The organism is Mesorhizobium sp. M0678, from assembly GCF_040320505.1.
Taxonomy (GTDB): domain Bacteria; phylum Pseudomonadota; class Alphaproteobacteria; order Rhizobiales; family Rhizobiaceae; genus Mesorhizobium.
Window position 1 is genome coordinate 1 of the sequence record NZ_JAMYPT010000003.1, and the last position, 226,756, is coordinate 226,756.

213 protein-coding genes and 2 tRNA genes (1 of these 215 cut by a window edge) are annotated in these 226,756 nt (G+C 62.6%); 97 read left to right on the plus strand and 118 right to left on the minus strand.

Annotated elements, in window-relative coordinates:
* The 5 genes from NKI29_RS06530 to NKI29_RS06550 all read right to left on the minus strand — a co-directional run.
* Nucleotides 1–576, minus strand: a 576-nt coding sequence (locus NKI29_RS06530; protein WP_352795722.1) for a phosphotransferase, incomplete at its 3' end; no start/stop codon positions are given.
* A gap of 90 nt (nt 577–666) precedes the next feature.
* Entirely contained in the window at nt 667–1,116 is a 450-nt protein-coding gene (locus NKI29_RS06535; RefSeq protein ID WP_352795724.1) for a DNA polymerase III subunit chi, read from the minus strand.
* Between the two features lie 38 nt (nt 1,117–1,154).
* On the minus strand, nt 1,155–2,651 hold the full coding sequence (locus tag NKI29_RS06540) for a leucyl aminopeptidase (protein ID WP_352795972.1): 1,497 nt from the start codon (nt 2,649–2,651) through the stop codon (nt 1,155–1,157).
* A 49-nt stretch (nt 2,652–2,700) separates the two neighbouring features.
* A complete protein-coding gene (locus NKI29_RS06545) occupies nt 2,701–3,084 on the minus strand; it encodes a VOC family protein (protein ID WP_352795973.1) in 384 nt (127 codons plus the stop codon).
* Between the two features lie 73 nt (nt 3,085–3,157).
* Nucleotides 3,158–4,324: a flavin-containing monooxygenase gene (locus NKI29_RS06550; RefSeq protein WP_352795726.1), complete on the minus strand. Its 1,167-nt coding sequence runs from the start codon at nt 4,322–4,324 to the stop codon at nt 3,158–3,160.
* Nucleotides 4,325–4,677: 353 nt separating this feature from the next.
* On the opposite strand from NKI29_RS06550, the gene lptF reads away from it, so the two are divergent.
* From lptF to NKI29_RS06585, 7 genes are all read left to right on the plus strand, one after another.
* The gene (gene lptF / locus NKI29_RS06555; protein ID WP_352569685.1) at nt 4,678–5,880 is read left to right on the plus strand and encodes an LPS export ABC transporter permease LptF; all 1,203 of its coding nucleotides are present in this window, start codon (nt 4,678–4,680) and stop codon (nt 5,878–5,880) included.
* A complete protein-coding gene (gene lptG, locus NKI29_RS06560; RefSeq protein WP_023677695.1) occupies nt 5,877–6,962 on the plus strand; it encodes an LPS export ABC transporter permease LptG in 1,086 nt (361 codons plus the stop codon). Before lptF ends, lptG begins: the two co-directional genes overlap by 4 nt.
* Nucleotides 6,962–9,379 carry an LPS-assembly protein LptD gene (locus NKI29_RS06565; protein WP_352569684.1) on the plus strand — a complete coding sequence of 806 codons (2,418 nt, stop codon included), beginning with the start codon at nt 6,962–6,964 and terminating at the stop codon, nt 9,377–9,379. The genes lptG and NKI29_RS06565 overlap by 1 nt, the downstream gene beginning before the upstream one ends.
* A 116-nt stretch (nt 9,380–9,495) precedes the next feature.
* A complete protein-coding gene (locus NKI29_RS06570; RefSeq protein ID WP_023677697.1) occupies nt 9,496–10,422 on the plus strand; it encodes a peptidylprolyl isomerase in 927 nt (308 codons plus the stop codon).
* A gap of 12 nt (nt 10,423–10,434) precedes the next feature.
* Nucleotides 10,435–11,454 carry a 4-hydroxythreonine-4-phosphate dehydrogenase PdxA gene (gene pdxA, locus NKI29_RS06575; RefSeq protein WP_352569683.1) on the plus strand — a complete coding sequence of 340 codons (1,020 nt, stop codon included), beginning with the start codon at nt 10,435–10,437 and terminating at the stop codon, nt 11,452–11,454.
* Nucleotides 11,455–11,522: 68 nt separating this feature from the next.
* On the plus strand, nt 11,523–12,362 hold the full coding sequence (rsmA, locus tag NKI29_RS06580; RefSeq protein ID WP_023677699.1) for a 16S rRNA (adenine(1518)-N(6)/adenine(1519)-N(6))-dimethyltransferase RsmA: 840 nt from the start codon (nt 11,523–11,525) through the stop codon (nt 12,360–12,362).
* 75 nt (nt 12,363–12,437) lie between these two features.
* On the plus strand, nt 12,438–12,731 hold the full coding sequence (locus tag NKI29_RS06585; protein WP_352569682.1) for a DUF1330 domain-containing protein: 294 nt from the start codon (nt 12,438–12,440) through the stop codon (nt 12,729–12,731).
* On the opposite strand, the gene gmk is transcribed toward NKI29_RS06585, so the two are convergent.
* The 7 genes from gmk to fabD all read right to left on the minus strand — a co-directional run bounded on the left by gmk (nt 12,732) and on the right by fabD (nt 19,249).
* Nucleotides 12,732–13,388 (minus strand): guanylate kinase, encoded by a 657-nt coding sequence (gene gmk / locus NKI29_RS06590; protein WP_023677701.1) that lies wholly within the window; start codon nt 13,386–13,388, stop codon nt 12,732–12,734.
* Between the two features lie 33 nt (nt 13,389–13,421).
* Complete coding sequence (locus NKI29_RS06595) at nt 13,422–14,312, minus strand: YicC/YloC family endoribonuclease (protein WP_352569681.1); 891 nt, start codon at nt 14,310–14,312, stop codon at nt 13,422–13,424.
* A gap of 138 nt (nt 14,313–14,450) precedes the next feature.
* Nucleotides 14,451–15,671, minus strand: a complete 1,221-nt coding sequence (mltG, locus tag NKI29_RS06600; protein ID WP_352569680.1) for an endolytic transglycosylase MltG — start codon at nt 15,669–15,671, stop codon at nt 14,451–14,453.
* Nucleotides 15,672–15,764: 93 nt separating this feature from the next.
* Nucleotides 15,765–17,027 carry a beta-ketoacyl-ACP synthase II gene (gene fabF / locus NKI29_RS06605; RefSeq protein WP_352467164.1) on the minus strand — a complete coding sequence of 421 codons (1,263 nt, stop codon included), beginning with the start codon at nt 17,025–17,027 and terminating at the stop codon, nt 15,765–15,767.
* Nucleotides 17,028–17,061: 34 nt separating this feature from the next.
* A complete protein-coding gene (locus NKI29_RS06610) occupies nt 17,062–17,298 on the minus strand; it encodes an acyl carrier protein (protein ID WP_127851501.1) in 237 nt (78 codons plus the stop codon).
* 187 nt (nt 17,299–17,485) lie between these two features.
* The gene (gene fabG, locus NKI29_RS06615) at nt 17,486–18,223 is read right to left on the minus strand and encodes a 3-oxoacyl-[acyl-carrier-protein] reductase (RefSeq protein WP_352453223.1); all 738 of its coding nucleotides are present in this window, start codon (nt 18,221–18,223) and stop codon (nt 17,486–17,488) included.
* A gap of 60 nt (nt 18,224–18,283) precedes the next feature.
* Nucleotides 18,284–19,249 carry an ACP S-malonyltransferase gene (gene fabD / locus NKI29_RS06620; protein WP_352795727.1) on the minus strand — a complete coding sequence of 322 codons (966 nt, stop codon included), beginning with the start codon at nt 19,247–19,249 and terminating at the stop codon, nt 18,284–18,286.
* Nucleotides 19,250–19,496: 247 nt separating this feature from the next.
* Here fabD and NKI29_RS06625 point away from each other — a divergent pair, with 247 nt between their 5' ends.
* The gene (locus NKI29_RS06625; protein WP_352795729.1) at nt 19,497–21,422 is read left to right on the plus strand and encodes an LTA synthase family protein; all 1,926 of its coding nucleotides are present in this window, start codon (nt 19,497–19,499) and stop codon (nt 21,420–21,422) included.
* A 31-nt stretch (nt 21,423–21,453) separates the two neighbouring features.
* Here NKI29_RS06625 and NKI29_RS06630 read toward each other — a convergent pair whose 3' ends face one another.
* A complete protein-coding gene (locus NKI29_RS06630) occupies nt 21,454–22,998 on the minus strand; it encodes a pilus assembly protein TadG-related protein (RefSeq protein WP_352795731.1) in 1,545 nt (514 codons plus the stop codon).
* Nucleotides 22,999–23,453: 455 nt separating this feature from the next.
* Between NKI29_RS06630 and rpsF the strand changes: the two genes are divergently transcribed.
* The 14 genes from rpsF (at nt 23,454) to NKI29_RS06700 (ending at nt 35,595) form a co-directional block, all read left to right on the plus strand.
* Nucleotides 23,454–23,954 (plus strand): 30S ribosomal protein S6, encoded by a 501-nt coding sequence (gene rpsF / locus NKI29_RS06635; protein WP_352795732.1) that lies wholly within the window; start codon nt 23,454–23,456, stop codon nt 23,952–23,954.
* Nucleotides 23,954–24,202, plus strand: coding sequence for a 30S ribosomal protein S18 (gene rpsR / locus NKI29_RS06640; protein WP_006203718.1), 249 nt, complete (start codon nt 23,954–23,956; stop codon nt 24,200–24,202). The genes rpsF and rpsR overlap by 1 nt, the downstream gene beginning before the upstream one ends.
* 214 nt (nt 24,203–24,416) lie before the next feature.
* Nucleotides 24,417–25,001 (plus strand): 50S ribosomal protein L9, encoded by a 585-nt coding sequence (gene rplI, locus NKI29_RS06645; RefSeq protein ID WP_254820243.1) that lies wholly within the window; start codon nt 24,417–24,419, stop codon nt 24,999–25,001.
* A 154-nt stretch (nt 25,002–25,155) separates the two neighbouring features.
* Nucleotides 25,156–26,445, plus strand: coding sequence for a cyclopropane fatty acid synthase (locus tag NKI29_RS06650; RefSeq protein WP_352467170.1), 1,290 nt, complete (start codon nt 25,156–25,158; stop codon nt 26,443–26,445).
* An 81-nt stretch (nt 26,446–26,526) separates the two neighbouring features.
* Nucleotides 26,527–26,850 carry a YnfA family protein gene (locus NKI29_RS06655; protein WP_352467171.1) on the plus strand — a complete coding sequence of 108 codons (324 nt, stop codon included), beginning with the start codon at nt 26,527–26,529 and terminating at the stop codon, nt 26,848–26,850.
* 3 nt (nt 26,851–26,853) lie between these two features.
* Complete coding sequence (locus NKI29_RS06660; RefSeq protein WP_352467172.1) at nt 26,854–27,822, plus strand: small ribosomal subunit Rsm22 family protein; 969 nt, start codon at nt 26,854–26,856, stop codon at nt 27,820–27,822.
* A 206-nt stretch (nt 27,823–28,028) separates the two neighbouring features.
* A complete protein-coding gene (locus NKI29_RS06665; protein WP_352592085.1) occupies nt 28,029–29,519 on the plus strand; it encodes a replicative DNA helicase in 1,491 nt (496 codons plus the stop codon).
* Nucleotides 29,520–29,747: 228 nt separating this feature from the next.
* Complete coding sequence (gene radA, locus NKI29_RS06670) at nt 29,748–31,166, plus strand: DNA repair protein RadA (RefSeq protein ID WP_352795734.1); 1,419 nt, start codon at nt 29,748–29,750, stop codon at nt 31,164–31,166.
* A gap of 47 nt (nt 31,167–31,213) precedes the next feature.
* Nucleotides 31,214–31,885, plus strand: coding sequence for a CvpA family protein (locus NKI29_RS06675; protein ID WP_023677716.1), 672 nt, complete (start codon nt 31,214–31,216; stop codon nt 31,883–31,885).
* A gap of 125 nt (nt 31,886–32,010) precedes the next feature.
* On the plus strand, nt 32,011–33,480 hold the full coding sequence (gene purF, locus NKI29_RS06680) for an amidophosphoribosyltransferase (RefSeq protein WP_352647441.1): 1,470 nt from the start codon (nt 32,011–32,013) through the stop codon (nt 33,478–33,480).
* A gap of 14 nt (nt 33,481–33,494) precedes the next feature.
* On the plus strand, nt 33,495–33,764 hold the full coding sequence (locus NKI29_RS06685) for a hypothetical protein (RefSeq protein WP_352647443.1): 270 nt from the start codon (nt 33,495–33,497) through the stop codon (nt 33,762–33,764).
* A gap of 23 nt (nt 33,765–33,787) precedes the next feature.
* Nucleotides 33,788–34,534, plus strand: coding sequence for an SDR family NAD(P)-dependent oxidoreductase (locus NKI29_RS06690; RefSeq protein ID WP_352647445.1), 747 nt, complete (start codon nt 33,788–33,790; stop codon nt 34,532–34,534).
* Nucleotides 34,535–34,614: 80 nt separating this feature from the next.
* Nucleotides 34,615–35,244, plus strand: coding sequence for a hypothetical protein (locus NKI29_RS06695; RefSeq protein WP_352795736.1), 630 nt, complete (start codon nt 34,615–34,617; stop codon nt 35,242–35,244).
* Nucleotides 35,245–35,373: 129 nt separating this feature from the next.
* Nucleotides 35,374–35,595, plus strand: coding sequence for a hypothetical protein (locus NKI29_RS06700; RefSeq protein ID WP_352795737.1), 222 nt, complete (start codon nt 35,374–35,376; stop codon nt 35,593–35,595).
* 34 nt (nt 35,596–35,629) lie between these two features.
* Here the strand turns inward: NKI29_RS06700 and NKI29_RS06705 are convergent, their stop codons facing one another.
* The gene (locus tag NKI29_RS06705; protein WP_352448969.1) at nt 35,630–36,136 is read right to left on the minus strand and encodes an OsmC family protein; all 507 of its coding nucleotides are present in this window, start codon (nt 36,134–36,136) and stop codon (nt 35,630–35,632) included.
* A gap of 321 nt (nt 36,137–36,457) precedes the next feature.
* Here NKI29_RS06705 and NKI29_RS06710 point away from each other — a divergent pair, with 321 nt between their 5' ends.
* Nucleotides 36,458–37,366 (plus strand): DMT family transporter, encoded by a 909-nt coding sequence (locus NKI29_RS06710; protein WP_502896643.1) that lies wholly within the window; start codon nt 36,458–36,460, stop codon nt 37,364–37,366.
* A gap of 157 nt (nt 37,367–37,523) precedes the next feature.
* Here NKI29_RS06710 and NKI29_RS06715 read toward each other — a convergent pair whose 3' ends face one another.
* Nucleotides 37,524–38,417, minus strand: coding sequence for a LysR substrate-binding domain-containing protein (locus NKI29_RS06715; RefSeq protein WP_352795738.1), 894 nt, complete (start codon nt 38,415–38,417; stop codon nt 37,524–37,526).
* Between the two features lie 114 nt (nt 38,418–38,531).
* Between NKI29_RS06715 and NKI29_RS06720 the strand changes: the two genes are divergently transcribed.
* Together NKI29_RS06720 and NKI29_RS06725 are read left to right on the plus strand one after the other, a co-directional pair.
* Nucleotides 38,532–38,939 (plus strand): tautomerase family protein, encoded by a 408-nt coding sequence (locus tag NKI29_RS06720; RefSeq protein WP_023677725.1) that lies wholly within the window; start codon nt 38,532–38,534, stop codon nt 38,937–38,939.
* Nucleotides 38,940–39,080: 141 nt separating this feature from the next.
* Nucleotides 39,081–41,303: an AMP-binding protein gene (locus tag NKI29_RS06725; RefSeq protein WP_352569819.1), complete on the plus strand. Its 2,223-nt coding sequence runs from the start codon at nt 39,081–39,083 to the stop codon at nt 41,301–41,303.
* A gap of 121 nt (nt 41,304–41,424) precedes the next feature.
* On the opposite strand, the gene NKI29_RS06730 is transcribed toward NKI29_RS06725, so the two are convergent.
* From NKI29_RS06730 to NKI29_RS06740, 3 genes are all read right to left on the minus strand, one after another.
* Nucleotides 41,425–41,688, minus strand: a complete 264-nt coding sequence (locus NKI29_RS06730; RefSeq protein WP_023677727.1) for a hypothetical protein — start codon at nt 41,686–41,688, stop codon at nt 41,425–41,427.
* 249 nt (nt 41,689–41,937) lie between these two features.
* Nucleotides 41,938–42,753, minus strand: coding sequence for a CDP-alcohol phosphatidyltransferase family protein (locus NKI29_RS06735; protein ID WP_023677728.1), 816 nt, complete (start codon nt 42,751–42,753; stop codon nt 41,938–41,940).
* A 3-nt stretch (nt 42,754–42,756) separates the two neighbouring features.
* Complete coding sequence (locus NKI29_RS06740) at nt 42,757–43,455, minus strand: phosphatidylserine decarboxylase (RefSeq protein WP_023677729.1); 699 nt, start codon at nt 43,453–43,455, stop codon at nt 42,757–42,759.
* Nucleotides 43,456–43,719: 264 nt separating this feature from the next.
* Between NKI29_RS06740 and NKI29_RS06745 the strand changes: the two genes are divergently transcribed.
* Nucleotides 43,720–44,586 (plus strand): SMP-30/gluconolactonase/LRE family protein, encoded by an 867-nt coding sequence (locus tag NKI29_RS06745; RefSeq protein ID WP_352569668.1) that lies wholly within the window; start codon nt 43,720–43,722, stop codon nt 44,584–44,586.
* A gap of 5 nt (nt 44,587–44,591) precedes the next feature.
* Here the strand turns inward: NKI29_RS06745 and NKI29_RS06750 are convergent, their stop codons facing one another.
* The 4 genes from NKI29_RS06750 to NKI29_RS06765 all read right to left on the minus strand — a co-directional run bounded on the left by NKI29_RS06750 (nt 44,592) and on the right by NKI29_RS06765 (nt 48,876).
* Nucleotides 44,592–44,939, minus strand: coding sequence for an antibiotic biosynthesis monooxygenase (locus NKI29_RS06750; protein ID WP_352569818.1), 348 nt, complete (start codon nt 44,937–44,939; stop codon nt 44,592–44,594).
* 89 nt (nt 44,940–45,028) lie between these two features.
* On the minus strand, nt 45,029–46,915 hold the full coding sequence (locus NKI29_RS06755) for an ABCB family ABC transporter ATP-binding protein/permease (RefSeq protein ID WP_352569666.1): 1,887 nt from the start codon (nt 46,913–46,915) through the stop codon (nt 45,029–45,031).
* A gap of 20 nt (nt 46,916–46,935) precedes the next feature.
* The gene (locus NKI29_RS06760; RefSeq protein ID WP_023677733.1) at nt 46,936–47,310 is read right to left on the minus strand and encodes an ArsR/SmtB family transcription factor; all 375 of its coding nucleotides are present in this window, start codon (nt 47,308–47,310) and stop codon (nt 46,936–46,938) included.
* A gap of 60 nt (nt 47,311–47,370) precedes the next feature.
* A complete protein-coding gene (locus tag NKI29_RS06765) occupies nt 47,371–48,876 on the minus strand; it encodes a LysM peptidoglycan-binding domain-containing protein (protein ID WP_352569664.1) in 1,506 nt (501 codons plus the stop codon).
* A gap of 114 nt (nt 48,877–48,990) precedes the next feature.
* On the opposite strand from NKI29_RS06765, the gene NKI29_RS06770 reads away from it, so the two are divergent.
* Nucleotides 48,991–49,602 carry an LOG family protein gene (locus NKI29_RS06770; RefSeq protein WP_352569662.1) on the plus strand — a complete coding sequence of 204 codons (612 nt, stop codon included), beginning with the start codon at nt 48,991–48,993 and terminating at the stop codon, nt 49,600–49,602.
* Nucleotides 49,603–49,696: 94 nt separating this feature from the next.
* Here the strand turns inward: NKI29_RS06770 and NKI29_RS06775 are convergent, their stop codons facing one another.
* On the minus strand, nt 49,697–50,602 hold the full coding sequence (locus NKI29_RS06775; RefSeq protein ID WP_352569659.1) for a LysR family transcriptional regulator: 906 nt from the start codon (nt 50,600–50,602) through the stop codon (nt 49,697–49,699).
* A 100-nt stretch (nt 50,603–50,702) separates the two neighbouring features.
* Here NKI29_RS06775 and NKI29_RS06780 point away from each other — a divergent pair, with 100 nt between their 5' ends.
* Nucleotides 50,703–50,993: a muconolactone Delta-isomerase family protein gene (locus tag NKI29_RS06780; RefSeq protein WP_352569658.1), complete on the plus strand. Its 291-nt coding sequence runs from the start codon at nt 50,703–50,705 to the stop codon at nt 50,991–50,993.
* Between the two features lie 55 nt (nt 50,994–51,048).
* Here the strand turns inward: NKI29_RS06780 and rarD are convergent, their stop codons facing one another.
* The 7 genes from rarD to cysS form a co-directional block, all read right to left on the minus strand.
* Nucleotides 51,049–51,981 carry an EamA family transporter RarD gene (gene rarD, locus NKI29_RS06785; RefSeq protein WP_352569656.1) on the minus strand — a complete coding sequence of 311 codons (933 nt, stop codon included), beginning with the start codon at nt 51,979–51,981 and terminating at the stop codon, nt 51,049–51,051.
* Nucleotides 51,982–52,064: 83 nt separating this feature from the next.
* Nucleotides 52,065–53,687 carry a citramalate synthase gene (gene cimA, locus NKI29_RS06790; protein WP_352569654.1) on the minus strand — a complete coding sequence of 541 codons (1,623 nt, stop codon included), beginning with the start codon at nt 53,685–53,687 and terminating at the stop codon, nt 52,065–52,067.
* Complete coding sequence (gene pip / locus NKI29_RS06795; protein WP_023677740.1) at nt 53,684–54,640, minus strand: prolyl aminopeptidase; 957 nt, start codon at nt 54,638–54,640, stop codon at nt 53,684–53,686. Before pip ends, cimA begins: the two co-directional genes overlap by 4 nt.
* A complete protein-coding gene (locus tag NKI29_RS06800; RefSeq protein ID WP_352569652.1) occupies nt 54,637–55,113 on the minus strand; it encodes a GFA family protein in 477 nt (158 codons plus the stop codon). The genes pip and NKI29_RS06800 overlap by 4 nt, the downstream gene beginning before the upstream one ends.
* A complete protein-coding gene (locus NKI29_RS06805) occupies nt 55,110–55,601 on the minus strand; it encodes a GFA family protein (protein ID WP_023677742.1) in 492 nt (163 codons plus the stop codon). Before NKI29_RS06805 ends, NKI29_RS06800 begins: the two co-directional genes overlap by 4 nt.
* Before the next feature lie 6 nt (nt 55,602–55,607).
* The gene (locus NKI29_RS06810) at nt 55,608–55,994 is read right to left on the minus strand and encodes a VOC family protein (RefSeq protein WP_352795739.1); all 387 of its coding nucleotides are present in this window, start codon (nt 55,992–55,994) and stop codon (nt 55,608–55,610) included.
* On the minus strand, nt 55,991–57,460 hold the full coding sequence (gene cysS, locus NKI29_RS06815; RefSeq protein ID WP_352569650.1) for a cysteine--tRNA ligase: 1,470 nt from the start codon (nt 57,458–57,460) through the stop codon (nt 55,991–55,993). The genes NKI29_RS06810 and cysS overlap by 4 nt, the downstream gene beginning before the upstream one ends.
* A 414-nt stretch (nt 57,461–57,874) precedes the next feature.
* Between cysS and NKI29_RS06820 the strand changes: the two genes are divergently transcribed.
* Complete coding sequence (locus NKI29_RS06820) at nt 57,875–58,024, plus strand: hypothetical protein (protein WP_352569648.1); 150 nt, start codon at nt 57,875–57,877, stop codon at nt 58,022–58,024.
* Between the two features lie 55 nt (nt 58,025–58,079).
* Here the strand turns inward: NKI29_RS06820 and NKI29_RS06825 are convergent, their stop codons facing one another.
* Nucleotides 58,080–58,841 (minus strand): SOS response-associated peptidase, encoded by a 762-nt coding sequence (locus tag NKI29_RS06825; protein ID WP_352569646.1) that lies wholly within the window; start codon nt 58,839–58,841, stop codon nt 58,080–58,082.
* 123 nt (nt 58,842–58,964) lie between these two features.
* Between NKI29_RS06825 and NKI29_RS06830 the strand changes: the two genes are divergently transcribed.
* The 4 genes from NKI29_RS06830 (at nt 58,965) to NKI29_RS06845 (ending at nt 61,332) form a co-directional block, all read left to right on the plus strand.
* A complete protein-coding gene (locus NKI29_RS06830) occupies nt 58,965–59,390 on the plus strand; it encodes an NUDIX hydrolase (RefSeq protein WP_352756284.1) in 426 nt (141 codons plus the stop codon).
* A 48-nt stretch (nt 59,391–59,438) separates the two neighbouring features.
* Nucleotides 59,439–59,816, plus strand: a complete 378-nt coding sequence (locus NKI29_RS06835; protein WP_023677748.1) for a TIGR02301 family protein — start codon at nt 59,439–59,441, stop codon at nt 59,814–59,816.
* Between the two features lie 374 nt (nt 59,817–60,190).
* Nucleotides 60,191–60,448 (plus strand): hypothetical protein, encoded by a 258-nt coding sequence (locus NKI29_RS06840; protein ID WP_023677749.1) that lies wholly within the window; start codon nt 60,191–60,193, stop codon nt 60,446–60,448.
* Nucleotides 60,449–60,528: 80 nt separating this feature from the next.
* Complete coding sequence (locus NKI29_RS06845; protein WP_352795740.1) at nt 60,529–61,332, plus strand: hypothetical protein; 804 nt, start codon at nt 60,529–60,531, stop codon at nt 61,330–61,332.
* A gap of 32 nt (nt 61,333–61,364) precedes the next feature.
* Here NKI29_RS06845 and NKI29_RS06850 read toward each other — a convergent pair whose 3' ends face one another.
* Complete coding sequence (locus NKI29_RS06850; RefSeq protein WP_352795741.1) at nt 61,365–62,696, minus strand: dihydroorotase; 1,332 nt, start codon at nt 62,694–62,696, stop codon at nt 61,365–61,367.
* Nucleotides 62,697–62,779: 83 nt separating this feature from the next.
* Between NKI29_RS06850 and ygfZ the strand changes: the two genes are divergently transcribed.
* The 3 genes from ygfZ to NKI29_RS06865 all read left to right on the plus strand — a co-directional run bounded on the left by ygfZ (nt 62,780) and on the right by NKI29_RS06865 (nt 66,475).
* Nucleotides 62,780–63,640 (plus strand): CAF17-like 4Fe-4S cluster assembly/insertion protein YgfZ, encoded by an 861-nt coding sequence (gene ygfZ, locus NKI29_RS06855; RefSeq protein ID WP_352647465.1) that lies wholly within the window; start codon nt 62,780–62,782, stop codon nt 63,638–63,640.
* Nucleotides 63,640–64,272 carry a YfbR-like 5'-deoxynucleotidase gene (locus NKI29_RS06860; RefSeq protein ID WP_352647467.1) on the plus strand — a complete coding sequence of 211 codons (633 nt, stop codon included), beginning with the start codon at nt 63,640–63,642 and terminating at the stop codon, nt 64,270–64,272. The genes ygfZ and NKI29_RS06860 overlap by 1 nt, the downstream gene beginning before the upstream one ends.
* A gap of 64 nt (nt 64,273–64,336) precedes the next feature.
* The gene (locus NKI29_RS06865; RefSeq protein ID WP_352795742.1) at nt 64,337–66,475 is read left to right on the plus strand and encodes a putative bifunctional diguanylate cyclase/phosphodiesterase; all 2,139 of its coding nucleotides are present in this window, start codon (nt 64,337–64,339) and stop codon (nt 66,473–66,475) included.
* Between the two features lie 129 nt (nt 66,476–66,604).
* On the opposite strand, the gene NKI29_RS06870 is transcribed toward NKI29_RS06865, so the two are convergent.
* The 20 genes from NKI29_RS06870 to rpoZ all read right to left on the minus strand — a co-directional run bounded on the left by NKI29_RS06870 (nt 66,605) and on the right by rpoZ (nt 85,539).
* A complete protein-coding gene (locus NKI29_RS06870) occupies nt 66,605–66,877 on the minus strand; it encodes a DUF3303 domain-containing protein (protein ID WP_023719871.1) in 273 nt (90 codons plus the stop codon).
* Between the two features lie 22 nt (nt 66,878–66,899).
* Nucleotides 66,900–68,363, minus strand: a complete 1,464-nt coding sequence (locus NKI29_RS06875) for a RimK family ATP-grasp domain-containing protein (protein WP_352795743.1) — start codon at nt 68,361–68,363, stop codon at nt 66,900–66,902.
* A complete protein-coding gene (locus NKI29_RS06880) occupies nt 68,360–69,466 on the minus strand; it encodes a peptidase C39 family protein (protein WP_352795744.1) in 1,107 nt (368 codons plus the stop codon). Before NKI29_RS06880 ends, NKI29_RS06875 begins: the two co-directional genes overlap by 4 nt.
* A 209-nt stretch (nt 69,467–69,675) precedes the next feature.
* On the minus strand, nt 69,676–70,467 hold the full coding sequence (locus NKI29_RS06885) for an anti-sigma factor family protein (RefSeq protein WP_352795745.1): 792 nt from the start codon (nt 70,465–70,467) through the stop codon (nt 69,676–69,678).
* Nucleotides 70,464–70,982, minus strand: a complete 519-nt coding sequence (locus NKI29_RS06890; protein WP_352448995.1) for a sigma-70 family RNA polymerase sigma factor — start codon at nt 70,980–70,982, stop codon at nt 70,464–70,466. Before NKI29_RS06890 ends, NKI29_RS06885 begins: the two co-directional genes overlap by 4 nt.
* A gap of 161 nt (nt 70,983–71,143) precedes the next feature.
* On the minus strand, nt 71,144–71,476 hold the full coding sequence (locus NKI29_RS06895; RefSeq protein WP_051406156.1) for a DUF6572 domain-containing protein: 333 nt from the start codon (nt 71,474–71,476) through the stop codon (nt 71,144–71,146).
* 36 nt (nt 71,477–71,512) lie between these two features.
* A complete protein-coding gene (locus NKI29_RS06900) occupies nt 71,513–74,215 on the minus strand; it encodes a DUF2339 domain-containing protein (RefSeq protein ID WP_352795746.1) in 2,703 nt (900 codons plus the stop codon).
* Between the two features lie 84 nt (nt 74,216–74,299).
* On the minus strand, nt 74,300–74,575 hold the full coding sequence (locus NKI29_RS06905; protein WP_023677761.1) for a PaaI family thioesterase: 276 nt from the start codon (nt 74,573–74,575) through the stop codon (nt 74,300–74,302).
* Nucleotides 74,572–75,360 (minus strand): DNA repair protein RecO, encoded by a 789-nt coding sequence (gene recO, locus NKI29_RS06910; protein WP_352569630.1) that lies wholly within the window; start codon nt 75,358–75,360, stop codon nt 74,572–74,574. The genes NKI29_RS06905 and recO overlap by 4 nt, the downstream gene beginning before the upstream one ends.
* A 115-nt stretch (nt 75,361–75,475) precedes the next feature.
* Nucleotides 75,476–76,564 (minus strand): porin, encoded by a 1,089-nt coding sequence (locus NKI29_RS06915; protein ID WP_352795748.1) that lies wholly within the window; start codon nt 76,562–76,564, stop codon nt 75,476–75,478.
* Between the two features lie 363 nt (nt 76,565–76,927).
* Nucleotides 76,928–77,632, minus strand: a complete 705-nt coding sequence (locus NKI29_RS06920) for an antitoxin Xre/MbcA/ParS-like domain-containing protein (protein ID WP_352454374.1) — start codon at nt 77,630–77,632, stop codon at nt 76,928–76,930.
* 367 nt (nt 77,633–77,999) lie between these two features.
* Nucleotides 78,000–78,926, minus strand: coding sequence for a GTPase Era (gene era / locus NKI29_RS06925; RefSeq protein ID WP_023677765.1), 927 nt, complete (start codon nt 78,924–78,926; stop codon nt 78,000–78,002).
* On the minus strand, nt 78,923–79,648 hold the full coding sequence (rnc, locus tag NKI29_RS06930; protein WP_023677766.1) for a ribonuclease III: 726 nt from the start codon (nt 79,646–79,648) through the stop codon (nt 78,923–78,925). The genes era and rnc overlap by 4 nt, the downstream gene beginning before the upstream one ends.
* Nucleotides 79,649–79,652: 4 nt before the next feature.
* Entirely contained in the window at nt 79,653–80,402 is a 750-nt protein-coding gene (lepB, locus tag NKI29_RS06935) for a signal peptidase I (RefSeq protein WP_023677767.1), read from the minus strand.
* Between the two features lie 77 nt (nt 80,403–80,479).
* The gene (gene acpS, locus NKI29_RS06940) at nt 80,480–80,893 is read right to left on the minus strand and encodes a holo-ACP synthase (RefSeq protein WP_023677768.1); all 414 of its coding nucleotides are present in this window, start codon (nt 80,891–80,893) and stop codon (nt 80,480–80,482) included.
* The gene (locus NKI29_RS06945) at nt 80,890–81,471 is read right to left on the minus strand and encodes a DUF2062 domain-containing protein (RefSeq protein WP_023677769.1); all 582 of its coding nucleotides are present in this window, start codon (nt 81,469–81,471) and stop codon (nt 80,890–80,892) included. The genes acpS and NKI29_RS06945 overlap by 4 nt, the downstream gene beginning before the upstream one ends.
* A gap of 230 nt (nt 81,472–81,701) precedes the next feature.
* Nucleotides 81,702–82,082: a VOC family protein gene (locus NKI29_RS06950; protein WP_023677770.1), complete on the minus strand. Its 381-nt coding sequence runs from the start codon at nt 82,080–82,082 to the stop codon at nt 81,702–81,704.
* A gap of 13 nt (nt 82,083–82,095) precedes the next feature.
* Entirely contained in the window at nt 82,096–82,674 is a 579-nt protein-coding gene (pyrE, locus tag NKI29_RS06955) for an orotate phosphoribosyltransferase (protein ID WP_023677771.1), read from the minus strand.
* Nucleotides 82,675–82,797: 123 nt separating this feature from the next.
* Entirely contained in the window at nt 82,798–85,026 is a 2,229-nt protein-coding gene (locus tag NKI29_RS06960; protein WP_023677772.1) for a RelA/SpoT family protein, read from the minus strand.
* A gap of 111 nt (nt 85,027–85,137) precedes the next feature.
* Nucleotides 85,138–85,539: a DNA-directed RNA polymerase subunit omega gene (gene rpoZ / locus NKI29_RS06965; RefSeq protein ID WP_023677773.1), complete on the minus strand. Its 402-nt coding sequence runs from the start codon at nt 85,537–85,539 to the stop codon at nt 85,138–85,140.
* Nucleotides 85,540–85,817: 278 nt separating this feature from the next.
* On the opposite strand from rpoZ, the gene NKI29_RS06970 reads away from it, so the two are divergent.
* Nucleotides 85,818–86,399 (plus strand): LabA-like NYN domain-containing protein, encoded by a 582-nt coding sequence (locus tag NKI29_RS06970; protein WP_023677774.1) that lies wholly within the window; start codon nt 85,818–85,820, stop codon nt 86,397–86,399.
* On the plus strand, nt 86,396–87,073 hold the full coding sequence (locus tag NKI29_RS06975) for a uracil-DNA glycosylase (RefSeq protein WP_245274739.1): 678 nt from the start codon (nt 86,396–86,398) through the stop codon (nt 87,071–87,073). The genes NKI29_RS06970 and NKI29_RS06975 overlap by 4 nt, the downstream gene beginning before the upstream one ends.
* A 30-nt stretch (nt 87,074–87,103) precedes the next feature.
* Here NKI29_RS06975 and NKI29_RS06980 read toward each other — a convergent pair whose 3' ends face one another.
* From NKI29_RS06980 to dapA, 4 genes are all read right to left on the minus strand, one after another.
* The gene (locus NKI29_RS06980) at nt 87,104–87,625 is read right to left on the minus strand and encodes a hypothetical protein (RefSeq protein ID WP_352622542.1); all 522 of its coding nucleotides are present in this window, start codon (nt 87,623–87,625) and stop codon (nt 87,104–87,106) included.
* Nucleotides 87,626–87,732: 107 nt separating this feature from the next.
* On the minus strand, nt 87,733–88,461 hold the full coding sequence (locus NKI29_RS06985) for a GH25 family lysozyme (protein ID WP_352569836.1): 729 nt from the start codon (nt 88,459–88,461) through the stop codon (nt 87,733–87,735).
* Nucleotides 88,462–88,567: 106 nt separating this feature from the next.
* A complete protein-coding gene (gene smpB / locus NKI29_RS06990; RefSeq protein ID WP_023768487.1) occupies nt 88,568–89,047 on the minus strand; it encodes an SsrA-binding protein SmpB in 480 nt (159 codons plus the stop codon).
* A gap of 25 nt (nt 89,048–89,072) precedes the next feature.
* Nucleotides 89,073–89,954 carry a 4-hydroxy-tetrahydrodipicolinate synthase gene (dapA, locus tag NKI29_RS06995; RefSeq protein WP_352449009.1) on the minus strand — a complete coding sequence of 294 codons (882 nt, stop codon included), beginning with the start codon at nt 89,952–89,954 and terminating at the stop codon, nt 89,073–89,075.
* A 327-nt stretch (nt 89,955–90,281) separates the two neighbouring features.
* Here dapA and NKI29_RS07000 point away from each other — a divergent pair, with 327 nt between their 5' ends.
* Nucleotides 90,282–92,321: a lytic transglycosylase domain-containing protein gene (locus NKI29_RS07000; protein ID WP_352569996.1), complete on the plus strand. Its 2,040-nt coding sequence runs from the start codon at nt 90,282–90,284 to the stop codon at nt 92,319–92,321.
* Between the two features lie 230 nt (nt 92,322–92,551).
* A complete protein-coding gene (locus NKI29_RS07005; RefSeq protein WP_352569837.1) occupies nt 92,552–93,445 on the plus strand; it encodes an alpha/beta fold hydrolase in 894 nt (297 codons plus the stop codon).
* A gap of 306 nt (nt 93,446–93,751) precedes the next feature.
* Here the strand turns inward: NKI29_RS07005 and NKI29_RS07010 are convergent, their stop codons facing one another.
* On the minus strand, nt 93,752–94,810 hold the full coding sequence (locus tag NKI29_RS07010) for a tyrosine-type recombinase/integrase (protein WP_352795750.1): 1,059 nt from the start codon (nt 94,808–94,810) through the stop codon (nt 93,752–93,754).
* A 238-nt stretch (nt 94,811–95,048) separates the two neighbouring features.
* On the minus strand, nt 95,049–96,245 hold the full coding sequence (locus tag NKI29_RS07015) for a porin (protein ID WP_352569838.1): 1,197 nt from the start codon (nt 96,243–96,245) through the stop codon (nt 95,049–95,051).
* 449 nt (nt 96,246–96,694) lie between these two features.
* On the opposite strand from NKI29_RS07015, the gene NKI29_RS07020 reads away from it, so the two are divergent.
* The 3 genes from NKI29_RS07020 (at nt 96,695) to NKI29_RS07030 (ending at nt 98,536) form a co-directional block, all read left to right on the plus strand.
* Nucleotides 96,695–96,785, plus strand: a tRNA-Ser gene (locus tag NKI29_RS07020).
* A 222-nt stretch (nt 96,786–97,007) separates the two neighbouring features.
* Nucleotides 97,008–97,250, plus strand: coding sequence for a GIY-YIG nuclease family protein (locus NKI29_RS07025; protein ID WP_023677785.1), 243 nt, complete (start codon nt 97,008–97,010; stop codon nt 97,248–97,250).
* A 134-nt stretch (nt 97,251–97,384) separates the two neighbouring features.
* Nucleotides 97,385–98,536, plus strand: a complete 1,152-nt coding sequence (locus tag NKI29_RS07030) for a porin (protein WP_352471037.1) — start codon at nt 97,385–97,387, stop codon at nt 98,534–98,536.
* Nucleotides 98,537–98,799: 263 nt separating this feature from the next.
* Here NKI29_RS07030 and NKI29_RS07035 read toward each other — a convergent pair whose 3' ends face one another.
* Together NKI29_RS07035 and NKI29_RS07040 are read right to left on the minus strand one after the other, a co-directional pair.
* Nucleotides 98,800–100,452 carry a tetratricopeptide repeat-containing sulfotransferase family protein gene (locus NKI29_RS07035; protein ID WP_352569839.1) on the minus strand — a complete coding sequence of 551 codons (1,653 nt, stop codon included), beginning with the start codon at nt 100,450–100,452 and terminating at the stop codon, nt 98,800–98,802.
* A gap of 80 nt (nt 100,453–100,532) precedes the next feature.
* Complete coding sequence (locus NKI29_RS07040) at nt 100,533–102,185, minus strand: tetratricopeptide repeat-containing sulfotransferase family protein (RefSeq protein WP_352569840.1); 1,653 nt, start codon at nt 102,183–102,185, stop codon at nt 100,533–100,535.
* Nucleotides 102,186–102,305: 120 nt separating this feature from the next.
* On the opposite strand from NKI29_RS07040, the gene NKI29_RS07045 reads away from it, so the two are divergent.
* On the plus strand, nt 102,306–103,412 hold the full coding sequence (locus tag NKI29_RS07045; protein WP_352795752.1) for a pyridoxal phosphate-dependent aminotransferase: 1,107 nt from the start codon (nt 102,306–102,308) through the stop codon (nt 103,410–103,412).
* 32 nt (nt 103,413–103,444) lie between these two features.
* Here the strand turns inward: NKI29_RS07045 and NKI29_RS07050 are convergent, their stop codons facing one another.
* Nucleotides 103,445–103,945, minus strand: coding sequence for a MarR family winged helix-turn-helix transcriptional regulator (locus tag NKI29_RS07050; protein WP_023677790.1), 501 nt, complete (start codon nt 103,943–103,945; stop codon nt 103,445–103,447).
* Nucleotides 103,946–104,142: 197 nt separating this feature from the next.
* Between NKI29_RS07050 and NKI29_RS07055 the strand changes: the two genes are divergently transcribed.
* The 10 genes from NKI29_RS07055 (at nt 104,143) to NKI29_RS07100 (ending at nt 112,860) form a co-directional block, all read left to right on the plus strand.
* Nucleotides 104,143–104,421: an acylphosphatase gene (locus tag NKI29_RS07055; RefSeq protein WP_352569842.1), complete on the plus strand. Its 279-nt coding sequence runs from the start codon at nt 104,143–104,145 to the stop codon at nt 104,419–104,421.
* Between the two features lie 148 nt (nt 104,422–104,569).
* Nucleotides 104,570–105,232 (plus strand): TetR/AcrR family transcriptional regulator, encoded by a 663-nt coding sequence (locus tag NKI29_RS07060; protein ID WP_023677792.1) that lies wholly within the window; start codon nt 104,570–104,572, stop codon nt 105,230–105,232.
* Nucleotides 105,233–105,280: 48 nt separating this feature from the next.
* Nucleotides 105,281–106,444: an isovaleryl-CoA dehydrogenase gene (locus NKI29_RS07065; RefSeq protein WP_352454356.1), complete on the plus strand. Its 1,164-nt coding sequence runs from the start codon at nt 105,281–105,283 to the stop codon at nt 106,442–106,444.
* Between the two features lie 82 nt (nt 106,445–106,526).
* Nucleotides 106,527–106,919 (plus strand): AbrB/MazE/SpoVT family DNA-binding domain-containing protein, encoded by a 393-nt coding sequence (locus NKI29_RS07070; protein ID WP_352449021.1) that lies wholly within the window; start codon nt 106,527–106,529, stop codon nt 106,917–106,919.
* Nucleotides 106,916–107,299 (plus strand): type II toxin-antitoxin system VapC family toxin, encoded by a 384-nt coding sequence (locus NKI29_RS07075; RefSeq protein ID WP_023677795.1) that lies wholly within the window; start codon nt 106,916–106,918, stop codon nt 107,297–107,299. The genes NKI29_RS07070 and NKI29_RS07075 overlap by 4 nt, the downstream gene beginning before the upstream one ends.
* A gap of 4 nt (nt 107,300–107,303) precedes the next feature.
* Complete coding sequence (locus NKI29_RS07080) at nt 107,304–108,911, plus strand: carboxyl transferase domain-containing protein (protein ID WP_352569843.1); 1,608 nt, start codon at nt 107,304–107,306, stop codon at nt 108,909–108,911.
* 1 nt (nt 108,912) lies between these two features.
* On the plus strand, nt 108,913–109,443 hold the full coding sequence (locus NKI29_RS07085) for an O-acetyl-ADP-ribose deacetylase (protein ID WP_352540759.1): 531 nt from the start codon (nt 108,913–108,915) through the stop codon (nt 109,441–109,443).
* A gap of 115 nt (nt 109,444–109,558) precedes the next feature.
* Complete coding sequence (locus tag NKI29_RS07090) at nt 109,559–109,933, plus strand: hypothetical protein (RefSeq protein ID WP_352569999.1); 375 nt, start codon at nt 109,559–109,561, stop codon at nt 109,931–109,933.
* A 452-nt stretch (nt 109,934–110,385) separates the two neighbouring features.
* Nucleotides 110,386–110,760 (plus strand): hypothetical protein, encoded by a 375-nt coding sequence (locus tag NKI29_RS07095; protein ID WP_352569846.1) that lies wholly within the window; start codon nt 110,386–110,388, stop codon nt 110,758–110,760.
* A gap of 111 nt (nt 110,761–110,871) precedes the next feature.
* Nucleotides 110,872–112,860 carry an acetyl/propionyl/methylcrotonyl-CoA carboxylase subunit alpha gene (locus NKI29_RS07100; RefSeq protein WP_352569847.1) on the plus strand — a complete coding sequence of 663 codons (1,989 nt, stop codon included), beginning with the start codon at nt 110,872–110,874 and terminating at the stop codon, nt 112,858–112,860.
* 98 nt (nt 112,861–112,958) lie between these two features.
* On the opposite strand, the gene NKI29_RS07105 is transcribed toward NKI29_RS07100, so the two are convergent.
* The gene (locus NKI29_RS07105; protein ID WP_352569848.1) at nt 112,959–114,080 is read right to left on the minus strand and encodes a branched-chain amino acid ABC transporter substrate-binding protein; all 1,122 of its coding nucleotides are present in this window, start codon (nt 114,078–114,080) and stop codon (nt 112,959–112,961) included.
* Nucleotides 114,081–114,459: 379 nt separating this feature from the next.
* A complete protein-coding gene (locus NKI29_RS07110; protein WP_352569849.1) occupies nt 114,460–114,726 on the minus strand; it encodes an SEL1-like repeat protein in 267 nt (88 codons plus the stop codon).
* A 459-nt stretch (nt 114,727–115,185) separates the two neighbouring features.
* Between NKI29_RS07110 and NKI29_RS07115 the strand changes: the two genes are divergently transcribed.
* The 5 genes from NKI29_RS07115 to NKI29_RS07135 all read left to right on the plus strand — a co-directional run bounded on the left by NKI29_RS07115 (nt 115,186) and on the right by NKI29_RS07135 (nt 118,831).
* Nucleotides 115,186–115,530, plus strand: a complete 345-nt coding sequence (locus NKI29_RS07115; protein ID WP_023677801.1) for a DUF2147 domain-containing protein — start codon at nt 115,186–115,188, stop codon at nt 115,528–115,530.
* 210 nt (nt 115,531–115,740) lie between these two features.
* The gene (locus tag NKI29_RS07120; RefSeq protein ID WP_023718367.1) at nt 115,741–115,893 is read left to right on the plus strand and encodes a hypothetical protein; all 153 of its coding nucleotides are present in this window, start codon (nt 115,741–115,743) and stop codon (nt 115,891–115,893) included.
* 42 nt (nt 115,894–115,935) lie between these two features.
* Entirely contained in the window at nt 115,936–116,130 is a 195-nt protein-coding gene (locus NKI29_RS07125) for a hypothetical protein (RefSeq protein WP_352454349.1), read from the plus strand.
* An 80-nt stretch (nt 116,131–116,210) separates the two neighbouring features.
* On the plus strand, nt 116,211–117,713 hold the full coding sequence (locus NKI29_RS07130) for an AMP nucleosidase (protein ID WP_352795754.1): 1,503 nt from the start codon (nt 116,211–116,213) through the stop codon (nt 117,711–117,713).
* A gap of 80 nt (nt 117,714–117,793) precedes the next feature.
* Nucleotides 117,794–118,831, plus strand: coding sequence for an endonuclease/exonuclease/phosphatase family protein (locus NKI29_RS07135; protein WP_031212023.1), 1,038 nt, complete (start codon nt 117,794–117,796; stop codon nt 118,829–118,831).
* A gap of 30 nt (nt 118,832–118,861) precedes the next feature.
* On the opposite strand, the gene NKI29_RS07140 is transcribed toward NKI29_RS07135, so the two are convergent.
* The 3 genes from NKI29_RS07140 to NKI29_RS07150 form a co-directional block, all read right to left on the minus strand.
* Nucleotides 118,862–119,458 (minus strand): DUF922 domain-containing protein, encoded by a 597-nt coding sequence (locus NKI29_RS07140; protein WP_352454346.1) that lies wholly within the window; start codon nt 119,456–119,458, stop codon nt 118,862–118,864.
* A gap of 110 nt (nt 119,459–119,568) precedes the next feature.
* Nucleotides 119,569–121,248 (minus strand): electron transfer flavoprotein-ubiquinone oxidoreductase, encoded by a 1,680-nt coding sequence (locus NKI29_RS07145; RefSeq protein ID WP_023677807.1) that lies wholly within the window; start codon nt 121,246–121,248, stop codon nt 119,569–119,571.
* Between the two features lie 106 nt (nt 121,249–121,354).
* Complete coding sequence (locus tag NKI29_RS07150; protein ID WP_198023574.1) at nt 121,355–121,537, minus strand: hypothetical protein; 183 nt, start codon at nt 121,535–121,537, stop codon at nt 121,355–121,357.
* On the opposite strand from NKI29_RS07150, the gene NKI29_RS07155 reads away from it, so the two are divergent.
* From NKI29_RS07155 to NKI29_RS07165, 3 genes are all read left to right on the plus strand, one after another.
* On the plus strand, nt 121,488–122,132 hold the full coding sequence (locus NKI29_RS07155; protein ID WP_023677808.1) for a hypothetical protein: 645 nt from the start codon (nt 121,488–121,490) through the stop codon (nt 122,130–122,132). The two genes, NKI29_RS07150 and NKI29_RS07155, sit on opposite strands and share 50 nt — an antisense overlap.
* Nucleotides 122,133–122,169: 37 nt before the next feature.
* A complete protein-coding gene (locus tag NKI29_RS07160) occupies nt 122,170–123,051 on the plus strand; it encodes a uracil-DNA glycosylase (RefSeq protein ID WP_352569853.1) in 882 nt (293 codons plus the stop codon).
* Nucleotides 123,052–123,156: 105 nt separating this feature from the next.
* On the plus strand, nt 123,157–123,972 hold the full coding sequence (locus NKI29_RS07165; RefSeq protein ID WP_352578433.1) for a helix-turn-helix domain-containing protein: 816 nt from the start codon (nt 123,157–123,159) through the stop codon (nt 123,970–123,972).
* Here NKI29_RS07165 and NKI29_RS07170 read toward each other — a convergent pair whose 3' ends face one another.
* Nucleotides 123,973–124,926: a DMT family transporter gene (locus tag NKI29_RS07170; RefSeq protein ID WP_352795756.1), complete on the minus strand. Its 954-nt coding sequence runs from the start codon at nt 124,924–124,926 to the stop codon at nt 123,973–123,975. It lies immediately after the preceding gene.
* 20 nt (nt 124,927–124,946) lie between these two features.
* Nucleotides 124,947–125,171: a hypothetical protein gene (locus tag NKI29_RS07175; protein ID WP_352795989.1), complete on the minus strand. Its 225-nt coding sequence runs from the start codon at nt 125,169–125,171 to the stop codon at nt 124,947–124,949.
* A gap of 154 nt (nt 125,172–125,325) precedes the next feature.
* On the opposite strand from NKI29_RS07175, the gene pepN reads away from it, so the two are divergent.
* A complete protein-coding gene (gene pepN, locus NKI29_RS07180) occupies nt 125,326–127,971 on the plus strand; it encodes an aminopeptidase N (RefSeq protein WP_352795758.1) in 2,646 nt (881 codons plus the stop codon).
* Between the two features lie 189 nt (nt 127,972–128,160).
* Nucleotides 128,161–130,485, plus strand: coding sequence for a PAS domain-containing sensor histidine kinase (locus NKI29_RS07185; protein WP_352622511.1), 2,325 nt, complete (start codon nt 128,161–128,163; stop codon nt 130,483–130,485).
* Nucleotides 130,486–130,536: 51 nt separating this feature from the next.
* On the opposite strand, the gene NKI29_RS07190 is transcribed toward NKI29_RS07185, so the two are convergent.
* The 16 genes from NKI29_RS07190 to NKI29_RS07265 all read right to left on the minus strand — a co-directional run bounded on the left by NKI29_RS07190 (nt 130,537) and on the right by NKI29_RS07265 (nt 148,117).
* A complete protein-coding gene (locus NKI29_RS07190; protein WP_352569858.1) occupies nt 130,537–131,016 on the minus strand; it encodes an EF-hand domain-containing protein in 480 nt (159 codons plus the stop codon).
* Nucleotides 131,017–131,161: 145 nt separating this feature from the next.
* Nucleotides 131,162–134,128: a bifunctional [glutamine synthetase] adenylyltransferase/[glutamine synthetase]-adenylyl-L-tyrosine phosphorylase gene (locus NKI29_RS07195; RefSeq protein WP_352636419.1), complete on the minus strand. Its 2,967-nt coding sequence runs from the start codon at nt 134,126–134,128 to the stop codon at nt 131,162–131,164.
* Nucleotides 134,128–135,597 (minus strand): sensor histidine kinase, encoded by a 1,470-nt coding sequence (locus NKI29_RS07200; RefSeq protein ID WP_352569861.1) that lies wholly within the window; start codon nt 135,595–135,597, stop codon nt 134,128–134,130. The genes NKI29_RS07195 and NKI29_RS07200 overlap by 1 nt, the downstream gene beginning before the upstream one ends.
* A gap of 6 nt (nt 135,598–135,603) precedes the next feature.
* Nucleotides 135,604–136,278, minus strand: coding sequence for a response regulator transcription factor (locus NKI29_RS07205; protein ID WP_352454335.1), 675 nt, complete (start codon nt 136,276–136,278; stop codon nt 135,604–135,606).
* A gap of 399 nt (nt 136,279–136,677) precedes the next feature.
* The gene (locus tag NKI29_RS07210; RefSeq protein WP_352569862.1) at nt 136,678–138,234 is read right to left on the minus strand and encodes a Do family serine endopeptidase; all 1,557 of its coding nucleotides are present in this window, start codon (nt 138,232–138,234) and stop codon (nt 136,678–136,680) included.
* 116 nt (nt 138,235–138,350) lie between these two features.
* On the minus strand, nt 138,351–138,815 hold the full coding sequence (locus NKI29_RS07215; RefSeq protein ID WP_352569863.1) for a cytochrome c-type biogenesis protein: 465 nt from the start codon (nt 138,813–138,815) through the stop codon (nt 138,351–138,353).
* Nucleotides 138,812–140,800 (minus strand): heme lyase CcmF/NrfE family subunit, encoded by a 1,989-nt coding sequence (locus NKI29_RS07220; RefSeq protein WP_352569864.1) that lies wholly within the window; start codon nt 140,798–140,800, stop codon nt 138,812–138,814. Before NKI29_RS07220 ends, NKI29_RS07215 begins: the two co-directional genes overlap by 4 nt.
* Nucleotides 140,801–140,814: 14 nt before the next feature.
* Nucleotides 140,815–141,258, minus strand: coding sequence for a cytochrome c maturation protein CcmE (ccmE, locus tag NKI29_RS07225; RefSeq protein ID WP_352454332.1), 444 nt, complete (start codon nt 141,256–141,258; stop codon nt 140,815–140,817).
* A 3-nt stretch (nt 141,259–141,261) separates the two neighbouring features.
* The gene (gene ccmI / locus NKI29_RS07230) at nt 141,262–142,398 is read right to left on the minus strand and encodes a c-type cytochrome biogenesis protein CcmI (RefSeq protein WP_352756234.1); all 1,137 of its coding nucleotides are present in this window, start codon (nt 142,396–142,398) and stop codon (nt 141,262–141,264) included.
* A gap of 222 nt (nt 142,399–142,620) precedes the next feature.
* A complete protein-coding gene (locus tag NKI29_RS07235) occupies nt 142,621–143,055 on the minus strand; it encodes an RT0821/Lpp0805 family surface protein (protein ID WP_352449042.1) in 435 nt (144 codons plus the stop codon).
* Nucleotides 143,056–143,176: 121 nt separating this feature from the next.
* Nucleotides 143,177–144,604, minus strand: coding sequence for an ATP-binding protein (locus tag NKI29_RS07240; RefSeq protein WP_352454424.1), 1,428 nt, complete (start codon nt 144,602–144,604; stop codon nt 143,177–143,179).
* 10 nt (nt 144,605–144,614) lie between these two features.
* On the minus strand, nt 144,615–145,280 hold the full coding sequence (locus tag NKI29_RS07245; RefSeq protein WP_352569867.1) for a response regulator transcription factor: 666 nt from the start codon (nt 145,278–145,280) through the stop codon (nt 144,615–144,617).
* A gap of 64 nt (nt 145,281–145,344) precedes the next feature.
* Entirely contained in the window at nt 145,345–145,644 is a 300-nt protein-coding gene (locus NKI29_RS07250) for a hypothetical protein (RefSeq protein WP_352569868.1), read from the minus strand.
* Nucleotides 145,645–146,017: 373 nt separating this feature from the next.
* Nucleotides 146,018–146,428 (minus strand): DUF3168 domain-containing protein, encoded by a 411-nt coding sequence (locus tag NKI29_RS07255; protein WP_352795759.1) that lies wholly within the window; start codon nt 146,426–146,428, stop codon nt 146,018–146,020.
* 211 nt (nt 146,429–146,639) lie between these two features.
* Nucleotides 146,640–146,912 carry a hypothetical protein gene (locus NKI29_RS07260; protein WP_352570000.1) on the minus strand — a complete coding sequence of 91 codons (273 nt, stop codon included), beginning with the start codon at nt 146,910–146,912 and terminating at the stop codon, nt 146,640–146,642.
* A 308-nt stretch (nt 146,913–147,220) separates the two neighbouring features.
* Entirely contained in the window at nt 147,221–148,117 is an 897-nt protein-coding gene (locus NKI29_RS07265) for a LysR family transcriptional regulator (RefSeq protein WP_352569871.1), read from the minus strand.
* Nucleotides 148,118–148,246: 129 nt separating this feature from the next.
* Between NKI29_RS07265 and NKI29_RS07270 the strand changes: the two genes are divergently transcribed.
* The 5 genes from NKI29_RS07270 to NKI29_RS07290 all read left to right on the plus strand — a co-directional run bounded on the left by NKI29_RS07270 (nt 148,247) and on the right by NKI29_RS07290 (nt 153,350).
* Nucleotides 148,247–149,140 (plus strand): class I SAM-dependent methyltransferase, encoded by an 894-nt coding sequence (locus NKI29_RS07270; RefSeq protein ID WP_352569872.1) that lies wholly within the window; start codon nt 148,247–148,249, stop codon nt 149,138–149,140.
* A gap of 19 nt (nt 149,141–149,159) precedes the next feature.
* The gene (locus NKI29_RS07275) at nt 149,160–149,792 is read left to right on the plus strand and encodes an NAD(P)-dependent oxidoreductase (protein ID WP_352569874.1); all 633 of its coding nucleotides are present in this window, start codon (nt 149,160–149,162) and stop codon (nt 149,790–149,792) included.
* A gap of 175 nt (nt 149,793–149,967) precedes the next feature.
* A complete protein-coding gene (locus NKI29_RS07280) occupies nt 149,968–152,127 on the plus strand; it encodes a transglycosylase domain-containing protein (protein WP_352569875.1) in 2,160 nt (719 codons plus the stop codon).
* Between the two features lie 97 nt (nt 152,128–152,224).
* Nucleotides 152,225–152,809, plus strand: coding sequence for a DUF1214 domain-containing protein (locus NKI29_RS07285; protein ID WP_352569876.1), 585 nt, complete (start codon nt 152,225–152,227; stop codon nt 152,807–152,809).
* Nucleotides 152,802–153,350: a DUF1254 domain-containing protein gene (locus NKI29_RS07290; RefSeq protein ID WP_352698706.1), complete on the plus strand. Its 549-nt coding sequence runs from the start codon at nt 152,802–152,804 to the stop codon at nt 153,348–153,350. The genes NKI29_RS07285 and NKI29_RS07290 overlap by 8 nt, the downstream gene beginning before the upstream one ends.
* A 14-nt stretch (nt 153,351–153,364) precedes the next feature.
* Here the strand turns inward: NKI29_RS07290 and NKI29_RS07295 are convergent, their stop codons facing one another.
* Entirely contained in the window at nt 153,365–153,550 is a 186-nt protein-coding gene (locus tag NKI29_RS07295) for a hypothetical protein (protein WP_023677835.1), read from the minus strand.
* 187 nt (nt 153,551–153,737) lie between these two features.
* On the opposite strand from NKI29_RS07295, the gene NKI29_RS07300 reads away from it, so the two are divergent.
* Nucleotides 153,738–154,748 carry a DUF2336 domain-containing protein gene (locus tag NKI29_RS07300; protein WP_352569878.1) on the plus strand — a complete coding sequence of 337 codons (1,011 nt, stop codon included), beginning with the start codon at nt 153,738–153,740 and terminating at the stop codon, nt 154,746–154,748.
* A 10-nt stretch (nt 154,749–154,758) separates the two neighbouring features.
* Here the strand turns inward: NKI29_RS07300 and NKI29_RS07305 are convergent, their stop codons facing one another.
* The 3 genes from NKI29_RS07305 to NKI29_RS07315 form a co-directional block, all read right to left on the minus strand.
* Complete coding sequence (locus tag NKI29_RS07305) at nt 154,759–155,106, minus strand: DUF1491 family protein (protein WP_352454316.1); 348 nt, start codon at nt 155,104–155,106, stop codon at nt 154,759–154,761.
* A 94-nt stretch (nt 155,107–155,200) separates the two neighbouring features.
* Nucleotides 155,201–155,968 carry a peptidoglycan-binding domain-containing protein gene (locus tag NKI29_RS07310; RefSeq protein WP_352566132.1) on the minus strand — a complete coding sequence of 256 codons (768 nt, stop codon included), beginning with the start codon at nt 155,966–155,968 and terminating at the stop codon, nt 155,201–155,203.
* Nucleotides 155,943–157,688, minus strand: coding sequence for an ATP-binding protein (locus tag NKI29_RS07315; protein WP_352795974.1), 1,746 nt, complete (start codon nt 157,686–157,688; stop codon nt 155,943–155,945). The genes NKI29_RS07310 and NKI29_RS07315 overlap by 26 nt, the downstream gene beginning before the upstream one ends.
* 519 nt (nt 157,689–158,207) lie before the next feature.
* Between NKI29_RS07315 and NKI29_RS07320 the strand changes: the two genes are divergently transcribed.
* Together NKI29_RS07320 and NKI29_RS07325 are read left to right on the plus strand one after the other, a co-directional pair.
* The gene (locus NKI29_RS07320) at nt 158,208–158,576 is read left to right on the plus strand and encodes a DUF5330 domain-containing protein (protein ID WP_023677842.1); all 369 of its coding nucleotides are present in this window, start codon (nt 158,208–158,210) and stop codon (nt 158,574–158,576) included.
* A 112-nt stretch (nt 158,577–158,688) separates the two neighbouring features.
* On the plus strand, nt 158,689–159,117 hold the full coding sequence (locus NKI29_RS07325) for a SufE family protein (RefSeq protein WP_023677843.1): 429 nt from the start codon (nt 158,689–158,691) through the stop codon (nt 159,115–159,117).
* A 114-nt stretch (nt 159,118–159,231) separates the two neighbouring features.
* On the opposite strand, the gene NKI29_RS07330 is transcribed toward NKI29_RS07325, so the two are convergent.
* On the minus strand, nt 159,232–159,657 hold the full coding sequence (locus NKI29_RS07330) for a Ros/MucR family transcriptional regulator (protein WP_023677844.1): 426 nt from the start codon (nt 159,655–159,657) through the stop codon (nt 159,232–159,234).
* A gap of 674 nt (nt 159,658–160,331) precedes the next feature.
* Between NKI29_RS07330 and NKI29_RS07335 the strand changes: the two genes are divergently transcribed.
* The 3 genes from NKI29_RS07335 to NKI29_RS07345 all read left to right on the plus strand — a co-directional run bounded on the left by NKI29_RS07335 (nt 160,332) and on the right by NKI29_RS07345 (nt 163,676).
* On the plus strand, nt 160,332–162,443 hold the full coding sequence (locus NKI29_RS07335; RefSeq protein WP_352795761.1) for a S9 family peptidase: 2,112 nt from the start codon (nt 160,332–160,334) through the stop codon (nt 162,441–162,443).
* A gap of 77 nt (nt 162,444–162,520) precedes the next feature.
* Nucleotides 162,521–163,147: a LysE family translocator gene (locus NKI29_RS07340; RefSeq protein WP_023677846.1), complete on the plus strand. Its 627-nt coding sequence runs from the start codon at nt 162,521–162,523 to the stop codon at nt 163,145–163,147.
* Between the two features lie 145 nt (nt 163,148–163,292).
* Nucleotides 163,293–163,676 carry an SET domain-containing protein gene (locus NKI29_RS07345; protein WP_023677847.1) on the plus strand — a complete coding sequence of 128 codons (384 nt, stop codon included), beginning with the start codon at nt 163,293–163,295 and terminating at the stop codon, nt 163,674–163,676.
* An 11-nt stretch (nt 163,677–163,687) separates the two neighbouring features.
* On the opposite strand, the gene NKI29_RS07350 is transcribed toward NKI29_RS07345, so the two are convergent.
* From NKI29_RS07350 to NKI29_RS07365, 4 genes are all read right to left on the minus strand, one after another.
* On the minus strand, nt 163,688–164,638 hold the full coding sequence (locus NKI29_RS07350; RefSeq protein ID WP_352569879.1) for a cytochrome c: 951 nt from the start codon (nt 164,636–164,638) through the stop codon (nt 163,688–163,690).
* 9 nt (nt 164,639–164,647) lie between these two features.
* Nucleotides 164,648–165,091 (minus strand): c-type cytochrome, encoded by a 444-nt coding sequence (locus NKI29_RS07355; protein ID WP_352566539.1) that lies wholly within the window; start codon nt 165,089–165,091, stop codon nt 164,648–164,650.
* Between the two features lie 175 nt (nt 165,092–165,266).
* Nucleotides 165,267–165,863 (minus strand): superoxide dismutase, encoded by a 597-nt coding sequence (locus NKI29_RS07360; RefSeq protein ID WP_023677850.1) that lies wholly within the window; start codon nt 165,861–165,863, stop codon nt 165,267–165,269.
* Between the two features lie 107 nt (nt 165,864–165,970).
* A complete protein-coding gene (locus NKI29_RS07365; RefSeq protein WP_352470990.1) occupies nt 165,971–166,849 on the minus strand; it encodes a branched-chain amino acid aminotransferase in 879 nt (292 codons plus the stop codon).
* 151 nt (nt 166,850–167,000) lie between these two features.
* On the opposite strand from NKI29_RS07365, the gene NKI29_RS07370 reads away from it, so the two are divergent.
* From NKI29_RS07370 to NKI29_RS07385, 4 genes are all read left to right on the plus strand, one after another.
* On the plus strand, nt 167,001–167,663 hold the full coding sequence (locus NKI29_RS07370) for a haloacid dehalogenase type II (RefSeq protein WP_023677852.1): 663 nt from the start codon (nt 167,001–167,003) through the stop codon (nt 167,661–167,663).
* A 174-nt stretch (nt 167,664–167,837) separates the two neighbouring features.
* Nucleotides 167,838–168,662 (plus strand): L,D-transpeptidase, encoded by an 825-nt coding sequence (locus NKI29_RS07375; RefSeq protein ID WP_023677853.1) that lies wholly within the window; start codon nt 167,838–167,840, stop codon nt 168,660–168,662.
* A 552-nt stretch (nt 168,663–169,214) separates the two neighbouring features.
* Entirely contained in the window at nt 169,215–170,270 is a 1,056-nt protein-coding gene (locus NKI29_RS07380; protein WP_031213483.1) for a hypothetical protein, read from the plus strand.
* A gap of 199 nt (nt 170,271–170,469) precedes the next feature.
* Entirely contained in the window at nt 170,470–171,366 is an 897-nt protein-coding gene (locus tag NKI29_RS07385) for a hypothetical protein (protein ID WP_352795762.1), read from the plus strand.
* A gap of 420 nt (nt 171,367–171,786) precedes the next feature.
* On the opposite strand, the gene NKI29_RS07390 is transcribed toward NKI29_RS07385, so the two are convergent.
* The 5 genes from NKI29_RS07390 to NKI29_RS07410 form a co-directional block, all read right to left on the minus strand.
* Complete coding sequence (locus NKI29_RS07390) at nt 171,787–171,978, minus strand: DUF6494 family protein (RefSeq protein ID WP_023679340.1); 192 nt, start codon at nt 171,976–171,978, stop codon at nt 171,787–171,789.
* An 811-nt stretch (nt 171,979–172,789) separates the two neighbouring features.
* Nucleotides 172,790–173,932: an MFS transporter gene (locus NKI29_RS07395; protein ID WP_245274795.1), complete on the minus strand. Its 1,143-nt coding sequence runs from the start codon at nt 173,930–173,932 to the stop codon at nt 172,790–172,792.
* A gap of 801 nt (nt 173,933–174,733) precedes the next feature.
* The gene (locus NKI29_RS07400; protein ID WP_352532616.1) at nt 174,734–175,003 is read right to left on the minus strand and encodes a c-type cytochrome; all 270 of its coding nucleotides are present in this window, start codon (nt 175,001–175,003) and stop codon (nt 174,734–174,736) included.
* Nucleotides 175,004–175,135: 132 nt separating this feature from the next.
* On the minus strand, nt 175,136–176,173 hold the full coding sequence (locus NKI29_RS07405) for a YncE family protein (RefSeq protein WP_245274791.1): 1,038 nt from the start codon (nt 176,171–176,173) through the stop codon (nt 175,136–175,138).
* Nucleotides 176,174–176,607: 434 nt separating this feature from the next.
* Entirely contained in the window at nt 176,608–178,140 is a 1,533-nt protein-coding gene (locus tag NKI29_RS07410; RefSeq protein ID WP_352569882.1) for a helicase HerA-like C-terminal domain-containing protein, read from the minus strand.
* Nucleotides 178,141–178,415: 275 nt separating this feature from the next.
* Between NKI29_RS07410 and NKI29_RS07415 the strand changes: the two genes are divergently transcribed.
* The 4 genes from NKI29_RS07415 to NKI29_RS07430 all read left to right on the plus strand — a co-directional run bounded on the left by NKI29_RS07415 (nt 178,416) and on the right by NKI29_RS07430 (nt 182,662).
* On the plus strand, nt 178,416–179,858 hold the full coding sequence (locus NKI29_RS07415) for a methylmalonyl-CoA mutase subunit beta (RefSeq protein WP_352569883.1): 1,443 nt from the start codon (nt 178,416–178,418) through the stop codon (nt 179,856–179,858).
* On the plus strand, nt 179,855–181,978 hold the full coding sequence (scpA, locus tag NKI29_RS07420) for a methylmalonyl-CoA mutase (protein ID WP_352569884.1): 2,124 nt from the start codon (nt 179,855–179,857) through the stop codon (nt 181,976–181,978). The genes NKI29_RS07415 and scpA overlap by 4 nt, the downstream gene beginning before the upstream one ends.
* 76 nt (nt 181,979–182,054) lie before the next feature.
* Entirely contained in the window at nt 182,055–182,276 is a 222-nt protein-coding gene (locus NKI29_RS07425) for an AbrB/MazE/SpoVT family DNA-binding domain-containing protein (protein ID WP_095496758.1), read from the plus strand.
* Nucleotides 182,273–182,662 (plus strand): type II toxin-antitoxin system death-on-curing family toxin, encoded by a 390-nt coding sequence (locus NKI29_RS07430; RefSeq protein WP_352569885.1) that lies wholly within the window; start codon nt 182,273–182,275, stop codon nt 182,660–182,662. The genes NKI29_RS07425 and NKI29_RS07430 overlap by 4 nt, the downstream gene beginning before the upstream one ends.
* Here the strand turns inward: NKI29_RS07430 and NKI29_RS07435 are convergent.
* On the minus strand, nt 182,659–183,132 hold the full coding sequence (locus NKI29_RS07435; protein ID WP_352449075.1) for a GreA/GreB family elongation factor: 474 nt from the start codon (nt 183,130–183,132) through the stop codon (nt 182,659–182,661). The genes NKI29_RS07430 and NKI29_RS07435 overlap by 4 nt on opposite strands.
* A 74-nt stretch (nt 183,133–183,206) precedes the next feature.
* The gene (locus NKI29_RS07440; RefSeq protein ID WP_352569886.1) at nt 183,207–184,025 is read right to left on the minus strand and encodes a class I SAM-dependent methyltransferase; all 819 of its coding nucleotides are present in this window, start codon (nt 184,023–184,025) and stop codon (nt 183,207–183,209) included.
* Between the two features lie 21 nt (nt 184,026–184,046).
* On the opposite strand from NKI29_RS07440, the gene NKI29_RS07445 reads away from it, so the two are divergent.
* Together NKI29_RS07445 and NKI29_RS07450 are read left to right on the plus strand one after the other, a co-directional pair.
* Nucleotides 184,047–184,832: a TetR/AcrR family transcriptional regulator gene (locus NKI29_RS07445; RefSeq protein WP_352569887.1), complete on the plus strand. Its 786-nt coding sequence runs from the start codon at nt 184,047–184,049 to the stop codon at nt 184,830–184,832.
* Nucleotides 184,833–184,924: 92 nt separating this feature from the next.
* Nucleotides 184,925–186,301 (plus strand): TIGR03808 family TAT-translocated repetitive protein, encoded by a 1,377-nt coding sequence (locus NKI29_RS07450; protein ID WP_352569888.1) that lies wholly within the window; start codon nt 184,925–184,927, stop codon nt 186,299–186,301.
* On the opposite strand, the gene NKI29_RS07455 is transcribed toward NKI29_RS07450, so the two are convergent.
* Nucleotides 186,294–187,298: an asparaginase gene (locus NKI29_RS07455; protein WP_352569889.1), complete on the minus strand. Its 1,005-nt coding sequence runs from the start codon at nt 187,296–187,298 to the stop codon at nt 186,294–186,296. The two genes, NKI29_RS07450 and NKI29_RS07455, sit on opposite strands and share 8 nt — an antisense overlap.
* A 26-nt stretch (nt 187,299–187,324) precedes the next feature.
* Entirely contained in the window at nt 187,325–188,491 is a 1,167-nt protein-coding gene (locus NKI29_RS07460) for an acetyl-CoA acetyltransferase (RefSeq protein WP_352569890.1), read from the minus strand.
* Nucleotides 188,492–188,715: 224 nt separating this feature from the next.
* Here NKI29_RS07460 and betI point away from each other — a divergent pair, with 224 nt between their 5' ends.
* From betI to betB, 5 genes are read left to right on the plus strand one after another with little or no spacing between them, the layout of a single operon-like run.
* Nucleotides 188,716–189,306, plus strand: a complete 591-nt coding sequence (betI, locus tag NKI29_RS07465) for a transcriptional regulator BetI (RefSeq protein WP_352454288.1) — start codon at nt 188,716–188,718, stop codon at nt 189,304–189,306.
* Nucleotides 189,303–190,832: a choline-sulfatase gene (gene betC, locus NKI29_RS07470; RefSeq protein WP_352569891.1), complete on the plus strand. Its 1,530-nt coding sequence runs from the start codon at nt 189,303–189,305 to the stop codon at nt 190,830–190,832. The genes betI and betC overlap by 4 nt, the downstream gene beginning before the upstream one ends.
* On the plus strand, nt 190,832–191,839 hold the full coding sequence (locus tag NKI29_RS07475) for a threonine/serine dehydratase family protein (RefSeq protein WP_502896654.1): 1,008 nt from the start codon (nt 190,832–190,834) through the stop codon (nt 191,837–191,839). The genes betC and NKI29_RS07475 overlap by 1 nt, the downstream gene beginning before the upstream one ends.
* A gap of 3 nt (nt 191,840–191,842) precedes the next feature.
* On the plus strand, nt 191,843–193,495 hold the full coding sequence (betA, locus tag NKI29_RS07480) for a choline dehydrogenase (protein WP_352795763.1): 1,653 nt from the start codon (nt 191,843–191,845) through the stop codon (nt 193,493–193,495).
* Nucleotides 193,496–193,554: 59 nt separating this feature from the next.
* On the plus strand, nt 193,555–195,018 hold the full coding sequence (gene betB / locus NKI29_RS07485; RefSeq protein ID WP_352591574.1) for a betaine-aldehyde dehydrogenase: 1,464 nt from the start codon (nt 193,555–193,557) through the stop codon (nt 195,016–195,018).
* Here betB and NKI29_RS07490 read toward each other — a convergent pair.
* Together NKI29_RS07490 and NKI29_RS07495 are read right to left on the minus strand one after the other, a co-directional pair.
* Nucleotides 194,982–197,252: an AGE family epimerase/isomerase gene (locus tag NKI29_RS07490; protein WP_352795764.1), complete on the minus strand. Its 2,271-nt coding sequence runs from the start codon at nt 197,250–197,252 to the stop codon at nt 194,982–194,984. The genes betB and NKI29_RS07490 overlap by 37 nt on opposite strands.
* Nucleotides 197,253–197,269: 17 nt before the next feature.
* On the minus strand, nt 197,270–198,784 hold the full coding sequence (locus NKI29_RS07495) for a phosphomannomutase/phosphoglucomutase (protein WP_502896646.1): 1,515 nt from the start codon (nt 198,782–198,784) through the stop codon (nt 197,270–197,272).
* Nucleotides 198,785–198,989: 205 nt separating this feature from the next.
* Here NKI29_RS07495 and NKI29_RS07500 point away from each other — a divergent pair.
* Nucleotides 198,990–199,066 (plus strand) — tRNA-Pro (locus NKI29_RS07500).
* A gap of 70 nt (nt 199,067–199,136) precedes the next feature.
* Here the strand turns inward: NKI29_RS07500 and NKI29_RS07505 are convergent.
* The 4 genes from NKI29_RS07505 to NKI29_RS07520 form a co-directional block, all read right to left on the minus strand.
* Nucleotides 199,137–200,756: an ABC transporter ATP-binding protein gene (locus NKI29_RS07505; protein WP_352449088.1), complete on the minus strand. Its 1,620-nt coding sequence runs from the start codon at nt 200,754–200,756 to the stop codon at nt 199,137–199,139.
* Nucleotide 200,757: 1 nt separating this feature from the next.
* Nucleotides 200,758–201,876: an ABC transporter permease gene (locus NKI29_RS07510; protein WP_352618583.1), complete on the minus strand. Its 1,119-nt coding sequence runs from the start codon at nt 201,874–201,876 to the stop codon at nt 200,758–200,760.
* Complete coding sequence (locus NKI29_RS07515) at nt 201,869–202,792, minus strand: ABC transporter permease subunit (RefSeq protein ID WP_023679313.1); 924 nt, start codon at nt 202,790–202,792, stop codon at nt 201,869–201,871. Before NKI29_RS07515 ends, NKI29_RS07510 begins: the two co-directional genes overlap by 8 nt.
* Before the next feature lie 159 nt (nt 202,793–202,951).
* On the minus strand, nt 202,952–204,544 hold the full coding sequence (locus tag NKI29_RS07520) for a peptide ABC transporter substrate-binding protein (RefSeq protein ID WP_352569899.1): 1,593 nt from the start codon (nt 204,542–204,544) through the stop codon (nt 202,952–202,954).
* Nucleotides 204,545–204,926: 382 nt separating this feature from the next.
* Here NKI29_RS07520 and NKI29_RS07525 point away from each other — a divergent pair, with 382 nt between their 5' ends.
* Together NKI29_RS07525 and NKI29_RS07530 are read left to right on the plus strand one after the other, a co-directional pair.
* Complete coding sequence (locus tag NKI29_RS07525; RefSeq protein WP_352618589.1) at nt 204,927–205,406, plus strand: TadE family protein; 480 nt, start codon at nt 204,927–204,929, stop codon at nt 205,404–205,406.
* Nucleotide 205,407: 1 nt separating this feature from the next.
* Entirely contained in the window at nt 205,408–207,192 is a 1,785-nt protein-coding gene (locus tag NKI29_RS07530) for a pilus assembly protein TadG-related protein (protein WP_352795765.1), read from the plus strand.
* Between the two features lie 16 nt (nt 207,193–207,208).
* On the opposite strand, the gene bglA is transcribed toward NKI29_RS07530, so the two are convergent.
* The 10 genes from bglA to NKI29_RS07580 all read right to left on the minus strand — a co-directional run bounded on the left by bglA (nt 207,209) and on the right by NKI29_RS07580 (nt 223,434).
* Nucleotides 207,209–208,837 carry a beta-galactosidase BglA gene (gene bglA, locus NKI29_RS07535; RefSeq protein ID WP_352756502.1) on the minus strand — a complete coding sequence of 543 codons (1,629 nt, stop codon included), beginning with the start codon at nt 208,835–208,837 and terminating at the stop codon, nt 207,209–207,211.
* Nucleotides 208,827–210,833, minus strand: a complete 2,007-nt coding sequence (gene glgX, locus NKI29_RS07540) for a glycogen debranching protein GlgX (RefSeq protein WP_352569903.1) — start codon at nt 210,831–210,833, stop codon at nt 208,827–208,829. Before glgX ends, bglA begins: the two co-directional genes overlap by 11 nt.
* A 244-nt stretch (nt 210,834–211,077) precedes the next feature.
* A complete protein-coding gene (locus NKI29_RS07545; protein WP_352569904.1) occupies nt 211,078–212,706 on the minus strand; it encodes an alpha-D-glucose phosphate-specific phosphoglucomutase in 1,629 nt (542 codons plus the stop codon).
* A 3-nt stretch (nt 212,707–212,709) separates the two neighbouring features.
* Nucleotides 212,710–214,155, minus strand: a complete 1,446-nt coding sequence (glgA, locus tag NKI29_RS07550) for a glycogen synthase GlgA (RefSeq protein WP_352645774.1) — start codon at nt 214,153–214,155, stop codon at nt 212,710–212,712.
* Nucleotides 214,156–214,158: 3 nt separating this feature from the next.
* The gene (glgC, locus tag NKI29_RS07555; RefSeq protein WP_254819896.1) at nt 214,159–215,424 is read right to left on the minus strand and encodes a glucose-1-phosphate adenylyltransferase; all 1,266 of its coding nucleotides are present in this window, start codon (nt 215,422–215,424) and stop codon (nt 214,159–214,161) included.
* 35 nt (nt 215,425–215,459) lie between these two features.
* The gene (gene glgB, locus NKI29_RS07560; protein WP_352795766.1) at nt 215,460–217,673 is read right to left on the minus strand and encodes a 1,4-alpha-glucan branching protein GlgB; all 2,214 of its coding nucleotides are present in this window, start codon (nt 217,671–217,673) and stop codon (nt 215,460–215,462) included.
* A 146-nt stretch (nt 217,674–217,819) separates the two neighbouring features.
* Nucleotides 217,820–220,288, minus strand: a complete 2,469-nt coding sequence (locus tag NKI29_RS07565) for a glycogen/starch/alpha-glucan phosphorylase (RefSeq protein WP_023679304.1) — start codon at nt 220,286–220,288, stop codon at nt 217,820–217,822.
* Nucleotides 220,289–220,461: 173 nt separating this feature from the next.
* Nucleotides 220,462–221,250, minus strand: coding sequence for an ATP-binding cassette domain-containing protein (locus tag NKI29_RS07570; protein ID WP_023679303.1), 789 nt, complete (start codon nt 221,248–221,250; stop codon nt 220,462–220,464).
* Entirely contained in the window at nt 221,247–222,329 is a 1,083-nt protein-coding gene (locus NKI29_RS07575) for an ABC transporter permease (RefSeq protein WP_023679302.1), read from the minus strand. The genes NKI29_RS07570 and NKI29_RS07575 overlap by 4 nt, the downstream gene beginning before the upstream one ends.
* A gap of 88 nt (nt 222,330–222,417) precedes the next feature.
* A complete protein-coding gene (locus NKI29_RS07580) occupies nt 222,418–223,434 on the minus strand; it encodes a sugar ABC transporter substrate-binding protein (RefSeq protein WP_352449223.1) in 1,017 nt (338 codons plus the stop codon).
* Nucleotides 223,435–223,663: 229 nt separating this feature from the next.
* On the opposite strand from NKI29_RS07580, the gene NKI29_RS07585 reads away from it, so the two are divergent.
* The 4 genes from NKI29_RS07585 to NKI29_RS07600 all read left to right on the plus strand — a co-directional run.
* On the plus strand, nt 223,664–224,893 hold the full coding sequence (locus NKI29_RS07585; protein ID WP_352569909.1) for an ROK family transcriptional regulator: 1,230 nt from the start codon (nt 223,664–223,666) through the stop codon (nt 224,891–224,893).
* Between the two features lie 2 nt (nt 224,894–224,895).
* Nucleotides 224,896–225,342 (plus strand): RbsD/FucU family protein, encoded by a 447-nt coding sequence (locus tag NKI29_RS07590; RefSeq protein ID WP_352569911.1) that lies wholly within the window; start codon nt 224,896–224,898, stop codon nt 225,340–225,342.
* Nucleotides 225,339–226,262 (plus strand): carbohydrate kinase family protein, encoded by a 924-nt coding sequence (locus tag NKI29_RS07595; protein ID WP_352569912.1) that lies wholly within the window; start codon nt 225,339–225,341, stop codon nt 226,260–226,262. The genes NKI29_RS07590 and NKI29_RS07595 overlap by 4 nt, the downstream gene beginning before the upstream one ends.
* Nucleotides 226,263–226,514: 252 nt before the next feature.
* Nucleotides 226,515–226,756, plus strand: partial view of a DegT/DnrJ/EryC1/StrS family aminotransferase gene (locus tag NKI29_RS07600; protein ID WP_352569913.1) — the 5' portion only. 901 nt of this gene lie beyond the right edge of the window; 242 of the gene's 1,143 nt are visible here — the first part of the coding sequence; it begins with the start codon at nt 226,515–226,517; the stop codon falls past the right edge of the window.

Here is a 226,756-nt window from a genome sequence, read left to right on the forward strand (position 1 = left end):
TGCCCTCCGGTGGTCAGGGCCCGGCGCCCACACGGCCTCGGCGGCGGCCTTGTCGATGCGGCCGCCGAGCGCCGAGAGCGCGGCTCGGGTCTCAGCGTCGTAGACCGAAAGCCGGCCACCGCGGTGGAAATTATGCTGCCCTGCCGGTGGCCCATCGGCAGCGTCGATCCGGTAGAGCGCAACCAGAAAGCCGGCCAGCGAACGGGCGAACTCAGCAAGATCGGCAATCAGTCCACCAGCCGCCGGTCTGCCGCCAAGCCAGCGATAGACGGACCAAGGCCATGGATAGCCTTCCCCGGGCGCGCCTTTGGCCAGCGGCACGGGTATCGGCAGAGGCATGTGAGGCGCCAGGCGGGGCAGCCAGCGATGCTCCTTCTCGACCTGGGCGACATAGGCGGCAGCGCTCGGCAGCCGCACCGACATGCTGTCGCCCAGCCGGAACGTGCGGTTGTCCCAGCCGCCAGGCTCGACCGTCTCTACCGGCAGGTTCGCCCATTTGGGGAACTGCGCGGCAATCAGCCGGCGAACAAGTGCGGCATCTATCGGCATGCCTGGCGTTCGTTCATCGGGCGGCATCGGGCTTGCTCCGGTCTTCTGAATAGCCGGCGGTCCATCTTTTGTCGTCGCACTCTTGCGGCACCGGTGATTCCCTTGCCGGCAAATTCTCTAAGCCTTGTGTTCCCAGCGCCGGTCGGGCGTTTGCTGCCAGTAGGTCACGGTGTGGCCGGCCTCCTTCATTATCGTCCAGTGCGTGCGTGCCGCCTCTAGCTGGGCTGCATCGTGGCCGTCGAACAGGAACACGGCGCGCTGGTAGCCGCCAAGCTCCGGCGGCACCGCCCCATCGACCAGGAAGCGTATCTGCGCCTGGTTCGGATTGTCAGGGCCGACGGTCAGAAGCACCGGCTGCTCGGCGGGATGGGCTTCGCGATCCGTTGCGTGGGCCAGGAACGAATCGTCCCGGAAAGTCCACAGATGCTGGTCCAGCGCGTCGCGCCGTTCCTCGGTGCCGGTCTGCACCACGGCGCGCCAGCCGCGATCGACACTGCGCTCCAGGAGGCCGGGCAGCGCATCCTCCAGCGTCGATTCGGTCAGGTGATAAAACAGAACCTCGGCCATGCGTTCAGTCTACGTTGTCGGAGTCCCGCCCCAGCCGCTCATTGCTCGTAATGATCGCGCACCAGCCGGTCGAGCAGCCTAACGCCGAAGCCGGAAGCCCATGACTGGTTGATCTCGCTGGAAGGCGCGCCCATCGCGGTGCCGGCGATGTCGAGATGCGCCCAGGGCGTGTCCTTGACGAAGCGCTGCAGGAACTGCGCGGCGATGATGGCGCCGCCATGGCGGCCGCCGATGTTCTTCATGTCAGCATTCTTGGAATCGATCAGCTTGTCGTATTCGGCACCGAGCGGCATGCGCCACACCCGCTCCTGCGTCGCCTGTCCGGCCGCCGTCAGCCGGTCCGCCAACTCATCATTGTTGGAGAACAGGCCGGCATAATGCTGGCCGAGCGCGACCATGATGGCGCCGGTCAGCGTCGCCAGATTGATCATGAATTTCGGCTGGAAGCGGTCGTTGCAGTACCAGAGCGCATCGGCCAGCACCAGGCGGCCCTCGGCGTCGGTATTGAGCACTTCGATAGTCTGGCCCGACATCGAGGTGACAATGTCGCCCGGTCGCTGAGCGTGGCCGTCGACGGCGTTTTCAACCAGCCCGACAATGCCGACGACATTGACCTTCGCCTTGCGCGCGGCCAGCGCGTGCATCAGCCCGGTGACGGCAGCAGCGCCGCCCATGTCGCCCTTCATGTCCTCCATGCCCGACGCCGGCTTGATCGAATTGCCGCCGGTGTCGAAGGTGACGCCCTTGCCGACAAAGGCGACCGGGCTTTCCTTGGCCTTGCCGCCGTCCCACCGCATGACCGCGATGCGGGCGCCACGCGGCGAACCCTGCGCTACGCCCAGCAGCGAACCCATGCCGAGCTTCTTCATCTCCTTCTCGGCCAGGATCTCGACCGTGACGCCGAGCGCCTCCAGTTCGGCGATGCGGGCGGCGAATTCCACCGGTCCCAAAACATTGGCCGGTTCATTGACCAAATCGCGCGCCAGCAAGACGCCGTCGATCACCGCCGCTTCATCGGCGAAGGCCTTCTTTGCAGCTGCCGGATCGGCGGTGTGAATAGTCACCTTGACCGGCTTTTTTGGCTCGCGCTTGTCGTCACCATTGTTCTTTTTGGTCTTGTACTTGTCGAAGGAATAGCTGCGCAGCAGGATGCCCGCTGCAAGCTGAACGGCTTGCCTGCCGCTGACGGCCGCACCGGGAAGATCGAGCACGACGGCCACTTCGGTTGCCTTGCGAAAGGACGCGGCAATCGTGCCGCCGAGCTTCAGCCAGGCGTAATCATCGAGATTGGAGCCCTTGCCGGCACCGACCGCCACCAGCCGCTCGAGCGATGTCCCTTCCGGTGCCAGCACTTCGACCAGGCTGGCGAATTTGCCGGTGAAGTCGGCGACCGGAAAAGCCCGCTCGAGGGTCTTTGCCGGATCGCAAGCCCTGGCGGCATCGCTGAGGCCGCCCTCGTCGGCCACCAGAACGAAAACGCTGCCGTTTTTGGGCGCGGCGAATTTGGCAAAGGCGATCGAGGGTCTCGAATTCATCATGTCCTGCTTTCGGGGAAGTGAGTTGGATTATCGCGAGAAACGTTCGTCAGTGAGCGGCGGGTTGAAACAGCTCGATGACATTGCCCGATGGGTCTTCGAGCAGCGTCTGGGAACCGCCGACGCCCGTTATGATATCGTTGCGAAAGACAAGTCCAGCACTCTTGAGGCGCGCAACCTCTTCTTTCAGGTCCGGCACCACCAACAGGATGCGATTCCAACCTCCCGGCACCGGCTGCCGGCCATCCGGCATCGCCCGTGCACCCGAACTGCCGGGTCCGCTTAGAAGGAGCCGTAAAGCGCCGCGTGTGACGGAAGCAAAAGCCGGTCGCGCGTCCTGTTCAACAGCCAAGCCCAGATGTCCACAGTAGAAGTCGATCGAGGCGGCGACATCATCGACCATGTAGCGAATGCTGACTGGCGTCATGACCATTGACCTTTCGGTTCGAGCACCTTTCAACAAGGCGTGTCTATTGCGGGCGGAACAATCGGCATAGTCCGGCTCATCATCGCTGCTTGACAATCCGCGCCGCTATCGCCCTGGCCTGAATGCGGGCGTTGGCGAAACAACCGCGAATGCTCGGCCGCATGCCGGTAAACCACAGACCGGGCAATTTCGGATCGGCATCGCCGCCGTTGAAAAGCGGAACGCCCTTGCCGTCGAGAACGCCGAGCTTGCCTACCATCTGCTCCAGACCGGTGCGATAGCCGGTCGCCGCAATGACGATATCGGGCGTGATCAACCTGCCGTCATTCAATACGATGCCGTCTTGGGTAAATTCCCGCAATGGTGGCACCACCACGATGGTGCCTGCCTTTATGGCGCGGACCGCGCCGTCATCGGCTGCGATCGCGGTGTAGTCGGCGCTCAGACGGCTCGCACCGCCTATGGGAGCCGGCGGAAGCCCAAATTTCGTCAGGTCGCCGAAAACCAGGCGCTGGGTTGTCGCCATCACCGCATCGGCCAGCCGCACCGGCAAGCTCGCCATTAACGGTGAAAGCCTGTGGACGGCGACCTTGCCGATGCGTTTCGGCAGCAGCGACGGGCCGTTGCGGGCCGACAGCCAGATGCTTTGGGCATCTGCATTCGCAAGATGGTTGAGTGCGTCGAACCCCGAATTGCCGGCTCCGACGACCAGCACCCTTTTGCCGACGTAGTCCTTCGCCTCGCCAAAATCGGCCGAATGGATAATCCGGCCTGCAAAATCCTTCATGCCTTTCCACGCAGGAATAAACGGCTGCCGGTCGCGCCCGGTGGCGACGACGACATAACGCGCCAGACGACGTCCGGCGTTCGTCCGCACGGTCCAGTGATCGCCGTCGAACGTGATCTCTTCAACGGCAACGCCGAATGCGACCGGCAGACCATGCGCCTGGCTGAAATCGTTCAGATGGCGAATGACGGCCGATTTATGCGGAAAAGCCGGGGTGCCTGCGGGATAGCCGACGCCGGGCAGCGTCGAGAGATCGCGATGCGTATTGAGGTGCAGCCGCTGGTGGCGCCGATGCCAGGGTTCGGCAAGCCGGCTCTCCTTTTCCAGGACGAGCGTCGGTACGCCGGCCTTCATCAAGGCATGAGCGGCGGCAAGGCCGGCCGCGCCGGCGCCGACCACGATCGCGCCGTCAGAAACGGCTTCCCGACCGGTTTGACTGCGCAATTTTTCCGCTTCCATGCTGGGGCTCAACAGATCCTGACCGTCTTATCACGCCGCGGCGGTCGCGACCGGCGCGACATTTGGTCGTTTTGCCGCATTTGACAAGACTTTGGCCGAAATCGCTCCCATATGCGATATCGAACCATCCACGATTCGTCGCGGCACGGCCCCGCTTCCCGCCGCAACCTGTTGTTAACCAACAATGTTCGCTCTTTCTTATCCATTGCCGCCGACACTCCGGCCCAGCGGATTTTGCGATCCGGGACAGAACCCAGATCGAACCGCCAAACTGAGCCAGTTGTGCAGCCGGCGCCGGACGACTACCTTGTTCCAAGGCATGATGCCGTTCGAAATCGCCGAGAAAAGCCTTCATGAAGGTCGTTGAACGTTACATCATGCGCCGTGCTTTCGCGGTATTCGCGCTGGCGCTCGTCTGGACGCTGGCGATCGTCTGGACGACTCAGGTGCTCGCCCGCATCGACCTCGTCACCGATAGCGGTCAGTCGGCCCTCACCTTCTTCGAAGTCGCAGCGCTGATCATCCCGACGATCGTTCCGATTGTCGTGCCGTTCGCCCTGGTGGTCGCGGTCGCCCAGATACTCAGCGTGATGAATTCGGATTCGGAGCTGGCCGTCATCAATGCCGCCGGCGCTTCACGCTGGACCATCGTCAGGCCGATCATGCTTCTGGCACTTGCAGCCAGCGTTTTTTCCTTCGCCGTCGACAATGGCGTCGACCCTTACGCACGCCAGAAGAACCGCGAGTTGATTGCGTCGTCGCGTGCCGATCTGTTGTCGTTGATCATCCAGGAAGGCACCTTCCGTAAGATCGATGACGGCCTGTTCCTGCAGGTTGGCGAACGGCTTCCCGACAACCGTCTCGGCGGCATCTTCGTCGCCGATTCGCGCGAAGAAGGCGTCAATCTCATCTACTACGCCAAGACCGGCAGCATCATCGAACGCGGCGACGAGAAGGTGCTGATGATGAATGACGGCGTCATCCATCGCAAAACCATGACTGGCGATCTCTCGGTGATCCGGTTCACCTCCTACGCCTTCGACTTGTCCGCTTTCATGTCGGCATCATCTGACATCCTGCTTTTGCCGAAGGACCGGACGACCCAGTATCTGCTCAATCCAAGTCCGAACGACAAGATGTACCAGCAAAAGCCGAACAGGTACCTGGCCGAGCTCAACCAGCGTTTTTCCGAGTGGTCCTATTCGCTCGTCTTCGCGCTGATCGCGCTCGCCGTTGCCGGAGATGCGCGCTCGCATCGCGAGGCGCGTGTGCACCCGCTGATCACGGCAATCGCGATCGCACTGTTCGTGCGCTGGCTCGGGTTCTTTGCCGCCGGCAAGGCCGACAAGGTGCCGCAATATGCCTATATGGTCTACGGCGTCCCGATCGTCGCATCGGCGATCGCCATCTGGTTCATCGTGTCCAACCGGACCATGGAACTGCCGGTTGCCTGGGCCGATTGGATAACCAATCTTGCCGGCCGCTTCAGTGACGGCTGGAGCGCCATCAAGCTCCGTTTTGCCAGGCGTGGCGCATCCGGACAGGGGGCCGGCTGATGGGCTGGACTCTGGGTCGGTACTTCTTCTTTCGCTATGTGACGATCACCATCTGGTTCTTCATCGGCCTCTTGGCGCTGGTGTTCCTGATCGATTTCACCGAGCTTTCCGGCCGCACGACCGGCGTGCCGGGCTTCACCTACGCAACTGCGTTCGCCATTTCGGGGCTCAGGATGCCGATGATCATGCTGCAGACGGTGCCGTTCGTCGGCCTGTTCTCGGCGATGGCGACGTTGGTGTCGCTCAACCGCAAATATGAATTGGTCATTGCCCGTTCCGCCGGGGTTTCCGCATGGCAATTCCTGCTGCCGTGCTGCATCGGGGCGCTGCTGTTTGGAGCCTTGTCGGTCGGCGTCATCAATCCGGTAGCCGCGCACGCCTATTCCTGGTCCGAGGAGATCGAGACCCAGCTCCGTTCGGGCAAGTCGAACAGCGTCTCGGCCGATGCTGCGCCCTGGATCAGGCAGAAAACCAACGCCGGCGACACCATCATCGGCGCGCGCGCCATTCTCAATCAAGGCCTGGAGATGGCCGACGCGGTCTTCTTCAGCTTCAGCCCGCAAGGCGACATCATCGAGCGCAAGGATGCGGCGCGCGCCTTTTTGCGGGACGGCTACTGGGAATTGCAGGACGTCAAGGTGTTCCGGGACGGTACCATCCAGTCGTTACCCAGCGATCGGCTGCCGACCAATCTCAAGCCGGAATTCGTGCAAGAGCGGTTGGCCCGCCCTGAGACCATTCCCTTCTACGATCTGCCCGGCAAGATCGAAGTGGCCCGCTCCTTCGGCCTCAAGGCAAACGCCTTCGCCATGCAGTTCAATTCCCTGATTGCGCTGCCCTTCCTGCTTGTCGCGATGACGCTGATTGCGGCAACGGTATCAATGCGATTTGCGAGGATGGGGCAGTCGGCAACGATGATTCTGGGTGGCATCGTGGCCGGCTTTCTGCTTTATGTCGTTTCGGTGCTGGTCAAGGCATTCGGCGTAGCGGGATTCGTACCCACGGCCGTAGCGGCTTGGGTCCCGGTTGTCGTGGCTATGTTCTTCGGGGTGACATTCCTGCTATACAAGGAAGACGGCTAGTGAGGGAGGCGGTTTTGCGCAGCCATAGGCACGCCGGTTTGGCACGCCTCTCTGCGGCGAGAGCCTTGGCGTGCCTGCTTGCCAGCGCCGCCCCGGTTGCTCCGGCTTTTGCCCAGGACGTCAGTGAGCTGGCAACGAAGGTTCCGAGCGGCACGCAGATGCTGCTGGCAGCCGATACGCTGGTCTACGACAACGACAAGCAGACCGTGACGGCCGTCGGCGGCGTCCAGATCGACTACGGCGGCAACCGTCTGGTCGCCCAGCGGGTCGAATACAACCGCAACACCAAACGCCTCGTCGCCAGCGGCAATGTCGAACTCGTCAATAGCGACGGCACCAAAATCTATTCGCAGCATGCCGACATCACTGACGATTTCGCCGACGGCTTCGTCAACGCGCTGCGGGTCGAGACCATAGACAAGGCGTATTTCGCCGCCGAAAGCGCGGAGCGCATGGGCGGCGTGCTGACGACGTTCCACAATGGCGTCTACACCGCCTGCGAGCCGTGCGAGGACAAGCCCGACAAAGCGCCGACCTGGCGTATCAAGGCCAGGAAGATCATCTGGAACGGCGAGAAGAAGACGGTTCGCTTCGAGAACTCGAATTTCGAGTTCTTCGGCTTTCCGCTGGCCTATCTGCCGGCTTTCGAGATCGCCGACCCGACGGTCAAGCGCAAGAGCGGCTTCCTGATCCCCGGCGTCGCCTACAAGAGCGATCTCGGCGTCGGTGTTAAAGTCCCCTATTATTTCGCGCTCTCGCCGACCTACGATCTCACTGTCACTGGCAGCGGCTATACCAAGCAAGGTTTCCTTGGTGAGGCCGAGTGGAGGCAGCGCTTCAACAACGGTCAGTACAGCCTGAAGATTGCGGGCATCCGGCAGGAGAATCCCGACGCCTTCATCGACGACAATGGCCACAACGTGAATTCGGGTACCGAAGGCGACCCGAACAGGTTCCGCGGCATGATGGGCACCCAGGGCCAGTTCGCCATCAACCCGCGCTGGGACTTCGGCTGGGACATCCTGCTGCAGAGCGACAAGAATTTCGCGCGCACCTACGACATCGATGGCTTCAACGATAGCGTGCACCGCTCCGAGGTGTACCTGACGGGGCTCAACGATCGCAATTACTTCGATGTGCGCGCCATGCACTTCGACGTTCAGGAAGACACGCTCGCCAGCGATCCGACTGCACGCGCCGCCAAGCAGCCCTGGGTGCTGCCCTCGCTCGACTACGCCTATATCCCCGACATGCCGGTGGCCGGCGGGCAGCTGTCGTTCGACGTCAACGCGCGGGTCATTGACCGCGACAGGCTCGATACGGCTCTTGCAAATTCGGGCATCCCTTCGTCCGTCAACAACGTCCGCGGCATCGACGGTCAATCCGGCCGCCTTACCGCGGAAGCCGAATGGAAGCGCACCTTCACCACCGATGGCGGGCTGCTGCTGACACCGCTCCTCGCGCTGCGCGGCGACGCCGGCTACGTCAACGCCTCCTCGGCCTCGCTCGACGCCATCAACCAGATGGCGACCAATCTCGGCGTCGAGGACGATATGCGTTCATCGCTTGCCCGCTACATGGCGACCGCCGGCCTTGAGATGCGCTGGCCGGTGCTGTTTTCGATGACCAGTTCCAGCCATGTCTTCGAACCGATGGCGCAGGTATTCATGCGTCCGAACGAGCAATATGTCGGCGGGCTGGCGGTCCCCAACGAGGACGCCCAGAGCTTCGTCTTCGACGCCACGACGCTGTTCGAGCGCGACAAATTCTCGGGCTATGACCGCATGGAAGGCGGCACACGCGCCAATGTCGGGCTGCGCTATTCCGGCGCATATGACAATGGCTGGGGCACCAATGCGGTGTTCGGCCAATCCTACCAGCTCGGCGGCCAGAACTCGTTCGGCACGCCGGATCTGGTCAATGTCGGCGCCTATTCAGGTCTTGAAACTGCAACCTCCGACTATGTCGGCCTTGTCGGCTTCAACAGCCCCAGCGGGTTTTCCGGCTCGGTCAGCGGCCGTTTCGACGAGCAAAGCTTCGAGATCCGCCGCGCTGAGGTAAAGGCCGCCTTTTCAGGCCTGCCGGTATCGCTGAGCGCCAAATACGCCTTCATCCAGGCGCAGCCGCTCTATGGCTTCTCGACCGATCGCCATGAGGTTACGCTCGGCGCCTCGACACATCTTGCCGAGAATTGGCGCGTCTTTGGCACCGGCACATATGATCTGGAGCAGAGCGTTCTGGTCAAGGACGGGGTCGGCTTTGCCTATAGTGATTCGTGCTTTACCTATTTGATGACGTTTTCGGAAAGACGTGACCTGAACACCAAGGAAGTATCGCAGAACGTCGGCTTCAACCTGTCGTTCCGCACGCTCGGCGATTTCGGCTCGTCGCAACGCTCCATCGACACCATTCAATAACGGGCAGCGGTCGGCAACAGGGCGCCTGGCGGACGACATTGTTTCGCCGCATAGAGCAGGCACGAATTTTGACGGCCTGAACTGGATAGGTTGGGCCGAATCGGGATGGAATTGGGATGCTTTCGATGAGGAAATACCTCTTTTCGGCAGGGTTCGCGCTGCTGGTGGCGTTCTCGACCACCGCGGTGACGCGGCCAGTTTTCGCCACCGAGATCAAATACGTCGTCAACAATATACCGATAACCACCGGCGACATCCAGCATCGGGCCGCTTTCCTGCGCCTGCAGCACAGAAAGGGCGATGCCGGCCAGGAAATGATCGACCAGACGCTGCGCCTGGCCGAAGCCCGGCGGCTCGGCATCCGCATCAGCGACGCGCAGGTCGATGCCGCTTATCAGCGTTTCGCCACCAGCAACAAGATGCCGCTCAAGCAGCTTGACGGCGCGATGGCGCAATCCGGCGTCACCAAGGAGCATTTCAAGGAGTTTATCCGGGCGCAGATGGCCTGGAACCAGGCGCTGACCGCGCGTTCCCGTTCCGGAGACGGTGGCGGCGCAATGAGCGAGCAGGACCTCGTCAAGCGCATGCTCGAAAAAGGCGGCAGCAAACCGAGCGCCACAGAGTACATGCTGCAGCAGGTCATCTTCGTGGTGCCGGCCGCCGAGCGAACCGCGACGCTGGCCAAGCGCAAACGCGAAGCCGACGCCATGCGCGCCCGCTTCAACGGCTGCAACACCACGCGCGAATTCGCCAAGGGCCTGATCGATGTCACCGTTCGCGATCTCGGCCGGGTGCTGGCGCCGCAATTGCCGGCGGACTGGGCCGAGCAGATAAAGGCTACAAAGGTCGGCGGCGCCACCACGACGCGCGAAACCGACCGCGGTGTCGAATTCATCGGCATCTGCTCGTCGCGCGAAGTGTCAGACGACAAAGCCGCGCAGATGGTGTTCCAGAGTGAAGGTTCGAACGACAAGAACGCCGACGAACTCTCGAAGAAATATGTCGAGGAGTTGCGGAAGAAAGCCCGCATAATCGAGCGCTGAAGCCGAAGCGCCGTGGCTGACGCAGAGCTTCCGCTGGCGTTGAGCGTCGGCGATCCGTCCGGCGTGGGGCCGGACATCGCCATCGCTGCTTGGCAGGCCCGCGATAGCGCTGGCGTTCCGTCTTTTTATCTCCTTACCGATCCGGCAGTGATTGCCGCGCGGGCGCACAGGCTCGGCACCGATATTGCGATTGCCGAGACGACGCCGGCGTTAGCGCCGGTGGTGTTTTCGCGCGCGCTGCCGGTGGTGGCGCTTGCTGCCCGTTTCGTCGACAGTTCCGGCCGCCCGGATCCAGCCAACGCCGCCGGCATCATCGAGGCGATCGACCGCGCCGTTGCCGACTGCCTGGCCGGCCGCGCTGCCGCGGTCGTCACCTGCCCCATTGCCAAGAAGCCGCTCTACGACGCCGGCTTTCGCTTTCCCGGCCACACCGAATATCTGGCGCATCTGGCATCGCTTCACACCGGCACCGAAGTGACACCGGTGATGCTGCTTGCCGGTCCGGACCTGCGCACCGTGCCGGTCACCATCCACATCGCGCTGGCCGAGGTGCCGAAAGCGCTGACGACGGACCTTATCGTCGCCACCGGCCGCATCACCGCCGCCGACCTTGCGAACCGCTTCGGAATTGCCAAGCCACGGCTCGCCATTGCCGGCCTCAACCCGCATGCCGGCGAAGGCGGCACCATGGGCACCGAAGACGAGCGGATCGTGCGCCCGGCGGTCGACCGGCTGAGGCAGGAAGGAATCGACGCCTTCGGGCCGTTGCCGGCCGACACGCTGTTTCATGCTCGCGCCCGCGCCGGCTACGACGTGGCGCTCTGTATGTATCACGACCAGGCGCTGATCCCGGCCAAGGCGCTGGCGTTTGACGAGGCGGTCAACGTCACGCTCGGCCTGCCCTTCGTCCGCACCTCGCCCGACCACGGCACCGCCTTCGACATCGCCGGCAAGGGCATCGCCCGTGCCGGCAGCCTGATTGCAGCGCTGAAACTCGCTCGCGTTCTTGCCGATACCGGGAAAAGGCCGTAGGCCCTAAGCCCAATCAGCCAAATTCGATGGCCCTTAACCCGATGAGCCCGCCTGATGAGCCCAGCCCGATGAGCATAGACGGCCTGCCGCCACTGCGCGAGGTGATCGAGCGCCATGGGCTGCAGGCGAAAAAGGCGCTGGGCCAGAATTTTCTGCTCGACCTTAACCTGACAAGCAAGATTGCGCGAACCGCCGGCGACCTGAGCGACGTTACGGTTATCGAGGTCGGTCCCGGTCCGGGCGGGCTGACTCGTGCCCTGCTCCTCAACGGCGCCCGGCGGGTCGTCGCGATCGAGCGCGACGAGCGCTGCCTGGCGGCCTTGGCCGAGATCGCGAACCACTATCCGGGTCGGCTCGAGATCGTAGCCGGCGATGCGCTGAAAGCTGATTTTGCAGCGCTTGCAAAAGGAGTGCCGGGAAGCGGCGGGTCGGCGAAAATCGTTGCCAACCTGCCCTACAATATCGGCACCGAATTGCTGATCCGCTGGCTGACCGTTACCGAGTGGCCGCCGTTCTACACATCGATGACGCTGATGTTCCAGCGCGAGGTCGCCGAACGCATTGCAGCCAGCCCCGGCAGCGAGGCCTATGGTCGGCTCGGCGTGCTGGCCGGCTGGCGGACGGAGGCGAGGATTGCCTTCGACGTACCGCCGCAGGCGTTCACGCCGCCACCCAAGGTGACGTCCTCGGTGGTGCATCTTGTGCCGCGTGCCAACCCCTTGCCGGCAGAGGTGAAACGGCTCAGCCGCGTCACCGAAGCGGCATTCGGCCAGCGCCGGAAAATGCTGCGGCAGAGCGTGAAAAGCCTCGGCGGCGAGGCACTGCTCACCCGCGCCGGCATCGATCCGACCAGGCGTGCGGAGACGCTCAGCGTCGAGGAATTCGTTCGCCTGACCAACGCGGTGTGATGCCGGGAAGCGTCCGCGTGGAATTTCCGCTCTCATGGCATAGATAGCCGGACAAACCCCGCCCGGAGACAAACAGTGACCGCCTATGTCATTTCCGACGTCACGATCCGTGACGCAGAGGCTATCGAAGCCTATCGCGCCCGCGCGGCTGCCTCCATCGCCCAGCATGGCGGGCGCTATCTGGTACGCGGCGGCGAGGTGGAAAGTTTGGAAGGCGACTGGTCTCCCGGGCCGCTGATCATCGTGGAATTCCCCGACATGGACACGGCGCGGCGTTGGTACCGCTCCGCCGAATATGCCGCGGCATTGGAACTGCGCGACGCCGCGCTCAGCCGCAATCTGATCCTGGTCGCGGGGACAGCGCCTTGATCAATCCGTCTTTTCGTCGAGCAGCCCCGAGACGAAATCGAACAGGCCCGGCCGGCGATCGCGTCTGAGCCGTTCGGCCGTGACGATGCCCCGCACCTCGGCGAAAGCGCGGTCGAGATCGTCGTTGACGATGACGAAATCATATTCCTTCCAGTGCTCGATCTCGTTGCGGGCGTTCTTGAGCCGCGTCTCGATCACCGCTTCCTGGTCCTCGGCGCGACGCTTCAGCCGCGCCTTCAATTCCTTCATCGATGGCGGCAGGATGAATATCGAGACGATGTCGGCGCGCATCTTCTCCTTGAGCTGCTGAGCGCCTTGCCAGTCGATGTCGAACAGCATGTCGCGGCCTTCGGCCAGCGCCTGTTCAGCCGGCTCGCGCGGCGTCGCGTAGCAATTGCCGTGCACCTCCGCCCATTCGAGCAGCGCATCGGAATCGCGCAGCCGCTCGAATTCGCGCATGGTACGGAAGTGGTAATGGACGCCCTCGATCTCGCTGCCGCGGCGTGGCCGCGTGGTGACCGAGACCGACAATTCCAGGCTGGAATCGCTCTCCAGCAGATTGCGCGCAATCGTCGACTTGCCGGCGCCTGACGGCGACGACAAGACCAGCATCAGCCCGCGGCGCCGAATGCGGGAACCCACATCCCTAGCGGTCATGGGGCTTGGCAGTCATGTGGCTTGGCATCGGGATCATTCCAGATTCTGGACCTGTTCGCGAAACTGGTCGACGACCGCCTTCAGTTCCAGCCCGATGGCGGTGACCGCGGCAGCATTCGACTTGGAACACAGCGTATTCGATTCGCGGTTGAATTCCTGTGCCAGGAAATCGAGCTTGCGGCCGATGGCCCCACCGCCGGCGAGCAGTGCCCGCCCCGACACCACGTGCGTCTTCAGCCGGTCGATTTCCTCGCGTATGTCGGCCTTGGTGGCCAGGAACGCCGCTTCCATATGCAGCCGGCTGGCGTCCAGGTTGGCAGACGCGTCCATCAACAGGCGGATCTGCTCGGCGAGCCTTTCGCGGATCGTGGCCGGTTCGCGTGATGGATCGGCCTCGGCCCGCAGCGTCAGCGCCTCGATGGCATCGATATGGCCGGACAGCAGGGAACGAAGTGCCGCACCTTCGCCCTGGCGCGCCTGCTGCAGCCCGTTCAGTGCTGCTTCCAGCGCCGACAGTATTGCGGTATCGAGCGCACTGCGCGCCTCTTCGGTTTCGATGGTTTCGGGAATGTCGAGGACGCCGCGCAGCGCAAGCAGCCCGTCGGCCGCCGCAGGGGCTACTCCGAACTGCTCCTGCAGCCGCTTGGCCAACTCCGCCAGATCCTTCAGGAAAGCCTCGTTGACCACGGGTTGCGCTTGAGCGCCGGCGGCGCGGCCAATGGTCAGCGTCATCTGGAAATTGCCGCGCGCAAAACGCTTTTGCACCGTCTGCCGGACGGCCGGCTCCAGCCGGTCGAAACCTTGCGGCAGCCGCAGCCTGACCTCGACGCTTTTGCCGTTGACGGACTTGGCTTCCCAGGCAATCGAAGTGCCGTCGTGTTCGGCGACACTGCGCGCAAAACCGGTCATGCTCTGCAAGTTCATGTAGCCGTGCGTCCCTTTGCCGAATGCCCCTCAAGCCGGAGCGATTTTCTCCGGACAGGATCATGTGAATTTCAATGCCATAGCAGCCCTTGCACATCCACCCGGACATGCACAGGGCCAACCTGATGGCGTCCGGCCCTACTGGGCGGCGGTGGCGCCCGCATCGTCAACGATGGCTCCCGCCGGCGTGTCGGCTCCGGTATTGGTTGCTCCGGCCTTGGCGGCGTCCTGCGCCTGTTTTTTCAGCAGTGCGCGGTAGCGAGCGACATTCTCGTTATGCTCATCGAGCGTCGAGGCAAAGACGTGCCCGCCGCTGCCGTCGGCGACGAAGTAGAGATCGCTGGTCTTCGACGGATTGGCGACTGCCTCCAGCGCCGCACGGCCGGGATTGGCGATCGGCGTCGGCGGTAAGCCGTTGATCAGATAGGTGTTGTAGGGCGTCGGCTTCTGGATGTCCGACTGATAGATCGGGCGGTCGATGGGTTTGCCCTTGCCGCCGAACAGGCCGTAGATGATGGTCGGGTCCGACTGCAGCCGCATACCCTTGGCCAGCCGGTTGAGGAAGACGGCGGCTACGCGCGAGCGTTCATCGCCCTTGCCGGTCTCCTTCTCGACGATAGAGGCCAGGGTGACAAAATCCTCAACGTTGGCGATCGGCAAATCCGGCGCTCGGCGCTGCCAGACCTCGTCGACCAGCTTCGTCTGGTCGGCCAGAAGCTTGTCGACCATCTGCTGGCGTGTTGCGCCGCGGGTGAAACGCAGCGTGTCGGTGGCGAGGCTGCCCTCAGGTGGAGTGGTCGACGGCATATCGCCGGTCAGCGCGTCCTGCTCGGCAATCCGTTGCAGCGCCTGCGCGACCGTCAGCCCCTCGGGGATAGTCAGCGAATACATCACCGACTTGCCGCTCTTCAGCATTTCCATGATATCGTGCATCGACGCCTGCGGCTTGATCTCGTATTCGCCGGCCTTCAGGGCGGAATCATTGCCGAAGGCGCGCACGCCAAGGCGGAAAATGCGGGCGTCGCTGATCAGCCCTCGCCGCTCAAGCTGGTCGGCGATCTCCTGGACGCCGCTATTCGGCTTGACCAGGAAAGTGTCGCCATTGGCCGACGGGCCGGGCTCGTTGAACTCCTGCTTGCCGAAATACAGCGCAACGCCTGCCGCCAGCACCATCAGCATCACCGAAGAGATGACGAAGTTCATGAACACGACGAACTGGCTGCGCGAGGCACGCGAGCGCTTCGGCGGCGGCGTGCCGGCCTCGGGCCGCAACGCCTCACTGGCCGTCTTCGGCACGATCGGGCCGGGCGTTGCTGCCCGTTGCCCGAATTCCCCGTTATCGGCCGGATTTGTGTTCATAGCGCCCTACCATTTGATCTTGCGACGAATCCCCTCGGGCAGAGTAGGGGCGAATATGGCAAAATTGACGGCAGACGGAAACCGGCAGAGCGGTCAGCCATTGTAGCGCTGGAAGACGAGCGAGGCGTTGGTGCCACCGAAGCCGAAGGAGTTGGACAGCGCCACGTCGATCTGCCGGGCCCGCGGCTTGTGCGGCACCAGGTCGATCGCCGTTTCGCGCTCCGGATTGTCAAGATTGATGGTCGGCGGCGCGATGTTGTCGCGAATGGCGAGGATCGAAAAGATCGCCTCGGCAGCACCAGCCGCGCCCAGCAGGTGGCCAATCGACGATTTGGTCGACGACATCGATATCTTCGAGGCGGCGTTGCCGACCAGCCGCTCGACGGCGCCGAGTTCGATCGTATCGGCCATGGTCGAGGTGCCGTGCGCGTTGATGTAGTCGACATCGGCCGGCGTCAGCTTCGCCCGGTTCAGCGCCGCGGTCATGCAACGGAAAGCGCCGTCGCCGTCTTCGGCAGGCGCGGTGATGTGATAGGCGTCACCGGTCAGACCGTAGCCGGTGACCTCGGCATAGATCTTGGCGCCGCGGGCCTTGGCGTGTTCGAGCTCCTCGAGCACGACAACACCGGCGCCCTCGCCCATGACGAAGCCGTCGCGATCGCGATCATAGGGGCGTGAGGCCGTTTGTGGCGCGTCGTTGCGCTCGGTGGAGAGCGCGCGGCAAGCGGCGAACCCGGCGATCGACAGTCTCGTCACCGGCGCTTCGGCGCCGCCTGCGACCATAACGTCGGCATCGCCCCAGATGATCAGGCGGGCGGCGTCGCCGATGGCGTGCGCACCCGTCGAGCAAGCGGTGACGACGGCATGGTTTGGGCCTTTCAGCCCATGCCGAATCGAGACCTGACCGGAGACGAGGTTGATGATCTGGCCAGGGATGAAGAATGGGCTGATGCGGCGCGGACCGCGTTCCTTGAGGATCATCGCATTCTCGGCGATGCCTTCGATGCCGCCGATGCCCGAACCGATCAGCACGCCGGTGGCGCACTGTTCCTCATGCGTCTTCGGCTGCCAGCCGGAATCCTTGAGTGCCTCGTCGGCGGCCGCGATCCCGTACAGGATGAAGTCGCCGATCTTGCGCAGTTCCTTCGGCTCGAGAACGGCTTCAGGATTGAAAGTGGCATTGGAGCCGTCACCGCGCGGAATGACGTGGGCGACCTTGCAGGCAAGGTCTTCCACCTCGAATTCGGTGATGCGCTTGGCTGCGCTGCGGCCGGTCAGAAGCTCCTTCCAGCTGTGCTCGAAGCCCATGCCGAACGGCGAAAGCAGCCCAAGGCCCGTGACGACGACACGCCTCATCGCAGGTCCTCCCCGGTGATGACTGCAAATAGCGTCAGGCGGAGGCCTTGTCGATGTATTTCACCGCATCGCCAACAGTCAGGATGGTCTCGGCGGCGTCGTCCGGGATTTCGACACCGAACTCTTCTTCGAACGCCATGACAAGTTCGACCGTGTCGAGGCTGTCCGCGCCCAGATCATCGATGAAGCTCGCCTGCTCCGTCACCTTCTCGGCATCGACGCCAAGGTGCTCGATGACGATCTTCTTGACGCGCTCTGCGGTGTCACTCATTTGGGCATCCTCGTCTTTTGGTTGTCTGTCTTCGTTAGCGGGCAGAATGCCGCTAATCAAGCTGAAAGATGGTCCTGCCGGAAACGCAGCGGAACAGGACCGGTTTTTGCCCGAACCGCCGGGTTGCGGGCGGCATTACACGAAAAATCCCGTGCATCCAAGACGGAATGAAGCGTTTTCCCAAGTGTTAGATCATTGCCATGCCGCCATTCACATGAATGGTCTGGCCGGTGACGTAGGCTGCCTCGTTGGAAGCTAGGTAGGCGACGGCAGAGGCGACTTCGGCGCCCGTGCCCATGCGCCGGGTCGGGATCGCCGCCATGATCGCCTCTTTCTGCTTGTCGTTGAGCTTGGCGGTCATCGCCGATTCGATGAAGCCCGGGGCGACGCAGTTGACGGTGATATTGCGGGTGGCGATCTCCTGCGCCAGCGATTTGGAAAAGCCGATCATACCGGCTTTGGAGGCGCAGTAGTTGGTCTGGCCGGGATTGCCGGTGACGCCAACCACTGAAGTGATGTTGATGATGCGGCCATGGCGGCGCCGCATCATCGGATGGGTAAGCTCGCGGGTCAGCCGGAACACGGCGGTCAGGTTGACCTCGAGCACGCTATCCCAGTCGGCGTCAGCCATGCGTACGAACAACCCGTCCTTGGTGATGCCGGCATTGTTGACGAGGATGTCGACGCCTTCGAGGTCGGCCTCCGCCTTCTGGCCGAGCGCCTTGACGTCGTCGCGGTTGGAAAGATTGGCCGGGAAAAGCTTGACCCGGTCGCCCAGTTCGGCGGCCAGCGCCTCCAGTTTCTCGATACGTGTGCCATGCAGGCCGACGATAGCGCCCTGGCCGTGCAGCACGCGGGCGATCGCCTCGCCGATACCTCCCGATGCGCCGGTGACGAGCGCCTTGCGGCCGGTCAATTCGAACATTCTTGCCTCCTGATCTGAGCGAACACCCTTCGCATGGAGCGGGGTCAAATCGCCAGTTGATTATGCAAGCGCCGCCAGCGCCGCCTCGACATCCGCCGCGGATCCGATGGCAGTGGTGGCAATGTCGCGGTTGATGCGGCGGGCCAGCCCCGACAGCACCTTGCCGGCGCCCACTTCGTAAAGCGTCGCAACGCCGTTGCTGCCGAACCACTCCACCGTTTCGCGCCAGCGCACGCGCCCGATCACCTGTTCGACGAGTCGGCGGGCGATCTCGTCGGGATCGCTCGTCGGGGTCACCGTAACATTGGAGACCAGCGGCACGACCGGCGCACTCTTCGTCACGGCGGCCAGCGCCTCCCGCATGATCTCGGCCGCAGGCTTCATCAATGCCGAATGGAAGGGCGCTGAGACCTGCAGCATCAGCGCCCGCTTGGCGCCCTTCTCCGTGCATAGCCTCGCCGCCAGTTCGACCGCTGGCCTGGCGCCGGAGATCACCAGCTGGCCGCCGCCATTGTCATTGGCGATCTGGCAAACCAAGGCTTGTGCGGGATCTTTGGCGGCGCCCTGGGCGGCCTCTGCGCAAGCGGCTTCGACGTCGGCCTGTTGCAGCCCGATGATCGCCGCCATGGCGCCCTCGCCGGCCGGCACAGCCGCCTGCATGGCATTGCCGCGGATGCGCAACAGCCGGGCGGCGTCGGCGACCGAAACGAAACCTGCGGCCGCAAGTGCCGAATATTCGCCGAGCGAGTGGCCGGCGACATAGGTGACCTTGCCGTTCAGGGAGAAGCCGCGCGCCTCCAGCGCCCGGATTGCGGCAAGCGACACCGCCATCAGCGCCGGCTGGGCGTTGGCGGTCAGCGTCAGCGTCTCTTCCGGGCCTTCCCAGATCAGCTTCGATAGGTTTTCGCCGAGCGCGTCGTCAACTTCCTCGAAGATCCGCCGCGATTCCACAAAGGTATCGGCGAGGTCCTTGCCCATGCCGACAGCCTGGCTGCCCTGCCCCGGAAAGGTGAATGCGATGGCCATCGGCGGCTCCCAGCTGCTGGTTCACGTTGCCTGTGACGCAAGGCGTGCGGCCAAGTCAAGTCCAACCTTGATCGCGTAATATCGGCCGAGTGCCTGTTTCGGCAGGCTTTTTGGCGATCACTCATGATGAAAACCGCTCACGATTTGTTTGCTGGCTCTTCTTATTTCCGCCGCAGGCGCTAAGCTTTGCGTGACAGTTCGATGACAATCGAGTGACGCTTTTGTTGTGGGCCGGGGAACTATTGAAGTGGCAAAGACCAAGCAGAGCGCAGCCGAGGCGGCGCCCCAGTTTCTTGAAGGCGATCCGTCGACCGGCTATCTGCCGGCGCGCAAATGGCCTGTCATCCGCTATGGCCTTACCAGCTTGCTGGCTGCGGCCATCCTTGTGTTTGCCATCGAACTGATCGTGCGCGGCAACTTTGCCGGCACCATTGATTTCTTTCTGCAGCCTTTCAAACCCGGCTGGACCACGATCATCATTTTTGCGCTGATCCTCATCGGCCTCGACGCCGTGCTCGGCCGCAGTCATCAGAGCCTGATGATCGTCGCGCCGCTGACATTGTCGCTGGCGTTCGTCGGCCACCAGAAGTCGCTGTATCTCGGCGATCCGCTCTATCCGACCGATTTCCTCTATTCCCGGCAGATCGTGGCACTGATGCCGCTTCTGGTACGCGACCGCCCGGGAACCGCCATTGCCCTGGCGATCGGCATCGTCGGCGGGCTGTCGCTGCTCGTCTATGGCTGGCGGCTATGGCGCCGCCGCGTTCCGGCACTCAGCCACAAGGGCCGCCTTGCCCGGCTGACGCTGACGGTGCCGCTGATCGCCTTCTTCGTCTCCATCATGGACTATGCCACTTTCTCGTGGACACGCGACCGGCTGCAGATCATCCCGATCATGTGGGACCAGAAGGAAAACTATGCCTCGAACGGTTTTGCGCTCGCCTTCGCGCTGAACGTCCCGATGGCGCATGTCTCGGCGCCGCCGGGCTATTCCGGCAAGGCGATCGAAGCGATCGGCAAACCGCAGGTGACGGCTTCGGTACCCGCCGAGAAGCCCGACATCATCGTCGTCATGAGCGAATCCTTCTGGGATCCGACCAAGCTACCCGGCGTCACCATCACGCCCGACCCTATCCCCAATGTGCGGGCACTGCGCACGGGTTACATGTTCTCGCCCGAGTTCGGCGGCATGACGGCCAACATCGAGTTCGAGGCCCTGACCGGCTTTTCCAACGCCTTCCTGCCGGCGGGCAGCATTCCCTACCAGCAATATGTGCGGACACCGACTCCCTCGCTGGCGACCTTCCTGAAAAGTCAAGGCTACCGGGCGCGCGCTATCCATCCCGGCACTAACTGGTTCTGGAACCGGGGGGCCGTCTATGCCGATTTCGGCTTCAACGACTTCAAGTCCGAGGAGACGTTGCCGCCCATGCAGAAGCGCGGACCGCTCGCGTCGGACGCTGCGATGACCGACGAGATCATCCACGAAGCCGATACCAGCGCCGAGCCGGTCTTCTTTTTCGCCGTCAGCCTGCAGAACCACGGGCCGTATGAGCCGTATCGCTATAACAATCCGACCCACAAGGTGCAGGCGCCGATCAGCCAATGGGCGCGTGAATCGCTGTTGAGCTATGCCGAAGGCTCTTCCGACGCGGACCGCGGCCTCGAGCGGCTGATCGAATGGGCGAAGAAACGCGAGCGGCCGACCGTCATCGCGTTCTTCGGCGACCATCTGCCGCCGCTTGGGCCGGTCTACGTCGAGACCGGCTTCCTGAAGGACAATGTTGCGCCGCGCAAGGAGGCGGCCGACCAGATGCTGCTGCACCACCAGACGCCGCTGATCGTCTGGTCGAATCGCAGCGGCCCGGCCGAGGATCTGGGCGCCGTCAGCCCGTCCTTCCTGCCCTACCATATCCTGAAGACAGCCGGCATCAGCCATCCCTATTACACCGGCTTCCTCGGACAGTTGCGAGAGCGCTACCGCGTTATCGACCGCAATTTGCTTTTGGCACCGGGGGGCGACGCCACCCCCGATTGGTCGCGTCAGAAAGAGATCGATCCGGCAATCCGCGACTTCCGTCTGCTGCAATACGACATGATGTTCGGCAAGCGCCATGCGGCGCCCGATTTCTTCCCCGAAACCACAGGCAAAGTGGCTGCACACACGAGTTGAGCAGCGGCTGCGGGAGAGCGGCCGACGTCGTTCAGTTCGTCAAGTGCAGCTGCGAAATCGAGCTTCCGATTTTCAGGAAGACGCTTTCGAGCTGACTGACGTCGTTGGTCGGGTAATAATCCGACGGCGACGATGCGCAGGCCTCGTAGAGCTTGCGGTTGGCTGCGGTGTCGGCCTGCAGCAGCACTGTGAATATCTGCACGTCCTGCTTCTTCAATGTGTTGCATACATTGGTTGTCCAATCGTCGACATTGCGCGCAGCCGCGGTCTGGTCGCTGGATCCAAACCGACCCGAGGCCAGGAATCCGTAGGAGCCATAGTCCGACTTCTGTGGCGTATCCTTCGCGCCATAGACAACATTCTCGCCGTCGGTGAGCAGCAGCACCGTTTTGGTCGTGCCTGACGCCCTGAACGGCGCGCCGTCGCTGTAAGGCGGTTCCGGCGAGAGCACCCGCATCCCCCATGACAAGCCTTCCGAAACATTGGTCCCCGAGCCGTTCCATTCGATCATCTCACCGACGGCCTTCCGCAATTTGTCGAAATCATCGGTCAGCGGCACTATCGGCGTCGGACAGGCCCGGTTTGGGCCGATAGTCAGTGGGCCTCTCTTGTCGTTGATCAGCTTCATCGTCGAAACACTGTACTTCGCCATGTCGCTGGTGAGGCCGGGAAGCACGGTGACAACGGTATCGTCGAGATAGGAATTGTTGTAGCCGGTCGCTGAATTGCCGTAGGAGCTGGTTGGATTTTTAGCGTTACCTGGATCATCCGGCGCGAAATAGGGTACGAACAGGGTCTCCGGTTTGTTTTGGTCGGGCGAAATGTCGGAAACATTGTTGGTTCCGGGCCGCGCTTCGACGCAGCCTCTCCATTCGACGCCCAATTGCTTGAACAGGTCCATATGGTTGACGCGCTTGCCGCCGACCAAGGGGAAATTGGCGCCATTGTTCGGCGATTTGCCGGCCATGTCGATCCAGGCCGGATCGTAGTCCTCGCCCTTGACGTTGACGGCGGTGACGAACGGCACCACCGCGACACGTACGCTGCGCGTCGGCGACTTCGCCGCTTCGAGCATATCGATCAGGGCCGTCGCCGCCGTCCGCAATGCGCCGATGCGATCGTTGCTGGCCATCGACCCGGTATTGTCGAGCACCAGCACGACTTCGAGCTGATTGGTCGATTCGACGGCGCCGGCATCGACGGTGATGCGCTTGTCGTTGCCGAACAGGAAGGCGAAGTTCAAATTGACGTCCGCCATGGCGACAGCCTTTGTCTGGATGTAATTGAGGCCCCTTTCCACGGTAAGCGTCGCTTCGGCGTTCCTCAACTCGCTGTGGCCGGCGACATTGGTCTGGAAGTAGCGGTCGAAGACGTCCTTGCGCGAAGCCTCGATGTCGCCGAGATGCGAAGATGCAAGGTTCGCGGCATCGAGCGCGTTCTGCAAGCTGACCTTGGCCCTCATCAAGGTGGACACGTCCACGGCAAAGGCGACGGCGGTCAGAACCGCAGGCAGCCCGAACGCCAGCATCAGGGCAAAGTTGCCGCTCTTCGAACGGCAGAATTTGTTGAAAAGCATTTTTGTCCCCAAAACCGCCTTGCTGCCGACCTCGCGCAGACTGTTTGCTTTTGCATCCGCATGATGAACGACGGGTTGCCGCCACACCCGCCGGTGCTGGAACTTCGCATGGTGGTTAAGGTCCGGTTTCAGGAAATCCGTAAGCCTTGCCGTCGAGGCCCGTGGCGCTCTGGGACGGTAGGGCCGTTTGCCCTGTCGTTTGGCCTTGCTTTGCGGTCAAATTCCTGTATAGACGCCCGCAATCTGCCGGTCCTTGCTGGGGGCTGAACGGAGGGCCGGAGGTTTTTCGAAACCTTCGTGTGAAGCCAGAAGCGCTTCCGCCTCCCGTGTCTCCGCTCTCGACCGTCTCGTCATGCTCCTTTCTTCCCCGCCTTCGCAAGGATTGCGGGTCAGAGAAGTTGCAGAGGCTTTTGCCGCCGGGAACCGGGAGAGAAACGAAGAAAGGCACGAACACTATGGCTCTATACGAACATGTGTTTCTTGCCCGGCAGGACCTCTCGCAGCAGCAGGTCGATGCGCTTGTCGAACAGTACAAGGGCGTCATCACCGCGAATGGCGGGTCCGTCGGCCGGGTCGAGAACTGGGGACTGAAGTCCCTCACCTACCGGGTCAACAAGAACCGGAAGGCATATTATACACTCATGGACATCACCTGCCCGCCGGCCGCGCTCAATGAGATGGAGCGCCAGATGGGCCTGTCCGAGGACGTGCTGCGTTTCCTGACCACCAAGGTCGATGCGCATGAGGAAGGTCCGTCGGCAATGATGCAGAAGCGCGAAGAGCGCTCGGAACGCGGCGGCTTCGGCGACCGCGACCGTGGCGATCGTGGCCCGCGCTCATTCGGCGACCGCGATCGCGGTGACCGTGGTGATCGTCCGCCGCGCAGCTTCGGCGATGGCGGTGCCGATCGTGGCCCGCGCCGTCCGCGCGAAGGCTTTGAAGGAGCCGCAGAATAATGGTCGACATCAACCAGATCCCAACCCGGCGCCCCTTCCACCGTCGCCGCAAGACTTGCCCGTTCTCCGGCGCCAACGCGCCGAAGATCGACTACAAGGACGTGCGGCTTCTGCAGCGCTACATCTCCGAGCGCGGCAAGATCGTGCCATCGCGTATCACCGCCGTCAGCCAGAAGAAGCAGCGCGAACTCGCCAAGGCGATCAAGCGCGCCCGCTTCCTCGGCCTGCTGCCCTACGTGGTCCGCTAACACTTCAGGCGGGCGGTTCGCCGCCCGCTTTTTCACCGGCCACGACGGGCGTAGCCGGATCGAACACCAAATCCCGGGTTGGATTTCGACAAGAGATCCTAACTGCCGCGACAGGCAGGACAGCGACACAGGCGGCGACGCCCCAGCTTCCTGACCTGTTCCAGACAACTCGGCGCCGATCCTGAGGATAGCGCCCAAGCGAAGGAACAAAACCATGGAAGTCATTCTTCTCGAACGCGTTTCCCGCCTCGGCCAGATGGGCGATACCGTCAAGGTCAAGGACGGGTTCGCCCGCAATTTCCTGCTGCCGCAAGGCAAGGCGCTGCGCGCCAACGAAGCTAACAAGAAGAAGTTCGAGGGACAGCGGGCCCAGCTCGAAGCCCGCAACCTGGAGCGCAAGTCCGAAGCCGCGCAGATTGCAGAAAAGCTCGACGGCAAGAGCTTCATCGCGGTGCGCTCGGCCGGCGAGACCGGTCAGCTTTATGGTTCGGTCTCGACGCGCGACATCGCCGAGCTGGTGACGGCGGAAGGTTTTTCGGTCAACCGCAACCAGATCCTGCTCAACCAGCCAATCAAGACCATCGGCGTCACCAATGTGGCGATCGCGCTGCACCCGGAAGTCGAGGTTACCATCACGCTCAACATTGCCCGCACGGCCGACGAAGCCGAGCGCCAGGCCAAGGGCGAAACACTGACCACCGCCGAAGCCATCTACGGCGAGGACATCAACGATAATGCGCGGCCGGAAAACTTCTTCGATCCGAATGCGGAGTTCGAAGGCGGCGAAGACAACGGCTGATCGTCATTTCGTCGGCATTCGCCGGCTAATCGCTATTCTGGACCAATGCCCGGGCCTCGTACCCGGGCATTTTTATGCCAAATGGAACTTTTCGAACCCCTATATCTTGATGCAGAATAGGACAGCATGTCTGGCCGAGAGGGGACAATTGGTCATGAATATTCTGCTGAAACGCGTTCTCGACCGCCTGGTCCGCATAGGCAATCTCAAGGTGACAGGGCCGCAAGGCTCGATGGTGACTTTCGGTGACGGCAGCGGCGAGCCGGTGCACATGCACATTAAGACAAGGCATGCCGAGCGCGCAATAACCTTCGATCCGATGCTGGCGGTGCCGGAAGCCTACATGGACGGTGAACTCGACATTCTCGAGGGCGGCGTGCTGGGGGTGATGCGGATTGCCTTCCAGAACATGGGCAGCGGCGGTATCGATGCCACCTGGTCGAAGGCGATCGAAGGTCTGCGCCACGCCTTCCGGCGCCTGCAGCAGATCAACACGGCGTCGCGGGCGCGCCGCAACGTGCAGCGCCATTACGATCTGTCGGGCGACCTCTACCGCCTCTTCCTCGATGAGGACATGCAATATTCCTGCGCCTATTTCGAGCAGCCGGACATGACGCTCGACGAGGCACAAGCGGCCAAGAAGCGCCATATCGCCGCCAAGCTCAGGCTGAAGGCCGGCCAGACGGTTCTTGATATCGGCTCCGGCTGGGGTGGGCTTGGGCTCTATCTAGCCAAGGCGTTCGACGTCGACGTGCAAGGCGTGACGCTGTCGACCGAGCAGCACGGCGTCGCCACCGACCGCGTCCATGCGCAAGGCCTGCAAAACCGGGTGCATTTCGACATCAAGGACTATCGCGAGCTCAATGAGCGTTTCGACCGCATCGTCTCCGTCGGCATGTTCGAGCATGTCGGGGTCAATCATTTCCGCACCTTCTTCGACAAGTCGGCGACGCTGCTGAAGCCGGACGGCGTCATGCTGCTGCACACGATCGGCCGCTCCGGCGTGCCGTGGGCAACCAGCGCCTTCATCCGCAAGTACATCTTCCCGGGCGGCTACATCCCGTCGCTATCCGAAGTGATGCCGGCCATCGAAAAATCGGGGCTCGTCGTCATCGATATCGAGGTTCTGCGGCTGCATTATGCCGAGACACTGAAGCATTGGGGCGAGCGCTTCGCGGCCAACCGCGACAAGGCCAAGGCGATTTATGACGAGCGCTTCTGCCGCATGTGGGAGTTCTATCTTGCCGCCTCGGAAGCTGCCTTCCGCTGGCAGGATCTGGTGATCTTCCAGATCCAGATTGCCAAGAAGAACGACACGCTGCCGATGACGCGCGACTACATGGCCAGTTGCGAGAAGGCGCTGGAGATGCGCGATCTTGGACGTCGCGAAAAGGCTCCGGTGGCCAAGCCCACTCGCCGCCGCAAGGTGGCGGATCCGGAGTAGACTGCCGGCATCACGCCATTGCCGCTTGTCATTGCCGGCCGGCACGCTGAAAAGGGTCCCGTCAACGCAGGACCTTTTTTCATGACCTACCTCCTCTACGTCGCCGCCGCACTTGCCGAGATCGCCGGCTGCTTTTCGTTCTGGGCGTGGTGGCGGCTGGACAAGTCGCCGCTGTGGTTGGCGCCCGGTCTCGTCTCGCTCGTGCTATTCGCGTGGCTGCTGGCGCTGGTCGACACCAGCGCGGCGGGCCGGGCCTATGCCGCCTATGGCGGCATCTACATTGCCGCCTCGCTGGCCTGGTTGTGGCTGGCGGAAGGCGTGCACCCCGACCGCTGGGATCTTGCCGGTGCCGCGATCTGCATCGTTGGCGCCTCGGTCATTCTGCTCGCACCTCGGACTGCCTAAGCGATGGAACTGCCCGTCCCGCTTAGACAAGGCGTCGACCGCCTTCTCGAACAGGTGCCGTTGCCGATGCTTAAGCAAGCGGCAAAGACGCTGTCGGACCGCTACCGCGCAGAGTTGCGCGACGGTCGCCTGCACATGGCCGAAGACATGGCGGTGAAGGCCTATCTGGCAACGCGGCTACCGGCGACCTATGCGGCCGTTCGCGCCAGCCTCGATGCGGTGGGCGAGTCTCGGCCCGACTATGCTCCGAAGACCTTGCTCGATGTCGGCGCCGGCCCTGGCACGGTGCTTTGGGCCACAATCAATCTCTGGCCGGATCTCGAACAGGCGGTGCTACTCGAGGCCGGCGCCGCGGTACGAAGGGTCGGCGAAGCACTTGCCGCGGATTCGATCACGGCCAGGACCGCCTGGCGGACCGGCGACATCACCATCGACCTGGTCGATCTGGAGCCGGCCGAGCTGGTGACTTCAGCCTATGTGCTGGATGAGATCGCGCCGGCATCGCTGGCAAAACTCGTCGACCGGCTCTGGCAGCTGACCGCAGACACGCTGCTGGTGGTCGAGCCGGGCACGCCGGCCGGCTGGCAGCGTATTCTTGCCGTGCGGCGGCAGCTGATCGAGGCGGGCGCGCACGTGCTTGCGCCCTGCCCGCATGAGGCGCCCTGCCCGCTCGTCGCCCCCGACTGGTGCCATTTCGCCCGCCGCGTCGCCCGCTCGCGCCTACACCGTCTGGCCAAGGATGCCGAGGTGCCGTGGGAGGACGAGAAATTCATCTTTGTCGCGGCCTCCCGCCATCCGGCCGCTCCGCCTCGAGCGCGAGTGATCGCACCGCCGAAGTCGGGCTCCGGCAAGGTCTTGCTGAAGCTTTGCGAACAGGATGGGGGTGCTGCCGAGCGACTGTTCACCAAGCGCGACGGCGAGACGTTCAAGGCCGCGCGGCGACTGGATTGGGGTGATGCCTTGCCGGAATGACCGGCAGTTATTTTCCTGTTTTGTTCTCGCCTGAGAACGGCTAGGCTCGCCATCTTGATTCGAGTCAATCGAGATTCTTTCCACCGAAAGATCCTGGCTGTGAATCGCGGGCATCAAAGTTGGTTGGTTGGGGACTGATGCAGATAAGTCATCACCGACTTGTCTCGTTCTGATATCGAGAGACGGGGATCAGGACCGGGGACATCATGGCAGAGGCAGCACGAAAATTCGGCGTGGCGGAAACACCGCTCTATCGCGAGGCGCCGAACAATATCGAGGCCGAGCAGGCGCTGCTCGGCGCCATACTGGTCAACAACGATGCCTTCTACCGCGTCTCCGACTTCCTGAAGGCCGGCCATTTCTACGAGCCGCTGCATAGAAAGATCTTCGAGGTCGCGGCCGAGCTCATCCGCATGGGCAAGATCGCGACGCCGATCACGCTGAAGACCTTCCTGCCGGCCGACGAGAAGGTCGGCGACATGACGGTGGCGCAATATGTCGTGCGGTTGGCGGTCGAGGCCGTCACCGTCGTCAACGCCACCGACTATGGCCGCGCCATCTATGATCTGGCGACGCGGCGCGCGCTAATCACTGTCGGCGAGGACATGGTCAACATCGCCTATGACGCGCCGGTCGACATGTCGCCGTCCGACCAGATCGAGGATGCCGAGCGGCGCCTGTTCGAATTGGCCGAAACCGGCCGCTACGATGGCGGCTTCGAGAGCTTCACCGATGCCGTCAAGACCGCCGTCGACATGGCCAATGCGGCTTATATGCGCGATGGGCATTTGTCGGGCGTTGCTACCGGCTTGCGCGATCTCGACCGCCGCATGGGCGGCCTGCAGTCGTCCGACCTGATCATCATTGCCGGCCGCCCCGGCATGGGCAAGACCTCGCTCGCCACCAATATCGCCTTCAACATCGCCGAGGCCTATGTCCCGGCGCAGCAGGCGGACGGCTCGTTCAAGGCGGCCAATGGCGGCGTCGTCGGGTTCTTTTCGCTCGAAATGTCATCCGAACAGCTGGCCACCCGCATTATTTCCGAACAGACGGAAATCCCGTCGTCGAAAATCCGGCGCGGCGAGATCAGCGAGATGGATTTCGAAAAGCTGGTCGCCTGCTCGCAGACAATGCAGAAAATCCCGCTGTTCATCGACCAGACCGGCGGCATTTCCATCGCTCAGCTGTCGGCCCGCGCGCGTCGCCTGAAGCGCCAGCGCGGCCTCGACGTCATCGTTATCGACTATATCCAGCTGATGCAGGGATCGAGCGCGAAATCCTCGCAAAACCGCGTCCAGGAAATCACCGAGATCACCACCGGCCTCAAGGCACTAGCCAAGGAGCTGGCGGTGCCGATCATCGCGCTGTCGCAGCTGTCGCGCCAGGTCGAGAGCCGCGACGACAAGCGCCCGCAGCTTTCGGATCTGCGCGAATCGGGCTCCATCGAGCAGGACGCCGACGTGGTGCTGTTCGTCTACCGCGAGGAATATTATCTGAAGAACCGCGAGCCGAAGCCGGGCACCGACGAATACATCAAATGGGAACACGAGATGAACGAGATGCGCGGTAAGGCCGAGGTCATCGTCGCCAAACAGCGCCACGGCCCAACGGGATCGGTCAGCCTCGCCTTCCAGGGCGAATTCACCCGCTTCTCGGACCTTGCGGAAGAGCATCATTTGCCGGATCGGTTCGAGTGACCTCTTGATACAGGTCTCATTCCTTCGCACCCCCCTCTGTCCTGCCGGACATCTCCCCCTCAAGGGGGGAGATCGGATGTCATTTCGGCTTTCGGCAATCGTCAATGCTGCTAGATGTACGGCAATATCGGAGCTGCCAATCTCCCCCCTTGAGGGGGAGATGTCCGACAGGACAGAGGGGGGCGCTGTCCCGCCGACCTGTCTTTCAATTGCCGCAGGCCGCGCCTGATGGCCAAATCGCGCGTCCAGTTCATCTGCCAGAATTGCGGCTCCGTGCATCAGCGCTGGGCCGGCAAATGCGATGCCTGCGGCGAGTGGAACACGCTGGTCGAGGAAGGCACGTCAGGCGGCATAGGTTCCGGCCCGGCCAATACGCGCAATGCACGCAAGGGCCGCGCGGTGGTGCTGACCAGCCTCTCCGGCGACATCGAGGACGCGCCGCGCATCGTCTCCGGCATCGGCGAACTCGACCGCGCCACCGGCGGCGGCTTCGTGCGCGGCTCGGCGCTGCTGGTCGGCGGCGATCCCGGCATCGGCAAGTCGACGCTGCTCACCCAGGCCGCGGCCGCGCTGGCGGCAAAGGGCCACCGCATCGTCTATGTCTCGGGCGAAGAGGCGGTCGCGCAGATCAGGCTGCGCGCCCAGCGGCTCGGCGTCGCCGACACCCCGGTCGAGCTCGCCGCCGAAACCAATGTCGAGGACATCCTCGCCACCATCGCCGATGGCAAGCGGCCGGATCTGGTCATTCTCGATTCGATCCAGACGCTGTGGACCGATATGGCCGATTCGGCGCCCGGCACGGTGACCCAGGTGCGTGCCGCCGCCCAGGCGATGATCCGCTACGCAAAATCCACAGGGGCGGCGATCGTTCTGGTCGGCCACGTCACCAAGGAGGGCCAGATCGCCGGACCGCGCGTCGTCGAGCACATGGTCGACGCGGTGCTCTATTTCGAGGGCGAAGGCGGCCACCACTACCGCATCCTGCGCACGGTCAAGAATCGCTTCGGGCCAACCGATGAGATCGGCGTCTTCGAAATGTCGGACAAGGGCTTGCGGGAAGTCGCCAACCCGTCCGAGCTTTTCCTCGGTGAGCGCCATGCGAAGTCGCCGGGTGCCGCGGTTTTCGCCGGCATGGAAGGCACACGGCCGGTGCTGGTCGAGATCCAGGCGCTGGTGGCGCCATCGACGTTGGGCACACCGCGCCGCGCCGTCGTCGGCTGGGACGGTGCCCGGCTGTCGATGGTCCTGGCGGTTCTGGAAGCCCATTGCGGCGTCCGCTTCGGCACGCACGACGTCTATCTCAACGTTGCCGGCGGCTACCGCATTTCGGAGCCGGCGGCCGACCTGGCAGTGGCGGCGGCACTGGTTTCCTCGCTCACCGGTCTTGCCCTTCCCGCCGATTGCGTCTATTTCGGCGAAATCAGCCTTTCGGGTGCGGTGAGGCCGGTTGCGCATGCGCAGCAGCGCCTCAAGGAAGCCGAAAAGCTGGGTTTCGGACGCTCGGTTCTGCCCTTGGGCAGCGAGGAACTTGTTGGTGGTAATGGGGTCGGGGGGATCGGAGCCGGCGCTTTCCAGCCCACCGAGCTTGCCGATCTCGTGGCGCGCATAGCCGGCTCTCGGCGCAGCCGCGCCGACGAGCAAGAGTGATGCGGCTCGTCGGGCCGTGAAAAAGAGATCGGAGTGGGGCGAAAAACATGCCGATTACGCTGCTTGACGGAATTCTCGTCGGCTTCACCCTGGTCTCGGCGATGCTCGCTATGGTTCGCGGCTTTTCGCGCGAGATCCTGTCGATCATCTCCTGGGCAGCCGCCGCGGCAGCCGCCTTCTTCTTCTACAAGCCGGTGCTGCCTTACATCCAGCCCTATGTCGACAACGAAAAGGCCGCCATGGCGGCGGCCGCCGGTATCGTCTTCATTGTCGCGCTGATCGTCGTTTCGGTCATCACCATGAAGCTCGCCGACTGGATCATCGATTCCAGGATCGGCGCGCTCGATCGTACACTTGGCTTCCTCTATGGCGCGGCGCGCGGCATTCTGGTCGTCGCTGTCGCGCTGCTTTTCTTCAATTGGCTGGCGGGCGCCAAGGCTCCAGGCTGGATTGCCAACGCCAAGTCAAAGCCGTTGCTCGAATCGATCGGCGCCAAGCTCGAAAGCCTGCTGCCCGAGGATCCGGAAAACGCCATCCTCAACAAGCTCAATCCGAATCAGCCGGCCACCGAGACGCCTCTGGCCCCCGACGCGCCTGCAGCGGAAGCCCCTGCCGCCGGCGACGACGCCACTGCTCCGGCACCCGACGACAGCGATGCGCCGCCGGCCGACAATGCGCCCGCGACGCCGGCACCTGCAAACCCGGCGCCGGCGAACTGATTTCGACAGACTTGCGAGGCTCAAGACTGTCGATCATGTGAACGCCGCACGACGTGCGTTGCTTTCGATGCGCTATGACCTTATATGGCGACTTTAGCGGAGCTTGAGCCCCAATGGCAGCCTCAGTGGCAGACGCAGACGACGTGCTTTCCGCCGAAGCCGACGACCATTTCCACGACGAATGCGGCGTGTTCGGCATTTTCGGCCGGCAGGACGCCGCAGCCATTGTAACGCTCGGTCTGCATGCGTTGCAGCATCGAGGCCAGGAAGCGGCCGGCATCGTTTCCTATGACGGCACCCAATTCCATGTCGAACGCCATGTCGGCCTGATCGGCGACACCTTTACTAAGCAGCGTGTCATCGACAGCCTGCAAGGCAACCGTGCCATCGGCCACACACGCTATGCCACCACCGGCGGCGCCGGTCTGCGCAATATCCAGCCTTTCTTCGCCGAACTTGCCGATGGCGGCTTTGCCGTCGCCCATAACGGCAATCTCACCAACGCCATGACCGTTCAGCGCGCCCTGCAGAAGCAAGGCGCCATCTTCTCTTCCACCTCCGACACCGAAACGCTCCTGCACCTGGTTGCCACCAGCAAGGAGCGCGACCTGAATTCGCGCTTCATCGATGCGGTGCGCCAAGTCGAAGGCGCCTTCTCGCTGGTGGCGATGACGTCCAAGAAGATGATCGGGTGCCGCGACCCGCTCGGCATCCGCCCGCTGGTGCTCGGCGATCTCGACGGCGCCTGGATTCTCGCCTCCGAGACCTGCGCGCTCGATATTATCGGCGCGCGTTTCGTGCGCGACCTGAAGCCCGGCGAAATGGTCGTCGTCACCAGCAAGGGCATCGAAAGCCTGTTCCCGTTCGGGCCGCAGAAGACCCGCTTCTGCATCTTCGAATATGTCTATTTCGCGCGGCCGGATTCGTCGGTCGAAGGCCGCAACGTCTATGAAGTGCGCAAGCGCATCGGCGCCGAGCTGGCGCAGGAAAGTCCGGTCGAGGCCGACATCGTCGTGCCGGTGCCGGATTCGGGCACGCCGGCGGCGATCGGCTTTTCGCAGGCCGCGGGCATTCCGTTCGAGCTCGGCATCATCCGCAATCACTATGTTGGCCGCACCTTCATCCAGCCCGGCGATTCGATCCGCCACATGGGTGTCAAGCTCAAGCACAACGCCAACCGCCGCATGATCGAAGGTAAGCGCGTGGTGCTGGTGGACGATTCGATCGTGCGCGGCACCACCAGCCAGAAGATCGTCCAGATGGTGCGCGATGCCGGCGCCAAGGAAGTGCATATGCGCATCGCTTCGCCGCCGACGCGCGCCTCCTGCTTTTACGGCGTCGACACACCGGAAAAGTCGAAGCTGCTGGCGTCGCGCATGTCGGTGGAGGAGATGGCCGAGTTCATCCGCGTCGATTCGCTCGGCTTCCTGTCGATCGACGGGCTCTACCGCGCCGTCGGCGAGGCCGGCCGCGACAACGAGCAGCCGCAATTCTGCGACGCCTGCTTCACCGGCCAGTATCCGACCCGGCTTGCCGACTTCGAAGGCTCCGACAATGTGCGCACGCTGTCGCTACTGGCGGCGGGCGGGTCTTAGCAGACGCTGCTTCAATGCTGAAGCTGTTCTGGCTGGATTTTGAAGCAGGACGCCGCCACGGTTTTCCGATGGGCGTCGGCATCACCGCAGAAGACGAAACGGATGCGGTAGATCTCGCCAAAACACGGTTGTTTGCCAGCGGAAAATTTCCAACCGCCTACAGGATCAAGATCATCCCCGATCTGGACACCCTGGACCAGAACCATGTCAGGCCGAATATCGGCCATTACCTGCGTCGGGGAATCTGGTTTCCGACCGGTTATGATAGTAGCTGGTCTCCGTAACCTTTGATCTTGAGAGTGACCTCATGATTTCTGCCCTTGACCTCTCCGGCCGCGTTGCGGTCGTCACCGGCGCCTCGCGCGGTATCGGCTATTTCATCGCCAGGGAGCTTGCCGCGGCCGGTGCGCATGTGATTGCGGTTGCTCGCACCGTCGGCGGGTTGGAAGAACTCGACGACCAGATCAAGGCAGGTGGCGGACAGGCGACGCTAGTACCGCTCGATCTTGCCGACATGGCGGGGATCGACCGGCTGGGCGGCGCCATCCACGAGCGCTGGGGCAAGCTCGACATACTGGTCGCCAACGCCGCTGTGCTCGGCGTCATCGCCCCGATCGGCCATGTCGAGGCCAAGACCTTCGAGAAGGTGATGACCATCAACGTCACCGCAACATGGCGGCTGATCCGCTCGGTCGACCCGCTGCTCAGGCTTTCCGATGCCGGCCGTGCTATCGTGCTGAGCTCCAGCCTTGCCCACTCCGCACGCGCCTTCTGGGCGCCTTATGCGGCGTCGAAGGCGGCGGTCGAGGCCATGACGCGTTCATGGGCGCATGAGACCGAAAACCTGCCGCTCAGGGTCAATGCCGCCGATCCCGGGGCAACGCGCACCGCGATGCGGGCGCAGGCCGTACCCGGCGAGGATCCTGAAACACTGCCGCACCCTTCGGAGATCGCCAAGCGTATCGTGCCGCTGGCCAGCCCTACGCTCAAGGAGACCGGGCTGATCTTCCAGGCCAAGCACAATCGCTTTGTCGCCTACCGGCAGCCGGAATAGCCACACATCGCATTTTGCCGGAAGAATTGCGCCGGCACCAACGTTGTTCGGGTGCCACAATTCGAGAAACGGAGGACCATATGCGGAGACTGCTTCTCTTGACTGCCACCGCGCTGCTTGCAGTGATCGGCGCCGCGTCGTCGCAGGAGGCAACGATGAGCTTTTTCGTCACCAGCGTCGGCTCCGGCAAAGGCGCCAATCTCGGCGGTCTCGCCGGCGCCGACGCCCATTGTAGTTCACTGGCCGAAGCCGCGGGCGTTACCGGCAAGACATGGCGCGCCTATCTCTCGACCAGCGATACCGATGCACGCGACCGTATCGGCAAAGGCCCGTGGTTCAACGCCAAGGGCGTCAAGATCGCCGATGATGTCGCTTCCCTGCATAGCGATGCCAACGCCATCACCAAACAGACGGCACTCGACGAAAAGGGCCAAATGGTCAACGGCCGCGGCGACACGCCCAACCGGCACGACGTGTTGACCGGCTCCAAGCCGGATGGCACGAAAATAGCCGACCAGACCTGCGGCGACTGGACGCTGAGCGGAGCAGAAGGTGTGGCGATGATGGGTCATCACGATCGTACCGGCCTCGATGATTCGGCAGCCGCCAAATCGTGGAATTCCTCGCATGCGTCACGCGGTGGCTGCAGCCAGGAAGCGCTGAAGGGCACCGGCGGCGACGGCCTGTTCTATTGTTTTGCGGTGAACTGAACCAAACGACCCGACATCACGTGGCTGTGATGCCGTGGCTTAACGCCGCGCTTTGGCCCAGCTTTCGCCGCTGGGCCGGAGTTGCTAGGATCGTGCGACTCCCAAAACAAGCAGAGCGAGGAAATACTCATGGCGGCACCGAGCGTAGCGTTAGTCTGGTATCTGGTGATCGCCGGCCCGCAAGGCGGAATGGTCGTGCTGCCCAGCACATTCGACACCCGCGAACAGTGCGCCTTCGCCATAGCCGAATACCAGAAGCAACCGACGCCGGCCGGCTGGTCGGTGCAGTGCGTGCCGAGCGCCTCGCCCTTCGCCGACGAGGGCGACGCCGAGGAGCCGTCGGCGCAGTAGGACAGCGTGATCTCCCCCCTCAAGGGGGAGATCGTCAGCGTCGCGCGCTTACCGTCAGCTCCGGCTTCTGGCTGATGGTCTGGAACACGACGCAGTAGCGCTCGGTCAGCTTGAGCAGCGCATCGATGCGCTCCTGCGGCTCGTCGGTGTCGAGGCCAAATGTCAGCCGGATGGCGCGGAAGCCAACCGGCGCATCCTTTGCCACGCCAAGCGTGCCGCGAAAGTCTAGGTCGCCTTCGGCTTCCACCGTGGCGGCCCCAAGCTTGAATTCCAGCGCCGTCGCTACAGCCTTCAGCGTGACGCCGGCGCAAGCCACCAGTGCCTCCAGCAGCATGTCGCCGGAGCAGAGTTCGAGCCCGGTGCCGCCGGTCGCCGGATGCAGCCCGGCAATGGCGATCGCCCTGCCTGTCTCGACCTTGCAGGCGATCGATTGGTCGTCGATCGAGCCTTTGGCGCGGAGAGTAATCAGCGCGCGCGAGGCGTCGTCGCGATAGGCCACCTTCAGCGGCGCCTGCATGGCCTTCAATGCAATCGCGTCCATTTCGTTTCTCTCCCATAGTTGCCTGGCTTCGCTGCCTAACGGCGATGCCGCCTGCCCAAACGCAAGTCTCCACTGGCGTAGCGCTTGGCAGGGTTTCGCCCGTATAGCCTGACGATACGGGGAGCATCCAACGCCTTCACACCGTCTCTCGCAACACATTCGTAAGGCCGCCGGACATATGGCCGATATCGCCATCGTGGAAACCCGCGAACGGGTTCTTGCCGGAATCCTGTTCACCGGGGCTGCCTACCTGCTGTTTTCGATGCAGGACGCCTCAAGCTGACACTATGGTGTCAGGAAGGGGCAGCGTAGGCTGGTGAGATGACGGGATCGCTGGACATGCCATGCACAGTGGAAAGCGCCCGCGAGCGTACCCTCGGCATCATCCTGGTCTCGGCATCGGCGGCCGTCTTCGGCCTCACCGGCGTGCTGACCAAATCGATCCATGCCGACCCGCTGACCATTGCCTGCTGGCGCGGCTTCGTCGGCTCGATCCTGATCAGCCTCTATGTCCTATGGCGCCGCCAGCGCTCCGGCGGTCGCGACAGCTTGCGGCTCGGCTGGCGAGGCTGGCTGCTGGCGATCGAGGGCGCGCTCGCGAGCATCGCCTTTATCTCGGCGTTCAAGTTCACGTTTGTCGCCAATGTCGCGATCATCTATGCCACGGCCCCGTTCGTCACCGCGCTGCTGGCCCTCCTGTTGGTCCGCGAGCCGTTCCGGCTGCAGACGCTTGCCGCCGCTTCTGTGTCACTATGCGGTGTGGCAATCATGGTCTGGTCCGGCTTCGGCACCGGCCATTTGTTCGGCGACGGGCTGGCGCTGCTGATGACGATCGGCAGCGCGCTCTACATGATCATGGTGCGCGCCTTCCGCGACACGCCGGTGGTGTGGGCGGGTGCGGTGTCGGCATTCCTTCTGTTCGTGCTCGGCTGGTTCGTCGCCGATCCGCTGGCTGTCTCGGCCAGGGACGCTGTGCTTCTAGTCACCTTCGGCGCCTCGTTCGCGCTGGCTTCGATCCTGTGGACGGAGGGCACCCGGCTTATTCCGGCGGCCGAGTCCGGATTGCTGGGTTCAGCTGAAGTGCCATTCGCGATCCTGTTTGCCTTCCTGTTCCTGGCGGAGATCCCGCCGGCAGCCAGCATGGTCGGTGGCGCCATCGTGCTTTGCGCGGTGTTCGCTCACGCCGGCCGCGACTGGCTGATGGCTAGGCAGCGCGCAGCGGATGCATGACCAATCCTCGCCGCGTCCGAGCGCGAGTTGGTGGTCCGATCACGAGAAATCCGGTCCTGAAAATTAATTTGAAAAGTCATGGAACCATCATAGGGCTCAGGCATTATGGCTGCGACGGGCCACCCCAAGTCCCCCCAAACCCCTCGGCCCGTCCTACTTATAAGCCGACCGCAAGGTCGGCTTTTTCTTTGCTGGCTCGATTGGCCAAGGCCAGGTTGCCGCTGAACAACGCGGCCAGATCCTGCGCCGGCCGGTCGGCATCCTCACGCAAGCGGACGGCGAATTCGGCGACCGGCACCGGCGGCAGATCAAGATCGCGCGGCGCCTCGACGATGCCGGAATGAGCGAAGCGCGCCGTCCTCAACGTCAAGGCGATGCCGGCGTGCACCGCCGTGCGCAGGCCGGCAAGGCTGGCACTGCCGGCAGCAATGCGGTAGCGACGGCCGGCCGCATCGAGTGCACTGGTCGCCGCTTCGCGAAACCCGCAATGGGGATCGAGCAGCGCCAAGGGCAGTTCGTCGTGGCGGGTGGCCAGCCCGTTTTGTGAGCAAAGCCAGATCATTGGTTCCTTGAGCACACCGACTTCGTCCCGTGTCGGCACCTGCCGCATGGCAATGGCCAGATCAAGGGTGCCGGCCTGCAAAGCCTGCGCCAGTTCGGCGGAACGGCCGACGCGCAGTTCGATCCTGACGCGCGGATGGCTGACAGCAAAAGCCCTGAGAAGCTGCGGCAAGCCGCTGTCGGCGAAATCCTGCGTGGTGCCGATGGCGACGCGCCCGTCGGCGTGCGCGCCTTTGAGGGCCAGCCACGCCTCGCGGTGCGCGGCAAGGATGCGACGCGCGTGAACGATCAGATCCTCGCCTGCCGACGTCAGGCCGCGCCCTCGCCCCTGCGGCACCAGCAGCGGTTCGCCGACAACATCCTCCAGCCGCTGCATCTGCGCGGTCACTGCGGACGGCGAGCGACCGACGATCGACGCGGCCCGCGCCAGGGAACCGCCGTCGACGAAAGCGAGGAAAGTCTTGAGGAGGTCGGGATCGAACATCTGCATAATTCGACACTATCAAAGTGTTTATCAAAAACAATTCGATTTTTTTGATCAAAGGACGATGGCATGATTTTCTCGACGGCGAAGAGGCGCCGCTTGAAACCGAGGAGAAGAAATATGCCGATCATCAATGTCAGCGTTACCGGCAAGCCCGATGCCGCTTTGTCCGCCGCCATTGCCAAGGAAGTGACCGAACTGACGGCCACGCATCTGCGCAAGGACGCGACGATCACAGCTGTTGCCATTTCCTATCACGACCCCGAGCACTGGTTCGCCGGCGGCAAGTCGCTGGCCGAGCATGGCACCAACACGGCCTGGCTCGACATCAAGGTTGTCGACGGCACCAACACCAAGCTCGAACTGGAGGCGTATCTGCAGGCAATTTTCGCGGCATTCGGCCGGCTGCTGGGTAAGGTGCATGAGGAAAGCTACGCCCTCGTGCATGAAGTGCCTGCAGCCGCCTATGGCTTTGGCGGCAAGACGCAGGAATTCCGGTTCATCAGCGGAAGGATGAAAGCGGCGTAGCTGCGATAGGCAGCCGAGCCGAATCAAACATAGAAGAGAAGGAAAAATGGAGCCGCATTGACGTTGATCCAACTTCGGCTAGGTTCTCACCCGAAGCGGCCACTGAAGAGCCGTGACGTGAGATCGTTGGGAGATGCGGCGATGATCCTGACACTGGCGCTGCTTGCGGGTCTTGTCGCGGCCTGGCTGCTGATCGGCGTGGTGGAGAAGTTCCGCCTCGGCCTGCGTTTGAGCCAGGCGCTGCTCTACGTGCCGTTCAAGCTCGCCTACCGGATCAGCGACGAGCGCATCAAGATTGCGCGCAGGTCGGTGGCCCCGGTCATCTATGTCATCTGGCATCAGTCACGCATCGAGCCGGCGCTGATGCTGTCGCTGCTGCCGGAGGACACGCTGCACATCCTCGACCAGGCTTCGGCCAGATCGCCGTGGCTGGAGCCGTGGCGCGAGCTCGGCCGCACCATCGCCTTCAACGCCGAGCATGTCTTCGTCAGCCGCAGATTGGTGCGGGTGCTGAAGGGCAAGGGCCGGCTCGCCGTTTACCTGCCGGATGCGGTCGAGCCAGACGTCAAGTCGTTTCGGTTGTTTCGCGCCATCACCCGTATCGCCATGCAGGCCGACGCCCGTATCGTGCCGGTCTTCGTTGCCGGCGCACGCAGCCTGCCGGCCTCGCTGACGCCGGCGGACAAGGCGCCGCGCCATTGGTTTCCGCAGCTGTCGATCAGCGCGCTGGAGCCGATGACCATCGCCGAGCTGGTGGCGCGGAACCCAGATCAGGCCTCCAACACCAATGCGCTGTTTGATCGCTTCGCCGAGGCCAGGCTTTTCGGCAGTGATCTCGACCGAGGGCTGTTCCTCGCCATGCGCGATGCGGCCGACCGTGTTGGCGCTTCGCACCCAATAATCGAGGACGTCATTGGCGGTGCCCTGAGCTACCGGAAAGTGTTCATCGGCGCCAGGGTTTTGGGCCGACGGTTCGAGGCAATAACAGCGCCGGGCGAAGCGGTTGGGCTGCTCCTGCCCAACGCCAATGGCGTCGTGCTGTCGTTCGTCGGACTTTTGTCGGCTGCGCGGGTGGCAGCAATGATCAACTATACTGCCGGCCCGGCCAGCGTCACCGCCGCCGTCCGCACGGCGATGATCCGAACCGTGGTCTCCTCACGCGCCTTTGTCGAAAAGGCCAACCTCGCCGACATCGTCGAGGCGGTGGAAAAGGGCGGGGCGAAACTGCTGTGGCTGGAGGATGTCCGCGCAAGCGTGACCGTGCTGGACAAGGCCGCAGCCGGCTTGCTGTGGCGCTGGCCGTTGCAGCGCCAGGATGCAGCCAAGCCGGCGGTGATCCTGTTCACCTCCGGCTCGGAAGGCACGCCCAAGGCCGTGGTGCTGTCGCACCGGAACCTTCTTGCCAATACGATGCAGGCGGAAGCTCGCATCACCATCTCGCCGGCCGATATCCTGCTCAACGTGCTGCCGGTGTTCCACTCGTTCGGGCTGACCGGCGGCACCATCCTGCCGCTGGTCACCGGAGTAAAGCTGTTCCTCTACCCGTCACCGCTCCACTACAAACTTATTCCGGAGGTGGCGCGCAAGGTCCGGCCGACGGTGATGTTCGGCACCGACACGTTCCTCGCCAACTATGCCCGCACCGCCAAGGACGGCGATTTTTCCAGCCTGCGCTTCGTCGTGGCCGGTGCCGAGGCGGTGAAGCCGGAGACGCGCCGGGTTTACCGCGAGCGCTTCCAGGCCGAGATCATCGAAGGTTTTGGCTTGACCGAGGCCGCACCAGTGGTTGCCGTCAACACCGCCATCCACGGCCGCGATGGAACGGTCGGGCGGCTGCTGCCGGCCATGCGCATGAAACTCGAACCAGTCGAAGGCATCAGCGACGCCGGCCGGCTGTGGCTCGACGGGCCGAACCTGATGATGGGCTACATGACCGGCGACCGGCCTGGCGAGTTGCAGCCGCTCGAAGGCTGGCACGACACCGGCGATATCGTTTCGGTCGATCGCGAAGGCTTCATCACCATTCGCGGCCGCGCCAAGCGCTTCGCGAAGATAGCCGGCGAGATGGTATCGCTTGGTGCGGTCGAGATGTTGGTGCAGTCGCTGTGGCCGGAAGAGCATCACGCCGTGGTAGCGGTGCCGGACAAGCGGCGCGGCGAGCGCCTCGTTCTGGTCACCACCGCCGACAATGCCGATCCCCACGAATTGCGCGAATTCGGCAAAAAAGCCGGCGCGGCCGAACTGATGGTGCCGAACGACATCGTCAAGGTCGAGGAGATCCCTGTACTGGGCTCCGGCAAGACCGACTATGTCTCGACTAGAAAGCTGGCACTCGAGAGGCTGGGACTGAGCGCAGCCGCCTGAGGTTTGCTGTCGAGAACTCTAAAGCGCGTCGCGTTCGACCGGCCTTGTGCGACACGCTTTAGATTCTTGCTTTTATGCATGCCGTTATCGCAAAACCGCTGCACACTTTTGCGCGAATGCATTAGAAGACCACCACCGACAACAGCAGAATGGCGCCGACGGCCATCATCAGCAGGCCCGGCCAGTTCTGCGACAGGCCGAGAAAACGGAGCCCGCGCCGCCGCGGCTCCAGGGTCGGACCTGGTGTTGCGAGATAAGGCGTCGGACTGTCCGGCGCGGTGGAGACAGCGGCCGGTTCACTAAGCCGCCCGCGCATGATGGCTGCTACCGCCATATAGACGAGGCCGGCGACAGTCAGTAACACGCCGATGAGGATGACAGCCATTTCTCCTCGTTTCCGATGGTTCTGAGCCCGATGCGGCAGCTTGCGCGACGTAGATGACGTACCACGAGCAGCCGCTCAGACGGACCTACCAAACACAAACGGTCTAGCCGCCCAGCAAGTTCCGAAACCGGTGTTTTTGAGGTGCATTCCACAGCGCCGCGCGCTGTGTGAGCCGGTCCTGAGTCTAAACGGACGACCCTTTTCGGAATCATGCACTGCCAGGCCCAACGCGAACTGGCACCAAATCTGTCAGCCAATATCCGAGGACGGCACCTTCTCGCCTTCGCGCTTGGCGCGTCTCGAATAGGCGCGCACGCTGAACGGCAAGAAGACCAGATAGCCGGCAACCGAGGCCGTCAGCGTATACCAGGGATAGGTCATCAAAAGCAGGACGTAGAGGACGACTGCGAGGATGATCGGCAGCACTCTGTCGCCCGGTATCCTGACGCTCTTGCCGGAATAGACGGGCAGTCTGCTGACCAGCAGGAACGCCACCAATATTGTAAAGCCGGTGGCAATGAAGGCTGCCAGGCGGCTGGGTTCAAGCCCAAGCCTGAGGAAGAACAGATAGAGCGGCAGCATCACCAGCACCGCACCCGCCGGCGCCGGCACGCCGACGAAATATTCGGTCTGCCACTGCGGACGGTCGAGCTCTTCGTCGAGCACGTTGAAACGGGCAAGCCTCATCCCACAGGCGATGGTGAACAGCAGCGCGGCGATCCAGCCCGGCGAACCTGCCCTGTCGAGCAGAAAGGCATAGAGCACCAGCGCCGGTGCCACGCCGAAATTGACGATATCGGCCAGCGAATCCATCTGGGCGCCGAATTTGGAAGTCGCCTTCAGCATTCGCGCCAGACGGCCGTCGATACCATCGAGGAAGGCCGCGAGCAGCACCATCACCACCGCTGGCTCGAAGCGGCCCTCGAAGCCGAAGCGAATACCGGACAGGCCGGCGCAGATGGCGAGCACCGTGACCAGATTGGGCAGCACCATGCGCATCGGGATTTCGCGAATGCGCGGGCCACCGCCGCCATGCGCCTCGAATTTCTTGAACGGCGGGGCCACCGGTCAGGAGATCCGCACGAGCGGCGTTGCGGCAACGCCGCCGAATTCCGCCAGCACCGTCTCACCGCCAACCGCGGTCTGGCCGACGGCGACACGCGGCGTCGCGGTCGAGGGCAGGAATACATCGACGCGCGAGCCAAAGCGGATCAGCCCGAAGCGCTCGCCGGTGCCGATGGCGCCGCCGGGCTCGGCCCAGCAGACGATGCGCCGCGCCACGAGGCCGGCGATCTGCACCGCGGCCACCGTTCCATTGGGGCTTTCGATGACCAGCCCGTTGCGCTCGTTCTCGGTGCTTGCCTTGTCGAGTTCGGCATTGAGGAATTTTCCTGGCCGATGCTCGATCCTGGAAATGCGGCCACGCACCGGAGAGCGGTTAACGTGGCAGGAAAAGACGTTCATGAATACCGAGATGCGGGTCATTTCGCCGCCGCCGAGGCCAAGCTCGCGCGGCGGCACTGCCGGGCCAACCGCCGAAACGATGCCGTCGGCCGGGCTGACAACCAACCGGTCGTCGATCGGCGTGACACGCTCGGGATCGCGGAAGAAATAGGCGCACCAGGCCGTCAGGATGAGACCGATCCAGAACAGGGTCGAGGAGAAATAGCCAAGAAAGAGCGTCGCCGCGCCGAATGCAGCGATAAAGGGATAACCCTCGCGATGGATCGGAACGAACGCATTCTTGATCGTGTCAACGAGGCTCATGGGATGAGGGCAACCTTGGTTCCAAGTCCGGCCTCAATAGCGGAAACACCCCGCGGTCGCAACGCGACAATGAGAGCGCTCGGGGGGTGGCGGTCGCCGCCGTTTCAGGATGCCGTTAGCAGCATCCGGACTGCCGAAGTGATCAACCGGAAATGTTCATTGCGATTGTCGGAACGCAGCACTCTCGCCCGTCCTTGGCAAGACAGCGCCTCTCATCGGCCTTTCGGCCATGACGATTTGCGCAAACCCGGAGGTTCTCGGCCCATGCAGAAATCAGCAGCTAGGCAAGTGCAAGTGGTGATGAACGGCTTGGCCTTCGGCGAGTCACCGCGCTGGCACGATGGCCGGCTGTGGTTCTGCAACTGGGGCACAGGCCAGATCATCGCCGTTGACGCCCTAGGCAACAGCGAGATCGCGCTCACCGTGCCGGCCACCCTGCCCTATTCCATTGACTGGCTGCCGGACGGGCGCCTGCTTGTCGTGTCCGGCCGCGAAGGGCTGATCCTCAGGCAGGAGGCAGACGGGACATTGGTCACCCATGCCGATCTGAGACAACTATCAAAGAGCCCGTGGAACGAGATCGTCGTCGATGGACGCGGCAACATCTATGTCAATGGTGGTGGGCCTGCTCCGGGTCCCGGCCAGCATTTCGGCCCCGGCGCCATCGTGCTGGTCGCGCCTGACGGCTCGGTTCAGCAGGTGGCTGAGAACCTCGCCTTCGCCAATGGCATGGCGGTGACGCCTGACAACAAGACGCTTATCGTTGCCGAGTCCCACGCCAACCGGCTGACCGCCTTCGACATCGCTGCCGATGGTGGCCTTTCCAACCGGAGGGTCTGGGCCGATCTCGGCAACGGTTTTCCCGACGGCATCTGCCTAGATGCCGAAGGTGCGGCGTGGTACGCCGACGTTCCCAACCGGCATTGCGTGCGGGTGCGCGAGGGCGGCGCGATGCTCGAAAGTGTCGATGTCGACCGCGGCTGCTTTGCCTGCATGCTCGGCGGCAGCGAGGGAAAAACGCTGTTCATCGTCGCCGCCGAATGGCGCGGCTTCGAACATATGATCAGCGATGCCCGTACCGGCCAAGTGCTCAGCGTCGACGCTACTGCGCCGGGCGCCGGCTGGCCGTAGAGAGCTTACATCCCGTGAATCCGCTGATAGTTGGCAATATCGGCCTTGACGCCAAGTCGCGCGATGGTCTCCTGAGGATTGAAGCCGCTGCGCTCATGCGCGGCCTTGATGATCGGCACGACCTTGTCGACGGCGGCCTGCCCTTCCCATTCGACAATGGTCACGAGGTTGAACTCGCCCGGCCCCGAGAATTGCTCAAGCAGGAAATCCTGGACGAACCCTTGCTGCTGGCGCAGCAAATCATGCGTCATCCGGACCTTGGCAAGAATCTCCTCGCGGGCGTTGGCCGGAACGACAAACTTGTCCACCCGGAATACACTGCCGCCACTAACTGCCTGATTTATCCCATTCATATCGATTGTCTCCGTTTTTGAACGACGCATCTTGCTGCGATCCAAAACGGCCTACGATCTCAACTTAAGTTGAGGTCAAGCACGAATTTTCAGCTCACCTCCGAGGTGCGGCGGCGGACGACGACGCCGAACTCGTCGCTTTCGCGGGCAATGCGCAGCCGCTCCTCGGCCTCGCTTGCCTCGCGCTGGCGGTCCCACATCGATGCATAAAGGCCGCGCTTGGCTATCAAGGCGACATGGGTGCCGCGCTCGGCGATCTGGCCATCCTGCAGGACGATGATCTCGTCGGCCGAAATCACTGTGGACAGCCGATGGGCGATGACGAGGGTGGTGCGGCCCTGGCTGACCAGGTCGAGTGCCGCCTGGATCTCCTGCTCGGTGTGGCTGTCCAGCGCCGAGGTCGCCTCGTCGAGCATCAGGATCGGCGGTGCCTTCAAAATGGTGCGGGCAATCGCCACCCGCTGCTTCTCGCCGCCGGACAGTTTTAATCCGCGCTCGCCGACCATTGAGCGATAGCCGTCGGGCAGCCGCTCGATGAACGGTCCGATCTGGGCCAGTTCTGCCGCCTTGCGCACATCCTCCTCGCTGGCGCCGACGCGGCCGTAGCGGATGTTGTAGGCGATGGTGTCGTTAAACAGCACCGTGTCCTGCGGCACCATGCCGATGGCAGCGCGCAAGCTCTCCTGCGTCACGTCGCGAATGTCCTGGCCGTCGATCAGAATCTTGCCGCGCTGGATGTCGTAGAAGCGAAACAAAAGCCGCGAAATGGTCGACTTGCCGGCTCCGGAGGGGCCGACGATGGCCACCGTCTTGCCGGCTGGCACCTCGAAGCTGATGCCCTTCAGGATCTTGCGGTTGGGGTCGTAGGAAAAATGTACGTCGCGGAACTCGACCCTGCCGGCATCGACGACCAGCGGCTTGGCGCCCGGCCGATCGACGATCTCACGCTTGACGTCAAGCAGATCGAACATGTTTTCGATGTCGGTCAGGCCCTGGCGAATTTCGCGGTAGATCATGCCGATGAAATTCAACGGCACCGAAAGCTGTATGAGCATGGCGTTGACGAAGACGAAATCGCCGACGCTCTGTGTGCCCGCCTTCACCTCGAGCGCCGACATCACCATGACGACGGTCATGCCGATACCGAAGATCACACCTTGGCCGAAGTTCAGCCAGCCAAGCGAGGTCCAGGTCCTGGTCGCCGCCAACTCATAGCGCGCCGTGGACCGGTCGAACCGCTCGGCCTCCATGGCTTCGTTATTGAAATATTTGACTGTTTCGTAGTTGAGCAGCGAGTCGATCGCCTTCGTGCTGGCTTCATTGTCGCTTTCGTTCATCTCACGGCGGATCGAAATACGCCAATCGCTCGCCCTAACGGTGAACCAGACATAGAGCCAGACCGTGACCGCGATCACCAAGACGTATAGCCAGCCATAGGCGACGGCGAAGATGCCGGCGGTGAGCGCGAATTCGACGATTGTCGGCGCCGTCGCCAGCATGGTGAAGCGGACGATCGTCTCGATGCCCTTGGTGCCGCGCTCGATGACGCGCGACAGTCCGCCGGTGCGCCGTTCGAGGTGGAAGCGCAGCGACAGTTCGTGCATGTGCACGAAGGTGCGGAAGGCGAGCCGGCGCACCGCATGCTGGCCGACCCGTGCAAACAGGGCGTCGCGTAACTGGTTGAAGCCGAGCTGCACCAGCCGCACGGCATTGTAGGCGACGACCAGCATGACCGGCGCCAGCAACAGGGCCGGCAGCGGCGGCGGCGATTTGCTATCGCCGGCCAGTGCGTCGGTCGCCCATTTGAAGAAATAGGGTCCGGCCACCAGGGTCAGCTTGGCGACAACCAGCAGTACGGTTGCCCACACCACGCGCGCCCTCAGGTCGGCGCGGTCGGCCGGCCACATATAGGGCCAGAGATTGCGCAACGTTCTGAAGGTCGAGCCGGAATCTGCGGAAACGGTTTTCTCGGCCATTCTTGTTTACCTTTATGATTTTAGCGGCCGGAGCAGCAGGAATCGACCAGCGCGGCCAGCGATGCCGAAACATCGGCGAGCGCGGCGCGGTCGAGCTCATAGCGCGAGCGCTGGCGGTCAGGCTCGAAGCGGATCAGCCCGGCCTCAACCAGGATCTTCAAATGCTGGGAAACGGTGGACTGCGCCAGGTCGAGATGCTCGACGACCTCTCGACAGCAGCAGGAACGGCTTGCGGAAAGGTGTTTGAGAATTTCGATCCGCGCTGGATGCGAAAGGGCCGCGAGCCGGACAGCGACAGCGCGGCTATCCGGCGTGCAGTTGGCCGGCGTGCAGTTGGCCGGCGCGCGTTCATCTGCCGCGCGGCTTCGGTCCGTTACGAGGGGGGATTCGGTCATCGTCCATCGGCGATAAACGATGACTGGCCCTGCCGCAAGCTATCCTGATGGGCAGAACGGCTACTCGGTCTTGACTGGCGCCGTCGTCATCTGGTCGCCCATTGCCTTGAGATCGGCGGGCTCGCCTTCCTTCGATTTCTCCGGCACCTTGAACACCTGCCCCGGCCAGATGCGGTTCGGATTGCTGATCTGGTCCTGGTTGGCGAGATAGATGGTCGAGTAGCGCATGCCCTGGCCATAGACCCGCCGCGAAATCCGCCACAGCGTGTCATGGCGGCGGATGATGACTGCGCCATCGGCATGTTCGAGCTTTGGCGCCACGGTCTCGGGAGTTTCGCCCGGGGGCGTTGCGACAGCCATTTCGGCCGGGGCCTCGGTTGCAGGAGCGGGGGCAGTTGCGGGCGTTTCGGCGGCCGTTGCCGGTGCGGCTTCGGTCGCCGGAGCATTCGGCTCGGCTGGTTTTATCCCGGCAGGCTTCTGCTCGGCCGGCGCCACGGCCGCAACCGCCTCACCAGGCTCGCGCTCGAACGGCACAGCCGCACGGGCCACCACCGTCACGCCGTCGGCGTCGAGCGCATCGACGTGGATGGTGTAGGTGCCGACCGGGATGTCGCGTGTCGCTTCGACCAGGAAGTGGCGGTCGGGCGAGGTCTTCGCGTCACCGAGCAGGATATCGTTGGCATAGGCACGCACCTTGCGGCCGGGATCGGCAAGGCCGGCAACGAAAATCTTGTTACCGTCGATTTCGACAGCTTCGACGACGATCTTCGGCTCCGCCGCGGGAGTGGCGGGCGCTGCCGGTGTGGCGGGTGCTGCCGGAGCCGGCGCGGCTTCAACAGCGGCCGGCGCGGCAGGAGCAGGCGCTGCTGGAACATCAGCCGCCGGGGCGGCTGGCGCCGGCGCTGCGGCAGCCGGCAATTCGGTGCCGGTGGCGGGTGGCTGAACGGCCGCCTGTTCGCCGACAGGCGGCGAGGCGTCAGATTTCGCCTGAGGGCCCGGAACAGTGAGCAGTTCGGACGGCTTGCCCGGCTCCTCGACCATTGCCAGCACCTGGCCGGTGGAATTCTGGGGGATCGAAACGACGGCGGTCTGCGCCGAGGCGGTCACGACATTGCCAGCCGTCGAGCGCAGTGTGATCGTGTAGTCGCCGGGCTTCAGCGGATCGTCGAGAATAATGGCAAAGGCGCCGTCGGGACCGGCGACCGTCGAGCCGAGGACAGCCGAACCGTTGAGAATCTCGACCTTGGCGTTGGGCGCCGCATTGCCGGCGACGACGATCGAGCCGTTGCTTTCGACGCGCACGATGTCGAAGGTCGGCACGATTGCACCTGCTGTGGCCGGCGCGGCGGGCGCTGCCGCATCGGTGGACGCGGCAGACGCAGGCGGCAGCCGGCCCTCGGTCGCCGGAGCGGCCGGTTTCGAAGCCGGCGGCGTCAGCGCCGCGACCTCCGCAGGCCGGGTAGAATTGAGATACGGGTCGAGCGCGCCCGATACATAGGCGGTTCCCGCCGCGGCGACAGAGCCGCCAGCCGCGAACAAAAACGCCTTCAATGGATTAATTGCCATGTTTCCCTGCCCCTTAGCCACCTAATTTCGGTCTAGCCTGTTTTACCAAAGCCGACAAGAAAAAGCCCGCCCCAGGGCTTGACCATGCCAATAGTCCCTATCACCAATCATAACATGAACACGATTCGATCTGTCTGCGTCTATTGCGGCTCGTCCCCGGGCCGAGATGAAACCTATATCAAGGCCGGACACCTGCTTGGCCGCTCGATCGCCAAGTCCGGCCTGCGTCTGATTTATGGCGGCGGCACTAAAGGTATCATGGGTGCCGTCGCTGAAGGGGCATTAAAGGCCGGTGGCAAGGTAACCGGCATAATTCCGCGTTTTCTGATCAACAGGGAGGCGACCGAAACCGCGCTTAACCGGCTCGACGAGCTCGTCGTCACCGACAACATGCACGAGCGCAAGCACAGGATGTTCGAGAAATCCGACGCCTTTGTGGCGTTGCCCGGCGGCATCGGCACCGTCGAGGAGATCGTCGAGATCATGACTTGGGCGCAGCTCGGCCATCACCGCAAGCCGATCGTCTTCGGCAACGTCGGAGGGTTCTGGGATCCGATGCTGGCGTTGCTCGACCACATGGCAGCGGAGGGCTTCATCCACACGGCGCAACGGGTCAAGCCGCTGGTGGTCGAGGATCCGGAAGCAATCGTCGCCGCTATCATGGTGGCGGGATTCTCCGTCGATGCACCGACGGAGGGCGTGCAGTCGGTGATTGATAAGATGTAGAGTGAATGGTGAATGGTGAATGGTGAATGGTGAATGGTGAATGGTGAATGGTGAAGTAGAAGACTTTCCAAACCGGCGCCTGTCTATTCACTATTCACTCCTTCCCTACTGCCTTCCTCAAGTCTCCGATGACCGCACGCTTGTCCTGACGCCGCCAGGCGAGATGGATCGAGACGGTGCGTTCGAACCACGGCAGATCGCGAAACACGATCTGAAGCGGGGCGGCACTCCGCAGGCTGGCCTGCACCGTCGCCAGCCCAAGCCCGGCGCTGACCAAGCCCAACGACGTCAACGGATCGGTCGTCTCATAGGCTATGTCGGGCAGGAAACCGGCCTTCGCACAGGCGGCGAGAAATTGGCTACGGTTGGTGTCGTCAGGCTGGCGCACCACCGTGATCCAGGTACGGCCGTCCAGTTGCTGCGGCAGTATCTCCGCGATTTCTGCCAATGGATCGCCTTCCGGCATCGCCAGAACCAGCGGCTCGCGCATGATGAGCATGGCGACGATGTCGGGATCATCGGCAGAAGGAGGCGTGTTGACAAGGCCCAGATCGAGCGATCGTTCGCGCAGCGCTTCGATCTGGGCGGCGGAACGCTGACCCTTCAGTTGAAGATGAAATTCGGGCCGGTCGCGGCGAAACTGGCGCAGCATCCGAGCGACAAGCCCGGCATGGACCGCACCTTCCACATAACCGATGGCGAGACGGCCGACCGTACCGCTGGCGAGATTGCGGCCGAGTTCCTCGAGCCGTCTTGCATGGGCCAGCAGCGCACGCGCCTCGGCAAGAAAAGCGCGGCCCTCGGCATTGAGATGAACACGCTGCCTCGCCCTCTCGAACAGTGCGACGCCCAGCTGCTCCTCCAGCTGAATGATCTGACGGCTGAGCGGCGACTGCGAGATGTGCAGCAATTCGGCGGCACGCCCGACGTTGCCGGTTTCGGCCACCGTGATGAAATAGCGGAGCTGGCGCAGGTCGAACATTGTTGCTTCGATGCTCAAGTCCCGTGAGGTCTCAAATTTAGCCTAATCAGTCTTGGACTGTCTGGCCAGCAGAAGCGAATATTTCCGCCATTCCAACGGCCAACATCAGGAGATTCCGATGCAGTTCTTTGCCCTTCTTGCGCGCAACACCGAAAAGTTCACCGACGCCGATTTCGCGCCGCTGCTGCCTGGCGAGGCCGAGCAGCGCCGCACGCTCTATGCCGAAGGCGCCGTGCGTCAGGTGTGGAATCGGGGCGACATTCCCGGCAGCGGCATGATGTTCGAAGCCGGCAGCGATGTCGATGTGCGCCACCATCTTGCAACTTTACCGCTGGTCAAGGCCGGCATGATGGATATTGCCGCCGTCGTGCCGCTGCAGCCATATCCCGGCTTCGGGCCGAAGCGCTGAGCGCTCGTGAAAGACGCGGCTGCCGGCATTAAGACCGGCCAGCCGCCTTTCTTCGTTACGCGGCTCGAGCTGATGCGGAAACGGTCTTGCGCGCCGAAGAAAACATCGACCAGGAGTACATCGCCAGTGCCGCCCAGATCAGCCCGAAGGCTATGGCCTGAACACTGCCGAAGGGTTCGCCGAAAATCAGCACCGCGATCAAAAAGACGATCGTCGGCGCGATATATTGCATGATGCCGATGGTGGAGAGGCGCAGCAGCCTGGCGCCGAACGCAAACAACAGCAGAGGCACGGCGGTGACCGGACCGCAGCCGATCAGCAAGGCGGTGTCGTTCAGCGAGCTGGAGACGAAATGATCCTGTCCTGTGGCGATCAGGAAGATGATGTAGCCGAGTGCCGGCACCGACAGCAGCAGCACTTCAAGCAGGAAGCCCTGGCTCGGGCCGATTGGCAGCGTCTTGCGGAAGAAGCCATAGGCGGCAAAGGAAAAGGCTAGCACCAGCGACACCCAGGGCAGTTTGCCGGCGTCGATGGTCAGCACCGCGACCGCGATTGCCGCCAGCACCACCGCCGCGATCTGCAGGCGGTCGAGCCGCTCGCCGAGGAGCAGCGCGCCGACAACGACGCTGACCAGCGGGTTGATGTAGTAGCCGAGCGCGGTCTCGATGGTGCGGTCGACCGCGATCGCCCAGACATAGATGCCCCAGTTGACCGAGATCAGCGCCGCCGTCAGCACCGCCATCGAAATGATGCGCGGTGAACGAACTGCCGCTTTGAAATCGGCAGTGCGGCCGGCCCAGACCAGGACAGCGGCCGCGATCGGCACCGACCAGACGATGCGGTGGGCAATGACTTCGGCCAGCGGCAGATGCGCGACAGCCTTCATGTAGAAGGGCAGCAGCCCCCAAAGCAGGTAGGCGCCGAGCGCCAGCAGGAAGCCGCGACGAGCTTTGGTATCGGCCTCGATTTGAAGTGCTTGGGTAGCCATGGCCCAAGGCTATGCGCCAGCGGCTTGCCCAAAACCATCGCAAATTGCTGATGGATCAATGGAGTCTCGCTGATGGTTCAACGCTATTCCGCCGCCGCCAATCCCGCCATGTCGCGGTTCTTCATCAGCTTGTAGACGATCGAATCCATCAGCGCCTGGAACGAAGCATCGATGATGTTTTCGGAGACACCGACTGTCCACCAGCGCGCACCGGTGCCGTCATGCGATTCGATCAGCACGCGGGTGATCGCCTCGGTGCCGCCATTGAGGATACGCACCTTGAAGTCGGCCAGTTCGAGATCGGCGATCTCGCTCTGGAATTTGCCGAGATCCTTGCGCAGCGCAATGTCGAGCGCGTTGACCGGGCCATGGCCTTCGGCGACCGACATCTTCTCCTCGCCCTCGACCAGCACTTTCACGATCGCCTCCGAGACCGTCTTCAGCTGGCCGTTGGCGTCGAAGCGGCGCTCGACCATGCAGCGGAACGAGGTGACGCGGAAGAATTCCGGCAGGCCATGCAGCATCTTGCGCGCCAGAAGCTCGAAGCTGGCGTCGGCGCCTTCGTACGCGTAGCCCTCCGCCTCACGTTCCTTGACTACAGCGATCAGCGCATCGAGGCGATGGTCATCCCGGGGCATGTCGATGCCGCGCCGCTTCAGCTCGGCGAGGAAATTGGCCTTGCCACCTTGGTCCGAAACCATGACGCGGCGGCGGTTGCCGACAGTCTCTGGCGGCACATGCTCGTAGGTCGCCGGCTCCTTGGCCAGCGCCGAGGCATGGATGCCGGCCTTGGTGGCGAAAGCGGAGGCGCCGACATAGGGCGCTTGCGCTTCGGGCGCGCGGTTCAGCAACTCGTCGAAGGCGCGGGACAGGCGCGATATACCGGTCAACGCTTCTGCCGAAATGCCTGTAGCAAAGCGGCCCGAAAAGGCCGGCTTCAACGCCAATGTCGGCACGATCGAGATCAGGTTGGCGTTGCCGCAGCGCTCGCCGATGCCGTTCAGCGTGCCCTGGATCTGGCGCACGCCGGCCCCCACGGCGGCAAGCGAATTCGCCACCGCCTGGCCGGTGTCGTCATGGGCGTGGATGCCGAGATGATCGCCCGGTATGCCGGCGGCGATCACCTTTTCGACGATGGCGCGCACCTCGGAGGGCTGCGTGCCGCCATTGGTGTCGCACAGCACCACCCAGCGCGCGCCGGCATCGTAGGCCGTCCTGGCGCAGGCCAGCGCATAATCTGGATTGGCCTTGAAGCCGTCGAAGAAATGCTCGCAGTCGACCATCGCCTCCTTGCCGGCAGTGAGCGCCGCCTCGACCGAGGCCTTGATCGCCTCGAGGTTCTCCTCATTGGTGCAGCCGAGCGCGACGCGGACATGGTAGTCCCAACTCTTGGCGACGAAGCAGATGGCGTCCGACTTCGACTGGACCAGCGCGCCAAGCCCAGGATCGTTCGAGATCGACACTCCTGCCCGTTTGGTCATGCCAAAGGCAACGAACTTGGCATCGGCCGTGCGGCGCTCGGCAAAGAAGGCGGTGTCGGTTGGATTGGCGCCGGGGTAGCCGCCCTCGACGTAGTCGATGCCGAACTCGTCGAGCAGCTTGGCGATGGCGATCTTGTCCTCGACGGAGAAGTCGACACCCGGCGTCTGCTGACCATCGCGCAGCGTGGTGTCGAACAGATAAAGGCGCTCGCGAGCCATGGTCATTTCCCGGCAAACATGTCCGTTGCGCGGATCAGCCTGTCGAGGATGCCCGGCTCCGAATAGGCGTGGCCGGCGCCTTCGATCAGATGGAAATCCGCTTGCGGCCACGCCTTGTGCAGCGCCCAGGCGTAGCGCGCCGGGCACGGCATGTCGTAGCGGCCGTGAACGATGGTACCCGGGATATCCTTAAGCTTCCATGCATCGCGCAGCAGCTGTCCCTCTTCCAGCCAGCCGGCATGGACGAAATAGTGGTTCTCGATGCGGGCGAAAGCCAGGGCATAATCATCCTGGCCGAAGGGACCGCTGGTTTCCGGTTCCGGCAGCAGCGTGATCGTCTCGCCTTCCCACAGGCTCCAGGCGCGGGCGGCCTCGACCTGCGCCACAGGATCGCTGCCGACCAGCCGTTTGCGGTAGGCGGCCATCATGTCGCCGCGCTCGGCCTCCGGGATCGGCGCCAGAAACCGCTCCCACTTGTCGGGGAACATCTCCGACACGCCGAACTGGTAGTACCATTCGAGTTCGGCGCGGGTCAGCGTGTAGATGCCGCGCACGACCAGTTCGCTGACCCGCTCGGGGTGGGTCTCGGCATAGGCCAGCGCCAGCGTCGAACCCCACGAACCGCCGAACACCAGCCATTTGTCGAAGCCGCACATTTTTCGCAGGCGCTCGATGTCGGCGACCAGGTGCCAGGTGGTGTTGGCTTCAAGCGAGGCATTGGGCGTCGATTTTCCGCAGCCGCGCTGGTCGAACAGGATGACATCGTACAGCTTCGGATCGAACAGCCGCCGGTGCTTTGGCGAAATGGTGCCGCCCGGCCCGCCATGCAGGAAGACAGCCGGCTTGGCCCCTCTGGTGCCGGAGCGCTCCCAATAGACCTGATGGCCATCGCCAACGTCGAGCATGCCGGACTCGAAAGCCTCGATCTCGGGATAGAGGGTACGGAATTCGCTGCTCATAATTTCAGGCCCTGCTGCGGCCAGTTGGCCGTCTCGTGATCGGGATGCTGGAAGGAGATGATGGATTCCTGTCGCGCGTAGAAATCCGGGTCGTCATGGATCGGCGCGTCGAAGATCGTCTCGACCCAAGGCAGCCTGGCGGCGTAGTTAACCTGGATCTGCGGCGCCAGATCGGAACGGTCGTCGAAGGCGCCGATGGCGATCTCCAGCGCGCCGGGCTGGCGGTAGGTCAGCGGTGTGCCGCAGCGGGCGCAGAAGCCGCGATCGATGTTGACCGACGACTGAAAGTAACTCGGCTCCTCGCGCACCCATTCGACCCCGTCGCTCGGCACTGTCACCAGCGCGCCGAAAAACGACCCGAACTGTTTCTGGCACATGCGGCAATGACAAATGGACGAGCGGCCGAGCGCCCCGTGGATGCGGAAGCGCACGGCGCCGCACTGGCAGCCGCCGGTACGAACGGTTTCGGTCATGATTTTTCCTCCGGCGGCCATTGTTCGGTGTCGTGGTCGGGATGTTGGTAGGAGACGAGATCGGCGAGATAGGAGGCCGACGAGACGTCGGCCATCGTTTCCTCACCTGGCAATTCGTGGACGTGATCCACGTACGGGAGCTTGGCTTCTACACCCCATTGGATGGTCGGGGCGATCTCCTCGGGGTGGTCGAATGTGGCGATGGCGAGGGCCACCCCGTCGGGCGCTTCGAAGGTCAGCGGCGTGCCGCATTCGGCGCAGAAACCGCGCAAAGCCGCGTTGGACGAGCGGAAGCGTTTGGGCTCACCGCGCGTCCAGTCCAGCCTTGCGCCGCGCACCGAGACCAGCGGCAGGTAGAAATTGCCGCTCGCCTTCTGGCACATGCGACAATGGCATACGGAAGCATCGCCGAGAGCTCCTTCGACGCGGAAGCGCACCGCGCCGCACTGGCAGCCGCCTGTATAGACCGGTCTGTTGTCGAGGCTCATCGCGCACTACTCCGGGGCATGGCAAACCGCCTCGACATTGTTGCCGTCGGGATCGAAAACAAAGGCGCCATAATAGTTCGGATGGTAGTGCGGGCGCAGGCCCGGCCCGCCATTGTCCTTGCCGCCGGCGGCAATCGCCGCGGCGTGAAAGGCATCGACCTCGGCGCGGCTGCGAGCGGTGAAGGCGACATGCTGATGATCCTTCGGCTTGTCCTTGCCGGCATGCAGCCAAAACACCGGCCGGTCGCGGCCGTAGCCGCCGACCTTGGCGCCGCCGGTATATCCCTGCGGCACCATGTAAAGCAGCGAGGCGCCGAGCGGCGCTATCGCCCTGTCGTAAAAAGCCTTCGACGCGTCGAAATCCGAAACGGTGATGCCGAGATGATCGATCATCTTTTTACCTCCCAGGTGGTGATGCGTTCGCCGGTGACGGGGTCCTTGCCGTCCTTCAACTGGATGCCTTGCGTCAGCAACTCGTCGCGGATGCGGTCGGCCTCGGCCCAGTTCTTGGCGGCGATCAGCGCGAGGCGTTTGGCGATCGCCTTGGCAATGGCGTCTTCATCCACCTTGGCTGTTGCGATGTCGAAGCCGAGGAACAGAAGCGATGCCTTCAGTGAAGCGGCAGCATCGTTGTCTTCGGCGGCTGCCTTGCCGCTACCTGCGTTGAAATCAACAGCATCACCAGCCAACTGCGTCAGCAACTGGAATGCGGCATAGGTGGCAAGGTCATCCGACAGCGCTTCGATCACATCCGCCGGCACCGGCTTTGCCGTCGGCGGCGCCAGATCAGCCGCCCGCTTCCATTTGCGCAGCGTATTCTCCGCCTCTTCCAGCTTGCGCACGGAGAAGTCGATCGGCTCGCGATAGTGCGTCATCAGCATCGCCAGCCTGAGCACCTCGCCCGGCCATTTGCGGCCGCCAAAGGTATCCGTCTCCAGCAATTCGGTGATCGAATAGAAATTGCCCAGGCTCTTGGACATCTTCTGGCCCTCGACCTGCAGGAAACCGTTGTGCATCCAAATCTTGGCCATCGTTTCGGTGCCGTGGGCGCAACGCGATTGCGCGATCTCGTTCTCGTGGTGCGGAAAGATCAGGTCGATACCACCGCCATGGATGTCGAACACCTCGCCGAGATAGGCGGCCGACATCGCCGAGCACTCGATGTGCCAGCCTGGCCGACCCCTGCCCCACGGGCTGTCCCAGCCCGGCTCCTCGGGCGAAGACAATTTCCACAGCACGAAATCCTGCGGGTTCTTCTTGTGCGCATCGACGGCGACGCGCGCGCCTGCCTGCTGCTCGTCGAGATTGCGCTTCGACAACTGCCCGTAATCCGGCATGGAAGCGGTGTCGAACAGGACTTCTCCAGCCGCGACATAGGCATGGCCGCGTTCGATCAAGCGCTGAATCAAGAAGATCATGTCGACCTTGCCGTCGGGCCTGGGCTCGACGAACTCGGTGGCGCGCGGCTCGACCGTCGGCTCCAGGCAACCGAGCGCCGCCACGTCCTTGTGGAACTGGTCGGCGGTCTTTTCGGTGACCCGCCTGATCGCTTCGTTCAGCGACAGCCTGCCAGAGGCAATCTCGCCGCCGAAATCGCGCAGTGCGCGGGCGTTTATCTTGTCGTCGACGTCCGTAATGTTGCGGACGTAAGTGACGTGCGCTTGCCCGTAGAGATGGCGCAGCAAACGGAACAGCACGTCGAAGACGATCACCGGCCGCGCATTGCCGATATGGGCGAAGTCGTAGACTGTCGGGCCGCAGACATACATGCGCACGTTGCGCGGATCGATCGGGAAGAAATCGTCCTTGCTCCGCGTTAGCGTATTGTAGAGGCGCAGGCTCTTCGATGCGTCAGACATACGTGCGTTCCCGGTGCGTTACTTTGGCATGATCTTTTGGGATCGTGCTCTGGATGGAGTCGGTTACGCCGAGGCGCAAATCGGGGTCCAGCCTGCTGGCCGGGGCGTTTGTCCAATCTGGGAGGAGATGAGGCGAAAACGTCCAGGACCAGCGCGAGGCTAGCCGATAATGCAAATGCCACAAATGGCGAAAGACGTTTTCATGGCCGGCTTTATCGCCTTGCCCGGTGTTGCCGTCAAGTCGCTACCTTCGCCAAAAATATCGTTGGCTCACAGGAATTGAGCCACTGAAACATTTTATTAAACAGGTCGGCACTGTGATGAAACATTCGCCGGCTAGATCAGCAAGCGTCACGATTTGGTCGGATTCGGCCAGCAAACGCAGACACGAAGACGTTACCAGGGAAGAGAACAATGCCTAAGCAAGAATCCAACCGCGTCAAGCAACCGGCGCTCGCCAGCCACTACCGGGCGATCGGCCCGGCAGCAATCGTCGCAGCTCTTCTGCACACCGCGAAGAAGAAGAAGCCGGCGCAGAAGATCGTTTCGCCGCGCGCTGCCTGAGAATGCCGTCGGGAAGGTTGAGGCGCTCACGGCGCACCAGCAATAGTAGCTTTTGCTAAAATAAATTCATCTGACTGTCGTTCGCGCCGGACTTCTGGCGCCTGACCTTCTCGGGCTCAGGCTCGACGACGCCCTTCTCCTGAATCTGCGGCCCGGTATTGACGACCTTGTTGACGAGGTCGGAAACCGGGATCGCTTCGAAGAAATCGGGCTGGGCGGGTCTCAGCAGATGGGCCACATCGCGCGGCTCGAGCGTGCGGCAATCCAGCCAGCGCGCGAAATCTTCGGGATGGATCACCACCGGCATGCGGTCGTGGATATGGGCAGTATCGGCATTGGCGTGGGCGGTCAGAATGGCGCCGGTGTCCATTTCCGAGCCGCCCGGCTCGGCATAGGTCTCAATCAGCCCAGCGAAGGCGACAAGCCCGCCACGCCTTGGCCGCACCCAATAGGGCTGCCCACTTCTGCCACCGGTTTGGTGCCATTCGTAGAATCCCGAAGCCGGTACCAGGGCGCGGCGATGGCGCATGGCAGCGCGAAACGACGCCTTTTCCGAAGCCCCCTCAGAACGCGCGTTGAACAGCAGCGGGAAGTTACGCGTATCCTTGACCCAGGCCGGGATCAGGCCCCAGCGCACCAGCATCGAGCGGCGGTCGGGCAGGTTCGAGCCCGCCGCCCGCGGCAATCCGGCGAGCGCCATCAGCACCGGCTGCGTCGGCGCGATGTTGTAGCGGGCCGGAAACTCCTCAAGTTCCGCCAGGCTGAGAAAGGCGGCGGTCTGGTCCGGAGTGGCCGTCAAAGCAAAGCGTCCGCACATGAATTCAGCTCTCGAATTGGTGGCATGTGAAAGTGGCCATGGAACCCGCCTTTCGCAACCGCTAAAGCTGTTCGCCGACGGCCGGTCCACAACGGGCTATGCCAATCGAGCGATCCGAAGCCCATGGAAGCACGCAAGATCATTCCGGCAGTCTCGGTCTGCGTCGTGCGCGAGAACACGGTGCTGCTGGTCAAGCGGGCCAGGCCGCCCTCGCAAGGCCTCCATGCCTTTCCCGGCGGCAAGGTCGAAGCCGGCGAGACGCTGGAACAGGCAGCACGGCGCGAATTGCTGGAAGAGACCGGATTGCAGGCGCGCAGCTACCGGCCGCTGCGGGAAATCCACATCGACGGCAGCGGCGACGGGCATCCGGTCGACTACTGGCTGACGGTGTTTGGGGCCGATTATGCTGGCGGCGAGGCGGTGGCCAGCGACGACGCCGAGACCGCGGCTTTCTATACGCTGGCCGAAATGACAGCGATGCCGCTCGCCGATGCAGTGTTTGAAATTGCCGACGATCTACTCGGTCCCAACAAAGACGGCGAGATCTGAGCCAGAGAATCGCCTTGCAGGCGACAAATTGTTTCAGCACAAGGACTCATGAGCCGCACGTCTTCTTTTCTCGCCGCATGCCTCGCCGTCAGTGTGGTTGTCGGTGCGCGCCCGGCGATTGCCGCCGAAGCACCGTTCGAGCCCGGGCTGATGCGGCTGGCGGAAGTGCTCGGCTCGCTGCATTTCCTGCGTAATCTGTGTGGCGAGAAGGGCGATCGGTGGCGAGCCGAGATGGAAAAACTGATCGCATCGGAAAATCCGAACCCGGAGCGGCGCGCCCGCTTCATCGCCAGCTTCAACCGCGGCTACCGGTCGTTCGGCGGTACTTATACGCAATGCACCGCCTCGGCGACGGAAGCCATCAGCCGCTACATGAAGGAAGGCGAGACGCTGTCTCGCGACATCGCTTCGCGCTACGGAAACTGACGACGGCAGCTGCCGTTCCGGCAAACCGGCATCAACCGCCGGCGCCGTGGGCGGCGGACGCGTTCGACACTTCTCCGCTTGCCTCGGGTGAGGTCTTGGTGCAAACCTGATGTTGCACTTTTGCAACTATGTTAACGAAACGTTAGCGCGCGAATGTGAAATTAACTCAAACTGAAGGTTTCCGTCCCCTTGGCCGGCCTAATCGGCTAAGTTTGAATCGGATCGGACGCAGGTTTGCTGGACGCGACGGAATTTGTAGAAGACGACCAAAAAAATGTCGTATTTACAAATACTTACTGCGCCTGCGTGTAAAAGGGACAACTCAAGCTTGATCCCTGTCCAACGGATCACCGCTTGAAAGGGTGGAAATCGCAATGGAACATGGCGTCAACGACATCGACGCGCTGGTCAGGGAAGAAAAGCGCCTGACCGCCGTGGAAAGCCACAGCGAAGCCTGGGCAGAAGGATTGTCGGCCGGGATCGAGCCGGAAATCATCGCCGAGGCAGCCCTCGAAACGGCATTCGGCGAAATGCTGCGCACCAATGGCGAGACCTCGGCGCTTGCCCTGCTCGATCGCATGCGTGAAAAGGTGATTGCCGGGGCCTTCGAGCCCGAAAGACTGCGGCACTGACCCCGGTTCTTTGACGACGGCGCGCCGCCGGACATCATGTCCGGGCACATGGATGGGCTGGAACCAGGGAGTAGCAGGCGGTGAATTTTTCGATATCAGGCAAGCCGCGCGGCCTGGTCCTCAGCATTTGGCTTACTGCTTCCTGCGCCACGATTCCCCTTGCACTGTTTCTTGCGAGCAGTCCCGCTCACGCCCTCAGCGAGATCAAGCGCGAAGACCTTCCCTCACCGGTCACGCCGCCACCCGACGGTGACATGTCGCCGCCCGGAAGTACCGTGCCGATGCCCGGCCCGCTCGGCACGACGCCACCACCGACCAGCCGGCCGACGCCATCCGACGAGCCGGAACAAACCGAACCGAAAGGGCCGGCCAACGATGGGGGCATGGCCAATCCGCATGTCGATCCGGACGCGCCCGTGCCCGAAGTCGTCTACGACCTGGCCAAGTTGCCGGAACCGGTCAGGCGCATGCACGATCTGATAGTCGAGGCGTGCAAAAGCGGCGACATCGAAAAACTTCGGCCGCTGATCGGCACGGGAGACATGATGACCCAATTGTCGCTGGGCGACATCGAGGGCGACCCGATCGCCTTCCTGAAGGGCCTTTCGGGCGATACGGAAGGCCAGGAGATCCTCGCCATCCTGGAAGAAGTGCTCAGTGCCGGTTTTGTCCATGTCGATGCCGGCACGCCGCAGGATCTCTATGTCTGGCCCTATTTCTTCGCCCTGCCGCTGGACAAGCTCGACGCCAGACAACGGGTCGAGCTGTTCAAGATCGTCACCGCCAGCGACTATGACGACATGAAGCAGTTCGGTGCCTACATTTTCTACCGCGTCGGCATCACGCCGACCGGACAATGGACGTTCTTCGTCGCCGGCGATTGAGTGGCTAAGCATGGTCTCTTGGAGACAGGAGCTTAGCCCGCCAACGCCTCGGAAAACTCCACCGCCCTACCCTGGCCCGGCGTGACGATCTCGCCTTCCCACATCACGCGCCGGCCGCGAACGATGGTGCCGACCGGCCAGCCGGTCACCTGCCTGCCGTCATAAGGCGTCCAGCCGACCTTGGAGCCTTGCTGGGCGTTGGCGATGGTCTCGCGGCGCTTCAGATCGACGATGGTCAGATCGGCATCGTAGCCGGCGGCAATACGGCCTTTCCTGGCGATGCCGAAAATACGCTGCGGGCCGTGGCTGGTCAGGTCGACAAAGCGCTGCAACGTCAGCCGGCCGGCGTTGACATGATCCAACATGATCGGCACCAAAGTCTGCACCCCGGTCATGCCGGACGGCGACGCCGGATAAGGCTTTGCCTTCTCGGCCAGCGTGTGCGGCGCATGGTCGGAGCCGAGCACATCAACGATGCCTTGCGCAACGCCGTGCCAGACCCCGTCGCGATGGCGCGTGGCGCGCACCGGCGGGTTCATCTGGATCAGGGTGCCCAACTGCGCATAATCATCGGCGCTCAGCGTCAGATGATGCGGCGTCGCCTCGCAGGTCGCGACATCCTTGTGCTGTTCGAGGAAGCCTATCTCCTCGGCGGTCGAGATGTGCAGCACATGGATCCGGGCGCGGACCTGGCGCGCGATTCGCACGAGGCGCTCGGTGCAGCGCAACGCAGCGATCTCGTCGCGCCACACCGGATGTGAGGACGGATCGCCCGCGATGCGCTCGCCAAGCCGCTCGCGCAGCCGGAACTCGTCCTCGGAGTGAAAGGCGGCGCGGCGGCGTGTGTTCCTCAGGATCGAGGCAACGCCTTCGTCGTCCTCGACCAGCAGGTCGCCGGTGGACGAGCCCATGAAAACTTTTATGCCGGCCGCACCAGGCAGCCGCTCGAGATCGCCAGCGTCTTTTGCATTGTCGCGGGTCCCGCCGACCCAGAAGGCAAAGTCGCAATGCATGCGGCCGGTGGCACGCCGCACCTTGTCGGCAAGGGTTGCCTCACTGGTGGTCAGCGGATTGGTGTTCGGCATCTCGAAGACGGCGGTGACGCCGCCGAGCACCGCTGCCCGCGAGCCCGTCTCCAGATCTTCCTTGTGCTCCAGGCCCGGCTCGCGGAAATGCACCTGGCTGTCGACAACGCCCGGCAGGATGTGCAGCCCACGGCAGTCGATCGTCTCACCGGCCGACGCCTGGCGGAGGTCGCCGATGGCAGCGATGCGCCCACCATTGATGCCGATGTCGCGAAAACCCTGGCCGTCGTGATTGACCACGGTGCCGCCTGTCAGGATGAGATCGTAGATGGGGGCCATACGGATCCGGTCTCTTGCGGGGGAAGTGCCAGCGGCTTACGTAATGGCCGATAGTTTTGCAAGATCAGGCTCGTTTTCCCACCATGCCCTTTGCCTCGCTCAGAGATCGCGCACTCGTTTCCGTGTCCGGGCCGGATGCCGAGCACTTTTTACAGAACATCCTGACCACCGACCTCGACGTGCTCGGCAGCAGCGAAGCAAAGCCCGGTGCGCTGCTAACGCCGCAAGGCAAGATCCTTTTCGATTTCCTGATCTCGCGCGCCGGCGAAAATGCTTTCCGACTTGAATGCCGTACCGAGACCGCCGATGATTTCATGCGCCGGCTGACGCTCTACAAAATGCGCGCCAAAGTCGAAATTGCCAAGCTGGATCAGCCGGTTGTGGCCGTCGCATGGGGAAGCGATTCAGCCACTTCGCAATTTGAATCAGCACCGTTTGCTGATGCGCGGTTTGTCGATACTGCCGTCAAGCGCTTCTACGATGACACCGCAGATGGCGGCGACCTTGCCGCATGGCAAGCCTTTCGCATCGCCCACGGCATTGCCGAAAGCGGTGCGGACTACCAACTCGGCGACGCTTTTCCGCATGACGTGTTGCTCGACGAGATCGGCGGTGTCGGCTTCAAGAAAGGCTGCTACGTCGGCCAGGAGGTCGTCTCGCGCATGCAGCATCGCGGCACTGCCAGGCGTCGGGTGTTGATCGTCTCGGCCGAACGCACCCTGCCCACTTCGCGCGCAGAGTTGACCGTGGAGGGGCGACCGGTCGGCACGCTTGGCTCGACCGCGGCCAGGACAGGCCTTGCCATTGCCCGCATCGACCGGGTCAAGGCAGCGCTCGACGCCGGCCTGCCGATCCTGGCGGAGGACGTCGCCGTGTCGCTCGCTATCCCGTCCTGGGCGAAATTCAGCTTTCCACAGGAAGCCATCGGCGCGGAGGACGCCTGATGGCTGCCGATCGCGCCGGGGCGCCGCCGCGCGCCTGGCAGCGCATGCTGTCCGGCCGACGGCTCGATCTGCTCGATCCCTCGCCGCTCGACATCGAGATCTCCGATATTGCCCATGGCCTTGCCCGCGTCGCACGCTGGAACGGCCAGACCAGAGGCGAGCACGCCTTTTCGGTCGCCCAGCATTCGCTGCTGGTCGAAACGCTTGTCGGCGAGCTGATGCCGGATGCCGACGCCGACGCGCGGTTGGCGGCGCTGCTGCACGACGCGCCGGAATATGTCATCGGCGACATGATCTCGCCGTTCAAATCCGTGATGGGCGGCAGCTACAGGGATTGCGAGATCAGGCTGCAGCGCGCCATCCATCTGCGCTTTTCACTGCCGGCCGAACTCGACGCGGGACTGCGCAAGGAGATCAAGCGAGCGGATCAGATCGCCGCTTATTTCGAAGCAACGCTGCTTGCGGGTTTTTCGACGGCAGAGGCGACGCAGTTCTTCGGCAGGCCGCGCGGCTTCAATGCCGAGCGCTTCGACGTCACGCCGCGCTCGGTGACTTGGGCGCAGAATGCCTTTCTCAAACGCTTTGCGGCGATCGAAAAGTCGCGACGCCAGACTGCCGTTCCAGCCGGCTGAAAACGGTAAATTAACCGGCAGGGACAACAGTGCCATGGTTAACCATGGTCCATAGGCTTGCCTCATGCCCGTTGCCGGTATCAAGGCTGGTTCGTCCGTCCGCCGACGGAGGGCCAAAGGCGTTGGTCAGCCGCAACCTATTGAAGACGAGCTGCGCGAACAGAACGAGCGTTTTTCGGCAGCGGTCGAGAACATGTCGCATGGCCTGTGCATGTTCGATGCCGATGAACGGATGATCATCTGCAACAGGAACTACATCAGCATCTTTCGCCTCGACGCCGAAGTGGTGCGGCCCGGCATCCGGTTTTTCGACATCCTCCAGCACAGCGTGGATATCGGCATCGCCTCGCAAAGCGCTGAGCAACTCTATGCCATCCGCAAGCCCTATATCGACCAGGCAAAACCTTCCACCTATGAGGAAACGCTTGCAGACGGGCGTATCGTCAACATTTCGCACCGGCCGCTGGCGTCAGGCGGTTGGGTATCGATCTACGAGGACATCACCGAGCAACGGCGCGCCGAGCAGGAGTTGAAGGAGCAGCACCGCCGTTTCGACGCGGCACTTGCCAACATGTCGCAAGGCCTTTTGATGTACGATGCGGATGGCAAGCTGATCGTGCGCAACGAACGTTTCCTGGAACTTTATCATGTCAGGCCGGCCGACTTCCCGCTTGGCATGAGTCACCATGATGCGTTCAAGCGGCTGCTGGAACTGGGCATTTATACAAAGCTCGACCCCGACAGCGAAATCTCGCAAATCGAAGCCTGCCTGCGGGCGGGGAAAACACACGTAACGCATCGCCATCTCGCTGACGGCAGGACGCTGCTGGTTGCGCGCCGGCCGATGAGCGGCGGCGGCTGGGTCGCGACGTTCGACGACGTCACCGAGCGCAGGCGCGTGGAAGAGCGCATGACCCATCTTGCGCACCACGACACACTGACCAACCTGCCCAATCGCTCGATGCTTCGCGAACGGCTCGACCAAGCCCTGAGTGAGACGAGAGACGGATCGCTGGCGATATTCTCGCTCGACCTCGATCACTTCAAGGCGGTCAACGATAGCTGGGGCCACCCCGCCGGCGACTGGCTGCTGAAATGCGTGGCCGAACGGCTGCAACGGTGCCTGCGCAATGAAACGGACGTTGTCTCCCGCTTCGGCGGCGACGAATTCGTCATCATCCAGTTCAATCTCAAAAGCCCGGGCGACGCGGAAAAGCTGGCCAAACGCATCGTCGAGATCATCGGAAAGCCGTTTCGCGACAAAAGACACGACATGCGTGTCGGCATCAGTCTCGGCATCGCGCTGTTTCCGAATGACGGCAAGGACGCCGACACTTTGCTGAAAAATGCCGATATGGCGCTCTATCGGGCAAAGAGCGAAGGGCGCAACCTGTACCGCTTCTTCGAACCAGCCATGGACGCGATGGTGCGGGCACGCCGGGCGCTCGAAATCGATCTCAGGGCAGCGCTGTCGCGCCGGGAATTCGAGCTGGATTTCCAGCCGATCATGAACATCGCCTCCGGCGAAATCGTCGGTGCCGAAGCCTTGATGCGCTGGCGTTCGCCGGTGCGCGGCCTGGTACGGCCGGACGACTTCATTCCGGCCGCCGAGGAGACCGGGCTGATCGTGCCGCTTGGAGAATGGGCGCTGCGAAAAGCCTGCACGACCGCGGCAGGCTGGGCGGCTTGGCGCATCGCGGTCAATGTCTCCGCTGTGCAGATCAAAAGCGGTACCTTTGCCCGCAGCGTTATCTCGGCACTGGCGTTCTCGGGCGTGCCGGCCAACCGGCTTGAACTGGAAATCACCGAAACCGTGCTGATGGACGAGAGCGATCTGGTGCTCAAGACACTCAGGCAGCTACGCGATCTGGGCGTCCGCATCGCGCTGGACGATTTCGGCACCGGCTATTCGTCGCTGGGCTACCTCAGGCGCTTTCCCGTCGACAAGATCAAGATCGATCGCTCTTTGACCCGTGACATCGACAGTCGCGATACCGCGGCGATCGTGCGCACCATCATCGGGCTTGGCGCACAGCTGGGCATCACCGTCACCGCGGAAGGTGTCGAGACCGAAGCGCAGCTTGAATTCCTGCAAAAGGAGGGTTGTGTCGAGGCCCAGGGCTATTTGATCGGGGTGCCGTCAAAGGCGTCGGACATTAATCGGCTGCTGAAGTCGAGCGCGACGATCCGGCAGTCCGGCTAAGTGCGACAGTCTCGCGGAAGCGCGGGCAACCGCCTTAGATCTCCTTGAGATGACGCTCGATCCGCGTGTTAATTCCTTGATAGGAGAAGGCGGCATTCAGGTGTGGCGAACCAGGAGGTTCCCAACGGGTCAGAGATGTCCGCTCAATGCCTCCACCATATCCTTGTTCGTCGCCACGGGAACGATCTCGAATTCGACCAGATCCGCCCATTCGATGACCCACCGCTGCAGGAGCGTGACGTCATCGGCCTCCACCAGCAGGAAGCAGCGGCTCATATCCGCTGCGATCCAGCTGTGGTGCACGAGAAGCGCGTCCGGCTTCAGGCGGCCCTGGTCGCGGAAACGGCGGTAGATCTCCTTGCGGTCGCAGCCGCGAAAATCCTCGGTTACGAAGAACAGCATCTTTTTCCCCTCAGTTCGGATATTATCGCCCCGGCCGGTCCAGCCGCTCCAGGAACCACTGCGTCAGCCGCACCCAGACCTCGTCTTTTTCGCCGGAGTCTTCCCAGCCGTGGTCGAGGTTGGGGTTGTCGTTGACCTCGATGACGAAGACGCCGTCCCTGGTTTCCTTGAGGTCGACGCCGTAGAGGCCGTCGCCAATGCAGCGCGCCGCGCTCACCGCCGTCTCGACGACATGGGCCGGTGCTTCCTTCAGGGTGAAGGTCTTGATGCCGCCCTGATCGGGCTTGCCGTTGGCCTTATGATTGACGATCTGCCAATGTTTCTTGGCCATCAGATAATGGACGGCGAACAAGGGCTGGCCGCCGAGGACACCGACGCGCCAGTCATATTCCGTCGGAATGAATTTTTGCGCGATCAGGAGGTCGGAATCCTCCAGCCATTCGGTTGCGAGCGTCTTCAACCCTTCGAAGGTGCCGCATTTCTTGACGCCGCGCGAAAACGAGGAGTCCGGGATCTTCAGCACCAGCGGGAAGCCCAGCGTCTGTGCCGCAAGTTCCAGGTCCGAAGGGCCGGCTATCATCACCGTCGGCGGCACCGGTACCTTGTTGTAGGTCATCAGCTCGTTGAGATAGACCTTGTTGGTGCAGCGGATCATCGACAGCGGATCGTCGATGACCGGCATTCCTTCCTGCTGGGCGCGGCGGGCAAAGCGGTAGGTATGATTGGAGATCGAGGTGGTCTCGCGGATGAACAGCGCGTCGTAATTGGCGAGCTTGGCCAGATCCCGCTTGGTGATCGGCTCGATTTCGACGCCCATCTTTTCAGCGATCTTGGCCCAGTGGCGCAGCGACGAAATCTCCGACGGTGGCAGTTCCTCATGCGGATCGACCAGCGTTGCGAAAGTGTAGCGCGCCGGCGTGCGGCCCTTGGTGTCGCGCCACTCGCGGTTGGTGTAGGTCTCCAGGCACTGGAGAAAGTGCGTTTCCTCGTCCTCGGTCATCCTGGCCAGGGGATGGAAGCCAATCTTGCGGATCGAGGCCCATTCGGCGCTGTCCCTGATGTGGAGCTCGAGCGCCGGGGCACGGAACCAGTCGAACAGAAGTTTTGCGAAGCGGTCCCAGATCCTGGATGGTCCGATGCCGAAGAAGATGCAGACCTTCTGCGGAAAAGCGCCACCCAGGTCCTTGCGGCACTTGTTGAGTGCGAGTTCGAGTTCCGGCAACGCGTGCTCATAGAGCTTGCGTTCTGACAGGTCGATCATCGTTTCGACCGTCGGGATGACCTTATGGCCGCGCGAACCGGCAAGCAGCGACGCGTAATAGCCGCGGCTCTGGTAGCCATAATTGTTCGACAGGTTGATGACCTTCGGCCGCTGACCGCGAAACAGTGCCGGATGGGCAAGGTAGTCGCGATTGGTGATGATCTTGTGCGGCGTCGCCACCTGGTCGAGATCGTTCTGCCGGCCGGTAAGGATGACCCAGGTCATTGGCTGTCGCGCTTTCCGAGAGTGATGGCGGCGCGCAATCCGTCGCGGCCGAATTGCGCCATGTTCATGAAGATGCCGTAAGGCACGGGAATGTTGGCAGCATCGAGGATCGTCTCCTGCCGCTCGTCCTCGACCCAGGGGTCGTGGATCAGGATATGATCGCCGTCGTCACCGATGGCCAATACCCAGTGCGGAACCTTCTTGCCGAACATCAGGAAGCCGCTGATCAGGACCAGCACCAGTTTTCCCTCTGCGATCGCGGTGCGAATGTCGTCAAGCCCGAATGAACGGTAATTCACCGGGATGCCGTAAAGTTCCGCACGGCGGCGAAAGTCGACCTGCGCCAGCTCCATGACCCGGCGCTTGTCTTCGCTGCGCACCGACTGCAGGAAGAGCGCGCCGTAGAAGGAGACATAGATCTCAGCAGCAAGCCCGCTCTCATAACCGGCGACGGCCAGCCCGAACGGTTCGCAGCCGCCCGGCCCCGACATCATGAAAACGGTCGTCGCCTCACGCCACAGCCGGATTTCCATCACTGGGTCCGGCACGAATCCGGGGCCGAAGTAAGCCATCGCCATCATCAGGCAACATGGTCCGCAGGTGAATTCGCAAGTCTGCTGATAAAACGGCACTTCGGTGGCGACCGGAATGTCGCCGCGCAAGGTCTTCTCATAGCGCAGCGCCGTGGCGCCATCCTCGTAATAGTCCGGTTCGCGGCCGATCTTACGGTAGCCGCTCTGCTCGTAGATCTGGATGGCGCGCGGATTGTCTTCGCGGACTTCCAAACGAAGCATCATGCGGCCGTGCTCGAAAGCGGCGGCTTCAGCCTCTTCCAGCAGCAGGCGGCCAACGCCGCGGCCGCCGAAAAATGGACCGACGGCGATCGAATAGAGTCGCGCGACCCCGCTGCCCTTGCGAAACAGCACGACCGCATAGCCGGCGACGTGACCATCGTTCTCGCCAACCAGCAGTTCGGCGGTGTCGCGTTCGATCAGTTGGCGAAAGGAGCGGCGAGAAATGCGGTCGCTCGAGAAAACAGCTTTTTCTATGGCGGCGAGGTCATCGACGTCGGACGCGCGGGCCTTGCGAATCTCGGCAGGCATGCGGGCTCAGAAAACCTCGATTGGGTTGTGGAAACGGCCCTAGTCTAAACATCGGTCACACCAGCCGAAGCGCCAGCATTCAGCAAGCGCTATCGCACCTCGATTAGGGCCGAATTGTGACAGTTTTCAAGGCAGGCAGGTCGCGCAAAGGCTTTGAAACGACCTTCGTGTTTCGGCATCGGCGCGGCTCCGGAAAAACGAGATCCTGCTCAGCTTTTCAAGCCCGCCAGAAGCTGGCCATAGGCGCTCTTGGCCACCGCGGCCAGCTGCTCGCGCGGCAGCGATCCGACGACGGCGCAGCCATAACCCTTGTCCAGCCAGTAGACGGCCTCAGGACCATCTTCTTCCCCATAAGTGCCCTTGGCCTTGGCTGCCGATTCGGCGATGACGAAGAGCGAAATGCGCTCGCCCTTGTCGTCCTCGTAAAGCAGCATCGCGGCCTTGCCCTGGCCGGCAGGCAGCAGCCGGCCACCGACCAGTTGGAAACCTTGCGCCGCCAGATCCGGTGCGACCAGCTTCAAACCCACCTGGTTCGACAACCAGCTCTGCAAATGATCCTTGTCGCTTGCCGGCACTTCCACAGCATGCCGCTTTTCAGCGGCATAGATGACGTGGGCGGCAATCGCCTCTTCGGCAAGCTGGTCCTCGGCCGTATTTTCCAGGCCGAGGCCGCCGATGCCGGCAAGATAGCCGCCAGCACCGCCAATCACCAGCATGGCGGCAGCGGCGGCCGCAAGCCACCAACGCGAGCGCGACGCCGCCGCCCTGACCACCGGCGCCTCGCCGAGCACCACCTTATTCAGCCGCACCGGGACGGGTTCGTCCAGCACGCCGTTAAAGGCCGCGCGCAATGCTGCCCGGTCGGCGGCGTAGCGTGCGCTCTTGGCCTTCATCTCGGCATTGGCGTCGAGCCATGCCTCATAGGCCGTCCGCTCGTCGCCCGGCAACTCGCCATCGAGCGCCATGTGAATGTCGCGTTCGGAGAAATCGCGCCGGCTCATTTCTCGACGATCCTTATCGATCGGCGGCGCGCGGTATCATCCAGCAGCGCGCGCAGTTCCTCACGCCCGCGCGCGATGCGCGACATCAAAGTGCCGGCGGGAACCCCAAGGATGTTGGCGGCTTCGGCATAGGAAAACCCTTCGATGGCGACCATCACAAGTGCCGCGCGCCGGTCAGGGCTTATCGCCTGCAGCGCGTCGACGATCTCGCGCGAAGCGATGCTCTCGATCTGCTCGGCGGGTGCTGCCTGCGCCTCGCTTGCCTCGAGGGGCAGCATCGCCGCCTCGCCGCGCCGGTTCACCTTGCGCATCTGATCGATGAACAAATGATGCATGATCGTAAACAGCCACCTCCTGGGGCTTTCCCCTGTCTGCCAATTGTCGAGCCGCACAAGTGCCCGCTCGAGACAATCCTGGACGAGATCGTCGGCGGAATCGCGGTCGCGCAACAGCGAGCGTGCATAGCGGCGCAGACGCGGTATTTCGCCAAGGATTGCTGCCTTCTTTTCGTCCATGACCGCTGGTTCTGGAGCCCTGTCCGTGGTGATTGAACGCGCCTTCGCGGCGCGGCGCAAGCGGCCAGCGCGAAGCGGTCCGCCGCCCCGGTCACCCAAGCAACTGAATAACGCTGCCAGTGGCAGGTTTATTCCCGGCCGATCCCCACCTGAAGACCCCTCTACAAATTCCCCTTCGAGAGGTGCTGAACTTCAAATTGCAATCCGGCCTTTTCGACTGATACCGCAGCTGCGGTAAAGAACCATTGTACCTCGGCTGGCATAATAGACAACAATGCCACCGAAATCATAACGGGTCGCCCCACAGCGTCCGGATGTTCTTTGTAGAATTGCCCTTCTAAAACGAAAACACAATATAGATTCAGTTTATTCTCTAGAAGCTCAAGATGATTTTCTACATCATCCCAATCGAGATCATCTACAATGCTGAGCAAATATTCACCATTTTTGCCTTTTGCGACAATATCCACGACGTCCGTATGCTGAACAGCCATCTGTCAATAGCCTTTTCCCGTGATCATAGACTCACACTAATTTACCTCTCTCGCCGCCCTTGTCAGCAGCCGCTGATAAAACAAGCCGATGCCGATGAGCACCGCGCCGAGGCCGATGAAGGACAGCGCCCGCAACACGCCTTCCAGTTCGGACATGTCGAAAATGAAGACTTTGAGCACGGCGACCGAGATCAGCGCCGCCGACGCTATGCGCAGCACCTGCGACTTCAGCCAGACACCGGCGGTGAGCAGCACCACGCCGATGACCAGCCACAGTGCCGAATAAGTATAGGTCTCGAGCTGGCCGAGACCGCTCCACAGCCCGATGAACTCGCCCTTGAACAAGCGCCTGACCGACAGCGTGGCATAGGCGAAGGCGAGCACCGCCGCCATAACCGCCAGCATGGCCGCATACCATTTCGGCCGCTTGTCGCGGGTATAGAGCGCCAGTGCGCCTGTCGCGACCGCCGGCAAGAGGTAGGCGAGCAACAGAAGGTTGAACACCGGAATGCTGCCGGTCGATTCGTCCGTCAGCAAGGGGTTCAGCGCCAGAAAATGCTGGAGGACGATGAAGGCGACCGAGACCACGCCCGCTGCAATCGAGCCGTAGCGCAGCACCGAACTTGGCGAGCGCATGTCGATGGCGACCAGGATGGCACCGGCACCGATGGCGATCAGCGTGTAGATCGCCTGTTCGGCAAGCGTCGCAGCAGCCGTATCGATGACGCCGCCATGCATGGCATGGCGCACCAGCATGGCGACGGTGAGCAGGCCAAACAGCGCGGCGCCGGCCTCCATGGCGAGGCGCGGCCGGCCATTGGTGGTTCGGGCAAGCTGCCAGGCGGCAAAACCGAAGGCGAGCGCCGGCACGCCATATCCAAGCAGCAGCCAGTTGAACACCGGCGTCTTCGACAGGAACTCGGCACCGACGATGGTCGGGTCGAAGGCGGCACGGCCGAGCACTGCAATCACCGCACCAACGGAAATCCAGCCAAGCACCGGATAGCTACGCCAGCGCGTCGCCAGCGCCGGCACGGCGGCGGCTGCTCCGAGCAGGATGGTTGTCCAGCCGGAACCAAAGGCCATGTGCAGCATCAGCAGGCCGGCAATCGCCGCCCCGCCGAGCGCAAAGGAGACGGCAGCGCCGCCGGTTAGCGGCGGCGCTTCGCCGCGCGCTATCCACTCGCCGCCGGCGACGGAGACTCCGACCAAAACGGCTGCGACCGCCGCATAAGCAAGGTCTCGGTCGAGATTGCCGAAGGTAGACCAGAGCGCCAGCAGGATGATCAGTGGCGCGACAGCGCTCCAGGCCGCCCATGCGGCGGCGCGCAGCCAGCCAGAGGCCGCAAAACGGCGCGCCGCCCAAAAGCCGGCGCCGATGAAGACCAGGCCGAGAGCGATGCCGACCCTGAGCACCAAGGCATCGGACGCCACGACCGGCATGCCGTCGACGCCGAGAGCGCCACCCGAAAAATCTGAAGCGATCGTGGTCGGCGGAATGATGCCGAGATAGACCAGTACAGTCGCCAGCCCGGCGGCGTGCAGCAGTGCAAGCGCCCGCGGCCGGTAGAGCGCCACCGCCACCAGGGCTGCGACAAGGGCGGCCCCCGGCAATGCACCGCGGATGGCGACGAAGGCCGGATCGACAAACAGGGCCAGCGCCGAAAGGCCGACGAAGAAGCCCGGCGCGATCGACGGCCAGTCGAAGCCGCTGCCGGCGACCGCTTCGTCGCGGCGGCCAAGCCAGACGAAGGCGAGCGCGGCCAGTGTCGCCCCGTCGATAAAGAGGATGACGGCAAGGTTCGCCCCCGGCGCGTCGGTCATATAGAAGATGGTCCAGATGCCCGTGGCGACGAAGGCTGCGGCCGTCAAAAGCCTCCAGTCGCGGATGCGGGCAATGACGCAGGTGGCGGCGAGCACGATCGCCAGATAGCCGAACAGCGCCCACGGATTGGGAGCCTGCGAGGCGACCAGCAGCGGCGTCACCATGGCACCGAGCAGGCCGACGCCGGCCAGCGCCTGACCGTGGACCAGGCTTGCCGCGATCGTCGCCACCCCGATGGCGCCGAGCAGCGTGAAAGCGAGCGTCGGGCCGATGAAGCCGTAAATGCTGTACGCGGCGTAGACGGTACCGAACAGGATGAAAGCGCCGGCCGCCGTCAGGATCGCCGGGATATAGGCACCGGCAGCACCTTGCACCGGCACCCTGAAGCCGGTGCGCCGGATGAACTCGCCGCCGGCGACCAGCACCAGCCCGAGTGCCGCCGCCATGACAAGCCGCACGCGTGGCCCGAAAATGCCGGCCTCGATGGTGTAGCGGATCAGAAACAAGCCACCCAGCGCCAGCGCGATGCCGCCGACCCAGACCGCCCAGCGGGTACCGAGCGCCGTTTCGACGTCGGACTGGCGAGCTGCCTTCGCCGCTGCCGCCGGTTGCGCCGACTCCGGCGCGGACGGCGCCGTTGTATCGGCATCGGCCTCTGTAGCTGACACGACCGCTGCGGTCCGTGGCGATACGGCCATGTCGGCTGCGGCCGCAAGCGGGATTGCGGCATCCGCCGGTTTGCTGTCGTTTGCAGCCGGTTCCTTGGCTTGCGGCGGCAGCGCAGGCGTGCCCGAAAGCACAAGGCTGCGCAAGGCGCCAAGCTCGCGCTCGATCAGGCTGATGCGGCTCTGCTGGCGTGAAATGATGACGAACAGCACGATGATGGCGACGAGGCCAATCAGGCTTTCAAACATGGCGGTTCCCCCAAACCAGGCCAGTTGTCACTGACATTCAATGTTCAGTGACATTCAAATGCGGCGGCCAAACGGCCGGTCCATTCAACGTGCCGCCAGATTGGCCGGAAAGATCGAGCATGTTTCGGTGCCGAAAGCCAGCAGCTTGCCGTTGGCGTCCTTCAGCGCCGCTTCCGAAACCGTCAGCGTGCGGCCCTTGTGCACCACTTTGCCCTCGCACACCACCTCGCCCGTCCTTGGCGTGATCGGCCGCGTCAAATTCACTTTGAACTCGGCCGTCGCATAGGCCTCGCCCACCTGCGAAATGGTGCCAAGGCCGAGCGGCGAAACGTTTTCGGGATCAGGTTCAACTTCGCTCATCTGGTGGTTTCCCCGGTGGCGGCTTCCCCGGCGCTTGCCTTGCCGGATTCATGGCCGGGTGAATGATGCCTGCGCAAGGCGGCGAGAAACCCGGCGCGGGCGCCGGGAGGCTCGATGCCGCGCGGTTCGTAGACATGGCGGGTCAAAAAGAAGCCGGTCAGCCGGAAGGCGTCCTCGATCGCCGCCGGATCGGCGCGCAGCCCGGAGCCGCGCTGCAGGAAGGCAGGCAGCGCCAGCATCTTGTCGCGCCACGGCGCGCCCGCCGCCCGCGACACGGCGCGGCCGGATTTCGGCGAGACGTAGGCAAGGTCCTGCCTGGTGCCGGTCGCCGCACACTGGCTGAGATCGAGGCCGAAACCGAGTTCGTCGAGTACCAGCAGCTCGAAGCGGGCCACTAGCTCGCCGGCGGCATCGGCATCGTCGAGATGGGCGATCATCACCGCAAGCGTCTCATAGAGACCGCGATGGGCGTCGCGCTCGGGCAGAAGACGCAAATGCGCGGCCATCGTCTGCAGGCCGTAGACGGCAACGGCGCTGTCCATCAGCCGGGCGGCGTTCATTTCGATGGCCTCGGCCTGGAAAGTGCCGAGATGCTCGTCGAGCCGCGCACGCCACAACAGGTCGACGCGATTGCCCGGCTGCAAGACCGGCTGCTGCTTGCGCGAACGGCCGCCGCGCACGAGGCCGAGATGGCGGCCATGCGCGCGTGTCATCACCTCGAGAATGGCGCTGGTTTCGCCATGCTTGCGGGTGCCGAGAATGATTCCCTCGTCGCGCCATTCCATGACGAGAGCTTGTCACCGGTTGGATGGCGAAATCAAGATGAGCGACTTATCCGCCGCAAACCAAAACGGCCCGTAGCGTATCGCTACGGGCCGTTTTTGCGAGATCGTCGTTTGATCAGAACGAGCGCTGGAAGCGGAAGATGCCGCCGATTGCGTCGGCATCGTCGGCATCGAAATTGTCGTAATAATCGACTTCGGCGGTGATCGTGTAACCAGGAACGATGGTGTAGGCGACGTTGGCCGCAACGGCGAAGTCTTGGTCGTCGGTATAGGAGACCTGGGCGTTCAAAGAGGTCTTCTTGTTGACGGCATAGCTGCCGCCGCCCCAGACGGCAAAGTTGCCAGTCCACGGCTTGTAGAAGTTCTTCGCGACGTTGTCGTCGCTGCCGTAGCCCGCCATCACGAACAGGGTCAGGTCAGTAATCGGCTTGACGTCGAGGCGAGCTTTGCCGGCCCATTCTTCCGACGTGCTGTTATAGGCGCCGACCGCGGTGATCGCACCCCAGTCGCCCTTGTATTTCACGCCGCCGACGACAAACGGAACGTAGCTGTCGATCGACTGGTCAGCGCCGGAGCCCGTTTCGACCGAGGCGACTGCCGTAAAGCCATTACCGCCGTCGAAATAGTAACTGATCAGGTTGGTGTCCTTGGTGCCGTAAGGAATGATAGTGTCCTGGACGACGTTGCCGGCGTAACCGATGAACGAATCATAGACAGTTTCATCCTTACCGACGCGGAAACCTCCAAGCTGGATCCAGGCGAAGTTCAGGGTAACTGCCTTGTTGTCCTGCACGCTGAAATCAACACCGCTCACGGTGTGTTTGGTGTTGCCGAAGTTGAAACGGGTCTCGGTATAGGTCTTCAACGTGCCGAGCTCGGTCTCCTGGCCGGTCCACGTCTTCAGATTGAAGCGGGCATTCTTGTTCCAGGTCTGCTGCTCGTCACCGTCCATAAGGTCGTGTGTCGTTGCGCCATCGAAAACGCGGCCGGCGTCGCCGAAGCTGGCGTCATAGCGGACATAGCCGCCGATGCGCAGGCAGATTTCGGTGCCGGGGACGTAGTAGTAGCCAGCGCCGTAGACGTCGCAGATCTTGACGTATTCGGCGGGTTCCGGCTCGGCGACCACAACAGCGTCGGCGGCGCGCGCACCGGAGACCGCGACGAATGCCGCGGCTGAGCCGAGAAGAAGGCTCTTGATATTCATTTTCTGACCTCTCCAGTCAAAGTTAAAAATGGCTTTGGATTCATGGGTTGAACGGCTGAACGCCTCACCCACGTCGAAAAAGGCGCGCACCGCACCCCCTCTTCAGGCGGCGAACATACTCATCCGCATTCCAGTCTCAATGACGATTCCAAAAATAATCAATGTTTGTATAACAGAATAAATTCATGTTGCACAAATATCACTTTATATTTTCTTCACAATTTGCCCCCGGCACAAACGACACACTGTCACAATTGTACAAAAATATACTTATGCCATTAGCCGGCAAACCGATACGAGTCCGACATACATTCCTTCTACGTGTTCTTTTTTTGGAATAGACTTCTAACGTTGGCAGCGAGATCAAGGCGACTTCGCCATCGCTGCGTTCTGTGCGGCAAGAACGACTTCTGCCACCAGATCCCGTTTGAGCATTTCAATGGGAATACGTCCGGCGAGGCCGGGCGCGGGGCCGATCAGCCACGACCAGGCATGCCGTGGATCGGGCATCGCGGATAACACTTCCTTGATACCCGGCGCCGGCCTGCCGTCGATGAACTGGGCCAGGGGAAATACATGTTTGCGGCCACCGGTGCGCAACGCAACGACGGTGCCGCTCCGCTGCCAGCGATGCAGGGTCGAGCGCGATATGCCGAGATTTTGCTGCAGGAACGTCGACCCGGCGACCCGACCGGCCCAGTCCTCGAGCCTCATCGAGTCGAGGTCGCCCGTTCCGGCCAGGTGTTGGATGTCTGCCCCTTGGCCTTCGTGCGCCGTCGACAGATGCGTCCGGGCACGGCGTTCCGCAGCTTCGGCTGCCAATATCCGCACGAAACGCGACGCCATGCCGGGTAATCTTTCCTGCATGGTGTCGATCGCACTGATGTCGGTCGGCGCAAGCAAAGCGACGGCGGCGGCAACGGCGCCGGCGACCCTGCCCGCTGCAACGACCGCATCGCTGTTCGTAACCTTGCCTTGCCGCGCCAGCACGCGCTCGATCTCAACAGCGACGGCGTTTGCAAACTCGATCTGACGGATGGGGTCGATGCGATTCCAAGTCCTGGTCATGTCCTAATCTGGCTGCTTGCCCGCCTGTTCCGGTTTGCTCGGAAGCGGGTCTTCGCACGCCTATAGGCAGGGTGTATGACGGAGAGACGACAAACGGTAACCATGCTCGATCGCAGTATCGGCAGGAGTTCCAGCCGGTCAGCTGGCCTGTTTTGCATGAAGTATCGGAAATTTCTCAGAAACCGCTCAGGATTTCCCGTCGCGCCGGTACCCCCAAGGAACGGGTCGGCCCGACATGGCCGGCGCATGGCCTCCCGGAATGATTCGGCCGGCTGTTCAATATGCAAGTCGACCAATCGGGCAGCCCGGCGACCGCTCAGAATCCTGAGGCGGCCAACAGGCCGCTCTGCGGATCGCCCAAACAGGCTCAGTGCGGAAATTCGAGCCCCATTTCACGGTAGCGCTCGGGATCGTCGCCCCAGTTCTCGCGCACCTTGACGAACAGGAAGAGGTGCACCTTCTGCTCGAGTATGCCTGCGATTTCCATGCGCGCGGCCTGGCCGATGGCGCGGATCGTCTCGCCCTTATGGCCGAGCACGATCTTCTTCTGGCTGTCACGCTCGACATAGATTGTCTGGTCGATGCGCACCGAGCCGTCCTTCTTCTCTTCCCATTTCTCGGTCTCGATGTGGGAGGAATAAGGCAGTTCCTGATGCAGCCTGAGATAGAGCTTTTCGCGGGTGATCTCGGCCGCGAGCTGGCGCATCGGCAGGTCGGAGATCTGGTCCTCCGGATAGTACCAGGGGCCGGCCGGCAAGGTCTCGGCGAGATAGTCGAGCAGGTCCTTGCAGCCGGACCCGGTCAGCGCCGAAACCATGAAGGTGCGCTTGAACGGCACCCTTTCGTTGGCTGCCGCCGACAATGCCAGCAACGTCTCGTGCTTGACCCGATCGACCTTGTTGAGGATCAACACCATCGGCTGCCGGACATCCTTCAGCCGCTCGAGGATGGCGTCGGCATCGCCCCGGATGCCGCGCTCGGCATCGATCAAGAGCAGCACGATATCGGCGTCCTTGGCACCGCCCCACGCTGTGGTCACCATCGCGGTGTCCAGCCGGCGCTTCGGCTTGAATATGCCCGGCGTGTCGACGAAGACGATCTGCGCGTTGTTGTGGGTGGCAATGCCGCGCACGATGGCGCGCGTGGTCTGCACCTTGTGCGTCACGATCGACACCTTGGCGCCGACCAATTGGTTGACCAGCGTCGATTTCCCCGCATTGGGCGCGCCGATCAGCGCGACGAAGCCGGAGCGGGTAGCGGGAGCTTCTGTTGCCGGAGCTTCGGTGGCGGTCATGCGGCACTCCCTTGATCGAGCCAGACGCCTTCCCGCTGCAGAAGTGCCGCGGCTGCAGCCTGCTCCGCCTCGCGCTTGGAGCGCCCGCTGCCGGTCGCCGGCGGATAGGCGCCGACCTTGACACTGACGGTGAACAGCGGATCGTGGTCCGGTCCCTCGCGGCTGTCGATTATGTAAACCGGCACTGCGCCTGCCGCCTGATGCGCCCATTCCTGGAGTTCGGTTTTCGCATCGCGACGGGCGGCGTCAATGGCTTGCGAGCGCGGCTGCCAGTATCTGTGGATGAAGGCACGGGCCGCTTCCAACCCTCCGTCGAGATAGAGCACGGCGATCAGCGATTCCAATGCATCGGCGCGCAGATTGACGCGCTTGCGCCCGTCGAGGCCGCGTACGTCCGAACCGGCGCGAATAAGTTCCGGCAGGCCGATCTCCTCGGCAATTTCCGCCAGGGCTTCAGCGTTGACCAGAGCGTTCAATCTCAGCGACAGCTCACCCTCGGCGGCGTCGGGAAATGCCGCCAGCAGCATATCGGCAACGACAAGGCCGAGAACGCGGTCGCCCAGGAATTCGAAACGTTCGTAGTCGATGCCGGCGTGACTGCCGCGAGCGCTGGCATGGGTCAGCGCCCGCTGCAGGCGCTGATGGTCGCCAAAACTGTGGCCGGTGCGCTCCCTGAGCGCCTCGGCGAGCGCATCGGCGGTCAGCCGTTTCGTCGCCGCCATGGCCCTAATTGACGAAATCGAACAGGCGCGAGGCGCGCATCAGTGACGGCCATTTCCAGATTTCGAGCGGGCTGGCGCTGCCGCCGATCGAGAAGAAAATGAGGTTGGCGCGGCCGACCAAATTCTCGTCCGGCACGAAGCCGACGGTGAAGCGGCTGTCCGACGAGTTGTCGCGATTGTCGCCCATCATGAAATAGTGACCGGGCGGCACCTTGAACTCTTTGGTATTGTCGCCGATCGAAGCCTGCGTCAGGTCGAGCGTGTCGTAGCTGACGCCGTTCGGCAGCGTCTCGCGATAGACATCGACCGGCCCGTTCTCCTCGGTGATGTCGCGGTTGTCGATCTGCCCGACCTTGACGCGCGGCACGCCCACGTCGTTGATGAAGAGCTGGCCATCCTTGACCTGGATCTTGTCGCCCGGCAGGCCGACGACGCGCTTGATATAATCGACAGAAGGATCCGGCGGAAACTTGAACACCACCACGTCGCCGCGCTTCGGCTCTGAGCCCCAGATGCGGCCCGAAAAGATGTTCGGCCCGAACGGCAGTGAATAGCGGGAGAAGCCGTAGGACCACTTGGTGACGAAGAGATAGTCGCCTTCGAGCAAAGTCGGCCGCATCGACCCGGACGGGATCGAGAACGGCTGGAACAGGAGCGTGCGGATGACCAGCGCAAGCAGCAGGGCCTGGACTATGACGCTGACGGTTTCGCCAAGTCCGCCGGATTTCTTCTGGGTTTTTTCAGCCACGCTCATGTCGTCCTCGATTGTGCGTTGGATGGTATAGAGTCTCGGCGCGCGCTGGGCAACGTCATGCCGGTGGTCAGATGCAATCAATGTGGCGCTTCTTCGACCGGCAACGCTTCAATGATCACAAAGGCTTGAGCGAGCGGAAAATCATCGGTGATGGTGAGGTGGAGCACCGCGCGGTGCCCTTCAGGCAGAATTTCGTCCAGCCGCGCTGCCGCCCCATTGGTCAGCGCCATGGTCGGCTTGCCGCTGGCCAGGTTGACGACCCCCATGTCGCGCCAGAACACACCCTGCGCCAGACCGGTACCCAATGCCTTGGCGCAGGCTTCCTTGGCAGCGAAACGCTTGGCGTAGGAGGCCGCACGCGCCGCGCGGTTTTCGGAGCGCGCCTGTTCGATCTCGGTGTAGATGCGCTGGATGAAGCGTTGGCCATGGCGTTCCAGCGACTTCTCGATGCGTCTGATGTCGATGAGGTCGCTGCCGATACCGATAATCATTCGGCAGGAACTTCCGGCCCGGTTTTTCCAGCCTTTGCCGCTCTTTCGGCCAGCCGCTTGCGGCGCTGCTCGTGGAAGGTGACCATGCCCCAGCGGGTGATGCCATAAAACAGCAGGCCGAAAACCAGGCCGAGCGGTATTGCGCCGATCGTCATCGGCTTCAGCACCGGTCCCCACAATTGCGCAAAGGAAAGATTATGCAGCATGTCGCCGAGATGCGCGGGCGGGCCATGCGCCGGCAGGTGTTCATGCAGGATCAGCTTGCCGACCTCCCAGGAGGCGGCCCATAGCAGCGGAAAGGTCAGGGGGTTGCCGAAGACCGTGCCGAGTGCTGCCGCGACCAGATTGCCGGCGATCAGCCAGCACAGGATGGCAGCAATGATGAAGTGAAAGCCAAGCGGGAAAAACGACGCGAATACGCCCGCCGCAACACCGGCGGCCACGGCATGCGGCGTGGCCCTAAGCCGCAGGATGCGTTTGGAGAAATACCGCAGCGAGCGCGAGAACGAGCGGCGCGGCCACAAATAAGTACGCACCCGCTCGAAAAAACCATCAGGCTTGCGCCGTCGAAAAAGCACTCTGTTCCTGTTCCTAGTTCCATCGATGGCTTCACGCCGGCCTTTCCAGCCAGGCGCGACAGCCTATGCTGCGCTCTGCGGTCGCCGAAAAGCAACTACGACTTTGATATAGCGATGCGCTGGCCGAAGAACAACGAGGCCGAGGGCATCCGCTCGGTGGCCGGTCGCGCCAGCCTTGGGTATCGCCGTTCTGAACAGGGCATGATCGCGGCGAATTTAAGGAGCGTCACTTAGGATCGATATTCGCTGACCTCGACGAGGTTGCCGTCCGGATCGCGGAAATAGACCGACATCATCGCGCCCCGGGCGCCGACACGCTCGACCGGGCCGACCTCTATCACCACACCATTGGCGGCGAGGTTGGCACATATCTCGGCGAGCGGCCGGGCAGCAATCAAGCAGAAATCTCCGGAGCCCGGCGTCGGCGCCTTGGCCTTCGGCTCGAAGGTACGCCCGACCTCATGCACATTGATCTTCTGCGTTCCAAACAGCAGCGCCGTTGGTCGGTCCGGCTCGTCGAGGCGCTTGAAGCCAAGCACCCGCTGATAGAAGGCGCAGGTATCGTCCACCGAACGAACTGTCAGCACGAAATGATCGATGCCGGCAATCACGGAAGCGCCTCAGTCATATATTGCGGCTGCCCGGCTTGATCGCCGGTATGGCGGCGAGCTCGGGCGGCAGCCTGTCGGCCGGATAGGCCGGAACTTCATATTCGGCGAGCGCGATCAGCGGCACGCCGACATCGGTCTTGCCGGCCGAGCGGTCGATGATGCATGCGGCGGCAACGACTTCGGCGCCAAGGCCGCGCAGGCAGTCGATGGTCTCGCGGATCGACAGGCCGGTGGTGACGATGTCCTCGACAATGACGACGCGCGATCCCTTGGCGATCTCGAAGCGGCGCAGCCTGAATTCGCCCCCTTCCCGCTCGACCCAGATCGCCGGCGCACCAAGATGGCGCGAGGTCTCATAGGCCGGGATCAGCCCGCCGATCGCCGGGCCGACGACGTAGTCGATCCTGCCGGGCACGCCAGTGCGGATCTTTTCGGCGAGCGCCTTGCACAAGCGCTCGGTCTTGTCGGCATGCATGAAAACGCGCGCCTTCTGCAGGAAGACCGGGCTGCGCAGGCCCGACGTCAGGATGAAATGCCCTTCGAGAACGGCGCCGGCCTCGCGGAAAATGCCCAGCACTTCATCGGTGTTCATCGTTCACTCCATGTCCATGGTGAATGGTGAATGGTAGTAGGGCAGTGAGAGCACCCTCTTTCACTATTCACTATTCACTATTCACTATTCACTATTCACTATTCACTATTCACTATTCGCTATTCACCCATTCACGCGCCTTGCATCGCTGACGCTCGAATTGTCCTTTAGCTGCGACAGCAGCCGGTTCAAGTGCTTGAGGTCCCACACTTCAAGATCGATCAGCATTTCGGTGAAATCGGGCGCGGTGCGCACCATCGACAGAGTGTGGATGTTGGCGTCGTTGGATGCGACGACCTGTGCAATGTCGGCCAGCGAACCCGGCGCGTTGATGGCGGTGACCGAGACGCGCGCCGGGAACCGCTCCTTGGTGCGCTCGTCAATATCCCAGCGCACGTCGATCCAGCGCTCGGGCTGGTCGTCAAAGGCCTGCAGCGCCGGCGACTGGATCGGATAGATGGTGATACCGGTTCCCGGCTGCACGATGCCGACGATGCGATCGCCTGGCACTGCCCCCTCCGGCGCGAAGCGCACCGGCAGATCGCCGCGCACGCCGCGGATCGGCACCGCATCGTCTCGCGGCTGGTTCTTGTCCTTGCGTGCGGCGCGGCCCGGAATCTGGAACAGCATGCCGGCGGCGTTGCGGATCTTCGACCAGCCCTCCTCGCGCTGCTTGGGCGCGACCAGCGTGACACGCTCGTCCTTGTAGTCGGGAAACACCGCCTTCATGACATCGGTGGAGGCAAGTTCGCCTCGGCCGACCGCGGCCAGTACATCCTCGATGTCCTTGCGCGCCAGCCGGTGCAGCACCGGCTTCAGGCTTTCTTTGGTGAAGGTCTTGCCAGAGCGTTCGAAGGCGCGCTCCAGAATGCGGATACCGAGACCCGAATATTGCTTGCGAATGGCGTTCTTGGTGGCGCGGCGGATGGCCGAGCGTGCCTTGCCGGTAACGACCACCGATTCCCACGCCGCCGGCGGGACCTGCGCCTTCGAGCGGATGATCTCGACCTCGTCGCCGTTCTTCAGCTCCGTCATCAGCGGCATGATGCGGCCATTGACCTTGGCGCCGACGCAAGTGTCGCCGACGTCGGTGTGGACGGCATAGGCAAAGTCGATCGGCGTGGCGCCGCGCGGCAGCGCGATCAGCATGCCCTTCGGCGTGAAGCAGAATACCTGGTCCTGAAACAGTTCCAGCTTGGTGTTTTCGAGGAAGTCCTCGGGATTGTCGCCTTCGGCAAGCTGCTCGATGGTGCGCCGCAGCCAGGCATAGGCATTGGTTTCCTTCGAGATCGCATGGGCGGCACCATTCATCTTGCCACCGGTATCCTTATAGATCGAATGAGCCGCGACGCCGTATTCGGCGATCTTGTTCATTTGATAGGTGCGGATCTGCAATTCGACGCGCTGGCGCGACGGGCCGACGATGGTGGTGTGGATCGAGCGGTAGTCGTTCTGCTTCGGCGTCGAGATGTAATCCTTGAAGCGGCCGGGCACCATCGACCAGGTGGTGTGGATGGCGCCGAGCGCGCGGTAACAGTCCTCGACCGTCTCGACAACGACGCGGAAGCCGAAAATGTCGGACAGCTGCTCGAACGACAGCGCCTTGGCCTCCATCTTGCGGAATACCGACCACGGCTTCTTCTGCCGGCTCTTGACCTCGGCCTTGATCGAATATTTGTCGAACAGCGTGGAGAGCGCCTTCTCGATCTCCGACAGCACGCCCTTGTTGCGCTCGAAGATTTCGGCCAGCCGTGCGGTGACGGCGCGGTAGGCTTCCGGATTGATGAAGCGGAAGGCAATCTCCTCCAGCTCCTCGCGCATGCCTTGCATGCCCATGCGACCAGCCAGCGGCGCGTAGATGTCCATCGTCTCTTCGGCGATGCGCAGGCGCTTGGCTTCCGGCACATGGTCGAGCGTGCGCATATTGTGCAGGCGGTCGGCGAGCTTGACCAGAAGCACGCGCACGTCTTCCGAGATCGCCAGCAACAGCTTGCGCAGGTTCTCCGCCTGCTCGGCCTTCTTCGAGACGAGGTCGAGCTTCTTCAGCTTGGTCAGGCCCTCGACCAGCTTGCCCATTTCCGGGCCGAACAATTCGTCGATCTCGGCCCTGGTCGCCGTGGTGTCCTCGATCGTGTCGTGCAGCAAGGCAACGGCGATCGTCGCCTCGTCCATGTGCATTTCGGTGAGGATGGCGGCGACTTCGAGCGGATGCGAGAAATACGGGTCGCCGGAGGCGCGTTTCTGGTGGCCATGCTTCTGCATGGCGTAAACATAGGCCTTGTTGAGCAGCGCCTCGTTGACGTCAGGCTTGTAGCGCTGCACGCGCTCGACAAGCTCATACTGACGCATCATGGCCGGGATCTCGCAATGCTGAAATGAATCATGCGCCGCACTGGCGTACGGCGCATGTCATAGATAGCCACGAAACTGCCGACGCGAAAGTGTCGGCAGTTGTCGCTAAGATCAATAATCGTCGCTTTTTTCCGGCGGCACCAGGCCTTCGATGCCGGCCAACAGGTCTTCTTCGGTCATGCGATCGAAGGTGACGTTGTCCTCGGCGTCGTCGGCATCGGTGGCTGCAACGGCGCTGCCGGTCTGGTCGGCAATCGCCTCGCCATCGGCTTCCGGCTCATCGACCTCGACATGCTTCTGCAGCGAATGGATGAGATCTTCCTTGAGGTCGTCCGGCGACAGCGTCTCTTCGGCGATTTCGCGGAGCGCAACGACCGGGTTCTTGTCGTTGTCGCGCGGTACGGTGATCTGCGCGCCCTGGCTGATCTGACGGGCGCGGTGGCCGGCCAAGAGCACCAGCTCGAAGCGGTTGTCGACCTTGTCGATGCAATCTTCAACGGTTACGCGGGCCATGAGTTGCCCCTTTCATGCCTGGATTTGATGGAAAACAGGCGCGGTCCATAACCTGAACGCTGCCAAAATACAAGCTTTTATGGCGGTGCGCAGCTCTGACGCGGGCCGCCTGCGACGACACAGCGCCGATCACAATTGCTTGCGGTGCGGCATGGTGCCTTGGATTGCCGTAAAACTGGCGTTATCTCGAACGATGAAGGCCAACAGGTCTATTATCAGACCGGCCGATAGTCGCCACGCATTTAGACGACCGCTTATTTCGAAAAAGGACATTTTCCATGTTCGATCCTCGTGAAAAAATCGCTCTCTTTATCGACGGTGCCAATCTCTACGCCACCTCGCGCGCGCTGGGCTTTGACATCGATTACCGCAAACTTCTGGCGAGCTTCCAGAAACGCGGCTATCTGCTGCGCGCTTATTACTACACCGCGCTGGTCGAGGATCAGGAATACTCCTCGATACGGCCGCTGATCGACTGGCTCGACTATAACGGCTTCAAGGTGGTGACCAAACCGGCCAAGGAATTCACCGACTCGACCGGCCGGCGCAAGATTAAGGGCAATATGGATATCGAGCTGACCGTCGATGCGCTCGAGCTTGCCGATGTCGTCGACCATTATGTCATCTTTTCGGGCGACGGCGATTTCCGCACGCTGGTCGAGGCGCTGCAGCGGCGCGGGCGCAAGGTGTCGATCGTCTCGACCATGGCTTCGCAGCCGCCGATGATCTCCGACGATCTGCGCCGCCAGGCCGACCATTTCATCGACTTGATGACGCTTAAGAATGAAGTCGGCCGCGATCCGTCGGAGCGGCCGGTGCGCCGGCCCGAACCGGCCGAAGTCGACGAGGAAGACTATTGACGGTCGTTGCCTTGACCGCGCCCCTGGTCGTCTCCCCCGAACCCGATCGCGATTGCCCGCTCTGCCCGCGGTTGCACGACTTCATCGCCGAGTGGCGACGGCGCGAGCCGTCCTGGTTCAACGCGCCGGTGCCGACCTTTTTGCCGCCGGAAGGCGAGGATGCAGTGCGTCTGCTGATCGTCGGGCTGGCGCCTGGACTGCGCGGGGCGAACCGGACGGGGCGCCCCTTCACCGGCGATTTTGCCGGCGACCTGCTCTACAACACGCTGATCGCGCACGGCTTTGCGCGCGGCGAATTCAAAGCGCGACCGGATGACGGGCTGGAGCTTGTCGGTACGGCGATTACCAATGCGGTGCGCTGCGTGCCGCCGGACAACAAGCCGGTTGGCGCCGAGATAGCGACCTGCCGGACGTTCCTGGTGCCGACGATCGCGCGATTTCCAAATCTGCGCGCTGTGCTGGCGCTTGGCTCGATCGCGCACCAGTCGACCGTGCGGGCGCTCGGCCAACGCGTTGCAGCCTATCCGTTCCGGCATGGTGGGCAGCAGCAGGCCAATGGCATCACGCTGTTTTCCAGCTATCATTGCTCGCGCTACAACACCAATACCGGCGTGTTGACGGAAGCGATGTTCGTCAACGTCTTCAGTCAGATAGAAGCTTTTCTGAAGACATAGAGTCGGGCGACGCCCGCCAGGGCACGAGCCCTAGATTCGGGCGATCGCGAACAACCAGGCCGGGAGATCCAGCAACCACAGAAACAGTGCAAGCTGCAGCGCGACGCGCAGGCGTTGGATGATCCGCCAATTGCTGGCCATGTCGGATTTGATGCGCAGCGCAAGCGCTCGGTGCATCCCGTCCAGGGTTGCGGGAGGGTGCTGATCGACGAAGTCCTGGAGCAGCTTCTCTGGATCGAAACGGAACGTATAGTTATAATACGGCCACACCATAATCGCGACCAGCAGCCCGATAAGAAAAAGCAATGTCAGCGCCAGCCAGTCCCAAGGCCCCACGCCATCCAGGAGCGCCCTGCCTCCGAGGAGAGAACTCGCGAACGCGGTTGCGAAGATCAGATTGCCGGCGCGCGTATTGAGACTTTCAACCACGCCCTGCTGGTGCTGGAGGCCACGCACCGCCTCCGCATAGACAAATGCCAGGCGGGGGTCGCCGCCGTCCGTCGCAGCAGGCGGGGCGTTGCTGTCATTGGTTGATGAAGGGCGCTCCGGCATCAAATGTACTTAGCACGGCGCCGCCTGCGATATGAATAGCCACATGGGGAACGCTTCGTCGCTCTGTCTTCGGGCCATCGAGGGTGTTTTGGTGGACAGGAATAGCGTCAATCCGACGCCGTCGCTTCAGGCGCTGCGGCAAACAATGCGGCCAGCGTCGCAGGTCCGCCCTGGAGAACATTCAGGTCGACGTCGCCGCTGATGCCGTCGACGCGGCCCCGGTTGTGATACTGCCAGTAGATCCAGTTGTCATGGCCCGGCCGCAGCGCCAGCGAACGCAGCCAGCGCGGGCGGCTGGCTAGCTGCCCGGCATAGGCTTGCGCCGCCTCGTCGGTCACATAGAGGATCGCCGTCTTGCCGAACGCCGCCTCGACCGGGCCGAGGAAGGCGGAGAGTTCGGCGCTCAGCTGTTCGGGAGTTGGCCGCTGCGGGCAATTGCCGCCGAACTCGATGTCTACCACCGGCGGCAGCAAAGGCTGATCGTGCGGCACCACCGAGATGAAGTTGCGTGCCTGATCGGCACCCGGTCTGCAGAAGGTGAAGAAATGATAGGCACCGACGGCAAGACCGGCGGCGCGGGCCGCGCGCAAATTGGCGGCGAAGGCATCGTCGACATGATCGCCGCCTTCCGTCGCCTTGATCACGGCGAAGGCGACATCGTCGGCGGCAACACGCCGCCAGTCGATCTGCCGCTGATGATGGGAGACGTCGATGCCCCTGACCGGATATTTGCCGCGATCCGGAGAAAACGTCTGGAAGTAGGTATAGCCGCCGGCCAGAACGAGGCCCGCCACGAGCAGACCGGCCGCGCCCCATAAGACGATCCGGTTTTTCAAACGAGACCTATCCCTTTTGGTCCGCCCTGCCCGCCGCTATGGCTCCGGGCGTTCGTCGCTCGAAAAGCCAAATCGCTGGCTTTTTTTCCGCTTCGCGGACCGCCCCTCACCCTCGCTCTTTCAGCAGCCGGCCCTTCTCGCGCGACCAGTCGCGCTGCTTTTCGGTCTCGCGCTTGTCGTGCAGCTTCTTGCCGCGGCCAACGGCGAGCAGCAGCTTGGCACGGCCTTGGTCGTTGAAGTAGATCTTCAGCGGCACCAGCGTCATGCCTTCGCGGTCGACGCTTTGCGCCAGCTTGGCCATCTCGCGCTTGTTGAGCAGCAGTTTGCGGCGGCGGCGCGGCTCATGGTTGAAGCGGTTGGCCTGCAGATACTCCGGCAAATAGGAGTTGATCAGCCAGATCTCGCCGCCCTCGACCGAGGCGTAGCTGTCCTGGATATTGGCCTGGCCCTGGCGCAGCGATTTCACTTCCGTACCGGTCAGCACCAGGCCGGCCTCGATCGTGTCGAGCACCTCATAGGAAAACCGCGCCTTGCGGTTTTCCGCAACGGTCTTGTTGTTGGGATCGGCTTTTCTGACTTGATTCATGATGCGGAGAGGTGGCGCCTCGTCCCTAGTTTATCAAGCCGGCGTGCTTCATCGCCGCGTCGATCTTCTCGGCGGTCGACGGCTCGACCGTCATTAGCGGCGAGCGCAGCACGTTCTCGACCTTGCCCAGCTTCGACAGCGCATATTTCGCGCCGGAAACGCCGGGCTCCATGAAAATCGCCTTGTGCAGCGGCAACAGACGGTCCTGCAGGTCGAGCGCCTTGGCGCAGTCACCGGAAAGCGTTGCCTCCTGGAATTCAGCGCAAAGCCTGGGCGCGACATTTGCCGTCACCGAGATGCAACCGACGCCGCCATGCGCGTTGAAGCCGAGCGCCGAGGCGTCTTCGCCGGAGAGCTGGATGAAATCCTTGCCACAGGTGGCGCGCTGCTCCGAAACCCGCTCGACCTTGCCGGTGGCATCCTTGACGCCGACGATGTTCTTGAAGTCATGCACCAACTGGCCCATCGTCTCGGGGCTCATGTCGACCACCGAGCGCGGCGGAATGTTGTAGATGATGATCGGCAGGCTGGTTGCCTTGGCGACGGCGGCGAAATGCGCATAGAGGCCGCGCTGCGTCGGTCTGTTGTAATAGGGCGTGACGACAAGGGCCGCGTCGGCGCCCGCCTTCTCGGCATACTGGACCAGGCCGACTGCCTCATCGGTGTTGTTGGAGCCGGCGCCGGCGACGACCGGAACCCGGCCTTTGGCGACCTCGATGCAAACCTTGACGACTTGGCGGTGCTCGTCATGCGACAGCGTCGGCGACTCGCCGGTGGTGCCGACCGGGACCACGCCCGTCGTGCCTTCGGCGATCTGCCAGGCGATGAACGCGCGAAAGGCTTTCTCGTCGAAACGGCCGCTCTTTTCGAACGGTGTGACGAGCGCGGTCAGCGAGCCTCTTAGCATGTCGTCCAACTCCTTGGGACTAGCGCATGACCCCGAAAATCGCAGTCGATTTCGGAAAGGATCATGCGCCAAATTTAAATTGCTACAGCGTCCCTTGCGCGTCTGAGAAGACGCGCGGCGCTGTAGGTGTTTGTCGTGCGCGCCTTCTAGCCGAAAGCGAAGCGGCGCACCATAGTCTCGACATTGTTGCGCGGCAAGCATTGCGCCAGCAATTGCAATTCGAACGACCTCGATAAGGTTTTCTTTACGGGCCCTTCATCACATACGAATAGACTGCAGTTCATCTGTGCCCGTGGTAGCATCGAAGAATAGGAAATGACCAAATCCATGCCGACCAGGCGGCTTCATCTTTTCGCGCTTCTCGGCGCGATCGTTGTGCTGATCCCCGGCGCGGCGATCGGCGGCAGCGTCGATGGGCAGGTCACGTCGGCGATCCCGATGACGGAGCCGCAGAACGATGCACTGCAGCAGTCCCCTTCGCCATCCGCCAGCGTCGCGGCGCTGAAGAGCGGTCTCGATGCGCTGGCGGCAAACGACATTCAGCGCGCGCGCCAAGTGCGCGAAACGCTGCCGGCCAAATCGCTCGATCGGCACATCCTTGCCTGGGCGATTGCGCTCTATGGCGGCGACCAGGTGCCGAGCGGCGAAATCGCCGATGCCGCGAAGATGCTGCCGAACTGGCCGGGCACGATGGCCTTGCGCAAGAACAGCGAGCGCGCGCTCTATCGCGAGAACCCCGCGCCACAGGTCGTGGTGCGGGCGTTCGACGGCAGCCAGCCGCTGACCTTCGAGGGCGTGGTGATCCTTGCCCGCTCCTATGTAGCGCTGGGCGATACGAAGGCGGCGCGCTCGGTGCTGTCGCCATTCTGGCGCACCGAAAAGCTCGAAGCCACGGACGAGGCGGCGGTCATCCGCGAGTTCGGCGCGCTGATCCCGGCCGCCGACCATCGCTTCCGCATGGAGCGCATGTTTTATGCCGATCGGGTCGCTTCGGCGCTGCGCGTCGCCGGTCTCGCCGGCGCCCAGCAATTGGCCGATGCCTGGGCGGCAGTCACCAAAGGCGACAAGAACGCGGCCAAGCTGCTGAAGGCGGTGCCGGCAGCGCAGCGGGCGGCCGGCTATCTGTTTGCCGAAGCCGAATATCTGCGCAAGCAACAGAAATTTTCCGATGCCGCCGCGCTGGTGCTGAAGGCGCCGGGCGACCGCGACGCGCTGGTCGATCCGGACGCCTGGTGGGTCGAACGCCGGGTGCTGTCGCGCGAGCTGGTCGACCAGGGCGACATGAAGACCGCCTACAGAATAGTCGCCGCGCATGCCGCCGAAAGTCCCGCCAATGCTGCCGAGGCGGAATTCCATGCAGGCTGGTACGCGCTGCGCGGCCTCAACGACCCGAGCACCGCCGCCAAGCATTTTGCGCAAATCGCGGAGCTCGCCCAAGGGCCGATGTCGCTGTCGCGCGCCTATTACTGGCTCGGCCGTGCCGCCGAGGTCGGCGGTCCCGGCAGTGCCAAGGATTATTTCAGCCGCGCCGCCAGCTACGGCACGACCTTTTACGGCCAGCTCGCCGGCGAGCGTGTCGGCCAGCGGACCCTCAATATCGTCTACCCGCAGCCAAGTGCCGCCGACCGCCGGAATTTTGCCACCCGCGAGGCTGTCAGCGCCATCGAGCGGCTGCAGCAGGCTGGCTATGACCGCTATGCCGAAACCCTCTACCGCGACCTTGCCGGGCAGTTGAGCAGCCCCGGCGAACTGGCGCTGCTTGCGATGCTGGCGGAAAGACAAGGCAACCATTTCATGGCGCTGAAGGTCGGCAAGATCGCCGGCGCACGTGGCATCGACGTCGGCGCGCTGTCGCATCCGCTCGGCGTCATTCCCGACACCGCCAACATTTCCGGCTCGGGCAAGGCGCTGGCCTATGCGATTGCCCGCCAGGAAAGCGAGTTCAACATCGGCGCCGTCTCCAGCGCCGGCGCGCGAGGACTGCTGCAGCTGATGCCAGGCACGGCCAAGCAATTGGCGAAGAAGGCCGGCATGACATTTTCTCAGGCCCGGCTGACCACCGATGCCGGCTACAATGCGACGCTGGGCGCTGCCTTTCTCGGCGAGCAGCTCGGCCGCTTCGACGGCTCCTACGTGCTGACCTTCGCCGGCTACAATGCCGGTCCCGCCCGCGCCGCCCAGTGGGTGGCGAAATACGGCGACCCGCACGGCAAGGACGTCGATGCAGTCGTCGACTGGATCGAGCGGATTCCCTATACGGAAACAAGAAGTTACGTTCAGCGCGTGATGGAGAATTACGAGGTCTACAAGATGCGTATCTCCGGCAAGTACGATATTGTCGGAGATCTGGTGAACGGCCGGGGTTAGCCTTTCCTTCCCCCCTTGTGGGAGAAGGTGGCCGAGCGAAGCTCGGTCGGATGAGGGTGCTCCAGCTTGGTTCCGACAGCGCTCCGTCCAACACCCCCCAACCGTCTCGGCGCTAACGCGCCGATCCACCTTCTCCCACAAGGAGAGAAGGAAGAGCCCCCGATTTGACCGCCCCTGCCCTCGCCTGTAGCAGTCGCAACGATCTGACAGCAGCACGGAATCGAGTGTACATGCCAAACGACGAAGGCTTCTCCGATTTCTTCTACGCCGCGCCGGACGGGCTGTCCCTGCACGCCCGCATCTACGGCGAAGCGAATTCCGGCCGCTGGCCAGTCGTTTGCCTGCCCGGCCTGACCCGCAATTGCCGTGACTTTCACGAATTGGCGCTTTATCTGTCGGCGCAAGCGAAGCGCAACGTCGTCGCCTTCGACTATCGCGGGCGCGGGCAGTCCGCCTACGATGCCGATATCGGCCATTACAATATCGGCATCGAGGCGGGCGATATCCTTGCCGGGCTGGCGGCGCTGAACATCGAGAAGGCAGCCTTCATTGGGACGTCGCGCGGCGGACTGATCATCCATGTGCTCGGGGCGATGCGGCCGCCAGTGCTGAAGGCCATCGTCTTCAACGACATCGGCCCGGTGATCGAGTCGCAAGGTCTCGCCCATATCCGCTCCTATCTCGACCTCGCGCCCAGGCCGAAGACGTACGCAGAGGTGGTCCGCGGCCTGCGCAGCACCCATGGCGCGGATTTTGCGGCGCTGACCGATGCGGATTGGGAGCGGATGGCATCAGCCCTCTACCGCGAGACCGAGGAGGGATTTCTGCCCGATTTCGATCCGAAACTGGTCGAGACGCTGGCGGGGCTCGATCCCAGCCGGCCGCTGGCCGATCTTTGGCCACAGTTCGACGCGCTGGCGGCCATCCCGATGCTCGTCATACGCGGCGCGAATTCGAAGCTGCTGTCCGCCGAAACGCTCGAGCAGATGCGGACGCGCCATACCGATATCGAGACGATCACCGCCGACGGCCAGGGGCATGCACCGTTTTTGGAGTCCGGGATCCTGCCGGGCAGGATCGCTGGTTTTTTCGAACGGGCGGAGCGGCGGGGTGGTGGGAAGTAAAACTCGACCGAGCGAAGTAATTCACGCGCAGGTTTTGCGTCGGTCAAAGCATTCCGACGGCCGTTGACAGTTCCGGAATTAGCGGTGAAATAATTTTATCGATGTCGGCGCTGCCCCTCATCCGCCTGCCGGCACCTTCTCCCCGTATAGCGACGGGGAGAAGGGAGGTGTCTGCAACGCTGGGGATTAGCGAAATCTTTCGCAAGGGCGCCTTTCTCCCCGTCGCTATACGGGGAGAAATGCCCGGCAGGGCAATGAGGGGCAGCGCAACCCTGAGCGGCTGGCTGATATCTCACGTCAGATCCGTCAGGATTTGGCGCTTCTCTTCGCTGGCTTTGGGGCCTTGCTTGCGGCCGGCTCGCCTTTTGGCCCTCGCCTTGCCGGAGGTGGAGCAGACAAAGCGCTTGCACCGCCGATGTCCGAGCCACCGGACCGAGGCGTTTCCAGCACGGTGACGCAGCCGTCGAGGTCGTTGGTGGCCAGATGGGCGTAGCGCATGGTCATCGACAGCGTCTGGTGACCGAGCCACATCTGTACGCGCCTGATGTCGATGCCGCCCTGGACGAGACGCGAAGCGCAAGTATGGCGCAATATATGCGGCACGACCTGATCGTCGGCGCCAAGCCCGACTTCGGCCTTAGCATCGTTCCAGATGGCACGAAACTGCGCCTGGCTGAGCTTGGTGAACGGGCCCTTGGGCCGGCGGCCCTCGGTCGCTGGCAGCTTGATCACCTCTTTTACCCGCTCGGTCATCGGAATGGTGCGGCTGCGGCCGGATTTGGTGATCCAGAAACTGACGCGGTGCTCCTGGATATCGTTCCAGATCAAACCCAGCGCTTCGCCGAGGCGGCAACCGGTGTCGACGAGAAAGACGGAAAGCCGATAAGCGTCCTCGCTGCGGCTCTTGATGGCAGCGAACAGCCGGGCCTCCTCGTCCCTTTCGAGGAAACGAATCCGTCCCGCCCGCTCCTTCTGGCGGCGGAACTCGGGCAGGCTGTGGATATCTCCCATCTTGTGAGCCTTGCGCAGCAGTTTGCTGAGGGCAGCCATCTTCCGATTGATGGTTGCGTTGCTGTTGCCGCGCTGGCGCAAGGTGCCGATAAGATTGTCGAGGGTGCTTTGGTCAAAGGCGCTGAAACGCTCCCCAAGGAGGATCTCGTCTATTTCGCCGATGAAGGAGCTGACATTGTATTTATGCCGCCCGTCATCCCAAAGTATGTCCCGGTATGCTGAAAAAAGTTCTCCGATCCTGTGCGACTTTACTTCTCGTATCTTGTTATAACTGTATTTTATCTTGGCAGTTTGAGAAGAAAACATCGAAAAATGATCAGAGGTTCCTCCCTCTTGAATCGCATCGTTCGTCATTATTCGCCACACCCCCGAGTGGATAGGCCTAGACCTACCTGCTTGGCGGTGCCCTTTCAAGAGTTTTAAGCGCTGCGGCCGATTTCATCCACCAGTGGCGGATCCCAACGACATCGTTCCACAACCCTGTTCAGCTACCGAACCCCCTTTTCCTTCTGTTTGCGACCAGTCGCGAAAACAAAAACAGCCCGGGCGTTAAAGCGCCCGGGCTGGATTTCACTTGCTTTAAGTCCAGCCCTTAGAACGAGCGCTGGAAGCGGAGGAAGCCGCCAACGGCGTTTTTCTTGTCGCCCGGGATGCCGGTCCAGTTGTATTCATAACCGGGCAGCGAGTCGCTATCGATGTGGTGGCTGTTATGAGCCCAGTCCACTTCGGCCGTGATCGTCATGCCGGGAACGATATCGTAGGCGATATTGGCCGCGACGCCAGCTTCCTTGGCTTCGTCATACGACGCCTGCAGGTTGAACGAGGTCTTCTCGTTGATGGTGTAGGTGCCACCACCCCAGACTGCCCAGTTACCGCCCCACTGCTTGTAGAAGTTGCGCGGGAGATTGTCGTCAGAGCCGTAGCCGGCCATCAGGAACAGCGACAGGTTCTGCATCGGCGTCACGTCGAGGCGAACCTTGCCGGCCCATTCTTCCAGGCTGCTGTCATAGGCAACAACACCGCTGATGGAACCCCAGCCCTGCGTGTACTTCACGCCGCCAACGATATACGGAACATAGCTGTCGACCGAGTCGTGACCGAGAGTGATGGCAGTATTGGCGCTGTTAAGGATAAAGCCTTCACCGGTTTCCAACGACGCCACGGCCGAGAAGCCGTTGCCGGCATCGAAGTAGTACTGGACGACATTGGTGTCGAAGCCGCCGTAGGGAACGATCGTATCCTGGATGACGTTGCCGGCGTAGCCGGTGAACGTGTTGAAGGCTGTTTCGTCCTTACCGACGCGAAGACCACCGAGCTGGATCCAGGCGAAATTCAGCGAAACGCCTCTGCTACCAAACCTGGAAAAGTGCTCGTCGAACCCAGGCACGGTTTGATAACCGGTTCCCCAGTTGAAGCGGGTCTCGGTGTAGGTCTTCAAGGTGCCCATCTCGGTTTCCTGGCCGGTGTAGGTCCTCAGTGTGAAGCGAGCCTGCTTGTAATAGCCGTCGTTGACGTTGTCTTCACCATCCAAGGCATCCGACAGGTCCTGGTACCTGGCGCCGTCGAACGAGCCAGCCTGGCCCACGGAGATGTCATAGCGGACATAGCCGCCGATGCGCAGGCAGATTTCGGTGCCGGGGATGTAGTAGTAGCCAGCGCCGTAGACGTCGCAGATCTTGACGTATTCAGCGGGTTCCGGCTCGGCGACGACGACGGCGTCGGCGGCGCGCGCACCGGAAACTGCGATCAGTGCCGCAGCGGAGCCGAGAAGAAGGCTCTTGATGTTCATTTTCTGACCTCCAGTCAAAAGTTAAAAAACGGGTCTGGGTATTCTTTGCTGAAGGACAGCGTTCCCTGCCCCATCCCCACTACCGAAAAAGATGCGCACCGCGCCGCTCCTTCAAACCCGACATTACCCATGAGACGGCGGCGTTCAACCACGATCGTACCGGCAAAAGGTTTGTGTTGGCGCTATACCCCAGCGTTGTTGCACAAATGACACGATTTGGCCTCACTCCGAAAGCTCCCGTTAACCAACAGCCCTTCGCAAGCCGTTGCAAACGGCGGATTCCGGCGATGGTCGGCCTGAAATGTGACCATGGCCCGAGTCGCGAACCAGGGAATTGCCGCAGAATCGCCACATCGCCGGGCGGCGCTTTGGCGAAGGGTCGATTTTTCAAGGATAATAGCGCCAGCTTGTTGATTGTGCCGGCGCTTTTCTTTATCCACCGGCGCAACGGAGAGGTGGCCGAGTGGTCGAAGGCGCTCCCCTGCTAAGGGAGTAGAGGTCAAAAGCTTCTCGTGGGTTCGAATCCCATCCTCTCCGCCACCCTACGCCCTGCGGGCTTCGGGTGGCAGGCCATCCTGCTTCGCGCTGCGCGCTTCGCAGGACAAGTCCAGCGAATCCCCTCTCCGCGCGATTCAGGATGCCCTCCGAAGCCGTAGCGAAGGAGGGCCGCAACCTCTTGGAACGCTTGCAAAATCGGGGTTGGCATATTCCTCCTTGCGAAGGAGGATGCACTCCAATGCGTTGGCGAGGGAGGGCCGGTTCGTGTGGTATGTATATCTGCTGGAAAGCAAGACTGCGGAAGGCGAGCGCTATATCGGTGTGACCTCGGACCTGAAGCGACGGATCGCTGAGCATAACGCCGGAAAATCCAGCCATACCTCCAAATTCCTGCCATGGCGGATCGTGACCTGCATCGCCTTCTCGAACCAAGCCAAGGCGACCTCATTCGAGCGTTATCTCAAATCCGGTTCCGGGCATGCTTTTGCCAGCAAACGCCTTTGGTGACCATCTGCCGCTCCTCACGTGATCGTGCAATAATCAGCGGTTTTCCCAAATAATAACGCAATCTCAGCTACTTACGACAGAAACACACGGTGCCAATTCCGCTCTTTCGTTCGATTCTGACTGGAGGTCAGAAAATGAACATCAAGAGCCTTCTTCTCGGCTCCGCTGCGGCACTGATCGCAGTTTCCGGTGCGCGCGCCGCCGACGCCGTCGTCGTCGCCGAGCCGGAACCCGCTGAATACGTCAAGATTTGCGACGTCTACGGCGCTGGCTATTTCTACATCCCCGGCACCGAAACCTGCCTGCGCATCGGCGGCTACGTCCGCTATGACATCGGCATCGGTGACGTCGGCTCATTCGACGGTGCAAAGACCACCGATCAGCAGGACGGCGACTCGCAGGATACTTACTACAAGCACGCCCGCTTCACGCTGAAGACCTGGACCGGCCAGGAAACCGAGCTCGGCACCTTGAAGACCTACACCGAGACGCGCTTCAACTGGGGTAACCACAACGATTACCTTGATGACAACTTCAATGGCGGTACGAGCGTTTCGCTGAACTTTGCCTGGGTCCAGCTCGGTGGTCTGCGCGTCGGCAAGGACGAATCGGCCTTTGATACCTTCATCGGCTACGCCGGCAACGTCATCCAGGATACGCTGGTCCCCTACGGCGGCTTCGACACCAATGTCGTCCAGTATTACTTCGATGCCGGAAACGGCTTCTCGGCCGTGGCTTCGTTGGAAACCGGTTCGGGCAGTGCCGCCGCTGATCCTGGCATTTTCCAAGACAGCAACAGCGGCAATGATTCCATCGACAGCTATGTCCCCTATGTCGTCGGCGGTATCAAATACACGCAGGGCTGGGGCTCGATCACCGGTGTCGCCGCCTATGACAGCACCTGGGAAGAGTGGGCCGGCAAGGTTCGCGTCGACGTTACGCCGATACAGAACCTGACACTGTTCATCATGGCCGGCTACGGCTCTGACGACAACATCGACCGCAACTTCTACAAGCAGTGGGGCGGCAACTGGGCAGTCTGGGGTGGTGGCACTTACACCATAAACGAGAAGACCTCGTTCAACCTCCAGGCGTCGGCTGACGATGACAAAAACTACGGCGTCGCCGCGAACATTGCCTACGATATCGTTCCCGGTCTCACGATCACTGCCGAAGTCGATTGGGCCCGCGACGGTCAGTTTGACAAAGCCTACGATCGCAACTGGACCAATGCCGACGACAAGGACAGCGTCGGCGGCATGCTCCGCTTCCAGCGCTCATTCTAACAGTCCGAGCTAGATTGAGATTGAACCCGGCGGGCAACCGCCGGGTTTTTCGTATCGGCGCGACGCAGCTGTCAACTCTCGATGCATAATGCAGGCTGCTGCTGAGCAGCCGATCGCAGGGCTGGTCGAATGCAATGCTCGCTCCGCACGCTTGTTCGTGCAAAAGAAAAACTTGGGCCGATCTGAAGAGCTGGCCTACCGGATCAATGTATCTCGACAGCAAGTCACGATCGACCTCGGCCGATCGGGCGCATCCTACTTGTTCAAATTTCAGCCAGATCGCCCAAGGCGTCAATCAGCGGCTGAATTGCGCTCTCATACTTTTTCCAGCGTTTGACGGATGAACTATAGATCGGCTGCCGGACCTGCCAGCGGCTCGGGGTATTGACCGATCCGCTCCTCTCGAAAAAGCGCAGGCACGAATCGTCCCAAGGCAAGCCGAGATGATCGATGAGACCGCGCGATTGCGTCTCCTGATCCGCAACCAGCGTCTCATAGCGGCTTTCGAAAATACGTCCGGGAAAGACCTTGTCCCAGTGCCGCATCAAGCGATCATATTCGCGGTAGTACAACCCGAGTGTCTCAAGGTCGGCGTTGTAGCCGTGGTCCTTGGTGAAATGCAAGACGAAGCAGGAGACGCAATTGTCGATGGCATCGCGCCGGCAATGAATGATGCGTGCGTTGGGAAAGAGAATTCCAATCACGCCGATAAACTCGAAGTTGTGCGGCATCTTGTCGACGATGCGGGGCGCGGCAGGCGCGTGCTGACGCAGATAGGACAGGTATTCTTCGGCCAGCGCCCTCGACTGATCCCTCGTCATCGACATAATCGAACTGCGCAGGTCCTCATCCGACAGTATTCTAAAGCCCATCGAGTTCGCGATTCGCCGCAGCTTCGTAAGCTCCCCGGCGCCATGGACATCCGGATGGCTCGCGCAGATCTGCTCGGTCAGCGTCGTCCCCGACCGGGGCATGCCCAGCACAAACACAGGCACTTCAGACGGACTGCCGTGGCCAGCCTTGGCTTCCAATAGTGATGGGCTGAATATCTCGATCATGGAATCGACGCTTCGGCGGTAGTACTCCAGGTCGAAATCGTGACCAGCGGCCTTTTTCGCCCTCTTGAAGTGATCTATCGCCTCTTCATAGCGTTGAAGGTCGTTCAGCACTTTTCCTGCCGCGTGGTGGAGCTGCGATGCAGCAACGGGTTCGAGCCTGGGATTGGAGAGTTCGCGCAGGATAGAGTCGAGCTCGGCAGGTTTTTCGGTGAACTTTTGCGTGTCGACCAGGTAATTGTAGGCTGCCCCAACATCGACGCGACGTTCTATTGCCTGATCGAGATAGGCTCTGGCTTCGTCCATGCGGCCGAGGCTGGTGAGCGCACCAGCCAGACCAATCCGGACCATGGGATGGTCGCCGTTGATCTTTAGCGCCTTCTCGTAAAGGGGCAAAGCCATCTCGGCCTTGTCGAAGTTGACGTAGGCACGCGCCAGTCCGCAAAGCGCTTCCACCAGATCGGGTTTCAATTCGCAGGCGCGCTGCAGGTGCCTGATCGCAAGCAAGCTGTCGCCAAGCTTCAGACCGGCCTCTCCCAGGCTAAGGTGGAAATATGGATTCTGAGGCGTCTGGCTTACTGCCCGCGCAAAATATTTGAGAGCCAACTCGTCGTCGATACCGAGCCCCAACGTGCCGAGGATGTAGAGCGAAAGCGGGTGGTTGGGCGTGCGGGCGAGAACGCGATGGCATAATTCCTCCGCCTCCGGGAGCCGCTTGGCTTGCTGAAGTTCGAGCGCCTGTCGCAGCAGCATGTCGTCAGCTTGCGCGCGCGAGGGCGATTTCACTTTCGACGGCTGCACTTTCGGCGCCGAACGGGACTTTATGTGTTTGGACCAAGCGGGCGGCAGTCGGTTGCTCATCATGTCTCGCTAGCAAAATGGTCCAGGAGAATCCAGCCTGGCCTGAAGGGCTGGCCTATCCTGTCGGGCGCCCTCCTTGTTCAAAGTTCGGCTAGGTCGCCCAAGGCGTCGATCAGCGGCTGGATCTTGCCCTCATAATTTTTCCAGCGCTTGACAGATGACCTGTAGATCGGCTGCCGGACTTGCCAGCGACTGGCCGTGTTGACCGATCCCTCCTTGTCGAAGAAGCGCAGGCAGGCATCGTCCCAGGGCAATCCAAGATAATCGATAAGACGGCGCGATTGTGCCTCCTGATCCGCAACCAGCGTCTCGTAGCGATTTTCGAAGATGCGTCCTGGAAAAACCTTGTCCCAATGCCGCATCAGGCGATCGTATTCACGGTAGTACAGCCCGAGCGTCTGCAGGTCGGCGATGTAGCTGTGTCCCTTGGAGAAATTCAGGAAAAAACATGAGAGGCAATTGTCGATGGCGTCGCGGCGACAGTGAATAATCCGCGCGTTGGGGAAAAGAAGGCCTATGAGGCCTATCAGCTCGAAATTCTGGGGCATTTTGTCGACTATGCGAAGTGCGGTCGGCGCACGCTCACGAAGGTAGGACAGGTGCCCCTCGGTCAGCATCTTGGCTAGGTCGGGGGTGATCGGCACGATCGATTGGGCCAAGCCCTGTGCCGAAAGCCTCGTAAGGCCGATAGCATTTGCGGTTCGTCTTAGCTTGCTGAGTTCTCCTGCGCCGTGAACATCCGGGTGGCTCGCGCAAATCTGCTCGGTCAGGGTGGTCCCCGAGCGGGGCATACCCAATACAAACACGGGCACTTCCGATGGGCTTCCATAACCTGCCTTGGCAGCCAACATATCCGGGTTGAAGAACTCGATCGTGGAGTCGACCCAGCGGCGATAGGTTTCCAGATCAAACTTATAGCCTGCGGCCTGCTTGCCTTTCTTGAAATGATCTATCGCGTCTTCGTAGCGCCCAAGGTCGTTCAGCACCTTGCCGGCTGCGTGATGAAGTCTCATCGCACTTTCGGGGTCAAGCTTTGGGTAGCCCAGTTCGCGCAGGATGGACTTAAGTTCGGCCGGCTCTTCGGTGAATTTGCGCGTATGCACAAGCTCGTTATAGGCAGCGGGCATCGCGATGCGACGTTCGATCGCTTCTTTCAGATAGACTTCGGCTTCGTCCACGCGACCGAGACCGGTGAGTGCGCTGGCCAGTCCTGTCCGAACGCGAGGATGATCGCGGTTGATCTTGAGCGCTTTCTCGTAAACCGGGACAGCCATGTCAGCCTTGTCGAATTCGACGTAAGCGCGTCCTAATGCGCAAAGCGCCTCCAGCAAATCGGGCTTCAACTTCAATGCTTGCTGAATATGCCTGATTGCGGGCGAATATTCGCTGACTTTTAGATAAACTTCACCCAGACTAAGGTGATAAAAGGGGTTTTGAGGCTCCTCGCCGACGGCTCGGGCCAAATATCGCAGCGCCATTTCATTGTCGAGCCCGATGAATAGCGTGCCCATGATATACGAAGCCAAGGGATGGTTGGGCGTGCGCTCCAGCACGCGACGGCACAGTTCCTCAGCCTCGGCCAACCGCTTGGCCTGCTGCAAGCCATACGCCTGTCGCAGCAGCGCATCGTCGGCCTGCGCGCGCGACGGCGGTTTCGCCTTCGGCGGTTGCACTTTCGGTGCCGGGCGGGACTTTATGTGCTTGGACCAAGCGGGCGGCAGTCGGTTGCTCATCATGTCTCGCTAGCAAAATGATCCGGGAGAATCCAGCCTGACGTTCCCGCCTGCCGCGGAACTTGCGCAGGCCAAGCCGGCAGGCTAGCAAGAAGGCCCCTTTTCGAACGAGCCTTTGCCATGCGCCCTCCCCTTACGCCGCTCATCGACGCGCTTCCCTCCACGGTACCGTTTGTCGGCCCGGAGGCGCAGGAGCGTGATCGCGGCCGCGCCTTTCGCGCCCGCATCGGCGCCAATGAGAGCAGCTTTGGCCCTTCGCCGCGCGTCGTTGCCCGCATGGCCGAGATTGCCGGCGACATGTGGATGTATTGCGACCCCGATAATCACGATTTGAAGGTAGCCGTAGCCAGGCATCTCGGCGTCGGCGCCGAAAACGTCGTCGTCGGCGAAGGCATAGACGGGCTGCTCAGCCTGGTCGCGCGCATGTATGTGGCGCCCGGCGACGCGGTGGTGACCTCGCTCGGCGCCTATCCGACCTTCAACTTTCATGTTGCCGGCGTCGGCGGCCGGCTGGTCGCAGTGCCCTACGAGAACGATCGGGAAAACCTCGACGGCCTGCTGGCGGCAGTGGCCAGGGAAAAGGCGCCACTGGTCTACCTGTCCAATCCGGACAATCCGATGGGCAGCTGGTGGGAAGCCGCCGAGCTCAGCCGCTTCATCGAAGCCTTGCCGGAGACCACAATGCTGGTGCTCGACGAAGCCTATGGCGAATTAGGGCCAGCCTCAGCGCTGCCGCCGATCGATGTCGCGCGGCCGAACGTCATCCGCATGCGCACCTTCTCCAAGGCCTATGGGCTGGCCGGCATACGCTGCGGCTATGCGGTGGCCGAGGCCCAGGTGATTCGGGACTTCGAGAAGATCCGCAACCACTATGGCGTCAGCCGCATGGCGCAGATCGCCGGTGTCGAGGCGCTTGCCGATCAGGCCTGGCTGGATAGCGTGGTGGCGCGGGTCGCCGCCGGCCGCCGGCGTATCGCCGCAATAGCCGAAGCGAACGGGCTGAAGCCGCTGGCTTCGGCGACCAATTTCGTCACCATCGACTGCGGCCGCGACGGCGCTTTCGCACTGAAAGTGCTGCAGGCGCTGTTGTCATGCGACGTCTTCATCCGCAAGCCGATGGTGCCGGTTCTCGACCGCTGCATCCGGGTCAGTGTCGGCCTCGACCACGAGCTCGACATCTTTGCCGAGGAACTGCCTGGCGCACTGGCGGCAGCGCGGGGGAATTGAAGAGCGCAACGCCGGGATTCCAGTGCTGCCCGCTATTTCTCCCCGAGCAGGCGCATGACGCACTTCAAGGCGTCCGATAATTCGGCAGCCGCGTCATCGGCGAGGCCGGCCGTCAGCCGGGCGAGGTCGCGATCCGCCGCAGCCTGAAGCCTGGCGAGCTCAGCACTTCCGCGAGCGGTCAGCGACAGGATACGTCTGCGCCGATCGGCTGGGTCAGAGCGTGTCTCGGTCAGGCCAGCGGCGGCGAACCTCCTCAGGACGCGTGTGACATAGGCCGGATCGAGCCGGAGTTCGGCAGCGATTTCGGAGGCCGCCGGCCGGAGATCGAGGTGGAACGCCCGTGCAAGAAACCCTGCCTCACCGCCGCTATTGGCGACAGCGCGGGATCGGCCGCCCAATTCGAACAGCAGCCGCGCCTCGCCCAGCGTATAGGCGCTGTGCGTCAAGGTCAGGTCGAGCAGCCCGATCAGGCGCGTGTAGAAGCGATTGAAGCCACGTATCTCCGCGACGAGGGCATTCCGATCGGCCGGCATGTCGACCTCCTTCGGACGGACCGCTCCGTCAGGGCCATGATCGCCTATTATTTGACTTAGTCAATCATTAATGGAGACGCCGCCTATCTCGCACGTGAAGCTGGCGGATAGCGACCGGAGAGAGACCTTCGATGCACGTTGCGCGGTTGAATTTGCACGGCGATGCGCCAGACTCGACTCAAAGGATGGAGAGCGCGATGACCGATCGTACGGTGCAGGTACGCATATACGGCAAGGTGCAAGGCGTCAGCTACCGGGTCTGGGCGCGGCGCGAGGCGTCGGCGCTTGGCCTTGCCGGGTGGGTGCGCAACGAAGTTGACGGCTCGGTGACAGCCTTGATTGCAGGGGCCGGTGTGGCGGTCTCGACAATGATCGAACGTCTTTGGCAAGGGCCGCCAGGGGCAGCAGTTTCGAAGGTCGATGTCGAGGAGATCGAGTCACGCAACATGTCCGCGGGTTTCAGGATTGTTGCCTAGCAAGGCATGATCCTGCTCATTCGCTTCCATCGCACAAATCTCCAGGGTGCAGATAGAGCAAACCTGAAGCCATTGCCCTGCCCGGACATGCCTCGGTCCTTGAATTAATTGAACGTTTGTTTTATTGTCCGCGAAAAGGCGGCTTGTCATGGCGCGTACGACCGGTTCCGACGGAGAGAAGACCGAAGCTGCGGTCCGCGAGGCGGCGGTCAGCCTGATTGCGCGTCTCGGCTACGAGGCGATGTCGATGCGCCAACTGGCGGCCGAGGTCGGCGTCCAGGCAGCGGCGCTGTACCGCTACTTCCCGACCAAGCAGGACCTTCTGTTCATGCTGATGCGTGAGCATATGGAAGGCTTGATCGAGGCGTGGCGCGCAACACGCCCTGTCGGCGCCGATCCGGCAGCGCGGCTTGCCGCTTATGTCGAAAACCACATCGCTTTCCATATCGAACGCCGCCACTCCACCCATGTCTCGAACATGGAGCTGCGCAGCCTGTCGCATGAAAAACTCACGCAGATCCTGCGCATGCGCACGGCCTACGAGAAGGAGCTGCGCGCCATCCTGCGCGACGGCGTCGAAGCGGGGTTATTCAGCATCGAAGACACCGGGCTCACCGCCATGGCGCTGATCCAGATGATGACCGGCGTCATCGTCTGGTTCCGGCCGGGCGAACGGCTGTCGATCGCCGAAGTCACCGCTACATATCTAGCAATGACAATGCGCCTTGTTGGAGCAAAGAGCGATGGCGCGACGACGAGCCACGGCGCCGTGCGTCCATTCGAGCGCGCAACGGACGCTGCAGCACTTTGATTTCGCGCATGATCCCGATTTTCGCGGTCGTGCGCCGGGAGGAACGGCATGTACACGCATACGCTCAACTTCGGGCTTGACGAAGACATCGAGGCGCTGCGCGACCTGGTGCGGCGCTTCGCCCAGGAAAAGATCGCACCGATCGCCGCCGAGATCGACCGCTCGAACGAATTCCCGGCACATCTGTGGGCGGAGCTCGGCGGGCTCGGCCTGCTCGGCATCACCGCCGATCCCGATTTCGGCGGCAGCGGCATGGGCTACCTCGCCCATGTCGTGGCGATGGAGGAGATTTCGCGCGCCTCGGCCTCGGTCGGCCTCTCCTACGGCGCCCATTCCAACCTCTGCGTCAACCAGATCAACCGCTGGGCGACGCAGGCGCAGAAGGAAAAATATCTGCCTTCGCTCTGCAGCGGCGAGAAGGTCGGCGCACTGGCGATGTCGGAATCGGGAGCCGGCTCCGATGTGGTGTCGCTGCGCCTGCGCGCCGAAAAGCGCAATGATCGCTATGTACTCAATGGCACCAAAATGTGGATCACCAACGGGCCGGATGCCGAGACGCTGGTCGTCTACGCCAGGACCGATCCGGAACTCCATTCGCGCGGCATCACCGCTTTCATCGTCGAAAAGGCCTTTGCCGGTTTTTCCGTGGCGCAAAAGCTCGACAAGCTCGGCATGCGCGGCTCGAACACCGGCGAGCTGGTGTTCGAGAATGTCGAAGTGCCGTTCGACAATGTGCTGCACGAGGAAGGGCGCGGCGTCGAGGTGCTGATGTCGGGCCTCGACTACGAACGCGCCGTGCTGGCCGGCGGCCCGATCGGGCTGATGGCTGCGTGCCTCGACGTGGCGATCCCTTACGTGCACGAACGCAGGCAGTTCGGCCAGCCGATCGGCGAGTTCCAGCTGGTGCAAGGCAAGCTAGCCGACATGTATGCGACGATGAACGCGGCGCGCGCCTACGTCTATGCCGTGGCCGCCGCTTGCGATCGCGGTGAGACGGCCCGCAAGGATGCTGCCGGCTGTATTCTCTTCGCCGCCGAAAAGGCAACGCTGATGGCGCTCGACGCCATCCAGCTTTTGGGCGGCAACGGCTACATCAACGACTACCCGACCGGCCGGCTTTTGCGCGACGCCAAGCTCTACGAGATCGGCGCCGGCACCAGCGAAATCCGTCGCTGGCTGATTGGGCGGGAAATCATGGTGGAGGGCGCCTGATGGCGTCTTTTTGAGATTTTGCCAGAAGCCGCACGATGTGGCACACTTCGGAATATGTGCCACAACACAGGCGAGACGGACCATGGCTGGCAAAACGGGAAAGTCCGGATTTGACGAAGATCCGCAAGCACGGTTCGATGCCGGCGCTCGCCAACCACAGCTTCGTGCTCCGGCGAAACGCGAGCGTGTCAAGCTTGGCGAGGGCGGGCGCTTCGTCATTCCTGCCGCGATGCGCGAGGAGATGGGCGTGAAGCCTGGCGAGGACATGATCTTGCATGTCGAAAACGGCGAGCTGCGGGTAAGATCGTGGCTGCAGAATCTGCGACGCGTCCAGGCCGAATTGTCAGCGTTGAAACAGCCCGGTGAAAGCGTCGTCGACGAATTTCTGAAAGAGCGACGGGAAGAGCAGCGTCGAAGTGACAAGCGTCTCGACCGGCTTCACGCCGAAGGGACAACGGGAAAGCGGACGAAATGAAGCCCTACGTCATGGACAGTTCGGCGGCGCTCGCAATCCTGCTCAACGAGCAAGGCACCGACAATGCTTTGGGGTTCGCGCCGGACGCACAATGCAGTTCAGTCAATGCGGCCGAAATCATCGCCAAGCTGATCGACAAGGGACGCAGCATGGAACAGGCCGCGGACGACCTCGCCAGTCTCGGCATGCCGATCGCCGTTTTCGACGACGCGATGGGCATCGCCGCTGGGCAGCTTCGCCAATTGACGCGGCATCGCGGCTTGTCGCTGGGCGATCGGGCTTGCCTGGCGCTGGCAATTCGCGAGAATGCCATTGCCGTCACCGCTGATCGCGATTGGGGCGACCTCGATGTCGGCTGCAAGATCGAGCTGATCCGGTAGCGCCATGGCCGCCCTCACCTCTCAGATGTCGTCCGCCTCCGATGCCTTCCGCGCCAATGCCGAGCGCATGCGGGCGCTGGTCGCCGATATTGCTGAAAAAGCCGCCGCCATCGAGCGCGGTGGCTCGGAAGAGGCGCGTGAGCGGCACGTCTCCCGCGGCAAGCTCCTGCCGCGGCAACGCCTAGCCCAATTGCTCGATACAGGCTCGCCCTTCCTCGAAATCGGCCAGTTCGCGGCATGGTCGATGTATGGCGAGGACATCCCTTCGGCCGGCCTCATCGCCGGCATCGGCCGCGTCGAAGGCACCGAAGTGATGGTCGTCGTCAATGACGCCACGGTGAAGGGCGGCACCTATTATCCACTGACGGTGAAGAAGCATCTGCGTGCACAGGAGATCGCATTGCAGAACAATCTGCCTTGCGTCTATCTGGTCGACAGCGGCGGCGCCAATCTGCCCAACCAGGACGAGGTGTTTCCCGACCGCGATCATTTCGGCCGCATCTTCTACAACCAGGCCAACATGTCGGCCGCCGGCATTCCGCAGATCGCCTGCGTCATGGGTTCGTGCACGGCCGGCGGCGCCTATGTGCCTGCGATGTCGGACGAGACAATCATGGTGCGCAACCAGGCGACCATCTTTCTCGGCGGGCCGCCGCTGGTGAAGGCGGCCACCGGCGAGGACGTCACCGCCGAGGACCTCGGTGGCGCCGACGTGCACACAAGGCTTTCCGGCGTTGCCGACCACTATGCGCTCGACGACGAGCATGCGCTGGCCATATGCCGGCGTATCGTCAAAAACCTGAATCGGAACAAGACTGTAAGCCTTGCCTTACAGAAATCGATTCCGCCGCTTCACGATCCACATGAACTCTACGGCATCGTGCCGACGGATCTGCGCCAGCCCTACGACGTGCGCGAGGTAATCGCCCGCACCGTCGACGGTTCCGAGTTCGATGAGTTCAAGCAGAATTATGGCACCACGCTGGTCACCGGTTTCGCCCATCTCAGCGGCATGCCGGTCGGCATCGTCGCCAACAATGGCGTGCTGTTTTCGGAAAGCGCGCTGAAGGGCGCGCACTTCATAGAGCTGTGCTGCCAGCGCAAGATCCCGCTGATTTTCCTGCAGAACATCACCGGCTTCATGGTCGGGCGAAAATACGAGGCCGGCGGCATCGCCAAGGACGGCGCCAAGCTGGTCATGGCGGTCGCAACGGCCAAGGTGCCGAAGGTGACCGTGATCATCGGCGGCTCATTCGGTGCCGGCAATTACGGCATGTGCGGACGCGCCTATTCGCCACGCTTCCTGTGGATGTGGCCGAATGCCCGCATTTCGGTGATGGGCGGCGAGCAGGCGGCAACGGTGCTGGCCGTGGTCAAGCGCGAAGGCATCGAGCGCAAGGGCGGGGAATGGAGCGCTGAGGAGGAAGCGAAATTCAAGAAGCCGATCCTGATGAAGTACGAGCACGAGGGACACCCGCTCTATTCGTCGGCAAGGCTCTGGGACGACGGCATCATCGACCCGGCCAAGACCCGCGAGGTGCTGGCGCTCAGCCTTTCGGCCGCGCTCAACGCCGAGATCGAGGAGACAAAATTCGGCGTGTTCAGGATGTGAGATGAGCGAAATCGGCCAGAGGATTCGCATTCAAACCGGCGACATCACGAAGCTGGCGGTCGATGCCATCGTCAACGCCGCCAATACCTCTCTTCTCGGAGGCGGCGGCGTCGACGGCGCTATCCACCGCGCGGCCGGCCCCGAGCTTGTGGCAGAATGCCGGACCTTGCATGGCTGCAAGGTCGGAGACGCAAAAATCACCAAGGGCTACAGGCTGCCCGCGCGCTACGTCATACATACGGTCGGGCCGGTCTGGCAAGGTGGCAGCAAAGGAGAAGCCGAACTGCTCGCCTCCTGCTATCGCCGGTCGCTCGAAATCGCCGCCGCAAAGGACTGCCGGACGGTGGCGTTTCCTGCGATCTCGACCGGGGCCTACCGCTATCCGAAAGATCAGGCGACGCAAATTGCTGTCGGGACCGTGAGCGCCTTCATCGGCCAGAACATCGTTCCGGAAACCGTCATTTTCTGCTGCTTCGACGAGCCGACGGCCGAATTGTATCAGCGGGTCGTCGCTGCACTCGGCAGGGTGTGACCCTGCGCGGGAGACAACCCACCACATCTCCAGACTATTTTTTGCTTCTCGATCTGGCCAGACGAAAGAATCACGGCTATTGATCATCGCAAATACCAATGGGGATTGGGCGAAGATGAGGCGGCGGGTTTTTCAGAGAACAACTGTGCATATACTTGCGGGATTGCTTATATTAGCAATGCCTGGCATCTGTGCAGCGGAGTCGCTGGCGGGAAGCAAGGGCGAGACCCGTTTCTATCCCTATTTGCCGCAGAGCCCGAAGGATCCGTGTACCAGGGCCTACAAGGCCTATGTAGCGGCCGGCGGCCATTCAGCCTATGCAACCACTCCGTATTCCCGGGTGCGTTTTCTGTACATCATCTGCGGCTCGCGCTTGAATGCACCGTCACAGCAAGCTGCCGAAGAATTGGCGTTGAAATCCTGTCAGGCCGCCCGCAACAGTTACAGAGTTACAACAGGCGGCGGCTGCGAAATCGCTGCCTCCAAGTAGGCGAATATATTTCAGTGTTTGGGGTTCAAATGGGTTTGGCAATGAAATCTTTATCAATCAAGCGAGCAACCATGTCGGTACTTGCACTGCTTGTGGCCTCTGCACCGAATGTCGGCGCCGCCGAATCGCTGACGGGAAGCAAGGGCGACAGCCGCTTTCGGTCTATTTTGCACCGGGTACAATCGGAGGCTGCGGCAAGAATTACAAGGACTATGTGGCGGCTGGCGGTCACTCGGCCTATGCGATGACGCCATTCAACTGGGCAACCGAATTCACTATTTGCGGTGCTTATCTGAATGCAACATCCCAGAAGGCTGCGGAGGCGCTGGCGTTGAAATCCTGCCAGTCCGCGCGCAGCAAGTACAAGGTCACGACTGCAGGGGCCTGCGCCATAGCTGCCTCCAAATAGACCGACACTCGTCGGCCTTCGACGTATTCAATGGGTGGGAAAAATGAAATCTATAAGCGTCAAACAAGCAGTCTTCTCGCTGATAACCGGGTTGCTTCTAATCTCGAGCCCCAATGTCGGCGCGGCGGAATCGCTGGCTGGAAGCAAGGGCGACGTCCGCTTCTACCCGTATTTTCCGGCGACCGCGGATCGGCCATGCACCAAGGCATATAAGGCCTATGTGGCGGCCAGCGGCCATTCAGCTTATGCGACCACTCCGTATTCCCGGGTGCGTTCGTTGTACATCCTGTGCGGCTCGCGCTTGAATGCGCCCTCGCAAAAGGCTGCCGAGGATATGGCGATGAAATCCTGCCAGGTCACCCGCGACCGTTACAGGGTCACGACCGGGGGAGCTTGCGAAATGGCGGCCTCAAAGTAGGCAGGCCTCGCTTGCCTACCCTTTGACCGCCAGACTACAAAGCAGGGCATTGCCGCAGTTCGCGTGACGAGAATTCGCGCCGTTGGCGGCAGCTCTGCCTGTGGAGGCCCGATGTTCGCCAAGATCCTGATCGCCAACCGTGGCGAGATCGCCTGCCGGGTGATCCGCACGGCACGCAGGATGGGTGTGCGCAGCGTCGCCGTCTATTCCGACGCCGACGATCGCGCCTTGCATGTCGAAATGGCCGACGAAGCGGTGCATATCGGCGCCTCTCCCGCCAACGAAAGCTATCTGCGCGGCGACAAGATCATTGCGGCGGCCTTGGCCAAAGGTGCCGAGGCCATCCATCCGGGCTACGGCTTTCTTTCGGAAAACCCTGATTTCGTCGACCAGGTGGTCGCGGCGGGGCTGATCTTCATTGGCCCGTCGGCGGCCTCGATCCGCGCCATGGGACTGAAGGACGCGGCCAAGCGGCTGATGGAAAAGGCCGGCGTGCCTGTCGTTCCGGGCTACCATGGCGAAGCGCAGGAGATCGTGTTGCTCGCCTCCAAGGCGCGCGAGATAGGCTACCCCGTACTGATCAAGGCGCGCGCCGGCGGCGGCGGCAAAGGCATGCGGCGCGTCGAGCATCCCGATGATTTTTCGGAAGCACTGTCGGGCGCGCGGCGCGAGGCGAAAGCCGCGTTCGGTGACGACCGCGTCTTGGTGGAAAAATATGTCGACAAGCCTCGCCACATCGAAGTGCAGGTGTTTGGTGACAATTTCGGCAACGCCGTGCATCTTCACGAACGTGACTGCTCGGCACAGCGCCGCCACCAGAAGGTGATCGAGGAGGCGCCTGCCCCGGGCATGACGCCGGCACTGCGCAAGGCGATGACCGAGGCGGCGGTGAAAGCCGCCAAGGCAATCCACTATTCCGGCGCCGGTACCATCGAGTTCATCGTCGATGCCTCGCAAGGTCTGAAGGCCGACCGTTTCTGGTTCATGGAAATGAACACCCGCCTGCAGGTCGAGCACCCCGTCACCGAAATGGTCACCGGCATCGACCTGGTCGAGTGGCAGTTGCGGGTAGCCTCCGGCGAAAAACTGCCGAAGACGCAGAGCGAGATCGCGCTCTCCGGCCACGCCTTCGAGGCGCGTATCTATGCCGAGGACGCGGCAAGAGGGTTTTTGCCGGCGACCGGCACCTTGCACCATTTGAAATTTCCGCAGCCGGCACCGGAGGGTGCGACCATGCGCATCGAAACCGGTGTGCGCGCCGGCGATGCGATTTCGCCGTTTTACGACCCGATGATCGCCAAGCTGATCATCCACGGCAAGGACAGACGGGCAGCGCTCACAGCGCTTGGCGCAGCGCTGTCGCAGACCGAAATCGCCGGCTCAACGGTCAACACTGGCTTTCTTGCCGCGCTGGTCGCTGATGCGGATTTTGCGGCGGGCGATGTCGATACCGGCCTGATCGCTAGGCATCAGCAGGCGTTGACGGCGGTTCCGCCGCCGGGCGGTGAGACGATTGCCGCCGCGGCACTTGCCGCGTCCGGTGCGCGCGACTTGCCGTCCTCGGACGATCCCTGGTTGTCGCTGGCCGGCTATGCGCATTTCCACGCTGTAGTGCGGCGCATGCTGCTGAAGTTTGGCGAGCAGGAGATCGGCGCGCGCGTGTCGGTGCGGCCGGACGGGCGGTTCGAGGTGGCGCTGGATGCGCCCTATGACAGCGCCAATTCGCGTGATCTCCGCGCGGCGCCTCGCCTCGCCCGCTGGCCGGGCCACGTCACGGTCTTCGATGGTGCAATCGGCTACGGTTTTGCTGTGCCGGATCCGCTGGCCCGAGCCGACGAAGCCGCCGCCGCTTCCGGCAGCCTGCGCGCGCCAATGCCCGGCCTGGTCAAATTGGTGCGTGCAGCCAGAGGCGAGTCCGTGATCAAGGGCCAGCCGCTGCTGATCCTGGAGGCGATGAAGATGGAGCACACCATTGCCGCGCCCCATGACGGGGTTATCGCCGAGATTGCTGCCGAAGGCGCGCAGGTAACCGACGGCACCGTGCTGGTTCGCTTTGCCGAGGAACCTCAGTTGACTGCTGTTTCCCTATCCACGAAGTGATCTCGAACGCGTGACAAAGGCGTCGCCAAAAACAACATGGCCGGGTTTGACCCCGGCCATGTTCAATTACAGCAGCGCGTCTTGCGGCGCCGCGGCCATCACGGCTGGATCGGCGCGTATTTGCCGTCGTGCCACTGGTTGATGTCGTAGCTGGCGTTTTTGAGGTCGCCCTTCTCGTCGAAGGTGACTGACCCGACAACCGTGCTGATCGGCTGGCCGTTCTTCAACGCTTCGGCGACTTTTGCCGGATCGTCGCTGCCGGCGCGTTTGATGCCTTCGGCGAAGGCCTGGATCACCGCATAGGAAAACAGCGTGAAGCCCTCCGGCACGAAGCCGCCGGCCTTGATCTTGGCGATGGCTTCCTTGGCTTCGGGCTTCGCCTGCGGATCCGACGGGAAGACGAACATGGTGCCTTCGCCGGCCGGACCGGCAACCTGCCAGAATTCCGGCGAAGCGATCGAGTCCGGCATGATCAACTGGAACTTGAGGTTCTGCTCCGCCGACTGGCGCAGGATCAGGCCGGCTTCGGGGTGATAGCCGCCGAAATAGACGACGTCGGCTTTCAGCTCCTTGAGCTTGGTAACAAGAGCGGAATAGTCCTTCTCGCCAGCGTTGATGCCCTCGTAGAGGATTTCATTGAGACCGTTCTGGTTCATCGTTGCCTTCACGGCATCGGCCACGCCCTGCCCATAGGCGCTCTTGTCGTGCAGGATGACGACATTCTTGCCGGCATATTTCTTGGCGATCCAGGGACCGATGAAAGCGCCCTGCGCATCGTCGCGCGTATAGAGGCGCATGATCGTCGGCCAGCCGGCTTTCGCCGCTGCGTCGGTCAACACCGGGTTCGAGGAAGCCGGACTCATCATCAGCGCACCGGCTTCGGCGTAGACAGCGGAGGCCGGGATGCTGGAGCCTGAGCAGGCGTGGCCATCGATGAACTTGACACCGTTGGCGATGATGCGGTTGGCGACCGAAACCGCCTGCTTCGGATCGCACTGGTCATCCTCGATGTCGAGCTTGACCTGGCGGCCGTCGACGCCGCCCGCCGCGTTGATCGCGTCGGCGGCGGCTTGCGCGCCCTGCTTGAACTGATCGCCGATGGTGGCAAGCTGACCGGTCATCGGTCCGACCACCGAAAAGGTGATGTCGTCGGCGAAGGCGACCGGCGCGGTCATCATCAGGCCAAATATGGCGGCGCTCAAAATACTGAATTTCTTCATGGTGACACAACTCCTCCATTCTCGCGCGACCATCCCGGCCGCGCCTCTTCCAGAGTGGCGGGAGAATTTCATCCTTCACCGGGGCTGTCTAGACGCATCGTCGGCACTCGATTGGGCCTGCAACACGCAGTCCCAAAGACAAAGCCGCGCCAGCCTTGTTCCGGCCGGTCGCGGCTTTTGCCATGAGCTTCCCAACGCATCGGCGCCAGGACCCGCTCGCCTTCTCTGTCTATTGCACAGCTTGCCGCCGTGTTCTTGATCTTGTTGGCTCAGCCGTCTTGCGCGGCCTTGATTTTTCGAGCCCGGCCCTCTGCGCGGCCTTGACCCGAAGCGTCCCTGTTGTGAGGTCAGTACCCTTGTGAAGTCGATGCCGGCGAATTCAGTGCATCGTCATCCATTCGCGAGCTTCGCGCAGCGCCTTGGCGATCTCGACCTTCGACATGGCGGCAGACAATTCGGAGCGCAGTTCCGCGGCGCGGGCCGAACCCTTGATCGCGGCGATGTTGAACCATTTGTGGGCGGCGACAACATCGGTCTCGCAATCGCGGCCAGTCGCATACATCATGCCCAACTCGAAAAGAATATCGGCCTGGGCAGTTGCCCCCGTGGCGCCGAAGCCGGCTTCAAGCATTTCAAAACGTGCCATTTCAAATCCCCTGTTCTGGCTCCCGAGAGCTGTCTCCGTCTGTCCCTCGGTGTCCTTGATTACCGTCGGGGGCGGCCGCTCTTTCGATGCTTTCGAGAATGCCCCGGAGGCTTGAATCCGTCGTTAAATGGCGTGCTTAATTTGAGGAAAACAAAGCTAAAACAAGAGGTAAACGCGAAAATTCGTTAAGGATACAAAGCCAGCAATCGCGCCGGTTTGCACAAGATTTGAAGAAAACTTGCGAGGCGCGGATCAAGACTCCGCTAACCACAGAAGACAAAGACGTGTGCGGCCCGTTTCATTTTTCGCCGGCGCGGCCGTTCGGGAGCGGGCAAAAACCCGCAACCCTTCCGTCGCGGCACCGCTTTTGTTTTTCCGGGAGCTGGACTAGCTTACGTTTGCGTAAGGGGCAGACACCCGGGACGGAGCCCGATTGGACTTACCTGAGGGAGGAAAGACATGTTTCGACAAGTGAGCCTGGCGCTCGCGGCCGCAATAATGATGACCGGCGCGGCATGGGCCGATCCGATCGAAGGCAATTGGAAAACGCAAGCCGGATCGACTGCCGCCATTTCGGGTGGCGGCGGGGCATTTTCGATTACGCTCAAATCCGGCAAATTTGCCGGCAAGAACATCGGTTCACTGAAGGTTGCCGGCGACAACAAATATGCCGGCACCATAACCGACCCGGAAACCGACAAGACCTATTCGGGCAAGGCTTCGCTTTCCGGCAGTTCGCTCAAGATGAGCGGCTGCGTGCTCGGCGGGCTGATCTGCAAGAGCCAGACCTGGCACAAGCTCTGATCGTGCCCTTCCTGCCGGGGTGAGCGGGGCCAGTCGGCCCCGTTTTCATGTTATCGGCCTCGCAGCCATGGCGTCGCCATGGGTCGCTGCACTCAAGGCGGACCCTCTCAGAGATCATCAACCATTTTTGAACCCCAGATGAACGCCGGGATCAGAGCCGGTTCACCCTGGGCAAGGCATTGTCATGCGTGTTGAAGGAGACACCGCGCAATGCTTGCCCGCCGCTTCACCATCGTCTGCCTGCTGATGAGCCTGTTCGGCATGTTGTTCGCCGTCCTTGTCGCCGAAGCCGGCCGCCCGGCCCGCGCCTGGGACGTCGCCATTTCCTGCCGGCTCGGTTGCCCGAACCAGCTTCGCCACTGAACCCGACAAAGAGCTGAACCTTTAGAGAAAAGCAAAACGCCAATGAACCGCCTCGCCGCCAACACCCTCAAGACGCTTCGGCTGCTGCCGCGCGCGGCGCTCATCCTGACTGTTCTTTCGGTACCGGTACTGGCAGTGCCGACGATGCGCACCAATGCCGGCTCGACGATCGAGGCGCCTGCGTTGAGGAAGTCAGGCCTCGGCTTTGTGCTGCTGGTTAGCCTGCAGCGCGGTTAGCAGACCGAAAAACGCCGACAGCGCGTATTGAGGCCGCCTTACCCCCTCCCAACCGCGCGTCCAACTCTCTATATTGGGTCATGGAAAAGCGAATCTATCCCCAAGCCATTGAATCGGTGGTCACGCCGGAGCCGTTTGGCCGGCAGAGCTTCAACGACCCCAAGAAGGCCGTCGCGGCCCTACAGGTGCTTTACGACCGCAACACCAAGTTCCTGCGCGATTCATTTGCCGCGCTCGCCGCGGGCGGCGACAACAACAAACGTTACCGGGCTTTCTATCCGGAGATCGGCGTCACCACGAGTTCCTTCACGCAAATCGACTCGCGGCAGGCCTATGGCCACATGCCGACGCCGGGGCATTTCTCAACCACCGTCACCCAGCCTGCTCTTTTCGAAAGCTACCTCACCGAACAGCTTCGGCTGATCATGCGCAACCACGGCGTTCCCGTCACGGTTTCGGAATCGACCACTCCCATCCCGCTGCATTTCGCCTTCCTCGAAGGCACGCATGTCGACGGCACTGCTGCCGAGCGCATCAAACGGCCGATCCGTGACCTGTTCGACGTGCCGGATCTCGACGGCACCGACGACCAGATCGCCAACGGCACGTTCGAAGTGGCATTGGGCGAGGCACGGCCGCTGGCGCCGTTCACCGCGCAACGGATCGACTATTCGCTGCACCGGATGTCGCATTATACGGCGACTAGTCCCCAGCATTTCCAGAACTTCGTGCTGTTCACCAACTACCAGTTCTACATCGACGAATTCGTCGCCCGTGCACGCGAATTGATGGCCAATGGCGGTGACGGATATGTCGAGTTCGTCGAGCCGGGCAACATCGTGACCAAAGCAGGGGACGGCGCGCCCGGTGAGGGTGCTGCGCCGCCTCGCCTGCCGCAGATGCCGGCCTATCATCTGAAGAAGCCGAATCATGGCGGCATCACCATGGTCAATATCGGCGTTGGGCCTTCCAACGCCAAGACGATCACCGACCATATTGCGGTGCTCCGGCCGCATGCCTGGGTGATGCTCGGCCATTGCGCCGGCCTGCGCAACACGCAGGCGCTCGGGGATTATGTGCTGGCCCATGCCTATGTACGAGAAGATCATGTCCTCGACGACGATCTTCCGGTCTGGGTGCCGATCCCGCCGCTAGCCGAAATCCAGGTGGCTCTGCAGGAAGCGGTCGCCGAGGTCACCGGGCTTTCCGGATATGATCTCAAGCGCATCATGCGCACTGGCACCGTCGCCACTATCGACAACCGCAATTGGGAGCTGCGCGACCAGCGCGGGCCGGTCCAGCGGCTGTCGCAGTCACGGGCGATCGCGCTCGACATGGAATCGGCGACGATCGCCGCCAACGGCTTCCGCTTCCGGGTGCCCTATGGCACGCTGCTTTGCGTATCCGACAAGCCGCTGCATGGCGAATTGAAGTTGCCGGGCATGGCGACCGAGTTCTACAAGCGGCAAGTAGCGCAGCACCTGACCATCGGCATCAGGGCGATGGAGAAGCTGGCTGAAATGCCGATGGACCGACTGCATTCGCGCAAACTCAGGAGCTTTTCGGAAACTGCCTTCCAGTAAATGCCGAATCGCATGTGTCTGTCCAGGTCAGGACATTTCGTCATCTTGATTGAGCCGCACTTCTGCCGATAGACAAGGCGATGGCACGTGTTCGGGACATGACGGTTGCGCTGGCATTCGTCGCAATGCTTGCACTCTCGGCCGCGCTGGTGGCCGGGTTCTTCGGATCGCTGCATCCGGCCCTCGATTCCTTTGCTCATTTCCGCGTGCATTTTTCGGTGCTGATGGCGCTTTGCGCGCTGCCGCTGCTCACCACCTCGTTTCGCCTGCAGGCCGCGGCCGCATTGCTGTTTGCGATAGCCTCCTTTGCCACCACGTCGAATGCCTTGCCGCTTTCGCGGCTATGGCAGGTGCAGGCCGCCTACGAAGCCAAACCCGGTGACGAGCCAGTCTACCGCCTGCTGCAGATGAACCTCAGGTTCAACAATCCAACGCCTGAGAAGGTGCTGTCGCTGATCGGCCGGACCCAGCCTGATGTGATCACCCTCGACGAGGTGTCCGAGATATGGAAGGCAAAGCTTGGGCTGCTATCCGGCGCCTATCCCCACCGGATCCTCTGCCCATATCCCAATGGCGTGTTCGGCGTTGCGCTGCTGTCCAGACGACCGTTTGCCATAGGCACGGAGCCGCACTGCGACAGCCGCGGCGCGATGGCGATCGCCACGGTCGATTTCGGCGGAACCGACGTCGATGTCGCCGCCATCCACCTCACCTGGCCATGGCCGCACAACCAATCACGGCAGATTGGAGGGTTGTCTGGCGAAATCGCCTCGCTTGGCGAGACGTCAATCCTGGCAGGCGACTGCAACGCAGCGCCATGGAGCGCCGCCGTCCGGCGCGTCGCATCGCTTGGCAAGCTGACTGTAATGCCGTCGGTCGGGCCGACCTGGCTCTACAGAAGGCTGCCGGATTTCCTGCGCTTCGCCGGACTGCCGATCGACCAGGTTTTCAGCAAGGGCGCCATCGTTATCCGTTCGGCGTCGACCCTTGAGGACACCGGCTCAGACCATCTGCCGGTGCTGGTGGAGTTTTCGCTACGGTCGGATGAACAAAAGCCGCTCGACGAGCACCAGACGGCGACCGCGCTTGCGGCGCTGCCTGGCGGGACGCGAAGCTGAAAATCCGCAGTCCAATCTCGACCTGGCTTATTACTGGCCCACAAAAGCGCGGATGAGGTGCTCGACAGGGCCGCCGTCGCGATGCTCGTGCGCATCGAAGGCGATCTGCTTTGCCTCGTATTCGGCATAGATGGCATTGATCCGGCGCTTTGCCTCGCGACGTGCCTCGAAACAGTGCGGGTCATCACCGACTGTCAGCCCTCGAACCGACTTTTCGGTGGCCCGCATCATCTGTCTGGCGATGCGGCCATGGGTCTCTTCATGGGCGCGGACGCCAGCGAAGAACCGCTTCCAGCGCTTCTGCAGCGCAGGCGACGTGGCTGAGACTAGTTTGGGATAGGTATAGAAGAGATTGAGCGTCCCGTTGGCCTGGCGCAGGCGGCAGACGCCGTTTTCCCGATGGGCGTCGAAGGTCCAATCATCGACGCTGTAGCCGGTCTGCGCGATGGCGTGGGTCATGAAGCCGTGCTTCGGCCCACTGCGATCCATGGCCTCGATCAGGGCCGCGCCGGTGGTTCCGGCAATGCTGTAAGTTCGTGTCTTGACCAGCACCTTAGTGCCGGCCAAGGCTGCAGGGGCGCACAATGCCCCGATCGCCACAACGCTCGTCAGAACTGCCAGGCGCATTTTCCTTCCTCCCTGTCGCCGCAGAAAGGAAACACAGGCAGGCGGTTTATTCAACAATCCTACGGTTGCGCTGCTCCTCATCTTGTTTAGTCCGGAGCAAACCTTGTGACTTACATGTTCTGGTAGACCGGGCCCTCGCCGCCCTGTGGCGGCACCCAATTTATGTTCTGGTTCGGGTCCTTGATGTCGCAAGTCTTGCAGTGCACGCAGTTCTGCGCGTTGATGACGAAGCGCACATCCTTGGCCGCAGGATCGGCGGCGGCATTGCCATCCTTGTCGACCCATTCGTAGACGCTGGCCGGGCAGTAACGCGTCGAGGGCCCCGCATAGACGTCATGCTCGGAGCGCTTCTGCAGGTCCATGTCGGCGACGAGCAGATGCACCGGCTCGTTCTCCTCGTGGTTGGTGTTGGACAGGAACACCGACGACAGCCGGTCGAAGGTCAGCACCCCGTCCGGCTTCGGGTAGGCGATCTTCTGGTGCGCGGCGGCCGGTTCCAGCGTCGCGTAGTCGGCCCTGCCGTGCTTCATCGTGCCGAAGGGCGAGAAGCCGAACAGCGTGTTCAGCCACATGTCGAGGCCGCCAAGGCCGACGCCGACAATGGTGCCGAAGCGCGACCATAGCGGCTTGACGTTGCGCACTTTCTTCAGGTCCTTGCCGATATCGGTGGCGCGCCAGGTGGCCTCGTAGGAGGCCAGCTCGTCATTGGTGCGGCCGGCGGCTATCGCATCACAGACATGCTCGGCCGCCAGCATTCCGGAGAGCACGGCATTGTGCGAGCCCTTGATGCGCGGCACGTTGACGAAGCCGGCCGCGCAGCCGATCAGCGCACCGCCGGGAAAGGACAGTTTCGGCACCGACTGCCAGCCGCCTTCGGTGATGGCGCGGGCACCGTAGCCCAGCCGCTTGGCACCCTCGAAGGTGCCGCGGATCGCCGGATGGGTCTTGAAGCGCTGGAACTCGTCAAAGGGCGACAGATAGGGGTTCTTGTAGTTCAGGTGAACGACGAAGCCGACTGCCACCTGGTTGTCCTCGAGATGGTAGAGGAAGGAGCCGCCGCCGGTCTTCATATCGAGCGGCCAGCCGAAGGAATGCTGGACAAGGCCGGGCCGGTGGTTTTCCGGTTTGATCTGCCAGAGTTCCTTGAGGCCGATGCCGTATTTTCCGGGCTCACGACCGTCGGAAAGGTGGTGTTTGGCGATCAGTTGCTTGGCCAGCGAGCCGCGCGCGCCCTCGCCGATCAAGACATATTTGCCCATCAGCGCCATGCCCGGCGCAAAGCCCGGACCGTGCGTGCCGTCCTTCTCGACGCCCATGTCGCCGGTGACGACGCCGGTGACCGCACCGGCCTCGTTGTAGAGCAGGCCGACCGCGGCAAAGCCCGGATAGATCTCGACGCCCAGCGCCTCGGCCTTGGTCGCCAGCCAGCGGCAGACATTGCCGAGCGAGACGATATAGTTGCCGTGATTGTTCATCAGCGGCGGCATCAGGATATTGGGCAGACGGAACGAACCGGCGGGGCCGAGAACCAGGAAATGGTCGTCGGTGACCGGTGTCCTGAAGGGATGACCCTCCTCTTCGCGCCAGCCGGGCAGCAGCCGGTCGATGCCGATCGGATCGACGACGGCGCCGGACAGGATGTGCGCACCGACTTCGCCGCCCTTTTCCAGCACGACGACGGAAAGCTCGGGATTGACCTGCTTGAGACGGATCGCGGCGGCGAGGCCGGCCGGGCCGGCGCCGACGATGACCACGTCGAATTCCATGCTTTCGCGTTCGATATCGCTCATCGATCCCTCACTGGCTCGCTATTCCCGGCATCTTGCTGGCTCACGCGCTGCATAGCGCATCAAATAGCGACGGGAAACCGGCGCGGACGTGACAATACCGATTTCGTCAAAAAGTCGCGTCCTGCCGCACAGATTCGCGGTGACGAGCATCAATCTTCAATCCTATTCCGTTTGCACAGATATGTCGCACTGATGTTTTTAATTGTTCGACGGCTTGCTTATCGGCCATACTTCCCGCCATGCGCATATTCGGGCCGGCTGGCTTTTCATCGACGCGCTTTTTTTTCACGCCCGGCCGGTTTTGCCGTGCGGCGCTCTTGGCGCTTCTGCCACTGACGGCCCTCGATGCCCGTGCCGAGCAGCAACTGGTCTGGGCGACCGGCGCCTATTCCTTTTCCGACGAGCGCGGCGGTTTCCGCATCACCGGGGCTTCCGGCATCGGCACGAAGGAGGATCCGCTGGTCATCACCGAAGAGCTGAATTCAGCGACGCCGGTAACGCTGGCCATTCGCACGACAAGGCCGATCCAGCCGTTCGGCAAGGCGGGAGACTTCGCCAATGGTCTGATGTATATGCGCATCGACGTGCTCAACAATAGCGGCCAAGCCTGGGTCGAGTTCCAGTTCGAACTCCAGGAGATCCTCGACCAGCCGAGCGTGTTCGGCGACGGCCTGTCGTTCGACCAGCGCAACAAAACGCCCGAAAATATCTGGTCGAGCAGCTACGCCGATTTCGACCGCAATTTCGAACCGTATGACCGCCTGCTGTTCAAGAACGGCAAGATCGACCCGCTGAAGACCGCCAGCTTCTATTTCCTGATCACCGACTACACGCCGCGCTGGACGTTCTATCTGGTGCAGGATCCGCGCATACCGTCGAGCTGAACTTGCAAATTCAAGCTCCGCGGCCGAATGTGAAACCATGACTGCCGCCCCCCACACTAGCCGAGCCGATCTCGCCGAGCTGCTGGCCTTCTACGCCAGCGCCGGCGTCGACGAGGCACTTGAAGAACAGCCGGTAAACAGGTTTGCAGAAGCCAGGCCGCCGGAGCGGGTGCCTGCGGCGGCCGCTCTGCCGGCCGGTGAAAATGCATCGCCTCATCGCTCGACGAGCGTGTCGCGCGCCGAAATGGGCGAGAGACCGAATACGGCACCGGCAGTGCGAACGTCCGCGGCCATGTCAACGGTGCCCGACGAGGCGCAGGCGGCATTGGCGCGGCAACTGGCGAGATCGGCGGCAAGCCTCGACGAGCTTCGCCAGCACATGGCGGCATTCGACGGCTGCAATCTTAAATTCACCGCCAAGAACCTGGTGTTCGCCGACGGCAATCCGACTGCCGCGGTGATGCTGGTCGGCGAAGCACCGGGCCGCGACGAGGACATAGAGGGCTTGCCGTTCGTCGGCCGCTCGGGCCGGCTGCTCGACCGCATGCTGGCCGCGATCGGTCTTGACCGGACATCTGCCTACATCGCCAACGTGATTCCCTGGCGGCCGCCGGGCAACCGCACGCCGACGCCGCACGAGACCGAGATCTGCCGGCCGTTCATCGAGCGGCAGATCGAACTGGTCAATCCGAAGGTGCTGGTCAATCTCGGCGGCCCGTCGGCAAAGACCCTGCTCAACACCTCCGAAGGCATATTGCGGCTGCGCGGCAACTGGCGCGTCCACACGACCCCGTCTGGCGTCGCCATTCCCGCCATGCCGACCCTGCATCCGGCCTATTTGTTGAGAACGCCGGCGCACAAGAAGCTGGCGTGGCGGGATTTCCTCGAAGTGAAGGCGAAGTTGCGGGCACTTGGGTAACGGTGCAGAACGCGTCTTCCGTCCTCCCCTTGCGAGGAAGGAAGGGCGGCATCATGACCTAGCAGGTAATTGAAATGCGCCCACTTCCGGCCTAGTCATCTCGTCATGACAGCAGCCCAGATTTCCGCCGGCAGTCTCATTCGCGAATGGCGTACACGCCGGCGCATGAGCCAGCTCGACCTTGCTATGGAGGCCGAGATCTCGCAGCGGCATCTGAGTTTCGTGGAAAGCGGCCGCGCCGCACCCTCGCGTGATATGGTGTTGCATCTGGCAGAGCAGCTCTCGATCCCGCTCAGGCAGCGCAACCAGCTGCTGCTGGCCGCCGGCTTTGCCCCGAGCTTCAGCGAACGACCACTTGACGATGCCTCGATGGCACCGGCGATGGCGGCGGTCGAGACCGTGCTCAAGGCGCACGAGCCGTTCCCGGCGCTTGCCGTCGACCGGCATTGGAACCTGGTGTCGGCGAACGCCGCCATCGGCCCGTTCCTCGCCAATGTCGCCGACGCCTCCCTGCTGAAGCCGCCGGTCAACGTTTTGCGCCTCAGCCTGCATCCCGGCGGCATCGCGCCGCGCATCGTCAACCCTGCGGAATGGCGGACGCATCTTCTGGAGCGGCTGAAGCGGCAGAACGACGCTGCCGCCGATCCGGTTCTGGTCGAGCTCGAGCGCGAGCTTCGGGCCTATCCGTCCGGCCTTAAAAGCAGCCGGCCGGCGCCGGTCGAACCGAACGCGATTGTCCATCCGCTCAAGCTTGCCCATGGCGACGCGGTGCTGTCGTTCATCAGCACCATCACCGTGTTCGGCACGCCGCTCGACGTGACGCTGTCGGAGCTGGCGATCGAATCTTTTTTCCCAGCCGACGAGCAGACGCGGGCGGTGCTGATGCGGCTGGCGAAAGAGCGGACCGACGCAGCGGGCTGATCACCCTTCCGGCGCGACGGCCTTGCGGGTGCGGGTGCGTTCGAGACCCAGCTGGCGCTCGCGCCAGATGATGAAAATCCCCGCCGCAACCACGATCATGCCGCCGACCAGCATGTTGATCGTGGCGACGTCGCCAAAGACCAGATAGCCGACGACGACGCCGAGGATCATCGAAGTGTATTCGAAAGGTGCCACGACGGAAGCCTCGGCATGGCGATAGGCCGAGGTCATCAGGATCTGGCCAAGCCCGCCGCAAAAACCCGCGGCAATCAGAAGCCCCGCTTGTGCTGGCGTCAGCGCCTGCCAGCCGAATGGCAGCGAAAGCAGCGCCATGACGCTCGCGGTTACCGAAAACCACAATACGATGGTCGCCGTCCGCTCGCTCTGGACGAGGTTGCGAACCAGGAGCATGGCGATGGCCGAGATCGCCGCGGCTATGAGGGCGGCGATGACGCCAAGCACCTCCTGATCGCCAAGGGCAGCGCCCGAACTGAGCAGCGTCAGTTCCGGCCACGAGATGATCAGCACCCCGACCAGGCCGACGGCAACCGCACTCCAGCGATAGATGCGGATGGCTTCGCCGAGGAAGATCGAACTGAACACCACGACCAGCAGCGGCTGCGCGTAGTTCAGTGTGATCGCCTCCGGCAGCGGCAGCCGCGTCAGCGCGAAGAAGCCGAGCCCCATGGCACAGACACCGACGACGCCGCGCACAATGTGGTTGAGCGGGCGCTTTGTCGAAAAGGCGATTCCGAGTTTTCCCTGGAAGGCGAGGAAGGCGATGATCGGAAAAATGGCAAAGAAGGAGCGGAAGAAGACGATCTGGCCGGCCGGGACGGTGCCTGCCGCCTTGATGCAGGACGACATGCCGACGAAGACCGCCACCGATACGATCTTGAGCAAGATCCCGGTCAGCGTGCTGTGCTCGCCGGCAAGGTCGCCAACTGCAAGCACTGGCAAATCCGGTCTGGCTGTCACGCCCCTTTTGCTTCCTCGATCGCCGCCCAGATGCACGCCGGCGTTGCCGGCATGTCGATATGCCTGATGCCGTAGGTGCGGTAGAGCGCGTCGGTCACCGCATTGAGCGCGGCAGGCGTCGACCCGATCGTACCCGCCTCCCGCGCGCTCTTGATGAAGGCGATATCCTCGCGACGCAACACAGAGGCGCTCGTTCCGAATTTCGGCGTGACGACGGTCATGGAAGCCTCGCGATGATGGTTGGGAAATGATCGCCTGAAATAGACGTCGCTGCAGTTTTGTCGAGGGAGCGTTTCGTGTAAAGAGCGCAGACTTCAAATTATTTGGACCAGCAGACCCGCCCGCCGCTCCCGGATCGACAGGAAAAATCAAGGAATGCGCACAGATACCGGCCAGGTCTTCAAGCTCGAAGACTATCGCCCCAGTGATTATCTCATTCCGGAAACCAGCCTGACTTTCCGCCTTTCGCCTGAAGCAACGCATGTGACCGCCGAGCTGACGGTCGAACGCCGCGACGGGATTGCGGCGTCGGTGCCACTGGTGCTGGATGGCGACGGGCTGACGCTCCGCAGCATTGCCATCGACGGCCAGGAGCCGAGCCCTGCGGATTTTCTCGCCACGCCCGATCAACTGACAATCATCAGCCCCCCTGCGACAAGGTGCTTCCAGCTGAGAATTGAAACGGTGCTGGCGCCGGCGCAGAACGAAGCACTAATGGGCCTCTATCGCTCGAGCGACGTCTATTGCACACAATGCGAGGCCGAAGGCTTTCGCCGCATCACTTATTTCCTCGACCGTCCCGACATCCTGTCGGTCTATACGGTCCGCATCGAAGCTCAGCGCCGTGAGGCGCCGCTGCTTTTGTCCAACGGCAACCCGGCCGGCAGCGGCGAGCTTGCCGGCGGCTGGCACTATGCGGTCTGGCACGACCCCTTCCCCAAGCCGTCCTATTTGTTTGCGCTGGTGGCGGGCGACCTCGGCAAGATCTCGGACAGTTTTGTCACCCTGTCTGGCCGCAAGGTCGAGCTCGGAATCTATGTCGAACCGGGCAAGGAGAGGCTCGCCGGCTACGCCATGGACGCTTTGAAACGGTCGATGAAATGGGACGAGGAGGCATTCGGCCGCGAATACGACCTCGATGTCTTCAACATCGTCGCCGTGTCCGACTTCAATATGGGCGCAATGGAGAACAAGGGCCTCAACATCTTCAACGACAAGTACGTTCTTGCCGACCAGGAAACTGCGACCGACGCCGATTTCGCCAATATCGAAGCCATCATCGCGCATGAGTATTTCCACAATTGGACAGGTAACAGAATCACTTGCCGCGACTGGTTCCAGCTTTGCCTGAAGGAAGGGCTGACGGTTTTCCGCGACCACGAATTCTCGGCCGATCAGCGCTCGCGCGCCGTCAAGCGCATCGCCGAGGTGCGTACGCTGCGTGCCCATCAGTTTCCCGAGGACCAAGGGCCGCTGGCGCATCCGGTCCGGCCTCGCCGCTACCGCGAGATCAACAATTTCTACACGGCGACGGTCTACGAAAAAGGCTCGGAAGTCGTGCGCATGATCCATACCATCCTCGGCGCCGAGACGTTCCGCGCCGGCATGGACCTCTACTTCGAACGTCACGACGGCCAGGCGGCGACGATCGAAGACTTCATCAAAGTGTTCGAAGACGTCTCAGGTCGCGACCTGTCGCAGTTTGCGCTGTGGTATCATCAGGCCGGTACGCCGAACCTGACCGTCAGTTCGGCGTATAATCCGGCGGCGCGGGAATTCACGCTCGAAATCGAGCAGTCGGTGCCGCCAACACCGGCGGAAAGCCGCAAGCGGCTGATGCACATTCCGCTTGCCTTCGGCCTGGTTGGCGCCGGTGGCGAGGCGATAGCCCATAGCGGCGCCGAAGGGGCGAATGTCGAGGACGGTGTCATCCATATCCGCAAACGCCGCCACGTCGTCAGGTTTTCCGGGATTGCCGAGCGTCCGGCCATGTCGCTCAACCGCGGCTTTTCGGCGCCGGTGACGCTTTCGGTCGAGCAGCGGCCCGACGACCAGTTTTTTCTGGCTGGCCACGACAGCGACGCCTTCTCGCGCTGGCAGTCGTTCAACACTCTTTTGACCGATGCGCTGATTGCAGCCTTCCGCCAGATCCTGGACCACAGGCAACCCGAGTTCAGCGCCCGGCTGACCGGGCTTGCCGGCAAGACAGCCGGCGACGAAGCGCTCGAACCCGCCTATCGGGCGCTGGCGCTGGCGCTGCCCGGCGAGGCCGATATCGCCCGCGACATCGGCAAGAACATCGACCCCGACGCCATTTTCGCGGCGCGCGAGGCGCTGGCGGTTGCGATCGCCGAGGCCAACCGCGAGATATTCTCCAACCTTTACGATCGGCTCGCCGACAATGGTCCGTTCAGCCCGGACGCGGCCAGTGCCGGGCGGCGTGCACTGCGCAATGTCCTGCTGGACTATCTCTCCTTGCTGCCGGGAGGTGCGGGACTCGCTGCCGGGCACTTCCAATCGGCGACCAACATGACGGATCGTGCCGCGGCGTTGACCGTTCTTGCGCACCGTCACCATGGCTCACCTGAAGCGACCAAGGCACTGGCCGATTTCGAGGCGAAATATGCAACCGATCCGCTGGTCATGGACAAATGGTTCCAGACCCAGGCCAGCGTGCCCGGCCCGCAAACCGTGGACGCGGTGCGCGCCTTGACCAGCCACCCGGCGTTCTCGATCGCCAACCCGAACCGGGTACGGGCACTCATCGGTACGTTTTCCAGCGCCAACCAGACCGGCTTCCATCGCGCCGACGGCCAAGGCTACCGGCTTTTCGTCGAAACGGTGCTGCAGGTCGAAAAACGCAACCCGCAGGTGGCCGCCAGGCTGGCGACGGCGCTCAGGTCGTGGCGCTCGCTCGAACCGGTGCGGCAGGCCAAGGCAAGGGAGGCGTTGCTTTCGATCGCCAATACCGAGAAGCTGTCGGCCGATTTGCGAGACATCGTCGAGCGCACCCTGGCGTAAGCGACCTCCCGTTCTCCCCTTGTGGGAAAAAGGGAAGACCACCCGAAAACCCCATTATTTTAGTCGATTTTTAATCTTTTTTCGCCGCGCCTCTGGACAAGGCGAATCACCTTTGATTCTTTAGTGACGATTCGGAAGTGCGGCGTTGCCGGATCGTCAAGCGGGACAGAAAATCGGGGAGTGCCATTTATGGCGAAGGCGGACGCGTGGGGCGCGCCCGGTGGGACGGCGTTTGAGCGTCGCGAGGCGCGAAGCGACGGTCTCGCGGGCAATACGCGGCTCATCGCCGAACCTGCCTACCGACGGCTGCTGGCAGCCGAGCCGCTGTTGCGGCGATCGATCCCGGCCCTCATCATCATGTTTCTGTTGATCATCGCAGTACTGCGCTTTCTTTCGCTGATGAACGAGCGCGACGAGATCGAGCGCGACGCCAAGGCGATCCTTGCGCTGGCCGCCGGCCAACTGGCCAGTTCGATCGCCGACGCGACCATGGTTTCCGCGCCCGGCGCGATCCAGGACCTGCTGGAGAGCACCGGTCGTCAGGGCGCGATGGGCCGAAGCCACGTACTGGCGATCACCGATAGCGCCTTCAAGATCATTGCCGTATCGCCGCAGTCGATGCACTGGGAGGGGCGATCGCTCGATGGCGTCGTGCAGGGCGGGCAGCCGCTGTTCATGTTCGGTGACCGCGCCGGGGTAATGGAGGTCAACATCGGCGGACAGGACTGGTACGCGGCAGTGAGCCTGGCGAATGGCCGAAGGGGTGCCGCGGCAGCGTTCGTGCCGCAGGAGGCAGTTTTTGACGCCTGGCGCAAGACGGTCTCACTCAACGTCACGCTGTTCGTGCTGACGGCCGGCGTGCTGATCATCATCCTCTACGCCTATTTCGGCCAGGCGGCGCGCGCCCAGGCCGCCGATCGCATCTATCTCGAAGCCCACCAGCGCATCGACATGGCGCTGGTGCGCGGCCGCTGCGGCCTGTGGGATTGGGACATGGTGCGCGGCAAGATGTACTGGTCGCGCTCGATGTACGACATGCTGGGCTACGAGCCTTGTGACACGATGCTGTCGTTCGGCGAAGTCGATGAAATCATTCATCCCGAGGACGGCGATTTGTTCGAACTCGCCAACAGGATCGTCGCACGCGAGATCGACCATATCGACCAGGTGTTCCGGATGCGCCATGCCGACGGGCAATGGGTTTGGATGCGCGCAAGAGCACACGTTATCGACCCGGAAGCGCCGGAGATCCAGCTGATCGGCATCGCCGTCGACGTCACCGAGCAGCGGCATCTGGCGCTGCGCTCCGAAGCGGCGGACCTGCGCCTGAGGACGGCCATCGAAAACATCAACGAATCTTTCGTGCTGTGGGATTCGTCCGAGCGCCTGATCATGTGCAATTCCAAATACCAGCAGGACAACGGCCTGTTGGATCGCGACGTGATGCCGGGCGCTCCGCGCGCCGTTCTGGAGGAACGCATGCTGGCCTTCGCCTCGGAGCGGCGGCTTGCCAACACCAACGGACCGCAGGGAGGCGTGACCTTCGAGCGCCAGCTTGCCGACGGCCGCTGGCTGCAGGTGAACGAGTTGCGGACAAGGGACGGCGGTACCGTCTCTGTCGGCTCCGACATCACCCAGATCAAGCTGCACCAGGAGAAGCTGGTCGACAGCGAGCGCCGGCTGATGGCGACAATCCATGACCTCAGCCTTGCCCGCCGCGCGGAAGAAGAACGGGCTCGTGAGCTCGTCGAACTCAATCGCAAATACATGAAGGAAACCGAGCGCGCCGAAGCGGCGAACCGGGCGAAATCCGAATTCCTGGCCAACATGTCGCACGAGTTGCGCACCCCGCTCAACGCGATCATCGGCTTCTCGGAACTGATGGAACGGCGGCTGTTCGGGCCGCTGGGTTCGCCGCGCTACGAAGAGTATGCCACCGACATCAACGGCAGCGGCAAATATCTTCTCGGCGTGATCAACGACATTCTCGACATGTCGAAGATCGAGGCCGGCCAGTTCGCACTGGATCAGGAAGAAATCGATCTCTGCCCGCTTATCAGGGAGACGGTTCGCGTCGTCTCTCTGCAGGCGGCGGAAAAGTCGATCACCGTCGAAACCCGCATCGCCGATTCGCTGACGCTGTTCGCCGACCGCAGGGCGATCAAGCAGATCCTCATCAACCTTCTGTCCAATGCGGTGAAGTTCACCGGGCAAGGCGGCCACATCTCGGTCAGAGCCCGCAGCATTTCCAGCGCGCTGATCCTGACGATCGAGGACAATGGCTGCGGCATCCCGAAGGCGGCGCTGAGCAAGCTCGGGCGGCCATTCGAACAGGTGCAAAACCAGTTCTCCAAGAGCCATGCCGGCTCCGGCCTCGGCCTCGCCATCTCGCGCTCGCTGGCCGAGCTTCAGGGTGGCGCGTTGAAGATCCGCTCGACCGAAAGCGTCGGAACGATCGTCTCGGTACGCATCCCGATCAAGAAAGCCGCGCAGGCGGTCAGGGCCGCTGCCTGAATGACAAAATAAGTCTCCGGCGGCTCGCGCCGCCGGAGCGGTTGTCAATTCTCACTGCATGCCGTCAGCGCCATCATTGCCCTCGCCGTCCCATTGGCGGTGACGGCCGGGACCCTTCGGCAGTTCGTTCTTCTCGATTTTCCCGTCATTGTCACGGTCGAGCATGGCGAAGACCTTCTTCTGGCGGCTTGTGATGTCGTCGGCGGTCAGCGTGCCGTCGCCCTTGGTGTCGTAACGGGCGATGATGCGCCTGGCCATCTGCTCGAAGCGTGCTTTCTCCAGCGCGTCGGCGAGCTGTGCCACGGTCAGCTTGCCGCCATTGTCGGCGACCATCTTCTTCAGCCGCGCGTTCATGGCGTCGGAGAACTGGTCGAAGGTGATGGTGCCGTCATTGTCCTTCATGACCTTGCCGAGGCGCATCATCATGCCGTCGCGCGGCCCGGCCCCGGAGTGCTCGTCTGCATAGGCAGCGGTGCCGACGGCGCCGGCCAGGGCTGCGAAAACGAGTGCAAGTCTGGTCGTCTTTCTCATGGTCTTCTCCTGTTGCATCGTCACCCCCGATGCTAGAGCGGCGGACCTTCAATCCCCCGCTCTATCTCTTTGATTGAACATCGGAACCTCCCAAAGCAGGTCGCAATTTTGGGCCCGATGCTCTCGCCCGTACGGCTGGTTGCCGTCACGGTTGTTTCGCACGAAGCAGAAGGTCGAAATCCTTTCTGACCTTCTGCGACGTCTCCCCGAGATGCGCTTCAAGCACCCCGAAATCCGGCAGGTCGGTGACGGCCAGAAGCAGATCCGAAAGCCCTGGCGGAACGTCGTCTCGTTCGAACGCGCCGGTGAGGCAAAGCCGTATCATCTGGGTCAGCGCCAGATAGAGCGAATAGGCATCCACCAGTTCCTGCCTGACCTGGGCGCTGGCGAAATCCGGCGCCAGGCGCGACAGGACCTCAGCCGTGCCGGTGGCCCTGCGGCCTGCCTCGATCTTTCCGGTGATCAGCGCAATCTGGGCAATGAATTCGAGATCGATGAGGCCGCCCGGGATCAGCTTGATGTCCCAGGGATCGCGCGGCGGCTTCTCCTTGTCGACCATGGCGCGCATCTCGGATGCCTCGGCCATCACCTTGGCTGGATCGCGCGGCAGAGCGAGCACTGCGGCAACTTCTCCCTCGACCTCGCGGCAGAGCTCGGCATCGCCGCCGATCGTGCGGGCGCGCGCCAGCGCCATGTGCTCCCATGTCCAGGCTTCCTGGCGCTGATACTTCTTGAAGGCGTCGACATGGGTGGCCACCGGCCCCTTGTTGCCGGACGGCCGCAGGCGAAGGTCGAGCTCGTAGAGCACGCCCTCGGCGGTCGGCGCCGAAACGGCGGCGATCAGCCGCTGTGTCAGCCGGCTGTAGTAATGCGACGGGGCAAGCGGCTTGTCGCCGTCGGACTCCTCCGCATCGGCGTCGTGATCGTAGAGCAGGATGAGGTCGACGTCGGAGCCCGCCGTCAGTTCGCGGCTGCCGAGCTTGCCCATGCCGAGCAGCGCGACCCGGCCGCCGGCAATATAGCCATGACGCAAAGCGAATTCCGCCATCACCGCCTGCAATGCCGCCTCGATGGTCAGGTCGGCGAGATCGGAAAAAGCGCGGCCGGCGCGCGGCGGGTCGATCGACCCGGCAAGCAGCCTGACGCCGATCAGGAATTTTTGCTCCGAAGCAAAGATGCGCAGCCGGTCGAGCACGTCTTCATAGGCTCTGTCGCCTTCGAGGAAGGCGGCAAGGCGCGCCGACAGATAGGCGCGGTTTGGCAGTTCGCTCAGCAGCGCCGGATCGAGCAGCCCATCGAAGACATGCGGCCGGCGCGTGATGATGGCGGCCAGCCGCGGTGCCGCGCCCATGATAGTCGCCATCAGCTTCAGCAAAGCCGGATTCGACTGCAGCAGCGAAAACAGCTGGATGCCGGCAGGCAGGCCGGCAAGGAATTCGTCGAAGCGGATCACTGCGTCGTCCGCCCGCCGCGTCTGGCCGAAGGCTTGCAGCAGCGCCGGCGTCAGTTCGGTCAGCCGCTCGCGCGCTTCCGCCGACCTGGTGACGCGGTAGCGGCCGAAGTGCCAGCCGCGGATAACCCGGCAGATGTCGCTCGGCCGCTGGAAGCCGAGCCGCTGCAAGGTCTGCAAGGTGTCGGGATCGTCGACGTCGCCGGTAAAGACCAGATTGCCGATGCCGGCCGAAAGCTCCGGCGCGGTTTCGAACAGCGCTGCATAGTGGCGCTCGACCTGGTGCAGCGCCGCGCGGAACGTTTCGGCAAAGCCTGCCGCATCGGCAAAGCCCAGCATGCGGGCGACGCGCTCCAGCCCCTCTTCGTCCTCCGGCAGGATATGCGTCTGCTGGTCGGCAACCATCTGGATGGCATGTTCGACGCGGCGCAGGAACCAGTATTGCCTGGTGAGCGCATCGCGCGCGTCGGCGGTGATCCAGCCGCGCGCGGCGAGCTCGCCGAGCATCGGCACGGTCTCGCGGCCGCGCAGTTCGGGAAAGCGGCCGCCGGCGATGAGTTGCTGGGTCTGGACGAAGAACTCGATCTCGCGGATGCCGCCGCGGCCGAGCTTGACGTTGTGGCCTTTGACCGCGACCTCGCCATGGCCCTTGTGGGCGTGGATCTGGCGCTTGATCGAATGGACGTCGGCAATCGCCGCGTAGTCCATGTATTTGCGCCAGATATAGGGCTGCAGTCCCTTCACGAACGCGGCGCCGGCGGCAACATCGCCGGCCACCGGGCGCGCCTTGATCATGGCGGCGCGCTCCCAGTTCTGGCCGCGCGCCTCATAGTAGCGCAGTGCCGCCTCGACCGGGATCGCCAGCGGCGTCGAGCCGGGATCGGGACGAAGCCTGAGATCGGTGCGGAAGACGTAACCGTGCTCGGTGCGGTCCTGGAGGATACGGACAAGCCGGCGGGTCAGGCGCGAAAACAGCTCTGTGGCATCGAGCGGATCGACGACGGCAGGCGCATCGGGGTCGAAGAAGACGACGAGGTCGATGTCGGAGGAGAAGTTCAGCTCATGCGCGCCGAGCTTGCCCATGCCGAGCAGAATCCAGCCCGAGCGTCGCGCCGGATTTTTGGCATCCGGCAATCGGAGCTTGCCTTGCTCATGCGCGTCGCGGAGCAGGAAATCGACAGCCGCACGCGTGCAGGCGTCGGCAAGGTCGCTCAGTCGCCGCACCGTCAGCGAGGTCTCGGCTTCGCCGGCGAGATCGGCCAAGGCGATCAGGAAATGCGCCTCCGCCTTGCATTGGCGCAGCTCCATCATCAGGCTGCTTTCGGAGACGGCCTGTACGCGTGCTGCCTTGTCGACCGCGGCGCCGATCGATGATAGCCGCGCCTCGATGGCCTCGTCGAAAAGCGCATCGAGTATCCGCGGCCGGCGGCGCGCGGTATCGCGCAGGAACGGCGACAGGTCGAACACGGCGGCGAGGAAATCCTGGACGACCCCCTTGCCTGCCAAGAATTTCGCCAGTCGCGGCAGTTCTTTTTGCCGCGCGGCGTCGGCGATCTCCGACAATTCCTGCCTGGCGCGGCTTGCATCCAGCGGAACGAGCTTTATCGTCGGCTTCAACAGCCTGTCCGTTTCGAGGCGTCGCACTGCCATCCTCGCCACCATCAGCGATCCTCCCGCCCGGGAAAACTCATGACGACGGACAATCCGGGATTGCCGGGCAGAAGCTCAAGCCGTCCATTGTGGAACGTCACGATCGCCTTGGCGAGGCTCAAGCCAAGGCCGGAACCCGGCTGCGAGCGGCTCTTTTCCAGCCGCACGAAACGCTCGGTCACCCTGGCGCGGTCGACATCGTCGGGAATGCCCTGGCCGTTGTCGGAGACGGCGAGTCTGATCTCGCTGCCGACACGCTCCAGCGTCACGCGAACCGTAGGCCTGGAGGTCGAGTCGGTCGAATATTTGATCGCGTTGTCGACGATGTTGGACAGCGCCTGGCCAATCAGCTCGCGATTGCCGTTGACGGCGAAGGAACCTTGCACCGAAGTTTCGAGCGTCACGCCCGCCTCCTCCGCTACCGGCTCGTAGAGTTCGACGACGTCGTGCACGGCAGCGGCCAGATCAACCCTGGTGGTGCTTTCCGAGGAATAGCCGGCTTCCAGTCGCGAGATCATCAGGATGGCGTTGAAGGTCTTTATCAGCTGATCGGATTCGGCGATCGTTCCTTCCAGCGCCTGCCGGTAGTCGCTGGTGTTGTGCTTGCCGGAAAGCGTCGCCTCGGCGCGATTGCGCAGCCTGGTCAGCGGCGTTTTCAGGTCGTGGGCGATGTTGTCGGAGACCTGCTTCAGGCCCTCGTTGAGCGTGGCGATCCTGGCCAGCATGGAATTGAGGTTTTCCGACAGCCGGTCGAACTCGTCGCCGGCGCCGGTGACCGGCAGCCGGCCGGAAAGATCGCCGCCCAGGATACGGCGGCTCGCCTCGGACACGCTGTCGATGCGCTTCAGCGCCGCGCGCCCGACAAAAAACCAGATCAGCAGCCCGCCGACGCCCATCATGCCGAGCGCCAGCATCAGAGCGCGGCGAATGACGGCGCGGAAGCGCTCCGGCTCGCCGAGGTCGCGGCCGACCAGCATGATCATCTGGTTGGGCAGGCGCAGCACCAGGGCAATGGCGTTGTGGCCTTTCTCGCCTTCGGCCTGGACTTCGCTCTGGGCGGGCTCGTTCGGGTCGGCGACCGGGTTGCGCTGCCGCTCGAGCTCGCCCTCACCGAAGCGGCGGTAGGAGAACGGTTCGGTGGTCCAGCCCTCGGCCTCGATCACGCCCGGCTCCAGGCTCTGCACGTTGCCGGTCAGGATCTGGCCGTTGGCATCGGCGATCAGATAGAGATTGGCGCCGGGCTGGCGGGAGCGCTGCTCGACGACACGGACCAGCAGCGGCAAGCCGCCGCGCTGATAGGCGCGGGCGAGGCCGAGCACCTCGTCGTTGATCGTGTCCTGGGTCTGGCCGGTCAGCATGCGCGCCGACAGCGAGGTCATGTAAAACACGAGCAGCACCGCGCAGATGGCGAACAGCAGGAGGTAGAGCGCCGAAAGCCGCGCTGCCGTCGTCTTCATGATGGCCGGCACGGAAAGAGTCATGGGGTTCTAGCCGCTTTTCAGCATGTAGCCGGCGCCGCGAACCGTGTGCAGGATCGGCTTGTCGAAGCCCTTCTCGATCTTGCCCCGCAGCCGCGAGATATGAACGTCGATGACGTTGGTCTGCGGATCGAAATGGTAGTCCCAGACATTCTCGAGCAGCATGGTGCGCGTCACCACCTGGCCGGCATGGCGCATCAGATATTCGAGCAGGCGGAACTCGCGCGGCTGCAGCGTTATCTCGCGCCCGGCGCGGCGCACCGAGTGCGACAGCCGGTCGAGTTCGAGATCACCGACCCGGTAGACGGTTTCGGCTTCCCTGGCGCTGGCGCGGCGGTTCAGCACCTCGACGCGGGCGAGCAGTTCGGAAAAGGCGTAGGGTTTGGTCAGATAGTCGTCGCCGCCGGCGCGCAGACCGGTGACCCGGTCGTCGACTTCGCCGAGCGCCGACAGGATCAGCACGGGCGTCGTATTGCCCCGGGACCTGAGCCCGGCAATGACGGACAGGCCGTCGCGACGCGGCATCATGCGGTCAATGACCATGACGTCATAGTCGCCGGAATCGGCGAGCGCGAAGCCGGTTTCGCCGTCGCCGGCGACATGGGCGGTATGGCCGGCCTCGGCGAACGCCTTCTGCAGGTAGTCGGCTGCCTCGCGATCGTCTTCTATGACGAGAATCTTCATAGAACCGTTATACGCGATTTCACTGGAAGATTGAGTGGCCGGCATATGCATCGTGGCCTTCTCCATGACGTATCGCGAACAAAGTGATTCAGGGATACGCGGTAAGTCTTTGTTTTAGCATGTCGTAGCCTAAAATCGCTTCACGCCTTGAGCGGCATGTTCGAGCGGCAGCGGGCGATGGGAGGCCCGCTGCCGCTGGGGCGGAACACGATGACTGACTAACGTATTCAGGCCCCGTGCTTTCCCGTGCGGTGGCTCGGGGGTGTTGAAAACCGCCGCATCGGAAAAGTCGACCACTAGAGCGCCGCGCGTCCTCTTGGACGCGCAAAGGACGCTCTAGCACCTTGAATCGGCGCATGAGCCTTTCCGAAAACGGAATACGTGTTCGGGGTCATGCGCTCAGCCCTTGGCGACAGGCAGTGCGACGAAGCGGTTGCTGTCGTCGCGGGTGATCTGCATCAGCACCGCCTTGCGGCCGGACTTCACCGCGTCGGCCATCGCCTTGTCGACGTCGCCGGCGCCGTTCACTTCCGCCGAATTGACGGAGGTGATGACGTCGCCGGGCTGGATGCCGCGATCGGCGGCATCGCTGTCGGGGTCGACATCGGTCACCACAAGGCCCTTGCCATTGTCAGACTTGGTGACGGTCAGGCCGAGATCGGCGAGCGTGTCGGTCTTCGGCGCGGGGGCAGGCTGCTGGTCGGCCGAGGCCTGCTTGTCGCTCGACGGCAGCTTGCCGAGATCGACCTTAACCGCCTCGCTCTTGCCGTTGCGCCACACCGTGACATCGACAGATTTGCCGGGCGGGTAAGCGCCGATCAGGCGGGCGAGTTCCTTCGGCGAAGCAACGTCCTTGCCGTCCACCTGGGTGATCACGTCACCGGCGGTGATGCCGGCCTTCTTGCCGGGACCGTTGTCCTGTGCGCTGGCAACGAGCGCGCCCTTGCCGGACCCAAGGCCAAGCGACTCGGCGATTTCGGGCGTGACCGGCTGGATTTCGACGCCGAGCCAGCCGCGCTGGACTGTACCGTTCTTCATCAGATCCTGCACGACCTGCTTGGCGGTCGAAGCGGGAATATCGAAGGCAATGCCGACGCTGCCGCCCGACGGCGAGAAGATCGCGGTGTTGATGCCGACAACCTGGCCGTTGAGGTTGAAGGTCGGGCCGCCCGAATTGCCGCGGTTCACCGAGGCGTCGATCTGGATGAAGTCGTCATAGGGACCGGCGCCGATATCGCGGCCGCGGGCCGAGACGATGCCGGCGGTAACCGTGCCGCCGAGGCCGAACGGATTGCCGACAGCCACCACCCAGTCGCCGACGCGAACCTTGGAATCATCGGCGAAGTCGACATAGGTGAACTTGCTGCCGTCATCGACCTTGAGCACGGCAAGATCGGTGCGCGGATCGGTGCCGATCAGCTTGGCGTCGAGTTCCTTGCCGTCATTGGTCACCACGGTGAAGGCGGTGCCCTCCTCGACGACATGGTTGTTGGTGACGAGATAGCCGTCATCGGAGATGAAGAAACCGGACCCTTGCGCCACCGGCCGCGGCTGGTCGTTGTTGCGGTCACGGTGTCCAAAACGGCGCATTCCGTTCGGGCCCTGATCGCCGCCTTGATCGCCAAAGCCGCGGAATTCGCGGAAGAACCGGCGCAGCTGCGGGTTGTCGGGAAGATTGCCTAAGCCGTCCTCGTCGTCCATCTGGCCGGAACCGTCATCGGCCGTCGACTGGATCTTGGCCTTGACGCGCACGCTGACGACCGCCGGCGAAACGCGCTCGACCACATCGGCGAAGCTCGGGACCTGCGGTGCCTCGACACGCACGGCGTCGGCCAGCACCGGGGCTGTCCCGGTGGCAACAGCACCAAAGCCGATCGCGCCGGCAATGGCCAGGGATGCGGCTGCGGCCAGCAGGCGTTTACGGGTGCGAAGATATGAATTGGGGGCAACATTCATGGTTATCGTATCCTCTTTTCAAGGGACGCCCCTTGATTGGCATCCTCGACAAAGGAAATAGAGGGCCGCACATTACGGCGCCATTTCCGGTACATGAAACTTTCGTAATGTATCGATCAATCGCGGCGGAGCATCTTGTCCAGCGCCGCCTGTTCCTCGGCAGTTAATGCAGCGGTCACCGTCGAATGGCGCGAGCGGGCGGCCAGCAGGATGAATGTCCCGCCAACGAGCAGCAGAAGAACTGGCGTCCCCCAGAGCAAAACATTGCGCAGATTGAAGCGTGGCTTCAGCAGCACGAATTCGCCGTAGCGCGAAACGACATAGTCCATCACCTGCCGATCGGTATCGCCGGCGACCAGGCGCTGGCGCACAAGGATGCGCAGGTCGCGGGCGAGGTCGGCATCGGACTCGTCGATCGACTGGTTCTGGCAGACCATGCAGCGCAGGCCTTCCGACAAAGCGCGCGCCCTCGCCTCGAGTGCCGGGTCGGCGAGCACCTCGTCGGGCTTGACCGCCTGCACGGCGCCGGCGAACAACAGCGCCAGCAGCAGGACCAGCGAGGCCAGCGTGACCCTTTTCATTGCGGGCTCGCCGATGGCACGCCGGCCGCAGCCTTGCGGCGCGACGGTGCGCCGACGCGCAGGCGGCGGTCGAGCAGCGACATCGCCGCGCCCGCCATCATCACCATTCCGCCGCCCCAGATCAGCGTCACCAGCGGCTTCCACCACAGACGAACGACCACAGAGCCATCGCTGCCCTCGTCGCCAAGCGAAAGATAGAGCTGGCTGAAGCCGATCGTCCTGATGCCGGATTCGGTTGTGGTCATCTGGCGCACCGGATATGAGCGCTTGGCCGAGGTGATCTCGCCGGTGACGCTGCCGTCGGCGCCAAGCAGGGCGAAGCGGCCGCGATCCTCACTGTAGTTAGGCCCCTGGGCCGGGTAGAGTCCCTCGAAGCGCAGCTTGTGGCCGGACAGTTCGACGGTCTCGCCGGCATGCATCGACAGGATTTTTTCGGTGCCGAAGCAAAGCGTGCCGACAATGCCGAGCGTTGTCAGCCCGAGGCCGAGATGCGCAAGCGCTGTGCCGAAGACCGAGCGCGGTAGGCCGGCGAAGCGCCTGAGCATGGTGGCGGGCGCGACGGTGCCGAAGCCGGATTTGACGGCGAGATCGGAGAGCGCGCCGCAGATCAGCCAGAAGGCAAGGCCGACACCGAGTGCCGCCAACACCGAAGCGCCATCGATGAACAGGGCCGTCACCAGCACGGCGAGCAGCGCCGCCGCGAAAGCCGCCATCAGGCGCTGGGCGACCGCGAAAATGTCACCGCGCTTCCAGGCGAGGAGCGGCCCGAACGGCACGACGACCAAGAGCGGCACCATCAGCGGGCCGAATGTCAGGTTGAAGAACGGCGCGCCGACCGAAATCTTGTCGGCAGACAGGGCTTCGACGACGAGCGGGTAGAGCGTGCCGACCAGCACGGTGGCGGTGGCGGTGGTCAGGAACAGATTGTTCAGGACCAGCGCGCCTTCGCGCGAGATCGGGTGAAACAGCCCGCCGGCCGTCAGCCGGGAGGCGCGCAAGGCAAACAGCGCCAGCGAGCCGCCGATGAACAGCGTCAGGATGCAGAGGATGAAAACGCCGCGCGTCGGATCGGTGGCGAATGCGTGCACCGAGGTCAGCACGCCGGAGCGCACCAGGAAGGTGCCGAGCAGCGACAGTGAGAAGGTCAGGATCGCCAGAAGCAGCGTCCAGATCTTCAGCGCCGAGCGCTTTTCCATGACGATCGCCGAATGCAGCAGCGCCGTGCCCGCCAGCCACGGCATGAAGGATGCGTTCTCGACCGGATCCCAGAACCAGAAGCCGCCCCAGCCGAGCTCGTAATAGGCCCAGTAGGAGCCCATGGCGATGCCGCCGGTGAGGAACATCCAGGCAACCAATGTCCACGGCCTTACCCAGCGCGCCCACGAAGCGTCAATGCGGCCCTCGATGAGGGCAGCGACAGAGAAGGAAAAGCAGATCGAGAAACCGACATAGCCGAGATAAAGCAGCGGCGGATGGATGGCGAGGCCGAGGTCCTGCAGGATCGGGTTGAGATCGCGGCCCTCGATAGGCGCCGGATTGAGCCTGACGAACGGGTTCGACGTCGTCAGGATGAACAGGAAGAAAGTGGCGCCGATCGCTCCCTGCACGGCAAGCACATTGGCCCGGAGCGTCGCCGGAAGATTGCCGCCGAAGACGGCGACGAGCGCGCCGAAGAAGGTCAGGATCAGCACCCAGAGCAGCATCGAACCTTCGTGATTGCCCCAGGTTCCGGTGATCTTGTAGATCAGCGGCTGCAGCGAATGCGAGTTCTCCCAGACGCTCTCAACCGAGAAGTCGGAGCCGGCGTAGGCGGTTGCCAGCGCCACGAAAGACAGCGCCGTCAAGGCAAAGCCGGTCAGCGCGGCCGGTGCGCCGACGGCCATCATCTTGTGGTTGCCGGTGCGCGCACCGAACAGCGGCACCATCGTCTGCACCAGGGCCAGCGCAAACGCCAGGATCAGGGCGAAATGTCCGGTTTCAACCATTGTCACCGCACCCGCTAGTCACTCTTGCTCTCCTGCCATACGCCCTTGGCCTTGAGGCCGTCGGCTACCTCCTTCGGCATATAAGTCTCGTCATGCTTGGCCAGCACGCTGTCGGCGACAAAGACGCCATCGGGGCCAAACGAGCCTTCGGTGATCACGCCCTGTCCTTCCCGGAAGAGGTCGGGAAGAATGCCGGTATAGGTGACCTTGACGTCCTTCTGGTTGTCGGTCACCGAAAAGGCGACGGTGGCGCCTTGGCTACGCTCGACCGTGCCTTTTTCGACGAGACCGCCGAGCCTGATGCGCTGGCCCGGCTGAAGGCTGGCGGTGGCCAGATCGGCCGGCATGTAGAAATAGGAGGCCTTCTGGCCAAGCGCATAGAAGGTCAGCCCCGTGGCAACACCGAGAAACCCCAGCCCCGCTGCGATCACCGACAGTCGTTTCTGCTTGCGCGTCATCGTCTACTCCGTCGCCGTCACGCCAAGCGAGGCGGCAAAGGCGGTGAATTTTCTGGCCTGATCGCTGTCCGCGCCAAAGACGGCGATACCGCGATTGAGCGCGTCACGCGCCTGATCTGTCTTGCCCAGCACGGCATAGGAACGAACGAGCTGCATCCACCCTTCCTCGTCGCGCGGATTTTGCCGAAGCTTTTCGTCGAGGCCGGCAACCATGGTGCTGATCATGGCTTGCCGGTCCTGCGGCGACATCGAGGAAGCAGCATCGATATCCTCGGCGGTCGGCCCTTTCGCGGGCGCCTCCGAAGCGACGCTGCGGGCGGCGGATTCGGCCAGCGCCTGCTCGACGGCGCCGCGCCACGGCGAGCCCTGCGGCAAGGCGGCAAGCATCTTTTGCCAGGCCGCCGTGGCTTCAGCTATGCGGCCTTCCTGTGCCATGCCCATGGCGAGATAGAACGATGCCTTCGGATTGGCCGGATCGAGCTTCAACGCCGCCTCGAAAGCCGCCTGCGCTTCGGCGGAGACAATGCCGCCGGCCGCATTGGCGATCGCCTCGCCAAGACCCGCCTGGCGGGCGGCGCTGTCGCCGTCGAGGCGGATGGCGTTGCGATAGGCGGTCACCGCATCGGCGTATCGCTGCATGCGCAGATAGACCGGCGCCAGCACGTCCCAGCCGCGGCCATCGGATGGGTTGGCCGCCAGGTGCGCCTCGGCGCGGGCTATCAGCTCGTCGACCGAGCTGTCGGCGGGGTTCTTGGCCAGGCGTTCGCTGAGCGGCTGCGACGGCAGGTCGGGTGAGCCGAGCTGGCCATAGAGGCCCCAGCTGACCAGCGGAACCAGCAGCACGGCCGCCGTCGCCACCAGCCTTGTCGACCGCGACGGTTGCGTCGCCGTGTCGTCGGCGTGGCCGGCATTGCTCAGGCGAAGGATGCGGCGGGCGATTTCGGCGCGTGCCTCTTCGGCCTCCATTGGCTGGATCAGGCCACGCGCCATATCGCGGTCAAGCTCGGCCAGCTGGTCGCGATAGACTTCAAGGTCGTGATCGCCGGCAGCGGACGCGTTCTTCGATCCGCCGGCCAACGGCAGCAGCACCGCCAGGCTTGCGCCCAGCGTCAGGATTGCGGCTATGACCCAGAACAGCATGGCTCTTCCAATAGAACGAGACCCTTGCCCTGCCAACACAAGCGTGCTGCGACGCTTTGGCGGGGCCGCTCCGATCGATAATGCATGTCGCGCAAAAGTGTGCAGCGGTTTTGCGATAACGACCATGCATCAAAGCAAGGACCTAAAGCGCGTCGCATGAGGCCGGTCGCACGCGACGCGCTTTAGTGCCGGACCGGAATCGGCGGATCGATGGCCGGCCAGCTACGTCAGCGGCGTCCAGCTGCCGTCGGCATTGCGGCACGCGGTTCCGCGCGCGGTGGCGCCGGCGGTGCCGGTAAACACCGTATGGGTGTATTGCCGGCAGTCCTGCGAGCCGACGCGATAGGGCTGGGCGGCGACCACTTCGCCGCGATGGGCCGAACCGTCGCTCTTCCAAGCCACTTTCTGGCCGCTCGCCGTGTATTCAAGCGCCTTGTATTCCGCCTCGAGCGCGCTGCGCTTCTCGGTCTCGCTCAGGCCGGCGCCGATAGAGCCGCCGACGAGGCCGCCGCCCATGGCGGAGATGATCGTCGTCGCCACCTTGGCGCCGCTGGGGGGCGTCGCGGCCGGCGTCACCGTAACGGCCGGGCCCTTGCCGAGCGTTGTGCAGCCGGAGACGGCGAGCAGGGCGGAAACGAGCGCGACGCGAATCTTCATGCCAATACCGGCTTTCTTGAGCTGGACCGCCGCGCTGTCAGCAGCTGGCGCGGCCATAATGTCGATGTTTGTCGGAAATTTGGCCGCGGCCGGCCACCTGGAAAAGCAATCTGGAAAAGCATTACTGAAGGCTCCGCAATCGAACCATCGCCTTCAATCCACCCATGACGGATCGTTCCAGCGCCAGAGAGCCTCCATACTCGTTGACAAGGTCGGCGACAATGGCAAGTCCGAGCCCGCTGCCCGGTTTTGTCTCGTCGAGCCGCCGGCCGCGCTGCAACACCTCGCGCGCCTTGTCGTCGGGAATGCCGGGGCCGTCATCCTCGATGCTGATCTCGAACAGGTTGGCTGCGCCTTCCGTGCCAGCGCCACCCTTGCTGGAGATTGGCTTGACCGAAACGGCGACCGCGCTCCTTGCCCATTTCATCGCATTGTCGAGCAGATTGCCGAGCAGCTCCTCCAGGTCCTCGCGTTCGCCGGCAAAGACGATGTCGGTGGCCGGCAGTGAGAGCGACAGCGCCGTCTGCGGGTTGAGCTTCTGCAGCACCCGAACCATGCGCTGGACCAGCGGCGCCACCGGCGTACGGTAGACGACGCTGTCGCGCTGCGCGGCGACGCGGGCACGTTGCAGATAATGGTCCACTTGCTTTTGCATGGAAGCGGCCTGCTCGGCGATCAGCTGACCCTTGGCGCCACCCAGCGCCCGTCCCTCGTTGAGCAGCACGGCAAGCGGCGTCTTCAGCGAGTGAGCCAGGTTGCCGACCTGTGTGCGCGACCGCTCGACGATACGCCTGTTGTTCTCGATCAGCGCATTGGTCTCGTTGGCGAGCGGCTCGATCTCGGCCGGGAAACGGCCGTCTAGGCGCTGCGCGGTTCCTTCGCGCACCATGGCAAGCGCATTCCTGACCCGGCGCAGCGGCTGCAGGCCGAGCAGGATGGCAATCGCATTGATGGCGATCATGCCGACGCCGAACAGCGACAGATAGGTCAAAAGGCGCCGCTGGAAGGTGGCGATTTCCTGCTCGAGCTCGGTCTGGTTGCCCATGACGCGGAAGCGCGCGGCGCGGTTTTTCGCATCGAGCACGAACTCGCTCTCGAACACCTCCAACTGCTCGCCTTCGATGCCGTCCGCTGAATAGCTGCGCTGGAAGCTGGCATTGAAGGGCACCTCGGCAACGCTTGGCGACGGGATCGCCTTGGTCATCGACGACGAATGGAGATCGCCGTGCACGCCTTCCGAGGCAGGCTCGACCGACCAGTACCAGCCGGAATTCGGTTCCGAGAACCTCAAATCACCAAGGTCGGGGGCGCCGGTCAATTGGCCGCTTTCAGAAACGCCGACCGAGCCGATCAGGTTGAACAGATGCGCCGAAAGCAGGCTGTCGAAACCGCGCTCGCTGGCCTGGCGATAGAGCGTGGTGATCAAGGTGAAGATGACGACCAGAGTGAGGATCGCCCAGACCGTGGAAAAGGCGATGACGCGAAACGCCACCGAACGCGGCCATGACCGCAGCGACGGCGTGTTCGAGACGGCGGGTTTTGTAGGCAGCGGTTCCGCGTTACGCCTCCGGCTTACGCATGCGGTAGCCCATGCCGCGAACAGTTTCGATCATGTCGATGCCCATCTTCTTGCGAAGCCGTCCGACAAAGACCTCGATGGTGTTGGAATCGCGGTCGAAATCCTGGTCGTAGAGATGCTCGACCAGCTCGGTCCGGGACACCACCTCGCCCATATGGTGCATCAAATAGGCAAGCAAGCGGAATTCGTGCGAGGTCAGCTTCAGCGGCACGCCGTCGACGTCGGCCTTGGAGACCTTGGTGTCGAGGCGGAGCGGCCCGCAGGTCAGTTCGGACGAAGCGTGCCCGGCAGCACGCCGGATCAAGGCCCGCACCCTGGCCAGGATTTCCTCGATGTGGAAGGGTTTGGTGACGTAGTCGTCGGCGCCGGCGTCGATGCCGGCAACCTTGTCGCTCCAGCGGTCGCGTGCCGTCAGGATCAGCACCGGCATCTTGCGGCCGCCGCGCCGCCAGCGTTCGACCACGCTGATGCCGTCCATCTGCGGCAGGCCGATGTCGAGCACGACGGCATCGTAGGGCTCGGTGTCGCCGAGAAAGTGCCCTTCCTCGCCGTCGAAAGCGCGGTCGACGACATAACCGGCATCGACCAGCGCGTCGCCGATCTGCCGGTTGAGATCCTTGTCATCTTCGACGACGAGTACGCGCATGCGGGAGGCCTGTTGAAACTGGTCAGATATAGGCCGATTCCGGCAGACTGGGAAACGGCACGGTTCAGTTCAGCGGAACGACGATCTCGGAGCGACGGGGACGCTGCCCGTCCTTGCCCGGAACGAGCACGACGATGACGCAGACCGGCTGGCCGCCGCGTGTCGACTGCGAGGCCTTGGCCAGGGTGCCGCCATTCTGCTCGGCCACCTGCTGGCCGATCGCGTAGCAGTCGGACGCGGCGACGACGACCGGCTGAGTCCACTCGGGCACGACAGCGGGGATCGCCATCGCTTGCGACGCAAGCAGACCGGCGGCTGACAGCGCCAGTGCCGCGGTCCGGAAGTGGGAGCGAAGGGTTTTCATGGTCAGCGTTCTAACGCGCCGGTGCTGAACGTGATATGAACGGTGAACGCTCGAATGCATGCCCGCCACACCCCTGAAGCGCGAGATTACCGGATTGCCATTTCGCCGCCCGGCTCCGCGAAATCGCCAATGTTTAACCTAGCCCTCCAATCCTTCGCCGACAACCGGCATCATCTGGCGGGCAGGACCATTTGGGAGGACGAAGCATCCGGCCCAAGGCAACCGATGGCAGTTCAGGCGAACCGAACCTGAAACAAAAAACCCGCCTCTGCGGCGGGTCGCTGGCGCCATCAGCACCATAGGGAAATTAGTAGCATAGCTGCCGGCACAAAGCAAGAACAAAATTGTCCGATTTGCAAAAAGTGCCCGGTGCTCAGCCCTCGTCCTTGATCACGGCACGGAAGCGCAGCAGCCCGTGATGGGCCGAAAGGTCCTCGTCGTAGCGGGCTTCGGCGAATTCGAGCTTGAGGTAGGCGCGGCGATGTTCGCCGAGCGAGAGAGCCGTATCGCGCAGGCGGGTGCTAACAAGGTCCATGATGTCATTGGTTTCCTTGCTGGCCTCTGATTTCGACCAGACATGCAACGTCAGCAACTGTTCTGCGTCGTTCTCCATTCCCGTTGCCCAATCGTAGACGCTGGTGCGGCCGAAGGTCATGTGGGGGAACGCAACATTTTCCGGCGCACGGTCGAACAATCTTGCGTCGCCCAATGCCGCCGATAAATCGGGATCGCCATTCACAGCATCGAATACGGCCTTCTGCAATTCGACGGCCGGCGCGGTCATCGTCTTTCCCTTCGCCCGTCGCGTCGAGCTCCCGGCTGCGTAGCTGCGTTGCATGAAGGCATCCCGCCAAAGCGCGAATCAGCGCGTCTCATGCGGATTATGAACCTTCATGATCTCGGCAATAAGCCCTGCTCCTGCAACCCGCGACGGCACGGCCGACGAAGCGGATGCGTTTGCTTCCTGGCTGCAGCTGGAATGGGAAATGTCAGGCTCATGATTTGGGCTGCGTCGATGCGGATACGGCCTGCTTGAGTGCCCGCGACGCCCGCTTCTTCTTCGGGGCGACCGGATTCAGAGCTGCCGCCGCGCGGTCCGCCTCTTCCTTGGCCAGTCGCAATTCCCTCAGCCTTGCCGTCTTGATGGTCCTGGCCTTCGCCTCCGAGAGATATTCGGCAGTTGCTTTGTTCCGCTCCGCCGCCTTCTTTTGATTTTCCATGAAGCGAGCCTCAGATTTTCCCATGATGTTCTGATTGCCTTGGGCCATCCGTAAAATCTCCTTGCAGCTAAAGTCGAAAACGTGAATTTCACTGTAAGATAGGTGTTTCACAGCGGAAATTCAATTCTCAGGCATTTGGCATGACCCAACTGTGGTGAGAGACCTAGCGGAAATAATACCTGTTAATATTATCGGGATCGCAAGATTCTCTGGCGCTCCCGCAAATCGAGTATCCAGCGAGTCTTCCGAGAGAACCAACGCCGGACGATAAGGTGCGACCCGCAAAGAGCGGGACAAGCGTCCCGTGTGACGACTGCCAATCCTCGGCACCTCGCGCAAGCGGCTGCACCATGCCCCTACTGCGTCTCGCCGCTGATCACCTCGGCATGGTCCTTGATGATGGTAGAAACGAAGCGGATGACGGCGCGCACCGGCGCCTCCGCCCCGATTTCACGGCGATAGACGAGCGACACCGGATGACTGCCGAGAATGTCGGGGGCAAGGCGCACCATCCGCGGTTCAGCTTCGGCCAACATGCAGGGCATTACCGCCAGACCGGCGCCACTCAGAGCCGCCGCCAGCATTTCCGTCATTTCGGCAACGCGAAGGACAATTGTCGCGCCGGCGCCGTGCGCCTCAACCCATTTGGCGCCGGGGACGCCGGCAAGGCTTGCGTGAAATCCAATGATCTCGTGTCCGGCCAGCTGGCGAGGGTCGATGGGCATCGGGTGACGGTCGAGATAGCGCTGGGACGCGTAGGTCGACCAGCCCGCAACACAAAGCTTCTGCGCGATCAAATCGTCGTCGGCGATGGTGCCGATCCTGACCGCTAGGTCGGCCTCGCCGTGCTGCAGGTCCACGGGCCTGCTGCCGCTCGTCAGTTCAAGATTGATATCGGGGTGGGCCTTATGGAACCCGGCCATACGCTCGGCAAAAAGGGGGCTGAAGCCCGACGGCAGTGCCAGCCGAACGCTATTCTTGCCCGAACGCACAAGCGCCGTCAGTGCTTGCATGGTACGTTCAAGGTCATCACCGAGCGGCAGCAATGTCTGGCCAAGCGGCGTGATCTCGATACCTTGCCGCGTGCGCACGACAAGCGAAACCCCGAGTGCCGCCTCAAGAGCAGCCAGGCGCCGGCTGATCGTCGTGTGACGCACGCCGAGCACGCGCGCAGCTCCCGACAACGTTCCCGCGCGGGCGGCAGCGAGAAAGTAGCGCAGATCGTTCCAGTCCGGTTCGCCGGTCTTGATCACGAACCTAGTCTAGATCAATTCCTCGCCGCGCACCTGTGCAGTTTTGCACAAGCATGCCCGGAAATTGCAAATCGCCTGAATTTGACGTCCGCGCGAGAATAGGCCTGATCCAATTCAGGGAAGCGATCGATGGATATCGAAGGTTTGCGAACGATGGTGGCGCGGCACGCGACGTCGGCCAATGCGTTGGTGGCGCTCGGTTTGGCGATGGAGGCGCGTATTTCCGGCACGCCACTCGAGGGCAGTGTGGCCCGGCGCACAGGGGCCGTGCTTGCCGAACTCGGCGCCTCCGACGTCGTATCAAGTGCTGGCGTCATCGAACTCACGCCGGTGCTGGCCAGCATCCGGGTCGACCTGCTTTCAGGTGGCAAGCTGCTGTCGCGCTCCTCCGAAAGCGTCGAGGCCCTGGAAGCCCGTTTACGCCAGGCCTTCGGCGACGTTTCATCTGGCTTCCCGGCGTTGCTGAAGCGGCTGATCGCGCCACAACTGACCGGTTTGCCGGAGAGGCTCGCCGCACCGGGCGCAGCCTTCCTGGATATCGGCGTCGGCGTCGGCGCCCTGTCGGTGTCGATGCTGCGGCAATGGCCCGGCCTGAAGGCGGTCGGTGTCGATCCCCTGCCTGAAGCCATCGCGCAGGCCGCTGCCAACGTCAGGGCAGCCGGGCTCGAACATCGCATCGAACTGCACACCGGGCTGGGCCAGGATATTGCGGACACGGACGCGTTCGACCTTGTTTTCGTACCAAGCGCCTTCATCCCCGAGCCGGATGTCAGGGCCATCGTCAAGCGCAGCCACGCCGCGTTGCGGCCCGGCGGCTGGCTGCTGCTGGCAATGGTCAATCCTGGACCGGATGCACTGGGAGACGCCCTCGCCCGCTTCCGCACCACAATGTGGGGCGGCACGGTCTTTGAAAAGGGCGCAGCCCAGGACCTGGTCGATCAGAGCGGCTATGCCGACAGCCGGTTGCTGCCCGGCCCGACCGGGGCGCCTGTCGCCTTCGTCGCCGGGCGTAAGCGGGGCTAACGGTTTCCAGGAGCGGACGATGAAACTGCTGATCTTCGGCGCTTCCGGTGCGACGGGTCGACTGCTTGTCTCGGCGGCGTTGGCGAAGGGCCATGCGGTGACCGCCTTCGTCCGCACGCCGGGCAAGCTTGCCATCAGCCACGAAAATCTCAAGGTGATCGTCGGAAACGTCGCCGATCGGCAGGCAGTCGAACGCGCCGTTGTTAGGTATGATGCGGTTTTCAGCTGTCTTGGGGTGGGCGTGCCGCTGAAACGCGATCCGGCCGTCGTTGCCGGCATCGGCTTCATCGTCGCGGCGATGCAGCAGGCCGGCCCCGAACGGCTCATCTATCTTTCATTCCTTGGCGTTCGCGACGGCCGGCGGCAACTAGGCCTCCTGTTGGGCAACATCATCGTGCCATTGGTGCTGCGCCATGAGGTGACGGACCATGAGGTGAAGGAAAGCCTGGTCGTTCAATCCAGTCTCGGCTGGACCATCGTGCGGCCGCCCAAGCTGAGCAATGGGGCGGCAACGGGTGAATTCCGCCATGGCAATGGCATCCGGGCGGCATCGCTGCTGCCGACACTGGCGCGGGCCGACGTAGCGGCCTTCATGCTCGCCCAGATCAACGACACCACCTACTCGCGCAGGACAGTCAGCATCCTGCGCTGACGCCGCACGGGAGCCGTCTTCCCCTCGACAAACCTCCCGCTTATCTTCATCGCCCTTATCTTCATCGTCCTTGTAGGCAGCGCCAAAATGGACGAATAGTCATAGCGGCGCGCCGCCGTGAAATTGCCGGTATGCGGTTTCTCAGTTGGCGGCATCGCCGCAGCCGGATCCTGGAATGGCCAGTCCTTTGGAACCACGCAAGAGAAGAGGTCCGATCGCCGCAAGGCTGCTGGCGGTGGATGCATGGATCGATTCCTCGGTCTACGAAATCGGCTTCAGGGCGCGCCAGTTCTGGGAAGCGGCGACCATCTTCTCGCGGCGTTTCCGCGTCGGCGGCTGGCGCCGTGGCCTGATCGAACTGTTGAGTGAAGGCTTTACGCTCGGTGCCGGCGGCATCGTCGTGCTTTTGGCGCTGGCCTTGCCGGCCTTCCAGATAACCGCCGGCGACTGGCGCACGCAAGGCGACTTCGCCGTCACCTTCCTCGACCGCTACGGCAACGAGATCGGCCAGCGCGGCATCATCCAGCGCGATTCGGTGCCGGTCGACGAGATGCCCGACCATGTCATCAAGGCGGTGCTGGCGACCGAAGACCGCCGTTTCTTCGACCATTACGGCATCGATGTGCTCGGCCTGTCGCGCGCCATATTCGAGAATGTGCGGGCAAATTCCGTCGTCCAGGGTGGCTCGAGCATCACCCAGCAGCTGGCCAAGAACCTGTTCCTGACCAATGAGCGGACGTTCGAGCGCAAGATCAAGGAAGCGTTCCTGTCGCTGTGGCTCGAAGCCAATCTGTCGAAGAAGGAAATCCTGCAGCTTTACCTCGACCGCGCCTATATGGGCGGCGGCACCTTCGGCATCGAGGCGGCAGCCGATTTCTATTTCGGCAAGAGCGTCAAGGACCTGAACCTTGCCGAGGCGGCGATGCTGGCCGGCCTGTTCAAGGCGCCGACCAAATATGCGCCGCACATAAACCTGCCCGCCGCCCGGGCGCGGGCCAACGTGGTGCTGTCCAATCTGGTCGATTCCGGCTTCATGACCGAAGGCCAGGTGCTGCAGGCAAGGCTGCACCCGGCCGAAATCGTCGACCGCGGCGAGCAGAAGAGCCCCGACTATTACCTCGACTGGGCCTTCGACGAGGTCAAGAAGATCGCCGCCAAAGGTGGCCCGCACTCGCTTGTCGCCCACACCACCTTCGATGCCAACATCCAGAAGGCGGCCGAAGAATCGATGGAGTTCCACCTCCGCCAGTTCGGCAAGGAATACAACGTCACCGAGGGCGCCATCGTCGTCATCGAGACCAATGGCGCGGTCAGGGCGATCGTCGGCGGCCGCGACTACGGCGCCAGCCAGTTCAACCGCGCCACCAAAGCGCTTCGCCAGACCGGCTCCTCGTTCAAGCCCTATGTCTATGCGACGGCGATGGAGCATGGCTTCACGCCGGATTCGGTGGTTTCCGGCGGACCCATCTCCTGGGGCAGCTGGTCGCCCCACAATTACAATGGCGGGTCGGCCGGCAACGTCACGCTGATCACGGCGATGGCCAAATCGATCAACACGGTGCCGGTGCGGCTGGCCAAGGATTATCTCGGCATCAAGCCGATCAAGGCGATGGCCGAGGCGATGGGCGTCGAGTCGCCGCTTGAATCGCACAAGACCATGGTGCTCGGCACGTCGGGCATGACCGTGATGGACCAGGCGACGGGTTACAGCGTGTTTGCCCAGAACGGCTTTGCCGGAACCCGGCACGGCGTCAGCCAACTCTTCACCCGTACCGGCGAGGTGGTCTACGACTTCGCCAAGGATGCGCCGCCGCCGCACCGGGTGCTATCGGAGCAGGCGCTCAAATACATGAACACCATGCTGGCGGCGGTGCCGGTGATCGGCACTGCCCGGCGCGCAGCCCTTCCAAACATCGTCGTCGCCGGCAAGACCGGCACGACCCAGTCCTACCGCGATGCCTGGTTTGTCGGCTTTACCGGCAACTACACGGCCGCCGTCTGGCTCGGTAATGACGACTTCACCGCGACCAACAAGATGACCGGCGGCACGCTGCCGGCCATGGTGTGGCAGCGCCTGATGCTCTATGCGCACCAGAATATCGACCTCAGACCGATCCCCGGCCTCGATCACCCCTTCGTCGATGCCGAAATCGCTGCCAAGGCCGAGGAAGCGGAGAAGAAGAGCGCCGAACAGGCAGCAGCCGATGCCGCCGCCGAGCGTCCGCCGGTGCTGTCCAGCCGGACCACCCAGACCCTGAAGGAACTCACGAAGCTGTTCCAGGCGGCACCCGTGCTCGACGCGCCCGCTGCGCCGGAGACCCTGTCGGCGCTCTGAGCGGTCAATTCCACAGGGCCGCTTGCCACAAGGCCCTGCGCCGCGATATCCCCGAGCGGCAATCTTTCAGTCCCGGCCTTCGGTTCCCTGCCTCCTCATGCTCAAGAACGCCTTCCTGACACTGCTTTCGCTTGCCATAGCCGTCGTCGGCGGTGGCGGCAGCGTCTGGTATGCACTGAAGCTGCAGGATGGCGTCGGCGCCATCAGGATCGGCCAATGGACCGCCTTCCCCGATATCGGCACGCCGACGGCAGATCCCTATTCGAAGGCCCGCGTGGCTCGCGAAGGCGTGCTGGCGCTCGGACAGGCGGAAGGACTGTCCTTCATCGCCGAGCGCGATTCCGGCGGCGAACAGCTCAAGCGGCAATGTGCCTACAAGATTGCGGGCGGCTTTCCCACCGCCCGGTTCTGGACGCTTTATGCCGCCGACCAGTCGCTTGGCGTGGTCGAGACCGGCAAGCCGAGGCCGGCTGCGCTGCAGTCCTATCAAGTGCTGCGCCAGGCCGACAATTCGGTGGTCATTTCCGTCGGCAGCCGCCCTGTGCCCGGCAACTGGCTGCTGACCAGCGGCGCCGGCAAGATGTACTTGGTGCTTACGTTCTACGACACGCCGATCGCCAGCAGCACCGGTCTCTCGGACGTCACGCTGCCGCAGATCCAGAAGGTCGGCTGCAATGCGTAGCCTGCTGCATGCCGTGCTGCTCGGCCTGCTCGGCGCCGGCATCGTGCACATCATCGTGCTGCTGCTCGTCCCCGAGTTTTCCGAACGCGACGCCTGGTCGCGATTGGCCATGGCTTCGGATCTCTACAAGATGACCAGGCTCGACGCGGAAGCCGGCGGCGCGCCGGTGGTGAAATCGGTCGATCCGCTGTTTTATGCGGCGGCATGCCGCTTCGATCTTGCCGAGGGGATGATGCGGGTCAAGGCACCGGGAAAGGTGCCGTTCTGGTCGATATCGGTCTACGACCGCGGCGGCCACAACATCTACTCGTTCAACGACCACAGCGCGACCGCAGGCGTGCTCGACACCGTTGTGCTGACGCCGGCCCAGATGATCGAGGTCCGCAAGGATCTTCCCGAGGAACTGCAAGGGGCCATCTTCGTCGAGGCGCCGATAGAGGAAGGCGTATTCGTCGTCCGTTCGTTCGTGCCCGACGACAGCTGGAAGCCGATCGTCTCGCGGTTTCTCGAACAGAGTTCCTGCGAACTGCAGGATTTTTAAGCCGGTTCCGATGCTCAGTGATGCGGTACCGGCAATGTTCCCGAAGGTCCCGGCTTGTCGGGGCCGGCCGGCCGCGTTTCGCCCGTCAGCGGCCGCTGCTCGTAGCGCACCCCGGGAAAGATGATCACTGCCGCCGGCGCGGCTTGTTGTGCTCGATTGGTTGCCGCCGTTCGCGGCACGAAAGACAGTACCATGCCCATGGTTCGCGTATTCCTCTCGGTTGCCCCGGAGCACAACGCAACGCCTCCATAGTCGATTAAGAAGGTAGTAGGTTAACGGAGCGCTAACGGATCGCCGCTAAATTGATCTTTGTTCTTGGGAAACGCGAAACCGGTACAGCCCGGCAGAGCGCTGTCCAGATCGTGTCGAGTGTCGGGCGTATCCTTCGTGTCAGCTTCGGATTTCAGGCAAATCGCAGCAGGAGCTGAATCGGGAAAGGCCGAAAGGCTGTTTCGCGCCGCGGTATCGGCGTTCTGCTCGCTCACCCGCCCTTCGCGCCGGGAAATCGCGCAGCTCGAAGACCTGACGCTGCCGCTTTTCGAGAATGTCTCGGTCGAATCGCGCCGCTACGTCGCGGCAGCCCTTTCCGAATGCGAATATGCACCTGCCGCGCTGGTGCGGCGGCTTTGCCAGGAGCGGGTCGACATCGCCGCTCCGCTGCTGATCCGCTCGCGCGCCCTCAGCGACGTCGACCTGATCGCGCTGATCGGGCGTCACGGCCTGCCGCATGCCCGTGCCATTGCCCGCCGCAAGGATCTCAATCAAACGATCGCGGATCTCATCAAAGTGCTCGAAAGGCCGACGCTGGTGCGGTCGCAGCAGCAGCCGGAAACAACCGCCAAAGCCGCGTCCGAAAACGCCGAAGTGGTTGCGGGCGAGGTCAACAGGCAAGAGGCTTCCGATGCCGCTGAAACTGTACGCCGCAGGCTGCGATCCATGATGCGCGCCGAGAGCGGCGCCGCCATCAGTCCGTTCGTCGAGCCACAAACCTATGTCAAGCTGCGCGAGACCGCGCTGACCGGCAATGCGGCATTCTTCCAGACAGCGCTCGCCGATGCGCTCGAAGTCGATTTTTCAACGGCGCGGACGCTCACCGCGAGCCACAATTACACACCGCTGCTGGCCGCCTTGCGCGCGCTCGACCTTAGTGAAGACAAGGCGTTCCTGATCACGGCGGCCATCTATCCGACCGAGTTTCCGCACCCGCAGGCGATCCGCATCTTCCTCGACCGCTACCGCCTGCTGCACCGCGACGCGGCGTTGGACAGGCTCCGCGGCTGGAAGGCCGACACCGTATCGAAAATTGTTCGCAAGCCTGGGCGCGTCGCCGCAAATGCCGACCTGCGCAAGCCGAACAGCGCCGATATAGCCGCCACCCCAAAGGCGCGTCGCATCTGAAGGCTTGCCGTTACGACGCCTTGACCGAGATAAGCTCCTCGACGGGAATGGCGCCCGCCTCGATCTCGACCACCCAGATATCCGGATCGAATCTCTTCTCGCGCTCCAGCCGCGCGTCGAAGATGGCGGCATCGTCGCCTTCGCCAAGCAGGCTGAAAAAACGGTCGTCCGGCCTGGCTGAATCGTAACTCGTCTGCGGCGCCGGCCCGAACAGCGCTATCTCCCCCAGCCTGCCCCGCGCCAGCACGAAAACCGCGCCGGCTTCCGTCGCGCCGCGCTTGACCACGGCGGCAAAGCCGCCGGCGCTGAAAACCCGGCGCAACAGCGCCGACACCCACAGATCGGTGGTTACCCGCATGGAGAATTCCTGGACATGCGGCGGTCCTTACAGCATTGGCCGGAAAACCGTAACCGGTCTTTGCCGAGCGACCGGCGAGCGGCCGTCACGACCCTTAGTTGGTCAGGCCGATCTCGCGCATCTTGACGTAGACGATCTCGTCTGGCTCGCCGGTCTCCGGCAAGCCGAACAGCGCCTGGAATTCCTTGATCGCGGCCTTGGTGCGCGCGCCTACGACGCCATCCAATTGAATGTCGTCATTGCCGAACGCTTTCAGTCCGGCCTGGATCTTGACGATGCGGGGATCCGGCGCCACCGCATTTGCCGGTGCGGACGCTGGAATGGCGGCTGGAACAGCGACCGTTTCGACCGGCCGCGGCACGGGATGCGGAACCACGGCTGCGGTCGTCGGCGTGGCACCCAGTTGATCCAGCAGGACGCTGTCGATCTCGCCGGAGGCATTCAATCCGACCTTCTGCTGATAGGCCTGGATGGCCTTGCGCGTATTCGGTCCGGGAATCCCGTCCACGGTGCCGGAATAGAAATCGAGATCCTTCAAAATGCCCTGGACCTGTTCGACGACCGGGTCGCTCTTGATCGGCGCAGCGGCCGGACGCACGATATTGATGGTGGTTTCGGGCTCGTCGCTGTCCGCCCGGGGAAAGCGCTCGATACTCCTGGTGGCGAAAAACGCGCCGGCATGCGGAAATGGCTGGTACCAAAGCGCGTTCGCCGAGACGTAGAACAGCGTCACCAGGAATGCGGTGGAGCCGCCGACCACAACAGGATTGCGCGAGATCAGGCTGCCCAGAGCCATAGCTCCGTGCTCGAAGGCATTGCCGCGGCGTTTGACCGCCTTAGGCTGTTTTGCGGAGCGACCCATTGCTCTCCCCCTTGCCACCGTCCGCTCTGGCTTTGGCCGCGGACATCGGCACCACGCCGGCCTTCTCCGCCGAGCGGCCCGTCGGGCCGCTCACGGGAAGGCTGATCGTCACCGTAGTGCCCTCGCCCGGCATGCTTTCGATCGACATGGTGCCCTCGTGCAGCGCCACCAGCCCCTTCACCAGCGAGAGCCCGAGGCCTGTGCCTTCGAAACGGCGGGTATAGTCGTTCTGGATCTGCATGAACGGCTTGCCGAGATTGGCGAAATCTTCCTCGGCGATGCCGATGCCAGTATCCCGGACCCAGAAATGCAGCCGCGAGCCGATGCGCTTGGCGCCGATGACGACATTGCCGCCTTCGGGCGTGAACTTGATCGCGTTAGAGACGAGATTGATCAGGATCTGCTGCACGGCGCGACGGTCGGCATTTATTTCGCCTGCGTCCGGCGCGATCTGGGCCTGCAGATCGATGGCCTTTGCCTCGGCTTGCAGGCGCATCATCGATTGGCACATCTCGACCGCTTCGCGGAAGCGGAACGGTTCCGGTTCGGTCGCGTAGGCGCCCGATTCGATCCGCGATACGTCGAGTATCGAGGTGACGACGGCGAGCAGGTGCTGGCCCGAATCCCTGACCAGCCCGACATATTCCTTCTGGCGCGGATCCTTGAAGCTGCCGAACATCTCGTGCAGCAACATGTCGGAAAAGCCGATGATGGCATTGAGCGGGGTGCGCAACTCATGGCTGACGACGGCAAGGAAGCGTCCTTTCGCCACCTCGGCGGAGGCAGCCGCCTCATTGGCGGCGGCAAGCTCCTGGCGCAGTCCGGCCAGTTCGTCGTTCTCGCGCAGAAGAAGCGTAAAGACAGTCTCCTGCCCCGGCGCGCGCATCATCTCGAGCGAGAACGGCCGGTAATTGTCGGCCGTCACGCCACTGCTCTGCGGCAGCCGTACGCGAAGGTCGAGCCGGCGCGACAGGGCGCCATCGCGCATATCGGCCAGCGCACTGAGATACGGGACGCGGTCGGACAGATGGATGCGATCGAAAAGTCCGGTGCCGAAAAGCAGCTCCGGTGGCAGCCGCAGCATAGTGCGTGCCTTAGCCGAGACGTCCAGAACCTCGCCATGCGCCGCGATTCGCAGCACGACGGTGTCGATGAGGTCTTCGAGCCGGTGGCTGCCGGCCGGATCGAACTGTGCGCTGGCGGCGCCGCGAAGCGGAGCGATACGCGGAATGAGCGTGAGTGCCCAGGCCAGTGGTACCAGCCAGTGCCATGCGGCGATTTCGGTCTGGTCGAGCGGCAAGACGGAACCGGCTAAAGGCTGCAGCAAGACTGCGACAAAGGCCGATATGGCGCCCCAGATCACGGCACGGCGCGACTGGCCGATCCACCACGCTTCAAACGGCACCGCCACCGCGAGCAAGGCAACCGGCGAGGCCACACCGCCGGCGGCAGCGATAAGGGCACCGAGGGCAACGCTGCCGACGACCAAGGCGAGTTGGCCGGCCAGGGTCATCTTGCCCGATGCAGCCACCAGCAGGGCGGCGAACCAGCAAAGGCCGAACGCCGCAAAGATGGCAGCCACGGTCACGGCCGCGCCCATGCCCGACGTGACCAGCGTCACCGCTGCACCCGCGCTGAAGAAAGGAGCCGCCAGCATGGCGCCAATGAACCGACTGTGGCGGCGACGATCGCTCTGGCCGAGCACGGACGGATGAACCATCCGTTCGCAACCGGCGGCTATCGCGCCCGGCAACTCGGCGTATCTGGCCTTGATCGCACTCAACTCAACGCACCCGGTCGTGAACGGCCCTGCTTTGCAGGCGGCTTTTGTCGATTCCGAAACTCGCATCCAGCGTTTAAGGAATGGATAAGGCTGGGCCGATGGTCCCCCGGCAGGCTGCAAATATCGGGATACCGGCGGGGAAAAACCGGGGCAATTGCCGCCATAGTAAACGGAGCGTTATCCACACCGCCCGCGCCTGAACCTACGACCGATGGCATCAAACTGTCGCCGATTAAGAAAATGATAATGAAAAACAATAGGTTGGATGGTTATCATTTGCTGAATAAAATCTGAGCCGTTCGAGGCAAATGAACTTCAAAACGCTTCGTTTCGAATCTACCTAAAATTTAAGGAAAACTGTTGCTTTCGGGACAAGCCGTCCTTTGCGCGTCTGTGTCAGTATCGCGGTACAAGGGTCGTGCGGTTCGGATGCATGACGTCATAAAGGACAGACAGATGGGCTTTCTGATAAGAGCTGCTTTCTGGTTTTCGCTGGTGCTTCTGGCGCTGCCGCTGGGTGTCGGCGCCGATGATGCGGGCCGCGAAAGCGTCGGGCCGCTCCAGGCGCTGTTTGCGGCGCGCGAAGCCGTCGGCGATATCGCCGGCATCTGCGAGCGCAAGCCGGACGTGTGCGAGACCGGGAAATCGGCAATGCACACCATCACCGCCCGGGCCAGGGAGACCGCCAAGATCGCGGCCGCCATGCTGGACGACAAGGCCGCTGAACCCGATACGGTGACGACCACCGGCAGCGTGTCCGAGGAAATCGTGTTGCCGGCGAAAGTCGATTTGCCGGCGAAAGTGCACTTGCCGGCGAAGAACTGAGACTGTTTCGGCCGAATTCATCGCTAAACCGCAAGGCTCTCGCTCTCGGCACCTGCGGCGTTTCTCCTCTTTTTCCGTGACGTGGCAGCGCCGGATGACTATATCCGGGGGAATGACGACGACGATCCAGACCATCCGCGACGACTTTTCCCTGCTCGACGAGTGGGAAGACCGCTATCGCTATGTGATTGAACTGGGTGAAGCGCTGCCGCCGTTTCCCGACGAGCAACGCATACAAGCCAACAAGGTGCCCGGCTGCGTCAGCCAGGTCTGGCTGACCACCGAGCAAGGCGGGGGTGTCGACCCCGTTATCACCTTCAAGGGCGATTCCGACGCGCATATCGTGCGCGGCCTGGTCGCCATCATGCTGGCGCTGTTTTCGGGACGGCCGGCCAGCGAAATCCAGAGGACCGACGCAGAGGCCACATTGAAGGCACTCGGACTTGACGAGCACCTGTCGCCGCAGCGCGCCAATGGTCTTCGCTCGATGGTCAAGCGCATCAAGCGTGACGCCGAGGCAGCGCTGAAGCAGACCGCCTGACCGGACGGCAATTGCCGGCGGCATGAAGAACTGGCGGCCTGAGCTTGGTCTCCCCACAATGCGAAAACGGCGCCTGTAGGCGCCGTTTGAGTATCAAACCGGAAGAGCCGCTTGTCAGCGTCCCTTGCGCTTGCGGCCGAGACCCATCTTCTTGGCGAGCTGCGAACGGGCGGCCGCGTAATTGGGCGCAACCATCGGATAGCTCGGGTCCAGGTTCCACTTTTCACGATACTGGTCGGGCGTCAGATCATAGTGGGTCATCAAGTGACGCTTGAGCGACTTGAACTTCTTGCCGTCTTCGAGACAGATGATGTAGTCGTCATGCACCGACCGCTTCGGATTTACCGCCGGCTTCTGCTTGTCGGCAGGCGGCTGCTCGGCGGCCCCGCCGACACGCCCGAGAGCGGCATGGACATCGGCGATAAGGTTCGGCAGTTCGCCGACCGGTACGGGATTGTTGCTGACATAGGCAGCCACCACGTCGGCGGTGAGCTCGATCAGCGCGTCACTGTTTCTGGAAGGTGTTTCGGTAATATCCATGGCGTTCAGGCCCCAACGAGAATTGTTTCTGTTTGCGCCCGTTTCGATAGTTGGGCATCGCGCGAACTTGTGCAGGAAAAAGCCTCCGCGATTCGCGTCGCGGCATCTTAATGGGCCGGGCCGCCAAGTAAGTCAATTCGCTTCTTTCGGTCTATTCAGCGATACAAGTCAAATCTTCCATATTCAGCTTCACTCTTTCGTGCAAAGCGTAACTTTGCCGTTTTTTCTGGTCAGACCAGCATCGACTGACGCCGCGGCAAGCAGCCATTACACAAACGGCAGCAGGTAAATAGAGTTCGATGCTTGACCCTGCCGGCGGCATTACAGCCTGGATGATCGGCGGATTCAGTAAAATCATAGGTTGCGAAGCGTTACTGTTGCTCGCGAGCCGTCGCCGGAGCGGTGCGCTGTGTCATTGAAATGGGGTAATGTATTTCCGTAGACCCAGCCATATCGGCCACTTGCCAAGCCGCGAAGGCAGTTGCATGAGATTGACCGGCACTGGCAGGGTCATCGCAGCGACGGCGAGAACCGCGGCAGTCCGAGAAGAAATATTCGTTATCCGCTCCTCCAGCCCGTCCTCTCGAGCCACCACGACAATAGATCATAGCCCTTGAACCCGCGCTGCTCGGCGTGTTCATTCGCCATTCAAGTAGCTTCCACAGCGAGACGCAATGACCAGAACCCCAGTGTTTCCGACCGCCACGCCGCCGCAGCCGGAGAAGCGGCCGATCTTCGACACGCATCACGGCATAACGCGGACGGACGATTATGGCTGGCTGAGGGCCGCCAATTGGCAAGAGATGTTCAGGGATCCGTCCCTGCTCGACGGCCAAATCCGCGCCCACCTCGAAGCCGAGAATGCTTACCAGGCGGCGCTGATGGCCGATACGGTCCAACTGCAGAAGCAGCTTTTCGCGGAAATGAAGGGACGCATCAAGGAAGACGATTCTTCCGTGCCGATGAAGGACGGACCTTACGCCTACGGCTCCTCCTTCAAGCTTGGCGGCCAGCAGCCGCGTTATTTCCGCACGGCGCGTGACGGCGGCGACAAGCAGATATTGCTCGACGGCGATGCCGAGGCCGAGGGCAAGCCCTATTTCCGCCTGGGCGGCGTCGATCATTCGGACGACCACAGCAAGCTGCTCTGGGCCTTCGACGACAAGGGTTCCGAATTCTACACGCTGCGCGTCCGCGATCTGGCCGGCGGCAACGATCTGGCGGACAGGGTCCCGGACACCGGCGGCGGCGGTGTGTGGGATGCCGGCAATGACGGTTTTTTCTACACCCGCCTCGACCCCAACCACCGTCCTTCCAAAGTGCTGTTCCATGCGCTTGGCGACGGTCCTGAAAACGACCGGCTGATCTACGAGGAGACCGATCCCGGCTTCTTCATGGATGTCGGCGGCACGCGCTCCAACGAGTGGATCATGATCGGCATCAACGACCATGAGACCTCGGAATACCGCATCATGAGCGCCGACGATCCGTTCGCAGAGCCGAAGCTGGTTGCGGCGCGCCAGACGGGCCTGCAGTACGAACTCGAGGAAGGCGGCGACATCTTCTTCATCCTCACCAATGCCGACGGCGCCAAGGACTTCAAGATCATGACGGCGCCGGCCCATGATCCGGTGCGCGCCAACTGGCAGGAACTGGTGCCGCACGAAGCGGGCCGGCTGATCCTTTCGGTGATCGGCTTCAAGGACCACATGGTCCGGCTCGAGCGCAAGGAAGGCCTGCCGCGCATCGTCGTGCGCGACCGCAAGAGCGGCGAGGAGCACCTGATCTCCTTCGACGAGGAAGCCTTCTCGCTCGGCCTGTCCGGCTCCTACGAATACGACACCGAGATCATGCGCTTTTCCTATTCGTCGATGACGACCCCGGCGCAGGTCTTCGATTACAACATGCGCACCCGCGAGCGGGTGCTGCTCAAGACCCAGGAAGTGCCGTCCGGCCACGACCCGGAGCACTACGTCACGCGCCGGCTGATGGCGCCTGCCGCCGACGGCGAACTGGTGCCGATCTCGCTCCTCCATCACCGCGACACACCGCTCGACGGGTCCGCCCCTTGCCTGCTTTACGGCTACGGATCTTACGGCATAGCCGTACCCGCCGCGTTCAACACCAATCTGTTTTCGCTGGTCGACCGCGGCTTTGTCTACGCGATAGCCCATGTTCGCGGCGGCAAGGACAAGGGCTATGGCTGGTACGACGACGGCAAGCGGGCGAACAAGATGAACACGTTCACCGATTTTGTCGCTGCCGCCCACCACCTTGTCGCCGAACGCTATACGCAGCATGACCGCATCGTTGCGCAAGGCGGTTCGGCCGGCGGCATGCTGATGGGCGCGGTCGCCAACATGGCGCCGCAATGCTTCGGCGGCATCGTCGCCGAGGTTCCCTTCGTCGACGTGCTCACCACCATGCTCGACGCCAGCTTGCCGCTGACGCCGCCGGAATGGCCGGAATGGGGCAATCCGATCGCGTCGGCGGAGGATTACCGGACCATCGCCGCCTACTCGCCCTACGACAATGTCGCCGCACTCGACTATCCGCCGATCCTGGCGCTGGCCGGCCTGACCGACCCGCGCGTCACTTATTGGGAGCCGGCCAAATGGGTGGCGCGGCTGCGCGACCGCAAGACAGGTGGGAATCCGGTGCTGTTCAAGATCAACCTGGATTCAGGCCATGCCGGCGCCTCCGGCCGGTTTTCAAGACTGGAGGAAATCGCCTTCACCTACGCCTTCGCGCTCAAGGTGAGGGGCAAGGCCGAGCTTGCGGCGTGAGCATCGGCGGATGAGCGGTCATTGCCTTCCGTTCCGCGACGTGGCTTCATTGGCGGTGAGAGTTGCGGAGCCCACCAATGATCGATCTCGCCACGTTGATAGCTTATGTCGCGGTTGTGCTTGGCTTTGTCTTCATCCCGGGTCCCGCCACTCTTCTGACGGTGGCGCGGGCAACCAGTTCCGGAACCAGGGTGGGCATTGCGACCGGCGCCGGGATCGCGGCCGGCGACGTGGTTCACACCTTCATGGCGATCGTCGGCATTTCGGCGATAATTGCCACGTCGGCGGCGCTTTTCAACATCGTGAAGTACATCGGCGCAGCCTACCTCATTTATCTCGGCATTCGCGCGATCATCGAGAAAACGCCGGCCTATCCGGCCGCCGGCGCACTTGCGATCCCCGCTGCCAAAGCATTTCGGCAGGCTGTTTTGACCGAGGTTCTCAATCCCAAGACCGCGCTTTTCTTCCTCGCATTTCTTCCGCAGTTCGTGCGGCCTGAAAACGGATCGGTGATGCTTCAACTGGCGATATTGGGCATCATCTTTGTTCTGTTGGGCCTCGTCAGCACGGTGGTTTTCGCCGTGGGTGCGGGCGGCCTCGGTGCATTCCTGCGCCGAAACCCGACGGTGCTGAGATGGCAAGGCAAGGCTGTCGGCGGTATCTATTGCGCCTTAGGCATCCGGCTGGCGCTGCAACAGCGCTAGGGTCTCGACAGGCGACGAGCCGTACGAGGCTTCGGATAATGGGCAGGCACAGCTGATTTTCCGCTCGCAATTGCAAAGGCCGCGCGCTACCCAGTGCGCGGCCTTTTCACAGCCGCGCCAACACACAATCACCCAGGGATCTGCCATGTTGCTCGTCGATGTCTATCTCGACAAATCGCCCATCCAGGGCATCGGCGTCTTTGCCAAGAACCACATTGCCCGCGGCACGCTGGTCTGGAAGCTCGACCCGAAATACGACCGGCGCATCGAGGTAGCGGCCTACGAGCGGGAAACCGGGCCGGTCAGAACCTATCTCGACCGCTACGCCTATCCGGACCGGCGCGACCCGAATTACATCGTCTTCGAAGCCGACGATGCGCGCTACATGAACCATGCCGACGACCCGAATTGCGACGTCTCGCAGCCGGAGGAGACCTATGCCTTGCGCGACATTGGGCCCGGCGAGGAAATGACCTGCGACTACAATCACTTCTTCGAAACCGGCTTCGACTTTCTCGGCGACCGCTGACGCAACGGCCGTCAGCTCGACGGCTTCTTGCGCGCCGGATAGCCGTTGGGGTGCGGCGGCACGGCTTTCAGGTAGGCGGCGATCGCCGCGCGGTCCTCCGGGGTCAGCACGGCCATGTTCCGCTGCACGTCGACCATTGCGCCGCCGACCGTATCGAAATCCGGCGTGAAGCCGGTTTCGAGATAGTTGGCGATGTCGGCCTCGGACCAGTCCGCGATGCCGCCCTCGCCCGACGTGATGTTCGGCACGATGCCGCTGCCTTCGGCGGCGGCCGCACCTGCCAGCCATTGGCTCTTCCTGGTGCCGCCGGCAAGATCCCGCGGCGTGTGGCATTCGCCGCAATGGCCGGGGCCTTCGACCAGATAGCGGCCTGTCAACACCGGATCCGGTGTGCCGTCGGGAAAGGAAACGACCGGCTGGTCACTCAAATAGAGCAGCTTCCACAAGCCAAGACCGCGTCGGACGTTGAAGGGAAATGCCAGCGAATTGGCGGGCGCCTTGCCGGCGACCGCGGGTAACGTCTTCAGGAATGCATAGAGATCGGCAATGTCGGCCGGCTTCATGCGCGCGTAGGAAGCATAGGGAAATGCCGGATAGAGATGCTCGCCCGACGGCGACACGCCCTTCAGCATGGCGTTGGCAAAGTCCTCGACCGACCAGGCGCCGATGCCGTCCCTGGTATCCTGCGATATGTTCGGCGGCACGAAGGTGCCGAATGGCGTCTTGAGTTCAAGGCCGCCCGCCAGCTGAAGACGGGCGTCGCCTTGCGAGCCAGGCTTGGCATGACAGGATGTGCAGCCGCCGGCGTAGAAGATGCGCTTGCCCCTGGCGGCGTCGCCAGGACCAAGCTCAGCCAGCGTTGCGGCATCGAGCCTGACCGGAGCCGACAGGAACCAGCCGGCAATCGCGGCCGCGCCGCCCAGAACGAGGGCGGCGCCGACAAGTTTCTTCAGCAAGCGCATTGCCCGCTATCAGCCTTTTTTCACCCTGTAGTTTTGATGACAGTTGCCGCAGCCGCCGCCAATGGTGTTGAACTGCGCCTTCAACGCGTCGGCATCCGCAGGTGCTGCGGCGACCGCCGCCTTGACGTCGGCGAGGTACTTGCCTTCAGCCGTCTTGAAGCCGGCCATGTCCTGCCAGATTTTTGGGGACGCCGTCGTGTCGCTGGTGTCGCTGCCCGCCGGGAAAAGCGTGTCGACGCCGGCATGGAATTTCTCGGCATTGACCTGCAGTGCCTGCAACGCCGTCAGCACCGAAGCGGCGTCGTAGGGCGTCTCGCCCTTGACCACTTTCGACAATCCGGCGGCGATCTTGCCACGTTCCTTCATCAGGGCCTGCCGGTCGGCTACCGGGTCGGCAAATGCCGCCGAACCGGCGAAGGCGAGCATCGAGATGGCGAGGATAAGCTTTCTCATTCACTTGGCTCCATGTTGAAGGCAAATTCAGAATGCGGTCCCACCCCGATGACAAACGGCAAGGATGGCTTAAAAATTCCGACGCTTCGCCTCACGCTTGCGTGAAATTTTTGCAGCTGTCGTTCTGATGCAGAAAAAGAAAAGCCCCGGTTCTGCCGGGGCTTTCTGGAACGGATCAGGCCTTTTCGTAGAGTTCGAGCACATAGTCCCAGTTGATGAGACTGTCGACGAAGGCTTCGAGATATTTCGGCCGGGCGTTGCGATAATCGATGTAATAGGAATGTTCCCAGACATCGACGCCGAGGATCGGCGTCGCGCCATGGACGAGCGGGTTCTCGCCATTCGGCGTCTTCGAGATCGCCAGCTTGCCGTCCTTGACCGAGACCCAGGCCCAGCCCGAACCGAACTGGGTGGTGCCGGCGGCGATGAAGTCGGCCTTGAACTTGTCGTAGCCACCAAGATCGCTGTCGACCGCCTTTTGCAATGCGCCCGGCAGCTTGTTGCCACCGCCGCCCTTCTTCATCCATTTCCAGAAATGGATGTGATTGTAGTGCTGGGCGGCATTGTTGAAGAGGCCCGCATTCTTGCCGAAGGACTGTTTGACGGCCTCTTCGACCGACAAATCGCCCATGCCCGCCTCGGCGGCCAGCTTGTTGCCGTTATCGACATAGGCCTTGTGGTGCTTGTCGTGGTGATATTCCAGCGTTTCCTTGGACATGTAAGGCTGCAAAGCCTCGTAATCATAGGGCAAGGCGGGCAATTCAAAAGCCATCGGTCGTACTCCCTCGTGGAAAAATCCGGTGTCGATACCGGACTAACATAGGACTGGATTGGTCTGGAACAACTCCGGAAACGAAGCGCCGGCCGCTTTTTAGCGGGTCAGCCGGGCGAAGTCGAATGCGCCCATTCCCAATAGAGTTCGCGCGCCTTCTTGGCCACCGGTCCCGGCTGCAGATTGCGATCCTCGATACGGGTGACCGGCACGACTTTCGAGTGGTTTCCGGTCGAGAAGATTTCGTCCGCCTCCAGGAAATCGCGGATCGACAGCGTCTTTTCCGTCGTCGTGAAACCGTATTCGCCTAGCAGGGCCATGGTGCGCGCGCGGGTAATGCCGGACAGGAAGGTGCCGTTCGGCGCCGGCGTCAGGACATGGCCGTCCTTGACCAGGAAAATATTCGAGGTGCCGGTCTCGGCGACATTGCCCAGCATGTCGAGCACGAGCGCATTGTCGAAGCCGCGCATCTTGGCTTCGAGGATGGCACGGCCGTTGTTGGGATAAAGGCAGCCGGCCTTGGCGTTGGTCGGCATGGTCTCGATGGTCGGGCGCCGGAACGGCGACACCGTCACCGAAAACCCCGCCGGCGAGATCATCGGCGATTCGTAGAGGCAAAGGCAGAAACGCGTCGAGGCCGGGTCGGCCGGCACGCCCATATAGCCGCCATGCTCGGCCCAATACATCGGCCTGATATAGACCGCCGTCTTGCCGTCGAACTTCTTCAGCCCGTCCCAGGTCAGGCCGACGATCCTGTCGGTGCTCATCGTCGGTTTCAGACCGAGCGCGATCGCCGAGGCATTTACCCGCGCTGCATGGCGATCGAGATCGGGAGCGACGCCCTCGAACCAGCGAGCGCCGTCGAACACGCTGGTGCCGAGCCACATGGCGTGGCTGCGCGGCCCTAGAATGGCAACATTGCCCTCGTACCAGTCGCCGTCGACGAAGGTCCATGTCGCGGATTGCGCCGCTGTCGCCAATGTCATTGCCAGGTTCCGTTCGATGCTTGTTGCGGCGCATTGGAAGATGCTTTGGCGGCCGCCGTCAACCGGCATGGCTGAGATTTGTTGAGGCCAGCGGGCTGGCGGACTGCAATCAGCGCTTGCGCCTTGCCTTATGCGGCCTCAAAACTGTCGAATGCAGTTCGCGGCTTACGTTTTCGACGCCTATGGCACGCTGTTCGACGTGCATGCGGCCGTGCGCCGTCACGCCGACCAGATCGGGCCGGACGGCCAGTTGCTGTCCGATATCTGGCGCGCCAAGCAGCTGGAATATTCCTGGGTCAGGACGCTGATGGGGGCCTATGCCGATTTCTGGCAGCTCACCGAGCAGGCCCTCGACTTCGCCCTGCGCAAGGTTCCATCCGCCGATGCCGGGCTGAGGGCGAAGCTGCTCGAGGCCTATTGGCGGCTGGACTGCTATCCGGAGGTACCGGCCGTGCTCAAGGCGCTCAAGGCATCGGGGGCAAGGCTGGCGATCCTGTCCAACGGTTCGCCTGAGATGCTGCAAGCGGCCGTCAAGTCCGCCGCGCTCGACCAGGTCCTGGACGACGTCTTTTCCGTCGACAGCGTCAGGCGCTTCAAGACCGATCCGTCGGTCTACGACATGGTCACCACGGGCTGGCGCCTCTATCCGGGCGCTGTCTCTTTCCAGTCATCCAACCGCTGGGACGTCGCCGGCGCCACCAAATTCGGCTTCAGGACAGTGTGGATCAACCGCGCCAATCAGCCTGAGGAATACCGGGATTTTCCACCGGCCCTGATCCTGCCGTCCCTTGAAGGTCTGGTCGCCGGGGGGTGACACCGGAAATGTTGCGTCGGCGCAACAGTGACGATCCGGTCACAGCTTTGCCTTTGTTTGTCCACCCTGCGGCCAGAATTGGAACCGCCTATCGCGCCGGGCATTGCTCGGGCAACCGCGCGCAACAGGACGCATTTATGCTTTGTTGCGATTTGAGACTTAAAAAAGGCAATCATGTTCACACCCCCATCGTCCTCTTTTCGCCTGAGCCGTCGCGGTTTTCTCAACGCAGCAGCCCTTGGCGCCGCCTCGGTCGCGGTCTCCAGTTGCACCACGCTGTCGCAACAACCGGTCGAGCCACCGCCGCCGACCTATGTCGAGCCGGCGCTCGGCGACTATGTGACGATGTATGGGCCGATGTCGGATGGCGGCTTCGAGCTGCCGGCCATACCGGCCGACAAGATCGACCCGCAGTTCCTGCGCCAGATCGTTGACGATCCGACCGGGCAGCAGCCGGGCACCATCGTCGTCGACACCACCAATCACTTCCTCTACCTGGTGCGCCCGGGCGGCCAGGCGATCCGCTACGGTGTCGGCCTCGGCCGCGCCGGCTTCGAATGGTCGGGCGATGCGGTGGTCCAATGGAAGCAGAAATGGCCGAAATGGACGCCGCCGGACGACATGATCGCCCGGCAGCCGGAGTTGAAGCCGTACAGCGCCGACAATGGCGGCATGCCCGGTGGGCTCAAGAACCCGCTTGGCGCGCGGGCGCTTTATCTCTTCCAGGGCAACCAGGACACGCTCTACCGCTTGCACGGTTCGCCGGAATGGCGGTCGATCGGCAAGTCGGTGTCGTCGGGCTGTGTGCGCCTGATGAACCAGGACATCATCGATCTCTATGATCGTGTGCCGAACAAGACCCCGGTCGTGGTGACGGCCGACATCGGTCAGCCGATGGTGGCGACAGCAAACCGCAAAGCCATCCCGATCGACGCTGGCGTGCCGGAAGGATCGATCCTGCTCGGCCCGATAAAATCGATCACAAACTCGATCTTTTGAGCTGGTCGAAAGCGCGGAGGCGGGATTGCTCACGGCTCCTGCTGGCTTTGCCGAGCGTCGGCTTGCCCGTGCCCGCTTTTAGGTCCGATGCTTATGCCGAGCCCCCCGATAGCCGACATTCAACGCAACCAGCGTTCCCTACCCATTGCTGCCCGTCCTGGGCCGTTTCTCCTTCCCGAAACCCGACGTTGAGCGCAACCAGCGCTCCTGACCCTTGCCAGACATTCCAAGGCCAGTGATCGCGATCGTCGGCTATGGATTATTGTTTGCGGTCATTCAGCCCGACGGTTCGAGGCTGTTTGCGATGAGCGGAAGCGGACCTTCCCCGATGTGACCATACTGCGACGCCTCGGCTCGGAAGCGGAGCGTCCACTAGGGCGCCGGATCGCTTCGGATTGATTTGGCTAAGAGAGGTGGAAGCTGTTCGCGTCTATCCGCGACGTTGACCATAACAATTACCGACCATGATCATCTTGACATGCACAATAAGCAGTAGCCTGCGACCACGTTGACCCTTAGTCTGCAACCGTAGGCAACGGTTCAATACGGGTCATGGCAACGCAACTTACTCGGTCGGCGGTTCGCATTTACGGGGCGTTGTCTGCACTCGGAAATGACAGCGGAAACGTGCTGGAAGGGTTGCTGCCGTTCTTCGATCCGATCTTGCGCCGTCACAATGGCAGCAAACTCGACCCAGATGTCATCGCCGCAGCAATTCGCGATATGTACAAGTGGAACTTCAACTCCGATCTGGTCGAGACATTTGTCCCTTACTTAGAGCGTCACGGCTGGATTGTTGCTGACATCGCAGGTGCCAAGGATACCACGTATACGATTCAGATGGCTGACAACGGCGAGCCGGATGCATCCACTCAGACCGTTGAGGCTGAGCTACGCCGCATCGCCACTCAGTTTAAGGAGTTCTCCGAAGCGCTTTCGCCACTCACTACAATCCCCCGAGACGTCGAAGAGTTCGAGGACATCCTTGTCGAATGGCTCCTTTACGTCGAAGCGTTCAGCGAGAAGAGCATCGAGTTCAAAGCGGGCGTCAAACCGGATGCGTCAGGAAAGCTGCGGCAGGTAGTAGAAATCCCCAATACGACCTCCCTCCGAGACGAAGAGAAATTCCTGTGCGCGCGCTTCGTCAAACATGCAATCGAGGAGAACCAAGGCAGTGCTGAGGTACTTGCCCGGATTGCAGCTATCGGGCTTCTGACCGAGGTCGTTCAGGACTTTGTGAAGCCGGTGACCTCGGTCGATAAGACCGACCTCGTTGTCTATCTGGATGCGCCAGTTGCGATGGAACTTCTCGGTGTCTCCGGGAAGTTGGCGCGCGAGAACACTGCCCCTGTCGTGGCCGAACTCATCAGGATCGGGGCCTCGGTTCGAATTTTCGGGCAGAGCCTCGACGAGATAAAGAATAACCTGCAAGCCGTCTTGAAGAATCCGCGCCCTACAGGCCCGACTGCGCATGCCCTATTGAGGCGTGAGGTCTTGCGGGAGTATGTGAACGAGGTGTCGCGCAACCCTGCTCCCCTGTTGGACGCAGTGGGTGTGAAGGCTACGTATCGAACCCGGGAGCAGGCCATCCGAGCACCAGTTCTTTAACAAGGACAACTGGCAGGACCTTTACGGCAGGCTCAGTTACGCCGAGAATCCGTTGGCGCGTGAACACGACACCGACATCACTGCCTTCATTGTCAGACAGCGGCGGGGCAGAACTAGCCGAGACATATTCAAGTCGCACGCGGTCGGCCTGACTCGGAACGGTCTTCTTGCCCAAATTGTCCGCCGAGCGTGTGTCCAAATGAGCGGACTGCCTGACGAAACGGTGCCGCCCGTCGTTCATCGCCGCGTACTTGCGACCGCCATCTGGCTCCGCACAGGCATGGGGGCCGGTGATCTCAACATTCCAAAACGAATGCTGCTGGCAAGCTGCGAACATGTGCTCGCGATCCGTCCGGGAGTGGTAGCGGCCGTGAAGCGGCTCACTGATGCGCTGGGGGATGACGACAAGAGCCGCCAGCTCGATTTGCTGATTTCGCAGGATCGCAGCGCGCAGGCCCTCATGGATAAAACGCTAGGTGTGTCCAACGTCGTGACCGAGGAAAACCTCCCGCTTTTGTGGCAGGAGATGCTGCATCCGCACCTCGAAGAGGAACGTCAGAAAGGGCTGGAAGCGGTCAACAAGGCAAAAGCCGAAGGGAAAAAACGGTTAAACAAGGTCAATGAACGAATTGAGACGATACAGAAGGAGAGGGAGCAAGAAGCAACAATCTTGGGCGCAAAGCTGGAGGCCAAGCACCGTGAGGACCGTTATGCGATTGAGGCCCTTTGCACTGATGTCGAGGGGACCCTTCGCCGCAACAGAGCCGTCAGAATCGGCATTGGTGTGGTCTTGGGCTCGATCTTCTCTGTTTCGCTGCTGTTGGACACAACGCCAATAATTCGAGCGGCTTCTTTCGTTATTGGCTGGTTGCTGGCCTACCTTACTGCCACGGGTGGAAGGTTGCTCGGGATCAGCACCGATGAAACGCAGGCACTCAAAGCGCTGCATTCCGCCGCAGAGCGCAGGAAGCTAGTGAGTAAGCTCGACCAATTCGACGTTAGCTGGAACAAGACTGCTTTCGTCGTTGCGGACCAGCCGGAGCTACCCTCTCGTGATCGCGTCGATCTGTTCAGCTTGAGCAACGCCGGTAAGTAGAACCGCGTCGCAAGCGACGACGTTTTAGAAGGTGGCAGCGCAGACGCCTCCCCCGACGGTGATGACCCCTAAAGGCCGCCAGGCAAATGGTAGGGTGCACGCCTCATGATCGCAATGAGGCCACGTGACTGTTATGTCCGTCCGCGCTATCGAACGGCAAGTAATGGGATCGAGACATTCCGTTAGTAGCTGACCAATGACCGTTCGTGGCGCGATCGAGGCGATGCTGACTTCGCCTACTCAGCAGCTGCCAGCGCGGGTCAAACGGCTTGGTTGGGTCGGTCTTTCGCGTTCCCTCAGAGTCGCAAGAGCGTGGGGTGAGCGGTACTACATCGACCCGGCCAGACGCCATTCCAACCGCTGATCCGTCTCGACGGCTTTCGGCCGCGTTGGACGTTTCGCTAGGTCGCTTCGCCCGGCTTATGGAAGTTCGATCTCGCCGTCCACCACGTGGTTGAGGCCGGTGCCTTCCGCCGTCAGCGTCATGCGGACCTTCAGCTTCTTGCCGCCGATTTGCCCTTCGCGCACCGTCTCCTCGATCTTGCGCTGTGAGGTGACGCCGACTTCCTTCAGGAACTTGCGGATCGACATGTTGACGGCGTCTTCGCTCATGGCGGAACTCCTCTGTGTCCGGAAGGGATTGTAAGGGAAGGCAAGGGATCAAGGAAGCAGGACGGTGACGTACGGTTTTATTGAAATAGACCTCGAGCCGGGAGGAGACGTCGGGTCCTTAAACTTGATCGACCCCTGGCAGGAGGAGTGGAACCGATCGACGTCTTGCGCAGAAGGAGCACTATGACGGCCATCTCGGCCTTGATCTGACCGATCAGGAAAAGAGTGATCTGATCGAGTACCTCAAATCGATCTGATCAGCACTCGGCGCTTCTTTGGGTTCGATTGGGAGGAAAGACCATTAAAGAAGATCGTGGTGAGATAAATTGCGGGTCGGCACAACGTAAGCCAGGCCAAGCGCTGTCTCGCCGGAAATTTCTTAAGGCGTCGACGACCGGCGCGGCGATTTGCCGGTGCAGGTGGGCTTGCTTCCTGCATGACAGGTCAGCCTGCGGCGCGCGGCGCCGAAACAACCCCAAAGCCTGTGGCGCTTTATTAGGATGTTCCAAACAAAGGTCGCCGCTGCGCCGGGTGCACCCATTTCCTGAAGCCGAATGCATCCTAGATTGTCGCGGGTGAAATCAGCCCCGATGGTTGGTGCCGCTTTTACAAAGCACGGCCTGCCTGATCGGCAGAGCCCAGCGGAGACTTTCGTTGTCTGCTGCGCTGCGGGTGATGGTCTGCAGGCATCGCGTCGAGGATGTCGGGTCACATCAGGCATTCGACAAGTCCGGAGTCAGAGCCGAAGTGATCGACGATCTTTCCAACATTTGCCTTCGCGATTGACCCCTCCCCGTCAAGCACCCAAATATCAGCGTTCCTCCGGCGGCTTGAGGTGCCGAAACTGCATCAGCAGCAGCAGATCGTAAGCGATCTTCAGTGCACCGCAGATGAGGAGGGGCCAAGCCCGGAACGAGGCAGCGAACAGAGCGCCCGCCAGGGCGGGACTGGCTGCGGCAGCCAGGCTGCGCGGGACCGATGTGAAGCTCGCGGCGGCTGCCCGCTCCGCCTCCGTGACGACCGCCATGACGTAAGATGAGCGCGTCGGGACGTCCATCTGCGAAAGCGCGGCACGGATCAGCAGCAGGGCGAGCGCCAGAGGGAGCGTCGGCGCAAGGGCCGCCAGGATCAGGGCGATGCTGGACGGAATGTGTGTGAACACCATCGTGTTGATGAGTCCGATGTGCCGCGACAGCCAGGCGGCAACGGGGAATGAGAACGCCGAAAGGACGCCGGACCAGAAGAAGAAAAAGCCCGCTTCCGAAAGCGACAGGTCGAATTTTTCGAAAAGCCACAGGGCAAGCAGCGACTGGACGAGGAAGCCGCCGGCAAAGGCATCAAGGCTAAAAAGGGCCGCAAGCTTGAAAACGATATTCCGCGAGGGGCCAAGCGCGGACGTGCTGCCGGAGTCCGACGTTGGACGGCGCTGCGGGATCTGCGCGTAAAGGAGACCGCCGAGCAGGCCCAGCAACGCATAGAGCACGAACATCGCCTTGATGCCGGTGAGTTGATCGAGGCCGGCTGGAGCCAGAAGATCAGGTGTCACCGAAGCGAGCGCGCCAACCGCGGCTGCGAGCGCACCCACAAGGCTGTAGCGCGCGAACATCTTGGTCCGCGCGGCGTCGGTGACTTCGCGTGTGAGCACGGCATGCTCTAAGGGCACGAATACGCTGACGCTGCCGGCCGACGGGTTGATGGTGCCTGCGAAGGCGATCACCAAAAGCAGCGCGTAGTCGTGGACCACAGCAAAGGCCACACCCGTGGCGACCATCAGACTGGCGGCGGCAAACAGGAGTTGGCGGTGATCGTGTCGGGCACCAAGGAGTCCGACGGCGATGGTTAAGAGCGCTGAACCGAGCAGCGATCCGGTTGCTATGATGCCGACCTGCAGAGGCGCGAAGCCTAATGCGAGGAGATAGACCGGCAACAGAACGGCCACAAAGCCGTCGCCCATGTCGCGCAAGGCTCGGGCCGCAAAAAGAAAAGTCGCCGGGCGGATCTGCTGCACTGATCTAGCCTGCCCTCATCACCTGCGTTGGCGTCACCGGCTTTGGCAGCGTCGCTCGACAGGGCCGGAAGATCATGACGGAGTCGCGTTAGACATTCCAGCGAGGCGAATATCGGTTTCAATCCTCAGGCTGCCGCCCAACAATGCTGATTCATATCGTGTCAAGGCTTGCAACGACCGAAGACGCAACTGGCGCATATTGCGCTTGGCTGTCAAGGTCGGGAATAGGGTCAGAACCTGCCCGTGACCTTGCATACAGGACGTGCGGACACCAAGCTCCACCCACTTCACCGTGCCGAGCGTCATATACACCAACGCGTCGCCCCGGTTGTCCTCAGGTAGTCCTCAAGTTGGCCCGCGTGAATTCGCGGCGCGGGACGGCGGCAGCGGAGATGGCGGCGCGCTCTGTCTCGAAGATGTCCTGCGTCTGTCGCAACCTGAAAAGAAGGCTGCCATCGCGGAAGAAGTTCCGTCAGATCGTGGTCGCGGACGCGGACGTTGCGTGGCAGTCATGACCAATTGAACCGGACAATCCAACCTACCCACGTCTTACCAAGTTAGGACCGGTGATCCCAGCAGCGCCCTCCGCGACAAATTCGAACCTGGCTATCAAGCGTCACCGCCCTGGGCGGCAGGGAAGATTCGTCGCCTGATGCGCGAACACGATCTACAGCCGAGGATCAGGCGGCCCTTTGTCGCCACGACCGGATAGCGATCACGACCGCCCTTCCGCAGTCCCTGTACGACTCACTTGCGAAACGCAGCCGGTGCACGGTCTTCACCTCCAGCCTGATGATGCCCTTCAGAGGCTTCGGTGATTTTCTCGTATTCCGATTGCGACATCTCTGGAAGACGTCGGGTAAAGGCCACCATCGCCCATAGCTCTTCCTGGTTGTGCGTTGAACCAAACGCAGGCATCCCGGTCATTTTAATGCCGTTTTGCATGATCCAATAGAGCTCAGCATCATCCAACAAGGCGTAATCGAGTCGACCGTCGGCATGTACGGCGATTTGCAAGGTATCGCTGGAAAGGTGATGCAAGAGATTGAGTGCTTAGAGCTCCTGGCCATTGAAGCATCTCCGCCCGATGCCGAATAGGCAATCGGTATGCAGCTCAACAGGAAAACGTCGTCCACACGGGTGCGCACCTCAAGGTGTTGGACGAAACGCCCAGATTGCCGGCAGCTGCTCTCCGCCCGCTCGAACCGCGAGAAGAAGCAGGTCAAGCGCGGGAACAAAGAGCGAAGTGCGCGCACCGGACACAGTCGGAATCTGCGCGATGCGTCGATATGGCGGGTCCCGGGTATCCAGCACGTCAATGAATCCGTCTCCGCAGCTGATGTAGGCTCGCTGCCGTTTCGAGTCGACGAAAACATCGTCGGCATCACCGCAAATCTTCGCAGTCGCGACGAGCGAACCGTCTCCCATGGAGAAGATGCCGAGCCACGCAGGGTGGCGAAAAGCTATAAGGACGTGCTGGTGAGGGTCGTCCAACGCCATCGGAAAATTACCGGCCAAACCGGCGGTCGGCCAGCTTGCGATTTGAGCCAGTGATGTGCGGTCGACGACCGCGATTGAATGAACGTCCGGCAGGTTCACAAAGACGTGGCTCGTCCTCGCGTCGAGCTGAAAACTTTCGGGATGCGCCTTTAGCGGCACATCGCCGGTTTTCCGGTTAGTCGTGGGATTGATGACAGCCAGCGCACCGCTGCCATACCCCACAAAGACCCGATTGGTCGCGCTATCCACGCGAACATTGTCGGCATCTTCCCCTAGGTCGACTTTGCCGATAGCGGCATAATCGGCTCCTCGAAACAATCGAACCGAGCCGTCGCCGGCATTCGCGACATACAGGGTGTCGGTCCCTTGCAGGTAGCCGACACCTTGTGGTTCCCGTAATCCCTTGATTGTGCGAAGCACGGTTCGATGGGTGAGATCGACCACCGCCATGCTGTTGTTGCCGAGTTCTGCAACGAACAAGCGCCGCCTCTTTAAATCGATCGCCATGTGATCGATGCGGCCGCGCACATCTCCGAGTGGGATTCTGGCCTCGAGCCGTAATGGCGGCTCCGTGCCTTGGCCCGCAGCGTCAAACGTCGCAACCGGCAGGTTTGCCGCAGCCATCAAAGCAGTTGCGACAATTCGCGACAATAAGTGAAGTGCAATTGAAAGGAACCTGCCATCCACGCGCGCCATCCCTCAATAGGATCTTGCGCAGTGCTTGACGGAAGCCGTCTGAAGGGGAGACTGCTCATCCCCTCAGTTCAGATTAGGCCAATGACCTCTTGATTACAAGCGACGGGCAATTGGATAGTGTCGCGGATTGAACTTCGGTTTTGGGTGGTCGACTCCGACCGTTCGACCTCTGATGTCCAGCATCAGATTTTTACCCTGACGTAACCAAGCGATAGCGGCACTGATTAGCGCCGAGCCAAGGACGCAGCTATGCCCGCTGATGGTCGTATCAGGCTGTAGCGCGAACGGCAGGTTTGGAGAAACGCAATGAAGGTCGGCAAATGGCGCATAGCCGCCGTCCTCTGTCCACCAGATCTGGCTGCTGGCGCTTGATGCCAAGACAGAATTTGCCAACACAGATGCCCGCCTTCGGGTCCGATGCCCCCTCACCGCCCCCTGGACAGGCTCCCCAAAATCCCGCGGACGATCGCTCGTCCGACCGACGAGCCGACCGAGCGCACGATGGATTTGATCGCCGCCTCCGCCACCGTCTGGCGGTTGGAGGGGCGCGGCGCGCGGCGGCCGCCGGTCGGCTGGGGATCGTCATTGCCGAAGCCGGGAATGGTCCAGCGCGAACGGCCTGCGTCCTGTTGCTGCGCCTGTGCCTCCTGGGCGTCCTTGGCCTTCTTCTGCAGCATCTCGAAGGCCGATTCGCGATCGACGGTCTGGTCGTACTGTCCGGCAACCGGGCTCTCTGTGATCAGCTTGCGGCGCTCGTCGGGCGTGATCGGGCCAAGGCGCGAGGACGGCGGGCGGATCAGCGTTCGCTGCACCATGGACGGCACGCCCTTGGCTTCCAGCGTCGAGACAAGCGCCTCGCCGGTGCCGAGCTGCGTGATCACGGTTGCGCAGTCGAAATCGGGATTGGGTCTGAACGTCTCGGCCGCCGTCTTGACGGCCTTCTGTTCGCGCGGCGTATAGGCACGAAGTGCGTGCTGCACGCGGTTGCCGAGCTGGGCCAGCACCGTTTCAGGGATATCCAGCGGATTTTGCGTGACGAAATAAACGCCGACGCCTTTCGAGCGGATCAGCCGGACCACCTGCTCGACGCGGTCGATCAGCACCTTCGGCGCGTCGTCGAACAGAAGGTGTGCCTCGTCGAAGAAAAAGACAAGCTTCGGCTTGTCCGGGTCGCCGACTTCCGGCAGTTCCTCGAACAGTTCCGACATCAGCCACAGAAGGAACGTCGCATAGAGCCGCGGATTCATCATCAGCTTGTCGGCGGCGAGCACGCTGATGGCGCCGCGTCCATCGCGCGTGGTGCGCATGATGTCGGATATCCGCAATGCCGGCTCGCCGAAGAAATTCGCGGCTCCCTGCTGCTCCAGAACCAGCAGCGTGCGCTGGATCGCGCCGACCGAAGGCTTGGTCACATTGCCGTAGCGGGCGCCGATCTCTTCGGCGCGGTCGGCGATGTTGGCCAGCAGTGACTGCAGGTCCTTCAAGTCGAGCAGCAGAAGGCCTTCCTCGTCGGCGATGCGGAAGGCGATGTTCATGATGCCTTCCTGCGCCTCGGAGAGGTTCATCAGCCGCGACAGAAGCAGCGGCCCCATCTCCGAGATGGTGGCGCGGATCGGGTGGCCCTGCTCGCCGAACAGATCCCAGAAGATGACCGGGAATTCCTGGAATTCGTAGGGATCGAGCTTGACCTGCTCGGCCCGCTTGACCAGGAAATCCTGCGCTGTGCCCATCATGGCCATACCCGACAGGTCGCCCTTGATGTCGGCGCAGAATACCGGCACGCCGGCATTGGAGAAACCCTCGGCCAATATCTGCAGGGTCACCGTCTTGCCGGTGCCGGTCGCGCCGGTGACCAGGCCGTGACGATTGCCATACTGCAGCAAAAGCTGTTCGGGCCGCTGATAGCTGTCGTCCGGCTTGCGGCTGGCCCCTATGAAGATACTGGTATCGTCGGCCATGTGTCCGGTCTCCGCAAACCTATAGGGTTGAATGCCCTGATCCCTTGAAGAAAAGGGAGCCCCGCCGCAGGTATAGTGAGGCCATTGCGCAGCGACAATGGGCACCGTCGAAAATGGCTTTTGGAGCTTGCGGAACCTGCCCATGTTTGGCAATCGGTTGACGGTCACCGTCACGGAAGGCGTGTTGCACGGCATGTGTGCTGCATTGTGATATCGGGCCGGGGACCGTAGACTGACATAGTCGGCCGCTGCGGCCGCTAGAACGAGGAGAACCGATGGGCGCCGGTGCCTTGACCCAGGATGCCGAACTTCCGAACGTCGACCGGCAACGATGGCTGGCGCTGGCGGAGAAGGCGCTGGCCGGCGGGTCCTTCGAGGAAAAGCTCGTCTCGCACACGGACGACGCCATCCGCATCGAGCCGCTCTACGAGCGTTCGGTAACCGCCGAGCCTGTCGTGCGCGCCAACCCGGGATCACCGTGGATCGTCAGCCAGCGCATCGACGATCCGGACATAGGCCGCGCCAGTGCGCAGGCGCTGGAAGACGTCGCGCAGGGTGCCACCGGACTGTCGCTTGTCTTCGAGGGTGCGCCGAACGCCTTCGGCTATGGCTTGCCGAGGACGGCGGAGGCGCTGGAGGGCGTGCTCGACGGCGTGCCGCTCAACCGCATCCAGATCCGCATCGACGCCCATCCCTGGAGCCGTGCCGTGGCCGACTGGCTGGTGGCGTTTTTGACCAAGCGCCGCTCCGACCCGGCAAAGCTCAACCTCTCCTTCGGCATAGATCCGGCGGCGATCTTTGCCGGGACCGGCAGGCTGCGCATGTCGATCGAGGCTTTACAGGCTTCGATGCCGCAATCGCTGGCGCATTTCTTTTCGATGGGTGTGCCCGGCGTGCTGCTGGAGGCCGACGGGCGGGTATTCCACAATGCCGGCGCCACCGAGGCGCAGGAGCTTGGCACCATGCTCGCCTCGGCCGTCTCCTATTTGAGGCTGTTCGAGAAGGCGCGCCAGCCGCTCGTCTACGCGGCGCCGCATATCGGTTTTGCGCTCAGCGTCGACCAGGACCAGTTCGTTTCGACGGCCAAGGTCAGGGCGTTGCGCAGGCTGTGGGCGCGTGTCCAGGAGGCCTGCTCGATACCGCCCTCCACCGCCAGCATCCATGCCGAAACCTCCTTCCGGATGATGACGGCGGCCGACCCGGAAACCAACATCCTGCGCACCACCATCGCCGCTTTCGCGGCTGCCGCCGGCGGCGCGGATTCGATCGCCATCCTGCCGCACACGATCGCGCACGGCCTACCCGCGGGTTTTGCTCGCCGCGTTGCCCGCAACGCGCAACTGATCATGGCCAATGAAAGCCACATCGACCACGTCGCCGATCCGGTTTGCGGTTCGGGCGCCGTCGAGGCGCTGACTTCGGAGCTCTGCGCGGCGGCCTGGCAAGAGTTCCAGCAGATCGAGGCGGAAGGCGGCGTGCTGTCCAGCCTCGAGCAAGGCCATATCCAGAAACGCGTCCAGGCAGCTTCCGCCCGCCGCAACACTGCCTACCAGGCGGGCGAACGGGCGATCGTCGGCACGACGCTGCACCCGTCGAAGACTGAGCGTCCGGTCGAGACGCTGGCGGCGGAGCGGCGGCCTGCCTTCACCGAAGGCGTTGCGGTGTGCGAGCCGCTATTTCCGATCCGCATCGATCAGTCGATCGGAGCCGTACCATGATCCCGGATTTCAGCCAGATCGGCTGGTCGCCGCCACGGCGGGTGCCGGTCGAGGTCAAAGGCCAGCGGATGACGCCGGAAGGCATTGCCGTCAAGCATCTCTACAACCAGGGCGATCTCAAGGGCTTGCCGCACCTCGATACCTATCCGGGCCTGCCGCCTTTCGTGCGCGGCCCCTATCCGACGATGTATGTCCAGCAACCCTGGACGATCCGGCAATATGCCGGCTTCTCGACGGCCGAAGAGTCCAACGCCTTCTACCGTCGCAACCTTGCCGCCGGCCAGAAGGGCCTGTCGGTCGCCTTCGATCTCGCCACGCATCGCGGCTACGACAGCGACCATCCGCGCGTAGCCGGCGATGTCGGCATGGCCGGCGTCGCCATCGATTCCATTCTCGACATGCGCCAGTTGTTCGACGGCATCCCGCTTAACGAGATGACGGTATCGATGACGATGAACGGCGCGGTGCTGCCGATCATGGCGCTCTATATCGTGGCGGCGGAGGAACAGGGCGTCGCGCAGAAGGATCTCACTGGGACCATTCAGAACGACATCCTGAAAGAGTTCATGGTGCGCAACACCTACATCTATCCGCCAAAACCTTCGATGCGGATCGTGTCGGACATTTTTTCCTACACGTCGAAGCACATGCCGAAGTTCAATTCGATCTCGATCTCCGGCTACCACATGCAGGAGGCGGGAGCGACGGCGGATCTCGAGCTCGCCTACACGATTGCCGACGGTATCGAATATGCGCGCGCCGGCGTCGCGGCCGGTCTCGACATCGACCGTTTCGCGCCGCGCCTTTCCTTCTTCTGGGCGATCGGCATGAATTTCTTCATGGAAGTCGCGAAGCTGAGAGCAGCGCGCCTTTTGTGGGCCAGCCTGATGCTGAAGAACTTTTCGCCAAAAGACGAGCGCTCGCTGTCGCTGCGCACCCATTGCCAGACTTCGGGCTGGTCGCTGACGGCGCAGGATCCCTACAACAACATCATCCGCACCATGATCGAGGCGATGGCCGCCACTCAAGGCCACACGCAGTCGCTGCACACCAATTCCTTCGACGAGGCAATGGCGCTGCCAACCGACCACTCAGCCCGCATCGCCCGCAACACGCAGCTCATCCTGCAGAAGGAATCCGGCACGACGCGGATTATCGACCCGTGGGGCGGCTCTGCCTATCTCGAACGGCTGACGCATGATCTGGCGGCGCGTGCGCTTGCGCATATCGAGGAGGTCGAGAGCCTCGGCGGCATGGCCGCGGCGATCGAAAAGGGCCTACCGAAGCTGCGCATCGAAGAGGCTGCCGCGCGCACCCAGGCGCGCATCGATTCAGGCGAACAGATCGTGGTCGGTGTCAATGCTCACCGTCCCGGCACGGACATCGACGTCGACGTGCTGAAGATCGACAATGCCGAAGTCAGGGCGCGGCAATTGTCGAAGCTGCAGCGGCTGAAAGGCACGCGTGACGTCGCCGCCGTCGAGAGCGCGCTCGATGCGCTTACCCGTGCTGCCGGGCGTAACGGAAACCTGCTGGAATTCGCCATCCGGGCCGCACGCGCCAACGCCACGGTCGGCGAGATTTCGCTGGCGCTGGAAAAGGTTTTCGGCCGCCATGTCGCCTCGGTGCAGACGATCTCCGGCGTCTATCGCAACGCGCTCGGCGACAATCCGGTGGTCGACCGGCTGCAGGACAAGATCGTCGCGTTCGAGGAGAAGTCCGGCGGCAAGCCGCGCATTCTGGTCGCCAAGATGGGGCAAGACGGCCATGATCGCGGCCAGAAAGTGATCGCCACCGCCTTTGCCGACCTAGGCTTCGACGTCACCGTCGGGCCGATGTTCCAGACGCCGGACGAGATCGCCAGGCTGGCGGTCGAGCACGACGTGCACATCGTAGGCGCCTCGTCGCTGGCAGCAGGCCATTTGACGCTCATTCCCGAACTCAAACAGGCGCTGAAGAAGCTCGGCCGCGACGACATGCTGATCGTCGCCGGCGGCGTCATTCCACCGCAGGATTACGATGCAGTCCGGCAGGCAGGCGCCACTGAGATCTTCCCGCCCGGCACGGTCATCCCGGAAGCGGCGGACCGGCTGATGGATCGGCTGCTGCAGGCCGGCTGACGCTTGTTATAATGTCTGTCTGTTGTAACGAGAAACACGCTGAGTTATAATCAGCGTTGCAACAGGATGCTTCACCATGAACACGACCATTCGCAAGATCGGCAATTCCGAAGGCGTGATCCTGCCGAGGGAGCTTCTCGATCGTCTGAACCTGAAGGCCGGCGACCAGCTTCAAATCGTTGAAACAGGTGACGGTCTTGCGCTGAAGCCGGTGGACGACAGCTTCGAGCGGCAAATGAAAGCTGCCCGCGAGGTGATGGACAAATACAAGGTCGCGCTTCAGAAGCTCGCCGAATGAGCTGGGAGTTTCTGACGCGGCGTGCAGTCGAAGCCATGCACGCGGAGCAGTTGCGCCGACACGGCGGAGCACAAGGCTTGAGGGATGAAAATGCCCTCGAATCGGCGCTCGCTCGCGCCGAAAACAAGGCCAACTACGGAGACCCGTCGGTTGAGGAACTCGCAGCCGCCTATGTCTTCGGCATTGCCAGAAATCATGCCTTTGTCGACGGCAACAAACGCACGGCCATTGTCGCTGCCGGCGCATTTCTGATTGTGAATGGTTATGCCCTGACGGCCAATAACGGCATGCTTTACGAATTCGTCATGGGCGTCGCCGCCGGCGAAATCGACGAAGCTGGTGCCGCGGCGTTCTTCCGCGATCATGTCGTCAAGCTCGAAGACTAACTGTCGGAGAGCTTGACGATCTCCCATTCCTTGCCGTTGACCACGGCAATTTCGCCGATCTTCTTGCCGAACAGCGCCATCGCCATCGGCGACATATGGGAAATTGTCCCTTTGCCCGGATTGGCTTCGTCCTCGCCGACGATCTTCCAGTGCACCTTCTTGCCGTCGTCGCTTTCCAGGGTGACACCCATGCCGAAACGAACCAGGTCGCTGCCCGGTTCCGGCACCGAAAGCTCGGCGCTTTCCCGCCGTGCCGTCCAATAGCGGAGATCGCGCGAGACCAGCGCGATGCGCTCGCGGTCGGCCCTCTTCTCGGCTCTGCCCAGTTCGTCGCGCAGAGCGGCCACCTCGGCATCGATCAGCGCCATGCCGCGTTCCGTGACCAGATTGCGGTGATGGCTGATCGGCCGCTCGCCGATGCCGGCAATGGCGTTTTCGCTGTCTTCCTCGCGGGTGAAGGCCCTGCTCATCCGACGAACTTAGGCCCGGCGCGACGACTCCACAAGCCATTGCTGAAGAAGAGGATGGTGACGGAAATCTGGGTTCAATACCCGACGTTTAACAGCCGCTTGGGGTCCGGTTGCGCAACTAGGTAGCGGAGCCCCTTGGTTCCGACGTCGCCTTGCTCAACGATATTGAAGCCGTGCCGACCGAGATCCGCTGCAACTTTGTCCAAATCGACGTAACCATGCCGGTGGAGCCGAAAGGTGCTCTTCCGGCGCGGCGGTTTCGCAAAATCGACGATAAGCACACGACCGCCCGGCCTCAGGACGCGGAAGGCTTCTCTGCCGAATTCCTCGCGGCCCTTCTTTGGAAGATGGTGGAACATCAGCGTGCTGAGGACGACATCAAATTCCCCGTCCTTGAAAGGCAGTTCCTGAGCGGTGGCGGTCGAGAACCCGACTTGTAACCCTGCCCGCCGGGCCTTTGCCGTTGCGCGCGCAACCATTTCGGCGGAGGCGTCGACGCTGTCCACACGCCCCTCCGGCCCCACCTTCTGTCTGACGAGGAGCGCGGTGGTGCCGGTGCCGCACCCGACATCCAGGACCACTTCTCCCGGATTCAGCTCCGCAAAGCTTAATATCCTTTCGCGAAAAGCACGTTCGCGACCGAAGGTCAGAAGCCACGCCAGCATATCGTACAGGGCGGCGGAATGAAGCGTGATGCCGACATGCGGCGCCTTCTCCTCGCCGGCGGCCGGTCTGCGGTCCTTGGCGGACAGCCGCCCGTGAGCGCTTTGCCATATCAATAAGCTCGCGACTACGACGAGTGCACCAGCATGAAGCAGGAGGACGGGAACTCCCAAGGAAAAGACCGCATTTGCCTGTCCCAACGAGAAAAATGCCGCGAGCACCACGGCCATTTTGACGAGCGCGACTAGCGCATGCCCTCCAACTATTGTTCCGAAAAGACGTTGGTGCATTGCTTTATCTCCGGCCAGCCGGGCATCGCGCCGGGCCTTCCGCAAGAGCATAGGATACTGGACAGTGTGTCCAGTATCAGTTTTACTGGCCACATCGCACCGACGCGCCCAATACTGGACGATTTGGTGTCCTTTGGCCGGAAAAGGATGTTGCCGATGCCAGCCGGACCGATCGACCGTCGGGTCGCCAGGACCCGCAGCCGACTGCAGCAGGCGCTTTTCAGATTGACCGCCGAGAAGGGATATACGGCGATCACGGTCGAGGACATCTGCAGGGAAGCCGATGTCGGCCGCTCGACTTTCTACACGCACTATCCCGACAAGGACCGCTTGAGGAAAGCAACGATCGACGAGCATATGAAGGGCTTGCAGGCACGTGGTGCCGAACGCCATTCGCAGAGAAATGCCAAGGGCTTTTCCTTCAGCGGTCCGGTGTTCGAGCATGCTCTTGCCACGCGGGAGATGCACCGTGCGCTGATGGGCGGGAAAAAGCGCGAAATGCCAGAAGAGATCCGCGGCTGGATAAGCAGGCAGGTTCGCCATGAGTTGGCGAATATCCAAGGTGATGAAGGCGGAGTCAGACTTGAGATCGCCACACGCTTCATCGTTGGCGCGTTCTTTGAAGTGATGCACTGGTGGCTTGAGAAGGATACGAAGCTGTCTCCCGCGGAGATCGACCAGATATTCCTGCAACTTGCCTTCAACGGGGTAAATGCGGTGATCGCCGAGCCAACGAGGATCGAATAGGGGCCAAGCGTCAGATTTTCACCACGAGTTCGACCGGGCTAGTCTGGCACGAATCCTGCGGCGTGAGCGTTGGACGCAAGGGATCTGTGCCGATGTTGAACAGACGAACGCTGCTTGCGCAGACCGCCGGCTTTGCCGTCATGGGGCTTTCGATCGGCAATGCAGCGGCGAAAAACCTTCCCGGCATCGAGAAAGCCGCGATGCGTAGCGCGATCAACGCAACCGAGCTCGGCGTCCGGCCCGGCGCGCTAGACGATCAGAGCAAGGCTTTCACCAAGCTGCTGCGCGACGCGCACGACCGCGACATGCCGGTGTTCCTGCCGCCGGGGATCTATATCGTTTCCAACCTGTCGCTGCCCGGCCGCGTGCGCCTGTCCGGCGTGCCGGGCGCATCGCGGATCGTCTATGGCGGCAATGGCCATCTCATTATGGCCGAACGGGCCGAGCATGTCGAACTCAGCGGGCTGGTGTTCGATGGCAGCAACCGCTGGATGGGCGACTACACGCAAGGCCTGCTCGATCTGCGCCGCATCGCCCATCTGGTCGTCGACAACTGCCAGATGACCGGCAGCGGCAAGAACGGTCTGGCGCTCGAACACGCCTCGGGCCGCATCCAGCGCTTGGAGATATCCGGTGCGGCCGATGCCGGCATCTATTCGGTCGAGGCCGATGGCCTGGAAATATCAGGCAATAGCGTCTCCGACTGCGCCAATGGCGGCATCCTCGTGCACCGCTGGCAGGCAGCGGAAGACGGCACCATCGTCAGCGGCAACCGGATCGAACGCATCCAGGCGCGCGGCGGCGGAACCGGCCAGAACGGCAACGGTATCAATGCCTTCCGCGCCGGCAACGTCATCATCTCCGGCAATATTGTTTCGGACTGCGCGTTCTCGGCGATCCGCGCCAACAGTGCCAGCAATTTGCAGATCACCGGCAATACCTGCTCGCGCTCGGGCGAAACGGCCGTGTATTCCGAATTCTCATTCGAAGGCGCGGTCATCGGCAACAACATCGTCGATTGTGCTGCGAACGGTATTTCGATCGTCAATTTCAACGAAGGCGGGCGCATGGGCGTCTGCTCCGGCAACGTAGTCCGCAACCTGTCGACCAGCGGCCCCTACCCTGCCGATGCGCCCGGCTTCGGCGTCGGCATCATCGTCGAGGCAGACACCACAGTTTCCGGCAATGTCGTCGAGAATGCACCGCTCTACGGCATGCAGATCGGCTGGGGACCGTTCATGCGCAATGTGGTCGCTACGGGAAACATCGTCCGCAAGGCGGGGACCGGCATCGTCGTCACCGTGGTCGAAGGTGCCGGGACGGCAATCATCTCCGACAATGTCATCGACGGAGTCCAGAACGGCGCGATCGTCGGCCAACGCTGGGCCGAGCGAGTGACCGGCGACCTCGCCGCATCAGGCAATGCCGGCTATGCGCATCTGACCGTCGAGCGCAACCACGTCAGTTGAGGGTGGCCGTCGGCCGGAGCGCGCCGACTTTGGCGCCGATCCGGCTTTCGATGGGCGGATTTGCCTGTTCGATCAATTTCGCAGCGAGCGCGTGGTCGGCGTGCAGCAGCTTAGCCAGCACGGCCGCGACCATCACTTCAGCGGCGCGGCCTGCGCCATCGTCGCATTTCAGCGCGATGCCAAGGCCAAGCTCCGGAACGGCGGCGCAAAAAACACCTTCGGCGCCTCCCTTGACGAAAATCCGGCCCGGGGCGGCCTCCATCATCGCGACGTCGGACCTGCCCGTGCCGGCGACGAAAAACGGCTCGGCCATGCAGGCAGAAAGCAGCCGCTTCGCCGCCCGGGCGCGCACCGGCTCGAAGCCGGCACCTGTCGCCATGCGGGCAAAGCCAAGGGCAAAGCTGCGCAACGGCGCGGCATAGGTCGGAATCGAGCAGCCGTCGGTGCCGCGGTGATCGGCGTCATGGGCAGCACCGGTCACCGCCTGCATCGCTTCGCGCACCATTTCCTGCGAGGCATGGCCAGCCTTGACGTAACCACGATGGGCGATGCCGCTGTGAACGCAGGTGCATAGGAAGCCTGAGTGCTTGCCGGAACAATTGTTATGCAAGGCGTTCGGCGCACGGCCGGCGCGCGCGAGCGCCAGCGTCGCCCCGTGGCTCGACGGCCAATGCGCGCCGCATTCGAGTGCCGTCTCGTCGAGGCCGGCTTTCGCCAGCATGGCGCGTGCCAGCTCGACATGCGGCGGCTCGCCGGAATGGGAGGCGCAGGCCAGCGCCAGCTCCCGGTCACCGAAGCCGTAGGCATCGGCAGCGCCGCTCTCGACCAGCGGCAACGCCTGGATCGCCTTGACCGCCGAGCGCGGGAACACCGGCTGTGCCGTGTCGCCGATCTCCCAGACGGGCTTGCCGTCGGCGTCGAAGACGGCAACAGCGCCGCGATGGGCGCTCTCGACGATAGCGCCGCGCAAGACTTCGACCAGAACCGGATTTGCCATGTCACCTCCCGCAAATGCGGGCGGGTTTATCTGATCCGGTCGAGAATGGAAACGTAGTTGGCGACCGCGGCACCACCCATATTGAAGATGCCGCCGAGTTTTGCTCCCGGCACCTGGATGCCGCCCGCCTCGCCGACAAGCTGCATGGCGCTCAGCACATGCATCGATACGCCGGTGGCACCGATCGGGTGGCCCTTGGCCTTCAGTCCACCGGACGGATTGACCGGCAGCCTTCCATCTTTCGCCGTCTCGCCATCCAGGGCCAGCTTGGCGCCCTCCCCCGGCTTGGCCAGGCCCATCGCCTCATACTCGATCAGTTCGGCGATGGTGAAACAGTCATGCGTCTCGACGAAGGACAGGTCGCCGAGCGTCACGCCCGCCTGCTTCAGCGCCTGGTTCCACGCCTGCTCGCAGCCTTCGAAGGCGAGAATGTCGCGCTTCGACATCGGCAGGAAATCCTGCACATGCTCATTGGCGCGGAAGGCGACGGCGCGGCGCATCTTCAGCGCCGTGGCCGTGTCGGCAAGGACAAGCGCGGCGGCACCGTCCGACACCAGCGAGCAGTCTGTGCGCTTCAGCGGACCGGCGACGAAGGGGTTTTTTTCGCTTTCCTGCCGGCAGAACTCGTAGCCGAAATCCTTGCGCATCTGCGCGTAGGGATTGTCGACGCCGTTCTTGTGGTTCTTGGCGGCGATCATCGCCAGCGCATCCGACTGGTCGCCGTAGCGCTGGAAATAGGCTTGGGCGATCTTGCCGAAGACGCCAGCGAAGCCTGCCGGCGTGTCACCGTCCTCCGGCAGATACGAGGCCTTGAGCAGGTTCTTGCCGATATCGGGACCGGGCGTCGTCGTCATCTGCTCGGCGCCGACCACCAGCACGATACGGGCGGCATTGGCGTCGATGGCGCGGATGCCTTGCCTGACCGCCGCCGAGCCGGTGGCGCAGGCGTTCTCGACGCGGGTCGCCGGCTTGAAGCGCAGCCGGTCATCGGCCTGGAGGACCAGGCTCGCGGTGAAATCCTGGGCGGAAAACCCGGCGTTGAAGTGGCCGAGCACGATCTCGTCGACGTCATCTGGACCGATGCCGGCATGATCGAGCGCCTCGACTGCCACCTTGGTGATCAGGCCCTCCAGCGTCTCGCCTTCGAGCTTGCCGAAGCGCGAATGCGCCCAGCCGACGATGCATGCTGTCATGGCGATCTCCATCCTGTGGACCCGGGCTACGCGATACTGCGCGCGCATCAGCATTGTTCAAGCATGAACCGTTTCGCAGGCCTCGTGAAGGGGCCAGAACCGCACAATCGCTTGATCTTGATCATCTGGTCATAGTGCCTGGCTTTTGCCAGCAAATCAGGCCGGATTTTTGTTGATTGATGCGTCAATAAAAAATAATCTTGTCCCAATAGGCCGGAGCAGGAATGCCGAAACTCGGAATGGAGCCGTTGCGCCGCAGGGCGCTCATCGACGCAACGATCTCGGCGATCGGCGAGCGCGGTTCGCTTGATGTGACGATGTCGGAAATCGCCGGGCGCGCCGGCGTGTCCTCGGCGCTTGCCCACCATTATTTCGGCGTCAAGGACGAATTGCTGTTGGCGACGATGCGGCACATCCTGAGCGAACTCACCGCCGATACGCGCCGTGCACTTCGCGCGGCCGGCACGGCGCGCCAGCGCGTCTCGGCGGTGGTCGCGGTCAATTTCTCCGACATCCAGTTCCAGCCCGAAACGATCGCCGCCTGGCTCGCCTTCTATGTCGAGGCGCAGAAATCGGCAGCACTCCGCCGGCTGCTCAAGGTCTATGCGCGCCGGCTGCATTCCAATCTGCTCAGCGGGCTGGCCGGCATCCTGCCGAGAAGCGAGGCCGACCGGGTCGCCGAAGCGACCGCGGCGCTGATCGACGGGCTCTATATCAGGCGCGCGCTGAAGGACGGTGTTCCCGATGCCGCGACCGCGATTGCACTGGTCGAGGACTATCTCGAAACGAAGCTCAGCGGACGGCAGAAGCAGTGACATCCAAGCGACCCAACATCCTGATCGTCATGGTCGATCAGCTCAACGGAACGCTGTTTCCGGATGGGCCGGCGGACTTCCTGCACGCGCCGCATCTGAAGGCGCTCGCCGCGCGTTCGGCGCGTTTTTGCAACAATTACACCGCCTCGCCGCTCTGCGCGCCGGGCCGCGCCGCATTCATGAGCGGCCAGTTGCCGTCACGCACCGGGGTCTATGACAACGCTGCCGAATTCGCGTCTTCGATCCCGACCTTTGCCCATCATCTGCGCACCGCAGGTTATCACACCTGCCTCTCCGGCAAGATGCATTTCGTCGGGCCGGACCAGTTGCACGGTTTCGAGGAGCGGCTGACCACCGACATCTATCCGGCCGATTTCGGCTGGACGCCCGACTATCGCAAACCCGGCGAGCGCATCGACTGGTGGTATCACAATCTCGGCTCCGTCAGCGGCGCCGGTACTGCCGAGATCACCAACCAGCTGGAATATGACGACGAGGTCGCCTTCCATGCGGTGCAGAAGCTTTATGATTTTGCCCGCGTCTCCGACGATGCCGCACATCGGCCCTGGTGCTTGACGGTTTCCTTCACCCATCCGCACGATCCTTACGTCGCACGGCGGCAATACTGGGACCTCTACGAGGATTGCCCGGCGCTCGAGCCTGAGGTCGGCTTCATTCCTTACGACAGGCAGGACCCGCATTCGCAGCGGCTCTACCGCGCCAGCGACTATGACAGGTTCGACATCACCGCTGAGCAGATACGCCGCGCACGGCGCGGCTATTTCGCCAACATCTCCTATCTCGACGACAAGCTCGGCGAATTGATGTCGGTGCTCGAGCACACACACATGCTCGACGACACGATCATCCTGTTCTGCTCGGACCATGGCGACATGCTGGGCGAGCGCGGCCTGTGGTTCAAGATGTGCTTTTTCGAAGGTTCGGCGCGGGTGCCGCTGATGATCGCCGGCAAGGGCATCGCCGCCGGCCTGATCGACACGCCGGTCTCCAATCTCGACGTGACGCCGACGCTTTGCGACCTCGCCGGCATCGACATCAGCGCGATTGCGCCGTGGACTGACGGCCAGTCGCTGCTGCCGTTGCTGAACGGAAAGAAACGCTCCGCGCCGGTGCTGATGGAATATGCCGCCGAAGGCTCCAACGCGCCGATGGTGGCGATGCGCGAGGGCCGCTACAAATTCATCCATTGCGAGATCGATCCGCCGCAACTGTTTGATCTTGAATCGGATTCGCAGGAATTGACCAATCTCGCCGCCGATCCGGCCAATGCGGCATTGGTGGCCGCTTTCACCGACAAGGTGCGGGCGCGCTGGGACATGGCGGCCTTCGACGCGGCGGTGCGTGCCAGCCAGGCACGCCGCTGGGTGGTCTACCCGGCGCTGCGCAACGGCACCCATTATCCCTGGGAATTCCAGCCGCTGCAGAAGGCATCGGAGCGCTACATGCGCAACCACATGAACCTCGACCTGCTCGAAGAGCAAAAGCGCTTTCCGCGAGGCGAATGATGGCAGATAGTCTCGTCCCCTCGCTCGACCATCTCAGGCAGGCCCATGCCGTCACCTCCAAGGCGATGCAGGTCACGCCGCTGCTGGAATCGGCGGCACTCGCGCGCGAGACCGGCGCCGCCCGCGTCTTCGTCAAGGCCGAATCGCTGCAATGGGCAGGATCGTTCAAGGTGCGCGGCGCCTACTGGCGGCTGAAGAAGCTCTCGCCTGACGAAGCCAAAAAGGGCGTCGTCGCCTACTCCTCCGGCAATTTTGCGCAGGGGCTAGCGGCGGCTGGCCAAGCGCTTGGCATTCCCGTCACCATCGTCATGCCGATCGACGCGCCGGCCGCCAAGCGCGACGCCACATTGGGTTACGGCGCGCGCGTGGTGCTGACTGACCATGGCGAGCGCGCGCGTGAGGAAGTCGCCGCCGCCAAGGCGCGCGAGATCGCTGCGAGCGAAGGCCTGGCGCTGCTGCACCCGTTCGACGATCCGGAGATCGTTGCCGGCCAGGCCGGTGCCGGGCTGGAGGTATTCGACCAGATCGCCGCCAGGCAAGCGGAGGCCGATCTCTTGTTCTGCTCGGTCGGCGGCGGCGGCCTGATCGGCGGTGTTTCACTGGCCTTTCACTATCTATCGCCAGCCACGAAGATCATCGGCGTCGAGCCGGAAGGTTTTGACGGCATGGGCTCGTCGCTGGCGCATGGCGCCATCGAAACCATGCCGATCGGGCCGAAATCGATCTGCGACGGGCTGATGTCGCGGCGGCCCGGCGACGCGCCGTTCGCAGCGGTGAAGGCCGCCGGCGTTCGCGGCGTCACCGTCGACGATGCTTCGGTGCGGCGCGCCATGCGCCTCGCCTTCGAGCGGCTGAAGCTGGTGCTCGAGCCATCCGGCGCTGCTTCGCTGGCGGCGTTGCTCGGCGGCAAGGTCGACGTCACCGGCAAGACCGTTCTCGTAATGGCAACCGGCGGCAACGTCTCGCTGGCCGATTTCATTGCGCATATGAACCACGGGCGCGCATGAACCATGCTTGAAGCGGATTTCGTCATCATCGGCTCCGGCTCGGCCGGTTCGGCCATGGCCTACCGGCTGTCGGAGGACGGCAAGCATTCGGTGATCGTCATCGAATATGGCGGCAGCGATATCGGCCCGCTGATCCAGATGCCGTCGGCACTGTCGATCCCGCTCAATATGAGCCTCTATGACTGGGGCTTTGCCAGCGAGCCGGAGCCGCACCTCGGCGGCCGCGTGCTGGCGACGCCGCGCGGCAAGGTCATCGGCGGCTCGTCGTCGATCAACGGCATGGTCTATGTGCGCGGCCATGCCCGCGACTTCGACCATTGGGCCGAACAGGGCGCGACCGGCTGGGGCTTTGCCGATGTGCTCCCGTACTTCAAGCGCATGGAGGATAGCAATGGCGGCGAGAATGGCTGGCGCGGCCACGGCGGCCCGCTGACTGTGCAGCGCGGCTCGAGGACGAACCCACTCTACGGCGCCTTCGTCAAGGCAGGCCGTCAGGCCGGTTTCGAGCTGACCGACGACTATAACGGCGCGAAGCAGGAAGGCTTTGGGCCGATGGAGCAGACCATCCGCGGCGGCCGTCGCTGGTCCGCAGCGAGCGCCTATCTGAGGCCGGCGCTGAGGCGGAAAAATGTCAGCCTGGTCAAGGGTTTCGCCCGGCGGGTAATCATCGAGAATCAACGCGCCACCGGCGTCGAGATCGAAGTGCGCAAACGAATTCAGGTGATCAGAGCGCGGCGCGAGGTGATCGTTGCCGCGTCCTCGATCAACTCACCCAAGATCCTGATGCTGTCCGGCATCGGCCCCGGCCAGCACCTTAGGGAGAACGGCATTCCGGTGATTGTCGACCGGCCCGGCGTCGGTCGCAATCTGCAGGACCATATGGAACTCTACATCCAGCAGGAATCGACGAAGCAGATCACGCTGAACTCGGTGCTGAACCCGTTCTCGAAGGCGCTGATCGGGGCACAATGGCTGTTCTTCAAGTCCGGCCTCGGCGCCACCAATCATTTCGAGGCGGCCGCCTTCGTACGCTCGCGCGCCGGCGTCGACTATCCGGATATCCAGTATCACTTCATCCCGGCCGCGGTCCGCTATGACGGCAAGGCGGCGGCCAAGGCGCATGGTTTCCAGGCGCATGTCGGGCCGATGCGGTCGAAGTCGCGCGGTTCGGTCACGCTGCGCTCGCCCGATCCCAAATCGAAGCCGGTGATCCGCTTCAACTACATGTCGCATCCGGACGACTGGACGGAGTTCCGCCACTGCATCCGGCTGACCCGCGAGATCTTCGGGCAAGCGGCCTTCGATCCGTACCGAGGCAAGGAACTGTCGCCGGGCTCGCATGTACAATCGGATGAAGAGCTCGACGCCTTCATTCGCGACCACGCCGAAAGCGCCTACCACCCTTGCGGCACCTGCAAGTTGGGCCGTGCCGATGATGCGATGCGCGTCGTCGATCCGGAATGCCGCGTCATTGGCGTCGAAGGGCTTCGGGTCGCCGATTCCTCGATCTTTCCACGCGTCACCAACGGCAATCTCAACGCGCCGTCGATCATGACCGGCGAGAAGGCCGCCGACCACATTCTCGGGCGTACGCCGCTGCCACCGTCCAACCAGGAACCATGGATCAATCCGCGCTGGCAGGTGTCGGACAGATAGGCCATGATCCGGCGGACGCATATTCCGCATGCCGCGACAAGACGATTTGGAGAACAGTCATGCGCGCCCAGCCAACGGCATCGCATTATGTCAACGGCCGCTATATCGACGACGAGCGCGGCGCAGCGCTGCCGGTTATCTATCCGGCAACCGGCGAGACCATCGCCATGCTGCGCTCGGCGACGCCGAACGTGCTGGAACTCGCGATCGAGGCCGCGCGTGCGGCACAGCCGGCCTGGGCTCGGCTGAAGCCGGTCGAGCGCGGCCGCATCCTGCGCCGTGCCGCCGACATTTTGCGCGCGCGCAATGCCGATCTGGCGCGCATCGAGACGCTGGATACCGGTAAGCCGATCCAGGAGACGCTGGTTGCGGACGCCCCGTCGGCGGCCGACTGCCTCGAATATTTCGGCGGTGCCGTCACCACCTTTAATGGCGAGGCCGTCGATCTCGGCGGACCCTTTGCCTATACCAGGCGCGAGGCGCTCGGCGTGTGCGTTGGCATCGGCGCCTGGAACTATCCGATCCAGATCGCCGGCTGGAAATCCGCACCCGCCCTCGCCATGGGCAATGCGATGGTTTTCAAACCATCGGAAAACACGCCGCTTTCAGCGCTGGCGCTCGCCGAAATCTACACCGAGGCCGGGCTGCCCGACGGGCTGTTCAACGTCGTGCAGGGTTTTGGCGATGTCGGCGCCGGCCTTGTCGGCCATGATGTTGTCGCAAAGGTCTCGGTGACCGGCTCGGTGCCGACAGGCCGCAAAGTGCTGTCGCTCGCCGGCTCGAAGATGAAGCACGCAACGATGGAGCTCGGCGGCAAGTCGCCGCTGATCGTCTTCGAAGACGCCAACCTCGAAAATGCCATCGGCGGCGCGATGCTCGGCAATTTCTATTCGACCGGCCAGATCTGCTCCAACGGCACGCGGGTCTTCGTGCAGAGCGGCATCCATGACCATTTCGTCGAGAGGCTGACCGAACGGACGAAGAAAATCCGCATCGGCGATCCACTCGATCCGGACACGCAGATGGGGCCGCTGGTCTCGAAGGCGCAGCACGACAAGGTGGTCTCTTACATCGAGGCCGGCAAGCAGGATGGCGCGGTGCTCGCCTGCGGCGGCAACGTGCCTTCGCTGCAGGGTTTTCAGGGCGGCTTCTTCGTCGAGCCGACGGTGTTCACCGGTGTCGTCGACACGATGCGCATCGCCCGCGAGGAGATTTTCGGGCCGGTCATGAGCGTGCTGAAATTCGACAGCGAGGACGAGGTGATCGAGCGCGCCAACGACACCGAATTCGGCCTCGCCGCCGGCGTGTTCACCCGCGACCTGGCGCGCGCCCATCGTGTCATCGCCGAACTGCAGGCCGGCACCTGCTGGATCAACGCCTACAATCTGACGCCGGTCGAAATCCCCTTCGGCGGCTTCAAGCAGTCCGGCATCGGACGCGAGAATTCGCTCGCGGCACTGGCGCTCTATTCGCAGCTGAAGTCGGTCTATGTCGAGACCGGGGATGTCGCCAGCCCGTACTGATCCTTGGGCGCCGTGCCGTCCAGATACTGCGTCAGCGCGCAGACGAGATGATAGAAGATGCTGGCCGGCACCTCGCTCGCCAAGGAGCGGCCACGCTCGTCGATGCGGTCGATCCACAGGCCGAGCGGTGCCGGATTGATGTGCCAGCGGAACAGCCGGCCGACCCGTGCTTCGATCTCCGGCTTCAGGTCGGGACCGCCCGAACCGTCCAGCGCGATCGCCGCCTTGATCGCTTCGGCCTGCGGCCAGCTGCGCGAGACGCGGTCGAGCGGCAGTCCTTGCCGCGAGACGGCGCCGTAGGCGAGGCCCGTGGCGCGGTTCAGGCCATTGGCAATCGCCGACGCGTAAAGCTTCCGGGCAAGGCCGGTCAAGCCGCTCTGGCCGCTGCGGCCGGCGAAGTCGACCAGCAGCGAGGCCCATTCGAAATGATGGCCGGGTTCGGTCCACGTGCCCTTCTCGCCAGGGGCCGGCCGCCATTCATGGTCGAAATACTCACCCAGCGTCCAGCTTTCCGGGTCGAAGAAATGGCTGCGAAACAGATCGACGATGCGCGCGGCGCGACGAAGATAGGCGCGCTCGCCGGTCGCCTGATGCCAGGCCAGGAATGCCTCGAGCAGATGCATGTGCGGGTTGGAGCGGCGCTCGCCCTCGCCGCTCGAGGTCTCGCGGAAGCCGGTCAGGCGTTCGTCCTCGAGATGCGCGTCGATAAACGCAAAGGTCTCCTGGCCAAGCCGCAACGCATCGGGATTGCCGCACATATGGGCATGCGCCAGCGCCAGGAGCACGCAGGAATGGTCATAGGCATCCTCGGCGGCGTCGGCGACGGTGCCGTCGACGTTGAGCGTGCGTACCCAGCCGCCATTGTCGGTACGTCCGTGCCTGGCCATGAATTCGAGGCCGTGGCTGATCAGCCGATCGGCCGGGCCGTTCCAGCCGCGCGCCTTGGCGACGGCGAAGGCGTAGATCTGCCTGGCCTGCGTGCGCATGCGCTTGGGTTTCATCAGCGGGGCGGCATCGAAGCCGAGCGCCTCGTGGAACCCGCCGTGGCGCTCATCGACGCCGACCGTCGACCACAACGGCACCGTCTCCTCGAACAGCCAATGGTGCACGCGGCGCTGCCACGCGCCGCTTTCGATGACGCGGTCGTCGGCGGGCGTGAACCTGGTCTCAAGGCGGCCGCTTTTTTCGAGCTGCTCGACGATCTTCTTGACGTTCTGGCTGTGACTGACCGGAGCAACGAAAGTGGCGTCGGCGGTCGACACGATGGCGACGTCCTTCAGGCCTATGGCCGACAGCAGGCGGCCGTCGCTGCGGATATAGGAGTTCTCGCAATCGATGGCGACGACATCGCCGACGATGACATTGCCCTGCGTGTCGGAGGGGCCGACGTCGAGCAGCGATTGCCAGGAGCCGAGATCGTTCCAGCGAAAGCCGGCCGGCACCATGGCGATGCCGCTGGCGCGCTCCATGATCGCATAGTCGATCGATGTCGATGGGATGGCGGCATAGAGATCCAGAGGCATGTAGAGGCCGGAAAGATCCGATGTCGCAGCCTGGTAGGCAGCCTCTGTGGCACTCCAGATGTCGGGCTGGAAGGCCATGAACGCGTCGCGCATGGCACTGGCGCGAAACAGGAAGATGCCGGTGTTCCAGTAGAAATTGCCGGCCTCGAGATAGCTCTGCGCCGTGGCGAGATCGGGTTTTTCGACGAAACGCGAGACATCGCAGATGCCATCGCGCTCGCCGGCCACCTCGATGTAGCCGTAACCGGTCTCGGGTTGGGCGGGCTTGATGCCGAACACCACCAGCCTGCCTTGGCGCGCGGCCGCCGTGCCGGCCTCGATGCTCCGCCAGAATTGCTGTGGGGTCGCGATCTCATGATCGGACGGCACCACCAGCACCAGGCTGTCGCCGAATTCCGACAGCGTGCGCAGGCTTGCCAAGGCGACGGCCGCGGCGGTGTTGCGTCCGGTCGGCTCGAACAGCGGGCCGCCGCCGGAAAGCTCGTGACCGGCAATGTCGGCATGGACGCGGTCGGCATGCCTTTCCGAGGCAATCAGGAAAACCGGCGTTTCGCCTTCCGGCCGCGCGGTGAGCCGGCGCAGCGTCTTGGCCAGCATTGAGCCGTCGCCGGAGAAATCATGGAACTGCTTGGGATTGTCCTCGCGCGACAACGGCCACAGCCGCGAGCCGACGCCGCCGCTCATCACAAAACTGACGATCCGTTCGGTCATGAAAACAAGCCTCGTGCTCAAAAGGTCTGATTGTAGGCGCCGACTTCGGGGCTGCGGCGCAGCACCGCATCGACGGCTTCGAACATCTGCCGGCGCCGCTCGGACGATACCGGGCTCTCCACCACCACCACAAGCTCCGGCTTGTTCGATGATGCCCGCACCAACCCCCATGTACCATCCTCCGCCACGACCCTGACGCCGTTGACGGTGATCAGTTCGGCGATCTTCTGGCCGGCGAAGACCGTGCCCTCGTCCTTCATCTTGCGAAAATCGCCTACGACCCGCTCGACGACGCCGTATTTGAGCTCGTCGGCGCAGTGTGGCGACATGGTCGGCGTGCCGAAGGTCAGCGGCAGATCGCGATAGAGGTCGGCCATGCTGCTTTGCGGGCTGCGATCCAGCATCTGGCATATGGCGATGGCCGTGACCAGGCCATCGTCATAGCCGCGGCCGATCGGCGGATTGAAGAAGAAATGGCCCGATTTTTCGAAACCGGCGGCGGCGCCGAGTTCGGCGACGCGCCGCTTGATATAGGAGTGACCGGTTTTCCAATAGTCGGTGACCGCGCCATTTTCCCGCAGCACCTTGTCCGTCATGAACAATCCGGTCGACTTGACGTCGACGACGAAAGTCGAGCCGGGATAGAGGTGCGAAATGTCGCGCGCCAGCATGACGCCAACCTTGTCGGCGAAAATCTCGTTGCCTTCATTGTCGACCACGCCGCAGCGATCGCCGTCGCCGTCGAAGCCTAGCCCGACATCGGCGCCCGTTTCCAGCACCTTGTCGCGAATGGCGTGCAGCATCAGCATGTCTTCGGGGTTGGGATTGTAATTGGGGAACGTATGATCGAGCTCGACGTCGAGCGGGATCACCTCGCAGCCGATCCTTTCCAGTGCCTCGGGAGCGAAAGCCCCGGCGGTGCCGTTGCCGCAGGCGGCCACCACCTTGAGCTTCCTCGAGATACCCTTTCCCGCTGTCAGATCGTCAAGGTAGGTTTTGCGGAAGTCCGCAACGAAGTCATAGGAGCCGCCACCGACAAGATCGAAATCGCCTGAGAGCACGATCGCCTTCAACGCGCTCATCTCCTCCGGACCAAAAGTCAGCGGGCGCGCCGCGCCCATCTTGACGCCGGTCCAGCCATTCTCGTTGTGCGAGGCAGTGACCATGGCGACGGAGGGCGTGTCGAGCGCGAACTGGGCGAAATAAGCCATCGGCGACAGAGCAAGCCCGACATCCTTGACCCGTGCGCCGGCCGCCATCAGCCCGGAAACCAGGGCCAGCTTTATGGCAAGCGAATAGGAGCGGAAATCGTGACCGGTGACGATGTCGGGTCCGGCACCCAGGCGACGGATCAGCGTGCCGAGCCCCATGCCGAGCGCCTGGACGCCGATCAGATTGAGTTCCGGCGTTTCGTTCGAGCCGGGATGGCCGAACCACCAGCGCGCATCATATTCGCGAAACCCGGACGGCTTGATCAGCGCCGAGGTTTCAAACTCAAAAGTGTTTGGTCTGACATCGCTAACGATCTTCATCGACAAGGCTGCAAACTCCAGGCGGCTGAATCAGGTGCTTCGAGGCAAGTGGACGGTTACCCAGATGCCCTTTAAGCCGTGTTTGTGCGACAGGAAACTGAAACCTGTATGACGTGGCGGCGAAAGCGAAAGAAATGCGACAGAAGCGCTGCCATTGGCGCTTGCAGTAACCAAACGCGGCGGCTATAAGCCCGCGGTCTGGTCACGGAGTGTAGCGCAGCCTGGTAGCGCACATCGTTCGGGACGATGGGGTCGCAGGTTCAAATCCTGCCACTCCGACCAGAAAAAACAGCGGCTTAGCTGTTTTTGTTCCCGAAACAACCACCATCCGCCGCAGTTCTGACCGATCGCGCTATGCGCTCAGGCGAAATCGCGTCACGTCGATGGCCGCGGCCATCAGTGTCTGCGTATAGGTTGCCTGCGGATTGCTGAAGATCGCCTCGGCCGGTCCCTCCTCGACGATCTTGCCCTGCTTCATGACGATGATGTAGTCGGCCATGGCGCGCACGACGGCGAGATCGTGGCTGATGAACAGATAGGACAGTTCGTGATCGGCCTGCAGCTTGCGCAGCAATTCGACGATCTGCTTCTGCACGGAGCGGTCCAGCGCCGAGGTCGGCTCGTCCAGCACCACCACTTTAGGCTTGAGTATCATGGCGCGCGCAATGGCGATGCGCTGCCGCTGGCCGCCGGAGAATTCGTGCGGATAGCGGTTGCGCGTGTTCGGGTCGAGCCCGACTTCGAGCAAGGCATCGACCGCGCGGAGATCGCGCTGCCTGCCCGACAGATTGGGCTCGTGGACGAGGAGCCCCTCGGTGATGATCTGGCCGACGGTCATGCGTGGCGACAGCGAGCCGAATGGATCCTGGAAGACCAGCTGTAATTCGCGCCGCAGCGGCCGCATCGCCTGGCGGTCGGCGTGGGAAATGTCGCGGTCACCAAGCCGGATGATACCGTCGCTGGGCAGGAGCCGCAGCAAGGCGCGGCCGAGCGTCGATTTCCCCGAGCCGGATTCGCCGACGATGCCGATCGTCTGGTTGCGCTTCAGCCGTATCGAAATGCGATCGACGGCGCGCAGCAGCAGCGGCTCGCCGCCAAGAAATCCGCCGCCGATCTTGAAGGTCACCTCGACGTTCCTGCCTTCAAGCAGGACAGGGGCATTCGGAGGCGGCGGCGCCTTGGTGCCGGTCGGTTCGGCGGCAAGCAGCATCTTGGTGTAGCCGTGCTGCGGGTTGGCGAAGATCGCTTCCGCCTCGCCCTCCTCGACCACCTCGCCATAGCGCATCACATAGACCCGATCGGCAAAGCGCCGGACGATGCCGAGATCGTGGGTGATGAAGACGATCGCCATGCCGAGCTTGCGCTGCAATTCGGCGAGCAGCATGAGGATCTGCGCCTGGATGGTGACGTCGAGCGCGGTCGTCGGCTCGTCGGCGATCAGTATGTCGGGGTCGTTGGCCAGCGCCATGGCGATCATGACGCGCTGGCGCTGACCGCCCGACAACTCGTGCGGATAGGATTTCATCCGCCGCTCCGGATCGGGAATATGGACCAGCCGCAGCAGCTTGAGCGCCTCCTCGCGCGCCGCGGCGGCGCCAAGTCCGCGATGCTTGCGGATCGGCTCGATCAGCTGGTTGCCGATCGAATAGAGCGGGTCTAGCGACGTCATCGGCTCCTGGAAGATCATGCTGATCTTGCGGCCGCGGATCTTGTTGAGCTCGGGTTTGCTCAAGGTCAAAAGATTGCGGCCGCGATAATCGACTGTGCCGGTGGCTTCGCCGTTCGAGGCGAGCAGGCTCATCGCCGCCATCATCGTCTGGCTCTTGCCGGAACCGGATTCGCCGACGACGGCGACGGTCTCGCCTGATTTGACGTGGATATTGATGCCCTTCACCGCCTCCACCACACCGTCGAGGGTGCGGAAGCGGACCCGAAGGTCCTTGACGCTGAGGATGGTTTCGGAAGCGGCCATCTCAACGATCCTTCGGGTCGAGCGCATCGCGCAGCCCATCGCCGACGAAATTCAGCGCGAACAGCGTGGAGACGAGAAAGAAGGCCGGGAAAAGAAGCAGCCAGTTGGCCGAGCCGATGTTCTGGGCGCCAACCGAGATCAGCACGCCCCAGCTGGTCATCGGCTCCTGGACGCCAAGCCCGAGGAACGACAAAAAACTCTCCAGGATAATGACCTGCGGCACCAGCAGCGTCATGTAGATCACCACCGGCCCGAGCAAATTGGGGATCACATGGCGCAGCAGAATGCCGCGCTGGCCGACGCCCATCGCTTCCGCCGCCTGGACATATTCCTGCCGGCGGATCGACAGCGCTTGTCCGCGCACGATGCGCGCCATGTCGAGCCACAGCACCGCGCCGACCGCCAGGAACATCAGCACGAAGTTCCTGCCGAAGAACACCACCAGCATGATGACGAAGAAGATGAACGGCAAAGAATAAAGCACGTCGACGACACGCATCATCACCTCGTCGACCCTGCCGCCGGCAAGGCCGGCGGTGGCGCCGTAGAGCACGCCGATGACCACGGCCACAATGCCGGCAAGCAGGCCGATGGCTAGCGATATGCGCCCGGCCATCAGCGTTCGGGACAGGAGATCGCGACCGGTATTGTCGGTGCCGAACAGGAAATATTGCTGCTTGATCGAGGCACTCATCACCATTTCGAGACCGTCCGGCGATTTGCTCTCGATCTTTGTGTCATCAAAGGTATCGGAACGATCAAGGTAGCGAATGTTGCGGTCGTCGATCGGCTTGGACGATTTTGCGGTAACGAACACACGGCTGCCCTCCTGCCGCCACTCCTTGATGTCGACGCGCATACGCCTGATCGCCTCATCAAGAGCGCCTTCGATCATGTCGGCCTTCGGATAGGCGGAGAAGCTCGGCGGCGTACGGACATAGTCGGCATAGATGGTGGTGTATTGGTGCGGCACGAGATAGGGCCCAAACACGCTGATGACGGCGATGAAGGCAAGATAATAGAGGCTGAACATGGCCGCGCGATTGGCCTTGAGGCGCGCCCAGGCGTCGCCCCACAGGGACCGGCCGACGACCGGTGCGGCAACTGCGATATCAGTCATAGCGCACCCTCGGATCGACGACCCCATAGAGGACGTCGACGATCAGGTTGAAGACAATGGTGAAGAGCGCGATGACCACCACCGTCCCCATCACCAGCGTGTAGTCGCGGTTGAGTGCAGCAACGACAAAATGGCGGCCGATGCCCGGGATAGAGAAGATGGTCTCGACGATGACCGAGCCGGTGAGAAGGGCTGCGGCTGCCGGACCGGTGAAGGAGACGATCGGCAGGATGGCGCCGCGCAGTGCATGCTTGACGACGACCGACCAGTCGGACAGGCCGAGAGCGCGCGCGGTGCGGATGTGATGCGAGTGCAGCGATTCGATCATCGAGCCGCGCATCAGGCGGGCGACGATGGCGATCTGCGGAAGGGCGAGCGTCAGCACCGGGCCGACCTTATTGATGAGGGCTCCATCGCCCCAGCCGCCGATCGGCAGCAGCCTCCAGGTCAATCCGAATGCAAGCTGGATTACCGGGGCGATGACGAAGGTTGGAATGGTGCTGCCGGCGGTCGCCAGCGCGATCACCGAATAGTCGGCAAGCTTGTTCTGGTTGAGCGCGGCAACACTGCCGAGCACGCTGCCGAGGAGCAGCGCCAGAATGAGCGCCGAAGCGCCGAGCTGGATTGAGATCGGCAGGCCCTCCTTGAACAACTCGCCGACGGTGAAATCCGGCATGTTGTAGCTGGGGCCGAAATTGCCGCGCAGAAGATTGCCGAGATAGTGGACGTACTGCAACCAGAGCGGATCGTTGAGGCCGAACTGAGCTTCGAGATTGGCCCTGATCTCGGGGCTCAGGCCCCGCTCCTGGTTGAACGGGCCGCCCGGCGCGACGCGTATCAGGAAGAACGCCATGGTCACGATGACGAACAGCGTCGGAATGGCGGTCAGAAGCCGCCGGAATACGTAACGCAGCATCGGTGCCCCGCTTGATCCAGAACAACGCGCGTCCAGCTGGACGATTGCGCTCTAGCCTTCAAATCTTCGCATCGGCTTTCCGGAAATCGATCCGATTCACGGAGGTCCGATGCGACGGCAAGCCACCGCGCATTCGATGCGCGGTGGCCCGGCCAGGGATCAGTCCTTGCTGATGAAGCGGGACGGATGGATGTCCATCACATTGTCGTCGAAGCCATGCAACTTCGAGGAAACGATATCGTGGTAGCTGTAGTAGAGAAGCGGGATCTCGCCGACGTCATCGATGAGGATGCGCTCGGCCTCGGCGAGTTCCTTCATGCGTTCTGCAGGGTTGCCGCCGGCGGCCGCCGCCTTGTCCATCGCCGCCTCGTATTTTGGGCTGTTGTAGACCGAATAGTTGTTGCCGCTGGCTTTGCGGGAGATGCCGAGGAAGGTTTCGGGATCCTTGTAGTCGGCAATCCAGGCGGCGCGCGCCACGTCATAGTCACCCTTCTGCTCGAGGAAGGAGTAGTGGGTCTTGGTGTCGGTATTGAGGAGTGTTATCTCGACGCCAAGCGGCTTCAGCTGTTCCTGAATGGCGACCGCTGTGTTCTTGTGGTTCTCCGAAGTGTTGTAGCGGATCTGCATTTTCAGCGGATGCTCGGGTGTATAGCCGAGTTTCTCGAGGATCTTCTTGGCAGCGTCCTCGCGGTCGATCTGCGGCATGTCGGCGTATTTGGCCATTGCCGGCGTATAGCCCTCGATGCCGGGAGGCACCATGGAATAGCCGGGCAGCATCGAATTCTGCCAGACTTTCTCCGCCAGGAAGTCGCGATCGATCGCCATCGAGATGGCGTTGCGCAGCTCGACATTATCCCACGGCGCCTTATCGGTCTTGATCGCATAATAGTAGATGCCGAGATATGGCCCGACACGGACCTGGTCGCCGAATTTGGTTTTGAGATCGGCGAGTTGTTCGGTCGGCAGGTCGCCGTAACTGTCGAGTTCGCCCGCCTCGAAACGCTTCATCGCCGACGAGCGATCCTCGGTCGGGATGTAGTTGACGACGTCGAACTTGACGCTCGCGGCGTCCCAGAATTTCGGATTCTTGACCAGCTTCAAATGGTCGTTGGGAATCCACTCCGCCGCTGTAAAGGCCCCGTTGGAGACCAGCTTGCCTGCCTTGATCCAGTCGGCGCCAAGCTTTTCGATAGACGCCTTGTTAACAGGATAGGTCGCCTGATGGGTCAGCATCTCCAGGAAGTACGGCGTTGGCGCCTTCAGCGTGACTTCGAGGGTATTTGCGTCAATCGCCTTGACGCCCATATCCTCCGGCTTGCCCTTCTTGGTATTGACCTCCTCCGCATTCTTGACGGGATAGAGCATGGAAGCGTATTCGGCAGCGGTGGCCGGATCTTCCAGCCGACGGAAGGAATAGACGAAGTCGTCCGCCGTCACCGGGCTGCCATCCGACCAGAGGCCGTCCTTGCGCAGCTTGAAGGTGTAGACCTTGCCGTCGTCGGACACCGTCCAGCTTTCGGCGGCGCCCGGAATGAGGTTCGTCTTCTGGTCATGCATGACCAGTCCCTGGAACAGGTCGCGTATGATATCGGCTTCGTAGACCGTCGAGGTCTTGTGCGGATCGAGCGTCTCCGCTTCGGCGGCGGCTCCGCGGTTGTAGACGGTCTCGGCGAAAGCCGGCGTGTAGAACGTACCGGCGGCCAAGACCATGGTCGTGGCGAGTACCGTCGCCTTCAGCACATGTTTCAGCATGGAGTTCTCCCTAATGACGTCGCCCTTCGGCCACGTCTCTAAGTGTTGACGCCCCGAAACCGATTGGTTGGTTCCTTTCGAGCGCGCAGCCGGTTCCCTTTTCCGGCAGCTGGTGGCCAAACAGTAACGTGGAGATTTTTTATTTCAACAGACTCTCGGGGTCACCCAAAGTAAGGGGGCCGGGGCAGTCGTTTTGCGGGCGGCCAATCAATGGTCGAAACCATGAGTTTGACTGGGTTTCCCGGCCAGAACGCCGATCTGGGAAATAATCTGGCCGATCATTTCAGTTTACCGGAATGTATTAATTGGTTCTTAGGCAACCAAGGGTTACAAACTTCGATGGGATCGGCACATCGACCTTGGGTTCCAACGGGCAAGGGCAATGAACAAGATAGACAGTAATACTGTCGCATTGAAGCGTAAAATATTGCGCCAAGTACGGACGAATCTACGCAAAATTGGAGAAGAGTCCGGAACTTCCGCGGTCGAGTTCGCCCTGCTTTCCCCAATCTTTATCCTTCTTTTGCTCGGAATGGTTGCATATGGTATCTATTTTGGTGCAAGCAACTCCTTGCAGCAAATCGCCGCCGATGCCGCCCGCACCGCAATTGCCGGATTGAATCAAACCGAGCGCCAGGCGCTGGTGGCGAGTTTCGTCAAAAACAATGCCAGTGGATACCCGTTCGTCGATTCCGGCAAGCTGACCTATCAGGCGACGGACAGCACGGCCGACGGAAATCAGTTCGTCGTGTCGATCCAGTACGATGCCAGCAACCTGCCGATCTGGAACCTGTTGCCCAGCCTTGCGATGCCGCAAACCACGATCTCACGCAGGTCGACCATCAGGATTGGAGGCATTTGAAATGTCGCAGTTCTTGCTGAGGGGCATCGGGCGGATCGCTCGCTCGATGGTTGGCGACGAGAAGGCGAACTTTGCCGTCATGACGGCGCTGATAGCACCGTTCGCGCTGGGGTTGGCGGCCTTCGCTGTCGACGAAGGTTCGATCTACACGGAGCGCAGGGAAGCCCAGGCGATGACCGATCTGGCGGCGATCACCGCGGCGTCGAACATCAACAATATGGAAGCCGCGGCGGTAACCACGCTCAGTGACAACCGAATGCCCGGCATCATTGTTCAAAAGGCAGGTCAGACAATCGTTCCCACGGTTGGCAAAACCGTCGTGTCGGTCACCGGCGGCCGATACTCAGCGGCGTCCTCCGTTGGTGTCGACAAGCGCTTCGAAGCCGGCAAAACGCCTTACAACGCCGTTCGCGTCACTCTGCGAAAAATCCCCGCCCGGTATTTCGCCAGTTCGCTCATCCCTACTCCGGTTGTCGGCACCGAAGCCATTGCCAGTGTGACCCCGCAAGCGATGTTCTCGGTCGGGTCCAGGCTCCTCAGCGTCAATGGCGGCATCCTCAACGCGCTTCTCAGCAAGTTGCTGGGCGCCAACATTTCGCTCAGCGTCATGGACTACAACGCGCTGATCTCGGCCGATGTAAACGTGCTTTCGTTCGTCGATGCCCTTGCCGTACAGTTGCAACTGACAGGTGTCAGCTATTCCGACGTGCTGGCGTCAAAAGCGACGGTAGGCCAGATCGCGACCGCCATGGCCAATGCGTCCGGGTCGGGCAGCGCCAGCAAACTTGTGCTGCAGACGATCGCGTCGAGGGCCACCAACACGGTCAAGATACCCCTAAGTCATCTTATCGACCTTGGCTCGATCGGCAGGCTCGGCCTCGGACAAAAGTCTCCCGGCTTTTCCGTCGACGCAAGCGCGATGGGCATGCTGGGTGCCGCCGCCTCGCTGGCCAATGGCTCAAACCAGGTCCAGGTCGATCTCGGCGCCACTATTCCGGGACTTACCTCCACCACGCTCGCCATCGCCATCGGTGAACCGATGCAATACTCACCCTGGCTGGCCGTCGGGGAAAAAGGCACCGTGGTGCGCACCGCGCAGACGCGCATCAAGCTGGTCACCACAGTGGGCATCGGCAATTCCAATCTCGGCGGCGGCATCAGCCTGCTGTCCGTCAACCTGCCTCTGCATGTCGAAGTCGCCTATGCGGAAGCCAAGCTAACCGACATCAGCTGCCCGACGGGCCGGCCGGATAGCATCAAGGTTTCGATCGCCGCGCAGCCTGGCGTGGCCTCGCTGCACCTTGCCACCAGCGACGCCGACAACAACCCATCGGCCTTCGCCGATTTCAGCAATCCGCAATCGTTCTCCGATGCCACGATTGCCCAGGTAAGCGTGAAGCTTCTGCTGCTTACCCTCAATCTGCTCGATGTGAAGGGTTCTTCATCACTTGCCATCACCAACAACGATCCGACCACATTGACGTTCGACAGCACCGATATCGCCAACAAGACGATAAAAACTGTCGCCACAAAAAACCTGACGCAATCACTCACGACATCGCTGGTCAGCGGCCTCTCGCTCTCGGTCAATGCACTGGGCCTCGGGCTGGACGTGACGGCCCTGCTCGGAACGGTGAAGCCGGCGGTGGTAACGGTTCTGAACGGCGTGACGGCGCCGGTCGACGAACTGGTCTATAACGTGCTTGCAGCTGTCGGCGTGCATGTCGGCGAGGCCGATGTGCGGGTTGTCGGCGCGACTTGCGGGCGCTCCGTGCTCGTTCAATGAGATAATGAAATAGAGCTCAGCCGATCCGGCCGAGGAAGCAGCCCAGCGGCGGCAGCGACAGAGTTCTTTCCTGCAAGACGCCGGCAGCACCGCCAAGGTCTATCGGCCCTATCGCTTCCAGATCCGGTGGCAATTGCCAGCCGGCCGGCTCGTCGGCGAAATTGAAGACACAGAGCAGCTTTTCGTCACCGCCTTCGCGAATGAAAGCAAGGACGTCGCCTTCGGCATCGAGGAACCGGATCGAGCCTCGAACCAGCGCCGGATGCTGCTTGCGCAAGGCCAGCATCGCCCGGTAGCTCGCCAGGACGGAGGTTTGCTCGCCGTCCTGGACGTCGACCGCCTGGGCGCGATGGCTTGCCGGGACCGGAAGCCACGGCTTGCCGGTCGAAAAGCCGGCATTGTCGGCGCCAGCCTCCCAGACCATCGGCGTTCGGCACCCATCCCGTCCCTTGATTGCCGGCCAGAAGCGGATGCCGAAGGGATCGCGCAAATCCTCGAACGGCAGTTCGGCCTCCTCCAGCCCGAGTTCTTCGCCCTGGTAGAGGCAGATCGATCCGCGCAGGCAAGAAAGCAGCACGATCGAGAATTTCGCCACCCTGTCCGGATCGCCGCCCGGCCTTGTCCATCGACTGACATGGCGCACGACATCGTGGTTGGAGAACGCCCAGCAAACCCAGCCGTCGAACACCTTACTCTCGAAGGCCTCGACACAGCCACGCACATGCGACGCCGAGAATTGCGGGCCGAGCAGGTCGAACGTGTAGGACATTTGGAGCTTGTCGCCACCGCCGGTATAGGCGGCGAGCGTCTGCAAGGAACGAGTTTCGTCGCCAATCTCGCCGACAGCGACGCGGTCTTCATATTCGTCAAGCAAGGCCCGGAAGCGCCTGAGGAAAGCAAGGTTTTCCGGCTGGCTCTTGTCGAACAGATGCTCCTGATAGAGATAGGGGCTGGTTGCCGTATTGGTGCCGGCGACGCTTTCCGCCAAAGGCGGGTTGCTGCGCAGCCAGCGGTCGTGGACGTAATAGTTGACCGTATCCAGCCGGAAACCGTCGACGCCGCGCTCGAGCCAGAACCGCACCGTTTCCAGCAAGGCGTCCTGCACCTGCGGGTTGTGGAAATTCAGGTCCGGCTGCGAGGCGAGGAAATTGTGCAGGTAATATTGCCTGCGCGTTGCGTCCCATTCCCAGGCCGGGCCGCCGAAAAGCGACAGCCAGTTGTTGGGGGCGGTGCCGTCGGGCTTCGCATCGGCCCAGACGTACCAGTCGGCCTTGGGGTTGTCGCGGCTCGTGCGGCTTTCGACGAACCATTCGTGCCGATCCGACGAGTGCGACAAGACCTGATCGATGATCACCTTCAGGCCGAGCCGGTGTGCCTCGGCAACCAGCGCGTCGAAATCCTCTGATGTGCCGAACATCGGATCGACGGCGCAGTAATCCGAAACGTCGTAGCCCATATCGGCCATTGGCGACTTGAAGAAAGGCGACAGCCAAACCGCGTCGACACCCAGCGATGCGACATGGGCCAGCCTCGAGGTGATGCCGCGGAGATCGCCGCTGCCGTCGCCTGTCGTATCCTGGAAGGAGCGCGGGTAGATCTGACAGATGACGCAGCCGCGCCACCATTCGGCATTGTCAGCCATCATGGCTCTCCCCTGCGCCCGCCCGCGCTGTCCTGCTTTCGATCATGAACAGGACCGTTCGCCCAGGCACCGGCCGCGAGATATCGCTACTATCCGGTTCGATAGCTGGGCGCCAAAGAAAACCCGCCCGTTCCGGCAGCGTGAACATGCAGGCCCGGCGGTCGCCGTTGATGATCACCGCAAGGCGACTGTTCTCACCGCTCCCGAGAACCAGGACCAGCCGGTGCCGCCTGGCATCGTGCCAGGCGGCCTCGTCGAGCGGCATGCCGGTTTCCGTCAGCCAGGCTACGTCTGGGATTTCCGAGCCCGCAGGCGGTTCTCCGGTCAGGAACGTTGTGTCCAAGAGCGCCGGCACGACACGACGCATCCTGGCGAGCAGAGCCGTATGGTGCTCGAGCGCCAGGTCGCGCCCGGCCCAGTCGAGCCAGGTGATGTCATTGTCCTGCGCGTAGGCGTTGTTGTTGCCGCGCTGCGTGCGGCCGAACTCGTCGCCGGCCGTCAGCATGATCGTGCCGCGCGAGGCAAAGAGCGTCGCCAGCAGCGCGCACTGGTCATCGAAACGGGCCGTAACGATTGACTGGTCGCCGGTCTCGCCCTCGAGGCCATTGTTCCAGGACAGGTTGTCGTCGTGACCATCGCGGTTCTGTTCGCCATTGGCCTCATTGTGCTTGTGCTCATAGGCAACGATATCAGCCAGCGTCATGCCGTCATGCGCGGCGATGAAGTTGATGCTGCGGCTCGTTGTCTGGCCTGGTTTGGCAAAGACATCGGACGAACCAGCAAGCCGCGTCGCCAAGGCACCGACAATGCCGCCGTCGCCGCGCCAGAAACGGCGGATATCGTCACGGCATTTGTCGTTCCATTCGAGGAAGGGCGGCGGAAAATTGCCGAGCTGATAGCCATCCGGTCCGATATCCCAAGGCTCGGCGATCAGCACCCGGTCGCCAAGAACAGGATCTTTGCGAATGGCGTTCAGCAGCGGCGCATCGGCGTCGAAAACGCCGTCGACCCGACCCAGAACGGGCGCCAGATCGAAGCGGAAACCGTCGACGCCGGCATGGCGGACAAAGTGACGAAGCGTGTCGAGAACCATTTCCCGGACGACTTGATGATCGCACGCAACCGTATTGCCGGTTCCGGTGTCATTGACCAGAGCGCCGTCCGGCTCGTGCCGATAATAGGCGCGGCTGTCGAGGCCGCGCAGCGACAATGTCGGGCCGAGCCGGTCGCTTTCGCCGGTGTGGTTGAACACAAGGTCGAGAATGGTGCCGATGCCGGCCTCGCGCAGCGCGGCGACCGTTCCGCGCAACTCGGCCAGACCGCCGGGCGCCAGTCGCGGATCGAGCGCCATGAAGGTCACGGGATTATAACCCCAGGCGTTGCGCAGACCGAGCGGCGGTAAATGCCGTTCGTCGATCGATGCAGTCACCGGCATCAACTCAATGGCTGCCACGCCGAGTTTTTGCAGATGCTCGACAACGAGGGGGTGAGCGAGCGCTCCAATGGTGCCGCGTTGCTTCTCGGGAATGTCCGAATGCAGCTTTGTGAAGGCGCGTACCGGCACTTCGTAGATGAGGCCGCCGGACCGAAACAGAGGCGGCAAGGCAGGCAAGGGTTCCGGCAAGGCGCCAGCAATGGCCTTCGGCATCAGCGACGCCGTGTCGGCCCCCGCGCCACGGCGGGCGGCTAGCCGGCCGTCATAGGCATAGGGCCTGTCGATCTCGACGGCATAGGGATCGGCCAGCAGCTTGTCGGGATCGAACCAGAGACCGTGTTCCGGCGCGTAGTCGCCATCGGCGCGGAACCCGTATCGGGTGCCGGCGGCGAGACCGGCAACAAAAAGTGCGTGGACGCCCTCGCCTTCCGACTGGAGTTCCAGCCGGTCGATTTCGCGGTTGCCGTGTTCGTCGAAAATCGAGACCCAGATGCGCCGAGCCGACGAGGACCATGCGGCGAAGCGGATACCTTCCTTGGTGATAGTTGCGCCGAGTTGGCTCACGCGCGCTCACAGCAGCAAGTCGTAGACAGTTTGAGGCGTTGCCATAGCTCCCCCTTCTCCCCTTGTGGGGGAAGGTGTCGCCGACGGATGAGGGGTGCTCCAGCTTGGCACCCACGGCGATCCGTCCAACACCCCTCAACCGTCTCGGCGCTACGCGCCGATCCACCGCTCGGGGGCGAGCCACGGGTCTCGCCCCGTCCTTCGGACCCCACAAGGGGAGAAGGAAAGGCGCGCCGCTCTAGGCTCACGTAATCACGCTCGGCTTGGCGCGGCCGGTATGGCTGAGAATCCCGGCAATGTCGTCGGCCGCCACGATCAGATCGGCAAGTGCCTCCTGGGTGTCGAGATCGTGGCGGTTCTTGTCCGGCTCGTAGCGCTCGACATAAAGCCGCAGCGTCGCGCCCGAGGTGCCGGTGCCGGACAGGCGGAAGACGACGCGTGAGCCGCCTTCGAACAACACCCTGATGCCCTGGTTCTTGCTGACCGAGCCGTCGACCGGATCGTGATAGGCGAAATCATCGGCGCTGGCGATCGTCATGCCGCGCACGCTGGTGCCAGGCAGCGAGCCGAGCTTGGCGCGCAGCTCGTCGACAAGCGCGTTGGCACGATCGATCTCGACCTCCTCGTAGTCGTGGCGCGAATAATAGTTACGGCCATAGGCCGCCCAATGCTGGGTGACGATCTGCTTGGCGCTTTCGCCGCGCACGGCAAGGATGTTGAGCCATAAAAGCACAGCCCACAGGCCGTCCTTTTCGCGGACATGGTTGGAGCCGGTCCCCGCACTCTCCTCGCCGCAGATCGTTGCCATGCCGGCATCGAGCAGATTGCCGAAAAATTTCCAGCCGGTCGGCGTCTCGTAGATGCCGATGCCGAGCTTTTCGGCGACCCGGTCGGCAGCACCGCTGGTCGGCATCGAGCGGGCGATGCCTTTCAGCCCGGCCTTGTAGCCCGGCGCCAGATGGGCGTTGGCGGCGAGCATCGCCACCGAATCAGACGGGGTGATGAAAATTCCCTTGCCGATGATCAGGTTGCGGTCGCCGTCGCCATCTGAGGCGGCGCCAAAGTCTGGCGCATCCGGCCCCATCATCTCGTCGTAGAGGTGTTTTGCATGCACCAGATTGGGATCGGGATGATGGCCGCCGAAATCCGGCAGCGGAATGAAATTGCGGGCGGTGCCGTTGGGCGCGCCGAGCCGGTTTTCGAGGATCTCCTTGGCGTAGGGGCCGGTCACCGCATGCATGGCGTCGAAGCGCATGCGGAAGCCCGACTTGAACAGCGCCCGCAATGCGTCGAAATCGAACAGGCTTTCCATCAGTTCGGCATAGTCGGCGACAGGATCGATGATTTCGACGGTCATGTCCCCCGTCTTGACCGTGCCGATCGTGTCGATGTCGACCTGCCCGATATCGGCGATCTTGAAGCTTGAAATCGCCTTGGTTTTTTCGAAGATCGCGTCGGTCAGCTTTTCCGGCGCCGGGCCGCCATTGCCGGCATTGTACTTGATGCCGAAATCCTCATGCGGGCCACCCGGATTGTGGCTAGCCGACAGGATGATGCCGCCAAAGGTCTTGTATTTGCGGATGACATGCGAAGCGGCCGGCGTCGACAAGATGCCGCCCTGCCCGACCATCACCTTGCCGAAGCCGTTTGCCGCGGCCATGGCGATGGCCTTCTGGATGACCTCGCGGTTATAGAAGCGGCCGTCGCCGCCGATCACCAGGGTTTTGCCCTCGAACCCGTCCAGCGCATCGAAGATCGACTGGATGAAGTTCTCGGCATAGTGCTCCTGCTGGAACACCGGGACTTTCTTGCGCAGCCCGGAGGTGCCGGGCTTCTGGTCGGGATGGGGTTTGGTGGCGACGGTGCGGATCATCAGTCAGGCAGCCCTTTTCGAAAGCAGCAAGCGATAGTGTTGGACATATTTTTCGGCGCTTTTGTCCCACGAAACGTCGGCCTTCATGCCTTGCCGCTGCATCGACGTCCACACTGCGGGATTGGCGTGCGCCTCGACAAGGCGGCGGACGGCGTGCAGCAAGGCGGCGGCATTGGCGGGCGCAAACTGGAAACCGGTCGCAACGCCGGCAGAGATGGCGGCTTCGTTGGCATCGATGATCGTGTCGGCAAGGCCCCCGGTACGGGCGACGACCGGCACGCAGCCATAGCGCAGGCCGTAAAGCTGTGTCAGCCCGCAAGGTTCGAAGCGCGATGGGATAATGATTGCGTCGCAGCCGCCCTGCATGGTGTGGGAGAGCCCCTCGTCATAGCCGACGACGACGCCGATGCGACCGCGATTGCGGGCTGCGGCGGCAAGCAATGCGCCTTCGAGCCCGGCATCGCCGGAGCCGAGGATCGCCAGCCGCGCACCTCTTGCAACGATGCCGTCGACGGCCGCCGCCAATATGTCCATGCCCTTTTGCCAGGTCAAACGGCTGATGACGCAGACGATCGGGCTGTCATCGCGATCGAGGCTGAAGCGGTCCTCGACCGCGGCCTTGTTGGGCATTCGCGCCTTAAGCGTCTTTGCCGTGTAGTTGGAGACCAGATGCTTGTCGGTTTCCGGGTTCCATATCTCGGTATCGATGCCGTTGACGATGCCATGGAGATCGACGGAGCGCATGTTGATCAGGCCGTCGAGGCCCATGCCGAATTCAGGCAAGCGGATTTCCTGCGCATAGGTCGGGCTGACCGTGGTGATCGCCCAGGCGGCCTGCAGGCCGGCCTTGAGGAAGCCGACGCCGCCGTAATATTCGACGCCGTCGAGCGCCATCGCCGCTGCCGGCAGGCCAAGCTCGCCAAAAATGCCGGCGCCGAACTGACCCTGGAAGGCGAGGTTGTGCACGGTGATCATCGACGGCGTGCCGACCGCCTTGCCGTAGCGCATGTAGGCGAGCGACATTGCCGACTGCCAGTCATGGGCATGGACGATATCGGGCAGGTAGCCCGAGATGGAGCCCCCGGCGATGTCACCGCCTACCTGGCTCAAGGCAGCGAACCGCCGCCAATTGTCCGGCCAGTCGGCGCCGGCCGCGTTGCCGTATGGACCGCCGGGGCGGTCGAAAAGATGCGGCGCGTCGAGCACGAACAGGTCGAGGCCGGCGATCTGGACGGCGTGCACCGACGCCTTGCCGCCCTGCAGCAGCGGATATTGCTGAACCGCCTTCTTTTTCTTGAAGGCGCCCATCACCTGCGGGTAGCCGGGGACGAGCGTGCGCATGGTGACGCCCTTGCCGGCCAATGCCATGGGCAAGGCGCCGGTCACGTCGGCGAGCCCGCCCGTCTTGACCAGCGGAAAGATCTCGGGCGCCACCGACAGAACCTGCATGCACTACGATCCCAGCCTGTTGATCATGTCCTGCGTGACGAGGCAGATGCCTTTTTCCGAAACGCGGAAACGCTTGGCGTCGAGGACAGGATCCTCGCCGACCACCAGCCCCTCCGGGATCCTGACGCCGTGATCGATGACCACGCGCTTCAGCCTGGCGTTGCGGCCGACATGGACGTCCGGCAGCATGACGACCTCCTCCAGCGTCGAATAGGAATTGATGCGCGCGCCGGTGAAGATCAGGCTTCGCTTCAGCGAAGCGCCCGAAACGATGCAATCGCCCGACACGAGAGACGACACGGCCGACCCGCGGCGGCCATCCTCGTCATGCACGAACTTTGCCGGCGGCTTCAACTCGGCATAAGTCCAGATCGGCCAGTCGCGGTCGTAAAGGTCGAGTTCCGGCGTGATGTCGGTCAGGTCGATATTGGCCTCCCAATAGGCGTCGACCGTTCCGACGTCGCGCCAATAGGCCTCGTTCTCGGCGGTCGAGCGCACGCAGGATTTGGCGAAGCGATGGGCGATCGCCTTTCCGTGCTCGACGATGTAGGGGATGATGTCCTTGCCGAAGTCGCGGCTCGAGCCGGGCTCCGCCGCATCGCGACGCAATTGCTCCATCAGGAACTTGGTCTTGAACACATAGATGCCCATCGAGGCCAGCGCAAAATCCGGCTTGTCGGGAATGCCTGGCGGATCGGCGGGCTTTTCGATGAAGGAGATAATGGTGTCCTTGGGATCGACATGCATGACGCCGAAGCCGGTGGCTTCCATGCGCGGCACTTCGAGGCAGCCGACGGTGACATCGGCGCCGGCCTCGACATGCTGGCGCAGCATCATTTCGTAGTCCATCTTGTAGACGTGGTCGCCGGCCAGGATGACCATGTATTCCGGCCCATAGGCCTCGATGATGTCGATGTTCTGGTAAACGGCGTCGGCGGTGCCCTCGTACCATTGCGTTTCCGACACACGCTGGCTGGCCGGCAGGATATCGAAACTCTCGTTGCGCTCGGGCCGCAGGAAGTTCCAACCGCGCTGCAGGTGGCGGATCAGCGAATGCGCCTTGTACTGGGTGGCGACGCCGAGGCGGCGGATACCGGAATTGAGCGCATTGGACAGCGCGAAATCGATGATGCGGGTCTTGCCGCCGAAATAGACCGCCGGCTTGGCCCGGCGGTCGGTCAGTTCCTTGAGCCGGCTGCCACGGCCGCCGGCCAGCACATAAGCCATGGCGTCGCGTGCCAGCGGCTGTGTTCGTTTTATTTCAGCCATTCCTATCCTCCCAGGTTAGATGCTCCAGACATAGCTCAGTCCGGGACGAATTCGAGCATGATCGTCGACAGCGGCGGCAAAAGCATCGTCGCCGAAATGCCTCCTCCTTCCGCCTGAGCCTCGACGCCGCCGCTATTGCCCTTGCCGGAACCGCCATAATCCGTGGCATCGGTGTTGATGATCTCGCGCCATTTTCCGGCGTGCGGCAACGGCACGCGGTAATTGTCGCGCGGCACCGGCGTGAAATTGGAAATGACCGCGACCGGGTTGCCGCCCGGCGCGCTGCGCAGCCAGGCAAATACTGAGTTCGCGCTGTCGTCGACGATCAGCCAGGAAAAGCCCTCCGGCTCGCAGTCGCGGGCATGCAGCGCGGGGCGCGAGCGGTAGAGATAGTTGAGATCGCGCACCGTCTGCCAGACGCCGCGGTGGAGCCGGAAATCGAGCAGGTTCCAGTCGAGCGCGCGCCCCTCGCTCCACTCGCGGCGCTGTGCGAACTCCTGGCCCATGAACAACAGCTTCTTGCCGGGATAACCCCACATGAACGCGTAATAGGCGCGCAGCGTCGCGAATTTCTGCCAGTCGTCGCCGGCCATCTTGTTGAGCAGCGTGCCCTTGCCGTGCACCACTTCGTCATGGGACAGCGGCAGCACGAAATTCTCGCTGAAGGCGTAGACCAGACCGAAGGTGATGTCGTTGTGGTGATGCTTGCGGAAGATCGGCTCCTTGGAGAAATACTCCAAAGTGTCATGCATGAAGCCCATGTTCCATTTAAAACCGAAGCCCAGTCCGCCTTCATGCACCGGCTGCGAGACTTTCGGCCACGAGGTCGATTCCTCGGCGATGGTCATCACACCTGGATGGTGGCCGTAGACCTCCTTGTTCATACGCTGCAGGAAGCTGACCGCTTCGAGGTTCTCCCGCCCGCCCTTCTCGTTGGGAATCCATTCACCGGCCTTGCGCGAATAATCGAGATAAAGCATCGAGGCGACCGCATCGACGCGCAGTCCGTCGACGTGATATTTCTCGGCCCAGAACAGCGCATTGTTGACTAGGAACGAAATCACTTCGCGGCGCCCAAAATTATAGATCGCGGTGTTCCAGTCGGGATGGAAGCCCTTGCGCGGATCGGCATGTTCGTAGAGCGCGGTACCGTCGAACTTTGCCAGACCGTGTTCGTCAACCGGGAAATGCGCCGGCACCCAGTCGAGGATGACGCCGATGCCTGCACGGTGGGCGCCGTCGACGAAGCGGGCAAAACCGTCCGGATCGCCAAAGCGGGCAGTCGGCGCATAAAGACCCGTCGTCTGGTAGCCCCAGGACGGGTCATAAGGGTGTTCGGAGATCGGCATGAATTCAATGTGGGTAAAACCGGTCTCGACCACGTAAGGGATCAGCCTGTCGGCGAGTTCATCCCACGACAGGAAGCTGCCGTCGTCGTGAAGCCGCCATGACCCGGCATGGACCTCGTAGATCGATACGGCTTCGCGCCTGTGGTCGGCATTGCGCCAGTAGTTCCGGTGCGCCTCGTCACCCCATTCATGCGCCGGCGGCAATGCCGTCACCGAGGCGGTGGCCGGGCGCAGTTCGGACTTGAAGGCGAACGGATCGGCTTTGAGCGGCAATCTCACGCCATCCGGCCCGATGATTTCATACTTATACGGGCGGCCAGCGCCGATGTCGGGAATGAACAGCTCCCAGATGCCGGTGTCGCGGCGGACGCGCATGGTATGCCTGCGGCCGTCCCACTCGTTGAAGTCGCCGACCACCGAGACGCGCCTTGCATTGGGCGCCCACACCGCAAAATGCACACCCGATGCACCTTCATGGTCGATGAGATGGGCGCCGAGCTTGTCGAACAGCCTGAGATGCGACCCTTCGGCGATGTAATAATCGTCCATCGGGCCGAGCACGGGACCGAAGGAATATGGATTGGTCAGCCACCAGTCACCGCCGGAATTCCTGGCGTGATAGCGCAGCGGCTGGCGTTTGCGCAGCGACAGTTTGCCTTCGAAGAAACCGCGGTCGTCGCGTCTCGACAGCTCGCCGGCCTTCTTGCCGGTCAGCGTATATGCGGTGACGAACTCGGCATGAGGGACGAAGCAGCGGGCGACAAAGCCCTTTCCCGCCTCATGCACGCCAAGCACGGCAAACGGATCGCCGTGCGTGCCGGCGACAATCGCCGCGACATCGCCGGCTGGCGCCAGTCCGTCCGGCCCGCTTGTCGCAACGGTCGCGCGCGGCTTGCTCATCAGGCAGTGACCCTCCCCGGGCACCAAGTGTATGTTTCTAGTGGAGTTTTGAATTCGACATTCGCATGCCGCCTTACCCTCCAAGGGATGCGAGGGTCAAATCCACTCCACTAGGACCACATTGTTCGTGGCCACATGCAATCATATCAGGCGGGCACGTGCCATATGTCTTTCGCATATTGGCGGATCGTTCGATCGGACGAGAACCAGCCGACGCGCGCGACATTGCGGATGGCTCTGGCGTACCAGTCCGGGCTGTTGCGCCAGACGGCATCGACGTCGCGCTGGGTGGCGGCGTAGGCATCGAAATCCGCGGCGACCATGAACCAGTCGCTCTGGTAAAGACCGTTGATCAGGTCGCGATAACGGTCCGGATCGTCAGGTGAAAAGACTCCGGATGAAACCGCGGCCAGCGCCTGCGCCAATTCAGGCGATCCCTCGATCACAGCGCGCGGATCGTAACCATTGTTGCGTCGCTCGGCGACCTCATCGGTGGTCAGGCCGAAGATGAAGATATTGTCGTCGCCCACGCATTCCTTGATCTCGACATTGGCGCCGTCGAGCGTGCCGATGGTCAGCGCGCCGTTCAGCGCGAACTTCATGTTGCCGGTGCCGGACGCTTCCATGCCGGCAGTCGATATCTGCTCCGAAAGATCGGCGGCCGGCATCATGATCTCGGCCAGGCTGACATTGTAGTTCGGCACGAATACCACTTTCAGCAAGCCGCGCACCGCCGGGTCGCGGTTGATGACCCGGGCGACGTCATTGGCAAGTTTGATGATCAGCTTGGCGTTGTGATAGCTGGGCGCCGCCTTGCCGCCGAAGAATTTGACGCGAGGCATCCAGTCGCGCTCCGGATGCGAGCGGATCTGGTCGTAAAGCGCGACCGCTTCGAGAATGTTCAAGAGCTGGCGCTTGTATTCGTGGATGCGCTTGACCTGGATGTCGAACAGCGCCGATGGGTCGACCTTGATGCCGAGCCGGTCGGCAACGAGCTTGGCAAGCCTCGTCTTGTTCGCCCGTTTGACGGCGGCGAACTTGTCGCGGAAGGCTGCGTCCTCAGCGAAAGGATCAAGCCGCTTTATCTCGTCGATGTCGTCGAGGAAGCCGTCGCCAATCGCCTCTCGGGTGAGTGCAGTGAGGCCGGGATTGCACTGTATCAGCCAGCGCCGCGGTGTGATCCCGTTGGTCTTGTTGTTGATGCGATCCGGGTAGAGCCTGTGGAGGTCGGCAAACACCGTCTCCTTCATCAATTCTGTATGCAGTGCCGACACGCCGTTGATCGAGTGCGAGCCGACAAAGGCCAGATTGCCCATACGCACGCGGCGATCGCCATTTTCCTGGATCAGCGAGATGCGGCTGATCTGCTCGTCCGAGAACTGGTCGGAGGCGCGCGCCTCGAGCAGCACCTCGGCGTTGATGGCGTAGACGATCTGCATGTGGCGCGGCAACAGCCGCTCGAACAGCGGCACGGGCCAGCTTTCCAGCGCTTCGGGAAGGAGCGTGTGGTTGGTGTAGCCGAAGGTGCGCTTGGTGATGCTCCAGGCCTGGTCGAAATCCATGCCGTGGACATCCATCAACAGGCGCATCAGCTCGGCTACGGCGATCGCCGGATGGGTGTCGTTGAGATGGATCGCCGCCTTGTCGGGCAGCGATTGCAGGTCGCCATACTGGCTGAGATGACGCTGGACGATGTCCTGCAGCGAGGCGGTGGAGAAGAAATACTCCTGCCTGAGCCGCAACTCCTGGCCCGCCTTGTGGGAATCGGCCGGGTAAAGGACGCGCGACAACGCATCGGCCTTGTTGCTTTCGGCGAGCGCGCCGATGTGATCGCCGGCGTTGAACTTGTCGAGCAGGATCGGGTCGACCGGCATGCCGGACCACAGACGCAGCGTGTTGACGCGGTTGGCCCGCCAGCCGACAACCGGCGTATCATAGGCGACTGCCAGAACATGTTCGGTCGGCTTCCAGACGTGGCGCTCGAGCCGGCCGTCCTTCGACGTGACCGATTCTACCGAGCCGCCGAAGCCGACCTCGAAGGAGCGTTCGCGGCGCTCGAACTCCCAGGGATTGCCGTGATCGAGCCATGTCTCGGGCAGCTCCACCTGCCAGCCGTCATGGATCTCCTGCCGAAACATGCCGTTGGCGTAGCGGATGCCGTAGCCATGCGCGGGGATATTGACGGTCGCCATGCTTTCCATGAAGCAGGCGGCGAGCCGGCCAAGACCGCCATTGCCAAGGGCAGCGTCCGGTTCGAGCGCAGCAATGATGTCGAGGTCGACGCCAAGCGACGACAGCGCCTCGCGCATATTGTCCATCAGGCCGAGATTGGAGAAGGCATCGCGCATCAGGCGGCCGATGAGGAATTCCAGTGACAGGTAGTAGACGCGCTTTTCCTGCTGGGCGTAGGCCTCTTGGGTCGCCTGCATCCAGTGATCGACTATGCGGTCGCGTACAACCTTGATCGAGGCGGTGAGCCAATCGTACTGGGTTGCAACGTTGGTGCCCTTGCCGACCCTGTATTTGAGGGCTTGCAAGACTTCCTCGGCGAGCGTCTTGGGATCCGGGTTTTTGAGCGTGGGCAGAGGAGCTTCGGTTGTCATCGCGCGCGTCATGCTGCCTCTCGTGACGTTGCCAGGATCATGCGGCTTTCACCATCTCTGCCAATGCTAGTGCATCCCACCGGATGTTCAATCGATTCGGGTGATCGCAAGCCGGGTTGCCCTGCGGCAATTTGGCCGTGAAACACCGCGTTGGGCGCCCTCCGCGACGGGCCTCAAGTTCTTGCTCAGGCCGCCAGCGCCGCTTCCGGCGGCACCTTGGCGCCGGTCATGAAGGCGACCGCGTCGGACATCGTATACTGCTTCGGATCGATGACGCAGAGGCGACGGCCGAGCCGGTGAATGTGGATGCGGTCCGCCACCTCGAAAACATGCGGCATGTTGTGTGAAATCAGCACGATCGGCAGGCCACGCCGTTTGACGTCGAGGATCAGTTCGAGCACGCGGCGGCTCTCCTTGACGCCGAGCGCGGCGGTCGGCTCATCCATGATGACCATCTTCGAGCCGAAGGCGGCGGCACGCGCCACCGCCACGCCTTGGCGCTGGCCGCCCGAAAGCGTTTCCACCGCCTGGCTGATGTTCTGGATCGTCATCAGGCCAAGCTCCGTGAGCTTGTCGCGGGCACGCTTTTCCATCGCCGGACGGTCGAGCATGCGCAGCCATTCACCGAGGAACCCCGGCTTGCGGATCTCCCGGCCGAGGAACATGTTGTCGGCGATCGACAGCGCCGGCGACAGCGCCAGGTTCTGGTAGACGGTCTCGATGCCGGCCTCGCGGGCCTCCATCGGCGATTTGAAGGCAATGGGCTTGCCTTCAAGCCGTATCTCACCTTCGTCCGGGGTGACCGCTCCGGAAATGGCTTTGATAAGCGATGACTTGCCGGCGCCGTTGTCGCCAATGACAGCAAGGATTTCCCCCGGATAGAGGTCGAAGTCTGCGCTGTCGAGAGCGGTGACGCGGCCGTAGCGCTTGACCAGGCTGCGCGCGGTAAGGATCGGTTCGTGAGTTTGGTTCATGCCGAGATCTTCCTGATCCACTGGTCGATACCAACAGCGATGATGATAAGGGCTCCGACGGACAATTGCGTCCATTGCGGGTCTGTCCCCCAAAGCCTGAGGCCGAGCGCGAACACGCCGACGATCAGCGCACCGAAGATGGTCCCGAGGATGGAGCCGCGGCCGCCGAACAGCGAAGTGCCGCCGATCACCACGGCGGTAATCGAATTGATGTTCTCGAACTGCCCGGCCTGCGGCGAGACCGATCCGATGCGTCCGATCAGGGCCCAGCCGGCGATGGCGCAAATGATACCAGTCAGCGTGTAGACCGCGACCAGCATCCGGCTGACGCGCACACCCGACAGTTCCGCGGCCTCCGGGTCGTCGCCCACCGCATAGACATGCCGGCCCCACGCGGTGTGATTGAGCACGTACCAGGCAATTGCCGCCATGATCAGCACCAACAGCACGCCATAGGTGAAGACGGCGCCGCCGATCCTGAACGATCCGCCGAAAAACTGCAGCAGCGGCGCCGTCGTCTCGAGATCCTGGCTGCGGATGGTCTCGTTACCGGAATAGATGAAGTTGATGGCAGCGTAGATCGACCAGGTGCCGAGCGTCACGATGAAGGGCGGCAGTTTCACCCAGGCGATGAGAATGCCGTTGATCAAGCCGCAAATCGCGCCGACAAGCAGCCCGACGGCAACGGCCACCGGCGCTGGGACACCGTAGTGCATGGCAAACTGGCCCATGACGACCGAGCTCAGCACCATGATGGCGCCGACGGACAGGTCGATGCCGGCGGTGAGCACCACCAGTGTCTGCGCGATGCCGACCATGCCGGTTATCGCCACCTGCTGGAGGATCAGGGTGAGGGTGAAAGGAGAAAAGAAGCGTCCGCCGACGACGACTGCGAACAGAGCCACCGAGATGATCAGGATGATCAGCGGCACCATGGCAGGGCTTTTGTGCAAGCGGTGTTGGATGCTCTCCAGCGTCGAGCGGGAATGCGTCTCGAATGAAGCGACGCTGGTGTCGCTAGTGGCCAGGACCGTCTCGAATTCCTGCGGTCCCTTGCTCCTGGTTGTTTCGACGCTCAAGTCGACCTCCCGCCTGTGATGTGGAGCGGCCGAAACCGCTCCACATTCTCTATTGTTCTTTTGAAGTTGAGCCGATCAGGGGATCAAATCAACCCCAGCACTTGCTGAGGCCTTGCTTCGTGTCGATGGATTCGATGCCGGCGGCAGGCTTGTCGGTGATCAGCGTCACGCCGGTGTTGTAGAAGTTCAGACCGGGCGACGGCTCAGGCTTCTTGCCGCTGTCGGCAAAGGTCTTAATCGCCTCGATGCCGAGCGAGGCCATGAGCAGTGGATATTGCTGTGAAGTGGCGCCGATCACGCCCTCGGCAACGTTCTTGACACCCGGGCAGCCGCCATCGACCGAGACAATCAGGACGTCCTTCTCCTTGCCGACGGCCTTCAGCGCCTGGTAGGCGCCCGCGGCCGCAGGTTCGTTGATGGTGTAGACGACGTTGATATCCGGATCCTTCTGCAGGCAATTCTCCATGGCAGTGTGCCCGCCATCCTCATTGCCGCTCGACAGATCGTGACAGACATTGCGTGCGTCGGTTTCGTCGCCGATCTTGTTGGGGTCGCCGAGGTCGATGCCGAAGCCCTTCATGAAGCCTTGATCACGCTGCACGTCGACAGAGGGCTGGCTGGCGATAAGATCCATGTAGGCGATGTGCGCGTCCTTGGCCTTGTCGCCCAAGGTGGCCTTTGCCCAGGAGCCGATAAGCTCGCCGGCCTTGAAATTGTCGGTCGCAAACGTCGCATCCGCGGCGTCGGCAGGCTCGAGCTGGGTGTCCAGAGCGATCACCAGCACCCCTGCATCACGCGCCTTCTTCACCGCCGGCACGATGGCCGCAGTGTCGGTGGCGGTGATCAAAATGCCCTTGGCGCCGTCGGCGATGCAGGATTCGATCGCCGCAACCTGGCCCTCATTGTCACCTTCCGCCTTGCCGGCGTAGGCCTTCAGATCGACACCAATTTCCTTGGCTTTCGCGGCGGCACCTTCCTTCATCTTGACGAAGAAGGGATTGGTGTCGGTCTTGGTGATCAAGCAGGCGCCGACCCCGGCGGCCGATGCCGTTGACGCAAAGGCCATCAGGCTCAGTCCGGCCGCGGCAAACACGGTGGATTTCAACAGTTTTGACGTGGTCACGATTTTCCTCCCATGGAACCATTTAGGATGCCGGCCAACCGGCACCTGCAGCGCGTCCGACGAAATCTCCCAGTGTCGACGCCGATCTCAAGAGACACCAGTCCGCCAGCACTGTCAATAATTAAATCACTCTTATTTATTATTGACATCGCAGGATTGTTCACCCACTCTAGACCAAAAGCATTGAGGGGAAACGACGGGAGGAACAGGGGTGGAGACCGGCGTTACGAGGCACGGTTCGCCCGATGCGGCCGAAAGCCGTCTGCACCGCGGCACCAATCAAAGCGGCATGCGGGACCACAATGAGCGGCTGGTGCTGTCGCTGGTGCGTCAGCACGGCAGCCTGGCCAAATCCGATATTGCGCGCATGACGGGCCTTTCGGCGCAGACAGTGTCCGTCATCATGCGCGAGCTGGAGGAGGACGACCTGCTCGTCCGCCAGGCGCCGTTGCGCGGCAAGATCGGCCAGCCCTCGATACCCATGGCGCTCAATCCCGACGGCGCCTATTTCATCGGCCTGAAGATCGGCCGCCGCAGCGCCGAGCTGGTGCTGATCGATTTCCTCGGCAATGTGCGCTCGATGCTGCAGCATTCGTACCGCTATCCGGCGCCGCGCGAGACGGTGGAATTCGTCACGAGCGGCATGAAGAAGATGCGCGGCGAACTCACCCCTGCGCAGGACAAACGCATCGCCGGGCTTGGCATCGCCATGCCGTTCGAATTGTGGAACTGGGCCGATACCGCCGGCGCGCCGCGTGAAATCATGGACGAATGGCGCCATCGCGACATCCGCGCCGACATCCAGGCGCAATGCGAATTTCCAGTCTATCTGCAGAACGATGCCACCTCGGCCTGCGGCGCCGAGCTCGTGTTCGGCCACGCGGCGGGCGCGGCGCGCGATTTCGTCTATTTCTACATCGGCGCCTTTGCTGGCGGCGGCATCGTGCTGAACGGCCGGCTGTTTGGCGGCCCAACCGGCAATGCCGGCGCGCTGGGCTCAATGCCGGTGCCCGGGCCTGACGGCAAGCCGACGCAGTTGATTGACGTGGCGTCGATCGCCATGCTGGAGAAGGCGCTCAACGCACGCGGCGTCGAGGCCTCGCATCTGTGGACATCACCGGGGGACTGGGGCGAGATCGGTGCCGAGCTCGACGACTGGATCGCCAGCGCTTCGCAGGCGCTCGCTTATGCCATTGTGGCGGCGTCCTCTGTCATCGATTTCGAAGCGGCGGTGATCGACGGATGGATGCCGCTCGGCGTGCGCCGGCGGCTTGTCGATGCTGTCATCGAAGCCATCGGCAGGATCGACGGCGAAGGCCTGAGGCTGCCGGCCGTTCGCGAGGGAACGGTCGGCATCCATGCGCGGGCGCTGGGTGGCGCCAGCCTGCCGCTGTCGGAGCGCTTCCTCATCGGCTCGACCACGATTTCCCGGAGCTTCTGAGCATGCTGATCGGTATCCCGGCGCTGCTCGGCCCGGAGCTTCTGGCGATGTTGCGCGCCATGGGCCATGGCGACGAGATCGCGCTGGTCGACGGCAACTACCCGGCCGAACAGCAGGCACAGCGGCTGATCCGCGCCGACGGTCATCATCTCGTCCCGGTGCTCGATGCGGTATTGAGCGTATTGCCTGTCGACGACGCCGTGCCGCAGGCGCTGTTTCGCGCCTCGGCCAAAGGCGATCCCCTGCTCGCCGATCCGGTTCACCATGAGATGGAAGCGATCTGCGCCAGACGTGCGCCGGGCCGCAAGGTGGTTGCGCTTGCCGGCGCCGACTTCTATGCACGGGTCAAGGCCGCGCACGCGATCGTCGCGACAAGCGAGCCGCGGCTCTATGCCAACATCATCATTCGCAAGGGCGTGATCTATCCGCCGGAAAGCAAGACTTCATGATTCTCTGCTGCGGCGAAGCCCTGATCGACATGCTGCCGCGCACCACGACGGAGGGCGAGCCGGCCTTTGCGCCCTATGTCGGCGGTGCCGTCTTCAACTCGGCAATTGCGCTTGGCCGGCTCGGCGGGCCCGCTGCCTTTTTCTCCGGCCTGTCGTCGGATCTGTTCGGGGGCCAGTTCAGAGAGGCGCTGGAGGCCAGCAAGGTCAGTTCCACCTATGCGCACACCTCGCCGCGTCCGACCACGCTCGCCTTCGTGCGGCTCACCAACGGCCAGGCGACCTATACATTCTATGACGAGAACACCGCCGGACGCATGCTGACCATCGAGGACCTGCCGGAACTCGGCAGCGAGATCGAGGCCATGCTGTTCGGCGCCATCAGCCTGATCTCGGAGCCAGCCGGGTCGGCCTATGAAGAGTTCATGCGACGCGAGCATGAGCGCCGCGTGATGATGCTCGACCCCAACATCCGGCCAAACTTCATTCCGGACAAGGCCAAGCACCTCAGGCGCATCCGCAACATGATGGCGATGGCCGACATCGTGAAACTGTCGGACGAGGATCTGAACTGGTTCGGCGAAGCCGGCTCGCATGAGGACGTCGTCCGGAACTGGCTGGAGCGCGGTCCGAAGCTGATCGTCGTCACCCATGGTAGCGAGGGCGCGGTCGGTTACAGCAGCCAGCACCGGGTCACCGTCGTGCCGGACAAGGTCGAGGTGGTCGATACGGTCGGCGCCGGCGACACATTCAATGCCGGCATTCTTGCCTCCTTGCACGAGCAGGGTCTGCTCTCGAAGACGGCAATCGCCAGCTTGCCGGAAGAAGCCATCCACAAGGCGCTGACGCTCGGCGCCAAAGCCGCGGCGGTGACGGTATCGCGGGCCGGCGCCAACCCGCCATGGCGGCATGAAATCGCCTGACCGGCTGGCAACAGCCTCGCGGACCGCTTGCCGGCGATCACTTTATGTTTCGCCCAGCCAGTGGGGCGGGATACAAAGGCCACATCAAGCATGCCGAAGCCCGGATTTCCTCGCGTTTAAGAGGGCAGATCGGAAACCAGAGGTAACAGGCTGCGACACTTGAGCAATTCAGGGTTTTGCCCTGCGGCTTTCTCGGCCGTGCCAAGTCTGCTACCAGCGGCCGGTTATCTGGCTAAACCGTTTGAGGCCGACATGCAGTTCATCGATCTTGGCGCGCAGCGCGAACGCATCCGCGACAGGCTGAAAGCGGCAATCGACCGGGTCGTCGACGAAGGCCGCTATATTCTCGGACCTCAGGTCACCGAATTCGAAAACAAGCTCGCCGCCTATATCGGCACCAAGCATGTGGTCGCTTGCGCCAACGGCACCGATGCGCTGCTGCTGCCGCTGTTTGCCGCCGGCATCGGCCAGGGCGACGCGGTGTTCGTGCCGAG

Coding starts and splice junctions, on each gene's coding strand:
- NKI29_RS06535 (WP_352795724.1), bottom strand. CDS start 1,116: ATGGCCGAGGTTCTGTTTTATCACCTGACCGAATCGACGCTGGAGGAT.
- NKI29_RS06540 (WP_352795972.1), bottom strand. CDS start 2,651: ATGAATTCGAGACCCTCGATCGCCTTTGCCAAATTCGCCGCGCCCAAA.
- NKI29_RS06545 (WP_352795973.1), bottom strand. CDS start 3,084: ATGGTCATGACGCCAGTCAGCATTCGCTACATGGTCGATGATGTCGCC.
- NKI29_RS06550 (WP_352795726.1), bottom strand. CDS start 4,324: ATGGAAGCGGAAAAATTGCGCAGTCAAACCGGTCGGGAAGCCGTTTCT.
- lptF (WP_352569685.1), top strand. CDS start 4,678: ATGAAGGTCGTTGAACGTTACATCATGCGCCGTGCTTTCGCGGTATTC.
- NKI29_RS06570 (WP_023677697.1), top strand. CDS start 9,496: ATGCTTTCGATGAGGAAATACCTCTTTTCGGCAGGGTTCGCGCTGCTG.
- rsmA (WP_023677699.1), top strand. CDS start 11,523: ATGAGCATAGACGGCCTGCCGCCACTGCGCGAGGTGATCGAGCGCCAT.
- gmk (WP_023677701.1), bottom strand. CDS start 13,388: ATGACCGCTAGGGATGTGGGTTCCCGCATTCGGCGCCGCGGGCTGATG.
- NKI29_RS06595 (WP_352569681.1), bottom strand. CDS start 14,312: ATGAACTTGCAGAGCATGACCGGTTTTGCGCGCAGTGTCGCCGAACAC.
- mltG (WP_352569680.1), bottom strand. CDS start 15,671: ATGAACACAAATCCGGCCGATAACGGGGAATTCGGGCAACGGGCAGCA.
- fabF (WP_352467164.1), bottom strand. CDS start 17,027: ATGAGGCGTGTCGTCGTCACGGGCCTTGGGCTGCTTTCGCCGTTCGGC.
- NKI29_RS06610 (WP_127851501.1), bottom strand. CDS start 17,298: ATGAGTGACACCGCAGAGCGCGTCAAGAAGATCGTCATCGAGCACCTT.
- fabG (WP_352453223.1), bottom strand. CDS start 18,223: ATGTTCGAATTGACCGGCCGCAAGGCGCTCGTCACCGGCGCATCGGGA.
- fabD (WP_352795727.1), bottom strand. CDS start 19,249: ATGGCCATCGCATTCACCTTTCCGGGGCAGGGCAGCCAGGCTGTCGGC.
- NKI29_RS06630 (WP_352795731.1), bottom strand. CDS start 22,998: ATGCTTTTCAACAAATTCTGCCGTTCGAAGAGCGGCAACTTTGCCCTG.
- rpsF (WP_352795732.1), top strand. CDS start 23,454: ATGGCTCTATACGAACATGTGTTTCTTGCCCGGCAGGACCTCTCGCAG.
- rpsR (WP_006203718.1), top strand. CDS start 23,954: ATGGTCGACATCAACCAGATCCCAACCCGGCGCCCCTTCCACCGTCGC.
- rplI (WP_254820243.1), top strand. CDS start 24,417: ATGGAAGTCATTCTTCTCGAACGCGTTTCCCGCCTCGGCCAGATGGGC.
- NKI29_RS06650 (WP_352467170.1), top strand. CDS start 25,156: ATGAATATTCTGCTGAAACGCGTTCTCGACCGCCTGGTCCGCATAGGC.
- NKI29_RS06655 (WP_352467171.1), top strand. CDS start 26,527: ATGACCTACCTCCTCTACGTCGCCGCCGCACTTGCCGAGATCGCCGGC.
- NKI29_RS06660 (WP_352467172.1), top strand. CDS start 26,854: ATGGAACTGCCCGTCCCGCTTAGACAAGGCGTCGACCGCCTTCTCGAA.
- NKI29_RS06665 (WP_352592085.1), top strand. CDS start 28,029: ATGGCAGAGGCAGCACGAAAATTCGGCGTGGCGGAAACACCGCTCTAT.
- radA (WP_352795734.1), top strand. CDS start 29,748: ATGGCCAAATCGCGCGTCCAGTTCATCTGCCAGAATTGCGGCTCCGTG.
- NKI29_RS06675 (WP_023677716.1), top strand. CDS start 31,214: ATGCCGATTACGCTGCTTGACGGAATTCTCGTCGGCTTCACCCTGGTC.
- NKI29_RS06685 (WP_352647443.1), top strand. CDS start 33,495: ATGCTGAAGCTGTTCTGGCTGGATTTTGAAGCAGGACGCCGCCACGGT.
- NKI29_RS06690 (WP_352647445.1), top strand. CDS start 33,788: ATGATTTCTGCCCTTGACCTCTCCGGCCGCGTTGCGGTCGTCACCGGC.
- NKI29_RS06695 (WP_352795736.1), top strand. CDS start 34,615: ATGCGGAGACTGCTTCTCTTGACTGCCACCGCGCTGCTTGCAGTGATC.
- NKI29_RS06700 (WP_352795737.1), top strand. CDS start 35,374: ATGGCGGCACCGAGCGTAGCGTTAGTCTGGTATCTGGTGATCGCCGGC.
- NKI29_RS06705 (WP_352448969.1), bottom strand. CDS start 36,136: ATGGACGCGATTGCATTGAAGGCCATGCAGGCGCCGCTGAAGGTGGCC.
- NKI29_RS06710 (WP_502896643.1), top strand. CDS start 36,458: ATGACGGGATCGCTGGACATGCCATGCACAGTGGAAAGCGCCCGCGAG.
- NKI29_RS06715 (WP_352795738.1), bottom strand. CDS start 38,417: ATGCAGATGTTCGATCCCGACCTCCTCAAGACTTTCCTCGCTTTCGTC.
- NKI29_RS06720 (WP_023677725.1), top strand. CDS start 38,532: ATGCCGATCATCAATGTCAGCGTTACCGGCAAGCCCGATGCCGCTTTG.
- NKI29_RS06725 (WP_352569819.1), top strand. CDS start 39,081: ATGATCCTGACACTGGCGCTGCTTGCGGGTCTTGTCGCGGCCTGGCTG.
- NKI29_RS06730 (WP_023677727.1), bottom strand. CDS start 41,688: ATGGCTGTCATCCTCATCGGCGTGTTACTGACTGTCGCCGGCCTCGTC.
- NKI29_RS06740 (WP_023677729.1), bottom strand. CDS start 43,455: ATGAGCCTCGTTGACACGATCAAGAATGCGTTCGTTCCGATCCATCGC.
- NKI29_RS06745 (WP_352569668.1), top strand. CDS start 43,720: ATGCAGAAATCAGCAGCTAGGCAAGTGCAAGTGGTGATGAACGGCTTG.
- NKI29_RS06750 (WP_352569818.1), bottom strand. CDS start 44,939: ATGAATGGGATAAATCAGGCAGTTAGTGGCGGCAGTGTATTCCGGGTG.
- NKI29_RS06755 (WP_352569666.1), bottom strand. CDS start 46,915: ATGGCCGAGAAAACCGTTTCCGCAGATTCCGGCTCGACCTTCAGAACG.
- NKI29_RS06760 (WP_023677733.1), bottom strand. CDS start 47,310: ATGACCGAATCCCCCCTCGTAACGGACCGAAGCCGCGCGGCAGATGAA.
- NKI29_RS06765 (WP_352569664.1), bottom strand. CDS start 48,876: ATGGCAATTAATCCATTGAAGGCGTTTTTGTTCGCGGCTGGCGGCTCT.
- NKI29_RS06770 (WP_352569662.1), top strand. CDS start 48,991: ATGAACACGATTCGATCTGTCTGCGTCTATTGCGGCTCGTCCCCGGGC.
- NKI29_RS06780 (WP_352569658.1), top strand. CDS start 50,703: ATGCAGTTCTTTGCCCTTCTTGCGCGCAACACCGAAAAGTTCACCGAC.
- rarD (WP_352569656.1), bottom strand. CDS start 51,981: ATGGCTACCCAAGCACTTCAAATCGAGGCCGATACCAAAGCTCGTCGC.
- cimA (WP_352569654.1), bottom strand. CDS start 53,687: ATGACCATGGCTCGCGAGCGCCTTTATCTGTTCGACACCACGCTGCGC.
- pip (WP_023677740.1), bottom strand. CDS start 54,640: ATGAGCAGCGAATTCCGTACCCTCTATCCCGAGATCGAGGCTTTCGAG.
- NKI29_RS06800 (WP_352569652.1), bottom strand. CDS start 55,113: ATGACCGAAACCGTTCGTACCGGCGGCTGCCAGTGCGGCGCCGTGCGC.
- NKI29_RS06805 (WP_023677742.1), bottom strand. CDS start 55,601: ATGAGCCTCGACAACAGACCGGTCTATACAGGCGGCTGCCAGTGCGGC.
- NKI29_RS06810 (WP_352795739.1), bottom strand. CDS start 55,994: ATGATCGATCATCTCGGCATCACCGTTTCGGATTTCGACGCGTCGAAG.
- cysS (WP_352569650.1), bottom strand. CDS start 57,460: ATGTCTGACGCATCGAAGAGCCTGCGCCTCTACAATACGCTAACGCGG.
- NKI29_RS06820 (WP_352569648.1), top strand. CDS start 57,875: ATGCCTAAGCAAGAATCCAACCGCGTCAAGCAACCGGCGCTCGCCAGC.
- NKI29_RS06825 (WP_352569646.1), bottom strand. CDS start 58,841: ATGTGCGGACGCTTTGCTTTGACGGCCACTCCGGACCAGACCGCCGCC.
- NKI29_RS06830 (WP_352756284.1), top strand. CDS start 58,965: ATGGAAGCACGCAAGATCATTCCGGCAGTCTCGGTCTGCGTCGTGCGC.
- NKI29_RS06835 (WP_023677748.1), top strand. CDS start 59,439: ATGAGCCGCACGTCTTCTTTTCTCGCCGCATGCCTCGCCGTCAGTGTG.
- NKI29_RS06840 (WP_023677749.1), top strand. CDS start 60,191: ATGGAACATGGCGTCAACGACATCGACGCGCTGGTCAGGGAAGAAAAG.
- NKI29_RS06850 (WP_352795741.1), bottom strand. CDS start 62,696: ATGGCCCCCATCTACGATCTCATCCTGACAGGCGGCACCGTGGTCAAT.
- ygfZ (WP_352647465.1), top strand. CDS start 62,780: ATGCCCTTTGCCTCGCTCAGAGATCGCGCACTCGTTTCCGTGTCCGGG.
- NKI29_RS06860 (WP_352647467.1), top strand. CDS start 63,640: ATGGCTGCCGATCGCGCCGGGGCGCCGCCGCGCGCCTGGCAGCGCATG.
- NKI29_RS06865 (WP_352795742.1), top strand. CDS start 64,337: ATGCCCGTTGCCGGTATCAAGGCTGGTTCGTCCGTCCGCCGACGGAGG.
- NKI29_RS06870 (WP_023719871.1), bottom strand. CDS start 66,877: ATGCTGTTCTTCGTAACCGAGGATTTTCGCGGCTGCGACCGCAAGGAG.
- NKI29_RS06875 (WP_352795743.1), bottom strand. CDS start 68,363: ATGACCTGGGTCATCCTTACCGGCCGGCAGAACGATCTCGACCAGGTG.
- NKI29_RS06880 (WP_352795744.1), bottom strand. CDS start 69,466: ATGCCTGCCGAGATTCGCAAGGCCCGCGCGTCCGACGTCGATGACCTC.
- NKI29_RS06885 (WP_352795745.1), bottom strand. CDS start 70,467: ATGAGCCGGCGCGATTTCTCCGAACGCGACATTCACATGGCGCTCGAT.
- NKI29_RS06890 (WP_352448995.1), bottom strand. CDS start 70,982: ATGGACGAAAAGAAGGCAGCAATCCTTGGCGAAATACCGCGTCTGCGC.
- NKI29_RS06895 (WP_051406156.1), bottom strand. CDS start 71,476: ATGGCTGTTCAGCATACGGACGTCGTGGATATTGTCGCAAAAGGCAAA.
- NKI29_RS06900 (WP_352795746.1), bottom strand. CDS start 74,215: ATGTTTGAAAGCCTGATTGGCCTCGTCGCCATCATCGTGCTGTTCGTC.
- NKI29_RS06905 (WP_023677761.1), bottom strand. CDS start 74,575: ATGAGCGAAGTTGAACCTGATCCCGAAAACGTTTCGCCGCTCGGCCTT.
- recO (WP_352569630.1), bottom strand. CDS start 75,360: ATGGAATGGCGCGACGAGGGAATCATTCTCGGCACCCGCAAGCATGGC.
- NKI29_RS06915 (WP_352795748.1), bottom strand. CDS start 76,564: ATGAATATCAAGAGCCTTCTTCTCGGCTCAGCCGCGGCATTCGTCGCG.
- NKI29_RS06920 (WP_352454374.1), bottom strand. CDS start 77,632: ATGACCAGGACTTGGAATCGCATCGACCCCATCCGTCAGATCGAGTTT.
- era (WP_023677765.1), bottom strand. CDS start 78,926: ATGACCGCCACCGAAGCTCCGGCAACAGAAGCTCCCGCTACCCGCTCC.
- rnc (WP_023677766.1), bottom strand. CDS start 79,648: ATGGCGGCGACGAAACGGCTGACCGCCGATGCGCTCGCCGAGGCGCTC.
- lepB (WP_023677767.1), bottom strand. CDS start 80,402: ATGAGCGTGGCTGAAAAAACCCAGAAGAAATCCGGCGGACTTGGCGAA.
- acpS (WP_023677768.1), bottom strand. CDS start 80,893: ATGATTATCGGTATCGGCAGCGACCTCATCGACATCAGACGCATCGAG.
- pyrE (WP_023677771.1), bottom strand. CDS start 82,674: ATGAACACCGATGAAGTGCTGGGCATTTTCCGCGAGGCCGGCGCCGTT.
- NKI29_RS06960 (WP_023677772.1), bottom strand. CDS start 85,026: ATGATGCGTCAGTATGAGCTTGTCGAGCGCGTGCAGCGCTACAAGCCT.
- rpoZ (WP_023677773.1), bottom strand. CDS start 85,539: ATGGCCCGCGTAACCGTTGAAGATTGCATCGACAAGGTCGACAACCGC.
- NKI29_RS06970 (WP_023677774.1), top strand. CDS start 85,818: ATGTTCGATCCTCGTGAAAAAATCGCTCTCTTTATCGACGGTGCCAAT.
- NKI29_RS06980 (WP_352622542.1), bottom strand. CDS start 87,625: ATGCCGGAGCGCCCTTCATCAACCAATGACAGCAACGCCCCGCCTGCT.
- smpB (WP_023768487.1), bottom strand. CDS start 89,047: ATGAATCAAGTCAGAAAAGCCGATCCCAACAACAAGACCGTTGCGGAA.
- dapA (WP_352449009.1), bottom strand. CDS start 89,954: ATGCTAAGAGGCTCGCTGACCGCGCTCGTCACACCGTTCGAAAAGAGC.
- NKI29_RS07000 (WP_352569996.1), top strand. CDS start 90,282: ATGCCGACCAGGCGGCTTCATCTTTTCGCGCTTCTCGGCGCGATCGTT.
- NKI29_RS07005 (WP_352569837.1), top strand. CDS start 92,552: ATGCCAAACGACGAAGGCTTCTCCGATTTCTTCTACGCCGCGCCGGAC.
- NKI29_RS07010 (WP_352795750.1), bottom strand. CDS start 94,810: ATGACGAACGATGCGATTCAAGAGGGAGGAACCTCTGATCATTTTTCG.
- NKI29_RS07015 (WP_352569838.1), bottom strand. CDS start 96,245: ATGAACATCAAGAGCCTTCTTCTCGGCTCCGCTGCGGCACTGATCGCA.
- NKI29_RS07030 (WP_352471037.1), top strand. CDS start 97,385: ATGAACATCAAGAGCCTTCTTCTCGGCTCCGCTGCGGCACTGATCGCA.
- NKI29_RS07035 (WP_352569839.1), bottom strand. CDS start 100,452: ATGAGCAACCGACTGCCGCCCGCTTGGTCCAAACACATAAAGTCCCGT.
- NKI29_RS07040 (WP_352569840.1), bottom strand. CDS start 102,185: ATGAGCAACCGACTGCCGCCCGCTTGGTCCAAGCACATAAAGTCCCGC.
- NKI29_RS07045 (WP_352795752.1), top strand. CDS start 102,306: ATGCGCCCTCCCCTTACGCCGCTCATCGACGCGCTTCCCTCCACGGTA.
- NKI29_RS07050 (WP_023677790.1), bottom strand. CDS start 103,945: ATGCCGGCCGATCGGAATGCCCTCGTCGCGGAGATACGTGGCTTCAAT.
- NKI29_RS07055 (WP_352569842.1), top strand. CDS start 104,143: ATGACCGATCGTACGGTGCAGGTACGCATATACGGCAAGGTGCAAGGC.
- NKI29_RS07060 (WP_023677792.1), top strand. CDS start 104,570: ATGGCGCGTACGACCGGTTCCGACGGAGAGAAGACCGAAGCTGCGGTC.
- NKI29_RS07065 (WP_352454356.1), top strand. CDS start 105,281: ATGTACACGCATACGCTCAACTTCGGGCTTGACGAAGACATCGAGGCG.
- NKI29_RS07070 (WP_352449021.1), top strand. CDS start 106,527: ATGGCTGGCAAAACGGGAAAGTCCGGATTTGACGAAGATCCGCAAGCA.
- NKI29_RS07075 (WP_023677795.1), top strand. CDS start 106,916: ATGAAGCCCTACGTCATGGACAGTTCGGCGGCGCTCGCAATCCTGCTC.
- NKI29_RS07080 (WP_352569843.1), top strand. CDS start 107,304: ATGGCCGCCCTCACCTCTCAGATGTCGTCCGCCTCCGATGCCTTCCGC.
- NKI29_RS07085 (WP_352540759.1), top strand. CDS start 108,913: ATGAGCGAAATCGGCCAGAGGATTCGCATTCAAACCGGCGACATCACG.
- NKI29_RS07090 (WP_352569999.1), top strand. CDS start 109,559: ATGAGGCGGCGGGTTTTTCAGAGAACAACTGTGCATATACTTGCGGGA.
- NKI29_RS07095 (WP_352569846.1), top strand. CDS start 110,386: ATGAAATCTATAAGCGTCAAACAAGCAGTCTTCTCGCTGATAACCGGG.
- NKI29_RS07100 (WP_352569847.1), top strand. CDS start 110,872: ATGTTCGCCAAGATCCTGATCGCCAACCGTGGCGAGATCGCCTGCCGG.
- NKI29_RS07105 (WP_352569848.1), bottom strand. CDS start 114,080: ATGAAGAAATTCAGTATTTTGAGCGCCGCCATATTTGGCCTGATGATG.
- NKI29_RS07110 (WP_352569849.1), bottom strand. CDS start 114,726: ATGGCACGTTTTGAAATGCTTGAAGCCGGCTTCGGCGCCACGGGGGCA.
- NKI29_RS07115 (WP_023677801.1), top strand. CDS start 115,186: ATGTTTCGACAAGTGAGCCTGGCGCTCGCGGCCGCAATAATGATGACC.
- NKI29_RS07120 (WP_023718367.1), top strand. CDS start 115,741: ATGCTTGCCCGCCGCTTCACCATCGTCTGCCTGCTGATGAGCCTGTTC.
- NKI29_RS07125 (WP_352454349.1), top strand. CDS start 115,936: ATGAACCGCCTCGCCGCCAACACCCTCAAGACGCTTCGGCTGCTGCCG.
- NKI29_RS07130 (WP_352795754.1), top strand. CDS start 116,211: ATGGAAAAGCGAATCTATCCCCAAGCCATTGAATCGGTGGTCACGCCG.
- NKI29_RS07135 (WP_031212023.1), top strand. CDS start 117,794: ATGGCACGTGTTCGGGACATGACGGTTGCGCTGGCATTCGTCGCAATG.
- NKI29_RS07140 (WP_352454346.1), bottom strand. CDS start 119,458: ATGCGCCTGGCAGTTCTGACGAGCGTTGTGGCGATCGGGGCATTGTGC.
- NKI29_RS07145 (WP_023677807.1), bottom strand. CDS start 121,248: ATGAGCGATATCGAACGCGAAAGCATGGAATTCGACGTGGTCATCGTC.
- NKI29_RS07155 (WP_023677808.1), top strand. CDS start 121,488: ATGCGCATATTCGGGCCGGCTGGCTTTTCATCGACGCGCTTTTTTTTC.
- NKI29_RS07160 (WP_352569853.1), top strand. CDS start 122,170: ATGACTGCCGCCCCCCACACTAGCCGAGCCGATCTCGCCGAGCTGCTG.
- NKI29_RS07165 (WP_352578433.1), top strand. CDS start 123,157: ATGACAGCAGCCCAGATTTCCGCCGGCAGTCTCATTCGCGAATGGCGT.
- NKI29_RS07175 (WP_352795989.1), bottom strand. CDS start 125,171: ATGACCGTCGTCACGCCGAAATTCGGAACGAGCGCCTCTGTGTTGCGT.
- pepN (WP_352795758.1), top strand. CDS start 125,326: ATGCGCACAGATACCGGCCAGGTCTTCAAGCTCGAAGACTATCGCCCC.
- NKI29_RS07185 (WP_352622511.1), top strand. CDS start 128,161: ATGGCGAAGGCGGACGCGTGGGGCGCGCCCGGTGGGACGGCGTTTGAG.
- NKI29_RS07190 (WP_352569858.1), bottom strand. CDS start 131,016: ATGAGAAAGACGACCAGACTTGCACTCGTTTTCGCAGCCCTGGCCGGC.
- NKI29_RS07195 (WP_352636419.1), bottom strand. CDS start 134,128: ATGGTGGCGAGGATGGCAGTGCGACGCCTCGAAACGGACAGGCTGTTG.
- NKI29_RS07200 (WP_352569861.1), bottom strand. CDS start 135,597: ATGACTCTTTCCGTGCCGGCCATCATGAAGACGACGGCAGCGCGGCTT.
- NKI29_RS07205 (WP_352454335.1), bottom strand. CDS start 136,278: ATGAAGATTCTCGTCATAGAAGACGATCGCGAGGCAGCCGACTACCTG.
- NKI29_RS07210 (WP_352569862.1), bottom strand. CDS start 138,234: ATGAATGTTGCCCCCAATTCATATCTTCGCACCCGTAAACGCCTGCTG.
- NKI29_RS07215 (WP_352569863.1), bottom strand. CDS start 138,815: ATGAAAAGGGTCACGCTGGCCTCGCTGGTCCTGCTGCTGGCGCTGTTG.
- NKI29_RS07220 (WP_352569864.1), bottom strand. CDS start 140,800: ATGGTTGAAACCGGACATTTCGCCCTGATCCTGGCGTTTGCGCTGGCC.
- ccmE (WP_352454332.1), bottom strand. CDS start 141,258: ATGACGCGCAAGCAGAAACGACTGTCGGTGATCGCAGCGGGGCTGGGG.
- ccmI (WP_352756234.1), bottom strand. CDS start 142,398: ATGCTGTTCTGGGTCATAGCCGCAATCCTGACGCTGGGCGCAAGCCTG.
- NKI29_RS07235 (WP_352449042.1), bottom strand. CDS start 143,055: ATGAAGATTCGCGTCGCGCTCGTTTCCGCCCTGCTCGCCGTCTCCGGC.
- NKI29_RS07245 (WP_352569867.1), bottom strand. CDS start 145,280: ATGCGCGTACTCGTCGTCGAAGATGACAAGGATCTCAACCGGCAGATC.
- NKI29_RS07250 (WP_352569868.1), bottom strand. CDS start 145,644: ATGAAAACCCTTCGCTCCCACTTCCGGACCGCGGCACTGGCGCTGTCA.
- NKI29_RS07255 (WP_352795759.1), bottom strand. CDS start 146,428: ATGACCGCGCCGGCCGTCGAATTGCAGAAGGCCGTATTCGATGCTGTG.
- NKI29_RS07260 (WP_352570000.1), bottom strand. CDS start 146,912: ATGGCCCAAGGCAATCAGAACATCATGGGAAAATCTGAGGCTCGCTTC.
- NKI29_RS07270 (WP_352569872.1), top strand. CDS start 148,247: ATGGATATCGAAGGTTTGCGAACGATGGTGGCGCGGCACGCGACGTCG.
- NKI29_RS07275 (WP_352569874.1), top strand. CDS start 149,160: ATGAAACTGCTGATCTTCGGCGCTTCCGGTGCGACGGGTCGACTGCTT.
- NKI29_RS07280 (WP_352569875.1), top strand. CDS start 149,968: ATGGCCAGTCCTTTGGAACCACGCAAGAGAAGAGGTCCGATCGCCGCA.
- NKI29_RS07285 (WP_352569876.1), top strand. CDS start 152,225: ATGCTCAAGAACGCCTTCCTGACACTGCTTTCGCTTGCCATAGCCGTC.
- NKI29_RS07290 (WP_352698706.1), top strand. CDS start 152,802: ATGCGTAGCCTGCTGCATGCCGTGCTGCTCGGCCTGCTCGGCGCCGGC.
- NKI29_RS07295 (WP_023677835.1), bottom strand. CDS start 153,550: ATGGGCATGGTACTGTCTTTCGTGCCGCGAACGGCGGCAACCAATCGA.
- NKI29_RS07305 (WP_352454316.1), bottom strand. CDS start 155,106: ATGCGGGTAACCACCGATCTGTGGGTGTCGGCGCTGTTGCGCCGGGTT.
- NKI29_RS07310 (WP_352566132.1), bottom strand. CDS start 155,968: ATGGGTCGCTCCGCAAAACAGCCTAAGGCGGTCAAACGCCGCGGCAAT.
- NKI29_RS07315 (WP_352795974.1), bottom strand. CDS start 157,688: ATGGTTCATCCGTCCGTGCTCGGCCAGAGCGATCGTCGCCGCCACAGT.
- NKI29_RS07320 (WP_023677842.1), top strand. CDS start 158,208: ATGGGCTTTCTGATAAGAGCTGCTTTCTGGTTTTCGCTGGTGCTTCTG.
- NKI29_RS07325 (WP_023677843.1), top strand. CDS start 158,689: ATGACGACGACGATCCAGACCATCCGCGACGACTTTTCCCTGCTCGAC.
- NKI29_RS07330 (WP_023677844.1), bottom strand. CDS start 159,657: ATGGATATTACCGAAACACCTTCCAGAAACAGTGACGCGCTGATCGAG.
- NKI29_RS07335 (WP_352795761.1), top strand. CDS start 160,332: ATGACCAGAACCCCAGTGTTTCCGACCGCCACGCCGCCGCAGCCGGAG.
- NKI29_RS07340 (WP_023677846.1), top strand. CDS start 162,521: ATGATCGATCTCGCCACGTTGATAGCTTATGTCGCGGTTGTGCTTGGC.
- NKI29_RS07345 (WP_023677847.1), top strand. CDS start 163,293: ATGTTGCTCGTCGATGTCTATCTCGACAAATCGCCCATCCAGGGCATC.
- NKI29_RS07350 (WP_352569879.1), bottom strand. CDS start 164,638: ATGCGCTTGCTGAAGAAACTTGTCGGCGCCGCCCTCGTTCTGGGCGGC.
- NKI29_RS07355 (WP_352566539.1), bottom strand. CDS start 165,091: ATGAGAAAGCTTATCCTCGCCATCTCGATGCTCGCCTTCGCCGGTTCG.
- NKI29_RS07360 (WP_023677850.1), bottom strand. CDS start 165,863: ATGGCTTTTGAATTGCCCGCCTTGCCCTATGATTACGAGGCTTTGCAG.
- NKI29_RS07365 (WP_352470990.1), bottom strand. CDS start 166,849: ATGACATTGGCGACAGCGGCGCAATCCGCGACATGGACCTTCGTCGAC.
- NKI29_RS07370 (WP_023677852.1), top strand. CDS start 167,001: ATGCAGTTCGCGGCTTACGTTTTCGACGCCTATGGCACGCTGTTCGAC.
- NKI29_RS07375 (WP_023677853.1), top strand. CDS start 167,838: ATGTTCACACCCCCATCGTCCTCTTTTCGCCTGAGCCGTCGCGGTTTT.
- NKI29_RS07380 (WP_031213483.1), top strand. CDS start 169,215: ATGGCAACGCAACTTACTCGGTCGGCGGTTCGCATTTACGGGGCGTTG.
- NKI29_RS07385 (WP_352795762.1), top strand. CDS start 170,470: ATGAGCGGACTGCCTGACGAAACGGTGCCGCCCGTCGTTCATCGCCGC.
- NKI29_RS07390 (WP_023679340.1), bottom strand. CDS start 171,978: ATGAGCGAAGACGCCGTCAACATGTCGATCCGCAAGTTCCTGAAGGAA.
- NKI29_RS07395 (WP_245274795.1), bottom strand. CDS start 173,932: ATGGGCGACGGCTTTGTGGCCGTTCTGTTGCCGGTCTATCTCCTCGCA.
- NKI29_RS07410 (WP_352569882.1), bottom strand. CDS start 178,140: ATGGCCGACGATACCAGTATCTTCATAGGGGCCAGCCGCAAGCCGGAC.
- NKI29_RS07415 (WP_352569883.1), top strand. CDS start 178,416: ATGGGCGCCGGTGCCTTGACCCAGGATGCCGAACTTCCGAACGTCGAC.
- scpA (WP_352569884.1), top strand. CDS start 179,855: ATGATCCCGGATTTCAGCCAGATCGGCTGGTCGCCGCCACGGCGGGTG.
- NKI29_RS07425 (WP_095496758.1), top strand. CDS start 182,055: ATGAACACGACCATTCGCAAGATCGGCAATTCCGAAGGCGTGATCCTG.
- NKI29_RS07430 (WP_352569885.1), top strand. CDS start 182,273: ATGAGCTGGGAGTTTCTGACGCGGCGTGCAGTCGAAGCCATGCACGCG.
- NKI29_RS07435 (WP_352449075.1), bottom strand. CDS start 183,132: ATGAGCAGGGCCTTCACCCGCGAGGAAGACAGCGAAAACGCCATTGCC.
- NKI29_RS07440 (WP_352569886.1), bottom strand. CDS start 184,025: ATGGCCGTGGTGCTCGCGGCATTTTTCTCGTTGGGACAGGCAAATGCG.
- NKI29_RS07445 (WP_352569887.1), top strand. CDS start 184,047: ATGCCCTCCAACTATTGTTCCGAAAAGACGTTGGTGCATTGCTTTATC.
- NKI29_RS07450 (WP_352569888.1), top strand. CDS start 184,925: ATGTTGAACAGACGAACGCTGCTTGCGCAGACCGCCGGCTTTGCCGTC.
- NKI29_RS07455 (WP_352569889.1), bottom strand. CDS start 187,298: ATGGCAAATCCGGTTCTGGTCGAAGTCTTGCGCGGCGCTATCGTCGAG.
- NKI29_RS07460 (WP_352569890.1), bottom strand. CDS start 188,491: ATGACAGCATGCATCGTCGGCTGGGCGCATTCGCGCTTCGGCAAGCTC.
- betI (WP_352454288.1), top strand. CDS start 188,716: ATGCCGAAACTCGGAATGGAGCCGTTGCGCCGCAGGGCGCTCATCGAC.
- NKI29_RS07475 (WP_502896654.1), top strand. CDS start 190,832: ATGGCAGATAGTCTCGTCCCCTCGCTCGACCATCTCAGGCAGGCCCAT.
- betA (WP_352795763.1), top strand. CDS start 191,843: ATGCTTGAAGCGGATTTCGTCATCATCGGCTCCGGCTCGGCCGGTTCG.
- betB (WP_352591574.1), top strand. CDS start 193,555: ATGCGCGCCCAGCCAACGGCATCGCATTATGTCAACGGCCGCTATATC.
- NKI29_RS07490 (WP_352795764.1), bottom strand. CDS start 197,252: ATGACCGAACGGATCGTCAGTTTTGTGATGAGCGGCGGCGTCGGCTCG.
- NKI29_RS07495 (WP_502896646.1), bottom strand. CDS start 198,784: ATGAAGATCGTTAGCGATGTCAGACCAAACACTTTTGAGTTTGAAACC.
- NKI29_RS07505 (WP_352449088.1), bottom strand. CDS start 200,756: ATGGCCGCTTCCGAAACCATCCTCAGCGTCAAGGACCTTCGGGTCCGC.
- NKI29_RS07510 (WP_352618583.1), bottom strand. CDS start 201,876: ATGACTGATATCGCAGTTGCCGCACCGGTCGTCGGCCGGTCCCTGTGG.
- NKI29_RS07515 (WP_023679313.1), bottom strand. CDS start 202,792: ATGCTGCGTTACGTATTCCGGCGGCTTCTGACCGCCATTCCGACGCTG.
- NKI29_RS07520 (WP_352569899.1), bottom strand. CDS start 204,544: ATGCTGAAACATGTGCTGAAGGCGACGGTACTCGCCACGACCATGGTC.
- NKI29_RS07525 (WP_352618589.1), top strand. CDS start 204,927: ATGAACAAGATAGACAGTAATACTGTCGCATTGAAGCGTAAAATATTG.
- NKI29_RS07530 (WP_352795765.1), top strand. CDS start 205,408: ATGTCGCAGTTCTTGCTGAGGGGCATCGGGCGGATCGCTCGCTCGATG.
- bglA (WP_352756502.1), bottom strand. CDS start 208,837: ATGATGGCTGACAATGCCGAATGGTGGCGCGGCTGCGTCATCTGTCAG.
- NKI29_RS07545 (WP_352569904.1), bottom strand. CDS start 212,706: ATGATCCGCACCGTCGCCACCAAACCCCATCCCGACCAGAAGCCCGGC.
- glgA (WP_352645774.1), bottom strand. CDS start 214,155: ATGCAGGTTCTGTCGGTGGCGCCCGAGATCTTTCCGCTGGTCAAGACG.
- glgC (WP_254819896.1), bottom strand. CDS start 215,424: ATGGCTGAAATAAAACGAACACAGCCGCTGGCACGCGACGCCATGGCT.
- glgB (WP_352795766.1), bottom strand. CDS start 217,673: ATGAGCAAGCCGCGCGCGACCGTTGCGACAAGCGGGCCGGACGGACTG.
- NKI29_RS07565 (WP_023679304.1), bottom strand. CDS start 220,288: ATGACGCGCGCGATGACAACCGAAGCTCCTCTGCCCACGCTCAAAAAC.
- NKI29_RS07570 (WP_023679303.1), bottom strand. CDS start 221,250: ATGAACCAAACTCACGAACCGATCCTTACCGCGCGCAGCCTGGTCAAG.
- NKI29_RS07590 (WP_352569911.1), top strand. CDS start 224,896: ATGCTGATCGGTATCCCGGCGCTGCTCGGCCCGGAGCTTCTGGCGATG.
- NKI29_RS07595 (WP_352569912.1), top strand. CDS start 225,339: ATGATTCTCTGCTGCGGCGAAGCCCTGATCGACATGCTGCCGCGCACC.